We start from the raw sequence: 227,299 nt of genomic DNA on the forward strand, positions 1-227,299 counted from the left end.
GCAGGCCGAATTTCTCGTTCAGCACCGCCAGCAGGTCCGGCGTCAGGAAGCCAGGCGCGGTCGGGCCGGTCACGATGTTGGTGACGCCGAGAGAGAGCAGGGTCAGGAGGATGACAATCGCTTTCTGCTCGAACCATGACAGCACCAGCGACAGCGGCAGGTCGTTCACGCCGCAGCCCAGTTTCTCCGCCAGGGTGACCGCCAGAATGATGGCCGAGTAAGCATCGTTACACTGGCCTGCATCGATCAGGCGCGGCAGACCTTCGATGTCGCCGAAGTCCAGCTTGTTGAAACGGTATTTGCCGCACGCCAGGGTCAGGATCAGGCAGTCTTCCGGCACGCTGGTGGCGAAATCGGTGAAGTAGTTACGCTCGCCGCGCGCGCCGTCGCAGCCGCCGACGAGGAAAATGTGGCGCAGCTTTTCACGGCTGACGAGATCGATCAGCGAATCAGCGGCACCCAGCAGGGTTTCACGACCGAAGCCGACGGTAATAAGGTGCGGGATCTCGCTGTACGGGAAGCCTGCCATCTGCTGCGCCTGGGCGATAACCGGACCGAAATCGTCACCTTCAAGATGGCTCACGCCCGGCCAGCCAACGATGCTGCGGGTCCAGATGCGGTCATCGTACGCGCCGACGGTCGGGTCGATGATGCAGTTAGAGGTCATCACGATAGGGCCAGGGAAGCGGGCGAACTCCACCTGCTGGTTCTGCCAGCCGCTGCCGTAGTTACCGATGAGATGCTTAAATTTACGCAGCTCCGGGTAGCCGTGCGCCGGCAGCATTTCGCCGTGGGTATACACGTTAACGCCGGTGCCTTCGGTTTGCTTCAGCAGGTTGTAGAGATCTTTCAGGTCGTGACCGGAAATCAGAATGCACTTGCCTTCGGTTGCCTTGACGTTGACCTGCGTCGGCGTCGGGTGGCCGTAGGTGCTGGTTTCACCGGCATCCAGAATGCTCATCACGCGGAAGTTCATCTGGCCGATTTCCATTGAGCACTCAAGCAGGGCGTTCATATCGGCAGGCCAGGTGCCCAGCCACGCCATGATTTTGTGGTACTGGGCATAAATCTCATTGTCGTACTGACCCAGAACGTGCGCGTGCTCCATATAGGCCGCAGCGCCTTTCAGGCCGTACAGGCACAGCAGGCGCAGGCCGAGAATGTTCTCGCCAATCGCCGCTTTGTCTTTATTCGGGGTGAATTCTGCCGCCTGACGCTGGAGGTCGCCCAAATCGTCGCTGACCAGCTGAAGTTCTGACATCGGGTTTTCCACGCGAGCGGAGGCATCCGCCTTCAGGCACTGGGCTTTCAGCGCCTCACGCAGGGCAATCGCTTCGCGGGCGTAGCCGACAATGCGCGGAGAGTCGAAGTTAACGTTGGTCAGCGTGGAGAAAAACGCGCGCGGGGCGAAGCTGTCGACGTAGTGGTCGACAATGCCGTATTCGCGGGCTTTGAACGCCCATGCGGAAAGGCCTTGCAGAGCCGCAATCAGCAGGTCCTGCAGGTCAGATGTTTCTGCGGTTTTGCCGCACATACCCTGTGCGTAAGAGCAGCCATTGCCTGCCGGGGTACGGATGGTTTGTTCACATTGCACACAAAACATAATCACACCTGTTAAAGTTATATTTGATATACATGTTTAAGATTATGCCTGTGCCAGAACGGAGAAAAGGGCTTTCTGCTACAAAATAGAGGGAGATTGATTTAGCGCAATTTTGGCGGCAGGAAACCTACCGCCAAAGAAGTATCAGGCAGAGAAGAAGGCCATCAGGACCGGAACCAGCAGGCTTAAAATAAAGCCGTGCACGATAGCCGCGGGCACCATCTCCAGCCCGCCGGAGCGTTGTAGTACCGGCAGGGTAAAGTCCATCGACGTCGCGCCGCACAGGCCCAGCGCGGTAGAACGACTGCGGCGAACCAGGCTCGGGATCAGCATGATGGCAATCAGCTCGCGCGCCAGATCGTTAAAGAAGGCGGCGCTGCCGATCACCGGTCCGAATGATTCGGTCAGCAGAATACCGGAGAGCGAATACCAGCCAAAACCGGACGCCATCGCCAGGCCGGTTTTCAGCGGCAGATCGAGAATAAAGGCGTTGATGACGCCCGCTACCATTGAACTGGCAACAACCATAACCGCAACCATCATCCCCCGACGGTTGAGGACAATTTGTTTCAGCGTCATGCCATTATTTCGTAATTGAATACCAATCAGGAACAGCAGGAAGATCAGCGTATATTCACTGGCCTCAGTCGCGTGCTGTAAAAATGCCCAACCGGTCAGCCCAAGAAGAAAACCGAGCACCACAACGCCGCATAATTTTAATGATTCAAGCGCCATTGCAATTCGTGAAGGGAGTTTTTCCTGATGATGGTGATTTTTCCATGGAATAGTGCGTTCCAGCCACAGCAGCGCGGCAATATTGCACAGCAAAATAACCACTACGGTGACGACAGAATAATGGAGGATGGAGAGTAAATTCGCCGATAAGTTGTCCAGAAATGCCAGGCTAATCCCCATAAAGAAAAGAATAACGTAGACAATCCAGCTCAGGAATCGATTAATGAGCCTTAATGCGGATTCACGATGCAGCGGAATAAGATAGCCCACGATCAAGGGCAGCAAAATGATGAGGAGTCCTGAAAACATGAACAGCCGGTCCTTTTTGAGTATCGGTTAAGCGCCAGTGACACTACCCAATAAAGGCTGTTCAGTAAAGCGGCAAAAGAAAGCCGGGCGGCGGCTACGCTTTACCCGGCTTGTGTCTACGTGGGGTGTGCGGCCTGAAGCCCTCACCCCGGACCTCTCCCACGGGGAGAGAGAGGAAAGATTAATCGCGTTTTTCCAGCAGGGTGCGATACAGCACGCCACCCAGAATACCGCCGATAACTGGCATCACCCAGAACAGCCACAGCTGCTCAAGCGCCCAGCCGCCCTGGAAGATGGCGACGGCGGTACTGCGTGCCGGGTTAACGGAGGTGTTGGTGACCGGAATAGAAATCAGGTGGATAAGCGTCAGCGCCAGACCAATGGCAATCGGGGCAAAACCGGCTGGAGCGTGTTTGTCCGTTGCGCCGTGGATCACCAGCAGGAAGCCTGCGGTCAGCACGATTTCAATCACAATGGCAGACAGCATGGAGTAGCCGCCCGGAGAGTGTTCGCCAAAGCCGTTAGAGGCAAAGCCGCTGGCCGCCGCGTCGAAGCCGGCTTTACCGCTGGCAATCACGTACAGAACGCCCGCCGCGATAATACCGCCAACCACCTGCGCCACAATATAGCCAATCACGTCTTTCGCAGGGAAACGGCCGCCCGCCCATAAACCTAACGTTACTGCCGGGTTAAAATGACCGCCGGAAATATGCCCCACGGCAAACGCCATGGTTAATACGGTTAAACCAAACGCCAGCGCGACGCCGACAAAACCGATACCTAATTCCGGGAATGCTGCTGCCAGAACGGCGCTACCGCAGCCACCAAATACCAGCCAGAATGTACCAAAGCATTCTGCTGCCAATTTTCTAAACATAACCACCTCAAATAATTATCCGCACGCATTCCCGCGCACGGGATATATCGCCATAAAGGGATGACGACTCAAAGAGCCCGTATTTTAAAAACCAACAACACCCCTTCGCCACTTAAATAAATTCGATTAATTTGATTTAAGGCAATGTGATGTCAATCCTTGTTCAAACTGGAGGTAAATAGAGCATAGTCCAATTTGCGGGCGGTAGTATCTTGCGAGATGTGGGTTATTTCAAATGAAACCTGATGGATAAATTCTGAATTTTTCGTGCTTCCGCCAGGTTATGGAGGCGGATTGCAGTGTCAAGCCCGTCTGCATCCCGCTATACTGCTGATAACTTGAAGGAAAAAGTGATCATATCGCGGGGGATTTATGCTTCTCGAACGTGTGGAAATTGTCGGGTTTCGCGGTATTAACCGCCTGTCGCTGCAGCTGGAGCAGAACAACGTCCTGATCGGCGAGAACGCGTGGGGTAAGTCCAGCCTGCTGGATGCATTGACGCTACTGCTTTCGCCCGAGGACGATCTGTATCACTTCGTCCGCGACGATTTCTGGTTCCCGCCCGGCGACGTGACGGGGCGCGAGAAGCACCTGCATATCATCCTGACGTTCCGCGAATCCGAACCCGGACGTCACCGCGTGCGTCGCTTCCGCCCGCTGTCACCCTGCTGGGTGCCGTGCGATGACGGTTTCCACCGGATTTTTTATCGGCTGGAAGGCGAGATGGCGGAGAACGAGGGGGTACTCACCCTGCGTGATTTTCTCGATGAGAAAGCCAACCCGATCCCGCTGGACAATATCGACGATCTGGCCCGCCACCTGATCCGCCTGACGCCGGTGTTACGCCTGCGCGATGCGCGCTTTATGCGGCGTATTCGTAACGGTACCGTACCCAATATGCCGGAAGTGGAAGTCACCGCCCGCGAGCTGGATTTTCTGGCCAGAGAGCTGGTGTCGCGTCCGCAGAATCTGACCGATGGCCAAATTCGTCAGGGGTTGTCCGCAATGGTGCAACTCCTGGAGCACTATTTTTCCGAGCAGGGCACGTCGGAATCGCGCCACCGTCTGATGCGCCGCCGCTCTCATGATGAGCAGCGAAGCTGGCGTTACCTCGACATCATTAACCGGATGATCGACCGGCCCGGCGGTCGCACCCATCGGGTGATTCTGCTGGGGCTGTTTTCAACGCTTCTGCAGGCCAAAGGCACCGTTCGTCTGGACCGGGACGCCCGGCCGCTGCTGCTGGTGGAAGACCCGGAAACGCGCCTGCATCCCATCATGCTCTCCGTGGCATGGCATCTGCTGAATCTGTTGCCGCTACAGCGCATTACGACCACCAATTCCGGGGAATTATTATCGCTGACGCCGGTAGAACACGTCTGTCGCCTGGTGCGTGAATCCTCCCGCGTCTCCGCTTTCCGGCTTGGGCCGGGCGGTTTGAACGCGGAAGACGGGCGGCGCATCGCGTTTCATATTCGCTTTAATCGGGCGTCGTCGCTCTTTGCCCGCTGCTGGCTGCTGGTGGAGGGGGAGACGGAAACCTGGGTCATCAACGAACTGGCGCGCCAGTGCGGCCACCATTTTGATGCGGAAGGCATTAAGGTGATCGAATTCGCCCAGTCGGGATTAAAGCCGCTGATAAAATTTGCCCGCCGGATGGGGATCGAGTGGCACGTGCTGGTAGACGGTGATGAGGCGGGTAAAAAATATGCCTCGACCGTGCGGAGCCTGCTGAATAACGAGCGCGAGGAAGAGCGCGATCATTTAACCATGCTGCCCGCGATGGACATGGAACACTTTATGTATCGCCAGGGGTTCGACGACGTCTTCCACCGAATTGCCATGGTGCCGGTCGATGTCCCAATGAACATGCGGCGGGTGATCGCCAAAGCCATTCACCGTTCGTCAAAACCGGATTTAGCCATTGAAGTGGCGACGGAAGCGGGAAGGCGGGGCGTGGAGGCGGTACCGACCCTGCTGCGGAAGATGTTCTCCCGCGTGCTGTGGCTGGCACGCGGGAAAGCGGATTAGCGCTGGGTCGCCTGTTTCACCTGCTGAATCAGGCTATCCAGCAGCGCGTAGCGGCGGCGATATTCGGAACGTTTTTTGCTGGCGATCTCTTCCATCGGTTTACGCGGCATGACGAGCGGCAGCATAAAGTTACCGTTGTCCTGCTTTTCACCGCCGATGGAGCTCCAGAAACTGTCGTAATCGGCCAGCAGTTTCCCCTCTTTTTTCTTACGGTAGCGCCAGCTGCGATAAATGTGGGTATCGTTACTGACGGCGACTATTTGCTCTACCGGGAACGCGGCGCCGAGCGTCATTGCGGCCTCGACCAGCAGACGTTTCGGGAACAGACCGTGGCAGGTTTTCGTCGCACCCTGGATCAGCTCGTGGGGAACATGCGCTTTTGCGCCCTGCAAACCGCCAATGAACAGCGTTGATTTTCCCTCAAACTGGCATAGCGTAAAGGTCATCTCCGCCAGCGCCGTATTTTGACTGTCACAGAAAACGAGGGTAGCTTCTCCCTCTTTATCCATAAACGCGTCGGCACACAGGCGGACGGTAAATTGCTGTTCATCTTTTCCGGTTAAGGTCAGCAGAGTCACGCCCTGCTTTGAAAGGTAACCCTTTGTCAGCGTTGCCGGCAGCTGGCGACACATCATCTGATAGTGCCAGGACAGCGATTCCAGCGCACGCTGTCGATCCATATTGACCGTCAGCCACGGACGATGAAGGCGACACGGCAGCCCCGGCTGAACCTGGAGCATTTGCATCAGGTGCGGATGTTTCGCAAGATCAGACAGCAGGCGAGCGGTGCTGAGCGGTGTCGCCAGTGAACGCAGCATGAACTTACGTCGGTAGGCGGTTTTTTCCCATGCCAGCCCGGGTGCGATCTCACCAAAAGCCAGGTTTTTGAAGAGTTGCCAGCCGGTTTTTGGCTGCGGCAGGTTTGAAAGTGATGTATCGACGATAGAAGACATGGTAGATCCTGATCCTTTTGGAATATCGCTATTTCAACAGGGGAAATGTCAACGTCTCGTAAACAAATTAGGGCGATTTCGGAGAACAGGGGTTTCGTTGAGGAGTCGTTTAGATAGAATCAACATTTATAATTGCCAGAACATTTATTTGGAATATTTATGAACCTCAAGGGAAAACGCAGAACGCTGTTTCTGCTGCTGGCGGTCGCGGTTTTAGCCGGTGGGTACTGGCTATGGCAGGTGCTGAATGCGCCGGTGCCGCAGTATCAGACGCTGATTGTTCGCCCGGGCGAACTGCAGCAAAACGTCCTCGCGACGGGCAAGCTTGACGCGCTGCGCAAGGTTGACGTCGGCGCTCAGGTCAGCGGCCAGCTGAAAACGCTGTCGGTTGAGATTGGCGACAAGGTGAAAAAAGGCCAGCTGCTCGGCGTTATCGATCCTGAGCAGGCTGAGAACCAGATCCGCGAGGTGGAAGCCACGCTGATGGAGCTGCGCGCGCAGCGTGCGCAGGCGCTGGCAGAACGTAACCTGGCTCAGGTTACGCTGACCCGTCAGCAGGCGCTGGCCAAAACCCAGGCTATTTCAAAACAGGATTTAGATACTGCCACCACAGAACTGGCGGTCAAACAGGCGCAAATTGGCACGATTGACGCGCAGATCAAACGCAACCAGGCCTCGCTGGATACGGCAAAAACTAACCTCGACTACACCAAAATCGTCGCGCCGATGGTGGGCGAAGTCACCCAGATCACCACGCTGCAGGGCCAGACGGTGATTGCCGCGCAGCAGGCGCCAAACATTCTGACGCTGGCTGACATGAGCACCATGCTGGTCAAAGCCCAGGTCTCAGAGGCGGATGTTATCCATCTTAAGCCCGGACAAAACGCCTGGTTTACGGTGCTGGGCGACCCGCAGACGCGCTACGAAGGCGTGCTGAAAGACATTCTGCCGACGCCGGAAAAAGTTAACGACGCTATCTTCTACTATGCCCGCTTTGAGGTGCCAAACCCGCAGGGCGTGCTGCGTCTGGACATGACCGCACAAGTGCATATCCAGCTGACCGGCGTGAAGAACGTGCTGACCATTCCGCTCTCTGCGCTCGGCGAGTCCGCCGGGGAGAGCCGTTATAAAGTGAAAGTGCTGCGCAACGGCGAAACGCGCGAGCGCGAGGTCGTGATCGGCGCGCGCAACGACACCGACGTGGTGGTGGTGAAAGGTCTGGAAGAGGGCGAGGAGGTTGTTGTCAGCGAAAGCCTGCCCGGAGCCGCTAAATGACGGCGCTGCTTGAGCTGAATAACATTCGTCGCAGCTATCCGTCAGGCGACGGTCCGGTGGAGGTGCTGAAGGGCATCTCCCTGCGCGTGGAAGCGGGCGAGATGGTGGCGATTGTCGGGGCATCGGGTTCCGGTAAATCGACGCTGATGAACATTCTCGGCTGTCTGGATAAACCGACCAGCGGTACCTATCGCGTGGCCGGGACGGATGTCTCCACGCTGGACGGCGACGCGCTGGCGAAGCTGCGTCGAGAACATTTCGGCTTTATCTTCCAGCGTTACCATTTGCTTTCTCACCTGAATGCGGCGCAGAACGTGGAAGTGCCTGCGGTGTATGCGGGCGTCGAGCGGAAAAAGCGACTTGAGCGCGCGCAGATGCTGCTGACGCGTCTGGGGCTGGCGGAGCGGGTGGAGTACCAGCCCTCGCAGCTGTCCGGCGGCCAGCAGCAGCGCGTGAGTATTGCCCGTGCGCTGATGAACGGCGGGCAGGTGATCCTCGCGGATGAACCGACCGGGGCACTTGACAGCCATTCCGGCGAAGAGGTGATGGCGATCCTTCACCAGCTTCGCGATCAGGGCCACACTGTCATCATTGTTACCCACGATCCGCAGGTGGCGGCGCAGGCGGAACGCATTATTGAGATCCACGACGGCGAGCTGGTCAGCAACCCGCCGCCGCGTGAGTCCAGGGCTGCGGCGCCGAAAGAAGCGCTGCCGGCATCAACCGGCTGGGGACAGTTCTCCAGCGGCTTTCGCGAAGCGCTGACCATGGCCTGGCTGGCGATGGCAGCCAATAAAATGCGCACCCTGCTGACGATGCTCGGCATCATTATCGGTATCGCCTCGGTGGTGTCGATCGTGGTGGTGGGCGACGCGGCGAAGCAGCTGGTGCTGGCCGATATTCGCGCCATTGGCACCAATACCATTGACGTCTATCCCGGCAAAGACTTTGGCGACGACGAGCCGCAGTATCAGCAGGCGCTGAAATACGACGATCTGGCGGCGATTCAGAAGCAGCCGTGGGTGAACTCCGCCACGCCTGCGGTTTCGCAGAACCTGCGTCTGCGCGTGGGCAATGTTGACGTGGCCGCCAGCGCTAACGGCGTGAGCGGAGACTACTTCAACGTCTACGGCATGACCTTCAGCGAAGGCGCTACCTTCAACGCCGAGCAGCTGGCGGGCAGGGCGCAGGTGGTGGTGCTGGACGCGAACTCGCGCAGGCAGCTTTTCCCAAACAAAGCCAATGTGGTGGGCGAAGTGATTCTGGTCGGCAACATGCCTGCCACGGTCATCGGCGTGGCGGAAGAGAAGCAGTCGATGTTTGGCAGCAGTAAGATCCTGCGCGTCTGGCTGCCCTACACCACCATCTCAGGGCGGATTATGGGGCAGTCATGGCTCAACTCCATCACCGTACGCGTGAAGGAGGGCTACGACAGCGCGCTGGCCGAACAGCAGCTTGAACGGCTGTTAACCCTGCGCCACGGGAAGAAAGATTTCTTCACCTGGAATATGGACGGCCTCTTGAAAACGGCGGAAAAGACCACACGTACTCTTCAGCTGTTCCTCACGCTGGTGGCGGTGATCTCGCTGGTCGTCGGCGGTATCGGGGTGATGAATATCATGCTGGTGTCGGTCACCGAACGTACCCGGGAGATCGGCATTCGCATGGCGGTCGGGGCCCGGGCCAGCGACGTGCTGCAGCAGTTTTTGATTGAAGCGGTGCTGGTGTGTCTGGTTGGCGGGGCGATGGGCATTGCGCTCTCGATGATGATCGCGTTTGCGCTTCAGCTCTTTTTACCCGGCTGGGAGATTGGCTTCTCGCCGGTTGCCATTATCACCGCATTTTTGTGTTCGACCTTTACCGGCATTTTGTTTGGCTGGTTGCCCGCACGCAACGCGGCGCGGCTGGATCCGGTGGACGCGCTGGCTCGGGAATAACCCGAAAATAAAAATGCCAGCCGATCGGGCTGGCATTTTGACTGCGGGATGTACACAATAAAACAGAGAGCTATGCAACCGTCTCTGCTTCAACGGGTACGATTAGGCTGGCATGATTGCCTTTTGGTCCCTGATGTACATCGAACCGGACGGACTGCCCGGCTTTGAGCGTTCTGTAACCATCCATCTGAATGGTGGAATAGTGAGCGAAGATATCCTCGCCGCCGCCTTCGGGGCAGATGAAGCCAAACCCTTTGGCGTTGTTGAACCACTTAACAGTACCCATTTCCATGCTTCGACATCCTTCGTAAATCTTATAAGTTAAGATGGAATGAACCGGTGGTGGAGTGGGGGCTGTTCAAAACCTCGCCATCTCACGCTTGTACAATTTAGAGAAACGAAAGAAGTCGTCAAGCGTTTGGCGCTGGAGATGGGACAATAATCAACCAAAGTTTGAAGCAGTTAACGCTATTGCAACAGTTTGTGACAGACATCGCGGATGACAGTAATAGATGATTGTTATCTAACATCTGAGGTAGATTCAAAGTGGTTATGCATAATGGGTAAGACCAACGATTGGCTGGATTTCGACCAGCTGGCGGAAGACAAAGTGCGCGACGCGCTAAAACCGCCATCTATGTATAAAGTTATGTTAATGAACGATGATTACACGCCGATGGAATTTGTTATTGACGTGCTACAAAAGTTCTTTTCTTATGATGTAGAACGTGCAACGCAACTGATGCTTACCGTTCATTATCGTGGCAAAGCTATCTGCGGCATCTTCACAGCCGAAGTGGCTGAAACCAAAGTGGCGATGGTGAACGACTATGCGAGGGAGAACGAGCATCCGTTGCTGTGTACGCTGGAAAAGGCCTGATAAGGCATAAAATTGGGGGAGGTGCCTATGCTCAATCAAGAACTGGAACTCAGTTTAAACATGGCTTTCGCCAGAGCGCGTGAGCACCGACATGAGTTTATGACCGTCGAGCATTTACTGCTCGCACTGCTTAGCAACCCATCTGCCCGCGAAGCGCTGGAAGCCTGCTCCGTGGATCTGGTGGCGCTACGTCAGGAACTCGAAGCCTTCATCGAACAAACCACACCGGTGCTGCCAGCCAGTGAAGAAGAGCGCGACACGCAGCCGACGCTCAGCTTCCAGCGCGTGCTGCAGCGCGCGGTATTCCACGTCCAGTCTTCCGGGCGTAGCGAAGTGACTGGCGCAAACGTCTTAGTCGCCATCTTCAGCGAGCAGGAGTCACAGGCTGCCTACCTGCTGCGCAAACACGAAGTCAGCCGCCTCGACGTGGTTAACTTTATTTCTCACGGAACGCGCAAAGACGAGCCTAACCAGGCATCGGATTCCAGCAATCAGGTCAATAACAATGAAGAGCAAGCAGGCGGGGAGGATCGTATGGAAAACTTCACCACCAATCTTAACCAGCTTGCTCGCGTTGGCGGTATCGACCCGCTGATTGGTCGCGATAAAGAGCTGGAGCGCGCGATCCAGGTGCTGTGCCGTCGCCGCAAGAACAACCCGCTGCTGGTGGGTGAGTCAGGCGTGGGTAAAACCGCGATTGCCGAAGGGCTTGCCTGGCGCATTGTGCAGGGCGACGTGCCGGAAGTGATTGCCGACTGCACCATCTACTCGCTGGATATCGGCTCGCTGCTGGCGGGCACCAAATACCGCGGTGATTTTGAAAAACGCTTCAAGGCGCTGTTGAAACAGCTGGAGCAGGACACCAACAGCATCCTGTTTATCGATGAGATCCACACCATCATCGGCGCAGGTGCGGCCTCCGGTGGCCAGGTGGATGCCGCGAACCTGATCAAACCGCTGCTCTCCAGCGGCAAGATCCGCGTGATTGGCTCCACGACGTACCAGGAGTTCAGCAACATCTTTGAGAAAGACCGTGCGCTGGCGCGTCGCTTCCAGAAAATCGACGTGACCGAGCCGTCCGTCGAGGAAACGGTGCAGATCATCAACGGCCTGAAGCCGAAGTATGAAGCGCACCACGACGTGCGTTACACCGCGAAAGCGGTACGTGCGGCGGTGGAGCTGGCGGTGAAATACATCAACGACCGTCATCTGCCGGATAAGGCTATTGACGTGATTGATGAGGCAGGGGCGCGTGCGCGCCTGATGCCGGCCAGCAAGCGTAAGAAAACCGTTAACGTGGCGGATATTGAATCCGTGGTGGCCCGCATCGCGCGTATCCCTGAGAAGAGCGTTTCTCAGAGCGACCGCGACACGCTGCGCACCCTCGGCAATCGCCTGAAAATGCTGGTCTTTGGTCAGGATAAAGCCATTGAGGCCTTAACCGAAGCAATCAAGATGGCCCGCGCCGGGCTGGGGCATGACCACAAGCCTGTCGGTTCCTTCCTGTTCGCTGGCCCGACCGGCGTGGGGAAAACCGAGGTGACGGTTCAGCTCTCCAAAGCGCTGGGCATTGAGCTGCTGCGCTTTGATATGTCCGAGTATATGGAGCGTCACACCGTCAGCCGTTTGATTGGTGCGCCTCCGGGCTACGTGGGCTTTGACCAGGGCGGCCTGCTCACCGACGCGGTGATCAAGCATCCGCACGCGGTCCTGCTGCTCGATGAAATCGAGAAAGCGCACCCGGACGTGTTCAACATCCTGCTGCAGGTGATGGACAACGGGACGCTGACCGACAACAACGGGCGCAAGGCGGACTTCCGCAACGTGGTGCTGGTGATGACCACCAACGCCGGCGTGCGTGAAACCGAGCGTAAATCCATCGGCCTGATCCACCAGGATAACAGTACCGATGCGATGGAGGAGATCAAGAAGATCTTCACGCCGGAGTTCCGTAACCGTCTGGACAACATTATCTGGTTCGATCACCTGTCTACCGAGGTGATCCATCAGGTTGTGGACAAGTTCATCGTCGAGCTGCAGGTTCAGCTGGATCAGAAAGGCGTGTCGCTGGAAGTGAGCCAGGAGGCCCGCAACTGGCTGGCCGAGAAAGGCTACGACCGTGCGATGGGTGCCCGTCCGATGGCGCGCGTGATTCAGGACAACCTGAAGAAACCGCTGGCGAACGAGCTGCTGTTTGGCTCGCTGGTGGACGGCGGTCAGGTGACCGTGGCGCTGGACCAGGCGAAGAACGAACTGACGTATGATTTCCAGAGTGCGGCGAAGCACAAGCCGGAAGCGGCTCACTGAGTTAAACGTTAATGTTAAAAACCGGGCATTTGCCCGGTTTTTTTATGCCTGCCAAGGTAAAAGCAAAACGACAACAGTGTTGTCGTTTCTAGTGTTTTCTCCCTCTCCCTGTGGGAGAGGGCATCAGGCCGCAGAGGAATTTTGCAAGGCGCTTTCCAGTTTCTTTCGAAGTCAGTTGCTGGATAAATCTACAGTAATAAAATGGCGGCGCACCTGCAAAATCAGGTGCCGGGATTGGCGTCCTGATTACACATGAGAAATGATGTTGATACGTCAACTATCATCAGGTTCGTTCACACTTTTGAAAGCTAGCGATATAATCCGCAGACTCAATTATGGTGGGCTGAACCGGGGCTTCTTTTGAAGCGCCGATTTTCCCGTGTGGGTCGGTACGCCAAACCGGTTCAGTCTGCCACCTGAGTTGGCGTTCGGGTGGAGATCTCATCATTTCACACGGAGTCAAAATCAAATGGAACATAACAATCTTTCACTGCTTTACAGCGAACTCTCCCTCAACCCCGATCTCCCAACCCTTGCAGAGCGCTGCAAACTGCTCACTGAAATCCTCCTCGACTGCACATCACTCCCACAAACGCAGCCCGTTTGCCGCTGCCTGGGTGCGTATCTGGAAGAAATGAAAGCTGGCCTCACAGAATAAATGTGTGATTTTCAGGTGGTGGAATTTGAGGACGAAGCGGAACAACCGCGACAAAAAGAGTGGCTGCTGGAAGATACCGAAACAAAGTGTGATTACTGCCGGGCGTTAAACCACATACTGCTGGTATCGCATTTTGACCGCGATATGTTGCCGCACCTGACGGGACTGCTGCATGACATAACGCATTCGATGGCCGCAGATGTCGTTGCACCTCAAAGTGCAAAAACGGTAATTCACATTATTTCCTGACGTCGATCCGAGGCGTCGGGGGAGTTCCTCTGACGCCAAATGGATTAATCTTCGTAAAAATGGGTGTTACGGGAAGACGTTAATAACTTTTGATGACAATAAAATAGTGCAGTTCGCTGCCGTACAGCTCGCGTTATGTAGCCCTTAACTGCCTGAATTTTCCTTCATCTGTTGGTTGTAAATACAGCCAAGACCCACTAAATGCTGGCTCACTACCCGCGCCCCAAAGTTATGACATCGTAATGACCATGGATGGGATTTCAGCCAGACAGCAAATGCAGTGCAGGATGCAAGTGAAATCAACGCGGGCTCCGCTGTACTTTGCTGTCCGGTCAGTAGGCCAATCATCTTGCATATCTCGCCATTATCCCAACGCTGCCACACATTTTTCCACCATCCTATTTTCCAGCTACCAGTAAGGCAAAATGCTTTGTCAGAGAGGTTGGCGTTTTCAATATTTTCAGACACAAACCAAAGATCGGTTTTCCCAAGTCGGACTTCTGTTGACCAGGCCGTTATAGCCCCGCCGCGCAAAACGCACTCGTGGGCGAGATAATGATCGGTTACACCCGGGAAGCGTCGTTTTAATCTCTGGAAATGACTGTGTATGGTAATGACAGGACGGACCATGCTTCCCCGGTCGTTTCGCTTAAGCTCGGCACTACCGTACTGAATTTCATCAAATTGACTCCGTTTAAGAAATTGCATCTCTTGCTCCCGAATAAGATCGGTATTGCTCGACGGTAGTATCGAAGAAGGGAAAGACTTAGAACCCTGATAGAGCAATGAATCACCTGCCTTCCAGTCGCAATAGTTGGTTGTTACTTGAATAATTTTGCCGGAGTCAGCATCGGCACTGATCACAACATACAGTTTCTGCCTCGCAGAATGACCCTGAAACGGTATAACCATTGTGGTCGTTGACACCCTTGTTAGCGCAGGGAGTGAAACATGCAGATCGTGTTCGAACCCGTTAACCGCGTGTGCAAGGACCCTTTGGTTTGTCGTTTCACCAGAGTGCACCCCTTGTTCGAGCTGGGAAAGAAGGGTGAGATTTTTATTCAGGCCTACAGCATTGTCATAGTGTGGAGTAAATACATAACGGCAGGTGCAACATTGAAAGCGGGGTGTTCTGGCTTTTGTGTATCCATAGCGAATGATGTGCGCTGTAAAACAGCGGGGACAACCTTGTCCTGTATTTCCTAATTTTCGTTGCATGAATTGACTGAACCACTCGTCACATTCTTTGGTATTAAACAGAGGAGGAAGACTGCCACATTTTTGACATTCAAGTGCAGCGTAGCCCAGACGATAAACAGGAAAAACATAATCACTCGCATCTGGTATTCCGAGATTTGGACATGACCAGCTTTTACAAACATTGAGATCTATTTTTGGAGCGGATTCCATGTGCTTCACCAACTGATTCTGTTAGTCGCAAATTTTCGCGTCTCCCTTTTCCATATGTCGTGAGAAGGTTCACAAAATCTGTTTTTTGCTAATCGATAATGAAATTCTTTCTTTAATTCGAGAGTTAAAAAATGAAAAAAACAGTAATCGCGGTTTTATTACTATCGGGATATGCTTCGCTAAGTCCAGCGCAGGACGTTACCGTCATTTATACCAATGACCTGCATGCACATGTTGAGCCCTATAAACTCCCTTATGTTGCAGAAGGTAAAAGAGCTGTCGGTGGCTTCGCAAATATTGCGACTTACGTCAAGCAAGAAAAGCAAAAGAATAAGGCTACTTTTTATTTCGATGCTGGAGATTACTTTACCGGTCCGTACATTAGCAGCCTGACAAAAGGGCGGGCAATCATAGATATTATGAATACAATGTCATTTGATGCTGCGTCTGTCGGCAATCATGAGTTCGACCATGGATGGGATAATACGCTGATACAGCTCAGTCAGGCTAAATTCCCGATACTGTTAGGTAACGTGTTTTATAAAAATAGTAATGTCCTTTTCTGGAATAAGCCGTATACAATCCTTGAAAAGGATGGCGTTAAAATTGGGGTCATTGGGTTGCATGGCGTATTCGCTTTCGATGATACCGTTTCATCGTCAATGCGTCAGGGCATTGAAGCGCGTAACGAGGTGAAATATCTCCAGCGTTATCTGGATGAACTACGTGGAAAAGTAGATATAACCGTTGCACTCATGCATGAAGGTTTCCCTGCACGCCAGTCCAGTATCGGCAATACTGATGTCAAACGCGCCCTTGATAAGGATATCCAGACGGCGAAGCAGGTGAAAGGACTGGATATTCTGATTACCGGACATGCGCATGTTGGGACGCCGGAGCCGCTTAAAGTAGGTAACACGCTGGTGCTTTCGACTGACAGCGGTGGGATTGATATTGGTAAGCTGGTCCTGGATGTGGATCTAAAAAAACATCACAACAAAATAAAAAGCTTCGAACTTAAAACCCTTTACGCTGATGAATGGAAACCCGATCCGGCAACTCAGAGTGTTATTGATAGCTGGAATAAACAGCTCTCCGAAACGGTTCGCCAAAAAGTTGGAGAGACGCCTGTTACGCTTACGCGCGCCTACGGGGAATCATCTTCGCTGGGCAATTTATTTACCGATGCAATGCTTGCCGCTGCGCCTGATGCGCAACTGGCGCTCACTAATTCAGGTGGTCTGCGGGCTGATTTGAATGCCGGTCCGATAACCCTCGGCGATGTTATTAGCGCGTTCCCGTTTCCAAATGAGCTTACCGTAATGGATTTGAATGGGAAATCCTTACGAAATCTTATGGAGCATAGTGCTTCACTCACTAACGGTGTTTTGCAGATGTCGAAAGGACTGGAGATGCGCTACGACCAACATAAACCTGTCGGGCAACGCGTTGTGCTACTTACGCTTAATGGCAAGCCAATTGTAGACTCTGATACCTATCGCGTAGCGACAAATAGTTTCCTTGCCCCTGGTGGCGATGGTTTTACTGCATTCATTGATGGTCAGAACAAACAGGTAAAAGGTGGATATAACCTTTCCAATGCGGTTATTGATTATCTGGTGAAAGGAAATAAGATCATTCCCCAACAGGTGAATGAGATGCGAGTAAAAGAAGTTACACAGTAATAATTAACAACAGGTGAATAATATGGCAATTACCTATCTTGGAATGGAACTCGCCCCTGCTAACAACCAGCTTGCGGTCTATCTGAAGTTTATAATTGATGAGGCGATAACATATTCCTATACGGTACTGGGAAGATCGACTAGCACGACAAGTTTAGACTTTACGTATTCTTCAAATGACATTGTCTCTTTACCTGAGATAAAAATTCCGGTTATTGGACTGTATGCAAACTACCTTAACCAGGTGCAGGTTGCCTTTAAAAACCTTAGCGGAGTGGAAATTTTTAATCAAACCATCCAGGTAAGCACACAGGAACAACTCTACCGCGATGGGACAATTTTCCATATCGATATTGAGCAAACGGATCCCGCTAACTTCACGACCGTATGGGGAAACAGTTGGTTAATGACTACCAATTGTGATGGTTACGACCGGAACGGCGATCTTCGCTGCTATTATGCTCAGCCCTACCGTAATCAGATGCTAAAAACGCATAATGGTTATTTCTATATCGGCAGTGATGAAGATGAACACTGGTATGGGCGACGCTTTTTCAAAATCGATATTTTGGGCAACGAGATTCTGGAGTTTGATTTACGTGACCGCGATGGTAACCGCTATGCTAACACCCACGACCTGATTTGGGATTCCGCCGATAATCTTTTCATGATTGGTAATGATAACCCGGACCGTTCGACCAACACGATGAGACAGGACGCATCAATTTTAAAATTTGATGAAAAGACAGGCGTGATGCTGTGGGCAAAAAATTATACCCGTGCATTTGATAATACTCAGATCCTGAATAATAGCCCCACAAACGATGCTCACCTTAACTCGCTTTCCTGGATCCCCGCAGGCGAGGCAAATGCTGAAGCGATTGTTGTCCATACTCGCTCTGCAGGCCTGACGTTTGGTATTTCTCCTGCCGACGGCAAGATATTATGGAGTATTAATACCGGGGGATTTAACAGTAATTTCGCAGCAGGACAGGGCGTTACGCAGATAGATACTTCCGGTATTGAGAGTTTTGAAAATGGTGCTCATACCGTATTCGTCACTAAAAATAGCGCTTTTGCTGGGTTAAGCAATGAGACTGAAGGAAAATTTGTTCTTTCGCTCTTTGATAATCGCTCCTGCGTTGATAATGAAGGCAATGCGGTGACTCGAGATATTACACGTGATTCAACGGCTGATTCTTACAAAACCGATCCTGTGAGAGTCATGTTCTATGCTGTTGATCTCGTCGCCAATACAGCAACCCAGGCAGGTAGCATTATCCAGTTACCCTCCGATCGTGTTCCTCAGGTCACTGATTTTATGGGGGCAGCAATAGATTATGGTGACTACTATGGCATCTACACCAACCACGCACGCTCTTTCTTTATCAGCGATGCAACAGGCCATATTATTGCCACAATCTACGATCTGATTTGCTCGATGGATGGCTATCCAGAGTTCCCTGGTGAATGCTACCGGGCAAGGTTGTTTGCAAAAGACGAGCTTGATGCTTTGATAAATATAGGTTATCAGGTGGCAAACGGCTGATAGCTTAGCAAGACACAGCCATTAAAAGGGCATTGCTGTCGAACAGACAGCCCTGACGCTGAATCGAACGGACAAATAATTGTTCAAATAATAGCCTGCAGCACAAAAAAGTAAGGCCGGGAAAATCCCGGCCTTATTTAATATTCATCTGCCATTACAGGCGAAAACAATTAGCGACTACGGAAGACAATGCGGCCTTTGCTCAGGTCGTACGGGGTCAGTTCAACAGTCACTTTGTCGCCCGTCAAAATGCGGATGTAGTTTTTGCGCATTTTACCGGAGATGTGCGCAGTTACCACGTGACCGTTTTCCAGCTCTACGCGAAACATGGTATTAGGCAACGTATCAAGTACGGTACCCTGCATTTCAATATTGTCTTCTTTGGCCATCTAATCCTCTGGGGTATCACTACCAAGTTTTGAACCGGCAAGATAATGCCGAAATTCATCAATTAAGTAAAGAATTGCGCGATTAAAACGCAGCAAAACAGTTTCGGCGCATTGCCCAAGCGTCACGGTACAACCGAACAGGAAGCGCATTCGTAAAGGGGAGACAACAGGATAAACGTCAGGACGTTATCTGAAGCGAGGGTCCCAAACGGCGGCGGGGCAACAGGCAGAAGCTACTCTGCGGCATAATTATAACACCCTCACAAAAAATATGCGGAAAACATTTAGGCATCGGGCATAAAGAGCGTTCTCGGTATCCAGAAGTCGCGCGGGAGCTTCTCCTGACGACTGGTATCGAGATGTTCGATGTACTGGCGTCGCGGGATTTCAACAGCACCCAGCGAGGCCGTGTGCTCGTTGAGCACCTGACAATCGATCAGGCGTCCGCCGCGCTGGGCAAACGCCTCGCAGAAGACCAGCAGCGCGGTTTTCGAGGCGTTAACCGCACGAGAGAACATCGACTCGCCGCAAAATAGCGTGCCTTGCGCCACGCCGTACATGCCGCCGACGAGTGCTCCGCCTTCCCACACCTCGATGGAGTGGGCGTAGCCAAGCTCATGGAGCTGGTGGTAGGCAGTAATGATATCGCGGGTTATCCATGTCCCTTCATAGCGGTCTTCAGCGCAGCCTTCAATGACCTGACCAAAGGCGTGGTTGAGGGTGACGCGGTAGGGTGATTTCGCATGGAAACGCTTCATGCTGCGGCTCGCGTGAAACTGCGCTGGCCACAGCACGGCACGCGGATCGGGGGACCACCATAAAATCGGATCGCCGGGGGAAAACCAGGGAAATATACCGCGCTGGTACGCCATCAAAAGCCGTGCGGGACTGAGGTCACCACCAAGGGCCAGCAGCCCGTTGGGCTCACGCAGCGCCCCTTCCGGAGAAGGGAACGCGATGTTATGACGAGAAAGCTGGACCAGGCGCATGACAGCAAAACTCCAGTACGCGAGTAAGGACGCTACAAATATAGTCTACAGACGCTGTTTAAACTGGTAGTAGCGACCCTGTTTCGCCAACAGCTCTGCGTGACTACCTTGCTCAATAATGTGTCCGTTGTCCATCACAATTATCTGATCAAAACTCGCCAGTCCGCGCAGGCGGTGTGTGACCATCAGCACGGTTTTGCCGGTCATGACATTCGCCAGCAAATCAAGGATTTGGCTCTCGGTGGTGGCATCCAGCCCCTCGGTGGGTTCGTCGAGCAGCATCAGCGGCGCATCGTGCAGCAGCGCGCGCGCAATTGCCAGACGGCGCAGTTCACCGCCGGACAGCTGACGGCCGCCTTCGCCCAGCCAGCTGTTTAGCCCGTCGTCCTCAAGCAGTTTTTGCAGCCCGACCTGCTCCAGCACGGCGCGAAGCGCATCATCAGAGGCCTCTGGCGCGGCCAGCAGCAGGTTATCGCGCAGGGTGGCGCTAAACAGGTGCACGCGCTGCGGAACGACGCTCACCGTCTTGCGCAGGGCCTGCTCGCTGAAATCGGTCAGCAACGTGTTATTAAAACGAATCTGGCCGCGCTGCGGATCCCAGGCGCGGGTCAGCAACTGCAGCAGCGTCGATTTACCGCAGCCGGTACGGCCGAGGATCGCCATCCGCTGTCCTGCGTTAACAGAAAGGTTGATACCGTCCAGCGCGTTCTGCGCCTGTTTGTCATAGGCGAAGGTGACATCTTCAAGCGTCAGCGCAACCTGCTCTGGTACCGCGGTCTGCCCGGCACTGAACGTGACTTCAGGCTCCTGTTCGGCAATCTGCGTGATGCGCAGGGCAGAGGCGATCACCTGACCAAGATGCTGGAAGGCGCCCGTCACCGGGGCCAGCGCCTCAAACGCCGCCAGCGCGCAGAAGACGAAAAGGGCAATAAGAGGACCCGGCTGTGAATTCCCCCCGACATCGCCGGAAGCTAGCCACAGCATGGCAATCACCGCCACGCCGCCGATTAACATCATCAGCGCCTGAGAAAAGGCCGTCAGCTCCGACTGGCGGCGCTGGGCCTCATGCCAGTTAAGCTCCGTACTTTCCATGCGGGCGCGATAGCGCTTGCTGGCGCCAAAAATCGTCAGCTCTGCCTGCCCCTGAAGCCAGGAGGTGAGCTGCTGGCGGTAGTCTCCGCGCAGGCGCGTCAGGTTTTCCCCGGTGGATTTCCCGGCGCGGTAAAACAGCGGCGGCAGAATGATGAGCGTCAGCAGCATGATCCCGCCCAGCGTCAGCGCAACGGAAACATCCAGAACAGACAGCCCCAGCGTGACCACCACAATCACCACAAACGCGCCCACGATCGGGGAAATCACGCGCAGGTAAAGGTGATCCAGCGTGTCGACATCCGCAACAACACGGTTAAGTAATTCACCCTGACGAAAACGCGCCAGCCCGGCAGGGGAGAGGGGCAGCAGTTTGCTGAAGGTGTAGATGCGCAGGTGCTGCAGCACGCGGAAAGTGGCGTCGTGGCTGACCAGCCGTTCGAAATAGCGTCCGGCAGTCCGCGTGATGGCGGTACCGCGAACGCCGGCAGCCGGGAGCATATAGTTGAAGCTGTATAAACCGGCAAAGCCCGCGACGGCCGAGGCCGACAGGAACCAGCCGGAAAGCGTGAGCAGGCCAATGCTGGCGAGCAGCGTGACAATCGCCAGCACAATCCCCAGCGTCAGCATCCATTTGTGGCGTTTATAGAGCGCAAGATAAGGCAGCAGAGCACGCATCAGATGTCCTCCTGACGGTTCGCCAGCAGGGCGGCAAACGGTCCCTGCGCGGCAACGAGAGAGGCGTAATCACCTTGCTCAACAATACGGCCGTTCTCCATGACCCAGATCTGGTCCCAGTCGGCAATCCCCTCCAGCTGATGGGTGACCATCAGGGTGGTTTGCTGCCGGGAGGCGGCGTTCAGGGCCTCCATTACGCGCTGTTCGCTGTGGGCGTCCAGGCTGGCGGCGGGCTCATCCAGCAGCATCAGCTGGCAAGGATTCAACAACGCGCGGGCAACGGCTACGCGCTGCGCCTGTCCGACCGACAGCCCGGCGGACTGATCGCCGACCACGGTATCTACACCTTGCGGGAGCAGGGGCAGAAACTCGCTGACCCAGGCGCGGTCGAGAACCGACTGCAGTTCATCTTCACGCGCGTCCGGGCGCGCCAGCAGGACGTTTTCGCGCAGCGTTGAGGCTGGAAGCTGTGGGTTTTGGCCCACCCAGCTAAGCTGTTTACGCCAGGCGTCTGGATCGAGGTTGCGCAGTTCGGTTTTGTTGATCCGCAGTGAACCCGTGTAGGTCATAAAGCCGGATAGCGCATTCAGCAGAGAACTTTTACCGGAACCGCTGGTGCCGACGAGCACCACCCGTTGTCCGGCAGGTAAGGTAAAGTTCAGCGGACCCGCGAGCACTTTGCCTTCGGGTGACAGAATAGAAAAGTCCTGCGCTTCAATGGTCACGGGGTCTTTAGCATTCAGCGTCACGTCACCCCGCTCCGGGTGTGCCAGCGGCGTTTCCAGGAACGTTTTCAGACTATCGGCTGCGCCAACTGCCTGCGCTTTGGCGTGATAGAAGGTTCCCAGATCGCGAAGCGGCTGGAAAAACTCCGGGGCCAGGATCAGCGCCAGGAAACCGGCTGAAAGGGTTACCGCCGTGCCGTAATGGCCGAAATCCAGCGCGCCAAGGTAGGAGAAGCCGAAGTAGACCGCTACGAGGGCAATCGACAGCGAGGTAAAGAATTCCAGTACGCCGGAAGACAAGAATGCAAGGCGTAAAACTTCCATAGTGCGCTGACGGAAGCCCTGCGATGCCAGGCGAATGTTTTCGGTTTCCGCTTCACCGCGGCCAAAAATGCGTAACGTCTCCATGCCGCGCAGACGATCGAGGAAATGGCCGCTCAGGCGACCCAGTGCCAGGAAGTTACGGCGGTTGGCATCCGCAGCCCCCATGCCGACCAGCGCCATAAACAGCGGGATCAGCGGGGCGGTGCCCATCAGAATCAGCGCAGCCATCCAGTTCACCGGGAAGATGGCGATCACGATCAGCAGCGGAACGAAGACGGCAAGGGCCATCTGCGGCAGATAGCGCGCATAGTAGTCGTGCATATCGTCAATCTGCTCAAGGATCAGCGTCGCCCAGCTACCGGCTGGTTTACCCTGGATCCACGCGGGCCCGGCTTCCTGAAGACGATCGAGCACCTGGCGGCGGATCTCGTAGCGGATATGCTGTCCGGCGTGAAAACCGACGCGCTCACGCAGCCACACCACCCAGGCGCGCAGGATAAAAATCAGGATCAGGACAATAAAAGGCAGCAACAGCGCTTCGCGCGGGATGTTCTCCATGATCATGTGATTAAGAATGCGGGCCAGCAGCCATGCCTGGGCAACAATCAACAGACCGCTAACGAACCCCAGGAGACGGGAAATCGTAAGCCAGCGGCGGGAAATAACGCTTTGCTGTTTCAGCCAGCGTGTTAACTCTTGTTGACGGGTTTTTTCCATTGCGTACTTTGCAGGTGACGTTATTAGAAATTGGGCAGCGCAATGTTACAACGGGGAGACAATAAAGGCGACTTATCGCCGCCTTTATTTACGTTTGTTACTGACTTGTAAAGATTATTTACCTTGTTCAGCCAGTCCATCGAGGTAGCGTTCAGCGTCGAGCGCGGCCATACAGCCGGTGCCCGCAGAGGTGATCGCCTGACGATAAATATGGTCCATTACGTCGCCAGCCGCGAACACGCCCGGGATGCTGGTCTGGGTCGCGTTACCGTGAATGCCGGACTGCACTTTGATGTAGCCGTTTTCCAGCTCCAGCTGACCGTCGAAGATCGCGGTGTTCGGGCTGTGACCGATCGCCACGAACAGACCCGCCACTTCAAGCGTTTCGACGTTATCGGTGTTCTGGGTATCACGGATACGCAGACCGGCAACGCCCATCTGGTCGCCCGTCACCTCTTCCAGGGTACGGTTGGTGTGCAGCACGATGTTGCCGCTTGCCACTTTATCCATCAGACGTTTGATCAGGATCTTCTCCGCGCGGAAGGTTTCGCGACGGTGGATCAGGTGCACCTCAGAGGCAATGTTCGCCAGGTAGAGCGCTTCTTCCACTGCGGTGTTGCCGCCGCCGATGACCGCGACTTTCTGATTGCGGTAGAAGAAACCGTCACAGGTTGCGCAGGCAGAGACGCCGCGGCCTTTGAACGCTTCTTCGGATGGCAGACCGAGGTAACGGGCAGAGGCGCCGGTGGCGATGATCAGCGCGTCACAGGTATATTCGCCGCTGTCGCCCGTCAGGCGGAACGGACGGTTCTGCAGATCGACCTTATTGATGTGGTCGAACAGAATTTCAGTTTCGAATTTAGCGGCATGCTCGTGCATACGTTCCATCAGCAGCGGCCCGGTCAGGTCGTTCGGGTCCCCTGGCCAGTTTTCCACTTCGGTGGTGGTGGTCAGCTGACCGCCTTTTTCCATCCCGGTGATGAGTACCGGGTGCAGGTTAGCGCGTGCAGCATAGACCGCTGCGGTATATCCCGCAGGTCCAGAACCAAGGATTAGCAGCTTACTGTGTTTGGCCGTGCCCATGAGATCCCCATTGTTGTTGGCAGACATTTGGCAGGATTGTAGGGAATTTGTTGTCGTAAAAAAAGAGCGCAGCAATTTTGATATCAATCTGTGTAATAGCCACGGGCGATGAATGAGGCGCTATAACATCACGCTTTCGCCTGAAAACCGGTCGTTTGTAAGGCAATAAAATGAGGATTAATACCCTGCCGTAATGAATATCCGGCATGTTGTACTAAAAAACGATGTTTTGCTTTGACAATCCCCTGCGCTTTTGCGAAAACATTCAAGGAAGAAAAAAAACCGCGTTAACCGTATGCCGCATAGGCATGCACGTAAATGCCATTTTTACCGGGTCAGTGAAATCTACGCATGGCGTGGACAGACGCCATACGTGATGTCGGTGACTGCCTTCGGGCAACGGTCTTCTTACCAACAGAACCCGAATCCGCATCGCGTCTAATACAAAACCAGGCGATGTGATGACTAACGGGTACAGGCTCTGAACAGTGATGTGCACAGGGTCCAGGCAGGAGTAGGGAAGGAATACAGAGAGACAATAATAATGGTAGATAGCAAGAAGCGCCCTGGCAAAGATCTCGACCGTATCGATCGTAACATTCTTAATGAATTGCAAAAGGATGGGCGTATTTCCAACGTCGAGCTTTCAAAACGTGTGGGACTTTCCCCGACGCCGTGCCTTGAGCGTGTGCGCCGACTGGAAAGACAGGGTTTCATTCAGGGCTATACTGCTCTGCTGAACCCGCATTATCTGGATGCCTCACTTCTGGTATTTGTTGAGATTACTCTGAATCGTGGTGCGCCGGATGTGTTTGAGCAATTTAACGCCGCTGTACAAAAACTTGAAGAAATTCAAGAGTGTCATCTGGTATCCGGTGATTTCGACTACCTGTTGAAAACCCGTGTGCCTGATATGTCCGCCTACCGTAAGCTGCTGGGGGAAACCCTGCTGCGTCTGCCAGGCGTGAACGACACCCGTACGTATGTGGTGATGGAAGAGGTCAAACAGAGCAATCGTCTGGTTATTAAGACGCGCTAACACGGAACAGGTGCAAAATCAGCGTAGTTTGATTACACTCCTGTTAATCCATACAGCAACAGTGCCGGGGAGTCCCGGCGCTGTTGTCCGTTTTAGCAAAAAGGCAGGATATGCCTGATACCTGGAGAGCCTTTTTTGAGCCAGGAATACACTGAAGACAAAGAAGTCACACTATCGAAGCTAAGCAGCGGACGTCGTCTCCTCGAGGCTTTGCTGATTGTTATTGCCCTTTTTGCCGTCTGGCTGATGGCAGCCTTACTCAGTTTCAACCCCTCAGATCCCAGCTGGTCACAAACTGCATGGCATGAGCCTATCCATAATTTAGGCGGTGTCCCCGGTGCCTGGCTTGCGGACACGCTGTTCTTCATTTTCGGTGTGATGGCCTACACCCTTCCCGTCATTATCATTGGCGGATGCTGGTTTGCGTGGCGTCATCGTCAGAACGATGATTACATCGACTATTTTGCCGTGTCGCTGCGCCTGATTGGCGCGCTGGCGCTGATCCTCACCTCGTGCGGGCTGGCGGCAATCAATGCGGATGATATCTGGTACTTCGCCTCTGGCGGAGTGATCGGCAGTTTACTCAGTTCTGCGCTGCAGCCGATGCTGCACAGCAGCGGCGGCACGCTGGCGCTGCTCTGCATCTGGGCGGCCGGGCTGACGCTGTTTACCGGCTGGTCCTGGGTGAGCATTGCCGAGAAGATCGGAAGTTTTATCCTCACCATTCTGACTTTCGCCAGCAACCGTACTCGCCGTGACGATACGTGGGTTGATGAAGACGAGTACGAAGATGAAGAGGAAGATGACGCGCCTGTGCAGCGTCGAGAGTCTCGTCGTGCGCGTATTCTGCGCGGCGCGCTGGCGCGTCGTCAGCGTGTTGCTGAGAAATTTGCCAACCCGCTGGGTCGTAAAACCGATGCGGCGCTCTTCTCCGGTAAACGCATGGATGAAGACGAGCAGGTGGCGTATCGCGCTGCAGGTGTCGCCGTCGATCCTGACGATGTGCTCTTCTCCGGCAGCCGGGCCACTCCGGGTGACTTCGACGAATACGATCCGCTGTTAAATGGCCATTCGGTTACCGAGCCGGTTGCAGCCGCCGCAGCCGCGACGACCGCTGCGCAGGCGTATGCCGCGCCTGTCGACGCCGTGACGCCATCCGCGCCGGTTTCGCCGCCGGAATCCGTTATTCAGCAGCCTCAGGTTGACTGGCAGACTGCGCCAGGCGTTCACACGCCGGAGCCGGTTATCGCGCCTGAACCTGAAAGCTACATCCCTGTGCAGCAGGAGCAGTGGCAGCAGCCATATCAGCCGCCGCAGCCTTCGTATGAACCACAAGAGTCCCCGCACTATGAACAGCCTGTGGCCCAACCTTATCAGGAGTATGTGCCTGAACCGGTTGAACCTGTGCAGCCTTATGTAGAGCCGCAGCCTGAACCTGAAATCGTGGAAGAGGTAAAACCCTCTCGTCCACCGATGTACTATTTTGAAGAAGTTGAAGAGCGTCGCGCGCGTGAACGCGAGCAGCTGGCGGCCTGGTACCAGCCTGTACCTGAACCGGTGCAGGAGCCGGTGACGAAAGCGCCTTCTGTTTCCGTTCCACCGATCGACCCGACGCCTGCAGTCGCACCCGTAGCGGAAAGCGTGAAGCAGGCTACCGCGGCCGCAGCCGTAGCTGCACCTGTCTTTAGCCTGGCAACCAGTGGCACACCACGTCCTCAGGTGAAGGAGGGGATTGGTCCGCAACTGCCTCGCCCTAACCGCGTTCGCGTTCCAACCCGCCGTGAGCTTGCCTCTTATGGCATCAAGCTGCCTTCCCAGCGTATGGCGGAAGAGAAAGCGCGCGAGCCTGAGTACGAAGATGACGCCGATGAAATGGAGCAGGACGAGCTGGCCCGTCAGTTCGCCGCGCAGCAGAATCAGCGCTACGGTAATGAATACCAGCACGATGAACCTATGCTGGAAGACGAAGATGACGCGGCTGAAGCAGAACTGGCACGCCAGTTCGCCGCCACCCAGCAGCAGCGCTATTCCGGTGAACAACCGGCTGGCGCAAATCCGTTCTCGCTGTCTGATTTTGAATTCTCGCCGATGAAGGATCTGGTGGATGATGGCCCGAGCGAGCCTTTATTTACCCCGAGCGTGATGCCGGAAGCTGAGCCTGTGCGCCAGCAGCCAGCATCACAGGCCTACGCGCAGCCGCAGCAGCCTGTTCAGCAGCCGTATGCGCAGCCGCATCAACCTGTTCAGCAACCGCAGCAGCCACCACAGCCGCCGCAGTTCCAGCAGCCTGCGCCTCAGCCGCAGGAAAGTCTGATTCACCCGCTGCTGATGCGTAACGGTGACAGCCGTCCGCTGCAGCGTCCAAGCACGCCGCTGCCGTCTCTGGATCTGTTAACGCCGCCGCCGTCAGAAGTGGAGCCGGTCGATACCTTCGCGCTGGAGCAGATGGCGCGTCTGGTTGAAGCGCGTCTGGCTGACTTCCGCATCAAGGCGGACGTGGTGAACTACTCGCCGGGTCCTGTGATCACCCGTTTTGAACTGAACCTGGCGCCTGGCGTGAAAGCCGCGCGTATTTCCAACCTGTCCCGCGACCTGGCGCGTTCTCTCTCGACCGTTGCTGTGCGAGTGGTGGAAGTAATACCGGGCAAACCGTACGTTGGCCTTGAGCTGCCGAACAAGAAACGTCAGACCGTCTACCTGCGTGAAGTGCTGGATAACACCAAATTCCGCGATAACCCATCTCCGCTGACCGTGGTGCTGGGTAAAGATATCGCTGGCGATCCGGTAGTCGCGGATCTCGCCAAAATGCCTCACCTGCTGGTAGCGGGTACCACCGGTTCCGGTAAGTCTGTCGGTGTGAACGCCATGATCCTCAGCATGCTCTATAAAGCGCAGCCGGAAGATGTGCGTTTCATCATGATCGACCCGAAAATGCTCGAACTGTCGGTCTACGAAGGCATCCCGCATCTGCTGACCGAAGTGGTCACCGACATGAAAGACGCCGCCAACGCCCTGCGCTGGAGCGTCAACGAGATGGAACGCCGCTACAAGCTGATGTCTGCGCTGGGCGTGCGTAACCTGGCCGGTTATAACGAGAAAATTGCCCAGGCGGTGCGCATGGGGCGTCCGATCCCGGATCCTTACTGGAAGCCGGGTGACAGCATGGATGCCCAGCATCCGGTGCTGGAAAAACTGCCTTATATCGTCGTGCTGGTCGATGAATTCGCTGACCTGATGATGACCGTCGGTAAGAAAGTAGAAGAGCTGATTGCCCGTCTGGCGCAGAAAGCGCGTGCGGCCGGTATTCACCTTGTGCTGGCGACCCAGCGTCCTTCCGTGGACGTGATCACTGGTCTTATCAAAGCGAACATCCCGACGCGTATCGCCTTTACCGTATCCAGTAAAATTGACTCCCGTACCATTCTTGACCAGGGCGGCGCAGAGTCGCTGCTGGGTATGGGTGATATGCTCTATTCCGGCCCGAACTCCACCTCTCCGGTGCGTGTCCACGGTGCGTTCGTCCGCGATGAGGAAGTTCACGCCGTCGTGCAGGACTGGAAAGCGCGCGGTCGTCCGCAATACGTTGACGGTATTACCAGCGACACGGAAAGCGAAGGCGGCGGCGGTGGCTTCGACGGCGGCGAAGAGCTGGATCCGTTATTCGATCAGGCGGTTAACTTCGTTACCGAAAAACGCAAAGCGTCCATCTCTGGCGTGCAGCGTCAGTTCCGCATCGGCTATAACCGCGCGGCGCGCATCATCGAGCAGATGGAAGCGCAGGGTATTGTGAGCGAGCAGGGGCATAACGGTAACCGCGAGGTGCTGGCACCACCGCCGTTTGATTAACCTTCAGCGATTGCAAAGAAGGGTAAATCAGCCAAAATTAAGCATTTTCTTCTGTCGCCTGCCTTCGGGCAGGTCCAGAATAGAAGACGGAAACCCCATATCGGGAAGACGTATTTTAAGGAATAACAATGAAAAAAATCGCCATCGCCTGTGCATTACTCACCAGTTTTGTCGCCAGCAGCGTCTGGGCTGATGCAGCCAGCGACCTTAAAAGCCGACTGGATAAAGTAAGCAGCTTCCACGCCAGCTTCACGCAAAAAGTGACTGACGGCAGCGGCAACGCGGTGCAGGAAGGTCAGGGAGATTTGTGGGTAAAACGCCCAAATCTGTTTAACTGGCATATGACCCAGCCGGATGAGAGTATCCTGGTGTCTGACGGCAAAACCTTATGGTTCTTCAACCCGTTCGTTGAGCAGGCAACGGCGACCTGGCTGAAAGATGCCACCAGCAATACGCCGTTTATGCTGATTGCCCGTAACCAGTCCAGCGACTGGCAGCAGTACAATATTAAACAGACGGGTGACGAGTTTGTCCTGACGCCGAAAGGCAGCAACGGCAACCTGAAGCAGTTCACCATTAACGTAAGCACCAACGGTACGATTAATCAGTTTGGCGCGGTTGAGCAGGACGATCAGCGCAGCAGCTACCAGCTCAAGTCTCAGCAAAACGGCGCCGTTGATGCATCGAAATTCACCTTTACCCCGCCGCAGGGCGTAACGGTGGACGACCAACGCAATAAGTAAGAGGCGTGAGTGGGCAATCTGTCGCTCGATTTTTCAGATAACGCGTTTCAACCTCTGGCCGCCCGTATGCGGCCAGAAAATTTAGCGCAGTACATCGGCCAGCAACATCTGCTGGCTGCCGGTAAGCCGTTGCCGCGCGCCATTGAGGCCGGGCATCTTCACTCCATGATCCTCTGGGGACCCCCTGGCACCGGCAAGACCACGCTTGCAGAAGTGATCGCCCGCTATGCCAACGCGGACGTTGAACGTATCTCGGCGGTCACCTCCGGCGTGAAAGAGATCCGTGAGGCGATCGAGCGTGCGCGGCAGAACCGCAATGCCGGGCGGCGCACCATCCTCTTCGTGGACGAAGTCCACCGCTTCAACAAGAGCCAGCAGGATGCCTTCCTGCCGCATATTGAAGACGGCACGATCTTCTTCATCGGTGCGACCACCGAAAACCCATCGTTTGAACTGAACTCGGCGCTGCTTTCCCGCGCGCGCGTTTACCTGCTCAAATCGCTCACCATCGAGGATATCGAAAAGGTTCTCACCCAGGCGATGGACGACAAAGCGCGCGGCTACGGCGGGCAGGATATCGTTCTGCCTGACGACACGCGTCGTGCGATTGCCGAGCTGGTCAACGGTGATGCGCGGCGTGCGCTGAACACGCTGGAAATGATGGCCGACATGGCCGAAATCAACGATGCCGGGAAGCGGGTGCTGAAGCAGGAGCTGCTCACCGAAATTGCGGGGGAGCGCAGCGCGCGTTTCGATAACAAAGGCGACCGTTTTTACGACCTGATCTCGGCGCTGCATAAGTCCGTGCGCGGCAGCGCGCCGGATGCGGCGCTTTACTGGTACGCGCGCATTATCACTGCGGGCGGCGATCCGTTATATGTCGCGCGTCGCTGTCTGGCGATTGCGTCAGAAGATGTCGGTAATGCCGATCCTCGCGCCATGCAGGTTGCGCTGTCGGCCTGGGACTGCTTCACCCGCGTTGGACCTGCGGAAGGCGAACGTGCGATTGCGCAGGCGATTGTCTATCTGGCCTGCGCGCCGAAAAGCAATGCGGTTTATACCGCCTTTAAAGCGGCGATGTCCGACGCGCGTGAACGTCCGGACTACGATGTGCCGGTTCACCTGCGTAACGCGCCGACCAAGCTGATGAAAGAGATGGGATATGGGCAGGAGTATCGTTACGCTCATGATGAACCCAATGCCTACGCTGCCGGGGAGGAATATTTCCCGCAGGAGATGGCACAAACGCGCTATTATCACCCCACAAACAGAGGTCTTGAAGGCAAGATTGGTGAAAAGCTCACCTGGCTCGCCGGACAGGATCAAAATAGCCCTATAAAACGCTACCGTTAGTTCAATCGTTGCGGTAATGTTGGCAATGTATCCTTGTGGCCGCAGGCTGTGGTCACATTTTCCTATTTTAATTCGATAAGCACAGGATAAGCATGCTCGATCCCAATCTGCTGCGTAATGAGCCAGACGCAGTCGCTGAAAAACTGGCACGCCGGGGCTTTAAGCTGGATGTAGATAAGCTGCGCGCTCTCGAAGAGCGTCGTAAAGTTCTGCAGGTACAAACTGAAAATCTGCAGGCAGAGCGTAACTCTCGATCGAAATCCATCGGCCAGGCGAAAGCGCGCGGGGAAGATATTGAGCCATTACGCCTGGAAGTGAACAAACTGGGTGAAGAACTGGATCAGGCAAAAGCTGAGCTGGACGTTCTTCAGGCCGAGATTCGTGATATTGCCCTGGCTATCCCGAATATTCCTGACGACAGCGTGCCTGTCGGCAAAGATGAAAACGACAACGTTGAAGTGAAACGCTGGGGTACGCCTCGTGAGTTTGACTTCGAAGTGCGCGATCACGTGACGCTGGGCGAAATGCACGCGGGCCTGGACTTTGCGGCAGCGGTTAAGCTGACCGGCTCCCGTTTTGTGGTGATGAAAGGCCAGATTGCCCATCTGCACCGCGCGCTGGCGCAGTTCATGCTGGATCTGCACACCGAGCAGCATGGCTACAGCGAAACCTACGTGCCGTATCTGGTCAACCACGATACGCTGTACGGTACGGGCCAGCTGCCGAAATTTGCCGGCGATCTGTTCCATACCCGTCCGCTGGACGAGGAAGCAGACAGCAGCAACTACGCGCTGATCCCAACCGCTGAAGTGCCGCTGACTAACCTCGTGCGTGATGAGATCATCGATGAAGACGACCTGCCAATTAAGCTAACGGCACATTCACCGTGCTTCCGTTCTGAAGCAGGTTCTTACGGTCGCGACACGCGCGGTCTGATCCGTATGCACCAGTTCGACAAAGTTGAAATGGTGCAGATCGTCCGTCCTGAAGAGTCCATGGACGCGCTGGAAGAGATGACCGGCCACGCTGAGAAAGTGCTGGAGCTGCTGGGCCTGCCGTACCGTCGTATGGCCCTGTGCACCGGTGATATGGGCTTTGGCGCCTGCAAAACCTTCGATCTGGAAGTGTGGGTGCCTGCGCAGAACACCTATCGTGAGATCTCCTCCTGCTCTAACGTCTGGGATTTCCAGGCGCGTCGTATGCAGGCACGCTGCCGCAGCAAATCTGACAAGAAAACCCGTCTGGTGCATACCCTGAACGGTTCTGGTCTGGCTGTGGGCCGTACGCTGGTTGCCGTGCTGGAAAACTACCAGCAGGCAGACGGTCGTATTGAGATCCCTGAAGTGCTGCGCCCATACATGAAAGGCCAGCAGTACATCGGCTAATTCTTTGCCTCACAACAAAAAAGCGCCTTTGGGCGCTTTTTTTATGCCTCTGAATTGACACGACGCAATACCCCCTCCCTCTAAAGTAGTAATACTCCTCCGAATGAAAGTCAGCATAAAAAGCTGATTACGTAAAAATTCGTTGTATATAAAAATACATAGCGGTTTGCGCCGCCACTCTTTTCTTTGTGAGCAACCAAAGTGAGTCTCTATGAAAATCAACGCGCCTGAAGCATTAATGGCTGCCGAGGTCACTCGCCGTGGGTTGATGAAAACCACGGCAATAGGCGGCCTGGCCGTAGCCAGCAGCGCCTTCACGCTTCCTTTTACCCGACTGGCCTCAGCGGCTGATGCACTATCCCCAGCCTCAGCTCCGGAAAAAGTGGTGTGGAGTGCCTGTACCGTAAACTGCGGTAGCCGTTGTCCGCTGCGTATGCACGTAGTGGATGGCGAAATAAAATATGTCGAAACCGACAACACCGGGGACGATAACTATGAAGGGTTACATCAGGTTCGCGCCTGCTTGCGCGGCCGCTCCATGCGTCGTCGCGTGTATAATCCGGACCGTCTGAAATATCCGATGAAGCGCGTCGGTAAGCGTGGGGAAGGGAAGTTCGAGCGGATTAGCTGGGATGAAGCCTACGACATTATCGCCACCAATATGCAGCGCCTTATCAAAGAGTACGGCAACGAATCCATCTACCTGAACTACGGCACTGGGACGCTCGGCGGTACGCTGACCCGCTCCTGGCCACCGGGTAAAACGCTGGTGGCACGCCTGATGAACTGCTGCGGCGGTTATCTCAACCACTACGGCGACTACTCATCGGCGCAGATTGCTGCTGGCCTGAACTATACCTACGGCGGCTGGGCGGACGGCAACAGCCCGTCCGATATCGAAAACAGTAAGTTGGTCGTCCTGTTCGGTAACAACCCGGGCGAAACCCGCATGAGCGGCGGCGGGGTAACCTATTACCTCGAACAGGCCCGCGCCAAATCCAATGCCCGCATGATCATTATCGATCCGCGCTATACCGACACCGGCGCCGGACGTGAAGACGAGTGGATCCCAATCCGTCCGGGTACCGATGCAGCGCTGGTCTCGGCGCTTGCGTGGGTAATGATCACAGAAAACCTCGTCGATCAGCCTTTCCTGGATAAATACTGCGTCGGCTATGACGAGAAAACCCTGCCAGCCAGCGCGCCTGCAAATGGCCATTACAAGGCCTATATTCTCGGGCAGGGCAGCGACGGCGTGGCGAAAACACCCGAGTGGGCGTCCACCATCACCGGTATTCCGCCCGAGCGTATCGTTCAGCTGGCGCGTGAGATTGGCTCGGCCAAACCGGCCTACATCAGCCAGGGCTGGGGACCGCAGCGCCATGCGAACGGCGAAATCGCGACTCGCGCCATCTCCATGCTCTCCATTCTGACCGGCAACGTCGGTATTCACGGCGGTAACACCGGCGCGCGTGAAGGCTCGTATGAAGTGCCGTTTGAACGTATGCCGACGCTGGATAACCCGGTTCAGACCAGCATCTCCATGTTTATGTGGACCGATGCGATCGAACGTGGTCCTGAAATGACCGCCCTGCGCGACGGCGTGCGCGGCAAGGACAAGCTGGACGTGCCGATCAAGATGATCTGGAACTATGCCGGTAACTGTCTCATCAACCAGCATTCAGAGATCAACCGCACCCATGAAATCCTGCAGGATGACAAGAAGTGCGAGATGATTGTGGTCATCGACTGCCACATGACCTCCTCGGCGAAATACGCCGATATCCTGCTGCCGGACTGCACCGCCTCTGAACAGATGGATTTCGCGCTGGATGCCTCCTGCGGCAACATGTCCTACGTGATCTTTACCGACCAGGCGATTAAACCGCGCTTCGAGTGCAAAACCATTTATGAGATGACCTCTGAGCTGGCGAAACGTCTTGGCGTTGAGCAGCAGTTTACCGAGGGGCGTACTCAGGAAGGGTGGATGCGCCATCTGCATGAACTCTCCCGTAAGGCGGTCCCTGACCTGCCTGATTTCGATACCTTCCGTAAGCAGGGTATGTACAAACAGCGCGATCCGGAAGGGCACCACGTGGCGTACAAAGCGTTCCGTGAAGATCCGCAGGCGAACCCGCTGACCACGCCGTCGGGCAAAATCGAAATCTACTCAGAAGAGCTGGCAAAAATCGCGTCGACCTGGGAGCTGCCGGAAGGGGACGTTATCGATCCTCTGCCGATCTACACGCCAGGTTTTGAAAACTATAACGATCCGCTGACGGCGAAATTCCCGCTGCAGCTGACCGGTTTCCACTACAAAGCGCGCGTTCACTCCACCTACGGCAATGTCGAAGTACTTAAGGCCGCCTGCCGTCAGGAGATGTGGATCAACCCGATGGATGCCAAAGCACGCGGCATCAGCAATGGCGATCGCGTGCGTATCTTCAACGGCCGCGGCGAGGTGCACATTGAGGCCAAAGTGACGCCGCGCATGATGCCAGGCGTGGTGGCGCTGGGGGAAGGGGCCTGGTACAACCCTGATGCCAACCGCATCGACCAGGCGGGCAGTATTAACGTACTGACCACGCAGCGTCCGTCGCCGCTGGCGAAGGGCAACCCATCCCACACAAACCTTGTCCAGGTTGAAAAGGTTTAAGGAGTAGCCGATGACAACCCAGTATGGATTTTTTATCGATTCCAGCCGTTGCACCGGGTGCAAAACCTGCGAGCTGGCCTGTAAAGATTACAAAGACCTGACTCCTGACGTCAGCTTCCGCCGCATCTACGAATACGCCGGGGGCGACTGGCAGGAAGATAACGGCGTCTGGCATCAGAACGTCTTTGCCTATTACCTGTCGATTGCCTGTAACCACTGTGAAGATCCGGCCTGCACCAAGGTCTGCCCGAGTGGGGCGATGCACAAGCGTGAAGACGGCTTTGTGGTGGTGGACGAAGATGTCTGCATCGGCTGTCGGTACTGCCACATGGCGTGCCCGTACGGCGCGCCGCAGTACAACGCCGCCAAAGGTCATATGACCAAATGCGACGGTTGCCACACCCGCGTGGCGGATGGCAAAAAGCCGATTTGCGTCGAGTCCTGTCCGCTGCGCGCGCTGGACTTCGGTCCGATTGAAGAGCTGCGTCAAAAACACGGTCAGCTTGCCGCAGTGGCACCGCTGCCGTCTGCGCACTTCACGAAGCCGAGCATTGTGATTAAACCTAACGCCAACAGCCGTCCTACAGGTGACACCACCGGCTACCTGGCAAATCCGAAGGAGGTGTGAGATGGGAAGTGGATGGCATGAATGGCCGCTGATGATCTTCACGGTCTTTGGCCAGTGTGTGGCGGGCGGTTTCATTGTGCTCGCGCTGGCGCTGCTGAAGGGGAATCTCAACGCTGAACAGCAGCAGCGTTTAGTGTTGAGCATGTTTGGCCTGTGGGTGCTGATGGGAATTGGCTTTATCGCCTCTACGCTGCACCTGGGTTCGCCGATGCGCGCGTTTAACTCTCTGAACCGCGTAGGGGCATCGTCCCTCAGTAACGAGATTGCCAGCGGGGCAATTTTCTTTGCCGTCGGTGGGCTGGGCTGGCTGCTGGCCGCTTTGAAGAAATTGCCTGCGGGTCTGCGCAGCCTGTGGCTGATCGTGACCATGGTGCTGGGCGTGGTGTTCGTGTGGATGATGGTGCGCGTCTATAACACCATCGATACCGTTCCAACCTGGTACAGCGTCTGGACGCCGATGAGCTTCTTCCTGACGATGTTTATCGGCGGGCCGCTGCTGGGCTACCTGCTGCTGCGCGTGGCGGGCGTAGACGGGTGGGCAATGCGTTTGCTGCCGGCTGTTTCGCTGCTGGCGCTGGTGGTGAGTGCGATGGTCGCCCTGATGCAGGGTGCCGAACTGGCAACCATTCACAGCTCTATCCAGCAGGCTTCTGCCCTGGTGCCGGACTACGGTTCTCTGATGGCCTGGCGCATCGTTCTGCTGGTCGCAGCGTTGGTATTCTGGATTGCTCCTCAGCTCAAAGGTTATCAGCCCGCGCTGCCGTTGCTGTCACTGGCCTTTGTGCTGGTTCTGGCGGGTGAACTGATTGGCCGCGGTGTGTTCTACGGGTTGCATATGACCGTAGGTATGGCTATCGCCAGTTAACGTTGCATTGAGTTATATCAAGCCGGGCCTGAGTGCCCGGCTTTTCTTTTTTCGATCATGAAATTTTTCGACTGTCGTTTTGTTTTAATTTCGCCCATTAATAAATAAAAACAGACACATAATAAATATCTATAGCAGGCGTGGCATTAGCAGGATAAGTTTTTTAAATCGACAGGGAACATATTGTGCGAGGCGGCTAAATCAGTGGATTGACTTTGTTTTTGCCAGTGGCATGATGCGCACGAAATCTGAACTTCCTCACGGTTTTTAATCCATGACCACCTATACCCGGCCAGTGCTTCTGTTGCTTTGTGGCCTGCTTCTGTTGACCCTGGCGATCGCAGTGTTAAATACGCTCGTCCCGCTATGGCTCGCCCATGAAAACTTACCGACCTGGCAGGTGGGTATGGTCAGCTCGTCCTTTTTTACCGGGAACCTGCTGGGTACGCTAATGACCGGGAGCCTGATTAAGCGCTTTGGCTTTAATCGCAGCTATTATCTGGCTTCGCTGATTTTCGCCGCCGGGTGTGCCGGGCTGGGCCTGATGGTCGGCTTCTGGAGCTGGATGGCATGGCGCTTTATCGCAGGCGTAGGCTGCGCGATGATTTGGGTGGTAGTTGAAAGCGCGCTGATGTGCAGCGGCACTTCGCGCAACCGTGGACGCCTGCTGGCAGCCTATATGATGGTTTATTACGTCGGCACCGTGCTGGGTCAACTGATGGTCAGCAAGCTGCCAACCGATCTGATGAGCGTTCTGCCGTGGGTAACGGGCATGGTGCTCGCCGCGATCCTGCCGCTGCTCTTCACGCGCATTGTGAACCAGAACAGCGAGCATCAGGAAGCGACCCACGTCTGGCCGATGCTCAGACTCCGTCAGGCGCGTCTGGGCGTTAACGGCTGCATTATCTCGGGGATTGTACTGGGCTCGCTCTACGGCCTGATGCCGCTCTATCTGAATCATCAGGGCGTCAGCGATTCCGGAATTGGTTTCTGGATGGCGGTCATGGTGAGTGCGGGGATCGTCGGGCAGTGGCCGATTGGCCGACTGGCGGATCGTTTCGGCCGTCTGCTGGTGCTGCGCGTTCAGGTCTTTGTGGTCATCATGGGATGCCTTGCCATGCTCAGCAACGCCGCGATGGCGCCTGCGCTGTTTATTCTCGGGGCGGCCGGCTTTACGCTCTATCCGGTCGCGATGGCCTGGGCCTGTGAGAAAGTTGAACATCACCAGCTGGTGGCAATGAACCAGGCGCTGTTACTGAGCTATACCATCGGCAGCTTATTAGGGCCGACGTTTACCGCGATGCTGATGCAGAATTACTCTGATAATTTATTATTTATCATGATCGCCAGCGTGTCGTTTATTTATCTCTTAATGCTGCTGCGCAAAGTGGGCGAACACCCAACGCCTGTGGCTCATGCCTGATTGATTAAAAGCCTGTCGATGACAGGCTTTTTTGTCCCTGTCACAACTAAGAGTTTTACTTATTGTTTGTTTATTGCGCCAGGCGATAATTCATGTGAGTCCTACCACTATAAGGCAGCAATCATGTCTATTCGTCGTTTTTCCACTACCGCACTTGCCGTAGTGTTGTCTTTAACGTTTGCAACGGCTCCGGTCATGGCTAATCCTGGAAACGGGAATGGCGGTGGTCACGGAAACGGTGGCGGGCAAGGTAATGGCGGTAATCATGGTAACGGAAATTCTGGTAACCATGGCAATAAGCAAAATAACGGTCAGGATAACCCTGGAAAATCGGATAAAAGCTTTAAAAGCAGTAAAGATGTCGGTAACGATGTCGACGCTCGCGTGAGCTTCGATCATGCCCGCCATCTGGCGCTGAATTATGGCCTAACGGGCTATGACTCTCTGCCTCCGGGTATCGCGAAAAACCTGGCGCGCGGTAAACCGTTGCCTCCGGGCATTGCGAAGAAAACCGTACCGGCCTCAATGCTGGGCCAGCTTCCTTCCTACCCTGGCTATGAATGGCGCGTGGTCGGAGACGACCTGGTCTTAATTGCGCTGAGTACAGCCATTGTGACGTCCGTTATTAACGGCGTCTTTAAATAGAATATAAAAAGGCCCGGTTCTCACCGGGCCTTTTCTTTAATACATCACCTTGTGGCCGTACTGTTCAAGAATACCTTTGACGCGTTCCATCGTCTCTTTTTTCGGCGGCTTCACGCCATCAAGTTTGTACTCTTCGCCCATCGCCACCCATTTATGTTTACCCAGCTCGTGATAGGGCAGAAGCTCGATTTTTTCGACGTTGCCCATGTCGCGGGTAAATTCCCCCAGGCGGTGCGCGGAGTCGTCGTCATCTGACCAGCCGGGAACCACCACGTAGCGGATCCAGGTTTTGATGCCTTTATCGGCAATGTATTTGGCGAATTCCAGCGTGCGGTGGTTTGAGACGCCAACGAGGTTCTGGTGGATCTCATCGTTCATCTGTTTGAGATCGAGCATGACCAGATCGGTCACTTCAAGCAGCTCGTCGATAACCGGATCGTAACGGCGTACGAAGCCGTTGGTGTCGAGGCAGGTATGAATGCCTTCTTTATGGCAGGCGCGGAACCAGTCGCGGACAAATTCAGCCTGCAGAATGGCTTCACCGCCGGATGCGGTGACGCCACCGCCGGACGCGTTCATAAAGTGGCGGTAGGTCACCACCTCTTTCATCAAGTCTTCAACGGTCACTTCTTTACCGCCGTGCGTATCCCAGGTGTCACGGTTATGGCAGTACAGGCAGCGCATCAGGCAGCCCTGGAAAAAGGTGATGAAACGGATACCCGGGCCATCGACGGTGCCACAGGATTCAAAGGAGTGAATGCGACCAATAATTGACATTGCGGTGATATCTCCAGCATCGGCCCGTCCGGGGCCTGAGTATGCACAGCTCAAAGCCGGCTGTGTTGAAGTCTGTTTTGGCTGATATCCATAGAGTATAGATAGCGGACAAAAGAGACTGAGGTGGAGAGGGTGCTAAAAAGGCCCCACTGACGTGGAGCCTTTATTGTACGCTTTTTAACGCGTGATTTCAGTCAATTCCACTTACATGGACTGAGTGAAAGTACGGGTGATAACGTCCTGCTGCTGTTCTTTAGTCAGGGAGTTAAAACGTACTGCGTAGCCAGATACGCGGATGGTCAGCTGAGGATATTTCTCAGGGTGTTCCATCGCGTCGAGCAGCATTTCACGGTTCATGACGTTCACGTTCAGGTGCTGACCACCTTCGATGGACGCTTCGTGGTGGAAGTAACCATCCATCAGACCCGCGAGGTTAGTTTTACGCACTTCGTCGTCTTTACCCAGCGCGTTTGGCACGATAGAGAAGGTGTAAGAAATACCATCTTTCGCGTAAGCAAACGGCAGTTTAGCAACGGAAGTCAGAGAGGCAACCGCACCTTTCTGGTCACGACCGTGCATTGGGTTAGCACCTGGGCCGAATGGCGCGCCAGCACGACGACCGTCTGGGGTGTTACCGGTTTTCTTACCATACACAACGTTAGAGGTGATGGTCAGAACAGACTGAGTCGGGATAGCGTTACGGTAAGTAGTCAGTTTCTGAATTTTCTTCATGAAACGTTCTACCAGGTCAACCGCCATGTCATCAACGCGAGAGTCGTTGTTACCAAACTGCGGATATTCACCTTCGATTTCGAAGTCTACAGCCAGGCCGTCTTCGTCACGAATTGGTTTAACTTTCGCATATTTGATTGCAGACAGGGAGTCAGCAGCAACGGACAGACCAGCGATACCACACGCCATGGTGCGGATAACGTCACGGTCGTGCAGCGCCATCAGAGAGGCTTCGTAGCTGTACTTGTCGTGCATGTAGTGGATAACGTTCAGCGCAGTGACGTACTGTTTAGCCAGCCAGTCCATGAAGTGATCCATACGCTCCATCACTTCGTCGAAGTTCAGAACGTCGCCTTTGATCGGCTCAGACTTAGGACCAACCTGCATTTTCAGTTTTTCATCAACGCCACCGTTGATTGCGTACAGCATGGTTTTCGCCAGGTTTGCACGCGCACCGAAGAACTGCATTTGTTTACCAACAACCATTGGGCTTACGCAGCAAGCGATAGCGTAATCGTCGTTGTTGAAGTCCGGACGCATCAGGTCATCGTTCTCGTACTGCAGAGAAGAGGTATCGATGGACACTTTAGCGGCGAATTTCTTGAAGTTCAGAGGCAGTTTTTCAGACCACAGAACGGTGATGTTCGGCTCCGGAGAAGGACCCATGGTGTACAGGGTGTTCAGGAAGCGGAAGCTGTTTTTGGTTACCAGAGTACGGCCGTCTACGCCCATACCACCGATTGATTCTGTTGCCCAGATTGGGTCACCAGAGAACAGCTCATCGTATTCAGGAGTACGCAGGAAGCGAACCATACGCAGTTTCATGACCAGGTGGTCAATCATTTCCTGAGCGTCTTGCTCGGTGATTTTGCCTGCTTTGATGTCGCGTTCGATGTACGCATCCAGGAAGGTGGATACGCGACCGAAGGACATTGCTGCACCGTTCTGAGACTTAACTGCGGCCAGGTAGCCGAAGTAGGTCCACTGGATAGCTTCCTGAGCGTTGGTCGCCGGACCAGAGATATCGCAGCCATATTTTGCCGCCATCTCTTTGATCTGACCCAGCGCGCGGTGCTGTTCAGCGATTTCTTCACGCAGACGGATAGTCGCTTCCAGGTTTACGCCGTTTTCCAGATCGGACTGCAGGGAAACAAACTGCGCGTACTTGTCTTTCATCAGGAAGTCGATACCGTACAGCGCAACGCGACGGTAGTCACCGATGATACGGCCACGGCCATACGCATCTGGCAGACCAGTCAGAACGCCAGATTTACGGCAGTTCAGAATGTCTTTGGTGTAAACATCGAATACGCCCTGGTTGTGGGTTTTGCGGTATTCGGTGAAGATTTTTTTCAGCATTGGGTCCAGCTCGCGGTTATACGCTTTGCAGGAACCTTCAACCATTTTGATACCACCGAACGGGATGATTGCGCGTTTCAGTGGTGCTTCAGTCTGCAGACCAACGATTTTCTCAAGGGCTTTGTTGATGTAGCCAGCATCGTGAGAAGTGATGGTGGAAGCAACGGAGGTGTCAAAATCAACTGGCGCGTGAGTGCGGTTTTCCAGTTTAACGCCTTCCATTACGCTGTCCCACAGCTTGGTGGTCGCGTCAGTTGCGCCAGCCAGGAAGGATTCGTCACCTTCATACGGGGTATAGTTTTTCTGAATGAAGTCACGTACGTTTACTTCATTCTGCCAGTCACCTTTCGCAAAACCTTCCCAGGCTGTGGCTAACTTTTCATTAAGCTCGGACATGTAACACCTACCTTCTTAAGTGGATTTTTTATTTACTGCCTGAGAAAACCATCAATGATGATCGTCGCCACGCAGGTAAATGACCCAGTATGTCAACCCAACTAACAGACCCCCACCGATAATGTTCCCGATAGTGACAGGGATCAGGTTATCAGTAATGAAATTCATAATAGTCAGGTGAGAGAAACTTTCCGGGGATGAACCAACTGCGGTCCAGAACTCCGGGCTTGCAAAGTCGCGGATGACAATGCCCATTGGGATCATGAACATATTCGCGATACTGTGCTCAAAGCCGCTGGCTACAAACATCGCAACCGGCAGAACCATAATTAAGGCTTTGTCCATCAGGCTACGACCCGAGTAGCTCATCCATACAGCCAGGCAGACCATTAGGTTAGCGAGGATGCCGAGAGCAACGGCTTCGATAAATGTGTGGTGCATTTTGTGGTCGGCGGTTTGCAGGACGTTTAGGCCCCAGCCACCGTTGGCGGTCATGTACTCGCCAGAAAGCCACATCAACAAAACAAAGAGCAGACAGCCAACCAGGTTACCCACGTAGACGTTAAGCCAGTTACGTGCCAGCTGACCCCAGGTAATTCTTCCGCTGGCCTTTGCCACGACAATCAGCACCGTTGAGGTGAACAGGTCGGCGCCGCAGATGACGCAGAGAATCAGACCCAGTGAGAAGCAAATGCCGCCAATCAGTTTGGCCATGCCGAAAGGCATTCCGGCAGTACCGGTGGTGGCGGTGATGTAGAAGACGAAAGCGATAGAGATGAACACACCAGCCGTGATCGCCAGATAGAACGTCTTCATCGGGTGTTTCGTTGCTTTATAGACACCCGCTTCTTCGGCAACTTTGGCCATCGCAGCAGGGAGTAAAAGATCAAAAGGGTTGTCAGCTTTCACACTAACTCTCTCTTTATTAAGTCGGCGACGAGATACTAACAAAGCATTATAGAAGAGAAATTGATATAGATCATATCTCGCCTGGCTTATAGGCCCGCAGTGTGTATGGTTTTACAGCAAATGCGGAGTAAGTATTTGATTATCCGTATAAAAATAAATTTTAAAAGTTATGAAAAGAGTTGAATTTTTTCGTTCGGCCACCTCTGACACAGTTAATTAATATGGAGTATTTACCATAAAAAGTAACAGTAAAGCCCGGGTAAATATTATTATATTTACCCATGTTTAACTTTATTATTACAATCAACAGTCATTGCCGAAGAAAATAAAAAACGGGGCAATGAAATTGCCCCGTAATATAGCCCAGACGATTGAATACGCCTACAGCTGGTAATGTTATGTGCGCTTATTTTGACCAGTAAGCGGCTTTTGCTTTCTGCAGTTTTTCGTAGGCCTTCAGCAGCGACTGATGCGCCGGGAAGGCTTTCAGATCGCTATCAACAGCCTGCAGGCCATAGAACGGCTCTTCGCCGCTCAGGGCTGCACTGGCTGCTTCTACGGCCTCAGCTCCGTACATCCGCACGAAAGCATTCAGGTATTGCAGCGGCTCGCGATCCTCTTCCTGGGCCAGCAGCAGCAGGGTTTGCAGGCAGCGGTAATAATTGGTGCGCTCGGCAGAGAAGACCGACTGGTTGAATTCCATGGTCCACTCGGTCCAGGCCAGGGCCTGATCCAAATCGCCACCCGCCAGGGCCAGCATCGCTTTCAGCTCACCGATGCGCAGGGTATACCAGCCGTTGTCTTTACCGGTCGCCAGGCCCAGCAGTTCGCGTACGCGGGTAAAGTCATCGTGGCCTTCTTCGTCCAGTTGGGCGATCAGGTTCAGATAATCTTCTTTCTCCCACTCGCTGCCCGGCAGAGCCAGCAGCGTTTCGCGCAGGTGCGCGCCCATGCTGTTATTCGCCAGCCACAGATCTTCAGCCGGGTAGATGTCGGACATGCCTGGAACAATAATGCGGCACGCGTAGACGCCAAGATGTTCGTAGTCGGCAATATAAACTTCCCGATCTTCCGCGTTGAAGATGGCCATCAGCGTGGCGAACTCTTCTTCCGTGGTCCCGGCAAAGCTCCAGTCCACGAACGGATAGTCGGCGTCCTGCTTGAACATATCCCAGGAAATTAAACCGCTGGAATCAATGAAGTGGGTTTCAAGGTTGGTATGCTCGGCCACTTCTTCATCGTCAAACGTTGGCGGAGTGAAGACGTCGAGATCTTTCAGGCTACGGCCCTGCAGCAGTTCGGTAACGGTACGCTCCAGCGCAACGCCGAAGTCAGGGTGCGCGCCGAAGGAGGCGAAGCAGGTGCCGTTGGCCGGGTTAAACAGCACCACGCAGATAACCGGATACTTGCCGCCCAGCGAGCCGTCGTAGGCAAAGATTGGGAAACCTTCGGCTTCCAGCTTAGCGATGGACTCTACTACGCCCGGGTAGCGCGCCAGCACGTCTGCCGGAATTTCAGGCAGGCTGATGGATTCAGCGATGATTCGGTTTTTAATGTGGCGTTCGAAAACTTCAGACAGACCCTGCACGCGCGCTTCATTGCGGGTGTTACCGGCGGACATACCGTTGGACACATACAGGTTGCCGACGATGTTCATCGGAATATATACGGTCTGCTCGTCAGACTGACGGGTGAACGGCAGGGCGCAGATCCCACGGTCTTCATTGCCAGACTGCAGATCGATCAGCATGCTGGCGGTCAGTTCGCTTTCCGGATCGTAGAAAGCACGCAGGCGCGCGTCGAGAATACCTTCCGGCAGCTCGTCATCTTCGGTCAGCGGGAACCATTTTTCATTTGGATAGTGAACGAACGGGCCGTTAGCGATGGTTTCGCCCAGCCAGAAGTCAGCGAAGAAATAGTTGGTGGACAGACGCTCAAAATACTCACCCAGCGCAGAGGCCAGTGCCGCTTTTTTTGTCGCGCCTTTACCGTTGGTAAAGCACAGGGCACAGTCTTTATCGCGAATATGCACGGACCAGACGTGAGGTACCGGATTGAGCCAGGAGGCTTCTTCGATGTTAAAACCCAGGTCGGTCAGTTTCTGCTGGAAGCGAGCGATGGAATCTTCCAGAGCGGCGTCTTTGCCGGGGATAAACGTTTGAGTCATGGCGTTCACTTTTATCGTACGTAAAGCGCGCAATGATACGGGTTTTGCGTGACGGGTGCTATCTTCGGCGAAAATAAAAGGCTGGGCTATGCTTAGTGGCAGTAACTGACTGTTAAGGCATAGAAAAATGAAAGCATTTGATCTCCAGCGGATGGCGTTTGATAAAGTTCCTCCTGAATTTCTGGGCGAAGTGGCGCTGCGCAGCCTGTATACCTTCGTCCTCGTCTTCCTGTTTCTTAAAATCACCGGCCGGCGAGGCGTGCGGCAGATGTCGCTCTTTGAGGTGTTGATCATCCTGACGCTGGGCTCGGCGGCGGGTGACGTCGCCTTTTATGACGACGTGCCGATGGTGCCGGTGTTTATCGTTTTTGTCTCACTGGCGCTACTTTATCGCCTTGTCATGTGGCTGATGTCGAAAAGCGAAAAGCTGGAAGATCTGCTTGAAGGGAAGCCGGTCGTTATCGTCGAGGACGGACAGCTGGCCTGGGAAAATGTACAAAGCGCCAATATGACCGAGTTTGAGTTCTTTATGGAGCTTCGCCTGAACAGCGTTGAACAGCTCGGGCAGGTGCGTCTGGCGATCATGGAAACCAACGGGCAAATCAGCGTCTATTACTATTCTGACGACGAGGTGAAGCCGGGACTGTGTATCCTGCCTGATATGCTGATCGAGCGTTTCAGAACGGTACCGGAATCAGGCGAGTATGCTTGCGTAAGATGTAGCCATGTAGTCGCGATGCAGCCGGGGGATCGTCAATTATGCCCCCGCTGTGCAAATCCGGAATGGACGAAGGTTAGCCGGGCCAAACGTATCACCTGACAGCCATTTTGTCGGTTTTGTCCTGGCGAGGCGGCAGATTGTTTTGTGTGACGCGGGCCACATTTCACGGGTCATAAGTTTTAGACATTGCGGCGCGTGTCACTGAATGATAAAACCGATATCCACAGTTATAACTTATGGCTTTTAGCGTGGTGAGGGGAAATGGCTCAAGTCTTTAATTTCAGTTCAGGTCCGGCAATGTTACCGGCAGACGTGCTTAAACAGGCTCAACAGGAACTTTGTGACTGGAACGGTCTCGGTACGTCGGTGATGGAAATCAGCCACCGTGGTAAAGAGTTTATTCAGGTGGCGGAAGAGGCAGAAAAGGATTTTCGCGATCTGCTGAATATTCCCTCGAACTACAAAGTATTGTTCTGTCACGGCGGTGGACGCGGCCAGTTTGCAGGCGTTCCGCTGAATATTCTCGGTGACAAAACGACGGCTGACTACGTTGACGCGGGTTACTGGGCAGCAAGCGCCGTTAAAGAAGCGCATAAATACTGCACGCCGAATGTTATCGACGCCAAAGTAACCGTTGACGGTCTGCGCGCCGTGAAGCCAATGAGCGAGTGGCAGCTTTCCGATAACGCAGCGTATCTGCACTACTGCCCGAACGAAACCATTGACGGGATTGCCATCGACGAGACGCCAAACTTCGGTAGCGATGTCGTGGTTGCCGCCGACTTCTCCTCCACCATTCTGTCTGCGCCAATTGATGTCAGCCGCTACGGCGTTATCTATGCGGGCGCGCAGAAAAATATCGGTCCGGCCGGTTTGACTATCGTCGTTGTGCGTGAAGACCTGCTGGGTAAAGCACATAAATCCTGCCCGTCGATTCTCGATTACACCGTGCTGAACGATAACGACTCTATGTTCAACACCCCACCAACGTTTGCCTGGTATCTCTCCGGCCTGGTCTTCAAATGGCTGAAGCAAAACGGCGGCGTGGCGCAGATGGACAAGGTCAATCAGCAGAAAGCTGAACTGCTGTATGGCGTGATCGACAAGAGCGATTTCTACCGCAACGATGTGGCAAACGCTAACCGTTCCCGCATGAACGTGCCGTTCCAGCTGGCGGACAGCAGCCTGGACAAAGTGTTCCTGGAAGAGTCCTTCGCGGCAGGTCTGCATGCGCTCAAAGGTCACCGTGTCGTTGGCGGCATGCGTGCCTCCATCTATAACGCGATGCCGCTGGAAGGCGTTAAGGCCCTGACGGATTTCATGATCGACTTCGAACGTCGTCACGGTTAATTTGCTGTTTTTCACCCCCGCAGCGTCCCTGCGGGGTTTTTATTATGTTGAGTTGAGAGTTTAGTTTTCATGGAATCCCTGACGTTACAACCTATCGCGCGGGTAGATGGCACCATCAATCTGCCTGGTTCAAAAAGTGTCTCGAACCGCGCTCTGCTGCTGGCAGCTCTGGCAAACGGCACCACCGTCCTCACAAACCTGCTGGACAGCGATGACGTGCGTCATATGCTCAATGCGCTGAAAGTGTTGGGCGTTCATTACACTCTCTCCGACGATCGTACCCGCTGCGAAGTGACCGGCAACGGCGGCGCGCTGCGCTCGGGCGAAGAGCTTGAGCTGTTTCTGGGCAACGCCGGTACCGCGATGCGCCCGCTGGCGGCGGCCCTGTGCCTGGGTAGCAACAACATCGTGCTGACCGGCGAACCTCGCATGAAAGAGCGTCCGATTGGCCATCTGGTGGATGCCCTGCGTCAGGGCGGCGCGCAGGTTGAGTATCTGGAGCAGGAAAACTATCCGCCACTGCGTCTGCGCGGCGGTTTTACCGGCGGTCACGTCGAGGTGGACGGCAGCGTCTCCAGCCAGTTCCTGACGGCACTGCTGATGACCGCGCCGCTGGCACCGCAGGATACGGTTATTAGCATCAAGGGCGACCTGGTTTCTAAACCGTACATTGATATCACGCTGCACCTGATGAAAACCTTCGGCGTTGAGGTGGAAAATCAGTCTTATCAGCGCTTCGTGGTGCGCGGGGCGCAGCAGTACCAGTCTCCGGGCAACTACCTGGTTGAAGGGGATGCGTCATCCGCGTCCTACTTCCTGGCCGCGGGTGCGATTAAAGGCGGCACGGTAAAAGTGACCGGTATTGGCCGTAACAGCGTGCAGGGCGACATCCGTTTTGCGGACGTGCTGGAAAAAATGGGCGCGATTGTCACCTGGGGCGATGACTTCATCTCCTGTACCCACGGCGAGCTGAACGCCATCGACATGGACATGAACCATATCCCGGATGCGGCGATGACCATTGCCACGGCGGCGCTGTTTGCCAAAGGCACTACCACGCTGCGTAACATCTACAACTGGCGCGTAAAAGAGACGGACCGCCTGTTCGCGATGGCGACCGAGCTGCGAAAAGTCGGTGCCGAGGTGGAAGAGGGCGAAGACTACATTCGCGTGACCCCTCCGGCAAAACTGCAGTTTGCGGAAATCGGCACCTACAACGATCACCGCATGGCGATGTGCTTCTCGCTGGTGGCGCTGTCAGACACGCCTGTCACCATTCTTGACCCGAAATGTACGGCGAAAACGTTCCCGGACTACTTCGAACAGCTGGCACGCATTAGCACGCTGGCCTGATAACGTATTGCCGCATCGCCCGATGCGGCATTTGCTTACGCTTCATTACGAACACCTCCGCTCATTTCTTCTACACTCTGCTTCAATCATTCCGTAATTTGCACGCAAAGGTAACAGTTGCGCACGTTGGCGCGTATAATGCGCGGCGTTCATGTAAACGGTATGCCTTATTTAAGGAGAAAAAGATGACGGCAGTTGCCCCGGTAATCACCATTGATGGGCCGAGTGGCGCAGGGAAAGGTACTCTGTGCAAAGCGATGGCGGAAGCATTGCAATGGCATCTTTTAGATTCGGGAGCAATCTATCGCGTGCTGGCGCTGGCCGCGCTGCATCACCATGTGGATGTCGCGTCTGAAGAGGCGCTGGTTCCGCTGGCCGCGCATCTGGATGTGCGTTTCGTATCGACCGATGGCAACCTGGAAGTCATCCTTGAAGGGGAAGACGTGAGCGGCGAAATCCGTACGCAGGAAGTAGCTAATGCGGCCTCTCAGGTCGCGGCGTTCCCGCGCGTTCGCGAGGCGCTGCTGCGTCGTCAGCGCGCGTTCCGTGAAGCCCCGGGGCTGATCGCTGACGGACGCGATATGGGAACGGTGGTATTCCCTGATGCGCCAGTGAAAATTTTCCTTGACGCCTCTTCGGAAGAACGTGCTCAACGCCGCATGCTTCAGTTGCAGGAAAAGGGGTTTAGTGTTAACTTTGATCGCCTTTTATCCGAGATAAAAGAGCGCGATGACCGCGATCGTAACCGCGCCGTCGCCCCACTTGTTCCTGCAGAAGATGCATTAGTTCTGGATTCAACCAGTTTAACTATTGAGCAAGTGATTGAAAAAGCGCTACAATATGCGCGCCAAAAACTGGCACTCGCGTAATCGCGACCAATTTAGCAGTACCCCCGCTGCAATGGATTGACGGCGGGTATGTGAAACAACCCCATCCGGCACGGAGCCAGGTGGACGTTAATATTAACCTGAAGATTAAACATGACTGAATCTTTTGCTCAACTGTTTGAAGAATCCTTAAAAGAAATCGAAACCCGCCCGGGTTCCATCGTTCGCGGTGTTGTTGTTGCTATCGACAAAGACGTAGTACTGGTTGACGCCGGTCTGAAATCTGAGTCCGCCATTCCGGCAGAGCAGTTCAAAAACGCCCAGGGCGAGCTGGAAATCCAGGTAGGTGACGAAGTTGACGTTGCTCTGGACGCAGTAGAAGACGGCTTCGGTGAAACCCTGCTTTCTCGTGAGAAAGCTAAACGTCACGAAGCATGGATCACGCTGGAAAAAGCTTACGAAGAAGCTGAAACTGTGGTCGGTGTTATCAACGGCAAAGTTAAAGGTGGCTTCACTGTTGAGCTGAATGGTATTCGTGCGTTCCTGCCAGGTTCTCTGGTAGACGTTCGTCCAGTTCGTGACACTCTGCACCTGGAAGGCAAAGAGCTTGAGTTCAAAGTAATCAAGCTGGACCAGAAGCGTAACAACGTTGTTGTATCCCGTCGTGCCGTTATCGAATCCGAAAACAGCGCAGAACGCGATCAGCTGCTGGAAAACCTGCAGGAAGGCATGGAAGTCAAAGGTATCGTTAAGAACCTCACTGACTACGGCGCATTCGTTGACCTGGGCGGCGTTGATGGCCTGCTGCACATCACCGACATGGCGTGGAAACGCGTTAAGCACCCAAGCGAAATCGTGAACGTGGGCGACGAAATCACTGTTAAAGTGCTGAAGTTCGACCGCGAGCGTACTCGTGTATCCCTCGGCCTGAAACAGCTGGGCGAAGATCCATGGGTAGCTATCGCTAAGCGTTACCCAGAAGGTACTAAACTGACTGGTCGCGTAACCAACCTGACTGACTACGGCTGCTTCGTTGAAATCGAAGAAGGCGTTGAAGGTCTGGTGCACGTTTCCGAAATGGACTGGACCAACAAAAACATCCACCCATCCAAAGTTGTTAACGTTGGTGATGTAGTGGAAGTGATGGTTCTGGATATCGACGAAGAACGTCGTCGTATCTCCCTGGGCCTGAAACAGTGCAAAAACAACCCATGGCAGCAGTTCGCGGAAACCCACAACAAGGGTGACCGTGTTGAAGGTAAAATCAAGTCTATCACTGACTTCGGTATCTTCATCGGCCTGGACGGCGGCATCGATGGCCTGGTTCACCTGTCTGACATCTCCTGGAACGTTGCAGGCGAAGAAGCAGTTCGTGAATACAAAAAAGGCGACGAAATCGCTGCAGTTGTTCTGCAGGTTGACGCAGAGCGTGAGCGTATCTCCCTGGGCGTTAAACAGCTCGCAGAAGATCCGTTCAACAACTGGGTTGCACTGAACAAGAAAGGCGCAATCGTAAACGGTAAAGTGACTGCAGTTGACGCTAAAGGCGCAACCGTAGAACTGGCTGACGGCGTTGAAGGTTACCTGCGCGCTTCTGAAGCTTCACGTGACCGCGTTGAAGATGCCACTCTGGTTCTGAACGTAGGCGACGACGTTGAAGCTAAGTTCACCGGTGTTGACCGTAAGAACCGTGCAATCAGCCTGTCTGTTCGTGCTAAAGACGAAGCTGATGAGAAAGATGCAATCGCAACTGTTAACAAACAGGAAGATGCAAACTTCTCTAACAACGCAATGGCTGAAGCTTTCAAAGCAGCTAAAGGCGAGTAATATCAGGTTCTCAGCATCATTTGCGCTGTAACGCATTTACAGCGTGAAGGATGAGGAGCAAACTTGACAGATTGCAGGATTCGTCCTGTAATCAATAACAAAGGGCGGCTACGGCCGCCCTTGTTTAATGAGCTGTTCAGCTAATTGGTTTGAAAGGAACCGGAGGAATCATGACCAAGTCAGAATTGATTGAAAGACTTGCCAGTCAGCAACCGCATATCCCTGCCAAGGCAGTGGAAGATGCCGTAAAAGAGATGCTGGAGCATATGGCCTCCACTCTTGCCCAGGGCGAGCGCATTGAAATCCGCGGTTTCGGTAGTTTTTCTCTGCACTATCGTGCTCCACGTACCGGGCGTAACCCGAAAACTGGCGATAAAGTCGAGCTGGAAGGTAAATACGTTCCACACTTTAAGCCGGGTAAAGAACTGCGCGATCGCGCCAATATTTACGGCAACTGAGTTTAGCCAGTCGGTTAAACTGGGTTAGAAAGAAAGCACCTGCGGGTGCTTTTTTTGTCTCTGTCGCTTTCATTCTGAAGATACCCCGCATTTTCCGTTTCGTTTTCTGCAAACCGATAAAAACAGCACAGCGCGCGCTGTAAAACGCATTCTTACCATCTGACAATTCCTTCTACCTGATTACATACTGTCCCTCTCAAACAGGGAGGTAGCAATGGGAATTCCCGCGCTTAGTATCTGCGTCATTCTGGCGATAGCCCCGTTACTCTGGTTACCTGAACTGCCATCACGTCATACCGTGTGGATAATGGTTGTTGGCGGGATCGTGCTGGCCGCACGGCGAAACGTACGACTGAAGTATGCGGGGATCACGCTGTTATGCTGCGTGTGGGGTATTCTGGCTGCGAAGGAGAGCGTCTGGCCGATGCAGCTCAGGCTCAGGCCTGCCCACGGCGAGCTGAACGACGGCGGTTATGATTCTCAGCGCAGCGCTTTTGCCCGCCACCAAACGCTGAGCGGGCGTTTCACCCGTGCGGAACTCGTTGATGGACGCTGCAGCCTGCGAGCGCAATATCTCATGTCACTGCAAAACCGCCTTTCTGCTTACCGATGGGGGGCGGTTATCCTCGGACTGGGAATGGGTGAACGTCTGGATATGCCCCGGGAAATACAAGACCTGATGCGCGAAACCGGGACGCTGCATCTGATGGCGATTTCGGGACTGCATATCGCGCTGGCGGCATCCCTCGCCTGGTTACTCGCACGTGGGCTACAGTTTTTATTACCCAGCCACTGGATCCACTGGCAAATGCCTCTTCTGGCCGGGTTATGCTTTGCCGTTTTCTACGCCTGGCTTACCGGTCTTCAACCGCCTGCGCTACGAACGGTCATCGCGCTTGCTGTGCTTGCAATGTTGCGGATCGCTGCCCGACAATGGTCTCCCTGGCAGGTGTGGGTCTGCTGTATCGCGGCGATCCTGATAAGCGATCCCTTAGCCATACTCTCGCAGAGTCTGGCCCTGTCCGCATTTGCCGTCGCCGCGCTGATTTTCTGGTTTCAGTGGCTGCCTCTTCCTGGCTGGCGCAGGGCACGACATCTACGGCCGCTGCTGAACCTGATCTATCTGCAGGTGGGTATGTTGATGCTGCTGATGCCGCTACAGGTCCTGATTTTCCATGGCTTCAGCATCTCCTCCCTGGTCGCGAATCTCTTTGCCGTTCCCCTGGTGACGTTTGTCTCCGTGCCGCTGATCCTGCTCGGTATGCTGCTTCATCTCCTACCGCTGGCGGCACTGGAAAGCGTCGTATGGTTCGCAGCCGATAAGTCACTTGCGGGGCTGTTCTGGCTCCTCATGCGCCTGCCTGACGGCTGGCAAAATGTCGACCAACGCTGGCAGTACATGACATTACTGCCCTGGCTTATCATCATCGGCTGGCGCTTTCGTGCCTGGAAAACCCTTCCTGCCGTTTGTCTTGCAGGAACTGCCTTGCTGACATTTCCTCTCTGGCGAACGGAAAAAAGCGAGAGCTGGACGCTGCATATGCTGGATGTGGGGCAGGGGCTGGCGATGGTCATTGAACGGCAGGGAAAAGCCATTCTCTATGATACCGGGCTCGCCTGGCCGGGCGGGGATAGCGCGCAGCGGTTAATTATCCCGTGGCTTCGCTGGCATCACCTGCGGCCTGAAGGCGTTATTCTCAGTCATGAGCACCTCGACCATGCGGGAGGCCTCGCATCGTTGCAAAAAGCGTGGCCTGACGCGTGGGTAAGAAGCCCATTGCGCCAGGCGGGACATCGCCCCTGTTTTCGCGGGCAGAGATGGAAATGGCAGGGACTCTCCTTCACCGTCCACTGGCCCCCCGAAAATTACCCGGCTCAGGGAAATAACCATTCCTGCGTGGTCAAGGTGGACGACGGTGAGCAGAGCGTTCTGCTAACGGGGGACATTGAAGCGCAGGCGGAACAGGCTATGCTTAGCCATTACTGGCGTTATCTGACGTCCACGCTTATACAGGTGCCCCATCATGGCAGCAATACTTCGTCGTCATTGCCGCTGGTACAGCGGGTGGAAGGTCAGATCGCCCTGGATTCAGCGGCCCGCTATAACGCATGGCGATTCCCGTCGGCAAAAGTTGTTCGACGCTACCGAAAAGAGGGGTATATCTGGCACGATACCCCTCATTCTGGACAAATATCGGTGACATTCTCGCAACATCACTGGCAAATCCGGCGCTTGCGAGAGCAATTTTTACCCGTTTGGTATCATCAGTGGTTTGGCGAGCCCGTCGATAACGGGTAGAATATGCGGCTATTTCAACGAATGCTGGTTTTTTGAATGCATAACGACAAAGATCTCTCCACGTGGCAAACCTTCCGCCGACTCTGGCCGATGATTGCGCCCTTTAAAACAGGCCTGATCGTGGCGGGAGTAGCGTTAATCCTCAACGCAGCCAGCGATACTTTTATGCTATCGCTTCTCAAACCGTTACTGGACGACGGTTTTGGTAAAACGGATCGCTCAGTGTTGCTATGGATGCCTCTGGTGGTTATCGGACTGATGATCTTACGCGGCATCACCAGCTATATCTCCAGCTACTGTATTTCCTGGGTATCAGGGAAAGTGGTGATGACCATGCGCCGTCGCCTGTTCAGCCACATGATGGGCATGCCGGTTTCGTTCTTTGACAAGCAGTCTACCGGGACGCTGCTGTCCCGTATCACCTACGACTCAGAGCAGGTAGCCTCCTCGTCCTCAAGCGCGCTGATTACCGTTGTCCGTGAGGGTGCGTCAATCATCGGCCTGTTCGCGATGATGTTCTATTACAGCTGGCAGCTGTCGATCATCCTTATCGTTCTGGCGCCGATAGTTTCTATTGCTATCCGCGTCGTCTCAAAGCGCTTCCGCAATATCAGTAAGAATATGCAGAACACGATGGGGCAGGTGACGACCAGCGCGGAACAGATGCTGAAAGGGCATAAAGAAGTTCTGATTTTTGGCGGTCAGGACGTCGAAACCAAACGCTTTGATAAAGTCAGCAACAAAATGCGTCTGCAGGGGATGAAAATGGTCTCGGCCTCTTCCATCTCTGACCCGATTATTCAGCTGATTGCCTCCCTGGCGCTGGCATTCGTCCTCTATGCGGCAAGCTTCCCAAGCGTGATGGAGACGCTGACGGCGGGTACCATCACCGTGGTCTTCTCCTCTATGATCGCCCTGATGCGTCCGCTGAAATCCCTGACGAACGTGAACGCCCAGTTCCAGCGCGGGATGGCCGCCTGTCAGACGCTGTTCAGCATTCTGGATTCCGAACAGGAAAAAGACGAAGGGACACGCGAGATTGAGCGCGCCCGTGGCGATGTTGAATTCCGCAATGTCACTTTCGCCTATCCTGGACGTGAAACGCCGGCGCTGCGTAATATCAACCTGTCCATTCCGGCGGGTAAAACCGTGGCGCTGGTGGGCCGTTCCGGCTCGGGTAAATCGACGATTGCCAGCCTGATCACCCGTTTCTACGATATTAACGAAGGTGAGATCCTCCTGGACGGCCATGACCTGCGGGAGTATACCCTGCAGTCGCTGCGTAACCAGGTGGCGCTGGTTTCCCAGAACGTGCACCTGTTCAACGATACTGTGGCAAACAACATTGCGTATGCGCGCACGGATGAATACAGCCGTGAGCAGATTGAGAATGCCGCGCGTATGGCCTACGCAATGGACTTTATCAACAAGATGGATAACGGTCTGGATACGATAATCGGTGAGAACGGTGTACTGCTCTCCGGCGGTCAGCGTCAGCGTATCGCCATTGCGCGTGCGCTGCTGCGCGATAGCCCGATTCTGATCCTGGACGAAGCGACCTCCGCGCTGGATACGGAATCTGAACGCGCTATTCAGTCTGCCCTGGATGAGCTGCAAAAAAACCGTACCTCGCTGGTGATTGCGCACCGTCTGTCGACTATCGAGCAGGCTGACGAAATCGTCGTGGTTGAGGACGGTATCATTGTTGAACGCGGAAGCCATGCTGATTTGCTGGAACACCGCGGCGTTTACGCCCAGCTTCATAAGATGCAGTTTGGCGAATGATTGCACGCATCTGGTCCGGTGAATCCCCGCTGTGGCTGCTGCTTTTGCCGCTCTCCTGGCTATACGGCCTGGTGAGCGGCATTATCCGTCTGCTTTACCGTCTGGGGCTGAAACGTGCCTGGCGCGCGCCGGTTCCGGTGGTGGTGGTCGGGAATCTTACGGCGGGCGGCAACGGTAAAACGCCGGTGGTGATCTGGCTGGTGGAGCAATTGCAAAAACGCGGTATCCGCCCGGGGGTGGTATCGCGCGGATATGGTGGTAAAGCGGCGCGTTATCCGCTGCTGCTGACGGCGGAAACCACGACTGCCGAAGCGGGTGATGAGCCGGTATTGATTTTCCAGCGCACCGGCGCGCCGGTTGCGGTCTCCCCGGTGCGCAGCGACGCCGTTCAGGCACTGCTTGCCGAACACGCGGTACAAATCATTATCACTGACGATGGCCTGCAGCATTACGCCCTTGCGCGTGATAAAGAAATTGTGGTCATCGACGGGGTTCGCCGCTTCGGGAACGGCTGGTGGCTGCCGGCCGGCCCTATGCGCGAACGCGCTTCGCGTCTTAAGTCCGTTGATGCGGTGATTGTGAACGGCGGTGAGGCAAAAGCGGGTGAAATCCCGATGTACCTGCAGCCAGGCCTGGCGGTCAACCTGGTGACGGGTGAGCGCCGGTCGGTTGCTGAGCTGACTTCACCGGTGGCGATGGCGGGGATTGGCCATCCGCCGCGCTTCTTCGCGACGCTGGAACACTGTGGTGCCCGGCTTGAAAAACGCGTTCCGCTGGCCGACCATCAGGCGCTGGTGGAAGGGCAGGTAGACGCCCTGACCGTACCCGGGCAGTCGCTGATCATGACCGAAAAAGATGCGGTAAAATGCCGTGCCTTTGCGAAAGATAACTGGTGGTATCTGCCGGTTGACGCTGAACTCAGCGGCGAGCAGCCGGAACGTTTGCTCAAGGAACTGATTGCGTTGGTGCAGTAAAGGCTTACGCGGTTCTGGTGGCGCTTTGACTGACAGGAAAACGCATGTCTTTACCGCAACTCTCGCTTTCAGCCGCACGTCATTTACACCTTGCCGCGCAGGGGCTGCTTAAAAAGCCCCGCCGCCGCGCGCAGCCTGCCGATATTCTCTCTACCGTCCAGCGCATGTCGCTGCTTCAAATTGACACCATTAACATTGTGGCCCGTAGCCCTTACCTGGTGCTGTTTAGCCGACTGGGAAATTATCCTTCGCAGTGGCTGGATGAGGCACTCAGCAAGGGGGAGTTGATGGAGTACTGGGCGCACGAAGCCTGCTTCCTGCCCCGCAGCGATTTTGCCCTGGTTCGCCACCGTATGCTTGCTCCAGAAAAGATGGGCTGGAAATACCGTCAGGCGTGGATGCTGGAACATGCAGCCGAAATTGAGCAGCTTATCGCGCATATTCAGGAAAACGGTCCCGTACGCTCCGCCGATTTTGAACACCCGCGCAAAGGCACCAGCGGCTGGTGGGAGTGGAAGCCGCATAAACGTCATCTCGAAGGGCTGTTTACCTCTGGCAAAGTCATGGTGATTGAGCGGCGTAATTTTCAGCGCGTCTACGACCTGACGCATCGCGTGATGCCGCACTGGGACGACGAGCGTGACCTGCTTACCCAGGAGGCGGCCGAGGCTATCATGCTCGAAAACAGCGCCCGCAGCCTGGGAATTTTCCGCCCGCAATGGCTGGCTGATTATTATCGCCTTCGCCAGCCCGCGCTGAAACCGCTGCTGGATATCTGGCAACGCGAACAGCGCATCATCCCCGTCACGGTGGAAACGCTGGGCGAAATGTGGCTGCATGCGGATCTCCTCCCGCTACTGCCTCTGGCCCAGGAGGGGAAACTTCAGGCAACCCACAGTGCAGTGTTGTCGCCTTTCGACCCGATCGTCTGGGACAGAAAACGCGCCGAGCAGCTGTTCGATTTTAGCTACCGGCTGGAATGTTATACCCCAGCGCCAAAGCGCCAGTATGGTTACTTTGTTCTCCCGCTGCTGCATAAGGGGCAACTGGTCGGGCGTATGGACGCCAAAATGCACCGCAAGACCGGCACGCTTGAAATTATTGCGCTTTATCTGGAAGAGGGCGTCAGGGTGACGGCGAGCCTGGAAAAAGGGTTAACGTTCGCCATTAGCGAATTCGCGCGCTGGCAGGGTGCCCGCGACGTGACGCTGGGCCGGGTGCCCGACGGACTGTTTACATCCTGTCGAAGTGGCTGGGAAACAGGCACTCCCTGAAAAGGGAATGTGTTAAGCTTTAGCGATTACCCATACGGAGGAACTATGGATCACCGTTTACTTGAAATTATTGCCTGCCCGGTATGCAACGGCAAACTCTACTACAGCCAGGACAAACAGGAGCTGATCTGCAAGCTGGACAGCCTGGCTTTCCCGCTGCGTGACGGCATTCCGGTACTGCTGGAAAATGAAGCTCGTTCCCTGGTGGCAGAAGAGAGCAAACCATGAGTTTTGTTGTCATTATTCCTGCGCGTTATGCCTCAACGCGTCTGCCGGGTAAACCGCTGGTGGATATCAACGGCAAGCCGATGATTGTGCATGTCCTTGAGCGTGCGCGTGAATCCGGTGCCGATCGCGTGATTGTTGCTACCGATCATCCTGACGTCGCCCGTGCGGTTGAGGCGGCAGGCGGTGAGGTATGCATGACCCGCGCCGATCACCAGTCCGGCACCGAGCGTCTGGCGGAAGTGGTTGAAAAATGTGGCTTCGGTGATGATACGGTCATCGTGAACGTGCAGGGTGACGAGCCGATGATCCCGGCGGTGATTATCCGTCAGGTGGCAGAAAACCTGGCTCAGCGTCAGGTCGGTATGGCGACGCTCGCGGTGCCCATTCACCACGCTGAAGAGGCATTCAATCCCAATGCGGTGAAGGTGGTCATGGATGCCGAAGGCTATGCGCTCTATTTCTCCCGCGCCACGATCCCGTGGGATCGCGATCGCTTTGCGCTCTCTAAAGAGACCATCGGTGATACTTTCCTGCGTCATATCGGGATCTACGGCTATCGGGCCGGTTTTATTCGTCGATATGTTACCTGGGCGCCGAGTCCGCTGGAGCAGATCGAAATGCTGGAGCAGCTTCGCGTGCTCTGGTACGGCGAAAAAATTCACGTTGCCGTTGCCAGCGAAGTGCCTGGAACGGGCGTTGATACGCCGGAAGATCTTGAGCGCGTTCGCGCCGAGTTGCGCTAATCCCGCCTGCATCCCTCCTGTCGGAGGGATGTTCTCTCCCTCGCTAATTCCCCTTTCTTTTTCCTAATTGTTCTCTTCCGGGTGACATCTCCCTTCAGGACGCTCATTATAAAAGCAGTAGTCTTAATGGGGGTAATCTCATATGGAACAGCTGCGTGCCGAACTTAGCCATCTGCTGGGTGAGAAATTAAGCCGGGTCGAATGCGTGAGTGAAAAGGCCGATACCGCGCTTTGGTCGTTGTATGACAGTCAGGGCAACCCAATGCCGCTGATGGCCAGAAGTTTCACCTCGCCGGGCGTTGCCAGGCAGCTGGCATGGAAAATGTCGATGCTGGCGCGGGAGGGAACCGTCCGTATGCCGACGGTGTACGGCGTGATGACCCACGAGGAACACCCCGGCCCGGACGTGCTGCTGATTGAGCGTTTACGCGGCGTGCCCGTTGAAGCGCCCGCGCGCACACCGGAACGCTGGGAGCAGTTAAAAGACCAGATTGTCGAGGCGCTGCTGGCCTGGCACCGTCAGGATAGCCGCGGGCTTGTTGGTCCGGTCGACAGCACTCAGGAAAACCTGTGGCCGCTGTGGTATCGCCAGCGGGTGGAAGTGCTGTGGGGAACGCTTAACCAGTTCAACAATACCGGTTTAACCATGCAGGACAAACGTATTCTGTTTCGCACCCGCGAGTGCTTACCGGCGCTATTCGACGGTTTTAATGACAACTGCGTGCTGATTCACGGTAATTTCACCCTGCGCAGCATGCTCAAGGACTCCCGCAGCGATCAGCTTCTGGCGATGCTTGGGCCGGGGATCATGCTCTGGGCTCCGCGCGAATACGAGCTGTTCAGGCTCAGCGACAGCGGGGCGGCGGAAGGTCTACTGTGGCACTACCTTCAACGCGCACCCGTTGCAGAAGCGTTTCTCTGGCGGCGCTGGCTTTACCTGCTCTGGGACGAAGTCGCGCAGTTGGTTAACACCGGACGTTTTAATCGCGCAAATTTCGATCTGGCAACAAAATCACTCCTGCCCTGGCTCGCCTGACGATCCTTTCAGCCACTGCCAGAGGCGCCCGAGCGTCTCATAACCGACGCGATCGCTATGCATCAGCCAGGCCGGGGATGGGATCGCCCGTTCCCACGGGTTAAGCGGCGCGTCGATGGCCATCTGGTTTGCCGGTGCGGGCAGCGGGTGCAGGCCTTGCTTCTGGAAGAAAATCATCGCGCGGGGCAGGTGTGAGGCGGAGGTCACCAGTAAGAACGGGACATCGCCAATTGCCTGCTTCACTGCGGCAGCCTCTTCTTCGGTGTCTTTTGGGCTGTCCAGGGTGATAATCGAGGAACGCGGCACGCCGAGTGATTCTGCGACCCTGGCACCCGCTTCAGCCGTACTTACCGGGTTCGTTTTGGCCGCCGCGCCGGTGAAGATCATTTTTGAACCCGGGTTCGCCAGCCAGAGGCGAATGCCTTCGTTTAGCCGTGGCAGGCTGTTGTTGATCAGGTTTGAACTGGGGGCCCAGTCAGGATCCCAGGTATATCCGCCGCCCAGCACCACGATGTACGCCACTTTCTGATTTCCCTGCCATGTTGGGTACGTGTTTTCGATGGGGCGTAACAGACCATCCGCGACCGGCTGCAGGCTCAACAGCAGCAGGACAAACCAGCCGAGCGTGATAAGCGTTTTACCACTCTTCTGAAAGCGACTGAACCACACTAGCGCCAGCCCCAGCGCGATGATGATGAGCAGCAGCGGAAGGGGAAGCATCATCCCTCCAATGTATTTCTTAAGGGTAAAAAGCATCCTTTTTGGTTCCTTTTTTGACCATATAGCAGGGGATTACCCGTGATATTACACCAGAGAGGTTCATTCTCCGCGCGGGTGTGACAAAATAGCGGTTTTGCAGTTAGCGAGTGGAACTCTCCCAATGCGGGATCGCAATTTTGATGACATCGCGGAAAAGTTTTCGCGCAACATTTATGGCACCACGAAAGGGCAGCTCCGTCAGACGATCCTCTGGCAGGATCTGGACACCATTCTGGCCACCTTTGGTGGGCAAACGTTGCGCGTGCTGGATGCTGGTGGCGGTGAAGGACAGACGGCGATAAAAATGGCCGAGCGCGGTCATCACGTCACGCTTTGCGATCTTTCTGCTGAAATGGTCGCCCGCGCGACGCGTGCTGCAGAAGAGAAAGGTGTGAGCGACAACATGCATTTTATACAATGCGCCGCTCAGGACATCGCACAGCATTTGGAAACACAGGTTGATCTGATATTGTTTCATGCGGTGCTGGAGTGGGTTGCCGATCCGCAAAGCGTGTTACAAACCCTGTGGTCGATGTTGCGCCCGGGCGGCACGCTGTCGCTGATGTTCTACAATGCTAACGGCTTCCTGATGCACAACATGGTTGCAGGAAACTTCGACTATGTGCAGGTCGGGATGCCCAAAAAGAAAAAGCGCACGCTTTCCCCGGACTATCCGCGCGATCCACAGCAGGTTTATGGCTGGCTGGAAGCGATTGGCTGGCAGATCGTCGGGAAGACGGGCGTCAGGGTGTTTCATGATTATCTGCGTGAAAAACACAAACAGCGTGACTGTTTTGACACCTTAACAGAATTAGAAACGCGGTATTGCCGTCAGGAGCCTTTTATCAGCCTTGGCCGCTATATTCACGTCACCGCGCACAAGCCGCAGATGCAAGGATAACCTATGAGTGAATTTTCCCAGACAGTCCCCGAACTGGTTGCCTGGGCCAGGAAAAACGATTTCTCCATCTCGCTGCCGGTAGACAGACTCTCTTTCCTGCTGGCGGTTGCCACGCTGAACGGCGAACGGCTGGACGGTGAAATGAGCGAGGGTGAACTGGTGGATGCGTTCCGCCATGTCAGTGATGCGTTTGAGCAAACCAGCGAAACCATTAGCGTGCGTGCCAACAACGCAATCAACGATATGGTGCGTCAACGTCTGCTGAACCGCTTTACCAGCGAGCAGGCGGAAGGAAACGCCATCTATCGCCTGACGCCGCTGGGCATCGGCATCACCGATTACTACATCCGCCAGCGTGAATTTTCCACGCTGCGTCTTTCCATGCAGCTCTCGATCGTGGCGGGTGAGCTTAAGCGCGCCGCCGACGCGGCGGATGAAAACGGTGACGAATTCCACTGGCACCGTAACGTCTACGCGCCGCTGAAATATTCGGTGGCCGAGATTTTCGACAGTATCGATCTCACCCAGCGCCTGATGGACGAACAGCAGCAGCAGGTGAAAGACGATATCGCCCAGCTCCTGAATAAAGACTGGCGAGCGGCCATCTCCAGCTGTGAACTTCTGCTGTCAGAAACCTCCGGCACTCTGCGTGAGCTCCAGGATACGCTGGAAGCCGCAGGGGACAAGCTGCAGGCGAATCTGCTGCGTATCCAGGATGCGACGCTGGCGCACGACGATCTGCATTTTGTCGACCGCCTGGTGTTCGATCTGCAGAGCAAACTTGACCGCATAATCAGCTGGGGCCAGCAGTCGATCGACCTGTGGATCGGCTACGACCGACACGTGCATAAATTTATCCGTACCGCGATTGATATGGATAAAAACCGCGTCTTTGCTCAGCGTCTGCGTCAGTCGGTGCAGACCTATTTCGATGCGCCGTGGGCGCTGACCTACGCCAATGCCGATCGTCTGCTGGATATGCGCGACGAAGAGATGGCGCTGCGGGATGAAGAGGTGACCGGTGAACTGCCGCCGGATCTGGAATACGAAGAATTTAACGAAATTCGCGAGCAGCTTGCGGCGATGATCGAAGAACAGCTCGCTGTCTACAAAACCAGACAAGTGCCGCTGGATCTTGGGCTCGTGGTGCGCGACTATCTGGCGCAATATCCACGCGCGCGCCACTTCGACATTGCCCGCATTGTGGTAGACCAGGCGGTGCGCCTGGGCGTCGCGCAAGCAGATTTCACCGGCCTGCCGCCGAAGTGGCAGCCAATCAACGATTACGGAGCCAAGGTACAGGCGCATGTCATTGACAAATATTGAACAAGTGATGCCAGTTAAGCTGGCACAGGCGCTGGCGAATCCGTTATTTCCGGCGCTGGACAGCCAGCTGCGTGCCGGTCGTCACATTGGATTAGACGAGCTGGATAATCACGCCTTTTTGATGGACTTCCAGGAGTACCTGGAAGAGTTTTACGCACGCTATAACGTGGAACTTATCCGCGCGCCGGAAGGGTTTTTCTACCTGCGTCCGCGCTCCACGACGCTGATCCCGCGTTCCGTGCTCTCCGAGCTGGATATGATGGTTGGCAAAATTCTTTGCTACCTCTACCTCAGCCCGGAACGTCTGGCGAATGAAGGGATCTTCACCCAGCAGGAACTTTACGACGAGCTGTTGACGCTGGCAGATGAAAGCAAGCTGCTGAAGCTGGTGAACAACCGCTCCACGGGGTCGGATCTTGACCGTCAGAAATTACAGGAAAAAGTTCGCTCTTCCCTGAACCGTCTGCGCCGTCTGGGGATGGTCTGGTTTATGGGCCACGACAGCAGCAAATTCCGCATTACGGAATCTGTCTTCCGCTTCGGCGCCGACGTGCGCGCGGGCGATGACGCGCGTGAAGCGCAGCTCCGCATGATCCGCGACGGTGAAGCGATGCCGGTGGAAAACCATTTGCAGCTCAATGACGAGCATGAAGAGAATCTGCCGGATAGCGGGGAGGAAGAGTAATGATTGAACGCGGTAAATTTCGCTCACTGACGCTGATTAACTGGAACGGCTTCTTTGCCCGAACGTTCGATCTGGATGAGCTGGTCACGACGCTCTCCGGCGGTAACGGTGCGGGTAAATCCACCACCATGGCGGCCTTTGTCACGGCGCTGATCCCCGATCTGACGCTGCTTCACTTCCGTAACACCACCGAAGCGGGTGCCACAAGCGGCTCCCGTGATAAAGGCTTGCACGGTAAGCTGAAGGCCGGCGTCTGTTATTCGGTTCTCGACGTCATCAACTCCCGTCATCAGCGTGTAGTCGTGGGCGTGCGCCTGCAGCAGGTCGCCGGTCGCGACCGTAAAGTGGATATCAAGCCGTTTGCGATCCAGGGGCTGCCGACCTCCGTGCAGCCGACGGCGCTGCTGACGGAAACCCTGAACGAACGCCAGGCGCGCGTGCTGACGCTGCAGGAGCTGAAGGACAAGCTTGAAGCTATCGAAGGCGTACAGTTCAAGCAGTTCAACTCAATTACCGACTACCACTCGCTGATGTTCGATCTGGGCGTGGTGGCGCGTCGTCTGCGCACCGCATCAGACCGTAGCAAATACTACCGCCTGATCGAAGCGTCTCTGTACGGCGGTATCTCCAGCGCGATTACCCGCTCCCTGCGCGACTACCTGCTGCCGGAAAACAGCGGCGTGCGTAAGGCCTTCCAGGATATGGAAGCGGCGCTGCGCGAAAACCGCATGACGCTGGAAGCGATTCGCGTGACCCAGTCTGACCGCGACCTGTTTAAACACCTGATCAGCGAAGCCACCAACTACGTGGCGGCGGACTACATGCGCCACGCCAACGAGCGCCGGGTGCATGTCGATCAGGCATTAGAATACCGCCGCGAGCTGTTTACCTCCCGTAAACAGCTGGTGGCCGAGCAGTACAAGCACGTTGAAATGGCGCGAGAGCTGGGCGAGCACAACGGTGCTGAAGGCGACCTGGAAGCCGATTACCAGGCCGCCAGCGATCACCTGAACCTGGTGCAGACCGCGCTGCGTCAGCAGGAAAAAATCGAGCGCTATGAAGCGGACCTCGATGAGCTGCAGATTCGTCTCGAAGAGCAGAATGAAGTGGTGGCTGAAGCCGCCGACATGCAGGAAGAGAACGAAGCCCGTGCCGAAGCGGCCGAGCTGGAAGTGGATGAGCTGAAAAGCCAGCTTGCCGATTACCAGCAGGCGCTGGACGTGCAGCAAACGCGAGCGATTCAGTACACCCAGGCACTGCAGGCATTACAGCGTGCGAAAGAGCTGTGCCATCTGCCTGACCTTACGCCGGACAGCGCCGACGAATGGCTGGATACCTTCCAGGCCAAAGAGCAGGAAGCCACCGAGAAACTGCTCTCCCTTGAACAGAAAATGAGCGTCGCGCAAACGGCGCACAGCCAGTTTGAGCAGGCTTATCAGCTGGTAGTCGCGATTAACGGCCCGCTGGCGCGAAGCGAAGCCTGGGACGTTGCCCGTGAACTGCTGCGCGACGGTGTGAACCAGCGCCATCTGGCCGAGCAGGTTCAGCCGCTGCGTATGCGTCTGAACGAGCTGGAGCAGCGCCTGCGCGAGCAGCAGGAAGCCGAGCGTCTGCTGGCGGAATTCTGCAAGCGTCAGGGGAAAAATTACGATTTCGACGAGCTTGAGGCCCTGCATCAGGAGCTGGAAGCGCGTATTGCGGCCCTGTCCGATACCGTATCAAACGCCAGCGAACAGCGTATGACCCTGCGTCAGGAGCTGGAGCAGATTCAGTCCCGTTCGAAGACGCTCCTGGAGCGTGCGCCGGTCTGGCTGGCGGCTCAAAGCAGCCTGAACCAGCTCAGCGAGCAGTGCGGCGAGCAGTTCGAATCCAGTCAGGAAGTGACCGAATACCTGCAGCAGCTGCTGGAGCGCGAACGTGAAGCCATCGTTGAGCGTGATGAAGTGGGCGCCCGCAAGCGCGACGTCGATGAAGAAATTGAGCGCTTAAGCCAGCCGGGCGGGTCAGAAGATCCGCGCCTGAATGCGCTAGCGGAGCGTTTTGGCGGCGTGCTGCTGTCCGAGATTTATGACGACGTTGGCCTGGACGATGCTCCGTACTTCTCCGCGCTGTACGGTCCATCCCGCAACGCGATTGTGGTCCCGGATCTGTCGCTGATTTCTGAGCAGCTTGCCGGCCTGGAGGATTGCCCGGAAGATCTCTACCTGATCGAAGGGGATCCGCAGTCGTTCGATGACAGCGTATTCAGCGTCGACGAGCTGGAAAAAGCGGTGGTGGTGAAAATTGCCGACCGCCAGTGGCGTTATTCCCGCTTCCCTGAGCTGCCGCTGTTTGGCCGCGCCGCGCGCGAAAGCCGCATCGAGAGCCTGCACGCCGAGCGTGAAACGCTGTCTGAACGTTTTGCGACCCTGTCGTTTGACGTGCAGAAAACCCAGCGTCTGCATCAGTCGTTCAGCCGCTTTATCGGCAGCCATCTCGCCGTAGCGTTTGACGCGGATCCGGAAGCCGAAATCCGCAAGCTCAATACCCGCCGTGGCGAGCTGGAACGTGCGATTGCCAGTCATGAAAGCGATAACCAGCAGAGTCGCGTTCAGTTTGAACAGGCGAAAGAGGGCGTCGCTGCCCTTAACCGCATTCTGCCGCGCCTGAATCTGCTGGCGGATGACACGCTGGCTGACCGTGTGGATGAGATCCAGGAGCGTCTGGATGAAGCGCAGGAAGCCGCGCGTTTCGTTCAGCAGCACGGCAATCAGCTGGCGAAGCTGGAGCCCGTCGTGTCTGTCCTGCAGAGCGACCCGGAACAGTTCGAGCAGTTAAAAGAAGATTATGCCTGGTCGCAGCAGGTGCAGCGCGAAGCGCGTCAGCAGGCGTTTGCCCTGACGGAAGTGGTGCAGCGTCGGGCCCACTTTGGCTACTCCGATTCGGCTGAAATGCTGAGCGGTAACAGCGATCTGAACGAAAAACTGCGTCAGCGCCTTGAGCAGGCGGAGGCGGAACGTACTCGCGCCCGCGAAGCAATGCGCAGCCATTCCGCTCAGCTGAACCAGTACAACCAGGTGCTGGCCTCGCTGAAAAGCTCCTTCGACACCAAGAAAGAGCTGTTAAACGACCTGCAGAAAGAGCTTCAGGACATCGGCGTTCGTGCCGACAGCGGGGCAGAAGAGCGCGCGCGTATTCGTCGTGACGAGCTGCATTCGCAGCTCAGCAATAACCGCGCGCGTCGTAATCAGCTGGAAAAAGCGCTGACCTTCTGCGAAGCCGAAATGGATAACCTGACCCGTCGCCTGCGCAAGCTGGAACGCGACTATCACGAAATGCGCGAGCAGGTCGTGACCGCCAAGGCGGGCTGGTGCGCGGTGATGCGCATGGTGAAAGACAATAACGTTGAGCGTCCTCTGCACCGCCGCGAGCTGGCGTATCTCTCTGCCGATGAGCTGCGCTCCATGTCGGATAAGGCGCTGGGTGCGCTGCGTCTGGCGGTGGCGGATAACGAACACCTGCGCGACGTGCTGCGCATGTCGGAGGATCCGAAACGTCCGGAACGTAAAATCCAGTTCTTCGTGGCGGTTTACCAGCACCTGCGCGAGCGTATTCGTCAGGACATCATCCGTACCGACGATCCGGTCGAAGCCATCGAACAGATGGAAATCGAGCTGGGCCGTCTGACGGAAGAACTGACCTCCCGCGAGCAGAAGCTGGCGATCAGCTCCCGCAGCGTGGCGAACATTATTCGTAAAACCATTCAGCGCGAGCAGAACCGTATCCGCCAGCTGAACCAGGGTCTGCAGAGCGTGTCGTTTGGCCAGGTGAACAGCGTGCGCCTCAACGTCAACGTGCGTGAGGCCCACGCGACGCTGCTGGAAGTGCTCTCAGAGCAGCACGAGCAGCATCAGGATCTGTTCAACAGCAACCGTCTGACCTTCTCCGAAGCGCTGGCGAAGCTGTATCAGCGCCTGAACCCGCAGATTGATATGGGCCAGCGTACGCCACAAACCATCGGTGAAGAGCTGCTGGACTACCGTAACTACCTGGAAATGGAAGTTGAGGTAAACCGTGGCTCAGACGGCTGGCTGCGTGCGGAATCCGGGGCGCTCTCTACCGGTGAAGCGATCGGTACCGGCATGTCAATTCTCGTGATGGTCGTACAGAGCTGGGAAGATGAAGCGCGCCGCCTGCGCGGCAAAGATATCTCGCCATGCCGACTGCTGTTCCTGGATGAGGCGGCGCGACTTGATGCCCGCTCGATTGCCACGCTGTTCGAGCTTTGTGAACGTCTCGATATGCAGCTCATTATCGCGGCGCCGGAGAACATCAGCCCCGAGAAGGGCACCACCTACAAACTGGTGCGTAAGGTGTTCCAGAACAGCGAGCACGTTCACGTTGTGGGGCTGCGTGGCTTTGCGCCGCAGCCGCCGGAGTCGTTGACGGAAACAACGGCGGACGCTTCCTGAAGCGTCTTCTGACCCGAAGCGGCGCACTGGCGCCGCTTTTTTTTTAAACTTAACTTGTGCTTGGGGCTGCGTTATCTTTAAACTTCTTTACATAAGGTAAGGCAACAGCTTAGCCGTCTACCTATAATGAAAGAAAGCCCCAGCGTGATGGGCATGTCGTGAAAACAGGGGGCAAGGGATGTTGCTAAAGAAAGAATGTGGTCGTCAGCTGTCTGCGCTGAGTTTATGCCTGGCAGTGATGTTTGCTCCGCTGTTAACCGCCCAGGCCGACGAGCCTGAAATTGTGCCGACTGACAGCTCGGCAACGACAGGCGCGCAGCCAACGTCGTTGTCCCAGCCGCTGGAGCAGTCTCCGGCGACGGCTATCATGGCCGGTATTAAACCGCTGCCGGAAGGCATCGACGCGGAATCGCTCAGTCAGCAGCTGCAGTCGGAGCTGCCGTCAGGCTACACGCCTGTCTATATCAACCAGCTCACGCTCCTCTATGCTGCCCGCGATATGAAACCGATGTGGGAAAACCGCGATGCCGTGCGCGCCTTCCAGCAGCAGCTGGCGGAAGTCGCGATTGCAGGGTTTCAGCCGCAGTTTACAAAGTGGGTTGAGCTGTTAACCGATCCTGCCGTCACCGGGCAGGCGCGTGATGTGGTGCTTTCCGATGCCATGATGGGCTACCTGCAGTTCGTGGCGGGTATTCCGGTCAATGGCAACCGCTGGCTGTACAGCGATAAGCCGTACAAGCTGGCGACGCCGGCGCTGTCGGTGATTAACCAGTGGCAGCTCGCGCTGGACAATGGCGAACTGCCGCGCTTTGTTGCCAGCCTGGCACCGGCGCATCCACACTATGCCACTCTGCACCAGTCGCTCCTCGCGCTGGTGGGAGACACGCGTCCATGGCCGCAAATGCGCGGTACCGCGACGCTGCGTCCGGGGCAGTGGAGCAGCGATGTGCCCGCCCTGCGCGAGATCCTGACGCGTTCCGGTCTTCTTGACGGCGGGCCAAAGATTGTTCTCCCGGGTGACGATCCACAAAACGTCGCCGTCAGCCCGTCAGCGCCAGTTAAAGAGAAGAAAGCCGTTGCCCTGAGCAACAAACCCGCGGCTTACGATCGCGAGCTGGTTGCGGCCGTTAAACAGTTTCAGACCGCTCAGGGGCTGGGGGCCGATGGCGTCATTGGCCAGACGACGCGCGACTGGCTGAACGTATCGCCTGCGCAGCGGGCAGGGGTGCTGGCGCTCAATATCCAGCGTTTGCGCTTGCTGCCGGGAGCGCTCTCTACCGGAATTATGGTTAACATCCCGGCATATTCCCTGGTCTATTACCAGAACGGCAGCGAAGTGCTGGCGTCGCGCGTGATTGTCGGGCGTCCGGATCGTAAAACACCGATGATGAGCAGCGCGCTGAATAACGTGGTGGTTAACCCGCCGTGGAACGTGCCGCCGACGCTGGCGCGTAAAGACATTCTGCCGAAGGTCTGGAACGATCCGGGTTATCTGGAACGTCATGGCTACACGGTGATGCGTGGATGGAACAGTAAAGAGGCCATCGATCCTTATATGGTCGACTGGTCGACCATCACAGCGTCGAATCTGCCGTTCCGCTTCCAGCAGGCTCCCGGAGCGCATAACTCTTTAGGGCGCTACAAATTCAATATGCCGAGTTCAGAAGCGATCTATCTGCACGATACGCCGAACCACAATCTGTTCCAGAAAGATACGCGCGCGCTGAGTTCTGGCTGCGTGCGCGTGAACAAAGCCTCAGAGCTGGCCAATATGCTGTTGCAGGATGCGGGCTGGAACGACACGCGTATCTCGGATGCCCTGAAGCAGGGGGATACGCGTTACGTGAATATTCGCCACAATATTCCGGTCAATCTTTACTATCTGACGGCATTTGTGGGTGAGGACGGGCGTACCCAGTATCGTACAGATATTTACAATTATGATCTCACCGCGCGATCCGGCGCACAAATTTTGCCAAAAGCGGAACAATTAATCAGGTAAATGAAGCAGTTCGGGAAAAATGATTGTCGTAAGTTAGGGTGAATAGGGGGCAATATCGCTGTAAGCCGCATATTCACTGGGGTTGGGCGCCTTGACGTACCTGGTTTTGCCAGTTAAGGTGCCCTTCGTGCGCTAAGCATATTACGATTTCTTTTACCTGTAGACCTGATTATCATGGACAAATTTGACGCTAATCGCCGCAAACTGCTGGCGTTAGGTGGTGTTGCGCTTGGCGCAGCGGCCATCCTGCCGACGCCAGCATTTGCCACCCTCTCGACACCTCGTCCGCGAGTTTTAACGCTCAACAACCTGCATACCGGTGAGTCGCTAAAAGCGGAGTTTTTCGATGGCAGAGGCTATATTCAGGATGAATTAGCAAGACTTAACCATTTTTTCCGTGATTTCCGCGCGAATAAAATAAAAGCCATCGATCCAGGACTGTTTGATCAGCTTTTCCGCCTTCAGGGCCTGCTGGGCACCAGCAGGCCGGTTCAGCTCATTTCTGGCTATCGTTCAATTGATACCAATAATGAACTGCGCGCCCACAGTCGCGGGGTAGCGAAAAAAAGCTATCACACGAAGGGACAGGCAATGGATTTCCATATTGAAGGCGTTTCGTTAGCCAATATTCGCAAAGCCGCGTTATCTATGCGCGCAGGTGGTGTAGGATATTACCCCAGCAGCAACTTTGTGCATATTGATACCGGTCCGGTTCGGCACTGGTAATAACGAAACACAGGAGCAGTATGAACTATCGTATTATTCCGGTTACCGCGTTCTCCCAGAATTGTTCCTTGATCTGGTGCGAACAGACTAAACTGGCCGCGCTTGTCGATCCCGGCGGTGACGCTGAGAAAATCAAGCAGGAAGTCGCAGCAAGCGGCGTCACGCTGATGCAGATTTTGCTCACACATGGCCATCTTGACCATGTAGGTGCTGCGGCTGAACTGGCTGAACACTACGGTGTGCCGGTGATCGGCCCGGAAAAAGAAGATGAGTTCTGGCTGCAGGGGTTACCCGCCCAAAGCCGCATGTTTGGCCTTGATGAGTGTCAGCCCCTGACGCCCGATCGCTGGCTTAACGAGGGAGAGCGCGTTAACGTAGGGAATGTGACTTTACAGGTGTTGCATTGTCCTGGGCATACGCCAGGCCATATCGTCTTCTTTGATGACCAGTCCCGTCTGCTGATTTCCGGCGATGTGATCTTCAAAGGTGGCGTAGGACGCAGCGATTTTCCGCGCGGCGATCACGGGCAGCTGATCCAGTCGATTAAACAAAAGTTATTGCCGCTGGGTGATGACGTTACGTTTATCCCTGGACACGGTCCGATGTCGACGCTGGGCTACGAACGTCTCCATAATCCGTTCCTTCAGGATGAGATGCCTGTCTGGTAACCAGAATAAAAAAAAGCCTGCACAACGCAGGCTTTTTTATGGACGCAAATTACAGTACGGCGACAATCGCTTCGCACAGTGGCGCCATGTTGTCAGGCGTCATGCCAGCAACGTTCACGCGGCCAGAAGCCACGGCGTACACGCCAAACTCTTCACGCAGACGCAGAACCTGCTCTTTGGTCAGGCCGCTGAACGAGAACATGCCGTTCTGTTTGATGATAAAGCTGAAGTCGCGGTCCGCGCCTTTCTCAGCCAGGGTGTTCACAAACAGCAGACGCATGCGCTGAATACGCTGACGCATATCGTTCAGCTCTTGTTCCCAGATAGCGCGCAGCGCATCGTTGCTCAGGATAGTGGCAACAACAGACGCACCGTGCGCCGGTGGGTTAGAGTAGTTCGCGCGGATAACCGATTTCATCTGGCTGAACGCACGATCGACGGTCTCTTCGTTAGCGGCAACCAGCGTACAGGCACCCACGCGCTCATTGTACAGACCGAAGTTCTTGGAATACGAGCTTGCGACAATCAGCTCCTGGTGAACGGCTGCGAACGCGCGCAGGCCTTCAGCATCTTCTTCCAGACCACGGGCGAAGCCCTGGTAGGCAAAGTCAAACAGCGGCAGCCAGCCTTTTTCAACGGACAGTTTCGCCAGGTGTTGCCACTGCTCAAGCGTCGGATCGATACCGGTTGGGTTGTGGCAGCAGCCGTGGAACAGCACCACGTCACCTGCCTGCGCTTCGCTCAGGCTCGCCAGCAGGCCGTCAAAGTCGAGAGAGTGGTTTGCCGCGTCGTAGTATGCATATTCACGCACTTCCAGACCCGCAGAGTTAAACACGCTCTTGTGGTTCGGCCAGCTTGGGTTGCTCACCCATACGCGCTTAACAGAGGTGTTTTTCGCAAGGAAATCCGCCGCCACGCGCAGCGCACCGGTACCGCCTGGGGTCTGTGCTGTACGGGCACGTTTGTCACTCACAATTGCGCTGCCTTTACCGAACAGCAGCTCCTGGGTGCAGCGACCAAACTCAGGGATACCATCAATACCGAGGTAGTTTTTGGTGGTTTCGTTTTCCAGCAGATACTGCTCAGCTTTCTTAACGCTGGTCAGTACCGGAGTTTTGCCGGTTTCATCTTTATATACACCAATACCCAGGTTGATTTTGCCAGGGCGGTCGTCGGCACGAAACAGATCGGCCAGGCCCAGAATAGGGTCGGCAGGAGCGGCGGTAATGTTCTCAAACATGACGAAGTTCCATTGTGATTACAGAAGTGAAATCCGCTATCAGGTTAACGGTAGATTTACAAAATGCCAACCGTTTGCGACGAAAAGCGTGCGGCTTTTCAAAAGTCGCCATTATTTTCTGTCACGCATAAAAAAACAGGGCCGAAGCCCTGTTCATTAAGCATATAACAAAGTGGTGTACTGATTAGAACTGGTAAACGATACCAACTGCAGCCTGGTCGTCAGTTGCCAGCTTAGCAGATTCAGAGTAGGCATTGTCGTCCAGCAGGTTGAATTTGTACGCAGCGTACACGTTCATGTTCTTGTTGAAGTAGTACCAGGTACCCACTTCGATGTATTTCACCAGGTCAGCATCGCCACCGGTGAAGGTTCCGCGTGCTTTCAGGTCTTTACCTTTAGACTGGACGTAGCCCAGGGATGGACGCAGACCGAAGTCGAACTGGTACTGAACAACGGCTTCGATGTTCTGAGTTTTGTTCGCGAAGTTGTTATCAGCTTCACGCGTCATGTTAGTGGTTTCAGCATACTGAACCGCTGCATAGATGTTATTCGCATCGTATTTCGCTGCAGTGGACCATGCTTCCGCACGATCGCCGCCTGCGCTTGCCCAATCAGCGGAGTTGCCAGCGGCAACCTGCTCGTTGGTGCGGTCAGCAGTTTCATAACCCGCTGCCAGCGCGAAGCCTTCGCCCAGTTCGTACTGAACAGAGGAGCTGAAGCCGTCGCCATTACCTTTAGCGCCGTTACCGCCGCGGCCAACGTTGATCAGCTGACCATTGTCGGTGTAAGTTGCAGCAACAGCGTTGCTGCGCTCGTTTTTACCCTGATACTGAAGGGCAAAGCTCAGGCCATCAACTAGGCCGAAGAAGTTTTTATTACGGTAGGTCAACAGGCCAGAAGCACGGCCGTTCATGAAGTTATCAGTCGCAACCCATGCGTCGCCGCCCCATTCTACCAGCATATCGGTATATGCTGCCGCGTCATAAATAGCGCCGTAGTTACGACCGTAGTCCAGAGAGCCCGCGTCGCCGAAGTTCAGACCAGCAAATGCCAGACGGGTTTTAGTACCCTGAGAACCTTCTGCGTTAGACGCGTCCATGTTGTATTCCCACTGACCGTAACCAGTGATCTGATCATTGATCTGGGTTTCACCTTTGAAGCCGATACGGGCATAGGTGGTATCTTCGTTGCTGGTGTCACCGTTGGTGGTCCAGATGTGCTCACCTACAGCTTTACCGTAGAAGTCCAGCTTGTTAGCGTTTTTGTTATAGATTTCTGCAGCGTTAGCTGCACCGGCTACCAGCAGGGCAGGGATTACCACTGCCAGAATATTGCGCTTCATCATTATTTATTACCCTCATTGGTTTTTTTATGACACTCGCCACTGCCGTCAATAAATTCTGTCAATAAATATTTCCGGAACTATTGATGAGAGTTTGGTGTCTTTATGTATCTGACAGGCATCTTTCCATTCGGCGAAGCGTTTCGCTAGCCTGAAAGTGCTACAATTCTCAAGATTAAGTAACCGAAAGAAAATATGTGTAACCAAATATGTATTTTTCGGAACTTTGTGAACCATCTCAAACTTCAGAACACCCTGGCGAATTAAACAGCAAATCCTATCCTATATATATGAATTCCTTATGATTAATTGAGATAAAGGCGATTCGTATAAACAGACCTTAAACGGCTCGTTTTTTCTTATGACTGCAAAAGGCCTTCCGGATGGCTGTAAAAGTGGTTGAAATTTGTGCTATCGCCTAAGGGTGTAATAATCGCAATAAGAATGGGGTTTATTTTTTGTGGCTGGATATTTCGCGGAAACAAAACGTAACAGGTAGTGGTTGTGACGGGGGGAAGGTTTAAAGACGCTGACTTTGCGCTGACGAAAACTGACAAAACAGAATAAAATAATGGCCAGCATCTGCTGGCCATTTCAGTCTTTTACCGATTAGAAGCTGGCGTTACGTGGAGTACGTGGGAACGGGATCACGTCTCGTACGTTCTGAACACCTGTAACGTAGGCAATCAGACGCTCGAAGCCCAGACCAAAACCGGCGTGCGGTACGGTACCGTAACGGCGCAGATCGCGGTACCAGCTGTAGTCAGCGGGGTTGAGGCCCATCTCTTCCATACGCGCGTCCAGCACGTCAAGACGTTCTTCACGCTGAGAGCCACCGATGATTTCACCAATGCCCGGCGCCAGTACGTCCATCGCTGCCACGGTTTTACCGTCTTCGTTAAGGCGCATATAGAAGGCCTTAATGTCTTTCGGGTAGTTTTTAACGACAACCGGCGCTTTGAAATGCTTCTCGGCCAGATAGCGTTCGTGCTCAGACGCCAGGTCAACGCCCCAGTAAACCGGGTTCTCGAACGTCTCACCGCATTTCTCGAGGATCGCGACCGCGTCGGTATAGTCCACCTGCGCAAAGTCGGCAGAGACGAAACGCTCCAGACGCGCTACAGCATCGCTGTCTACGCGTTCTGCGAAGAATTTCATGTCGTCAGGACGCTCTTCCAGCACCGCTTTGAAGACATACTTCAGCATGGCTTCTGCCAGGCCAGCGACATCGTCGAGGTCTGCAAAGGCCACTTCAGGCTCCAGCATCCAGAATTCCGCCAGGTGACGGCTGGTGTTGGAGTTTTCGGCGCGGAAGGTTGGGCCAAAGGTGTAGATCTTAGACAGCGCACAGGCGTACGTTTCGCCGTTGAGCTGACCGGATACCGTCAGGAAGGCTTCTTTACCAAAGAAGTCTTTGTCATAGTCCACTTTACCTTCAGGCGTGCGCGGAAGGTTTTCCATGTCCAGCGTCGAGACGCGGAACATCTCACCGGCACCTTCCGTATCGGACGCGGTGATCAGCGGGGTAGACACCCAGAAGTAACCCTGCTCATCGAAGAAACGATGCAGCGCCTGCGCCAGCGTATGACGCACGCGCGCCACTGCACCAATCAGGTTGGTACGCGGACGCAGGTGGGCGACTTCACGCAGATATTCGATGCTGTGGCGTTTTGCCGCCATCGGATAGGTATCCGGATCTTCAACCCAGCCGGTGACTTCAATCGCAGTGGCCTGAATTTCGAAGCTCTGGCCCTGACCCGGTGAAGCCACAACCACGCCGGTAACAATGACGGAGCAACCCGTTGTCAGTCGCAGAACGTCATCATTGTAATTGGGCAGAGAATTATTAATGACGGCCTGTACAGGATCAAAGCAGGAACCGTCATAGACGGCGAGGAAGGAGATGCCAGCTTTAGAATCTCGGCGGGTACGCACCCATCCGCGCACGGTGACTTCCTGGTCAACGGCGACACGGCCCTGGAGTACGTCGGCTACAGGCACAACGCTCATAATATTCTCTCTGTTAATAGTCGGAAAAAATAAACACTTGTCCACCCTTATGGGGGGATATCTATGTTACCTGCCATCCGCTATCAGACAAGTAAATTTCGCAGTCAAAAGAGAAGAATTGAGAAATAAATAAGAAGAAGGGAGCCATAAAGGCTCCCGTAAGCGCTTAACTGGCTTTTTTGATCAAGGGGAGGTCGAACGCTTTGCGCAATGCGCGGACAAACGCTTTGTCATGGCAGATGGTTTTACCCGGGCTGTCGGAGAGTTTTGCCACCGGCTTGCCGTTACATTCCACCAGTTTGATGACGATATTCAGAGGTTTTACCTGAGGAATATCGCAGGTCAGACGGGTACCAATCCCGAAGCTCAGGTTCACACGGGTATTGAAATGGCGATAGAGGTCGACCGCTTTCGCCAGGTCGAGATTATCCGAGAAGACCAGCACTTTGCTCATCGGGTCAATGCCGAGTTTTTGGTAATGGGCAATGGCTTTCTCACCCCATTCAACCGGATCCCCGGAGTCGTGGCGTAACCCCTGGTAACGTTCAGCGAACTCGGGACCAAAGTCGCGCAGGAAAGCATCCATCGTAATACAGTCGGTGAGGGCGATCCCGAGCTGATTCGGGTACTCCTCAAGCCATGCGGCCAGCGCCGCGCGCTGGCTGTTAGCCAGATCGGGGCTGATCTGCTGATGCGCCTGGAACCACTCGTGTGCCTGGGTGCCCATTGGCGTCAGGCTGAGGCGTCGTGCCAGATCGTAGTTGCTGGTGCCCACGAACCACGGCTCCTGCTGCAGACGTTTAACGATGGCCTCCTGAACGTCACGCGAGAAACGGCGACGCGTGCCAAAGTCCATCAGGCGGAAGCGGGACATGTCCAGCCCTTCGGTCAGCGTGGAGAAGGCTGCGAGTTTATTTTCCAGCGCGGCAATCGCCTGCTCGACGCCTTTTTCCGGCGAACGGTAGCGGTGAGCCAGTTCACTGATCACCGCCAGAAGCGGCACTTCCCACATGATCACTTCCCGCCACGGACCTTCAAGGCGAATATCCAGCTTGCCGTTATCGTTAAGCACGGTGACCTGCTCCGGCTTATAGCGGAAATCGCGCAGCCAGTTCAGGTAGTCGGCTTTGAAGAAGGGCAGGCCAGAAAGCCACTGATATTCCTCGTCCTGCAGCGTCAGATGCTGCATAGCATCGACCTGTTCACGAATGGCGTCTGCGTAGATACCGAGCAAGTCGTCGCCACGACAGCGGAATTCCGCCGCGACGTGAACGTCATAGTAATGGTGGAAAACGGCTTGCTGCATATGCAGTTTATACGCGTCGGTATCCAGCAACGTATGCAGAACTGGAGAAGCGAATTGAGTCATAGGTGCGCAGTAGCATCCTCTCACAGGAGCGTTTAGTACAATAAACAACTCCGGAGTATACCTTGTTTAGTGATTTATTGAACCCCGATCACAACATAAGCGCGTTTTATGGTCGAGGGCATTTTGTGCCCCGTGTTATACAAATGTAGCAAAAAAAAGGTTTTGACCCTGAAAAGATGAACATTCTGCATAGCGCGATTTGCGCAACAGGAATATATTGAAACGTTACTCGACAAACGATGCATAAGGTTTTCTATGACACAACAGCCACAAGCCAAATACCGCCACGACTACCGTGCGCCGGATTACCTGATTAGCGAAATCGATCTGACTTTTGACCTGGATGCCACTAAAACCGTTGTCACGGCGGTGAGCCAGGTGACGCGCCATAGCGCAACTGCGGTGCCGCTGCGTCTGGATGGTGAAGACCTGACGCTGGTCTCCCTGCATATTAATGATGAAGCCTGGTCAGACTATAAAGAAGAAAACAACCAGCTGGTCATCGACAACCTGCCGGAACAGTTTACGCTGCGCATCGTGAATGAAATCAGCCCAGCCGCCAACACCGCGCTGGAAGGGCTTTACCAGTCGGGCGTGGCGCTGTGTACCCAGTGTGAAGCGGAAGGGTTCCGCCACATAACCTGGTATCTCGATCGTCCGGACGTCCTGGCGCGCTTCACCACCAAAATCATCGCCGATAAAACCCTGTATCCCTTCCTGCTCTCTAACGGTAACCGCGTAGGCGAAGGCGAGCTGGAGAATGGCCGTCACTGGGTGCAGTGGCAGGATCCCTTCCCGAAACCGTGCTACCTGTTTGCGCTGGTGGCGGGGCACTTCGACGTGCTGCGCGACACCTTCAAAACGCGCTCAGGCCGCGAGGTGGCGCTGGAGCTGTTTGTTGACCGCGGCAACCTTGACCGCGCGCCGTGGGCGATGACCTCCCTCATCAACTCCATGAAGTGGGACGAAGAGCGCTTCGGCCTCGAATATGACCTCGACATCTATATGATCGTCGCCGTCGATTTCTTCAACATGGGCGCAATGGAGAACAAAGGCCTTAACGTCTTTAACTCCAAATACGTGCTGGCGCGTACCGATACCGCAACGGACAAAGACTACCTTGATATCGAACGCGTTATTGGCCACGAATATTTCCACAACTGGACCGGTAACCGCGTCACCTGCCGCGACTGGTTCCAGCTGAGCCTGAAAGAGGGCCTGACCGTCTTCCGCGATCAGGAATTCAGCTCCGATCTGGGTTCACGCGCGGTGAACCGCATCAACAACGTGCGTACCATGCGTGGCCTGCAGTTTGCGGAAGATGCCAGCCCAATGGCGCACCCGATCCGCCCGGATAAAGTCATCGAGATGAACAACTTCTACACCCTGACGGTGTACGAGAAGGGCGCTGAAATTATCCGCATGATCCACACCCTGCTGGGCGAGGAGAACTTCCAGAAAGGGATGCAGCTGTACTTCGAGCGTCATGACGGCAGCGCGGCCACCTGCGACGATTTTGTGCAGGCGATGGAGGATGCCTCTAATGTCGATCTCTCTCACTTCCGCCGCTGGTACAGCCAGGCCGGGACGCCGGTTGTCACCGTCAAAGACGATTACAATCCGGAAACCGAGCAGTACACCCTGACCATCAGCCAGCGCACGCCGCCGACGGCGGAGCAGGAAGAGAAATATCCGCTGCATATTCCCTTCAGCATTGAGCTGTACGATAACGAAGGCAAAGTCATCCCGCTCCAGAAGGGCGGCCACCCGGTACACCACGTGCTGAACGTGACTCAGGCCGAGCAGACCTTTATCTTCGATAACGTCTACTTCCAGCCGGTGCCTGCGCTGCTGTGCGAATTCTCCGCGCCGGTGAAGCTGGAATACAAGTGGAGCGATCAGCAGCTGACGTTCCTGATGCGTCACGCGCGTAACGACTTCTCCCGCTGGGACGCGGCGCAAAGCCTGCTGGCGACCTACATCAAGCTTAACGTAAACCGCCATCAGCAGGGCCAGCCGCTGTCGCTGCCTGTCCATGTGGCTGACGCGTTCCGCGCGATCCTGCTGGATGAGAAGATTGACCCGGCCCTGGCCGCTGAAATTCTGACCCTGCCGTCAGCGACTGAAATCGCCGAGCTGTTTGACATCATCGACCCGATTGCCATCGTGGCGGTGCGTGAAGCGCTGACCCGTACGCTGGCTGCAGAGCTGGCCGATGAGTTCCTGGCTATATATAACGCCAACAAGCTTGACGCTTATCGCGTTGAGCACGCGGACATTGGTAAACGTTCTCTGCGCAATACCTGCCTGCGCTATCTGGCGTTTGGCGAAACCGAGCTGGCGAACACCCTGGTGAGCAAGCAGTATCACGAAGCGGATAACATGACCGACGCCCTGGCCGCGCTGGGCGCAAGCGTTGCCGCCGAACTGCCGTGCCGCGATGCGTTAATGCAGGAGTACGACGACAAGTGGCATCAGGATGGCCTGGTGATGGACAAATGGTTCATCCTGCAGGCGACCAGCCCGGCGGCCGATGCGCTCAGCAACGTGCGCAGCCTGCTGAAGCATCGCTCCTTTACCCTGAGCAACCCAAACCGCGTGCGTTCTCTGATTGGCGCGTTTGCCAGCAGCAACCCGGCCGCGTTCCACGCCGAAGACGGCAGCGGTTATCAGTTCATGGTGGAAATGCTGACCGAGCTGAACAGCCGTAACCCGCAGGTGGCGTCGCGCCTGATTGAGCCGCTGATCCGTCTGAAACGCTACGATGCGAAGCGTCAGGCGAAGATGCGTGCCGCGCTTGAGCAGCTGAAAGGGCTGGAGAACCTGTCTGGCGATCTGTACGAGAAGATTGCTAAAGCCTTAGCGTAATAAAAAATTGCCCGGTGGGCAGGTAAAAGCAAAACGGCAACCTCGGTTGCCGTTTTTTGTGTTTTCTCCCCGTGGGAGAGGGCCGGGGGTGAGGGCATCAGGCATTAGCCTTGGCTCGCTGTAACTCCGTCCCCCCGCGCTTCATCACCCGCTCCAATACCTCAGCTTCCAGCTCCGCCAGCCTTGCCGAGCCCACGCGACGAGGCCGCGGAAGATCCACCGTCAGATCCAGACCTATTTTCCCGTCCTCAATTAGCAGCACCCGGTCAGCCATCGCGACGGCCTCGCTCACGTCATGCGTCACCAGCAGTACCGTAAAGCCGTGCGCCTGCCAGAGGGATCCAATCAAATCCTGCATTTCGATCCGCGTCAGGGCGTCGAGCGCGCCGAGCGGTTCATCAAGCAACAGCAGGCCCGGACGGTGAATCAACGCGCGCGCCAGCGCCACGCGCTGCTTCTGCCCACCCGAGAGGGCGGCAGGCCATTCGCCCGCACGATTTTCCAGCCCAACGGCGGCCAGCGCCTGGCGGGCTTCATCCCGCCAGCTGCCCTTCAGACCGAGCCCCACATTGTCGATAACCGTTTTCCACGGCAGCAGGCGTGCATCCTGAAACATCATGCGGGTATCGTCCTGAATATTCGAAAGCGGCGTCGTTCCTGCCAGAATGTCACCGCCGTTGGGGGATTCCAGTCCGGCCAGAAGCCGTAGCAGGGTACTCTTGCCGCCGCCGCTGCGACCAACAACGGCCACAAATTGTCCGGCGGGAATATGCAGATCCAGCCCGTTAAGAATGGTGTTTTCGCCGTAGCGTTTGGTCACGCCGTTCAGCAGTAACGGCGTTCCCTGGTTCAGTCGTGCAGTGTTCATGCTTTCGCCTCCTGAAGGGTATAGGCCGGGTTCCAGCGCAGCCAGCTGCGCTCCAGCCACTGGGCGCTGACGTCGGCGAGCTTGCCGAGCAGGGCATACAGAATGATGGCAACCACCACCACGTCCGTTTGCAGGAATTCGCGGGCGTTCATCGCCAGGTAGCCAATGCCTGAGTTGGCCGAGATGGTCTCCGCCACAATCAGCGTCAGCCACATCAGGCCGAGCGCAAAACGCACCCCGACCATAATGGAGGGCAGGGCGCCCGGCAGGATCACGTGAATAAAGAGGGAAAAACCGGACAAGCCGTAGCTGCGCGCCATCTCCACCAGACCGCGATCGATATTGCGGATGCCGTGCCAGGTGTTGATGTAGATCGGGAACAGCGTGCCCAGCGCCACGAGGAAGATCTTGGCGCTCTCATCAATACCAAACCACAGGATAACCAGCGGGATCAGCGCCAGATGCGGCACGTTGCGCAGCATCTGAATAGAGGTATCCAGCAGCCGCTCGCCCCAGCGGGAAAGGCCGCTGATCAGGCCCAGTACCAGACCGATGCTGCCGCCGATGGAAAAACCAATCACGGCGCGCCAGGAGCTGATCGCCAGATGCTGCCACAGCTCACCGCTGACGCTCAGCGACCAGAACGCCTCAACGACGCCCTCCGGAGAGGGCAGAATGCGGCTCGACAGCCAGCCGGTGGACGACGCGAGCTGCCAGAGAGCCACAATGCCGACGGGTAAAAACCACGGCGCGGCGCGCAGCAGCCATTTTTGGGAGGTGGCAGACATGGTCACTCCTTAGCTCTGTGCGGCTTTGCGTGGAATAAACTCGTTCGCCACGGCTTCGCCCTGAAGCTGAAGCCGCTGCGGCTGCGGAATTTCAGGAATGGCAACATCCAGATGCGGGAATAACAGCTCGCCCACCTTGTACGCCTCTTCCAGATGCGGATAGCCGGAGAGAATAAAGCTGTCGATACCCAGGTCTGCGTATTCATTAATCCGGGCGGCTACGGTCGGTCCGTCGCCGACCAGCGCCGTGCCCGCCCCGCCGCGCACCAGGCCAACGCCCGCCCACAGGTTCGGGCTGATCTCCAGGTTCTCGCGCTTGCCGTTGTGCAGGGACGCCATTCGGTGCTGTCCGACGGAGTCGGTTTTCGCAAACGCGGCCTGCGCCCTGGCGATGGTCTCATCGTCCAGGTGGGAGATCAGGCGGTCGGCGGCCTGCCAGGCTTCTTCATTGGTTTCACGCACGATCACGTGCAGGCGAATGCCGAAGCGCACCTTGCGGCCATGGGCGGCCGCTTTAGCGCGTACCTGGGCAATTTTTTCTTTCACCAGCTCAGGCGGTTCGCCCCAGGTCAGATAGAGATCGACCTGTTCTGCCGCCAGATCCTGGGCCACATCCGACGATCCGCCAAAATAGAGCGGCGGTCGCGGCTGCTGTACCGGCGGGAAGTAGAGCTTCGCGTCACGAACGTGAATATGCTTGCCTTCAAAGGTGACGGTTTCACCTTCCAGCAGACGTCGCCAGACGCGGGTGAACTCGGCGGAGGCTTCGTAGCGCTCGGTATGGTCGAGGAACACCCCATCGCCCGCCAGCTCCTGCGGGTCGCTGCCCGTCACCAGGTTAAACAGGGCGCGACCGTTGGACAGCCTGTCCAGCGTTGCCGCCTGACGCGCCGCCACGGTGGGGGAGACCACGCTCGGGCGTAACGCAACCAGGAACTTCAGACGCTGGGTGACCGGGATCATCGATGCGGCCACCAGCCAGGCATCTTCACATGAACGTCCGGTCGGGATCAGCACCCCGGTGAAACCGATTCGGTCCGCCGCCTGCGCAATCTGCTGCAGGTAGCCGTGGTCAACCGGGCGCGAGCCCTCTTCTGTACCAAGATAGTGTCCATCACCGTGGGTGGGTAAAAACCAGAAAAGATTCAGACTCATGATTTAGCTCCTTCTTTGCCTGCGGGCTGCCAGATGCGTTCGCGAATAGTGACCTGTTTCGGCACCAGGTGGTTTTGATAGAAAAGGTCAGCCGTTTGTTGCTGAAGCGCAGCGACGTGCGCGTCCACGGGCGTAATGGTGGTCGGCGGACGGTGGTTGAGATAGCTCGCGATCACCGGCTCAGGTAAGCCCATGGTTTTCGCCAGCAGGGCAATGCTCTCCTGACGCTGGGTCTGGGTCAGCGCATCGGCCTGGGTAAAGGTATCCAGTACGCCCTGAATAAATGCGCCGTTCTTTTCCGCATAAGGACGCGCGGCCAGATAGAACGAGCCGGTCTGCTTCAGCGTGGTACCGTCTTTCAGCACGCGAACGCCGCCCTGCAGCAATGCGGCGGAGTAGTACGGATCCCAGATGGCCCAGGCATCAACGTTCTTCTGCTGGAACGCGGCGCGCGCGTCGGCAGGCGTCAGGTAAACGGGCTGAATGTCAGTGAACTTCAGCCCGGCTTCCTGCAGGGCACGCAGCAGCAGGTTGTGCGAGCTGGAACCTTTCTGGAAAGCCACTTTATGCCCTTTGAGGTCGGCGACGCTTTTAATGTCGCTGTTTTCAGGCACCAGGATCACTTCGGCCTTCGGTTTGGGCGGCTCAACGCCAACATAGACGAGGTCCGCTCCCGCCGCCTGGGCGAATATCGGCGGAATATCACCCGTGCTGCCGAGATCGATACTGCCGACGTTCAGGGCCTCCAGCATCTGCGGGCCAGCCGGGAACTCCACCCAGGAGAATTTGGTGTCCGGGAAGCGTTTTTCCAGAAGCTGATGGCTTTTCGCCAGCACCATGCTGACGCTGCCTTTCTGATAGCCAATGCGCAAACTTTCCGGAGCCGCTTCTGCGGCATGGGCCAGCGAGGTAAGCGCCATCAGACCTGCCAGGCCGATGCGGGTTAACGTTTTAAACATGTGCGACTCCTTGAGGCTGACCAAACGCCGGGGCCTGGATATCCCTGCGGTGCAGGGCATGCCAGAAGGTTTCCAGGGCAGTATCGAGGCGGGTTTGCAGGTTCGGCGTAAAATGAGGTTTATGTTGATAATCGATAACCTGGGAGTCATCTGCGAAAACGCCGTGGAGGATCTCCTGCGCTTTCAACGCGTTCAGCACCGGCTTCAGGGCATAATCCACGGCCAGTAAATGGGCCACCGTACCGCCCGTTGCCAGCGGCAGCACGACTTTGCCGTCCAGGGCGCGTTCCGGAAGCAGATCGAGCAGGGTTTTCAGTGCCCCGGAAAAAGAGGCTTTATAAATAGGTGTTGCCACAATTAAGCCGTCAGCGCCGTTAAGCTGCTCGATGAGCGTTTTCAGCGCTGGGCTGTCGAAGCGGGCGTAGAGCAGATCTTCAGGTTCGAAGTTATGCAGGTTCCAGTGGCACACTTCCACATCCAGGGCATTGAGTTTTTCGCGGGCATATTCCAGCAGGGCGCTGGAGCGCGAAGGGAATCGTGGACTTCCGGCCAGGGTAATGACGCGCATACTTCCTCCTTATAACCAATTGTTTGCTTTTATCTAACATTCATAACAATTTTCAGGAGTGTGACACCGCGCGGTTATTCCACTAAATGATTTATCTGCAATTAAAATGCGAAAAAGTGCATAAGAAATAGACGGGGAGGTAAACGATTGCGTTTTACGCTGATTTTTTGCCGCAGGTCAATTCCCTTTCGCGCGTGGATCGCCCATAATCCCCTCCCGGTTTGCACACCGGGAATCCAGGAGAGTTCATGTACTACCCCTTCGTTCGTAAAGCCCTTTTCCAGCTCGACCCTGAGCGCGCTCATGAATTTACATTCCAGCAATTACGTCGTATTACCGGAACGCCGCTGGCCGCTCTGGTGCGTCAGAATGTGCCGGAAAAACCTGTGCAGTGCATGGGTCTGACCTTTAAGAATCCGCTGGGTCTGGCGGCCGGTCTGGACAAAAATGGCGAGTGCATTGATGCCCTGGGCGCGATGGGCTTTGGCTCCATTGAAATCGGCACCGTCACGCCGCGCCCGCAGCCGGGGAATGACAAGCCGCGCCTGTTCCGCCTGGTTGAAGCCGAAGGGCTGATCAACCGCATGGGCTTTAATAACCTCGGTGTTGATCACCTGGTTGAGAACGTAAAAAAAGCCCATTTTGACGGAATATTAGGCATCAATATCGGTAAAAATAAAGACACGCCGGTAGAGCAGGGTAAAGATGACTATCTGATTTGTATGGAAAAAGTCTACGCCTATGCCGGTTATATCGCGGTGAATATTTCTTCACCCAATACTCCGGGTCTGCGTTCCTTACAATATGGCGAAGCGCTGGACGATCTTCTGAGTGCCATTAAAAATAAACAAAATGAACTCCAGACGATCCACCATAAATATGTTCCGGTCGCGGTTAAGATCGCCCCGGATCTTTCTCCTGAAGAATTGATCCAGGTTGCCGACAGTTTGGTTCGCCATAATATTGATGGTGTTATTGCGACCAATACCACTCTCGATCGTTCCCTCGTGCAGGGAATGAAAAACTGTGACGAAGCGGGTGGGTTAAGTGGACGTCCGGTGCAATTAAAAAGCACCGAAATTATTCGCGCCCTGTCTGCGGAATTAAAAGGACGTCTGCCGATTATTGGCGTCGGCGGCATTGACTCAGTGATTGCTGCGCGCGAGAAGATGGCGGCAGGTGCGTCACTGGTGCAAATCTATTCCGGCTTTATTTTTAAAGGACCGCCGCTGATTAAAGAAATCGTTACTCATATCTAATCTTTTCTCTTAATCAGACAACCAGGGCTTTATTTCCAGCCCTGGTTGTTTTATATTCCGTCACTGTTGCTTATTTAGTCATTATAGTCTTTTATTAATGGTGTTATAAACGAGGCGGCAAACAGGACATTTTTAGTACAGGACGTTTGGGGACGGGAGAGACACATGCGAATTAAACCTGACGATAACTGGCGCTGGTATTTTTGCGACGAGCATGACCGAATGATGCTCGATTTAGCCAATGGCATGTTGTTTCGTTCTCGTTTTGCCCGCCGAATGTTAACCCCGGATGCATTTTCCCCGTCGGGCTTTTGCGTTGACGATGCGGCGCTTTATTTCTCTTTTGAAGAAAAATGCCGGGATCTGGTGCTCTCTAAAGAGCAGCGCGCCGAGCTGGTATTAAATGCGCTGGTGGCTATCCGCTTCCTGAAACCGCAAATGCCAAAAAGCTGGCATTTTCTTGCGCATGGTATGAGCTGGACCCCGGCAACGGGTGACGCGGCCAGCGTCAATCTGAGCGATACCGCAGAAGAGGTGAGCCTGCTGGTGGTTGAGCCAGGCGAAAATGCTGCGCTCTGCCTGCTGGCACAGCCCGGCGTAACCATTGCCGGGCGGACGATGCAGCTTGGCGATGCCATTAAAGTGATGAACGACAGGCTGAAGCCGCAGCTGCGCGTAGATTCCTTCAGCCTTGAACAGGCGGTTTAAGCTTCCAGCTGTACGGACGTTTTCGGTATGCAGCTACAGCACAGAATTGTGCCGTCATTTCCAATTGCCGATTTTTTCAGCGCACTAACCTCTCCATCCACCAGCCTGATGCGGCAGCATCCGCAAATGCCTGCGCGACAGGAATAGGGTACGCGAATACCTGCCTGCTCCAGTTGCTCCAGTAATACCTGCTGGTTGTTGCCACGGATGACGTTGCCCTGCCAGTGAATATCTACCGCAGAGGCGGCATTCGTCACAACGTCGACCATTTCTTCTTCCTGACCTGAGCCGTACGCTTTTGCAGGCCCTCGGGCAAGAATTTCTACCTCATCACCGACGCGGATTGCGCCGCTGGAGCGCGGGATCAGGTTCTGGCCGAAATCCACATCGCCGTTATCCTGCGCGGTGCGGAACGACTGCAGCGTCTTCAGCGGTTCACCGGAAGGGTGTTTCTGGCCTTTCTCAGGGCTCACCGTGGTGAAAATGCAGCGGCTGCAGGGTTTTACGACATCAAAGATGACGCTGCCGATGCGGATCACTTTCCAGGTGTCTTCTTCCCAGGCGTCGGCGCCCGTGACCACCAGGTTCGGACGGAACTGTTCCATCTGAACGCTGGCCTTGCAGCGGCCTTGTAAATCACGCAGCGAGGCTTCGTTAGTCAGCAGGAACGGGAAACCATCGGCGAAGGAGAGGGGAACGGCGTCGTGGCGCTTCACGCGACGCGTCGGTTCAGGCCCTACCCAGCGCAGCTGCACGTCGCGGGAGAAGAAACCGCTCAGCCAGCGGTTAATCTCATCCGGGGCGATGCGCGCGGTAAAATGATTGCCCCACACTTCCGTTGGCGCATCGACAGGCGCAAAATCAGCAAAGCGAATGACCGCGCTGGAACCGTCCGGCGCGGTAAGGTGTAAACCGTCATGAAGCGGGGAAGGGGTAAAGCGAACCATCTGCGGGAACTGGCGTGCGGTAATGAACGTGCCGTCAGGCTCGGTGACCATAAAAATACGATCGAAGGCGAATCCGCTCATGTCGGCCAGCGCGTGAGAGACGCCAATGCCGCGCATGGATTTCACCGGATGAATAAAAAGCCTGGATAACGTCGCCACTGCACACTCCCACAAATGAAAATAAGCCTTCAACTTTATGACATACACGCCATATTAGCTATAATGCGCGACAATTTTCTAAGAGTAAAAGTGACGATATGAATTCTCTGTTTGCCAGTACGGCCCGTGGGCTGGAAGAGCTGTTAAAAACTGAACTGGAAAGCCTGGGCGCGCAAGAGTGCCAGGTGGTTCAGGGTGGTGTCCATTTTGAGGGCGACACGCGGCTTATTTACCAGAGCCTGATGTGGAGCCGTCTGGCGTCGCGCATCATGCTGCCGATGAAGGAGTGCAAGGTCTATAGCGACCTGGACCTCTATACCGGCGTACAGATGATCGACTGGACAGAGATCTTCACGCCCAATGCCACCTTTGCGGTGCATTTCAACGGCGTGAACGACGAGATCCGCAATAGCCAGTACGGTGCCCTGCGCGTAAAAGACGCCATTGTGGACTGCTTCACGCGTAAAAATAAGGAACGTCCAAACGTCGATCGCGAAAATCCGGATCTGCGTATTAACGTCTGGCTCAACGGTGACACGGCGAGTATTTCTCTCGATCTGAGCGGCGCAGGCCTGCACCTGCGCGGCTACCGCGATCGTACCGGTATGGCGCCAATTAAAGAAACCCTGGCCGCCGCTATTGTGATGCGCTCTGGCTGGCAGCCGGGCACGCCGCTGCTCGATCCGATGTGTGGTTCCGGTACGTTGCTGATTGAAGCGGCCATGCTGGCAACCGACCGCGCGCCGGGCCTGCATCGCGGTCACTGGGGCTTTAAAGGCTGGGCGCAGCACGACGAAGCGCTCTGGAAAGAGGTCAAAGACGACGCGCAGACCCGCGCGCGTAAAGGTCTGGCGGAGTACACCTCCCACTTCTACGGTTCGGACAGCGACCCGCGCGTAATCGAACGCGCGCGCAGCAACGCCCGTCGCGCCGGTATCGGCGAGCTGGTCACCTTCGAGGTGAAAGACGTGGCGAATCTGACCAACCCGCTGCCAAAAGGCCCGTACGGTACCGTGATCAGCAACCCGCCATACGGCGAGCGTCTGGACAGCGAGCCGGCGCTGATTGCCCTGCACAGCCTGCTGGGCCGCAATATGAAGGACTACTTCGGCGGCTGGAACCTGTCGCTGTTTAGCGCCTCGCCGGAGCTGCTGAGCTGTCTGCAGTTGCGTGCCGATCGCCAGTTTAAAGCGAAAAACGGCCCGCTGGACTGCGTGCAGAAAAACTACCATCTGGCGGAGAAAGCGGCGGACAGCAAGCCATCCGGCGTGGCGGAAGATTACGCCAACCGCCTGCGCAAGAACCTGAAAAAATATGAAAAGTGGGCGAAGCAGGAAGGGATTGAATGCTACCGCCTGTACGACGCCGACCTGCCGGAGTACAACGTGGCGGTTGACCGCTACGCGGACTGGGTGGTGATTCAGGAATATGCGCCACCGAAAACCATTGATGCGCAAAAAGCGCGTCAGCGCATGCTGGACGTTATCGCGGCCACCATCGCCGTGCTCGGCATTGCGCCAAACAAGCTGGTGCTGAAAACCCGCGAGCGTCAGAAAGGGAAAAATCAGTACCAGAAGATGGGCGAGAAGGGCGACTTCATCGAAGTGGGCGAATACAACGCTCGCCTGTGGGTGAACCTGACAGACTATCTGGATACCGGCCTGTTCCTCGACCACCGTATCGCGCGTCGCATGCTGGGCCAGATGAGCAAGGGCAAAGATTTCCTCAACCTGTTCTCCTATACCGGCAGCGCGAGCGTGCATGCGGGTCTGGGCGGTGCGCGGAGCACCACCACGGTGGATATGTCACGCACCTATCTGGAGTGGGCGGAGCGCAACCTGCGTCTTAACGGGCTGACCGGACGTCAGCACCGACTGATGCAGGCCGACGTGCTGGGCTGGCTGCGTGATACTGACGAGCAGTTCGACCTGATCTTTATCGATCCGCCGACCTTCTCCAACTCCAAGCGCATGGAGGATAGCTTTGACGTTCAACGCGATCACCTGCGCCTGATGACCGACCTGAAGCGCCTGCTGCGTAAGGGCGGTACCATTATGTTCTCGAACAACAAACGCGGCTTCCGTATGGATCATGACGGCTTAGCAGCCCTGGGACTGAAAGCACAAGAAATCAGCCAAAAAACGCTGTCTCAGGACTTTGCCCGTAACCGTCAGATTCATAACTGCTGGTTGATTACCGCGGCCTGAAAGGAAAAATAAATGTCTTTAATTAGTATGCACGGCGCGTGGCTCTCTTTCAGCGACTCGCCGCTTCTCGATAATGCAGAGCTGCATATCGAAGATAACGAGCGCGTCTGTCTGGTGGGCCGTAACGGCGCGGGTAAATCCACGCTGATGAAAATCCTCAACCGCGAACAGGGGCTGGATGACGGTCGCATCGTTTACGAGCAGGATCTGATCGTCTCCCGCCTCCAGCAGGACCCGCCGCGTCACGTGACAGGCAGCGTTTACGATTTCGTAGCGGAAGGCATTTCTGAGCAGGCCGAATACCTGAAGCGCTATCACGAGATTTCGCATCTGGTGATGACCGACCCGAGCGACAAGAACCTCAACGAACTGGCGAAAGTGCAGGAGATGCTCGATCACCACGGTCTGTGGCAGCTCGAAAACCGCATTAACGAGGTTCTGGCCCAGCTTGGTCTGGAACCGGACATGGAGCTGTCGGCGCTCTCCGGCGGCTGGTTGCGTAAAGCGGCGCTGGGCCGCGCGCTGGTCAGCGGGCCGAAGGTGCTGCTGCTGGACGAACCGACGAACCACCTGGATATCGAAGCGATTGACTGGCTGGAAGGCTTCCTGAAAACCTTCAGCGGCACCATCATCTTTATCTCGCACGACCGTTCGTTTATTCGCAACATGGCGACGCGTATTGTCGATCTCGACCGCGGCAAGCTGGTCACCTATCCTGGCGATTACGACACCTATCTGCTTGAGAAAGAAGAAAACCTGCGCGTGGAAGAGCTGCAGAATGCGGAGTTCGACCGCAAGCTGGCGCAGGAAGAGGTGTGGATCCGCCAGGGCATCAAGGCCCGCCGTACCCGTAACGAAGGCCGCGTGCGCGCTCTGAAGGCAATGCGCCGTGAGCGCAGCGAACGCCGTGAAGTGATGGGCAGCGCCAAAATGCAGGTGGAAGAAGCATCCCGTTCCGGCAAGATTGTCTTTGAAATGGAAAACGTCAACTATCAGGTTGATGGCAAAGTGCTGGTGAAAGATTTCTCCGCCCAGGTGCAGCGCGGCGACAAAATTGCGCTTATCGGCCCGAACGGCTGTGGTAAAACCACGCTGCTGAAGCTGATGCTGGGCCAGCTGCAGGCCGACAGCGGCCGCATTCACTGTGGGACTAAGCTGGAAGTGGCCTACTTCGACCAGCACCGCGCGGAGCTGGATCCGGACCGCACGGTGATGGATAACCTCGCCGAAGGCAAGCAAGAGGTAATGGTAAACGGCAAGCCGCGCCACGTGCTGGGCTATCTGCAGGACTTCCTGTTCCATCCGAAACGTGCGATGACCCCAGTCCGTGCGTTATCTGGCGGAGAGCGTAATCGTCTGCTGCTGGCGCGTTTGTTCCTGAAACCAAGTAACCTGTTGATTCTCGATGAACCAACGAACGACCTGGATGTCGAAACGCTGGAATTGCTCGAAGAGCTGATTGACGGTTATCAGGGGACCGTAATGCTGGTCAGCCACGATCGTCAGTTCGTGGATAACACCGTAACCGAGTGCTGGATCTTCGAAGGTGAAGGGCGAATTGGACAATACGTAGGTGGTTATCACGATGCAAAAGGGCAGCAATCGCAGTCTCTGGCGCAGAAACAGTCAAAGTCCAAAATAAGTTCAGAACCTGCTGTAACAAAAGCAGAAACTGTCAAGAAAACCTCGGCTAAACTAAGCTATAACCTGCAGCGCGAACTGGAGGGGCTACCGCAGCGTCTTGAAGAGCTGGAGGCCGCGCTTGAGGATCTGCAAAAACAGGTTGCTGATGCGTCATTCTTTACCCAATCGCATGACTATACTCAGAAAGTACTGGCTGAACTGTCCGCGGCTGAAAAAGCCCTGGAAGAAGCATTTGAGCGCTGGGAGTACCTTGAGTCTCTGAAAAACGGCGCATAGACAGGGATAACATATGTGTGACCAGCACCATGCCGACAGGCATATTTTATGCTCGCAATGCGATATGCTCGTGGCGTTGCCAGAGCTTGGTCACGGACATAAAGCCCTGTGTCCACGTTGCGGCGCAACGTTGACAACCGAGTGGGACGCGCCGCGGCAGCGTCCCACTGCTTACGCTCTGGCAGCATTGTTCATGCTGCTGCTCTCCAATCTCTTCCCCTTCATCTATATGAAGGTGGGAGGGATAACCAGCCAGGTGGATCTGCTTGAAATTCCGGGCGTGATGTTCTCGGAAGATTACGCCAGCCTCGGCACCTTTTTTCTCCTGTTTGTCCAGATAGTCCCGGCTTTTTGCCTCGTCGTTATCCTTTTGCTGGTCAACCGCGTCAGGATGCCGACATCACTGAAAATCCGGCTGGCGCGTATCCTTTTTCAGCTTAAAAGCTGGGGCATGGCCGAGATCTTCCTGGCGGGCATTCTGGTCAGTTTCGTGAAGCTCATGGCGTACGGCGACGTGGGGATCGGCAGCAGCTTTATTCCGTGGTGCCTGTACTGTGTCCTGCAGTTGCGTGCTTTCCAGTGCGTGGACAGACGCTGGGCGTGGGATGATATCGCCCCGGCACCGACGCTTGCGCAGACGGTAAAAGTCGGCGTGCCCGGCATTCGTCAGGGGCTGCGTTCCTGCCCGTGCTGCACCGCCGTGCTGCCCGCCGATCTCGACGTTTGTCCGCGCTGCGAAACGAAAGGTCACGTACGCCGTAAAAATAGCCTTCAGTGGACGATGGCCCTGCTGGTCACCTCCATCATGCTGTATCTGCCAGCCAATATTCTACCGATCATGATCACCGATTTGCTCGGCGACAAAATGCCTTCGACGATCCTGGCCGGGGTGATCCTGCTGTGGGGCGAAGGTTCCTATCCTGTCGCCGGCGTGATTTTTATCGCCAGTATTATGGTGCCAACCTTAAAAATGATCGCCATCGCCTGGCTCTGTTGGGATGCGAAGGGGCATGGAAAACGCGACAGCGAACGCATGCACCTGATTTATGAAGTGGTCGAGTTTGTCGGACGCTGGTCAATGATTGACGTGTTTGTCATCGCCGTTCTCTCTGCGCTGGTGCGGATGGGCGGTTTGATGAGTATTTATCCCGCGATGGGGGCTTTAATGTTTGCACTGGTCGTGATTATGACCATGTTTGCGGCCATGACCTTCGACCCTCGTTTATCGTGGGATCGTGAGCCTGAATCAAGCCATGAGGAAGAGTAAGAGCATGGAAAATAAGAGTGGAGAGGCGAAAGTGCAGAAGGTCAAAAACTGGTCGCCGGTGTGGATTTTCCCCATCGTGACCGCGCTGATCGGTGCATGGATCCTGTTTTATCATTACAGCCATCAGGGACCGGAAGTCACGCTGATAACCACCAATGCCGAGGGGATTGAGGGCGGTAAAACGACCATCAAAAGCCGTAGCGTGGACGTGGGCGTGGTCGAAAGCGCAACCCTGACCGACGATTTAACCCATGTGGAAATTAAGGCGCGCCTTAATGCCGGCATGGAAAAACTGCTGCACGGCGATTCCGTTTTCTGGGTCGTTAAACCGCAGGTGGGACGTGAAGGGATCAGCGGCTTAGGGACGCTGCTCTCCGGGGCCTATATTGAACTTCAGCCCGGCACGAAGGGTAGCCAGCCGGGAAAATACCAGCTTCTGGATTCACCGCCGCTTGCGCCGCCTGATGCCAAGGGCATCCGCGTGATCCTCGACAGCAAAAAAGCGGGCCAGCTCACGGCGGGTGACCCGGTACTGTTCCGCGGCTACCGCGTCGGTTCCGTTGAAACCAGCACCTTCGACGCGCAAAAGCGTACCATCAGCTATCAGCTGTTCATCAATGCGCCAAACGATCGTCTGGTGACCAGCAACGTTCGCTTCTGGAAGGACAGCGGGATCGCGGTCGATCTTACGTCGGCGGGGATGCGCGTAGAAATGGGTTCCTTAACCACGCTGTTTGGCGGCGGGGTGAGCTTTGATGTGCCGGAAGGGCAGGATCTGGGGCAGCCGGTTGCCGAGAAAACGGCGTTCAGACTCTTTGACGATCAGCGAAGCATTCAGGACGCGCTTTATACCGATCACATCGACTTCCTGATGTTCTTCAAAGATTCCGTCCGCGGCCTGCAGCCGGGCGCGCCCGTTGAGTTCCGTGGTATTCGTCTTGGTACGGTTGGGCAAGTTCCGTTCTTTGTTCCGGGCCTGAGCCAGATGCTTGACGATGATTACCGCATTCCGGTACTGATCCGCATCGAGCCGGAACGTCTGCTTAACCAGATTGGCGAGAATCAGGATATTGCCACCCATATCAGTCAACTGATGGACCGTGGTCTGCGAGGTTCCTTGAAGACGGGTAATCTGGTGACCGGTGCGCTGTATGTGGATATGGACTTCTACCCGAAAGCACCGCCGATTACCGGTATTCGTGAATTTGGTGGCTACAAGATCATCCCAACGGTGAGCAGCGGTCTGGCTCAGATCCAGCAGCGTCTGATGGAAACGCTGGATAAGATCAACAATCTGCCACTGAATCCGATGATTGAAGCGGCGACGAACTCGCTGAGCGAAAGCCAGGCAACGATGCGTCGCCTGCAAACCACGCTGGATAACATCAACAAGATTACGGCGAGCCAGAGCATGCAGCAGCTGCCGCAGGACATGCAGAAAACGCTGCGTGAGCTGAACCGCAGTATGCAGGGCTTCCAGCCGGGTTCAGCGGCCTACAACAAGATGGTGGCAGATATGCAGCGTCTTGATCAGGTCTTGCGTGAACTGCAGCCGGTGCTGAAAACGCTCAACGAGAAGAGCAATGCGCTGGTGTTCGAAGCGAAAGATAAAAAGGATCCTGAGCCGAAGAGGGCAAAAGAATGAAAAAGTGGCTATTGATGGTTGGCGCTCTGCTGTTAACGGCGTGCAGTTCAGGGGTAGATAATAAAAGCTACTATCAGCTGCCTGTGTCTACCCACAGCGGTGGACAAAGCACGGCCAGCAAGGGAAACCGCCAGCTGTGGGTTGAGCAGGTTGCCGTGCCGGATTATCTGGCAGGAAACGGCGTGGTCTATCAGACCAGCGACGTAAAATATGTGATTGCGACGAACAACCTGTGGGCCAGCCCGCTGGATCAGCAGCTGCGCAACACGCTGGTGGCCAATCTGGGCAGCCAGCTTCCGGGCTGGGTTGTCGCATCGCAGCCGCTGGGTAATGACCAGGATACGCTTAACGTCACGGTCACGGGCTTCCACGGCCGCTATGACGGTGCGGTGGTGATCAGCGGGGAGTGGTTGCTGAACCATCAGGGGCAGCTGATTAAGCGTCCTTTCCATCTGGAGCTGAAGCAGCAGAAAGATGGCTATGATGAAATGGTGAAAGTCCTGGCTCAGGGTTGGGCACAGGAGTCGGCCAGTATCGCAAGGGAAATTTCCCGGCTGCCATAAGTAAAATTCATCATCAAAAACCGCAGTTGGCCTGTCGCTGATTGCGGTTTTTTTTCGTTTTCACTTCAGATTGTTACTTGTGCCACGTCACAATTTTTGTACAAATGAACTTCCGACTAGCTCACAAATATGACACCCGTATGAATTTTGAACATTGACGATGCGACTAATTCGGGGTATTCGTTATCTGTGCCTGTGCATTGAGTGCAGACACTGTTTTCTTTCCACCAGACAAAAGAATGAGGGAAACGAGGCATGAAGAGACAGAAACGAGATCGCCTGGAACGGGCTCATCAACGTGGTTATCAGGCCGGCATCGCTGGACGTTCTAAAGAAATGTGTCCTTATCAGACGATAAATCAAAGGTCACAATGGCTTGGAGGCTGGCGAGAAGCCATCGGCGACAGGGCACTCATAGCCTGATAACGTCTCTTTCAAAAAAGAAACCTCCGCAATGCGGAGGTTTCGCCTTTCTGGGGGTGCCAAAAGCACGATCAGAAAGCTGAAGTATCCTGGAACAGGCCAACTTTCAGGTCGCTTGCGCTATAGATCAGACGACCGTCGACCAGCACTTCGCCATCTGCCAGGCCCATAATCAGGCGGCGGTTAACGATGCGCTTGAAGTGAATACGATAGGTCACTTTCTTCGCCGTAGGCAGAACCTGGCCAGTGAATTTTACTTCGCCCACGCCCAGCGCGCGGCCTTTACCTTCGCCGCCCAGCCAGCCCAGATAGAAGCCAACCAGCTGCCACATGGCATCCAGGCCCAGACAGCCAGGCATTACCGGATCGCCAATAAAGTGGCAACCGAAGAACCACAGGTCCGGGTTGATATCGAGTTCTGCTTCTACGTAACCCTTATCGAAGTTGCCGCCGGTTTCGGTCATTTTCACGACACGGTCCATCATCAGCATGTTCGGGGCCGGTAACTGTGGGCCTTTAGCGCCAAACAGTTCACCGCGACCAGAGGCAAGAAGATCTTCTTTTGTATAGGATTCGCGTTTATCTACCATGTTCTCAGTAAGCCTTATTTTAGTGAAGGACGCAGGATAGCTAACACGTGTACGCTGAACAAGTCCGATCAGTTCGAACTAAACCAGCCCAGCCAGCGTAACGGCCATGGATAACGATGACGAGCATCCTGCTGCGTCGCCTGAGCAATGCGCTCCTGGATAGTCTGCATCAGGGTGGTTTGCCCTTCGCCATCCCAAACCAGATTTGTCAGTAAGGGTAGCGCATCCTCAATCCCTTCGATGGCCCAGATGGTGAATTGCTCTTGCTCAACTGCATCCAGAATATCCTGGCTGAGGCTCAAATGGCGTGCGTTGGGAGCAGGAATAATCACACCCTGTTTGCCGTTTAAACCGCGCTGCTGACAGATAGAGAAGAAGCCTTCAATTTTTTCGTTGAGGCCTCCCACTGGCTGTGCACGACCGAACTGGTCCACAGAACCGGTGATCGCGATGTTCTGATTGATGGGCACTTCCGCCAGGGCGCTGATTAAGGCGCACAGCTCGGCCATAGAGGCGCTATCGCCATCCACTTCGCTGTAGGACTGCTCAAACGTCAGCGAGGCGGAGAAGGGGATCTGTTGCTCAAGCTGCAGCTCTGACATCAAAAACGCCTGCATGATCATCATGCCTTTCGCGTGAATGTTGCCGCCCAGCTCGGCTTTTCGTTCAATATCGGTGAACTCGCCATCGCCAATGTGCACAACGCAGCTGATACGGGACGGTTCCCCGAATGCGCGCGGATGGCCAGGAAATTCAATCACCGACAGGGCGTTGATCTGCCCGACGCGTTCGCCTTCGGTTTCCACCAGAATTTGTTCCAGCAGAATTTCATCCTGCATACGGTCGGCAAGATAGCCTTCTCGCCACTCACGCTGAGCCAGCATCTGAGTGAGCTGTTCTCCGCTGAACGCCCCGTTACCGCTAATCACACCCACTTCACGCAGCTGTTTGCCGATCCAGAGTGGACAAAGCGGCAGCGTTTCCTGGTCACCGGTATAGCGTACCGCTTCGCGGATTAAGCCCGGCCACGCGTCAGCCGCAGGGGTTGGCAGCGCAAAACGCTCAGCAACGGCCATCACCCACTGGCACCACTGCGCCATATCGTCGGCGTCAGCAATCTGGATGTTGTCTTCGTATTCGCTATACACCGCCTGCTCAGCCAGTTCCGGCTCCATTTCCTGAAAGTCCGCCAGCGATTCGCGGTCGCCCGTCAGCACGACGGTCAGCGACAGCGGCATAGACGGAACAGAGACAGGCAGAGGACGAGACTCGTCGTAGCCGACCCAGTCGAAACGCTGCTGGTTGACGATAGTTTTCAGACGCATCCACAGCAGCGGCTGCGAGAGCAGGGTACGCAGTGAGATGATGAGAACACCGCCATTTGCGCGATGAACCAGCCCCGGCTGCAGCGAAAGTTCGCCGTTAAACTGGCGCAGACAACCAAAGAGTTGTTCCGCCTCGACCCAGTTAGCGGTAATCACTTCGCCCTTAGCGGCAAAACGGCCATCGGCCTGCGCCGTTGGTTCGAAAGTGACATCATGTCCCGCAATACGATACTGGCCGCCAAAAACTGCGTTCGCTTCCGGCTTCAGCTGGCGCACGGCATCACCGAGCAGCGTCAGGTATTCCGCTTCTTCCGGGGCCTTGAGCAGCATGAAGGGCGCTGTTGCCCATGGGCTTAACACCTGCTCCAGCGCATAATGCAAGCGAGGCTGCGTATCGCTAAGGATGAATTCGTGTTCTTTTGCGAGTTCGGGCTGTGCAAACAGTTCCTGGTAACTTTCGGTATCCGGAACAAGGTCACGCCATGCAAGTTTCGTAATGGTCAAAGTTGATGTTTTTTAGTCAGATGTAAAAGCGTGGAGTATACCGTAAGCGGGGGGCTGTACCCAAGCAGGATTGGGGATTTCGACAGGGCGATTGGCTGCATTCACTCACAGGATATGATTTCTTTTCAGCAGATTGCTAAAAAACTGATATTCTGAACAGAGTTACGTGGTAACACTGAGATCGCAATGAAATATCAACAACTGGAAAATCTCGAAAGCGGCTGGAAATGGAAGTACCTGGTCAAAAAGCACCGTGAAGGGGAGCTGATCACCTGCTACGTCGAAGCCAGCGCTGCGCAAGAAGCCGTGGATATTTTGCTGACCCTCGAAAATGAACCGGTACAGGTTAACGACTGGATTGAGAAACACATCAATCCAGCGCTGTTAAACCGGATGAAGCAAACTATCCGCGCGCGACGCAAACGGCATTTTAATGCTGAGCATCAGCACACTCGCAAAAAATCAATCGACCTGGAGTTCGTTGTCTGGCAACGCCTGGCTGGGCTGGCACAACGACGGGGCAAAACGCTGTCGGAAACCATCGTGCAGCTGATTGAGGATGCCGAACATAAAGAGAAGTACGCCAACCAGATGTCGACGCTGAAGAACGACCTTCAGGCTCTGTTGGGTAAAAAATAGATTTTTCTTTTCTTCAGACAATAAAAAACCCCGCATGGCGGGGTTTTTTTATAAGACGATAACTTATGCCGCTGGCTGAGTTACAACGTCTTTGATGCCTTTAACTTCGATCTCTACGCGACGATCTGGAGCCAGGCAGTCGATCAGTGCAGCGCGAGCTTTCACGTTGTCACAGGTGTTGCCAGTAACTGGGTTAGATTCGCCCATACCACGTGGGGAGATCTTGTTAGCTGGGATACCTTTAGAGATCAGGTAATCAACAACAGACTGAGCACGTTTCTCAGACAGTTTCTGGTTGTAAGCGTCAGAACCGATACGGTCGGTGAAGCCCAGAACCACTACGGAACCGTCTTTAGGATCCAGGTTGCTCAGCTGGGTGTACAGCTGATCCAGTGCCTGCTGGCCTTCTGGTTTCAGAGTCGCTTTGTTGAAGTTGAACAGAACGTCAGACTTCAGAGTGAAGTGCTTGGTCTGTACTTCTGGAGCTGGAGCCGGCGCTGGAGCAACAACTGGAGCTGCTTCTTCCTGCTGGCCGAAACGGTAGGAAACACCTACGCTCAGCATGCCGTTGTCTGGACGAACACCGACGGTGTTACCGTCGCCGATGTTGTTAACCCACTGGTATTCCAGACGGGTAGCGATGTCACGGGTCATAGCCCACTCAACGCCACCAGCGAATACTGGGGAAACACCGGTGTCATGGTTGTCACCAGAGATGTTGTTGCTGGAATCTGCGCGCCATACCATGCCGCCCAGACGGGTGTACACGTCCAGATCGTCAGTGATTGGGTAGCCCAGTTTAGCGGTCAGCTGAACGCCCTGTGCTTTGAAAGCGCCGTTGATGGTGTCGCCTTTGTATGGCATACGACCTAACCAGTCGTAACCCATTTCAAAACCAACATACGGGTTAACCTGATAGCCACCGAACGCACCTGCACCAAGCTGGCTCTCGTGAGTTGGGCCATCATTGTTCAGGCTGCTGTTGTACCAGCCGGTGTCATGGAACTGAGACCAGCCCAGTTTACCACCTGCATACCAGGTATTATCTTTCGGAGCGGCCTGCGCTACGGTAGCGAAGCCAGCCAGTGCCACTGCAATCGCGATAGCTGTCTTTTTCATTTTTTGCGCCTCGTTATCATCCAAAATTCGCCATGAAAGTCTCAGGAGAGAATCACGGTTAAATCCTTCACCGGGGGGCGTGGTCAAATATAAATCTACCGATATCTTCGGCTTAGGCCGAGCACCCCTGGCGATGTAAAGTCTACAACGTAGCTGAAAACTTACAAGTGTGAAGTCCGTCAGGCATATGAAAAAAAAAGTTCCGTATACCGATTATTTAACATTTTTCGAACGAATTTTGTGCAATAAAATTAAGGAGAACCGCACCAGACAAGCCTTGCCGCAATTTTCAGGCCGGGAACTTTAATGCCATCTTGTGGTCAAAAAAAATTCCAGGAAAAATCTTAATTTCACTCAATGATACAAATTTGAGTGAATTTTTAGCCCAGAAAGTTGTCCTCTGCGGTAAGAATCCGATCGAACCGGACGCATAATGAACCCGATCGCATTCCCTTCTTCGGCTGCTTCAGTCAGACGGAAATGTTCCTCTTCCGTCAATTCTTCCGGTAACCATCCAATCACCACGCTGTAATTTCCGGTGCGTAACGCGCGGATCATCGACTCAACGGTATCGCACGGCGGGAGCTGATTAATTTGCATGACCTTAGTAAGCGGAAGGCCTGCGGACTGAACCCACTCACGGCTCAGTTTTTGCTGAGGCGTGAGCCAAAGCTGCCAGCGCGATTGCTGACCAAGCTGTTGTAATAACGGCAACAAAAGAAGTTGCGTCAACAGGGGCTGGTCTTCACGATAAACCACTTCACTGATAAGCCCCGTGGAAACACGCTCGACGGAATTCTGCGCGACATTGCCTGCGGTAGAAGAGAGAGAGGTTGAGCGATTTGCATAGCCTGAAGTGTGCATATTCATTCCAGCCCTGTAGTTACTGTATGGATATACAGTAACCCCTGTATGCATAAAGATCAACCTCATTTTCGGAAAGCGACTCGCAAAATTCATTCAATGTTGATGTCCCTCGAAAAATCATCTTGCTCATCGGCAATAAGTTGCCTATTTTCCTGCTAACGGATCCGCTAGTAAGAAATTTCGTAGTTACTTTATGATTTTGAAGGGAAATATCATGAAAAAGATATCTTATGAACGGATTTATAAATCCCAGGAATACCTCTCCCCGTTGGGCGAGATTCATCATCGCGCGCTGTTTGGAGGCTATACCCTGGCGGTGGATGATGCGGTTTTTGCCATGGTGTCAGACGGAGAGCTTTATCTCCGCGCCTGTGAGGAGAGTGCGAAATACTGTGTAAAAAATGCCTCCTCTTTTTTGACGTTGATGAAGCGAGGCCGCCCGGTGCTGCTCAACTATTATCGTGTGGATGACGGATTATGGCAGGACAGGGAGCGGCTGCTTCAGCTCTCCTAGTTTGCGCTCAGTGCGGCAAGAAAAGAGCGCTATCAGCGCCATCAACGAAACCGACTCAAGGATCTGCCAAACCTGACCTTTCAGCTTGAAGTCTTGCTCTTTGAAGCGGGCATCACCAATGAGGAAACGCTGCGGGCGCTGGGTGCCAGAGCGAGCTGGCTAAAGATGCGGGCAAAAAACAAAGCGCTCGGTATTAAAGTTCTTTTCGCGCTGGAAGGGGCTATCGAGGGGCTGCATGAGGCGGCACTCCCGGCAGGCATTCGCCGGGAGCTGACGGAGTGGTTTAATGCGCTGCCTGAGCCACAGGAGAATCACTCCTCCAGGTAGCGATTTGCTGTTGCAGCCGGCAAATTTCAGGCAGCAGAGCGATAAGCAGGCCTATTTGCTGAAGAACCAGCGGCGCTTTGCTGTCGTTTCCTGGGTCAAGATGCGCAATGCGTTGAGCCAGTTCATCCAGGGCCTGTTGAACGCGCGGCTCATCGGCCGGTCGGTGATGAAGTGCGTCATCAACGTAGCAGACGGCGTCATCGAGCAGGTTGAGAATGCCCGGGTTGGTGAGTTTCTCACGGTGGGCACCCAGCGTCGAAATATAGCTGGTGAACGTATGGTTCAGACAGAGCAGGCGGAACGCAGTCTCACGAATCTCCACCGTGGCGCGAGGCTCCGTTGACATATTAGAGACAACGGAGGCCAGTTCTGCATCACTGTTGTGCGCGTCGCGACGGGCTATCCGGTAAGCCAGGCGGTTATCGCGCCCCTGGTGGTACTGCTCCAGGATTGCGTCAAGGTATCGACAGTTGGCGTTCATTGCCCTGTCTACCACGCGCGGCAAATTGCGGAAACGCCAGTCCGGCCAGATAAAGCTGACCGCAGCCCAGGCAATCGCACAGCCAATCAGGGTATCGATCACGCGGGGCAGGGCAACTTCAAACCCTTCACCCAGCAGGTTAAAGCAGAGCAGCACCAGCAGCGTGATGAACATGGTGGCGTGGGCGTACTGCACGTTGCGAAACGCGAAGAACAGCACGCCGGTGATCACAATCAGAATCAGTTGACCTTCAACGGAGGGCACGAAATAGAGCACCGGAAGGCCGATCGCGACGCCGACCAGCGTGCCGATAATACGCAGCGCAAGACGGTGTCGGGTGGCGTTATAGTTTGGCTGGCAGACGAACAGGCTGGTCAGCAGGATCCAGTAGCCGTGGTGCAGCCCGGTTATCTGGATAAAGGCATACCCCACGCACAGCACCAGCGACATTCTTACCGCGTGGCGAAAGAGTGCCGACTCCGGCGTAAAGTTACGGCTCAGACGCAGCCACATATCGCTAACGCTGTGCACGCTGTCATCAGCAAGCTGATTTTCCACCTCACTGCCCGGCAGCGCCATCGCCTGTTCGGACTCAATGGTCGCCAGCTGAGCATCAATCGCCCGCAGGTTGTTCAGCAGAAAGCCCAGCGCTTTGATGTGCTCCGGTGACGTTCCGCTGGCCTGAACGCGGTCGAGCGCCGCATCAAGATGGCTGAATACGCGTTCAAAGCGGGGGTCATGCTGATAGGGCGTGCGCAGCAGAATAGACCGCGAGAGCTGCTGACACGCCTGAGACTGCATGGATAGCAGGCGCTGGAAGCGGAACATCACGTCGCTGTAGCGGAACTTCTCGCGCAGGGCCGCGTATTGAACGTGCGAGGAGCTGGCACGTTCGTGAATGTCCTGGGCGGCAAAATAGTAGTGTAAGGTCCTTCGCGTTCCGCGCTGACCGCGATCGCCGCGCAGACGGGTAAGCAGAGAGGCTTTTGTCTGGTTAAGGGTGGCGACCAGCTGGCCATTTGCCAGCGCCAGATCGTAGAGCGGAGCCTGGCTTTCTTCCTCGATATCCGGATCGAACAGCCGGGATTTCAGTTCCAGATAGTGGGCTAACTGCTCAAAGCTACGGGCAAGGTTATCCTGCAGCGGGCGAACCGGGAAGATCAGATGACCGGTTAGCGTCAGCAGGTTATACCAGATGGCGCCCAGCAGCAGGAGAACCGGCTGCTGGTACCACTGGTCGTACAGGGAAACGCCCAGCATGGTGTAGATGGCGATCAGCAATGCACCAAACGCGATGGTGGCATAGCGCTGCCCGAGGCCGCCCAGCAAAATAAACCCGCTGGTTGAGAGCGTAAGGCCCAGGGCAAACAGCCAGGGCCACGGGAAAAGCAGCTCAACGGACGCTGACGCAATGAAAAAGCAGACGAGCGTAATGACCAGGTTACGTAAACGTCCGGCCAGACGATCGTCCAGGTCCGCCAGCGCCCCGGCCACCACTCCCAGCGTAAGCGGAATGGTGAGCTTGACATCATTCAGCCACCAGGGCAGGGCAACCGTGCCGCAAAGCGCGATAAATATCCTGACGTTGTATAGCCAGGTGCTGTTCCAGGTATAACGGCGAAGCAATGGGCTTAGCATAAACGCGGCCGGTCCTTATTTACTGAAAACGACGACGCGCGTTTGCTTCACGCGCCGCCTGGGCCACTTCTACCGGAACAACCCTGCGACCGACGGGCCAAAGGGCGATAGCGGCGATCTTAAAGTTTGCGATCCCCACCGGAATACCAATAATCGTGATGCACTGTGCAATACCGGCAAAAATATGCATGATGCACAGCCACCAGCCGAAGAAAATCAGCCACAGTATGTTCAGCAGGGTTCCGCCCGTATTCATCAGGGCGTTTTTGCTCTCCGGATTCAGCTCGTCAACGTGGATAGCTTCATTCCCGTAGGGGATTAAGGAGAGTTTTGTGATTTCCCAGCAGGAACGGGTCAGGGGAAGCGTGAAAATCAGGACGATGCTCACCAGCGTGGCAAAAAGCCAGGAAAGGGTGGTGGCAAAACCGCCCAGCACAAAATTCAACACATTCAGAACGGTACGCATAAACCCTCACTTCCTTTCGATAAAATTAACGCCCAATGATTGTAACGTTTTTTTAGGCTGGAGCACCTTAAAACTGGCAGTTAAACTGTCAGGTAAATTATCTCTTCGTGGATTTGGCGGAACATGGAACTGAAAGCAACGTCGTTAGGCAAACGCCTGGCGCAACACCCTTACGACAGGGTGGTTCTCCTTAATGCCGGGGTGAAAGTCTCCGGAGAACGCCACGAATACCTTATTCCGTTTAATCAGCTTCTGGCTATCCACTGTAAACGCGGGCTGGTGTGGGGCGAGCTGGAGTTCGTTCTGCCTGACGATAAAGTCGTGCGTCTTCACGGCACCGAGTGGGCGGAAACCCAGCGTTTCCATCATCACCTGAACGCACTGTGGCAGCAGTGGAGCCAGGATATGAGCGTAATTGCCGCCCAGGTGCTGCAGCAGGTGCTGGACGATATCGCGCAGATCAACGCACAGCACGCGTGGCTGACCCGTCAGCAGACCGCCGGGCTGCAGCAAAAGATCCGACAGGCACTCTCGGCGCTGCCGCTCTCCGTGACGCGTCTCGACGAGTTTGACAACTGTCGCGACGCCTGGCGCCAGTGTCAGGCGTGGCTGAATGATAAGGATAAAAGCCGTCTCGCCCATAACCAGGCCTGGACGGACGCCATGCTCACCCAATACGCCGACTTTTTCAGTACGGTGGAATCTTCACCGCTCAATCCGGCCCAGGCGCGCGCGGTGGTCAATGGCGAGCAGTCGCTGCTGGTGCTGGCGGGGGCCGGTAGCGGTAAAACGTCGGTACTGGTGGCGCGTGCCGGCTGGCTGCTGACGACCGGAGAAGCGGTAGCCGATCAAATACTGCTTCTGGCCTTTGGCCGCAAGGCTGCTCGGGAGATGGACGAACGCATCCAGGAACGTCTGCACACGCGGGATATCACGGCCAGAACCTTCCATGCCCTTGCGCTGCATATTATTCAGCAGGGCAGTAAAAAAGTGCCTTCCATCAGTAAGCTGGAAAACGACGCGCAGGCGCGTCAGGCGCTGTTCATCAAAACGTGGCGCCAGCAGTGCAGTGAGAAAAAGGCGCAGGCGAAAGGGTGGCGGCAGTGGCTGGAAGAGGAGCTCAGCTGGGAGGTGCCAGAGGGCAGCTTCTGGCAGGATGACAAACTGGCGCGTCGGCTGGGTTCGCGACTTGACCGCTGGGTCAGCCTGATGCGAATGCACGGTGGAACGCAGGCAGAGATGATTGAAAGCGCGCCGGAGGCGATCCGCGATCTGTTCTCGAAACGGGTCAAGCTGATGGCTCCGCTGCTGAAAGCCTGGAAAACCGCGCTGAAAGAGGAAAATGCCGTCGATTTCTCCGGTTTAATCCATCAGGCCATCATCATTCTTGAGAAGGGACGTTTTGTCAGCCCGTGGAAACACATTCTGGTGGATGAGTTCCAGGATATCTCTCCGCAGCGTGCTGCACTACTCTCGGCGCTACGGGCGCAAAATAAACATACGTCGCTGTTTGCGGTGGGGGACGACTGGCAGGCCATCTATCGCTTCAGCGGGGCGCAGCTCTCCCTGACAACCGCGTTCCACCACTATTTTGGCGAAGGGGATCGCAGCGATCTGGACACCACCTACCGCTTCAATTCACGCATTGGTGAGATCGCCAACCGCTTTATCCAGCAAAACCCGCATCAGCTGGCCAAGCCGCTCAATAGCTTGCGCCCAGGGGATAAAAAAGCCGTCACCCTGCTTGCAGATGACCAGCTGGAGCCGCTGCTGGACAAGCTCAGCGGCTACGCGAAGCCCGATGAACGTATTCTGGTGCTGGCGCGCTACCATCACCTTAAGCCCGCAGCGCTGGAAAAAGCCGCCACCCGCTGGCCGAAACTGCAGCTTGAATTTATGACCATTCACGCCAGCAAAGGGCAGCAGGCTGACTATGTGATTGTGGTGGGGCTGAAAGAGGGCAGCGACGGTTTCCCGGCCCCGGCCCGCGAGTCGGTGATGGAAGAGGCCCTGCTGCCGGTGCCGGAAGATTTCCCGGATGCCGAAGAGCGGCGTTTGCTGTATGTGGCCATCACCCGCGCGCGGCATCGCGTGTGGCTGCTGTTCAATAAAGAGGAGCCATCCGTGTTTGTCGATATCCTGAAGAGTATTGATGTGCCGGTGGCGCGTAAGCCATAACGATGTCAGGCAAGATTTTGTAGCCGGGTAAGGCGTAGCCGCCACCCGGCAAAAAGCTACTTCAGTCTATCGGAAAGATAACGCTGATAGTCCGGAATAAGGATATCAACCGGCGAGTTAAACTGCGGCGATTCGATGATGAAATCCGCCGTCGACAGGTTCGTCGCCACCGGAATATTCCACACCGTCGCCAGGCGCAGCAGCGCTTTGACATCCGGATCGTGCGGAACCGCGTTCAGCGGGTCCCAGAAGAAGATCAGCACATCAATTTTCCCTTCGGAAATCTGCGCGCCGACCTGCTGATCGCCGCCCATCGGGCCGCTCAGCATGGCATTCACCTGCAGACCCGTTTCGCGCTGGATCAGGTTACCGGTTGTGCCGGTCGCCGACAGGGCGTGCTTTTCCAGCGAAGGCTGATGGCGGCGAACCCAGTTAAGCAGCATTTGTTTACAGTGATCGTGCGCCACAAGAGCAATGTGTTTGCGCTCAGGCAGCGTGCGTGTTGTCAGTTCCATAATCATATCCATCAGGTTAACTGACTACACGATGACGGGAACCGTCTGACTCTGCAAGAGAAAGGCGTAAAAAATGTGGCTTATGATGAAGGTTGTTGTTTTGCCCACTGTAAAAAACGGGCCCGCGTGTCGGGATCGGCCTGCTGGAACCAGAATTTAAGGCGCTGTTCCGTCAGGGTCTGGGACTGGGGAGGAATGACGTCCAGTTCAGAGACGCCGGATAGAAGCGTACTGTCGTCCGCCATCATGGTGGCAAACTGCGGAAGCGATGCGCGTTTTCCCGCTTTGTTATAAGTCTGGGTCGCGGCCTCGTAATCCGGGCCTTTCGGCGAGGTTGTTAACACCAGAATATCCAGCTTCACCGGGATCGGCATCGCATTCCCGTCCAGCAGTTCAACGCGGGGTGAAGCGTCAAAGGCCGCAGATTCCTTCTCCGTTTCAAGGCGAGGCAGGGTGATGTTCACCTGACTGATTTGCCGGGTATTAAAGCTGACGATCAGCGGCGGGGAGATGTACATCCGTTGCTCGTGATTAGCCAGACCGATCGACTTTTCTACCCGAAAGACCAGCTGATGCGGCCCGTTATCTAACTCGATGCTGTCTGCACCGCGCAATAACGAGCTGGAGACCTTTTTTCCGTCCAGTACAAGAAGATCAATGTCGGTAGAGAGCCGGAGCGTGGTAGCAAAAACGCAGACCGGCATCACTAACGCAATCAGGACAGTGGCAATACCGGTTTTCATAGAAGGCTCCCGTCAGAAATCCTGTCGCCGCATTAATGTATCTAAATTTTTCGATAATCACGTTTACTAACATATAGACATATTTCGCCGTTTTGCCCTCATGCATCTGTATGGGATGGATGGTTGAGATGTGCGGTTTGGCGTACACTTTTAAAAAAGCCAGGAGAAAAACCATGAAAGAGAACGATATTGCCGAGATTCTGACATCCACGCGTACCATTGCGCTGGTGGGCGCGAGCGATAAACCCGATCGTCCAAGCTATCGGGTGATGAAATACCTTCTCGATCAGGGCTATCACGTTATCCCGGTCTCGCCAAAAGTGGCGGGGAAAACACTGCTGGGTCAGCAGGGTTACGCTACGCTCGCGGAGGTGCCGGAAAAAATTGATATGGTCGATGTCTTCCGCAATTCCGAGGCGGCGTGGGAAGTGGCGCAGGACGCTATTGCCGTAGGCGCGAAAACGCTGTGGATGCAGCTGGGCGTGATTAACGAGCAGGCCGCCGTGCTGGCGCGGGATGCGGGGTTGAAGGTTGTCATGGACCGCTGCCCGGCGATCGACATCCCCCGTCTGGGGCTGGCGAAGTAAAAAAAGCCCGTTATCGGGCTTTTTTTACACGCTTAGTTCCGCAGGCGCGGAGCCTGTAACTGTTTGCGGATAGTCTGAGCAAGCTCATCCATTGTGGGTTGCTCCGGATGCTCTTCCTGCAGCTCGCTACTCAGCTGCGCTTCGGCCAGATAGGTGTGAACGGGTTGTCCATCATCACCTTCCATTACCACATGGTACCAGGGCGCGGCGCGAAGCTCTGCGTTCACCGCCAGCTCGTCTGCTGACGGTTCATCAAGGGAATACTCCGGGTCGATATCCACGACCACACCCAAATACCCTAGCAAAGTGTGGCGGACCTGCTGGCCGATACCGAATTTGCTGGCAATCATAGTCACCTCCCGGGAAATACGACTTACACGTTATGTGCGGGCAATATTTCTCTTTTCAAGTTACATGACGCGACAGGCAAACCCTTTCAGATACAGTCCTTCCGGGTAGGTAGCAATCACGGGGTGATCGGCTGCCTGACGGAACTGCTCTATAAATTGTACATCACGGCCAGCATCTATTGCGGCATCGGCGATGATTTTCTGAAATAAATCTGTGGTCATCAGGCCGGAGCAGGAGAAGGTGAGCAGAACCCCGCCCGGATTCAGCAGCTGGATAGCCAGCATGTTGATATCTTTATACCCGCGGCACGCGCCCATCAGCTGGCTTTTGTTTTCCACAAACTTCGGCGGATCCATCACGATGACGTCGAACTTCTCGCCCTGATCGCGATATTTACGCAGCAGCTTGAACACGTCATCGCGGACAAACTCCGCTTTGCTCAAGTCCAGCTTGTTGAGCTCGACGTTCTGTTTTGCCACGTCCAGCGCTTCCTGCGAGGTGTCCACGCTTACCACCTGGGCACAGCCGCCCATCAGCGCCGAAACGGCAAAACCGCCGGTATAGGAGAAGCAGTTCAGCACGCGTTTGTCGGCAACGTACTGACGCGTAGCCAGACGGCTGTCGCGCTGGTCGAGGTAGTAACCCGTTTTGTGCCCGCCCTGAATATCCACCAGCAGCTTCATGCCGTGCTCTTCAATCGGCAGCAGGGCCGGTGGCAGTTCGCCCGTTACGGGCCCCTGAGTCAGCTCCATGCCTTCTTTTTTGCGCACCGCCACATCGCTGCGGTCGTAAATGGCGCATTCCGGGAACAGCGTTTGCAGCGCGCTGATCAGCGCGGCACGCTGGTATTCCGCTCCGGCGCTCAGGAGCTGCAGCACCAGGAAGTTACCGAAGCGATCGATGGTCACGCCAGGCAGGCCGTCGGACTCACCGGCAATCAGGCGGTAGCTGTCCAGCCCGTCGCGTTTTGCCAGCCAGTCGCGCCACTGCTGCGCCTGCTGCAGGCGGCGAACGAAGAAGTCGATATCAATGGTTTCATCTTTATCAAACGTCCAGACGCGAGCGCGGATCTGGGACGCTGGCGAGTAGGCGCCTCGCGCTAACCATTTCCCCTGATGGTCAACGATATCAATGGTTTCACCGAGGCTGGCTTTGCCTTCCATACGGGCAACCGCGCCGGAAAAGACCCAGGGATGACGGCGCAGTAATGATTTCTCGCGCCCTTTGGCTAACACTAAACGTACACTCATAATTTGCTGTTCTGTCGATTTCAGGAAATGGCGCGTAGATTACCACATTCAGCAAGGCGCAATCATCTGCGGATACCGTTGAGCGTTTCGGCACAAAATCAAATCGCTTAGGCACATTACGATATTGCAGCAGGCTTTACAGTAGGGCTTCCGGTACAGCAGAGGGAGCATCCATGAAAAAGCGCAGTGTGATAGCAATAGCCGCTCTGGCGGCGATGAGTTTTCAGGTTTTAGCAACAACGCCTTTCGACGTCACCAGCCGGGATATTTCCGGCGAAAGGCGACTGGCGCAACAGCAGGTATTTGAGGGGTTTGGCTGCCACGGTGGGAATATCTCACCGCAGCTGGCATGGAAAAATCCGCCTGCCGGTACGAAAAGTTTTGCCGTCACGGTATATGACCCGGATGCGCCCACCGGCAGCGGCTGGTGGCACTGGACCGTAGCCAATATCCCGGCGAAGACAATGACGCTGCCCGCTGATGCCGGTAACCCGAACGGCGAGAAATTACCTGCCGGCGTTGTGCAGGGGCGTAATGATTTCGGCTATTCTGGATTCGGCGGCGCATGTCCACCCGAAGGGGACAAGCCTCACCGCTATCAGATTACCGTCTGGGCCCTGGACGTGGATAAACTGCCCGTCGACAACAATGCCAGCGGCGCGCTGGTCGGTTTTATGCTCAATAGTCACGTTCTGGCAAAGGCTCAGTTAACAGCAACCTACAGCAGATAAGGATGGCAGGGTGCAGGAGTTTCATTTTCGACATAACCATCTTACCGCGGGTGAAGTGACTGCCAGCAAAATGCATCGCCTGCACCAGGTTAAGCTCTTTTTTCCGGCTATTTGTCATATCACTCACGGCACTAAGGTGATAGTTCAGGATGATAACCGCCTGGAGGCGACACGGGATGAGCTCATCATTATCCCGGCCAATACGGCGATGGAGATTATCAATCAGCCTGTAAACGGTCTGTTTCACTCGGATTTGCTGATGTTATCCCCGGAGATCGTCGCCGAGTTTAAGGCGCATTACCTGAAATCCTGGCCGCGCACGACGCTGCATTCGCTCTGCGCCCCGCTGAGCGAGGGGTTGGCGTTTATGTGGGACAATCTGCTGCACGCCGTGCGTCAGGATTTACCGGAGGCGCTACAAAAGCATCAGGCTTTCGGCCTTTTGCTGGCCCTGCTGCACGATGGCGTGGCGGGTCCGCTGCTTGTTGAGCGCAACAGTAACCTGACCGAGCAGGTGCGGCAGTTCATTATGCTGTCGCCCGCCAGAGACTGGACCGCGCAGGACGTTGCCAGCCGTCTGGCCTTAAGCGTGCCGACGCTGCGCAGACGCTTGCGTGAAGAGTCGCAGAGTTTTCGCCAGATCGTGGAGGAGGTGAGGATGGCCGTTGCTTTGTCACAGCTCCAGTCAACCCGATTACCGATTGGCGAAATCGCATTACAATGTGGGTATCTTTCCAGCTCTCGTTTCACCGCCCGTTTCCGGCAGCACTATGGCTGTTTGCCGAAAACGCTACGTTAAGGAGAAGAAAAATGTCAAAAGTCTGCACCATTGCCTGGGTTCACGGCGTTGTTCAGGGCGTGGGGTTCCGCTACAGCACCCAGCGCGAAGCGGTTGAGCTTGGGCTAACGGGATACGCGCGAAATAGGGACGACGGCAGCGTTGAGGTGGTCGCCTGCGGCGAAGCGGAGCAGGTCGACAAGCTGGTGGCGTGGCTGAAAGCGGGTGGGCCGCGCAGCGCACGGGTTGATAAGGTCTTAACGGAACCGCATCAACCCGGGCGGGAATACGTAAACTTCGGGATTCGGTATTAAATACACTTCACCGGCTTAGGCAGGCCGGCAATTTTGGTGGCCTGTTTTGCCGGGCCTTTCGGGAACAGACGATACAGATAGCGGCTGTTGCCTTTCTCTTCGCCGAACTTATTGGCCATGGCTTTAACCAGCATGCGGATCGCCGGAGAGGTGTTGAATTCAAGATAGAACTCGCGAACAAAACGCACCACTTCCCAGTGTTCGGGGGAGAGGGTAATCCCTTCGTTTTCCGCAATTTTCTCCGCCAGCGGCTCGCTCCAGAGCGTCGTATCTTTCAGATAGCCTTCGCTATCGGTCTCAATTTCCTGGCCTGCAAAAATGAACATAATCTTCTGTCGTCTGTGAAAAAAACGGCGACAGTGTAGCAAAAAAGCCGCCGAAGGATAAGCCGTGCCCTACAGGAGCAGTTGCAGCAGATTGTTGGCATTAAGCTTTTTCAGCGCGTTGCATTTATGGGTCGAAACCTGCTTCTCAGACATACGCGTCACGATGGCAATGTGGCGTACCGGCAACCCGGTAAGCATCAGATCGAGCACGTTAAATTCAAGGCCGGTAAGACAGCAGTCAAGGCTTCGGACGCGGCGAGGCTCTTTTGCCAGCAGATATGCCGCATCTGCGACGGCGATCCGGTCATCGATGATATAAAGGGTTAACGTACTGAAACGCTTGCGTAAATGCGTCGCCAGCGCCCACCCCTTTTCATTGCAAACCAGATACAGGCTGCCTTGCCAGCGGGCGGCTTCCAGTCTGAGCAAAATGTTTATCAGCGCCTGATGCGTGGCGGCCACGGAAAAACGGCAGCGCACAACAAGCACGCGGCGGCTAAGCAGCGCTGGCTGCCATTGCACGGTGTCGCTTTGGACCTCTGGCTGAACGCCCCGACGCAGCAGCGCGTAGCGCAACCCTTCGGCGTAAAATCGATTATTGTCGAGAATGGCGTAACTCACGGTGACCTCGTTATAACGTGCTGGGCGTATAGATAACGCGCAGCGTGCCGGTATAGTCGCCCGCGTTTTTGCTGCTGGCGGCAAACGCAGGCGTTTTCAGGATAATAGGGGCAGGGATGCACAGTACGCTTTCGCGTCCGCCGGGCAGCACGACCTGACGCAGATGCTGCGGATCGTTTGTGCCTTGCCACACCAGGGTTTTACCGTTCGCGACGGTTTCGGTTGCGCCTGTGATTGGATTGGTGACGGAGACCCGATAATCGAGACGATCCCGCGTATCGGTCTGGCTACCGCCGCGTCGCCTGATAGAAAACGCGCCTTCGGCACGATCCGCTGAGGGGAGTCCGTCATCCTCAAAGCGAAGATAGGCGCGGGTGCTGGTGCTGTTATTACCGTCATACAGGCACATATCCAGCGAGTTTTCACCCTGGATCTCACTACCACCCGGCCGCCCCGGGAAGTTGGTCAGGTTGAGGTTAACGATGGGCGTTGAGTGCGGAAATGCCGGCAGATAAATTTGCTGATTACCCGGATCGACCACCTCAATGCGAATGTTTGCCTGCCACCTGGCGATAGTGAGATAGCCAGGGCATCCGACGTTTACGTCATTGAAGTTCCCGCCACAGTCGGCGCTCCCCCATTGACGCAGGTTCTGCTTAAGCGTTGCGGTCCAGATCCCCGGCAGGGCGAGCTTATCCAGTTCGCTTTTCACAATATAGAAATCGAAGTAGGGCTCTCTGTTCCAGTCAGCGATTGTGGCCGTTCCCCCTGTCACAAAGCTGGCAAAGATAAACACTTTATTGTTGATAAACATGTAGTGATCGCCATACACCTTGATATCCACCGTCTTGCTGGTGAGGGCATGCGTGAAACGTAAATTGATGGCATAGGGCGCGGCCGGGTTACCCGAGAACCAGACCGGAGAGTTCATGCAGGCCCCGTACGTGGCGTCAGTCCGGGACTGACAGGTCAGGGTATTACGTCCCCACTTTTGCGGGTCGGCGGCGTCAAAGCCGCCCGATTCATGAAACCAGATATCGAAACGCGCAGGCGGTGCCGTGCGATCGAAGCTGATCCCAACGCTGGTGTTTCGTCCCGCAGGGGCGCCCGCCAGCGCCTGGCCTGTCCACAGGCTTAAGAACAGTAATATAAAGAAGCACTTAATCACATCATTTCCCTTTAGTGAGGTTGTCGGCGTTCATGGCAGTTGGACCGGCAGGTACCGATCGTCCGGCGAGCATCAGCTGCGCCTGCTGCTGGACGGCATCCGGCAGGGCGGAGAAGGTTAACTCCCGGCAAGGAATTGAGCCGACATAGCGCACCACGTCGCGCATACTTTTCACGTTGAGTTCGCACTGATAAAACTGCTGCTGGCGCACCAGGTAGAGGTTATGCAGCAGGGCATCACTCTGGGCGCTGAATCCGCCGTTGCCAAGATCGCTCAAGCCGTTAACGTTCAGCGGCACGCCACCGATAAACGGCGAATGACGCTCGTCGGTTAACTGGCCGAGCCAGGTGTAGCTTGCGGTGGTTTGCACATCCCGACGCAGCAGTTTGCCAGGCACCATAAACAGCGTTCTGCTGCCTGAACCTTGCGTGATCTCACTGCTGGCTCCCCGGGATACGTCCAGCGATTCGTTAATCGTCAACGTTGTCTGCTGGTAGCCCGGCACTGCGAAGAGGGCGCGGCTATTGCCCGGAATGTCTGCGCTCCCGCTGTTATCCAGCGACACGGCAACGCTCGGAGCCTGGGTATCTTCCGGTGTGGCAACGTTAACCGCGACGGCGGAAGCAGGACGACCGTCGCTCCAGCGTCCCAGCCACAGGCCAGAACGCGACAGCGCAAGGGTCGAGCTGTAGTTGCCGCTGCTGCTCAGCGTATGGCGCCTGTCCTGACGATCCCAGGCGTCGCTGACGGTCAGGCTGCCGTTGCCGTATCGCCCGCCCTGGCGCGTATAGGCTGAGGTATTCAGCGAGTCGCTGTTAATGCCCGACGCGCTCAGACCATACTCGTTTTCGCCGCGTGCATCGGCGTACCAGTTATGCGCCACGTTGTAGCTCAGCTGATTTTTTTCACGCTGCTGGTGCTGCCAGGTCGCGCCCATAGAGGTATAGCTCGAGGCATCACCCTGACGGTTATGCGCCATGGACAGGCTCACGCTCAGGTAGCCGCCTTTGTCCCTGCCGTCGCGGGCGTCATCGTGACGCATGAACAGGTTAATGCTGCTGTTAATGTTGAGGCCTCGGGTGCTAAAGGCATTGCTCAGCCCTCCCTGCCAGGCGCGCGAGCGCGAGCGGGTCATATAGACCGATTCCCACGGCAAACCCGCATCGTGGCGATCGTCGCTGTCCGGGAGCTCCCGACGTGAAACGTACCGTCCTTCGTTGCGGTTATCCGAATATCCGAGGCTCGCATACCAGGCGCCGACAGGGACGGAAAACATCACCGAGAGGGTGCGATAGCAGCCGTTCACGGCGTCAAACCCCGCGCTTCGGGTGTTGCAGTTTTCCGCTGATAGCGCGTTGCGATAGAGGCTCAGCGAAAAACCGTCGTTGTAGCTGATTTGCTGAATATTGCCGCGCTGGCCTTCGCTGCCGTAAAGGTAGCTAAACCGGGTACTCAGCACGCCGTCGATCGGGCCCGCGTTGAAGCCCCGGCTCCAGTCGAGCGCATTTTCCAGGAAACGCTGGTTTTTCTTTATCGTTGCTCCGCTGGTCAGCGCCAGGGTCGGGGTGACGGGCAGGCGCACACCCGCCTGCGCAACCGCGCTGCGTTCTTCGTTCCGATCGCTATTGTCGGTTTCACCCGCCTGCAGGAACCACTCGACGCGGTCAAATGGCGTAATGCCGGTTCGGGTAAACGGCACCTGCTCGGTACGCGTCAGCCGGTTATTTTCATAGATCGACAGCGTGACGGTGTAGCTCCCGTCCGGAAACGAGCGCGTGTCGAGGGTTTGCGCCCCGGCATTCAGGTAAAAGCTGGCCAGCAGCTGATTGCCACGGCGGGCGTCGATACGCGCGTCATGGGAAAGCAGTACGGTGACAGGAGTTCCCTTTGACTGCTGAACCGGATTAATCCACGCCCGTGTTGAACCCGTGCGCAGACCGCGAATTTTGCCCAGCGGCAGCTGGCTGAGGTTGATATTCCCGCCGGCATTACTGAACAGATCGCGGGTATCCATCTCGCCTAGCTGGACATAGTACTGACGCAGGATATCCTGGCGGAACCAGGCGTTGTTGACGGTGATTTCCTGCTGCTGCTGACGCCGTGAACGCTGTCCCAGCCAGGTCCAGTCGAGATTAACATAGCCGTCCTGCGTGAGCGCCAGCGCGCCGTTGCCCTGCACGGTAGCCGACTGATAATCCCTGTCGGCAACGAAGTTAATATTCTGCTGATGGATCAGCGCATTTTCGGTGTCCTGCGTGGGCTGATACCACTGATTTTCCGCGGTGGCTTTAGGCAGAAATTTCTTGTCCAAAAACAGGCTAATACGGGCGTTATTCTCATCATAGATAATGGCCGCGCGGTCGGTATCAATGTAATCGCAGCCCGCTGCGGAGCCGTTGCTGCTGCAGGCCAGGTTGCCGTTACGGGCAAGCGGAACGGCCAGCGCGGCAGACACGGTGCCAACGAGAGCAGGGTCGTCGTTAAACCGACGTTTGATGGCCGCAACCACGGTTTCAGGTGCGACAAAACTGACCGTTTCAAGCGTGATATCCGTTTCAAAAAGTCCAAGCGACTCGCCGTAGAGGTTGACCTCTGTCCACAGGCGCTGCGTTTTAGCCAGATCTTCAAAACCTGCCGGGACGGCCATCCCGGCGCAGGCGAGTTGGATGGATGCGGGTAACAAAGCAACAAAGAGGAGAGTATTTCTGTGAAACGCCATGAACGAGCCTCGACATCATCCTGACGTCAGAGGGTGGGCACCCTCTGACGTTATTCCTTAGGTGCTGTGGTGTTACGCACCGCCTTCCGTGGTAGTCGCCTGCGTCAGCATCAGGCTGACAACGCCGCTGTACTGACCGGTTTTCAGAATGCCTTTGGTGGTCTGAGAAATGGTCAGCGGCAGTACCGCTGAACCGTTTTCAATGCTTCCCGGGAACAGTTCGGTACCGGTATATTCCACATCGGCGGTAGAGAGGGTTTTGTCGCCCAGCTTCACCGTCATTGGGATGGTCTCAGCACCGTCGGCATTTGCCAGCTTCGCGGCGCTTACCAGACGAACTTTCACGTTGCTGGTGGCGGAGTTAGACCACACCTTGGTATTCAGGCGATAGCTTTCCAGACCGCGGCCAGGCAGATACTGCATATCGATGCTTGCCGGCAGCGGCGTGTTATCGGCCTGGGTCATGTCCAGCTGTGAATCAACGCTGGCGTTGACGGTAATATCTTTTTGGATCGCCAGCGCGCTAACGGACGTGGTCATCGCGGCAACAATCATCAGAGGTTTAAAGTACTTACGCATTGATATCTCCATATTTACAAATGAGCACCCTGGCTCTTTAAACAAACCCTTTGGGGTCTTTACGGTAACGTCGTGTTATTGCACGACGGGTAAATCAGCTTCTTCAGCGGTTTTATTCACCCAGTTGAAGTAGCGGAATTTATATTTCTGGCCTTGTGTATTTGTGAGCGTTTTTAATTTCCGTTCGGTATCCGGATAAATCGTCGCGTCTTCTTTAACCCATTTACACGACGAATCTGCGTCACAAATACCGATCTCTCTCAGCGGTACGCGCAGCGTACCGTTGTTTTTTAACGTGCCCCTGCGAGGGTCTATCGAGAGTGAAACCACACTTTTTTCCGGGGCGAGGTGGATCAGGGCGCCCCAGATCACATTGACGCCCAATGTCGCCGTCGCAGCCGGGCTTTCTGCCTTGCCGGGAATAATGCTGTCAGGCTGCTTTACCCCTTCAAAATAGACGCGCCAGGTGGTCTCTTTTTCCGGTGGCGTAAGCGATACCAAACGAACGACGCGCATGGCGCCTGCCGCGAGGGCAAATTTTTCGGGCGTGACAACAACGCTGCCTTCTTTCCACGAGGCCACATCAATCTCTTTTTCCTGGGCCGTGCCGGGATTAAGAATTTTCTTTTGCCTCACCCGAATGAACTGAATATCATCCGTTTTCGACGCTACCTTAATTTGCGCCGCACCGGACCTGTCCACATTCAGTTCCATGGGGTACACGCTCATATTGGCCATTGCCATTTCTGAGAAAAATGGCAATGACAGCGCGGCGACATAAAAGGCGGTTGTCATGTTCACTCTATTTTTCTGTTTCACATTCAGTCTGCCTGCTCTGAGTTCATCGGCGGCGCGTTAACACCAGGACACCGTCTGCTTTCGTATTGCTTCAGGGCAGGGAAACTTTAACCAGAACAGCGGTTTGTGAAAATTTGTATTAATTAACTCGTTAAATACAGGTTTTTATCCTGCTTTTCTGTCTTTAAGGTTGTATAGTTAAGCGAAAATACCGCGACCAGGGATAGGAAGAAAATTCCTTCTGATGAAAAAATAAGCAGGTCAGGAGGCGGTTTTCATGTCGATGTACCAGGGATTAAAAAAGCATGCGGTAACAGCCGAGAATAAAAGATGTTTTTTATATGCAATAATTCGTTGTTATTCGATCCTGAAGCACATGCAATAAGTCTTGTTGGACAACCAGAATCTGTATTAACGCTTTCGGCGCCAGCCGTGCGGCTTTTGCAGGAATTTATAAAACACAAAGGGCACGACCTGAGTCGGGAGGAATTGATCACTCGCGTTTGGGAGGAATTTGGCTTTACGCCATCGGGAAATAATCTCAATAAAGCGGTAAGCGAATTACGTAAAAGCTTCCAGTCTCTGGGAGAGGGGCACGAATTTATTGTGACCGTACCCCGTTACGGATTTCGCTTTGATGCTGAGGTGATTTTTCAGCCTGGAGAGAATATTCCATCCGTCGATCCGCAGCCCTCGGTCGCACCGCAAGAAGTAAAGCCTCAACGCGCCTCCATGAAAAAATGGGCGATTGTGGCCGTATTGATCGTCGCTGCGCTGGGGACGAGTCTCTACTTTAGCCGACAGCAGGGGATTTTCATTCCGGCGAAACTCAAGCCGGTTAAGGAAAAAATCGCGCGTTGCAGCATCTGGATTATCAACGATCACGGACGACCGCTGGTGCTATCGAAATTAGCGGAGCGGCTGGAGGCTAATAACGTGGCGTGCGGACGGGAGGAGTACGACATTTATTATTTCAGCGCCCGTTTTACTATTTCCGCTGCAGATGAGGTGTTTATTGGTGCCTGCCCGGTCAGCAAAACCAGCCTGTGTAAAACCATACGTTATAAAAGCGGGGCACAAAAATGAAAATAAAACTTCTTTTTGGCGTGGGCGGTGTCCTGGTTGGTTGTTCGCTGGCATTTTTTTACTTTTCCGGCAGCGTGGGTAAAAAGGATGTGCTGGCCTGCAGCACTGAATTTAATTTCACGCGCAATGAGGGAAAAGCCAGTGAAGTGAAGGTCAATACCGTTGCCCAGTTCTATTTTCATCGGGACGGTACCGGGTTGACCACCTATAAAGGCGCGGCAAGGGCTGGCGGGCAATGTTTGATCGTTGACAGGGATGTGGATTTTACCTGGCAGCAGCGGGACGATGATAACGTCATCGTATTGAGCTACACCAAAACCTGGCGTCGGCACAATGACAATACGCCTGATGCTCAGTGGGGTAGCTTCGCCAATCCGACCGCACGCTACTACCTTACAATCTCTGAACTCTCGCCTTCCGTGTGGCTGATTCAGGACCGGCGCTATCCCACCTATATTTGCCGGGGTGAGTAGGGCATAAAAAAAGGAGAATGCCACAGGCATTCTCCTTTTTTGTATCCGTTGTGATTAATCGCGGCTGGCGAAGCCCAGGATGCTCAGCAGGCTGACGAAGATGTTGTACAGCGACACATACAGGCTTACGGTGGCGCGAATATAGTTCGTCTCACCGCCGCGAATGATGTTGCTGGTTTCAAACAGGATCGCGCCTGAAGAAATCAGAATAAACACGGCGCTGATTGCCAGATGCAGGGCAGGCAGCTGCAGGAAGATGTTTGCCACCATGCCCACCAGCACCACCACAACACCCGCCATCAGCATACCGCCGAGGAAGGACATGTCCTTACGCGTGGTCAGCACGTAGGCCGAGCAGCAGAAGAACACCAGCGCGGTACCGCCCAGCGCAATGCCGATAAGGTCACCCATACCGGCAGACAGATACGCATTCAGCATCGGCCCCAGGATGTAGCCCAGGAAGCCGGTGAAGGCAAACGCGGACAGGATGCCGACGGGCTTGTCAGCGGTTTTGTAGGTCAGGAACATCAGACCATACATACCCACCAGCGTCAGGATCAGCCCCGGAGACGGCAGCATCAGCACGGTGCTGGCGGTGGCGGTGATCGCTGAGAAAGCCAGCGTCAGGCTGAGCATGAAATAGGTATTGCGCAGCACCTTATGGGTGCTGAGTAGCGATGTGCGGTCGCGTGAAGAAGTAATTATACGATCCATGAGTCACTCTCTTATGACAGATGTAATTAGTGGAAAGAATAGGAAACGGCACGCCAGTCTCAAAGTGGTTTTACCCATCTTTACTCAGCACGTTAGCGCTGTAGGCGGTTATTTCTTCTGCAGAAATCCGTTTCGCCAGTATGAACAACGGTTTGCGACAATTTACCAGATCAAGCTCTTATAGGTTACTGAAAAATATTGCGTTATTACCATTCGAACGCTAAGAGTTATTTCCGGATCGTCATAAAACAGACTATAAGGCGAAGGAAATGAAACCACAAACACGCACTCACTTTACGCTCTCTTTGTTAACCGCAGGGATCCTGTGCGCCAGCACGGCAGCCTGGGCGGCTAACGTGCCGGCAGGAACCGCGCTGGCCGACAAACAGGAACTGGTCAGAAACAACGGCAGTGAACCGGCTTCGCTCGACCCGCATAAAGTCGAAAGCGATGTCGAGTTCAATATTATCAGTGATTTATTCGAAGGGCTGGTGGGCGTTTCCCCGGCAGGAGAAGTTCAACCGCGACTGGCGGAAAAATGGGAGAACAAGGACAACACCGTCTGGACGTTCCATTTGCGTCCGGGCATCACCTGGAGCGACGGCACGGCGATTACCGCTGAGGATGTGGTCTGGAGCTGGCAGCGCCTGATCGATCCGAAAACGGCTTCGCCGTATGCCAGCTATCCGGGCAACATGCATATCGTCAACGCGGCCGATATTGCTCAGGGGAAAAAAGCGCCCGATACGCTGGGCGTAAAAGCGATTAACGACACCACGCTGGAAGTGACGCTCACGCAGCCAAACGCGGCCTTCCTCGCGATGCTGGCGCACCCGTCGCTGGTGCCGGTGGATAAAGTGCTGATTGGCCGCTTCGGGGATAAGTGGACCAAGCCGGAGCATTTCGTCAGCAGCGGGGCGTATAAGCTGTCGCAGTGGGTGGTCAACGAACGCATCGTGGCAGAGCGCAACCCGCGCTACTGGGATAACGCGCATACCGTGATTAACAAAGTCACCTACCTGCCCATCACCTCCGAGGCCTCGGACGTGAACCGCTATAAGGCGGGCGAAATTGACATCGTGTACACGGTGCCGATTAACCAGTTTGCCCAGCTCAAGAAAACCCTCGGCAGCGAGCTGGACGTCTCTCCGCAGCTGGCGACCTATTACTACGAATTCAATACCACCCGGCCGCCGTTCAACGACGCGCGCGTGCGTAAGGCGCTCAACATGGCGCTGGATAAAGACATCATTGCCGGAAAAGTATTAGGGCAGGGGCAGCGCCCGGCGTGGCTCATCAGCCAGCCGGATATTGGCGGCGTGAAGTTACAGAACCCGGATTACGCCAGCTGGCCGCTGGACAAGCGCATCGCGGAGGCGAAAAAGCTGCTGAACGAGGCCGGATATAACGCCAGCCATCCTCTGAGCTTCAACCTGCTCTACAACACCTCTGAATCGCACCAGCGCATCGCGATTGCGGCCAGCTCCATGTGGAAGAAAAACCTTGGCGTGGAGGCAAAGCTGCAAAACCAGGAGTGGAAAACCATGCTGGATACCATGCACACCCACAACTTTGACGCGGTGCGGTATGCGTGGATTGCCGATTACGACGATGCGGCGACCTTCCTGAACAACTTCCGCACGGGCGACAGCGAAAACACCAGCCAGTACAGCAATCCGGACTACGATCGGGCGCTGCTCAGTGCCGCAAAAGCCAAATCAGCGGAAGAGCGGGGTAAGTTCTACCAGCAGGCGGAAGATCTGCTGGGGCGTGATGTACCGGCTATTCCAGTTTATCACTACGTCCGCACCCACCTGGTGAAACCGTGGGTAGGCGGATTTACGCCGGATAAGCTGGGGTACTATTTCACGAAAGACATGTACATCAAAAAACACTAGGCCTGTGCTGATAAAATCGTCGATGTGTCGTCAGTTCAACCGATTAGACACGTTTTGACTATTTTTACAGCGAACGAGTGCAGCCACTCTTTACAGCTCGCGGTGAGGTGTTTATAGTTCGCCTCACTTAGGAAGTGTGGCCGAGCGGTTGAAGGCACCGGTCTTGAAAACCGGCGACCCGAAAGGGTTCCAGAGTTCGAATCTCTGCGCTTCCGCCAGATATAAACCCCAGGTTACTCGTTAACCTGGGGTTTTTCTTTTGGATTGACCGATCCGCCTCACGCTATTAAGACTCCGCTTTTTCCCTGTAAAAAACAGGCGTTATCATTCACCCCGTAAATATATTGCTATTTCTCACCGAGGCGGGTGGCGTTCATGCATTTAATTGGCAATTCAGAGATATCGTTGCGGATGCAGGAATGTTGGCCGGGTAAGCGCAGCGCCACCCGGCAATAAAGGCGACGTTTAAGAGCGGATAAAGGCCAGAATGTCCGCGTTGATGGTATCCGCGTGCGTGGTATGCATCCCGTGCGGGAAGCCCGGATAAATTTTCAGTACGCTGTTCGCCAGCAGCTTGTCCTGCAGCAGGGCTGCATTCTTATACGGCACGACCTGATCGTCGTCGCCCTGCAACACCAGAACGGGAACCGTGATGGTTTTTAGATCCTCCGTCTGGTCGGTTTCTGAAAACGCCTTAATCCCCTCGTAGTGGGCCTTTGCGCTGCCGATCATCCCCTGACGCCACCAGTTCTGGATCGTCCCCTGTGAAACGTCCGCGCCATCCCGATTAAAGCCGTAGAAAGGCCCGCTGGCGACGTCGAGGTAAAACTGGGCGCGATTAGCCGCCAGCGCTTTGCGGAAGCCGTCGAAAACCTCGATGGGCGTTCCGCCGGGGTTACTGTCCGTTTTGACCATCAGCGGCGGGACGGCGCTGACGAGCACCGCTTTGGCGACGCGCCCCTGCGGTTGCCCGTACTGCGCAACATAGCGGGCGACCTGTCCGCCGCCGGTGGAGTGACCGACGTGCACGGCATTGCGCAGGTCCAGGCTTTCAACCACGGCCGACGCGTCGGCCGCGTAATGATCCATATCGTGGCCTTCACTCACCTGGTCCGAACGCCCGTGTCCACGACGATCGATAGCGATAACGCGATAGCCTTCAGCGAGGAAGAAGAGCATCTGGTTATCCCAGTCATCGGCACTTAGCGGCCAGCCGTGGTGGAAAACAATGGGTTGAGCCTCTTTTGGGCCCCAGTCTTTGTAATAAATATTGACGCCGTCTTTCGTTGTTACGAATGCCATACCGCAGACTCCTCTGTTAAAGGCAAAACGTTCCCCGGCTGAGCGCACAGCGAATCATTAATGCCTTAATTAAGTTGGCTTTTTTCTCTTTCCCGTACCGACAGTACTCCTAAAGTGTAGGAGAAATAGTAAAAGCAGTCGGTTTCATTCCTGTGAAAGGGAGCAGAACAGCGTTCAGGGGGAGGGGGAACGAATGAAGGCTCTGGAGAGATCCTCCAGAGCCTTCAGGGCAGCATTAACAGCAGGGGCGTTTAGCGGTTTTCTTCAATATAGCGGGCCAGGTCCGCCGGGGTTTTTAGCACCGTCGCCACGTCAGTTGGCGGGATCATGCAGCCGTAAACGTCCTGCACTTCCAGCACCATATCGACCGCCAGGATGGAGTCGAGAATGTCGGATTCAATCAGTTCATCGTGAAAGCCCACCTTACGGGATAACACTTTTTCGAACAGGGCGAGAATTTCTTGTTCCATAATTTTTCCTGGAGTCATTAATTTGTGCGGGCGTAAGCGTCCAGCAGCTTGCGGTCAATTTTGCCGTTAGGATTCAGCGGCAAAGCGTCTTTTACGATAATTTGTGAAGGCACCATATAGTGCGGAACGACCTTCGACAGCGATGTTTTGATGGTGTCCGGCGCCATATCCGTCACGCAGAACGCGGCAATGCGCAGTACGCTGCCGCAGGATTTCATCAGCGGCAGGACCACCGCTTCGTTGATGCCGGACATGGCCAGCAGGCGGTTCTCGATCTCGTTGATTTCAATACGGTAGCCGTTCAGTTTGACCTGGCTGTCGTTGCGGCCCTGGCAGTAGATCAGCCCCGCCTCATAGCCCAGATCGCCGGTACGGTAGCCGCGAAACGCTTCATCTTCCCGACGGAGTAATTTCGCCGCGTTCTCCTGCGGCAGGCCGAGATAGCCGCGCATGACGTTTTTACCCCAGATAATCAGCTCGCCGTCGGCGGAAATTTCCATTTTGCTCTCAGGCATCATGACCCCCACCGGCAGCACGGCGCTGTCGCTGTTCAGGATCGCATCCGTGATTTCAACCACGGTCGTCGCAATCGTCGCTTCCGTAGGGCCATACGAGTTAATGATTTTGGCCTGCGGGAAGCGGCGGCGAAGCTGTTTAACCAGCGCTTTATTGAGCACTTCACCAATGAAGATAAAGACGTTGAGCGCGGGCAAATACTCGCTGTTGAACTGCGGGGAAAGCAGCTGCTGGTATGCAAAAGAAGGGGTGGAAACCCAGGCGGAGACCGCGTTGCTTTTCAGTCGCTCCAGCCAGTTCTCTTTCTGAATGTCCTCTTTGGCGTTCAGCACGATGTGTCCGCCCATCGCCAGATTCGCCAGCAAAGGGATCAGGGAGAGGTCAAAGCTGAATACCGCGTGGTTCATCAGGACCGGTTTTTCCGGCAGTGAAAAGTCCTGGCTGACCCATTTCATGAAGTGCCATACGCTTTCACGCCCAATCTGCACGCCTTTAGGTTTACCGGTGCTGCCTGAAGTAAACATGATGTAGGCCAGATCCTGCTCCTCCAGTACCTTGCCCGGTTCCCCGGTGGCGATGAACTGCCGGGTCACGACGTCGTAATAGTAAGGGGCGCTGGCCAGATGGCAGATCTCCCGAAGGCGCTCCTGCGGATAGATGCAGTCCACCGGGATGTACGGAATGTTGTGCAGCAGGCAGCTATAAATCGCCACGGCGAAATCGGCCTGCTGGTGTCCGTACAATACGACCGGCGTACCGGCAGCAGGCTGGCAGCGCTGATAGCGCTGCGCCCAGTCCGTCACGGCAGCGGAAAGCTGTAGCCAGCTTAAGGCTTCGTCGCTGCCGCTGATGGCCAGCTGCTGCGGGGAGGCGGGATCGCATAATGCCGCACGTAAGAAATCCTGCAGTTCCTGAAGATCGGAGTGATTTTTCATAGAGGTGACATTCCACTAAAGATGTAAAGGGATCCTGCGGCGCTTCCCAGCGTCAGAATTCGCCCTAAAAACGCAACGGCCGGATACTGCAGGCCGCGGTGCAATGCCGGGCTGCGTTTGGCTGACCACAGCAGCATATTGTGAGCGACGGAAATCGCGCCAAACAGCGCGCCGCTGATGACGTAATGGCGTTCCAGGCCATTCCATGCCCCCATGCAGAATAAGGTGCAAAAAATACCGATATTTTGCGCCAGCGTTTTGTTCTGACGGAAAAAGTTGAATTTCATCAGGTTCATATAAACGGGCATAAAGACCACATCGCGCAGCCATTCAGACAGGCTGATGTGGAAGCGGCGCCAGAAATCCTGCGGGTTCTTTGCCAGAAGCGGCATGTTGAAGTTTGCCGGAATGCTGAGCCCAAACAGGCGGCCCGCGCCGATGGCCATATTGCTGTAGCCCGCAAAATCAAAGTACAGGTAGGTGCTGTAGGCAATCGACATCACCACGCCCACGGTCAGCGTAAACGGCTTATGGCTCCAGGGCTGCACGACAAGGGAATCAATCAGCATGGCAAACAGGAACTTCTGGACAATGCCGGTAATGATTTGCTCTAACGCGACTAAAAACTGTTCGCGGTTAAGGGCAAATACGGGCTTGCTGACGTCACTCATCCACGTCCGCCAGCGGTACATTGGGCCGGCCAGGATAATAAAGGGCATAAACAGATAACAGAAATAGTGCAGGAAATTCTGACCTTCTTTTTTACTGCGATAGAGCAGCACGTCCAGCGCGCGGAACGTCATAAAAGAGAGGCCGATCATGCCCAAGTGGTTATTTAAATGTAATTTCACCAGCAGCAGCGGCAATAATGTCAGAATGACCGCCTGCCACGTTTTTAACCATCCCTTCTCTTTAAGCGTGGCAAAAACATAAAAGCTGAAAAAAACGGCGACGGGGACAATATAATCGCCCTGAAATATATATCCCCATCCCAGCGCCGTCAGCACCGAGAGCGCAGATAACCAGGTCAGACGATGGCGCAATACGCGATTAACCAGCGCAAACGCCAGCGCGGATGAAAACAAATAAACAAAAAACATTCCTGAGCTGTACATTATTCGGCCTCAGAACTTTTGATATTCAAAATGCAGCTGCATACTCATGCTGTCATCGACAGAGGTCCACGCGACGATGGTGATCGCCAGCAGGAGATAAAGGAAAAAAAGACGGATCGCGATTTTCATCATTTAAAACTCTGTGCAATAAAGCGAATCATAGGAACCCAGGCCAGTTCGGAAGGGTGCAAACGATCCCAGTTCCAGCCATTCTGATAAGGCATGGCGTACATATCTAAATAAGGGATCTGGTTTTTTTCCAGAATGGTTTTTATTTGTTTATCAACCGGACGGAAGGTATCGGTATTGTAAAGCGCCCAGGGGTTAACCGGGTCGACGATAGCAATCACCTGCACGTGGTGTTCCTTAAGCAGCTGGACGGTTTTACTGAAGGCGGCGATTTGCGCAGGCACGACCGGCGTGTCATCCCACTGCTGCCGCGTACTGTCCTCCTCGTAAATCGTTTTGTCCATCCACAGGGTGGCCGCGCTCTGCTGGCGTTTTTTATTTAACTCGCGCGCATTCGCCAGCTCTTTGTCCCAGTCGGGGGCAATGTGGGCGACTGGCTGCTGCGGCCAGGGCTGTACCGTCTGGGGCGTGATGTTGAGCAGCGCCAGCCAGTCGTTTTTTATTAGGGTGCAGACGTTGGCAAACTGGAAGCTCAGCTCGTCCCACATCAGATCGGGGTGCCAGCCAAAGACGCGCATTTGGCCGAAGGTTAAATGGCTTATTTCTTTACTATCAATATGCTTTAAATAATTAACCAGCAGCGGGCGCGCCTGCGGATCCTTCATCAGCGGATTAAAAATAGAGCCGGGGAAATTATCGGCATAGATAGCCGGTGGCAGCCCTTTTGAATAAAAGCTGTCAGGAGCCAGAAGCAAAACAACTTTACTGTTTGCGTTAAGGCTATTTTTAAAACGAGAGAACAGTAAAAATTGCGTTTCATCATCGACGAACGCATCGCCATACGCCACGACGGGTTTGTGCAATTGCTTATTAAAGTAATTATATACAGCGTAATGTTCATCTTCTGAGGTGGCCACCTCAGACGCGCCAATGAAGAAAATAGCATTCCCTTCTAAGGCATGGGAAATAGTCGCAATTTTTTCCGCTTGTTCTTTCGGCGTGCCCGCCATTGATTTAATCAGCGGCTGGAAGGTGAGGGGCGGATTGAAGCTCGTCACCAGCGGGTGAACACAGAGGAACAATATGGCCAGGGTCGCCATCAGGATATGTAAGCAAAGCGTATTTTTGATTTTCATCATCAACCAGTAACACTGCATGGCAGTAATTTCTAAATCTGCGGGTACTCAGATTTATAACAATTACACAACAAATGACCGTTTATTTTTGTGGCATTCTATACCAGAGCGATTTAAAAGGATGAGCGTTGCTGTGTAACGGTATGTACAAGGGGGCTGTGACCGATGCGCGGCAAGCGTCTGGGTGATTTTTGCGCAGTCAAACGCCGGCAGGTCAAAATAGAAAAATTCCTGCTTTACAAGGGGCTAATAGATGTTTATAGTGCGCCTCACTTTGGAAGCGTGGCCGAGCGGTTGAAGGCACCGGTCTTGAAAACCGGCGACCCGAAAGGGTTCTAGAGTTCGAATCTCTACGCTTCCGCCAAATTTGAAAACCCTGCGATAGCAATATCGTAGGGTTTTTTCGTTTTACAGGGCAATCACCAGCTCCCCGGAATGGCTCCGCGAACAGCACAGCGCCACCTGCTGGTCCGTCGCGCTTTTTTCCGCCTCCGACTGCACGCTATCCCGGTGATCCACCACGCCGTCAATCACCGGCGTCAGGCACGCCCCGCAGATCCCCATTTCGCATGACAGCGGCACGTCCACGCCGTTTTCCTGTAGTACCTGAGCGATGGTCTTATCCGCAGGCACCGGCCAGCGCTCCCCGGTGGAGGCGAGTTTGACCGTAAAGATCTCGCCCGCGTCACCGCGTGCGGCAGGGGCCGCGGGCTGAAACGCCTCGCTGTGGAGATGGCCATCATCCCATCCCCTGGCCGTCGCCACGTCTCGCACTTTTTCCATAAACCCTGCCGGGCCGCAGATCCAGGCGTGAAGCCCCGCCTCAGGTGCCGGGAGATGCTCTGCCAGCGCAGTGCGCGGGCTGGCGGTATGAATCTGGCACTCACCGAACCGGGAGAGTTCGCGCGCAAAGGCCGCGCTTTCGCGGCGTTTGACGTAATAGTGCAGCGTAAACGGCGTTCCGGCCGCCTTCAGCTGCAGGGCCATCGCATACAGCGGCGTAATGCCAATGCCTGCCGCCAGCAGCAACACCCGCTCAGCCTGATGCAGCGGAAACAGATTGCGCGGGGCAGAGATCGCTAATTTCTGCCCGGGTCGCAGCGTCTCGTGAACGTAACGCGATCCGCCGCGCGAGGCGGTTTCCCGCCCCACGCAGATAAGATAGCTCTCGTCTCCACACGCACCGGTCAGGGAATACTGGCGCACCGCGCCGCAGGGCAAGTGGACATCAATGTGCGCGCCGGGCTGCCACGCCGGCAGCGCGTTACCGTCTTCAGCCACCAGCCTGACGGCGAGGCTTTTGTCGCCCTCGCGCCACAGCCCGTCAACAATTACGCTCAGCATATCGGCCTCCGTCATACGAGGAAAAATTCGCCAAAGCCCATCTTCTTCAGTCCCCGACGGTAGGCAATTGAGCTCTTATCGGCGGGAATATGCGCTTCCAGCGTCAGATCCAGCGGCAGACTTTCCGGGCGCTGGGTTTCGACCATCAGGCGATCCTCTTCAAAAATGCGCAGATTGAAGGCATGCACATCCTCCACCGGAATATGCAGGTCAAAGTTACGCGCGATAGGGGCGAACATGCGGGTGACGCGCGATGACACGGGCGACGCGGCGTTCATGATGACCAGTCGCGATTCTCCCGGAAAATGAATCGTCAGGGTGGCGGTAAACGGCAGATGCATTTCAAAATGGCGCAGCCACTGGAACCCTTCCGGCGCCTGCACGGGTGAACTGGCGGGATAGTTGCTCACGGAGCTCCAGTAATCGGCAACAAAACCGAACGGCGTCTCCTGCGGTTGATAGGTGGGGACCCGCTGATTATTGGGGTCGGCAAAGGTATCGGTGTGGATCCAGGCAAAGTGCGCCACGTCCAGAAACCCCTCTACCTGACGACCGGCAAAGCCGTTCACCTCAAACGCCGGGCAGTTGATCTGCTGAAATCCGTCGTCATCCCAGTGCTGCATGGTGGGCAGCGGCACAGGATTGTCCGGGTCAAACGCCAGGCAGGTCCAGATCAGGCCGAAGCGCTCCTCCACGGCGTAGTTAATCAGGTTCAGCTTCGCCGGAACGGGCTGGTCGGGGCTGGACGGAATACGGTTGCAGCGCCCGTCCTCCCCGAAGCGTAAGCCGTGGTAGGGACAGATAATCCCGTACTCATCGTGAAAGCCGAGCGTCAGCGGCACGCCGCGGTGCGGGCAGACGTCACGGGCGACCACGACCTTGTCGTTAATCCGGTAAATCACCAGCTGTTCGTCCAGCAGGGTCGCCTTGACCGGCGCCGGGCCGACGTCGCAGGCGCGCGCGACCGGATGCCAGCATTTCGCCAGGCGCAGCCAGTCCTCTGGCTCAAACGTGCAGTGGGCGGGTGGAGTCGGTTCTCTTTTCATCGTTGTCCCTCTTGCGTTCAGCCTAACGGGCCGCCCTGAATGGTCTCGCACAGACCGTTGATGATGCGCTCACCGGTCTCCTCTTTGAGCTCCTGATACCAGGCCTGCGTCAGAGCCATGTCTTTCCCGTGGGTGACGTCGCAGCGTTTACGCGCCTTCAGCACCAGGTCGCGCACCCGGTCGCAGCGCAGCGCTTCGTACTGGCGCAGCGCCAGCGTAATGCTGTGGTTTTCACGCAGGCACTCACCCAGCACCACGGCGTCTTCCATCGCCGCACAGCCGCCCTGGCCGATATCCGGCGTGGTGCTGTGCGCGGCATCGCCGAGCAGCGCGACGTTGCCGCGCACCAGGCTGTCGAACGGCTCAATGTCGTGGATTTCAATGCGGTTGGTCGTTTCAGGATCCAGCGCCGCGATAAGCTTCTGCACCGGCGGGGCCCAGCCGCGGAAGTAGCCCGTGAGGTCGGCGCGCAGGGTGGTGCGATCCTCCGCCAGGCCCGCGGGCAGCGGTACGTCAAAAAAGAAGTAGAAGCGTCCGCCGGAGACGGGCATCAGCGACACGCGTTTGCCTTCGCCAACGAAGGTGGTCCACTGGTGCGCCGGGGCGATCTCTTCGTCAATCTTCACCAGCCCGTTCCAGTTCACGTACCCGGCGTAGCGGCGCTCCGGGGTGTATCCCAGCACGTACGGGCGAACCGCCGAGTGGCTGCCGTCGGCGGCAATCAGAAAATCGCCGGCTGCCGTGGTGCCGTCGGTGAAGGTCACGCTCACGCCCGCGTCGTCTTCGCTTACGCGTTCGACGCGCTTGCCGAACTGCACCCTGTCGCGCCCCCAGAAATCCAGCATTTCGCGCTGAAGCTCAGCGCGCGAGACGGGGCAGGGGCGCCCGCCGGTACGCTCAACCAGCGGGGCAAGGCTGAAGCGGGTCAGGGTCTCGCCGCGCCGGTAATCCTTGTAGGCCATAAAACGCATCGGACCGCCGTAGGTCTCGATGATGTCGCCCATGCCGAGGTGCTGCATGCATTTCACGCCGTTAGGCCAGATGGAGATGGCCGCCCCGACGGGCCTGATCTCTTTGACGGCTTCAAACACGGTACAGTCGATGCCCGATTTCTTCAGCGCGACGGCGGCGCTCAGGCCGCCAATACCCGCACCAATGACGATTGCTCTCATGCTTCTCTCCTTTTGCAGGGTGTAAAGACATTCAGCAATTTGCGTACCAGGCTGCAGAGTGGCGAAAACGGCGTTGTGGGGGCGACGTTTGCACTGCTAAGGTGCGCAAACGCGGTGAGCGTGCCTTTTTTTGAATCAAAAATTTCCAGTTGAGCTATACGGAATCGACTGTTTCACGCCCGCGCTCAGAGTGGCGTGGTTTGTGCAATAACCCGGAGGAAGACAATAAAGGAGACGCTATGATCGCACTGCACGACTTCAATCATCTTCCCCACGAAAAGGCGTTAGCGCTGATTCACCCCTGCGTGGCGCTCCCCGAGTGGGCCGATGCGCTGGTTCGCTGGCGACCCTACGCCAGCCGGGAGGAATTGTTCGATACGGCAAACGCGTTGACGCAAAACTGGGACGAAGCGGCGCTGGCGCAGGCCCTGAGCGCCCATCCGCGCATCGGGGAAAAGCCCGCAGGTTCACAGGCGGAGGCGGCACTGTCGCGCCAGGAGCAGGGCGCGGTGAATGAAGGCGATGCTGCCCTTGCCCGGGCGCTGCGCGAGAGCAATGCCCGCTACGAGGCCCGCTTCGGACGCGTCTTTCTGATCCGCGCGAAGGGCCGCAGCGGCGAGGAGATTTTACAGGCGCTGCACGCGCGGCTGGAGAACAGCGACGCGCAGGAAATCCGTGCCGCGCTGGAACAGCTGCGGGAAATTACGCTGCTACGGCTGGAAGGAGTTATTAGCGAATGAGCACACTCAGCACCCATATTCTTGATATCTCGACGGGCAAACCCGCACAGGGCGTGACGGTCCATCTCGAACGGGAGGGCGAAATAATGGCCTCGGGCGTGACCAACGTCCAGGGACGTATCGCCGCGTTCGTTCCCTCTCTGCCCGCAGGCCGCTATCGGCTGGTGGCGGAGATCGGCGCGTGGTTTAGCGAAACCGGTCGCGACACGCTATATCCCTGCGCGCAAATTGATTTTGTGACGGGAGAAGCGGCAGACGAGCATTTCCATCTGCCGTTTGTGATTGCGCCCGGCGGATGGTCAACCTACCGGGGAAGTTGACCATACCCGCTCGCCGTTGACCCAGGTCTCGCTGATGTTGCGCTCGTCGCCGAGGGTCATCAGCACAAAAAGCTGCTCGTAGATATCCTGACAGCGGCGATTGCGCAGGCGCTGCAGCGGCGTCACGTCAGGGTCGATCACCACGAAATCCGCCTCTTTGCCGGGCGCGAAGTTGCCAATCTTATCGTCGAGCCGGAGGGCGTGCGCGCCGCCCAGCGTGACGTGGTAAAACGCCTCGCTGGCGCGCAGGCGGTAGCTCTGAAGCTGGCCGACCTTGTAGGCTTCCCCCAGGGTGCGCAGCATGCTGAAGGTGGTGCCCGCGCCGACGTCGGTGCCGATGCCCATCCTGACCTTGTGCTGCCAGCAGGCGGGCAGGCGAAACAGCCCGCTGCCGAGAAACAGGTTAGAGGTGGGGCAAAACGCCACAGCCGAACCGGTGTCATGCAGGCACTGCCACTCGCTGTGGTGAAGGTGAATCGCGTGGGCAAACACGCTGCGCTCGCCGGTCAGGCCGTAATGGTGATACACGTCCAGATAGCGCTCGTGCTCCGGCCAGAGGTCGCTCACCCAGGCCACTTCGTTGGGGTTTTCGCTCAGGTGGGTCTGCATCCAGGTATCCGGGAACTCCTCTCTGAGCAGGCTGACCGCGGCGAGCAGCTCGGGGGATGAGGTCGGCGCAAAGCGCGGGGTAATGGCATAGCCCAGCCGTCCCCGGTGGTGCCAGCGCTGGATCAGCGCCCGCGTCTGCCGGTAGCTCTGCTTCGCGTCTTCGCTCAGGTAGTCCGGAGTGTGTCTGTCCATCATCACCTTTCCGGCGATTAGGCGCATGTTGAGGCGCAGGGCTTCGGTAAACAGCGCCTCGACCGATTCCGGATGCAGCGTGCAAAACACCAGCGCGGTGGTGGTGCCGTTGCTTACCAGCTGGTGAATGAAAAATTCGGCGATCTCTTTCGCGTAGGCTTCATCGGCAAACTGGCTCTCCACCGGGAAGGTGTAGGTGGTCAGCCACTCCAGCAGCTGCTCGCCAAAGGCGCCGATCATCTCCGTTTGCGGATAATGGACATGGGTATCGACAAAACCGGGCAGCAGTAGCTTACCGCGCAGGTCGGTGTAGCCCTTGTGGGGGTCAAGATACTGCTCGCCCTCCTGCCACGGCATGTGCGCCAGAATTTTTCCGTTCTGTATAAACAGCACCCCGTCCTCAAGGTAGCGCGCGTGCCGGGCAATCGCGTCTGCGCTGTCGCAGACCTGGGCAATATCAAAAAATGCGCCGCGGATCGCTGTCTGGTAATCCATCATGGTTCCTGCCTTATTATGTACATAACGGGGTGATAAGGCTCAGCAAGAACGGTGCCAGAATGAACGGGCCGCAGATAGGCTGCGGCCGGAAGGAGGGGGTTACTCTTTTTGCGTGGCCACGCGTGAGCCGAACGACGTCGCGCCCGCCGTCTCGCGATCTTCCCGCGCCAGCCAGCGGTAGGTCACGCCGCCGAGGAAGACGCCGATAAACCAGCTGAAGTTCGCCACCTCATGCAGGGCCGGAATAAAGCTGATCACCAGGCCCACGGCAACGGACGGGATCAGCGCGCCAATGGCTTTCGGGTTGAAACCGTTGCGGTACCAGTATTTGCCCTTTGGCGTGTCGTCGAACAGATCGTCAACCGACACCTTGCCGCGCTTAATCAGGTAGAAGTCGGCAATCAGAATGCCGAACAGCGGGCCGATGAACGCCCCGAGCACGTCCAGGGTGTAGTGGATAAGCTCCGGCGAGTTGAACAGGTTCCACGGGGTGAGCAGGATCGAGCCGACGGCGGCAATCATGCCCCCGGTGCGGAAGCTGATTTTCTGCGGCGAACAGTTAGAGAAATCAAACGCCGGGGAGACGAAGTTCGCGACGATGTTGATCCCGATGGTGGCGGTGATCATCGTCAGCAGGCCAATCGCCACGGCCAGATCGTTGCCTACGCGGCTGACGGTTTCGATCGGGTCGGTGATCATGCGCCCAAACAGCGACTGGGTGCCGGAGACAATCACCACGGTGACGATGGAGAACAGCAGGAAGTTAAACGGTAGCCCCCATCGGTTGCCGCGGCGGATCTCGCCCATGCTTTTGCCGTAGCGGGAGAAGTCGCCAAAGTTGAGCAGCGGGCCGGAGAAGTAAGACACCACCAGCGCGGTTGCGGTGATCATTTGCCAGGTCTGCTCGCCCGCGCTCAGGGATTTGCTGGCGAGAGTGAAGGAAATGCCGTCAAAACCGGTCTTGTATACAATCCAGCCTGCGAGGGCCAGCATCACCACGTAGACCGCCGGACCGGCGATATCAATAAAGCGCTTGATGGCGCTCATGCCGTGCCAGAAAACCATCGCCTGCAGTACCCACATAATGGCAAAGCAGATCCAGCCGAGATGCGACAGACCTAGAAATGCGCCGGTGGTGAGCGAAGAGAGCGACGGCCAGAACTTCAGCGCCACCAGCATCAGGGCGTTGGCGGCCAGGTAGGTCTGAATGCCGTACCACGCAAAGGCGATCAGCCCGCGGATCACCGCCGGAATATTGGCCCCGAACACGCCAAACGCCTGACGGCTGATTACCGCGTAGGGCACGCCCGCCATCTGGCTCGGTTTGGCTACCAGGTTGGCGCACAGCTGCACGATGCAAATCCCCACCAGCAGGCACAGCAGCACCTGCCAGCTTGCCAGCCCGAGCGTAAAGAAGCTCGCGGCGACAACATAACCCCCCATGCTGTGAACGTCCGACATCCAGAACGAAAAGATGTTGTACCAGCTCCAGTTCTGGTCACGCGTCGGTGCCAGATCCTCATTGCAAAGACGTGGGCTGTAAACCGCACCGGAATCAGCGGCCGTACCCTGTTGCGCGTTTTGACTGTTTGGCATGAAACCTGCTCCTGTGAATGAAAACCCGTTAAGCGGGAGTGCAGACGGTGTTGCAGGATCCAGGCCAAAATAATAAATCTTGTATGCAATATTTTATTTTTATGTATACGATTCGATAACGAAGAGTAAAAGACGGAGTGGTGAATGAACAACATAAACGCCCTGCAGACCGCGCCAGACCTGCATGACAAAGACGAATCGATCTTTCAGGCGCTGATGACCGCGATTGTCGAACATCAGCTGCTGCCGGGGAGCAAACTGCCGGAGGAGGCGCTGGCCGAGGTCTTTGGCGTAAGCCGCACGGGCATCCGCAAGGTGCTTCAACGACTCGCGGCTGTGCAAATGGTCACCTTAACGCCCAAGCGTGGTGCACACGTTGCCAGCCCGACGGTGGAAGAGGCGCAGCATATCTTCCGCACCCGCTCGCTGCTGGAGGTCGCCAACCTGCCGGACGTGCTGGCCCGCTGCCAGCCGCCGCACCTTGCCGCGCTGGAGGCCATCATTCGCCAGGAGCAGCAGGCGCACGAGGCCTACGACGGCCCGGCGGCAATTCGCCACTCCGCCAATTTCCACATTCAGCTGCAGGCCATCTCCGGCAACCAGGTGCTGACGGAGATGGTGACCGGCCTGAGCCAGCGCTCGTCATTGGTGATTGCCACCTGGGGCGCGCCGTGGCGTCAGGGCTGTCGCTGCAACGACCACGAACAGCTTGTGGATCTGCTGCGCCAGAAGGCGCTCCAGCCGCTCAGCGATGCCTTAATGCACCATTTTGAACATATCGTCGCCAGCCTCTGCTTCGAGCGGGCGGGCGAGTGTCTGCCTGATTTTGCCCGGCTGTTTGCCGGCCACAAGGAGTCGTAATGTCCTCTGTCCGTATACAAGTGATCAACCCCAACACCAGCCTCGCGATGACGGAAACCATCGGCGCGGCGGCCCGCGCGGTGGCGGCGCCGGGGACGGAGATCCTCGCGGTCTGCCCCAGCGCGGGCGTGCCGTCTATAGAAGGTCACTTTGATGAGGCCATCGCTGCCGTGGGGGTTCTCGAACAGGTCAAGCTCGGCAGAGAGCAGGGCGTGGACGGTCACGTCATCGCCTGCTTTGGCGATCCGGGCCTGCTGGCGGCGCGCGAGCTGGCGCAGGGGCCGGTGGTGGGCATTGCGGAAGCCGCCATGCATATGGCGACGCTGGTGGCGACGCGCTTTTCGGTGGTCACCACGCTGCCGCGCACGCTGATTATTGCCCGCCATCTGCTGCACCAGTATGGCTTTCACGATCGCTGCGCGGCGCTGCACGCTATCGATCTCCCGGTGCTGGCGCTTGAAGACGGCAGCGGTGTGGCGCAGGAGAAGGTGCGCGCGCGCTGTATACAGGCGCTGAAAGAGGACGGCTGCGGCGCCATCGTGCTGGGCTGCGGCGGCATGGCGACGCTGGCGCAGGAGCTGACGCGCGAGCTGCGCGTGCCGGTCATCGACGGCGTCAGCGCGGCGGTGAAGATGGTGGAATCGCTGGTGGCGCTGGGGCTGTCGACCAGCAAGCACGGGGATCTGGCGTTCCCGGAGAAAAAAGCGTTAAGCGGACAGTTTCAGGCATTGAATCCATTTTAAGGTGAGGGGAGACGTAATGGCGCTTTTTGAACAGGATTACCCGCGGGATCTGCGCGGCTACGCGGGAAACCCGCCGCACGCGCGGTGGCCGAATCAGGCGCGTATCGCCGTGCAGTTTGTGCTCAATTATGAGGAAGGGGCGGAAAACCACGTTCTGCACGGCGATGCCGGATCCGAGCAGTTCCTGTCGGACATTATCGGCGCGGCCAGCTACCCGGATAAACACATGTCGATGGACTCCCTCTACGAATACGGCAGCCGCGCCGGGTTCTGGCGGATCCACAGTGAATTTCAAAAGCGCGGCCTGCCGCTGACGGTCTTTGGCGTGGCGATGGCGCTGGCGCGTCATCCTGAGATCGTCGAGGCAATCAAGGCGGCGGACTACGACGTGGTCAGCCACGGCTGGCGCTGGATCCACTACCAGAGCATGGATATCAGCCAGGAGCGCGAACACCTGCACAAGGCGGTGCACGTGTTGACCGACCTTTTCGGCAAGCCGCCGACGGGCTGGTACACCGGGCGCGACAGCCCCAACACCCGCCAGCTGGTGGTGGAGCACGGCGGCTTCGACTATGACAGCGACTACTACGGCGACGATCTGCCCTTCTGGACGGAAGTGGCCTGCAGCGACGGCACCCGTAAACCGCACCTGATCGTGCCGTATACGCTGGATGCGAACGACATGCGCTTCGCCACCGCGCAGGGGTTTAACACCGCCGAGCAGTTTTATACGTATCTGAAGGACAGTTTTGACGTGCTGTACGAAGAGGGGGAACGCGCGCCGAAGATGATGTCCATCGGCATGCACTGTCGCCTGCTGGGGCGGCCGGGGCGTTTTCGCGCGCTGCAGCGGTTCCTCGATTACGTGCAGCAGCACGAGCGGGTGTGGGTCTGTACCCGCCAGCAGATTGCCGACCACTGGCGGGATGTGCATCCGTTTCAGAAATAACTGAGCCGTGTTTAGCCGGGTGGCGGCTGCGCCTTACCCGGCCTACGACTACGACATCAAACTCACCTGCGCCGCCACGATCCGCCATCCGTAGGCAAACCGCACCCACGTCTGCTGCTGGCGGCCAATGCGCTCCGTGCTCTCCCGGGTAAACTCGGTGCTGCACACCGCGTAATCCTCCCCGAAGGTGGTGATGACGGTGTGGCGCAACGTCCGCTGTAACCCAGCGGCGGGGCGCGCCGCCCGAAAGGCGCGGATTTCATCAATCCCGTACAGGTTTTCACCCGCCCCCAGACGCACCGTGTTTTTGTCGTGCCAGAACAGCTCGTCCAGCACCGCAACGTTGTTGCTGACCAGCGCGTCTTCATAGCGGTAAAACGCGGCGGTCACCTCGGCAACCACCCACGGCAGGTTAATGTCATCGTGATTCATCATGCGGCCACCTCCGCCGGGCTTGCATCGGCGATGCCGCTCTCTTCCAGCACGCGCGCGACGCGCAGGCAGGCCTGCTCGTTAAACGGCGCGGCAATCAGCTGCAGGCCAATCGGCGCACCCTGCGCGGTACGCAGCGGAACGGTGGTCACGGGCAGGCCCAGAAATGAAATCGGCTGGGTCAGCATCCCCATGCTGGCGCGGATGGGGAGCGGCTGACCGTTAATCTCCATGGTCTGCTCACCCGCGAGCGTCGCGCTGCGCGGCGTTGCCGGCGCGATCAGCACGTCGGCCTGCGCGAACAGGGTTTTAAACGCCTGCCGGGCGTGCGCGCGAAACCGCTGGGCCTGAATGTACCAGGCGGAGGGGATCATCGCGCCTGCCAGCAGGCGTTCCCGGGAGTGCGGCTCAAAACGCTCGGGCTCGCGGCGAAGCGCCGGCAGGTACTGGTTTCCCCCTTCGGAGGCGCTGATGATAAACGCCGCGGAGCGCGCCAGCTCGGCGTCCGGGAACTGCAGCTCATCCTGCACGTCGAGCGCCTTCGCCACCCGCGCCACGGCGTCTCTGGCATCCGCATCGCACCAGGTGGCGAAGTAGCCGCCGAGCACCGCGCAGCGCAGGCCGTCAAGCCCGCGGTCGAGCAGGGGGCGCGTCTGCTCGCGCGAGCTCTCTGCCTGAAAACCGTCGCTGCTGTCCCGGCCCTGCAGCGCGTCGTATACGGACGCCAGGTCGCACACGCGGCGGGCAAAGGGGCCGATATGATCGAGGCTCGCGACAAACGGATGGCTGCCGGATCGCGACAGGCGTCCAAAGGTGGGTTTCAGGCCGTAGATGCCGCACAGTGAGGCCGGAACGCGAATCGAGCCGTTGGTGTCGGTGCCGAGCGAAAAGTGCACCAGCCCGGCGGCCACGGCGGCGGCCGAGCCGCCGGAAGATCCGCCCGCAATGCGCGCCAGATCGTGCGGGTTACGCGTCGTGCCGTAGTGGCTGTTTTCGGTCGTGAAGCCGTAGGCGTAGGCGTCCATATTCACCATCCCGGTCAGCAGCCCGCCCGCGCTGCGCAGCTGGCGCACCGCGAAGCTGTCAGCGGCCGCGGCGGGGCGCTGGCTGAACAGCTCTGCCCCGGCAAGGGTGGTGTGGCCGGCAACGTCGAACAGGTTTTTTACCGCGTAGGGCACGCCCGCCAGCGGGGGCAGGGGGCGCTTTTCGCGGCGCAGGGTATCGATGCTCTCGGCCTCGGCGAGCATGCGCGCTTCCGTCACGGCGGTCCAGGCGCCGATCTGCGGGTTAACGCGCGCAATCGCCTCCAGCGTCTGGCGGGCAATCTCGCGAGCGCTCAGCTCGCCCGCGCCCAGCGCATGCTGGATCGCGCTGATACTAATCTCGTGTAGCCTCATGCTTTGTACACTCCTGCGATCTCCAGACGGTCATCGAGCGGCAGCGCCATCAGCGGGGCGGCCATGTTTGCTATGCGGCTGAACTGCACCTGCAGCTCGGCGCGGCGGGCATCGTCCAGCGTCACGCCGAGCACGGACTCCATTTGCGCCAGATACGCCTGCCAGTCGGGTTGTTGTGTCGTCATAGTTTTCTCCTCAGAATCCGGCGGCCGCGCCGTTGCTGCGCGGGTCAAATGCCCCTTCGAACAGCCCGTTGAGGTGGCGGACAATCGCGCCCGCGTGGCCCATCGCTTCGCTGAAGTCAGGGAACATTTCCACCTCGTGCCCGAGTGCCTGAAGCCGTGAGACCGTCTCAGCGGTAAAGCGTCCTTCCAGCTTTAACGTGTCCGAGGTTTGTCCCCAGGTGCGCCCCAGCAGCCAGCGCGGGCGGGAAATGCTCTCCTGTAAAGGCACGCCCTGAATCGCGTAGCGGGTAAAAAGCGCGGCCTGGGTTTGCGGCTGTCCGTCACCGCCCATCGATCCGTAGACCATCACGCGCCCGTCCTTAAGGCGCGCCGCCGCCGGGTTCAGGGTATGGAAGGGCTGTTTGCCCGGCGCGAGGGCCAGAAGATGATTGGGATCGAGGCTGAACGATGCGCCCCGGTTCTGCCAGACGATGCCGGTGTCGGGCAGCACCACGCCGCTGCCGAACTCGTGATAGATACTCTGGATAAACGACACGGCAAGCCCGCTGTTATCCATCACTCCCATCCACACCGTATCGCCGGGGCCTTTTCCGGTCCCCCACGGCGCGGCGCGGCCGTCGTCAACCCTGTCGGCAAGCGCCTGCAGGGCGGCGGGATCCAGCAGACCCTGAATATCGGTTTTCAGCTCGCGCGGGTCGGTGATGTGGGCATCGCGCAGGCCAAAGGCCAGCTTGGTGGCTTCAACGATGCGGTGAATGGTATCGGCGTCGTCGGCCTCGGCCATGTTCAGGCGGTCGGTGATGCCGAGTATCGCCAGCGAGACCAGCCCCTGCGTCGGCGGGGCATGGTTAAAGATCACCCCCTGCTGATGCTGCAGCGTCAGCGGCGCGGTTCGCCGGGCAGCGTGCGCGTTAAGATCGGCCAGCGTCACGGGCAGGCCCAGCGTCTCCATGCCGTGCGCCATCACGTCCGCCAGCGGGCCGCGGTAAAAGCTGTCCAGACCGTCTTCCGCCAGGCGCGTCAACGTCGTGGCCATGGCGGGCTGGTAAAAGCGGCTCCCGACCTGCGGCGGCTTACCGTCCACCAGCCAGGTTTCCGCGAAGCCGGGGACGTCCTTCAGCTCGTCGAATTTGCTGGCCGTGGCGTGGGCCTGAGAGGCCGTGACCGGCGTGCCGTTCTGCGCATAGTCAATGGCGTCGGCCAGCAGTCGGGACAGCGGCAGCGCCTTGCCGGTCAACTCGCGCGAGACCTTCAGCGCCTCGTCCCAGCCGCTCACCGTGCCGGCGACGGTCAGCGCCGCGCGGGGGCCGCGATGGGGGATATGCGCCAGACCGTCGTAGGCGGCGAGCGTCGCGCGCGATCCCGCCGCGCCGCTGGCATCAATGGCGACAGGTTCGCCTTCCGGCGGCACGATAAGCCAGAAGCCATCGCCGCCCAGCCCGTTCATGTGCGGATAAACCACGGCAACGGTGGCCGCCGCGGCGACCATCGCCTCTATCGCGCTGCCGCCTTCGCGCAGTACCGCCAGCGCGCTCTGGCTGGCAAGATGGTGGGGCGCAACGGCCATGCCGTGCGTGGAGACATTACTTTGCATAGAGAGTCCTCGTAACCCTGAAAGTCACAAGGCGCTGCAAAAGCTGTTCCAGTTCTGAAAGAAAAGTTTCAGTAAACTGGCACGTATAATGAATACGCATAATAAAAGGTACAATGTGATGAAACAAAAGTTACAGAGGCGCTATGGAACAACTGGATGAACGTCTGAAAGCACAGTACCCGTCGCTGTCGCCGCAGGAGCAGCGGGTGGCGGACTTTATTTTCGATCATTTTGACGATCTCATTAGCTACAACAGCGCCGAGCTGGCGCAGCTGAGCGGGGTGTCGAAAGCCACGGTTAGCCGTCTGTTTAAGCGTCTGGGCTATGAGAAATATAAGGACATGCGCGACGAGCTGCGCACCCTGCGCCAGAGCGGGATGCCGCTCACCGATAACCGCGACGCGGTGCAGGGCAATACGCTGCTGGCGCGCCACTATAAGCAGGAGATGGCGAACCTGACCCAGTGGGTCAACGCCCTCGACGCGCAGCAGTTTGCCGACGCGATGGCCTGCATGGTGAAGGCGCGGCGCATCGTCATTATCGGCATGCGTAACGCCTATCCGGCGGCGCTGCACCTGCGCCAGCAGCTGCTGCAGGCGCGCGGTCAGGTGCTGGTCCTGCCGCAGCCGGGGCAGAGCCTGAGCGAGGAGCTGGTGGATTTAACGCCGGACGATCTGGTGGTCATGATGGCCTTTCGCCGCCGCCCGCGCATCATCCGCCCGCTGATGCAGCAGCTTCAGAGCCGCGGTATTCCGGTGCTGCTGATGTGCGAGCCGCAGGCGCACAGCCTGTTTCCGCTGGCGAGCTGGCAGCTCTGCGCCCCGCTGGACAGCGTCTCGGCCTATGACAGCTACTCCTCGGTCAACAGCCTGATCAACCTGCTGGCAAACGCCTTCCTGCATGAAATTCTCGATAAAGGCCGTCCGCGCATTCACGAAATAGCCTCCCTCTACCAGCAGCTGGACGAACTCGAACAGCGATAATGGGGCATCAGGCTGGTGCTTTGCATTAAAATGGTGCATCTGACGGGTCGGGAAAACATACGTTTTTTCGACCCGTCCGCGTTTATCAGGCTTCGCAAGAATATTTTCCGCTTCGCCCTGGTTGGCACATTAGTTGCAAAATCACACTCAAAGAATCTTTTGTTTCATGTTAACGTTACGGGGAAGCACCATGAAAAAATTGTTGATTGCACTGGCCGGGGCCGCATGCCTCTTCACACAGCTGCCGGCAAAGGCTGACCAGCTTCAGGATATCGAGAAGCGCGGCACCATTCGCATTGCCGTTCCGCAGGACTTCCCGCCGTTTGGCTCGGTGGGGACCGACCTGCAGCCGCAGGGCTATGACATCGACATGGCGCGCTATCTGGCCAAACAGATGAAGCTCAAGCTGCAGCTGGTGCCGGTGACCAGCGCCAACCGCGTGCCGTACCTGCAAACCGATAAGGTGGATCTGGTCATTTCAAGCCTCGGTAAAAACCCGGAGCGCGAGAAGGTGATCGACTTCAGCCGCGCCTACGCGCCGTTCTTCCTCGGCGTGTTTGGTCCGAAAGGGGCCGAGCTGAAAGACGCCGCCGCGCTGAGCGGAAAAACCATCGGCGTGACGCGCGGGGCGGTGGAGGACATGGTGCTGACCGGCCTGGCGCCGAAAGACGCGGACGTGAAGCGCTACGAAGATAACAACACCACGCTCTCCGCCTATCTCTCCGGACAGGTGCAGTACGTGGCAACCGGTAACCTGGTGGTGGCGGCTATTTCGCGCCAGAACGCGGATAAAGCTCCGGTGCCGAGCTTTATGCTGAAAGATTCGCCGTGCTTTATTGGCCTGAAGAAAAACGAACCGGCCCTGAAGGCAAAAGTGGACGCGCTGATTGAGCAGGGCATCAAGGACGGCACGCTGAACGGCCTGTCCGAGCAATGGCTGAAGGCCCCGCTGCCGGCCAACCTTGGCGCCTGAGCCGATGACGGAGCAACTTCATTTCTCCGCGCTCTGGCCGCACTGGCCGGAGCTGCTGGCGGGGCTGTGGGTCACTATTCAGCTGACGGTGATGGCGACCGTCGGCGGCCTGGCGATAGGGATTTTCGGGGCGGCGATCCGCAGCGCGCGCCCAACGTGGTACAGCCGGATCTGGGGCGCGTACGTGGAGATCATCCGCAACACGCCGTTTGTCGTGCAGCTGTTTTTCATCGTCTTCGGCCTGCCGAACCTGGGGCTGAAGATGACGGCGGGGGAAGCGGCGCTGCTGGCCATGGTGGTGAACCTGGGCGCCTACAGCACCGAGATTATCCGCGCGGGCATTCAGGTCACGCCGAAAGGGCAGTGGGAAGCCGGACGCGTGCTGGGGCTGACCCGGCTACAGACCTTTATTCGCGTGGTGCTGCCGCCCGCGCTGCAGCGCATTTACCCGGCGCTGGTGAGCCAGTGCATCATCGTGATGCTCGGCTCGTCGGTGGTGTCGCAGGTCTCGTATGAAGAGCTAACCTTCGCCGCCAACCTGATCCAGTCCAGAACGTTTCTGAGCTTTGAGGTTTATCTGGTGACAACCGGGATTTACTTAGCGCTGTCGATTACCCTGCGCCAGCTGATGATGGCGGCGGGACGCAAATGGCTGGGGGTGCAGGCATGATGACCACCTTTACCGACTGGGACATTATTCGCAACCTGCTGCTGGCCGGACGCTGGACGGTGCTGCTGTCGCTGGTGGCGTTTGTCGGCGGGGCGGCGGTGACGCTGCCGCTCCTGCTGCTGCGCCTGACGGGCGGGCGCACGGTCAGGCGCATCATCCGCGGCTATATTGAGCTGTTTCAGGGCACGCCGCTGCTGATGCAGCTGTTCCTGGCCTTCTTCGGCGTGGCGCTGTTCGGCATCGACGTCTCGCCGTGGACCGCCGCCTCGCTGGCGCTCACCTTCTACACCAGCGCGTTTCTGCTCGATATCTGGTTCGGCAGCATTCGCGCTCTGCCCAAGGGGCAGTGGGAAGCCTCGCGCTGTCTGGGGCTGACCTTTGGCCAGACCCTGTTTCGCGTGGTCGCCCCGCAGGCGCTGCGCATCGGTATCGCCCCGACGGTCGGCTTTGCCGTGCAGGTGATCAAGGGCACCGCGCTGGCGTCGATTATCGGTTTTATCGAGCTGACCAAGGCCGGGACCATGCTGACCAACGTGACGTATCAGCCGTTTAAGGTCTTTGCGCTGGTGGCGCTCGGCTACTTTATTCTGTGTTATCCGCTGTCGCGCTACAGCCGCTATCTGGAGACGAAATTCAATGCCTCTCATCACCATTAATCAGGTGCAGAAGTACTACGGCGATAACCACGTGCTCAAGGGCGTCGATCTGGATATCGACATGGGCCAGGTGATCTCCATTATCGGGCGCAGCGGATCGGGCAAAAGCACGCTGCTGCGCTGCATCAACGGACTGGAAGGCTATCAGGACGGCAGCATCAAGCTGGGCGGCATGACCATTACCGACCGGGACTCTCAGGCTCGCGAAATCAGCCGCTCGGTCGGGATGGTGTTTCAGAGCTTCAACCTGTTTCCGCACATGACGGCGCTGGAAAACGTGATGCTCGCCCCGCGTCGGGTGCTGAAGAAAAGCGCCGCCGAATGCCGCGAGCTGGCGCAGCAGATGCTGGAGAAAGTGGGCTTAGGCGATCGTCTGGATTACTACCCGTCGAGTCTCTCCGGCGGCCAGCAGCAGCGCGTGGCGATTGCCCGGGCGCTGGCCATGTCGCCGAAAGTTTTACTCTGCGACGAGATCACCTCCGCGCTCGACCCGGAGCTGGTGGGCGAAGTGCTCAAGGTGCTGGAGCAGCTGGCGGCCGAGGGGATGACGCTCATACTGGTTACCCATGAAATGAATTTTGCCCGCGAAGTGGGCGACCGCGTGGTGTTTATGCACCAGGGGAAAGTCTGGGAGCAGGGCGACAGCAAAACGCTGTTCGCCAACCCGCAGACCACGGAACTGAAGCAGTTCATCTCCTCCGTGCGCGGCCTCAACTGATAAGGACTTAACAATGGATATCGCACGCTTTCCGCAAATCAACCCGCCCCAGCGCCTGCTGATGGGGCCGGGCCCGATCAACGCCGACCCGCGCGTGCTGCGCGCCATGTCGAGCCAGCTGATCGGCCAGTACGATCCGGCCATGACCCACTACATGAACGAGGTGATGGCGCTCTATCGCGGGGTGTTCCGCACCGAGAACCGCTGGACGATGCTGGTGGACGGCACCTCCCGCGCGGGAATTGAAGCCATTCTGGTCTCCGCCATTCGCCCGGGAGATAAGGTGCTGGTGCCGGTCTTTGGCCGCTTTGGTCATCTGCTGTGCGAAATTGCCCGCCGCTGCCGCGCGGAGGTGCATACCATCGAGGTGCCGTGGGGCGAGGTGTTCACCCCCGACCAGGTGGAGGATGCGATTAAGCGTATTCGTCCGCGCCTGCTGCTGACCGTGCAGGGCGATACCTCCACCACCATGCTGCAGCCGCTCGCCGAGCTTGGCGCGATCTGCCGACGCTACGACGTGCTGTTTTATACCGACGCCACCGCGTCGCTCGGCGGCAACGCGCTGGAGACCGACGCCTGGGGGCTGGACGCCGTCTCGGCCGGGATGCAGAAGTGCCTCGGCGGCCCGTCGGGCACCTCGCCGATCACCCTGAGCGCGCGCATGGAGGAGGCGATCCGCCGCCGTAAATGCGTTGAGGAGGGCATCCGCACCGACGCCCACCGCGACGGCGACGAGGAGATGATCTACTCCAACTATTTCGATCTCGGCATGGTGATGGACTACTGGGGGCCGGAGCGCCTTAACCACCATACCGAAGCCACCACCGCGCTGTTTGGCGCCCGCGAGTGTGCGCGTCTGATCCTGCAGGAAGGGCTGGATAACGGCATCGCGCGCCATAAGCTGCACGGCGATGCGCTGCTGAAGGGCATTCAGGCGATGGGGTTGGAGACCTTCGGCGACCTGAAGCACAAGATGAACAACGTGCTGGGCGTGGTTATCCCGCAGGGCGTCAACGGCGACCAGGTGCGTAAGCTGATGCTGGAGGATTTCGGGATTGAAATCGGCACCTCGTTTGGCCCGCTGCACGGCAAAGTGTGGCGCATTGGCACCATGGGCTACAACGCGCGCAAGGACTGCGTGATGACCACCCTGAGCGCGCTGGAGTCGGTGCTGAACTACCTGAAATTCACCACCACGCAGGGGGCCGCCATGCAGGCCGCGTGGGACCACTATCGTCGCGAGACGCCGCAATGAGCCCGGCGGCAGAACGGGTGATGGCGCGCGCCGACGCGCTGGCCGCCATCAGCGAAACCCCGGATGCGCTGACGAGGGTTTATCTCTCCACCCAGCATCTGCACGCCAACCAGCTGGTGGGGCAGTGGATGAGCCAGGCGGGAATGACCGTCTGGCAGGACAGCGTGGGCAACATCTGTGGACGCTATGAGGGCGCGCAGGAAGGGGCGCAGGCGGTGCTGCTCGGCTCGCATCTCGATACCGTGCGCAATGCCGGGCGCTACGACGGCATGCTCGGCGTGCTTGCCGCCATTGAGGTGGTGGACAGCCTGCACCAGCAGGGTGTGCATCTGGCCCAGGCCATCGAGATTGTCGGCTTTTGCGACGAAGAGGGAACCCGCTTCGGCATTACGCTGTTAGGCAGCCGGGGGCTGACGGGCACCTGGCCGCAGGGCTGGCTGGAAAAAGCCGACGCCAGCGGGATCAGCGTGGCGCAGGCGATGACCCTGATGGGGCTCGATCCTGCCCGCGTGCTCCATGCCGCGCGCCGTCAGGAGGATTTCAGCGCCTATCTGGAGCTGCATATTGAGCAGGGGCCGTGCCTTGAGCAGGAGGCGCTCGCCCTTGGCGTGGTGGAAGCCATTAACGGCGCGCGTCGTCTGAACTGCCGCTTTACCGGCGAGGCCGGGCACGCGGGAACCGTGCCGATGCTCCACCGCAGGGACGCGCTGGCCGCCGCCGCCGAGTGGATAGTTATCATTGAAAACGCTACCCGACAGCAGGGCGGCAACCTGGTGGCGACGGTTGGCGAGCTGCGCTGCCTGCCGGGGGCGGTGAACGTGATCCCCGGCGAGGTTCAGCTCTCGCTGGATATTCGCGGGCCGCAGGATGCGCCGCTGGATCGGTTGCTTAACGACCTGCTGGAACATGCGCAGGCGATCGCCTCGCGCCGCGGTCTGGACTTCAGCGCCGAGGAGTTTTACCGCATTGCCGCCACGCCGTGCGATATCCACCTGCAAAACGTGCTGGGGGAGGCCGTTACATCGGTACAGGGTCGCTCGCTATCGCTGCCCAGCGGTGCGGGCCACGACGCGATTGCCATCGCGGAACGCTGGCCGGTCGGCATGCTGTTTGTGCGCTGCAAAGGGGGCGTCAGCCACCATCCGGCGGAATCGGTGATGGCTGAGGATGTCGCCCTGGCGATTGAGGCGTTTTCGCGAGCGGTGATCCAGCTGGCGGACCGCGTTACTCCAGCCCCAGCGTATATTGCGCGATCTTGAAGTAGATAATCAGCCCGGTGCCGTCGATAAGCGTCGCGATAAACGGCGCGGAGACGACCGCCGGGTCAATGCCGCAGCGCTTGAGCACCATCGGGATCACGGACGACACAATCGCACTCCAGAGCGTAATGCACACCAGCGTCAGGCTGACGATAAGCGTGATTTCCAGCCCAATCCCCATCATCCAGGCGCGAATGCACCCGGCGATACCGAGCGTGGCGGCAATCATCAGCGAGGTGGTCATCTCTTTACGCAGCACGCGGCCAACGTCGCGCAGGCGGACTTCCCCCAGCGCCATGGCGCGCACAAGCGTGGAGGTGATCTGCGTCCCGCTGTTGCCGCCCGTGCCGATCAGCAGCGGAATAAAGAACGCCAGCGCGATGGCGGACTCCAGCGCCTCTTCAAAATGCTGGATCACCGAACTGGTGTAGGCCTCCGCGACAAACAGCAGCAGCAGCCAGACGGAGCGTTTCTTCCACAGGCTATACGGGCTGGTGTCCAGATAGGGCTTCTCCAGCGGCAGCGTCGCCCCCTGAAGCTGGGCGTCTTCGGTGACGTCATCTTCCAGCAGATGGGCGATTTCGCGCTCGGTCAGGCAGCCGACGAGCTTGCCGTGGGTGACCACGGGCACCACATCCGCGCCGCCGTGCGCCAGCAGTCCGGCAACGTCGGCACGTTCATCCTCCGGTTTGACCTGCAAAAACTGCGAAATCATCAGCGATTTCACCGGCTGTACCGTGTCGGCGGTCTGCAGCAATTTACGCACGGCAATCATGCCCGCCAGGCGGCCATTGTCTTCAATAAAAATATGAGACGGAATATCGTCGTCTTTTAATTTTTCGAAGAATTGTTCGCGCGCCAGCGCCACGCATAATGAAATATCGAGGACAATAAAATCGGTATTCATATATTGCGCGATCGCGCTGTCATTGAATGCCAGGTTCTGGTTGTGAATAGCGTAAGACATAGTGAATTCCCTTTGAATAATAACATCTCTCAGGGGCGAGCAAGACAGGGCATGTCGAAGAGGAGATCCCCACGTCCTGGGTTCAGCACTGTACACCGTATCCCACGAGGGAAGTTATACTGACAAAGCCTTGATTCGACAGTGCCTGTTTTACCCTGTGTCGGTTCTCTCGAACCTACCAGAGCGATAACGTGTATTTGTACAGGAGCCTCGCCATAACGAGATCGTTGTAAAACGTGAGGAATAATACGCTTATTTAAATTTACCGCTCAGAAAATTAAATAATGTTTAAGAACGGTTTAGACGATTTTTATTAATAAAATGTTGAGGGTTTATTTAGGTTAATTCATTTCTAATGGAGGATTAAATAATCAACGGAGGAGAGGATAATGGCGTGGTTTGATAATCTGCTGAATCATTTTGCGCTGTATCCGGCACATCTTTTCGCGCTGTTATTTGTGATGGCGCTGAGTAAATCGACGGTGCTAGTCTCCTCCGTGCTGCCGCCCGCCTCGGTGATGCTGCTGGCGGGCATTACCGTCAGCCAGGCGAGCATGCATCCTGCGCAGGCGTGGCTGGCCGTGGTGTTGGGGGCAACGGCGGGTTCGGTGCTGAACTACCATATCGGCCAGCTGATGGGGCACACGCGATGGATGACCCGCTTCTCGGCAAAGCACGCCGGTAAAATGCTGCGGGTGCAGCATCAGCTGCAGAAAAACGGGGTGCTGGTCCTGTTCACCGCGCGTTTTCTGGCGGTGCTGCGCTACATCGTGCCGCTGGCGGCGGGAATGCTCAGGCTGAATGCAGTCAAGGTCTACGCCGTCAGCCTGCTTTCCGCCTGCGCATGGGCGGCGCTGTATGTCGGCATCGTCACCGGCATCAGCGCCTTTTGAGTTACAAACTCCCCATTCCGCCGTCGACCAGCAGCTCCGTTCCCACCGTGTAGCTCGACTCGTCGGAGGCCAGATAGAGCGCGGCTTTTGCCAGCTCCGTCGTCGAGCCCATTCTGCCGAGCGGCACCAGCTTGATGATCTCCGCCATCATCGCGTTAAGCGCCTCGTCGCTTAAGCCCGTTTTGGTAAACGCCGGGGTCTCCACCGGACCGGGGCTCAGGCCGTTGACGCGGATCCCGCGCGGCAGCAGCTCCGCCGACAGCGTGCGCGCCAGCGACAGCAGGGCGGCCTTGCTCGCGGCATACACGCTGCTGGTGGGCAGGCCGATACGCGCGCTCACCGAGCCGCAGAGGATCACCGACGACGGGTTATTCAGCAGCGGCAGCAGCGCCTGAATTAAAAAGAACGGCCCCTTCAGGTTGATGCCCATCAGGCGGTCCCACGCCTCCTCCTGCCAGGCTTCCAGCGGCGCGTGCGTCACGTCACCGGCGTTGAGAAACACCGCGTCCAGGCGTGGCCAGCGGGCGGCGAGGGTTTCCGCCAGCGCTTTTTGCGAGGCGATATCTCCCGCATCGGTCGGGATCGCCCAGGCCTTGTCGCCAAGAATACGTTCTGCTTCGGCGAGGGTGTCCGGGTTGCGTCCGGTCACGGCGACGCGCGCGCCTTCGGCGATAAACGCCTGCGCGGTGGCAAGACCGATGCCGCTGGTGCCGCCGGTAATCAGCGTATATTTATCTGTCAAACGACCCATGTTCTTCTCCTGAAATGTCTCTGGAGAAAGCACTATAGAAACGTTAGTATCGAAAGGAAACCAGGTACCAAATGGATACTAAAGAGGCAAGAGGTGTGCTATGGCAGAAATGCTGGAGGTGTGCTGTGAAAAAAAATCTGAGGCGTATACCTGCCCGATGACGCAGTTTGTGAACCTGATTTCCGGTAAGTGGGCGATCCCCATTCTCTACCGCCTGATTGTGTTCAACACGCCCGTACGCTTTGGCGATCTGCTGCGGGCCGCTGCCCCCATCACGCAGAAAGAGCTGACGAAGCAGCTGCGCCTGTTTGAGCAGCGCGGGCTGGTGACGCGGACGGTCTACCCGGAGATCCCCCCGCGCGTGGAGTATCAGATCACCGAGCTGGGGCTAACCCTGCAGGACGCACTCTCCCCGCTGGCCGCCTGGATGAGCGAGTACGGCGACCAGCTTGAGCGTTAGGCTACTGTTTTGCGTAGCGCGGTGCCGGAATGCCGGTGCGCGCGCTGTTGAACAGCTCAAGACGCGCCGCTTCGTAGCGATCCCACAGGCCGGCGTCATGCATCGGCGGGATGGTGATCGGTTCACCCTGATCCATACCCGCCAGCGATGCATCTACCATATCGTCGGTGGTCATCACCGATCCTTCCGGCAGATCGTTCACCGTGACGCCCGAATGGCTCCAGATTTCTGTCGCCGTGGCGGCGGGCAGCACGGCCTGAATGCGCACGTTGCTGTCGGCAAATTCTTCCTGTAACCCACGGGTAAAGCTCAACACCCACGCCTTGGTGGCGCTGTAGAGCGCGCTGCCCGCCCGGACGTGCAGAGCCAGCACGGACGCGATATTGATCAGCGTGCCGCGATTGTTCTGCGCCAGGCGTGGCAGGATGGCGTAGGTCAGACGCATCAGCGCCGTGGTGTTCAGGGTGTTAATGGCCTGATGCTGCGCCACATCGCCCGCGAGGAACGGCGCCATCTGCGCGGTGCCCGCGTTGTTAATGAGCGTATCAATCGCGGTATTGCTGCGCAGCGCCTCTTCCACGGCGCGGATCCCGGCTTCATCGGTAAGATCGGCCACCAGAATATCGACGGCCACGCCGTAGCGCGCGCGAAGGTCGGCGGCAAGGGTTTTCAGGCGATCCTCGCGACGTGCGACCAGCACCAGGTTAGCGCCGCGCGCGGCAAGACGTTCGGCATAAACGGCACCAATCACGGAAGAGGCGCCCGTAATCAGGGCGGTGGTGATTTGCGTAGTCATCGTGTGTTACCTCAGGGCAAAGTGGGTTATTTGGTTTCAAGATGAAACTGAATAAACTCTCTGCTATTTGGTTTTATAATGCAACCATATTTGCGAGCATTTTGTGCTGTTGCCGTCGGGAACGTTCAGGAGGGGAGTTTTGCCACGATCTCTTCAGGCGTCAGTTCGCGGCCATCGTCGGCGATAAGAGCCAGTTTGCGCAGGGGTTTGCGCTGTTCGGTATCGACCAGCACGGTGCCGCATTCGTTATCCGCAAACAAAAATTCATTGCCCCACTGGGAGAGGGCAACCAGCACCGTTTGCAGGGCACGCCCCTTGTCGGTCAGGACGTATTCCTGCCAGGCGCTGCCGTCGGACGCGGGCTGAAGCCGGAGGATGCCTTCGTCGACCAGCAGTTTTAGCCGCGCGGTCAGCATGTTTTTGGCGATGCCGAGGCTTTTCTGAAACTCGCCGAAGCGTTTTATCCCGCGCAGCGCGTCGCGAACAATCAGCAGCGACCACCAGTCGCCGATGATATCCAGCGAACGGGCGACGGGGCAGGTGCTCTCTTCGAGGCGGGTACGTTTCACGGTCAATTCTCCGGTGGGGTGTGGTTTTATTATAAAACTTATTGGTGCACACCGTAAGCACGTTAATCATCAGTTTGAGAAATGCTTCCCGGAAAATTGTCACGAACCTGTCACACTGAACGCGACATTTTAAAACGAGTGAGGAATTAGGGATGAGAAAAGCACTACTCGCGCTGGCAGTCGCCGGTTCCATTTCAGCAACGTTTGGCGTGCAGGCGCAAGAGACGCCGGAAGGGTATCAGCTGGAGCAAGTTTTAATCATGAGCCGTCACAACCTGCGCGCGCCGCTCGCCAATAACGGCAGCGTGCTGGAGCAGTCCACGCCGAAGCAGTGGCCGGAGTGGGAGGTGCCGGGCGGTCAGCTCACTACCAAGGGCGGCGTGCTGGAAGTCTATATGGGCCATTACATGCGCGAGTGGCTGGCGCAGCAGGGGATGGTGAAGACGGGAGAATGTCCTGCGGCGGATAGCGTTTATGCTTACGCCAACAGCCTGCAGCGTACCGTTGCCACCGCGCAGTTCTTCATCACCGGCGCGTTCCCGGGCTGCGACGTTCCCGTGCACCATCAGGAAAAAATGGGCACCATGGATCCGACCTTCAATCCGGTGATAACCGATAACTCGCCGGAATTCCGTGAAAAAGCGCTCAAGGCGATGGAGACCGAGCGGCAGAAAATGCAGCTTACCGAAAGCTATAAGCTGCTGGAGCAGATGACGAACTACGCGGATTCCCCGTCCTGCAAAGAGAAAAAGGTCTGCTCGCTGGCTGACGCGAAAGATACCTTCAGCGCCGACTATGAAAAAGAGCCTGGCGTATCCGGGCCGCTGAAGGTGGGTAACTCGCTGGTGGACGCGTTCACGCTGCAGTATTACGAAGGCTTCCCGGCCGACCAGGTGGCCTGGGGCGAAATCAAAACCGACCAGCAGTGGCGCGTGCTGTCGAAGCTGAAGAACGGCTATCAGGACTCGCTGTTTACCTCCACCGAAGTGGCGCAAAACGTGGCGAAGCCGCTGGTGAAGTACATTGATAAAACGCTGGTCACCGAACAGGCAAAAGCGCCGAAAATCACCCTGCTGGTGGGGCACGACTCGAACATTGCTTCCCTGCTGACGGCCCTGGATTTCAAACCGTATCAGTTGCACGACCAGCAGGAGCGCACCCCGATTGGCGGCAAGATTGTTTTCCAGCGCTGGCATGACAAAAATGCCAACCAGGAGCTGATGAAAATTGAGTATGTCTACCAGAGCTCAGAGCAGCTGCGTAACGCCAGCGTGCTGTCGCTGCAGTCGCCCGCGCAGCGCGTGACGCTGGAGCTGAAAGGCTGCCCGGTGGATGCGAACGGCTTCTGTCCTGTCGATAAATTCAATGCGGTGATGAATAACGCGGCGAAGTAAAAGAGAACCCCCCGCTGCGGCGGGGGGAAACGCTTAGACGTTTTTACGTTCGATGGTTTGCTCGCCCCAGAAGAGCGAGTCTTTATCCGTTTTTTCGAAGGCGCGCACCAGCACCTCATCGTTACCTTCCTCCCAAATCTGCTCGGCCAGCTTTTCATCGTACTTCGCGACTTCAAAGATAGCTTCGGCAATCTCCGGAGAGGTGTTGCGTAAACTTGCCCATTCGCCCACGTGGTGAGCTTTGGATTCTTGAGTTGGCATGCTTGTCCTCCTGTTGGGTGTTAGCCGTTCAGTTTTTTGGCCAGACCCGCGACGTATTCACCCTGATAGCGGGCGATAGACAGTTCTTCATTGCTTGGCTGACGTGAGCCATCTCCACCGGCAATGGTGGTTGCGCCGTACGGCGTACCGCCACGCACCTGGGAAATGTCAAACAGCTCCTGGGCACCGTAGCCAATCGGCACAATCACCATCCCGTGATGAGCAAGGGTAGTCCAGGTTGAGGTAATCGTCTGCTCCTGACCGCCACCGGTGCCGGTAGAGCTGAATACGCTGGCGAGTTTGCCGTAAAGCGCCCCGGATGCCCAAAGTCCGCCGGTTTGATCGAGGAAGGTGCGCATCTGGCCCGACATATTGCCGAAGCGGGTCGGGGTGCCGAAGATGATGGCATCATAGTCCGCCAGCTCCTGCGGGGTGGCGACCGGGGCGTTTTGCGTTTTCCCCCCGGCTTTCAGGAAGGCTTCCGCCTGCATGGTTTCCGGTACGCGTTTCACCACAACCTCAACGCCATCAACCCTGTTCGCACCTTCTGCAACCGCGTGAGCCATGGTTTCAATGTGTCCATACATGGAATAATAGAGCACCAGAACTTTTGCCATTTTGCATCACTCCTCGTTGGTTTTTCTGACAGCGGATCGCTGCGTTCTTTTAAAGATATGCCATCACAGCCAGACTGCAAAAATGAACGGCATTTCTTTGATTTATAACAATATGGTTACAAAAAGGCTTTGTAGCAAAATGAAACAACTTTTTGGCAGCTGATTTTTGAAATGATAAGAAAGGCTTATGAATTGCCGCCGCGTCATCTCACCCGAAAGGCTGAGTTCATGTTGCAGAATATTACCTGCGGCTTGCCGGATAGCGGCATTCCACTAAGCTTAGTTTCACGCGGCACAGATAAAGGCACTGTCCTTGTGTTGCGAGGTGAAAGAATCCTCTTTTACTGAATGCAATATGATGTCTAATGTTTCACATTCTGGAGGTTAGAGATGGCAAACCATCGTGGTGGTTCAGGTAATTTCGCAGAAGACCGTGAAAGAGCATCAGAAGCAGGCCGTAAAGGTGGCCAGCATAGCGGGGGCAACTTCAAGAATGACCCGCAACGCGCATCTGAAGCTGGCAAGAAAGGGGGGAAAAACAGCCACGGCAGCAGTAAGTAACACGCCGGGTTGAACCCCTGCCGCCGGGATCTCCCGGCGGTTTTTTTATTTCTGCAACATTGAACTGTAACCAAAGGCAACGCACACTAGGGAATTGATCTTAACCGCGAGTGCCGCATGTCTGTCTCACGCTTCAAATTCTCCGTTAAACCGCAGGAAGCCATCCTGATTCTCATCACCATGTTCTGGGGCGGGACGTTTCTGGCCGTTCAGTACGCGGTGACCCTCAGCGATCCGTTCTTTTTTGTTGGCCTGCGCTTTGCGACGGCGGCGCTTGCCGTGGGGCTGATTTCGCTTAAAACGCTGCGGGGGCTGACGCTGAAAGAACTTAAGGCCGGCGTGGCGATTGGGGTGGCGATAGCGATGGGCTACAGCCTGCAGACGTGGGGATTGCAGACCATCTCCAGCAGCAAATCCGCGTTTATCACCGCCATGTATGTGCCGCTGGTGCCGCTGCTGCAGTGGCTGTGCCTGGGGCGGCTGCCGAGGCTGATGTCCTGTATAGGTATCGTGCTGGCGTTTATCGGCCTGATCTTACTGGCCGGGCCGGAAAACAACCTGCTGGCGCTGGGGCCGGGCGAAATCATCACCCTGATTGGGGCGATTGCCATTGCGGCGGAAATTATTCTGATTAGCGCCTGGGCGGGCAAGGTCGACGTCAAACGGGTAACGGTGGTGCAGCTCGCCACGGCGTCGCTGGTGGCGTTTGCGACGATGGTGCCGGCAGGGGAGTCCGTGCCGCCGATGTCCACCGGTCTGGTGGTGGTCGCACTGGGGCTGGGTATCTTCAGCGCCATTATTCAGGTCACCATGAACTGGGCGCAGCGCAGCGTATCGCCAACCCGCGCGACGGTGATTTATACCGGTGAACCGGTCTGGGCGGGGATTTTCGGACGCATTGCAGGTGAGCGTTTGCCGCTTCTGGCGCTGGTGGGAGCGGCATTTATTGTCGCCGGGGTGCTGGTGAGCGAGTTAAAGCTCAGAAAACGTCGGAGTGAGGTCAGGGATTTGACGGCAAAAGAAGGTTTAGATTGAAAAAATGGACAGGCTTATTTACGATGTGTACGGATAAATACCGTACACGGTGATGTAAACCATGCCAGCACTTAAAAAACAGCGTATCGATCTTCGCTTAACGGACGAAGACAAAACAATGATTGAAGAAGCGGCGGCGATGACGAACCAAACGATCACCCAGTTTATGGTGAACAGTGCGTCAGAGCGTGCTGCAGAGGTCATTGAGCAGCACCGTCGTCTCGTATTAAACGAAGCATCATGGAATGCGGTGATGGATGCCATCGACAATCCGCCTGAGCCAAATGAACGCCTGAAACGAGCAGCAAAACGGCTTCGAAACATGGAGTGAAGCGCCGTGGAGAATCTCACGATCGAAATGTTATCAGAGGGAACCGATTATGACTTCGAGGATTTTGATTGTGGCGAACCCTCGCTAAATGCCTTCCTTGCTGAACATCTGGTGCGTCAGCACAATGGGCGTATTTTACGAGCCTACCTGCTTAAAGAGCGCGATCGTCCGCGTGTCCTGGGTTATTACACGTTATCGGGAAGCTGTTTTGAAAGAGCGATGATTCCTTCTAAGACTCAGCAGCGCCGAATCCCTTATATCAACGTACCCAGCGTGACGCTGGGACGTCTGGCTGTAGATAAAACACTACAGGGAAACGAGTGGGGAACAACGCTCGTTGCGCATGCTATGCGCGTTGTCTACCTGGCTTCACAGGCTGTGGGGGTACACGGAATATTTGTTGATGCCCTTAACGAGCGGGCAAAACGATTTTATCTGAAGCAGGGCTTTATCCCGCTGACAGCTGAAAACAGCCATTCTTTGTTCTTCCCTACAAAATCTATCGAACGGCTGTTTGAGCAAGAGTGATTGCTTTATTACCTGTTGTTCTGAAGGAATGTACACGTCGGGTAAGGCCTGGCCGTCACCCGACATGGTGATTTCACGAATCCTGATGCACTACGGTGCCCTGCGGCGCGGCGGCCATCCGGCGGCTCAGCAGGGCGTTAAGCAAGATCGCACCGAAGGTCGCCGTGCCAATCCCGCCAATCGTAAACCCGCCCAGCGTCAGGGCAAAATCGCCTGCGCCCAGCACCAGCGTGACCGCCACCATAATCAGGTTGCCGTTCTGGCTGAGATCGACGCGATGCTGTACCCAGATGCGCGCGCCGGCCACGGCGATCAGCCCAAACACCACAATCGATGCCCCGCCGATAACCGGGGACGGAATGGTGTGGATCAGCGCGCCGAACTTCGGTGAGAAGCCGAGCAGCATCGCCATCACCGCCGCCGCCACGAAGACCAGCGTCGAGTAGACCTTGGTTACCGCCATCACGCCGATGTTTTCAGCATAGGTGGTGACGCCGCTGCCGCCTACGGAACCGGAGAGCATGGTCGCCAGACCGTCACCGACGAACGCGCGGCCCATGTACGGATCCATGCTGCGCCCGGTCATCCCCGCAACCGCCTTCAGGTGGCCTAAGTTCTCCGCCACCAGGATCACCGCCACCGGTGCGATAAGCATCATCGCCTGGGTGTTAAAGGTGGGCGAGGTCACCTTCGGCAGGCCGAACCAGGCGGCCTGATGCAGCAGCGTAAAATCAACCGGCTTGCCCAGACCGAAAACGTTGGCCAGCAGGGCGTAGACCAGACAGGCGACAATCAGCCCAACCAGAATCAGCAGCCGCTGGATCATGCCGCGCGTGAACACCGCCACCAGGCCGATGCACAGCACCGTGATCACCGCCATCCAGCTTTCAAACGGCGAGGCGGAGACGCTCCTGACCGCAATCGGCGCGAGGTTGAGGCCAATTGCCATCACCACGGCGCCCGTCACGACGGGGGGCATCATTCGCTCTATCCAGCGCGTGCCGATTTTCATCACCACCAGACCAATCAGGGTGTACACCAGGCCGCAGGCAATGATGCCGCCGAGGGCCACGCTCAGGTTGGGGTTGATCCCCTGGCCGTTAAACCCGGTGGTGGCGATGACCACTCCGACAAAGGCGGCGCTGGATCCGAGATAGCTGGGCACGCGCCCGCCGGTGACGAAAAAGAACAGCAGCGTGCCGATACCCGACATCAGAATAGACAGGTTGGGATCGAGTCCCATCAGCATCGGCATCAGCACCGTGGCGCCAAACATGGCGACCGCGTGCTGAACGCCCATCACCATCGTCTGCCCGAGCGGGAGACGTTCATCCGGCGCGACCACGCCTGCTTCTGTGGAGGTCGATTTCAACTGCCAGTGGGGAAATCCGAACATGGTCTGTCTCCTTAAGGCGGGTTAACAGGCGGGTCGCATAAGCGCGTGGTAGCCGCGGTCAAACCACACCAGCCCTTGCGGCGCGGGGTGGCGAATAATCGAAATAATGTCGCAAAACAGAATGTCGTGGGTGCCGACGCTCACCACCTGGCTGATGCGGCAGTCAAACGAGGCCAGCGCATCTTCCAGGCGCGGGCAGCCCGTGTCGCCCGTCTGCCAGCGGGCGGCGGCAAAGCGTTCCGCCATCGGCGTTTTCCCGCCAAACAGGTTAGATAAAGGCTCCTGTCCAGCGCTCAGGGTATTCACGCAAAGGGTGCGGTTTTCGCTAAAGATTGGCCAGACTGACGCGCCGCGGTTCAGGCACACCAGCAGGGTGGGCGGTGAATCCGTGACGCTGCACACCGCGCTGGCGGTGAAGCCTGCCATCCCCGCCGGGCCGTCGGTGGTGATGATGTTGACCGCCGCGCCAACGCAGGCCATGGCGTCGCGAAAGGTTTGTTTATCCGGTGTTGTCATCATCGCTCCTTACGCCAGCCCGCAGGCGTCGTCGAAGTCCAGGCGCGGCAGGCGCCCGTAAAGTTTGCGGGTATCGCCATAGCCTATGTTGATCAGCAGATTGCTTTTAAGCGTCGTGCCGGTGAAAAAGGCTTCGTCGACCTTCTGGCGGTCAAATCCCGACATCGGGCCGGTGTCCAGCCCCAGGGCGCGACAGGCGAAAATCAGGTAGGCGGCCTGCATTGAGCTGTTGCGAAAGGCGGTCTCTTCCGCATGCGCGCGGCTGGTGGTGAACCAGCTCTTTGCATCGCCGTGCGGGAACAGCTCGGGCAGGCGCTCGTAGAATTCACCGTCCCAGGCGACAATCGCCGTGACCGGGGCGGTGAGCGTTTTCTCGAGGTTGCCGCTGGAGAGCGCAGGACGCAGCTTCTCTTTTCCCTCCGCGCTTCGCACAAACACAATTCGCGCCGGGGAGCAGTTGGCGGACGTGGGCCCCCATTTCATCAGGTTGTAGATTTCGCGCAGCGTTTCGTCGCTGACGGGCATATCCTGCCAGCCGTTATGGGTGCGGGCGCCGGTGAACAGCGTTTCCAGCGCGGCGGGGGTAATGGCTTCGCTCATTAAAGCTCCTTATAAAGCGGGTTCCGGGCTGTGCAGCAGGCTGGCAAGCCCGTTCAGCAGCAGGGTGTTGAAGGTATCCGGCTCGGTGACGTTGCAGGCATGTCCGCCCTGGCGCATCACCGCGCTGCGGCTGTGCGGGATCGCCGCCTGCAGCTCGGACGAGCAGACGGAGGGCACCAGCATGTCGTCGGCAGAACAGATAATCTGTACCGGGCAACGAATGCGCTCCGCATGGCGGCTGAAGTCGGCCTTTTTCAGGGCGCTGAGCCTGTGCAGCAGGTTGGTTTTGCCCTGGAAATGGGCCAGCGCCAGCGCTTCTTCGGCCTCCAGACGAGGGGCGCGGGCGGCCATCCAGTCCGCAGGGTAGAGAAACAGCGGCTGCGCCTCGACCCACGCCTGCGCGCCGCCGTAATGCAGCAGGCGCTCGCGGATCTGAAAGCAGCGGCGGGTGTGGGCGTTGAGGGTCAGCCAGCCGTTAACGCACACCAGCGCGGTGAGGGCGTCGGGCCTGTCGAGGGCCAGCTGCAGGCAGACCAGCGCCCCCAGCGCGTGACCCACGACGCTGTAGCGGGCAATCCCGGCTTCAGCCAGCGCCTGGGCCAGCTCGTCCGCCATCTGCGCAAGGCTGTACCCTTCCGGCAGGGTGGCGGGGTTATTGCCCGTTCCCCGCTGGTCATAGCACACCACCTGATACTCCGGCTCCAGCGCGGCCAGCTGGGGCAGCCAGTAGCTGCCGCTGCCGCCGAGACCGGAAATAAAGACCACCACCGGCGCGCCCTCGTACGGGGGCGGCGAGACGGAAAGTTTCATACCTGCCTCACTTCGCGATGTGCGCAACGGTGGCGATCTCAACCAGCGCCTCTGGCTTCACCAGCCCGCACTGAATGCAGAACCGCGCCGGTTTATCGCCGGGGAAGAACTCGGCGTAAATCTCGTTAATCGCGGCGTAGTTTTTCCAGTCGGTGATAAAGATGCTGTTGAAGGTCACATCCTCCATCGTGCCACCCGCCGTTTCGATCACGGTTTTGATCGTCTCCAGCACGTGGCGGGTTTGCGCCTTTGGGTCGTTGATAAACACCACGTTGTTGTCTTTATCAAACGGCAGCGTGCCGGAAACATACACCACGCCGTCGGCGAGTGTGCCGGGAACAAACGGGGCAATGGGCGTGCTGGTACCCGGCGGGATGATTACGGATTTCGGCATCAGGCGTCTCCTCAGGCGATACGGGCAAGCGGGGGAGTCAGGGCGTCGCAGAAATCATTGACGTTACTGACCCAGCCAAAAAAGGTTTCGATGTTGAACAGGGCCGCTTTCTGGGCGAATTCCGGCCCGGCCTGGTGGGTCGCGTCTTCCAGCACCACGCCAAAATACTCGAGGAAAAAGCCGTCGCGCAGGGTCGACTCCACGCAGACGTTAGTGGCGATCCCGGTGAACACCAGATGACGAATGCCCCGGCTGCGCAGCAGGCTGTCGAGCGGGGTGTTGAAAAAGCCGCTGTAGCGCGGTTTGGGCAGAACAATATCGCCCGCCTGCGGTACCAGCTCATCCACCAGCTGATAGTCCCAGCCGCCTTTCGCCAGCAGCTTGCCCTGCAGTTCGGGCCGTTTACGCATGGTTTTCAGGGCGTTCGACTTGTGGAAGTTGGGCGAGCCGGGGCCGCCTGCCTCGACGTACTGGTCATCCCAGCCGTTCTGGAACCAGATGATGAGCATGCCCGCGGCGCGCGCGGCGGCGACGGCGGTTTTAATGTTCTCGATCACCGGCCGGGTGGCGGAGACGTCGAACCCCGCCAGATCCAGATAACCGCCCTGGCTGGCGTAGGCGTTTTGCATGTCCACCACGATCAGCGCGCTCTGCTGCGGCGCGAAGGTGATGGCTTCCGGGCGTGCGTTAAGGGTCGTCATTACGCCACCTCCTTCGTGACGGCAGGGATGTGGGCGCGGCACTGCATCAGCGGCTGGATGCGCTCGCCGAAGGTCTCCACGCCGGTGAGGAAATCGTCGAAGGTCAGCAGAACGCCTTCCGCACCGGGCACGGCCGCCACTTCGTCCAGCATTCTGGCGACGCTGGCATAAGAGCCGACCAGGGTGCCCATGTTGATATTGACGGCGGAGGTCGGGTCGGCCATCTGGCGAACGTTGGTATCTGCCCCGGAGCGGGTATCTTTCTGGCTCTGCTCGGTGAGCCAGCTCAGGGCCTCCTCGTCGGCGCCATCCTTATAGCGCTCCCACTTGGCGCGCGCGGCGTCGTCGGTTTCGTCGGCAATGACCATAAACAGCACGTAGGAGCCCACGTCGCGCCCGGTTTTGTCGGCGGCCTCTTTCATCCGCGCGGCGGTCGGGACGAAGGCGGCAGGCGTGTTCACGCCTTTACCGAAGCAGAAGTTGAAGTCGGCGTATTTCGCGGAAAACTCCATCCCCGCGTCGCTCTGCCCGGCGCAAATCACCTTCATCGGCACCGACGGCTGCGGGCTGACGCGGCAGTCGTTCATGGTGAAGAAATCGCCCTTGAAATCGCTTTTGCCGGTCCCCCACAGGTCGCGCAGCACCTGCACGTATTCGGTCAGGTAGTCGTAGCGACGCGAGAAGTACTCGTCACCCGGCCAGAGCCCCATCTGCTCGTACTCCGGTTTTTGCCAGCCGGTGACCAGGTTGACGCCAAAACGCCCGCCGGAGATGGAGTCGATGGTGGAGGCCATGCGCGCGACGATCGCCGGGGGCAGGGTGAGCGTGGCGGCGGTGGCGTAGATTTGGATCCGCGAGGTGACCGCGGCCAGCCCGGCCATCAGGGTAAAGGACTCCAGGTTGTGATCCCAGAATTCAGTTTTGCCGCCAAAGCCGCGCAGCTTGATCATCGAAAGCGCAAAGTCGAAATGGTAGTGCTCTGCTTTCTGCACGATGGCTTTATTGAGCTCAAAGGTCGGCATGTATTGCGGTGCAGTGGTCGAGATAAGCCAGCCGTTGTTGCCGATGGGTACAAATACGCCAATTTTCATCACGAACCTCTCTTCATTACGTCGCAGGTGTATCGGTGTTTTTGCAAAGGCGGTGCCAGTTTTGAAAATGGCTGTGTTATTAATGTGTTAATCAGAAGTTGGTGGATTGATGCGGCTAAATGTGGACTAACTGGTCAAAAACATTGCACAGAAAACAGGCATTCATGCGCGATCGGAGTGCAGGATGTCGTGGCGAGTCGGGGGTTTTGCTATGCTGAGGGCAACGCAGAATAAGGAGAGCGGGAATGACACAAGGCGCAGTGAAAACACCAGGTAAACGTTCGCAGGCGGTGAGCGCCAAGAAGCAGGCGATCCTCAGCGCGGCGCTGGAGACTTTTTCGCAGTTTGGTATTCACGGCACGCGCCTGGAGCAGGTGGCGGAGCAGTCCGGCGTATCCAAAACCAATCTGCTTTACTATTACCCGTCGAAAGAGGCGCTCTATGTGGCGGTGATGCAGCAGATCCTCGATATCTGGCTGGCGCCCCTCAAAGCGTTCCGCGCGGAGCTGGCCCCGCTGGTGGCGATCAAAGAGTACATTCGCCTGAAGCTGGAGGTGTCGCGCGATTACCCGCAGGCGTCGCGACTGTTTTGTCTTGAGATGCTGCAGGGCGCGCCGCTGCTGCAGGCGGAATTAACCGGAGATTTAAAGCAGCTGGTGGATGATAAGTCGGCCATTATTGCCGGATGGGTCGCCAGCGGAAAACTGGCCCCGGTCGACCCGCATCATCTGATCTTTATGATTTGGGCCTCCACCCAGCATTACGCTGACTTTGCGGCCCAGGTTGAGGCGGTGACCGGTAAAACGCTCCAGGACGAGGCGTTTTTCCACAGCACCCTGGAAAACGTGCAGCGGATGATTATCGAAGGGATCCGCCTGCGCTAGTTTCCCCTCACCCCAGCCCTCTCCCTCAAGGGAGAGGGGGCCGTCCGCGCAGGTATTATTTTGTGGGGATCCCTCAGCCCGGCGGGAGAGGGCAGCTTAAGTCGCCCTCTTCACACTGCATCAGCGAGGCCAGAAACGCTTCGCGCTCCACGGTTTTTTCCGCCAGGCACTGGTTAACAATCATTGGCTGGACGCTCCCGCCTTCCGTCCCCGAACCGATAAACGCGCAGTCCGCATCGCGCAGGGTAATCCACGCCTGCTGCGCTTTTTTCAGCAGGTCGCGCTGAGGAGCTGCCGCGCGTTTGATGGCGGCCTGATACGTCTGGTTGAGTTTTTTATCGGCAGCCTGGTACTGCTGCGCGCTACAGGTATTCAGTTCAAGCTGGGTGGTCGCGTTGTCGCACTCGTCGGCCAGCGCGCTGGCGCTCATTAGCAGTGCCGCACTGGCGATAAGAAATCGTTTCATATACTCCCCAAAAAAATAAGGCTCCGTCTCCGGAGCCTTATTAACACAGCGTTAGCCTATTGTCATCAGACTGGCGTTACCGCCTGCCGCCGCGGTGTTGACGCTGAGCGAGCGCTCCACGTACAGACGCTCCAGCAGCAGGTTGGTTTCTCCGCGCGCAAAGCCCTGCACGGAAACGATGGCGCCGCTGCGGGCCGCAACCTGCTCGCACAGTTCGCGCAGCTGATCGGAATCACCGTGGTAGATCACCGCATCAAACGGCTGGGTCAGCAGGCTATCGGCTTTCGCGAAGCGAATGCGGGCCGAGACCGCTTTCGGCAGCTGTTTGGCGAGATCGCGATGCAGGGCATCTTCCGGCCACAGCACTTCACAGCCGGTTGCCATCGCGGCGGCCAGCTGCACCAGCGCGTCCTGCTCGTTATCGGCCACGCACAGCACGCGCTCGCGCGGCATCAGCGTCCAGGTGTTGCGCTCGCCGGTTGGCCCCGGCAGCAGACGCTGCGTGCCCGCCTGCGCCAGCTCGCCGTACTGCTTCGCGACGGCACGCAGTTCAGGACGTTTTTCTGCCCATGTAATGAGCGCCTCCAGCGGCTGGGTCAGCACGGTTTTCAGCTGCGCATCCACCGGATAGTCCGCATCCTGGCGTGCCAGGGTGACGCCCAGGGCGTTCTCCGGACGGTTCGCCAGCAGACGGTACAGGTAGAGCGGACCGCCCGCTTTCGGACCGGTGCCGGAAAGGCCTTCGCCGCCGAACGGCTGCACGCCCACGACCGCGCCAACCATGTTGCGGTTAACGTACAGGTTGCCCACTTTGGCGCTGCCGGTCACCTGCGCGATAGTCTCGTCGATACGGGTATGCACGCCGAGCGTCAGGCCATAGCCGGAGGCGTTGATCTGCTCAACCAGCTCGTTCAGGTTGTTACGGTTGTAGCGCACCACGTGCAGCACCGGGCCGAAGACCTCTTTTTTCAGCTCGTCGAAGCTTGCCAGCTCAATCAGCGTTGGCGGCACAAAGGTGCCGGTCCGCCATTCGCGCGCATCTTCGCTGTTCTCGCGCACCGCCTGGAACACCGGGCGGCCTTTCGCGCGCATGGTCTGAATGTGGTTTTCGATGTTGGCTTTGGCTTCCGCGTCGATCACCGGCCCGATATCGGTGGTGAGACGGCCCGGGTTGCCCATGCGGCATTCGGCCATCGCGCCGCGCAGCATCTTCAGCGTGTGGTCCGCCACGTCGTCCTGCAGGCACAGCACGCGCAGGGCGGAGCAGCGCTGACCGGCGCTGTCGAACGCGGAGGCCAGCACGTCGACCACCACCTGCTCGGTAAGGGCAGAGGAGTCAACGATCATGGCGTTCATCCCGCCGGTTTCCGCGATGAGCGGAGTAGGGCGGCCCTGCGCATCCAGACGGGTGGCAATATTGCGCTGCAGCAGAGACGCCACTTCGGTCGAACCGGTGAACATCACGCCGCGCACGCGGTTATCGGAGGTCAGTTTGGCACCGACCGTTTCACCGCGGCCCGGCAGCAGCTGTACCACGCCCGCCGGCACGCCGGCTTCGAGAAGAATGTTGATGCCCTGCGCGGCAATCAGCGGGGTCTGCTCTGCCGGTTTTGCCAGCACGCTGTTGCCTGCGGCCAGCGCGGCGGCAATCTGGCCGGTGAAGATCGCCAGCGGGAAGTTCCACGGGCTGATACAGACGACTGGACCCAGCGGACGGTGGGTTTCGTTATCGAAATCATCGCGCACCTGACCGGCGTAGTAGTGCAGGAAGTCGACGGCCTCACGAACTTCGGCAATCGCGTTGCTGAAGGTTTTACCCGCCTCGCGCACCAGAATGCCGATGAGCGACTGCATCTGATCTTCCATCAGCACCGCCGCGCGCTCCAGAATCGCGGCGCGCTCCTGCGGCGGCGTGGCAAACCAGATAGGGGCGTTGTTCACCGCGCTGTCCAGCGCCTGATCCACTTCCGCTTCGGTCGCTTCTCGCGCGTAGCCGACGATATCCTTCGGCTCGGCCGGGTTGATCACCGGCTGCATTTCGCCGTCTGCAACGGGCTGCTCCAGCATCGGTTTGGCCTGCCACTTCTGCAGCGCGCTGTTGAGCAGGGCAGAGGAGAGGGACGCCAGACGGTGTTCGTTGGCGAGATCCAGACCCGCCGAGTTGACGCGGCCTTTGCCGTACAGCTCGCGCGGCAGGGCAATCTTCGGATGCGGCAGGCCAACCTGGCCTTCCTGTGCCGCCATCTTCTCAACGGCCTGCACCGGATCGGCCACCAGCTCGTCCAGCGGCAGCGTGGTGTCGGCGATGCGGTTGACGAAGGAGGTGTTCGCGCCGTTTTCCAGCAGACGACGCACCAGGTACGCCAGCAGGGTTTCGTGCGTTCCCACCGGAGCATAGATACGGCACGGGCGGTTCAGCTTGCCGTCCGCCACTTTACCGGTGACCTGCTCGTACAGCGGTTCACCCATGCCGTGCAGGCACTGGAACTCGTACTGTCCCGGATAGTAGTTTTGCCCGGCCAGGCTGTAGATTGCCGCCAGGGTATGGGCGTTGTGGGTAGCGAACTGCGGATAGATCAGGTTCGGCACGCCGAGCAGCTTTTTCGCACAGGCGAGGTAAGAGACGTCGGTGTATACCTTGCGGGTATAAACCGGATAGCCTTCCAGCCCTTCCATCTGGGCGCGTTTGATTTCGCTGTCCCAGTAGGCGCCTTTCACCAGACGGATCATCAGGCGACGGCGGCTGCGGCTTGCCAGGTCAATCAGGTAATCAATGACGAACGGGCAGCGCTTCTGGTAGGCCTGGATAACGAAGCCAATGCCGTTCCAGCCTGCCAGCTCCGGCTCGAAGCACAGTTTTTCCAGCAGATCGAGGGAGATCTCCAGACGGTCGGCCTCTTCGGCGTCGATGTTAATGCCGATGTCATACTGGCGCGCCAGCAGGGTCAGGGACTTCAGGCGCGGGTAGAGTTCTTCCATCACCCGGTCGTACTGCGCGCGGCTGTAGCGCGGGTGCAGGGCGGAGAGCTTAATGGAGATGCCCGGGCCTTCATAAATGCCGCGACCGTTGGACGCTTTACCAATGGCGTGGATCGCCTGCTGGTAAGAGACCATGTAGGCCTGCGCGTCGGCGGCGGTCAGGGCCGCTTCGCCCAGCATGTCGTACGAGTAGCGGAAACCTTTATCTTCCAGCTTGCGGGCGTTCGCCAGCGCTTCGGCAATGGTTTCCCCGGTCACAAACTGCTCGCCCATCAGGCGCATCGCCATGTCCACGCCTTTGCGGATCAGCGGCTCGCCGCTCTTGCCGATGATGCGGTTCAGGGAGCGGGAGAGGTTGGCTTCGTTATGAGTGGAGACCAGTTTGCCGGTAAACAGCAGGCCCCAGGTGGCGGCGTTAACGAACAGCGACGGGCTGCGGCCAATGTGGGAATGCCAGTTGCCGTTGCTGATCTTGTCGCGGATCAGCGCGTCGCGGGTGGCTTTATCCGGAATACGCAGCAGCGCTTCCGCGAGGCACATCAGCGCCACGCCTTCCTGAGAGGAGAGGGAAAACTCCTGCAGCAGACCCTGAACCATCCCGGCGCGGCCGGTGGCGGTTTTCTGGTTGCGCAGCTTGTCGGCTAACTGATACGCCAGGCTGTGCGCCTGCGCGGCAATGGCTTCCGGCAGGCGGGCCTGCTCCAGCAGCATCGGCACGGCGTCGGTTTCGGCACGGCGGTAGGCGCCGGTAATGGCGGCACGGCTGACGGACTGCGGCAGGATCTGCTCGGCGAATTCAAGGAACGGCTGATGGTTCTCGTCGCCAGCGGCCGGGGCTTCTTCACTTTCGTTCGCCGCGCCGGCCAGCAGGGCAGGCAGCTCCGGCAGGCCCTCATCGCTCTCGAGTCTTTCGAGATAGTTAAAAATCGCCTGCTTAATTAACCAGTGCGGCGTGCGGTCAATGCGGGTTGCTGCGGTCTTAATCCGTTCGCGGGTTGCGTCATCCAGCTTAACCCCCATGGTGGTCATACCCATGCCAAAGCTCCTGTTGTTCTGTAATAGCGTTCTGTTGATAGCGTGAAATATCCACCATGTTGCAACTTTGTGCAACCGTGTTAAATGTGACCTGGTTTGCAACCCGGAAAATGAATGGATTGTTAACGAATGGTTAGCTGGTAAAACGCGCTGGCTTTTGTGCGGGAAGCCTGGTTTTATGCGGTAGTTAACACTTTTCAAAGGTGCAACCCGTAAAAGCGTGAGCGAGTGCAACCTATAGGAAACTCGTATCAAACCGGGGATGAAATTGATGTAAATGCAGTGTTAAATCGTTTGTCAGCGGAAGGCGCATACGGCAGGATAGCGCGCCCAACCGAAACACAAGATACATTCACCTCGTTCCGGTGATCATATAACAAGGCAGCCCGGATGGTTGTCGCTCGACATTTTGGAGAATTTGAATGGCTATTAGCACACCGATGCTGGTGACATTTCTCGTTTATATTTTTGGCATGATCCTGATAGGGTTTTTGGCGTGGCGTTCTACAAAGAACTTTGACGACTACATTCTGGGCGGACGCAGTTTAGGCCCGATGGTGACCGCACTCTCTGCGGGCGCCTCCGACATGAGCGGCTGGCTGCTGATGGGGCTGCCCGGCGCGATTTTCATCTCCGGTATCTCTGAAAGCTGGATCGCCATCGGCCTGACCGTCGGCGCGTGGATCAACTGGAAGCTGGTGGCAGGCCGTCTGCGCGTGCATACCGAGGCCAACAACAACGCCCTGACGCTGCCGGATTACTTCACCGGACGTTTTGAAGATAACAGCCGCATCCTGCGCATTATCTCTGCGGTAGTTATCCTGCTGTTCTTCACCATTTACTGTGCCTCCGGCATCGTGGCCGGCGCGCGTCTGTTCGAAAGCACCTTCGGCATGAGCTACGAAACCGCCCTGTGGGCCGGTGCTGCGGCGACCATCCTCTATACCTTCGTGGGCGGATTCCTGGCCGTGAGCTGGACCGACACCGTGCAGGCGAGCCTGATGATCTTCGCCCTGATCCTGACTCCGGTGATTGTGATTTTCACCGTTGGCGGCTTTGGCGAATCGCTGGAAGTGATCAAGCAGAAGAGCATCGAAAACGTCGACATGCTGAAAGGGCTGAACTTCGTGGCCATCGTCTCCCTGATGGGCTGGGGCCTGGGCTACTTCGGTCAGCCGCATATCCTGGCGCGCTTTATGGCGGCGGATTCTCACCACACCATCGTTCATGCCCGTCGCATCAGCATGACGTGGATGATCCTGTGTCTGGCGGGGGCGTGTGCGGTCGGCTTCTTCGGCATCGCGTACTTCAACAACAACCCGGCGCAGGCGGGCGCGGTGAACCAGAACGCCGAGCGCGTGTTCATCGAGCTGGCGCAAATTCTGTTTAACCCGTGGATTGCCGGTATTCTGCTCTCCGCAATCCTGGCGGCGGTGATGTCTACCCTGAGCTGCCAGCTGCTGGTCTGCTCCAGTGCGATCACCGAAGACCTTTACAAAGCCTTCCTGCGTAAAAATGCGAGCCAGAAAGAGCTGGTGTGGGTAGGGCGCTTTATGGTGCTGCTGGTGGCGCTGATTGCCATCGCGCTGGCGGCCAACCCGGAAAACCGCGTGCTGGGCCTGGTGAGCTACGCGTGGGCGGGCTTTGGCGCCGCGTTTGGTCCGGTAGTACTGTTCTCCGTCATGTGGTCACGTATGACCCGTAACGGCGCGCTGGCGGGGATGATTATCGGTGCGCTGACCGTTATCGTCTGGAAACAATTCGCGTGGCTGGGCCTGTACGAAATCATTCCGGGCTTCATCTTCGGCAGCATCGGCATCGTGGTGTTCAGCCTGCTGGGTAAAGCCCCGTCTGCCTCCATGCAGAAACGCTTTGCTGAAGCCGACGCGCATTACCACACTGCGCCGCCGTCTAAGCTCCAGGCAGAATAATTATTCTCGCTGTACAATGCAGGCCGGGTGAGCGCAAGCGCACCCGGCTTTTTTCTTGCCAAAATCCGTAATTTCCTGTGATATCCCTGTGCTTATAACAATGAGGATAGCGAAGCATGACAATCAAAACAGGGGTAATGGCAGCGGCACTATTGATGCTCGCTGGCTGCACGGCGCCATCGCAACATGCGACGGTGGAGACCTGCAAAGCGGATAACCAGATGCAGCAAACCACGCTCTATTTCGGCTTAAATCGTCCTGCCGGGGCGCAAATCACCAGCAACGAGTGGCAGCAGTTTGTTGACCAGGACGTGACGCCGCGTTTCCGCGATGGCTTAACGGTGTTTGACGCGCGCGGGCAGTGGCTGGGGAACGACGGGAAAGTGGCGCGTGAACCCAGCAAAGCGCTGATGCTGATCCACGGTAAGGATGCGCAGAGCGAGAAGAACATCGAAGCGTTACGCGGGATTTATAAATCTCGCTTCGCGCAGGAGTCGGTGATGCGCGTCGACCAGCCGGTGTGCGTGCAGTTCTAGTAAAAACGGCGGGAAATCCCGCCGTTGTTGTTTTGTAGGCCGGGTAAGCGAAGCGCCACCCGGTATTGCATCAGAGCACCAGCCCCGCAAAGCTCGCCGACAGGAGGCTCACCAGCGTCGCGCCGTACACCAGACGCAGACCAAACCGCGACACCACGTTCCCCTGCTGCTCGTTCAGGCCCTTAATCGCCCCGGCCACAATGCCGATGGACGCGAAGTTCGCGAAGGACACCAGGAAGACGGATAAAATGCCCAGCCCGCGCGGGGACATCTGATGAGCGATTTTTTGCAGCTCAATCATCGCCACAAATTCATTCGCCACCAGCTTGGTTGCCATAATACTGCCCGCGTTTAAGGCATCGCTCAGCGGAATACCAATAAGCCATGCCAGGGGATAAAATACATAGCCCAGGATCTGCTGGAAGCTCATGCCAAATACGCTGGAGAAGAGGGCGTTAACGGCGCTAATAAGTGCGATAAAGCCGATCAGCATAGCCAGAATAATCATCGCCACCTTAAAACCGGCCAGAATATACTCGCCGAGCATTTCGAAGAAGCTCTGCGATTCATGCAGTTTTTCCAGCTTGATATCCGGCTCCGCTTCCGGGCGCGCCGGGTTGATGACGGAGAGAATAATAAAGGTGCTGAACATGTTCAGAATCAGCGCCGCGACGACAAATTTGGCGTCGAGCATGGTCATATAGGCGCCGACAATCGACAGGGAGACCGTCGACATGGCCGTGGCCGCCATGGTGAAGAGACGACGAGAGGAGAGATCGCCCAGCACGCCCTTGTAGGCAATGAAGTTTTCCGACTGGCCGAGGATCAGCGAACTCACCGCGTTAAAGGATTCCAGCTTGCCCATACCGTTCAGTTTCGACAGCAGCGTACCGATGACCCGAATAAAAATCGGCAGGATCCGCCAGTGCTGAAGAATACCAATCAGCGCGGAAATAAAAATAATCGGGCAAAGCACGCCGAGGAAAATGAACGCCAGCCCTTTTTCCCCCATTCCGCCAAAGACGAAATTGGTCCCTTCCGAAGCAAATTTCAGCAGTGACTCAAAGAAGCCGGAAACATATTCAATCAGGAATAACCCGCTTTCGGCGTGCAGGAAAAAGAACGCCAGCGCAATTTCAATAACAATCAGCTGTAAAACATAACGAATGCGAATTTTTCGGCGGTCGAAACTTACCAGCCAGGCAAGCGCGAGAATAATGACCAGCGCCAGCAGGAAATGGACAATTTTAAACATAATTAATTTTCACCAGGTGTTTGAGGCGGATATTTAGCCACAGCCCCGTACCAGCGTAAATGGGCATTTTCGTTATAACTTATAAACCTGAACGTAACGTATGTAACTATTACCAGGCTCGGCGTTTACAACTCGTCATCAAAACACCACACATTTCGCTTGTGTTTCTTTTCGCCGTAATGATAATCACTATCACAAGAATTTACCTTTCTTTGCATCAGTTGACCGCGATAAACATTTAAGGTGTCGGCATGTTTGTTCCATTTCTCATTATGTTACGTGAAGGGCTTGAAGCTGCCCTTATCGTGAGCCTCATCGCCAGCTATCTGAAGCGAACCCAGCGCGGACGCTGGATTGGCGTCATGTGGGTCGGGGTATTCCTTGCCGCGGCACTTTGTCTGGGCCTCGGTATCCTCATCAACGAAACCACCGGGGAGTTCCCGCAGAAAGAGCAGGAGCTGTTTGAGGGGATCGTCGCCGTAATTGCGGTGGTGATCCTGACCTGGATGGTGTTCTGGATGCGTAAAGTCTCCCGTAACGTGAAGGTGCAGCTGGAGCAGGCGGTGGATAACGCCCTGCAAAAGGGCAATAACCACGGCTGGGCGCTGATCATGATGGTCTTTTTTGCCGTCGCGCGTGAAGGCCTGGAGTCCGTTTTCTTCCTGCTGGCGGCGTTTCAGCAGGATGTCGGTATCTGGCCGCCGGTTGGTGCGATGCTCGGGCTGGCAACCGCCGTTGTGCTGGGCTTTCTGCTCTACTGGGGCGGTATTCGCCTGAACCTGGGCGCCTTCTTCAAGTGGACCAGCCTGTTTATTCTGCTGGTGGCGGCAGGGCTGGCGGCGGGGGCGATACGCGCCTTCCACGAGGCGGGCCTGTGGAACCATTTCCAGGACGTGGCGTTCGATCTCAGCAACGTGCTCTCCACGCACTCTCTGACCGGCACCCTGCTCGAAGGTATCTTCGGCTATCAGGAAACGCCGAGCGTCAGCGAAGTGGCGATGTACTTTATCTATCTGGTTCCGGCGCTGGTGCTGTTCGCTATGCCGCCGCGTACCGGCACCCAGGCGTCGCGCGTTGCGCCGTAATGTGTAATTTAGTTACAACATACTTTTAAAGGGAAGAGTCATGGCAATTCAGTTCCGTCGTAGTGCGTTATGCGCAGGCATTGCCGCGCTGTTCGCTTCTTCATTCTCTGCCTGGGGCGCGGATGTTCCTCAGGTTAAAGTCACCGTTAATGATAAGCAGTGTGAGCCGATGACCCTCACGGTGAACAGCGGCAAAACCCAGTTCATTATTCAGAACCACAGCCAGAAAGCGCTGGAGTGGGAGATCCTGAAAGGGGTTCTGGTGGTGGAGGAGCGTGAAAACATCGCCCCTGGCTTCAGCCAGAAGATGACCGCCAACCTGCAGCCGGGCGAGTATGAGATGACCTGCGGCCTGCTGACCAACCCTAAAGGGAAGCTGATCGTCAAAGGTGAAGCGACGGCCGATGCGGCGAAAGGCGCTGCGGTGCTGAGCCTGGGCGACGCGATTACGGCATATAAAGTCTATGTCACGAAAGAAACGGCGGACCTGGCGGCGGCAACCAAAGCCTTTACCGATGCGGTGAAGGCCGGTGACATCGAAAAAGCGAAATCCCTGTATGCGCCAACCCGTCAGCACTACGAGCGCATCGAGCCGATTGCCGAACTGTTCTCTGACCTTGATGGCAGCATTGATGCCCGCGAAGACGATTACGAGCAGAAAGCCGCCGATCCGAAATTCACCGGTTTCCACCGTCTGGAAAAAGCGCTGTTTGGCGACAACTCCACCAAAGGGATGGAGAAATACGCCGAGCAGCTGAATGGCGACGTGCTGGAGCTGCAAAAGCGCATCAGCGAGCTGGCCTTCCCGCCGTCAAAAGTGGTGGGCGGCGCGGCTGGTCTGATTGAAGAAGTGGCCGCGAGCAAAATCAGCGGCGAAGAAGATCGCTACAGCCATACCGATCTGTGGGACTTCCAGGCCAACGTCGACGGCGCGCAGAAAATTGTTAACCTGCTGCGTCCTCAGCTGCAGAAAGAGAACGGCGAACTGCTGGCCAAAGTGGATGCCAACTTCAAAAAAGTCGACACCATTCTGGCGAAGTATCGTACCAAAGACGGGTTTGAAACCTACGACAAGCTGACCGATGCCGACCGTAACGCGCTGAAAGGCCCGATTACCGCCCTGGCGGAAGATCTCTCTCTGCTGCGCGGCGTACTGGGTCTGGACTAAGCACGATGAATAAGCATAGCGATAACGATGTGGTTGAGCCTTCACGTCGTCGATTGTTAAAAGGAGTAGGGGCGCTGGGGGGCGCTCTTGCTCTGGCCGGTGGCTGTCCGGTAGCGCATGCGGCGAAACCGCAGAGCGCGCCCGGCACGCTGTCACCCAATGCCCGCATGGAGACGCAGCCGTTTTTTGGCGAGCATCAGTCGGGCATCCTGACGCCGCAGCAGGCGTCCATGATGCTGGTGGCCTTTGATTCGCTGGCCAGCGATAAAGCCGATCTGGAGCGCCTGTTCCGCCTGCTGACGACGCGCATCGCGTTTCTTACCGCTGGCGGACCGGCGCCCGATACGCCGAACCCGCGTCTGCCGCCAATGGACTCCGGCATTCTGGGGCCGTTTATCGCCCCGGATAACCTGACCATTACCGTTTCGCTCGGTGAGTCGCTGTTTGACGCGCGCTATGGGCTGGCAAAACAGAAGCCGAAAGCGCTGCAGAAAATGACGCGTTTCCCGAATGACTCCCTGGACGCGGCGCTGTGCCATGGCGACCTGCTCCTGCAGATTTGCGCCAATACTCAGGACACGGTGATCCACGCCCTGCGCGATATCATCAAGCACACGCCGGATCTGCTGAGCGTGCGCTGGAAGCGGGAAGGTTTTATCTCGGAGCACGCCGCCCGCAGTAAAGGGAAAGAGACCCCGGTGAACCTGCTGGGCTTTAAGGACGGTACGGCCAACCCGGACAGCAGCGATGCGGCGTTGATGAAAGACGTGGTATGGGTGACGGCGGATCAGGGCGAACCGGCATGGGCGGTGGGCGGCAGCTATCAGGCGGTGCGGATTATCCAGTTCCACGTGGAGTTCTGGGACCGCACGCCGCTGAAAGAACAGCAGACGATCTTTGGTCGCGATAAGCAAAGCGGCGCGCCGCTCGGCATGAAGAACGAGCATGACGTGCCCGACTACGCCAGCGATCCCAATGGCGATACCATCGCGCTGGACAGCCACATTCGTCTGGCCAATCCGCGCACCAAAGAGACGCAGTCCAGCCTGATGATGCGTCGTGGCTACAGCTATTCGCTCGGCGTGACCAACGCCGGACAGCTTGATATGGGTCTGCTGTTCGTCTGCTATCAGCACGATCTGGAGAAAAGCTTCCTGACCGTGCAGAAGCGGCTCAACGGCGAAGCGCTGGAAGAGTACATTAAGCCCATCGGCGGCGGCTATTTCTTTGCCCTGCCGGGCGTGCGCGATCGGAACGCGTACCTCGCTCAAGGTCTTATTGAAGCCTGATAATTGTCCCCGCAACCGTTCGCGGGGACATTATTTTTTCATATGACTATCCTCCTGTTATATTTCTGTAATATTTCTATATGAGACTGATTTCACCTGTAGGGACAGTCTTAAAAGTTGCATTCAGGTAAAATAAATGTTGCGTTTATGATAACTCCTGATGTACTTAAGATAAGACAGCGGTAGTTCCCGGCAGTGATGCTGAATCACTATGGAGATCGCGAATGGTTGCGTCCTGTACTGGACAAGGTAAACATAACAACCGCAGCACCCGGCGCGGAGGCTCAGACTCCGGCAGCGATTTCCTCACCACTAAATTCTCCCCCCTTCCTCAAGAATCTGATTCGACCGACGTGCAGAACGGTGCGCGTAGCTGTTCCGTATCGTTATCCGATAAAGCAAGCAATGGCTTACAAGGAAGCCAACCCTCTGATGTTCGTGCGCATAATCGTGCCGAAGCTGGCGCGTGTGATGAATACCAACAACTCAAGGTGCTATCCATGGGAAGACAAAAAGCAGTGATCAAAGCTCGTCGCGAAGCAAAACGTGTGCTGAGACGGGATTCACGTAGCCATAAACAGCGTGAAGAAGAATCGGTCACCTCGCTTGTGCAGATGAGTGGCGTAGAAGCAATTGGCATGGCCAGAGACAGCCGTGATAATTCTCCAATTGTGGCGCGCAATGAGGCTCAGGCGCACTACCTGAATGCTATCGAGAGTAAACAGCTCATCTTTGCAACCGGTGAAGCCGGATGCGGGAAAACCTGGATCAGTGCAGCCAAAGCGGCGGAAGCGCTGATTCATAAGGATGTGGAGCGCATTATTGTTACCCGTCCTGTACTGCAGGCTGATGAAGATCTCGGCTTCCTGCCCGGAGATATTTCGGAGAAGTTTGCTCCGTACTTCAGGCCCGTCTATGACGTGCTGGTGAAGCGACTGGGTGCATCCTTTATGCAGTACTGCCTGCGACCAGAGATTGGCAAGGTGGAAATCGCGCCGTTCGCCTATATGCGCGGACGTACATTTGAAAATGCGGTCGTCATTCTTGACGAGGCTCAGAACGTGACCGCTGCGCAAATGAAGATGTTTTTAACGCGCCTCGGGGAGAACGTGACGGTTATCGTTAACGGCGATATTACCCAGTGTGACCTGCCATCCGGCGTGAAATCCGGGCTGAGCGACGCCATGTCACGTTTTGAGGAAGATGAGATGATTGGGGTGGTACGCTTCACCAAAGAGGACTGCGTGCGTTCAGCGCTCTGTCAGCGCACGCTGCAGGTCTATTCCGACTAAAGGTAAAGCATTATCGTTTTACCTCTTTACTGTAATGTCTTCCCGGCGTAATGCCGGGAAGCGTCATTTATACTCCAAAGAAACTCCCCTTATTTAAACACCGAGTTGCTGAATTAATAATTTCGATTATTAAGTGGGTGGGTGTTTTTATTCTTTTTTGCAGAAGTGTGATATGAAGTGATAATACCCACAAAATACCTGTGAATATAATGAGCGCGCTAATTGTTAGTTAAAAATTAAACGTGAATGTGGTCACAGAACATTACTACGAAGTAAAAATTAAGTTGGTGTCTTCAGGTGAGTTATCTATGTTTCGTACTTGTTCGAACAAAATTCTAAGAAGAAACACAACAGGGGAACCTTTTCCCTGAAACATCACGCTGAGGGTCATACATGAACGAACTGGTTGGTGCTATTAATGGTGTAATCTGGAGCCCTGCGTTAATATTTTTATGTCTGGGTGTCGGCCTCTATTTCTCGCTGCGTAGTCGCTTCCTGCAATTACGCCATATTAAACATATGATTACCCTGATGTTCCAGGGGCGTCCTACCGATGCAGGCGTATCGTCGTTTCAGGCGCTGACGATGACGCTGGCAGGCCGCGTGGGGACAGGGAATATCGCCGGTGTGGCCACGGCAATTACCTTTGGCGGTCCGGGCGCGCTTTTCTGGATGTGGATAGTCGCTTTTTTAGGTGCCAGCTCCGCATTTGTCGAATCCACCCTGGGACAAGTTTATAAAGAAAAAATTAACGGTGAATATCGCGGCGGTCCTGCCTTTTATATTGAAAAAGGTTTAGGCGTTAAGTGGTACGCATGGTTATTTGCTATTGTGACTATTTTCTCCTGCGGATTATTACTTCCGGGCGTGCAGGCAAACTCGATTGGGGCGAGCCTGGATATTGCTTTTGGTCTGAGTCCGAACGTGACGGCGGCATTACTTGCGGTGCTGTTAAGTTTTATTATTTTCGGCGGTGTGAAAAGGATCGCCAGCTTTAGCAGCATGGTCGTTCCATTTATGGCGCTGGGGTATATTATTGTCGCCTGCGTGATTATCGCTATTAATATTAACCAGCTCCCTTCGGTTATTCTGCTGATCTGGAAAAGTGCGTTCGGCCTTGAAGCAGGTTTCGGTGCCATCCTGGGCCAGGCCATCATGTGGGGCGTTAAGCGCGGCGTCTATTCCAACGAGGCCGCGCAGGGGACCGGGCCGCATGCATCATCTGCGGCGGCAGTAAGCCATCCGGTGAAGCAGGGGCTGGTTCAGGCGTTCTCGGTCTACATCGACACGCTGTTTGTCTGCTCCGCGACCGGGTTTATGCTGCTGATCACCGGGCTGTATAACGTCCAGGGCGTCGACGGCGCAGCGCTTTATACCGGGATTGCTGGCGTGGCCGCGGGTCCTGGCTATGTGCAGACGGCGATGGAAAGTATGATGCCAGGCTTTGGTAATTACTTTGTTGCCATTGCGCTGTTCTTCTTTGCCTTCACGACGATTATTGCCTACTACTATATTGCCGAAACTAATATCGCCTTCATTAACCGTAAAATTCACCGTCCATGGCTGACATTCCTGCTCAAGCTATGTCTGATGGCCTCCACGGTATATGGCACGGTTCGCACCGCGGATCTGGCATGGGGGCTGGGGGATATAGGGGTAGGGCTGATGGCGTGGCTCAACATTATTGCCATTGTTCTGTTGCATAAAAAAGCGTTTGCCAGCCTTAAGGATTATGAAATCCAGAATGCGCAGGGGCTGGATCCACAGTTTGACCCGGTTCGGCTGGGAATTAAAAATGCGGATTACTGGCTTGATGGGCGTAAGGATGAGGATGGTGTTCAGCCTGAGCAGGTTTCATCGCTTGAAAGAAAGCAGCCGGCATCAAAGTTGAATAGCTGAGTAGCGGTTTGAGACGGGCCCGTACTTTAGTGCGGGCTTTTTTGTCGCTTAGGCGGCTGAGTCCGCACCGGGGGGGATTGACTCGCTTCGCTCGCCCTGCGGGCAGCCTGTTCGCTGCGCTCTCAGTCTGTCCAACTGGCTATCGCCAGTTGTCGAACCCCGGTCGGGGGTTCTCTTCCCCCCCTTTTTCGGAGAATATAAAAGAAAAAAGCCCGTACTTTCGTACGAGCTTTCATCTTGAATATGGCGGTGAGGGGGGGATTCGAACCCCCGATACGTTGCCGTATACACACTTTCCAGGCGTGCTCCTTCAGCCACTCGGACACCTCACCATATTTTTTTGCTGCCTGACCGCTTGGGGGGCAACGGGGCGCTACTATAGGGAGTTGCGCTAACACGGTCAAGCAGATTTTCTGTATTCGTGCTCGTTCGGTTAAGACTTAATCAGCTCTTGTCGCAGCACGGGTTATTAACGCTGTGAATCGAGCACTTCGCTGTTTTTAACTACTTCCTGTGCTTTGCCGTAGCTTTCGATCAGCAGCTGGTAAGCCGGGAAGATGTGGGTATACACCTCAGCCCACTCGGCCGCGTCCTCACGGTTCCAGGTTCTCTGGATCTCAGAGGCCACCGCCGCCGTATCCATCGGAACCACACCGGCCTGCACCACGCGCGCCAGGGTGATCTCCTGCGCCATTTTGCTGTAGGTGCCGGAGGCATCAATCACCGCAAACACCTTATAGCCGTCCGCTACCGCGCTGATTGACGGGAAGGCCATGCAGACGCTGGTGATAGTGCCCGCGATAATCAGCGTCTTGCGCCCGGTCGCTTTCACCGCCGCCACAAACTCCGGGTTATCCCAGGCGTTGATCTCGCCTTTACGGGCAACATACTGCGCATGCGGCGCGTTGGCGTGGATCTCCGGGATAAGCGGTCCGTTCGGTCCCTGCGGAACGGACGCGGTGGTGATCACCGGGATCTTCGCCAGGGTAGCGATTTTTGCCAGCGCAGCCGCACGGGCGCGCAGTTCCGGCATTGGCATATCCCCAACGGTCTGGAACAGACCGCTCTGGTGATCGATAAGCAACATCACCGCATCGCTCACATCAATAACCGGACGTGCGCCATTAAAATTTGCAGGTGTAGACATTATCTTCTCCTTTATTACGTTCAGATCTGGCCGAAGCGGCCGGAGTTAAAATCACGAATGGCTTCGTTGATTTCGCTTTTACTGTTCATCACAAACGGGCCATAGCCCACGATGGGTTCATTCAGCGGCTCGCCGGCCATCAGCAGCACTTTGGCATCGCTGTTCGCCTCCAGGTGCAGTTTGTCGCCTTCCTGACTCAATACGACAAGCTGGGCTTCACCCGCCTGCGTTGTGCCGTTCACCGTGATGTTGCCTTCAAGCACGACCAGCGCGGTGCTCCAGCCTTCGGGCTGATTGAGCGTCAGGTGGCTTCCCTGGTTCAGCGCGATGTCCCAGACGTTGAGCGGTGAGAAGGTGTGCGCCGGGCCGGTTACAGCCTCGTAGCGACCGGCAATAACCCGCAGCGAACCGCTGTTGTCCGGTAGCGTCACGGTCGGGATCGCATCCTTCGTAATGCTCTGGTAGCCCGGTGCCGCCATCTTGTCTTTGGCCGGCAGGTTGACCCAAAGCTGCATCATTTTCAGTTCTCCGCCTTTCTGCGAGAACGCGCTGGAGTGGAACTCCTCGTGCAAAATGCCTGCACCTGCCGTCATCCACTGCACGTCGCCGGGGCCAATGACGCCGCCTTTGCCCGTGGAGTCGCGATGCTCTACTTCACCGGAATAGACGATGGTGACCGTTTCAAAACCCCGGTGAGGGTGTTGGCCTACGCCGCGTTTCGCCCCATCTGCCGGAAAGGTGTACGGGCCCGCGTAGTCCAGCAGCAGGAACGGGCTCAGCGGCTCGCCGTGGGTTTGGTAAGAAAACATCGAACGTACCGGGAAACCATCGCCAACCCAGTGCTGGCGGGGAGCGGTATAAACGCCTGTTACGTTTTTCATGATTAACTCCTGATGTTCTGTTGATGTAATTAGCTTATATTCAGAGTTAATACTCCGGTAGATAGTGAAAATGGCATTCACTGTTCTGAAAATGGAACGATGAGGATTTATGCAGGATCTCAATGACTTCGTCTGGTTTGTGAAGGTGGTGGACTACGGCGGCTTTGCGGCGGCGGGAAGGGCGCTTGATCTGCCAAAGTCCAGGCTAAGCCGCCGGATAGCGCAGCTCGAGGAACGCCTTGGCGTGCGGCTTATCCACCGAACAACCCGACAGTTTACGGTGACCGAGGTCGGGCAGACCTTCTACCAGCACTGTAAAGCGATGATGGTGGAGGCCGAGGCCGCGGAGGAAGCCGTGGCGGCACTGCAGGCTGAACCGCGCGGTGTTGTCAGGATTACTTGCCCGATAACTCTGTTGCATGTCCACGTGGGTCCGATGCTGGCCAGATTTATGGCGCGCTACCCCGGGATCAATCTTCAGCTTGAGGCGACCAACCGGCGGGTCGATCTTGTTGGCGAAGGTATTGATGTGGCGATCCGCGTGCGTCCGCGTCCGTTTGATGACAGCGACCTGGTATTAAGGGTGCTGGCTGACAGGGGACATTGTCTGGTCGCGGGTCCGGCGTTGATTCAACGCATGGGAAAACCCGTCGTGCCGTCTGAACTCAGTGCCTGGCCCGGGTTAAGCATGAACGAGGGGAAACATATTCATAAATGGGAGCTGTCCGGTCCCGGAGGTGCCAAAGCGGAGATCCATTACCATCCTCGATTGATCACCACCGACATGCTGGCGCTACGTGAAGCTGCCATGGCAGGCATCGGCGTGGTGCAGCTGCCGATTTTGATGGTCAAGGACCAGCTGGCGACGGGGGAACTGGTACGGGTGCTCGACGCATGGGAACCCAGACGGGAAGTGATTCATGCTGTTTATCCGTCAAGGCGCGGGTTGTTACCTTCTGTCAGGACGCTGGTGGATTTTCTGACCGAAGAGTATGCGCGGATGGTGGAAGAGTAACACTTCCCTCTCACCTGGGGAGAGGGGCTCAGGCCGCACTGAGTTGCATATAGCACCGGGGGGGATTGACTCGCTTCGCTCGCCCTACGGGCAGCCTGTTCGCTGCGCTCTCAGTCTGTTCAACTGGCTGTCGCCAGTTGTCGAACCCCGGTCGGTGGTTCTCTTCCCCCCCTTTTCGGAGAATATAAAAGAAAAAAGCCCGTACTTTCGTACGAGCTCTCATCTTAAATATGGCGGTGAGGGGGGGATTCGAACCCCCGATACGTTGCCGTATACACACTTTCCAGGCGTGCTCCTTCAGCCACTCGGACACCTCACCATATTGTCATCCCGTTGTTGCCGGGACGGGCGCTAATGTAAGGAAAAGCCGAACTGCCGTCAACTCACTTTTTCAGTAATTTAGCGCGTTTAGACAAACTTCAGGCAACATGATTCTTAAATGTGCTGAAAGCGTCTTTTTTATCAGCAACACAGTCGCGCTATAAATTTGTTATGCTGACAATCCAGTGAAAAAGCAAAATAAATCAGCGCAATAAAAGGCAGGAATGACAATGGATATACTTTTCTATCACCCCACGTTTGATACGGCATACTGGCTCAAGGCGCTTTCGTCGGCGTTACCCGGCGCACGCGTTCGCGAGTGGAAGCGTGGCGATAATGAACATGCTGACTATGCGCTGGTCTGGCATCCTCCGGTAGAAATGCTCCAGGGCCGCAAGCTGAAGGCCGTTTTTGCCCTGGGAGCCGGCGTGGATTCCATTCTGAGCAAACTGAAGGCACACCCTGAAATGCTGCCGGAAGATATCCCACTTTTCCGCTTGGAAGATACCGGAATGGGCCAGCAAATGCAGGAATATGCCGTGAGCCAGGTGCTGCACTGGTTCCGCCGCTTTGATGATTATCAGGCCTTTAAACAGCGAGCCCACTGGGAGCCGCTGCCGGAGTACCATCGCGAAGACTTTACGATCGGCATACTCGGTGCGGGCGTGCTGGGCTCAAAAGTGGCCGAAGCGCTTGCCCCGTGGGGATTCCCGTTGCGCTGCTGGAGCCGCAGCCGCAAGGACTATCCGGGCGTTGAGAGTTTTGCCGGAACGGATGAGCTTCCTGCATTCCTGAAAGGGACACGCGTGCTTATTAACCTGCTGCCAAACACGGCGGAAACGGTAGGGATCATCAATGAAGCCCTGCTCAATCAGCTCGTCGACCAGAGCTACCTGATGAACCTCGCGCGCGGGGTACATGTGGTGGAAGGCGATCTGCTGAAGGCGCTGGACAGTGGAAAGCTCAAAGGCGCCATGCTGGATGTCTATAGCCGTGAGCCGCTGCCCGCGGAAAGCCCGCTGTGGGCGCATCCGCGCGTGGCGATGACCCCGCACGTGGCTGCCGTGACGCGTCCGGCAGAAGCGGTGGCGTATATATCCCATACCATCAGCGAAATGGAAAAGGGTAACGCGGTCACCGGTCAGGTCGACAGACAGCGCGGCTACTGAGAGAAACCCGGCGTTCGCCGGGTTTTTGCTAATATTCGCCGCTGATAACTGCTATCCTTTGGAAAAACCGCAGAGGAGAGAGAGATGTATCCCGTTGACCTGCATATGCACACCGTCGCCAGCACCCACGCGTATAGCAACCTCCATGATTATATCGCCCAGGCGAAGCTTAAAGGCATCAAGCTGTTCGCGATCACCGATCATGGCCCGGACATGGCGGATGCGCCGCACTACTGGCATTTTGTGAATATGCGGATCTGGCCACGCCTGGTGGACGGTATTGGGATACTGCGCGGCATTGAGGCGAACATCAAAAATGTCGACGGTGAGATCGACTGCACCGGCCCGATGCTGACGTCTCTTGACCTTATCCTCGCCGGTTTCCATGAGCCGGTTTTCCCTCCCCAGGATAAAGACACCAACACCGCGGCGATGATTGCCACCATTGCCAGCGGCAATGTGCACATTATCAGCCACCCCGGTAACCCGAGGTATCCGATTGATATTCAGGCTGTAGCGCAGGCGGCAGCGAAGCACCGCGTGGCGCTGGAGATTAACAACTCCTCTTTTGTGCACTCGCGTAAGGGCAGTGAAGCCAACTGCCGCGAAGTGGCTGCCGCCGTGCGTGACGCAGGTGGCATGGTGGCGCTGGGCTCAGATTCTCATACCGCGTTTACGCTGGGCGATTTCAGCGAGTGCCTGAAAGTGCTGAATGATGTTAACTTCCCGGAAGCGCAAATCCTGAACGTGACCCCACGCCGCATGCTCGATTTCCTAGAGTCGCGCGGAATGGAACCGATAGCCGAATTTGCCGATCTTTAATTGTGTAATGGAATCATAAAAATGAACGAGTTTTCCATCCTCTGCCGCGTGCTGGGTACGCTCTATTATCGCCAGCCGCAAGACCCGCTGTTGGTTCCGCTCTTTACGTTAATTCGTGAAGGCAAACTGGCGCAGAACTGGCCGCTGGAACAGGATGATTTACTGGAACGTCTGCAAAAAAGCTGCGACATGCAGCAGATCGCGACGGACTACAATGCGCTGTTCGTTGGCGATGAGTGCCGCGTTTCGCCATACCGTTCAGCCTGGCAGGAAAGGGCAACGGAAGCGGAAGTCCGCGCGTTCCTCTCCACGCGCGGTATGCCGCTGAGCGATACGCCAGCCGATCATATCGGTACGCTGCTGCTGGCGGCGTCCTGGATCGAAGACAACGCCGGTGATGATGAGAATGAAGCCATCGAAACCTTGTTCGAAACGTACCTGCTGCCGTGGGTCGGGACATTCCTGGGTAAAGTCGAAGCGCATGCCACCTCGCCATTCTGGAGAACGCTGGCTCCGCTGACCCGCGACGCTATCGCGGCAATGTGGGATGAGCTGGAAGAAGAGAACGAAGAGTGATTTGGATCACATAAATTCTGCAACTCAACATTTCAACTTGCACGTAATGTGCTTCTGATCTCATTTCTAAAGTGCGCATCTGCTAAGATGCGCGCCATGAATATATTACTTTGTATCGCACTAACGACAGGTATTCTCTCCGGACTCTGGGGATGGGTAGCCGTGTCTCTCGGATTGCTCAGCTGGGCCGGGTTCCTCGGCTGCACCGCCTATTTCGCCTGTCCGCAGGGGGGCGTCAAAGGGCTCTTTATCTCTGGCTGCACGCTGATGAGCGGTGTTATCTGGGCGCTGGTGATCATGAAGGGCAGCGCGCTGGCGCCGCATCTGGAGATGCTGGGGTACGTCATGACGGGTGTCGTTGCCTTTTTAATGTGCATCCAGGCTAAGCATCTGCTGCTTTCATTTGTGCCGGGGACCTTTATGGGGGCGTGCGCGACCTTTGCAGGGCAGGGTGACTGGAAGCTGGTGGTTCCCTCCCTGGCGCTGGGGTTGCTGTTTGGCTATGCCATGAAAAACAGCGGTCTTTGGCTGGCGTCGCGACGGGGAAAAGCGCAAAACATCACTGCGGTGAGCGAATAAAAAAAGGCGAGATAATCATCTCGCCTTTTTTATGCGCTTCCTGTCAGGATTCCGGAGGGACTGACATATCGCGGTATTTCACCAGTATCGGGTTCTGCACGTCTGCTTTGTTTTGCAGATCCCACAGCCCGCGGTCAATACCGTCGTTGATTAAGAAGATCACGCCGGTTTCAATGGCTGACATCAGGCACATCATGACCGGCTCGTTAGAGGTGTAGCCAATTTCACCTTCCAGCAAACGCTGGTAATCGATGAAGCGGAATACCCCTGCCTGCACTTCATAAGACAGAATGGTTTTGCTGGTGTTCACCGAAGAGAGCACTTCGCCTGTACTGACGTTAACCACACGCAGGTTGACGGCGATTTGGTCAAGCTGGTACTGGGTATCCGCACCGATACCGAAGTAACGAGCTCCTGCACCACCCGACTTAACGTTACTTTCGTAGCCAATAATCGATCCTTCGATCATCACGTTCGCTGCCGCCAAAGATTGCAGAGGCATGCGGTTATTGTCCGCGACGGTGCCATTTTCCTGAGCGGCACGAATGATTTTGCGTTCATTCAACAGGTTCTGGAGCCCCTGACGTTCCAGCGGAATAAACCAGCGCGAATCCTTGAGCGCGGTAACCAGCATCGCGGTGGCGCTTTGCGGCACGGCCGTGGAGAAGTTACTTGCCGGGTAAGGTTTGAATTGCCCGGTTTCATCCTGAATGTTGTATACGGAGACAAATATTTTCCCCGTCGGTGAAGGTAAATGCGTTAAATCACGATAACTCTGGGCCCGAGGCATTAATGTCGGTTTTGCAGCTTCTTTAGGTGGAGCAGTTAAACAACCGCTCAATAAGCACACTGCAACAAATATCAGGAAGCGCTGCATGATCGTTGTCCTTATTTAGCTATTGTTTAAAAGTCAGTTGAATTACTTTGTAGACCGGAAACCTGAATAGTGGAGATTCTTCCGGTTTTACGATCGGTCACGTTCAACTGAAGCTGTCCGTCAGTATTGGCGATATCAACGATAAAGTCGTTGGTCACCATGCGGCCGGGTTTGCCGGTATTAATGTTGGTCAGTAACCCACCTAAAATCTGCGACTGAATAGCTTGAGTGAAGTTGTCCAGTGCGGACGGGGTATCAACGCTAAAATCCTTTAAGCTGGGATCCTTATAGGAGTTTTGCGCCTGGGCTTCGTTCAGCAGGAACGCGCCGTTATTAGGGTTACCGCCAAAGTTAGGGTTACGGAACTGAAACGTCATGTTTCCGGCCCAGCTTATGGGTGTTATCAGCATTATCGAAACAACTGCATATGCAATACGCATGACAGCCTCCGCATATCGGTTCGCTAGAACTCGTCTTTTGCTAAATCGCTGGTGCTTAATAGGGCTTTATCTATTTGCAGGCGATTAATAGCGTCTTCTGATTGTGCCAGTGCTAAGGCTACGTTTTTATCGAAGTCTATTTTGGTCGGGAATAAAAACGTTTGATAAATAACGTACTGATTAGCCGTTATTGTTATCCAACTTCCCCATCGTGCACTGGGCCGCTCGTTGATTGTTATATTTCCGGTGTAGGTACTGTCCCATTTGTCACTGAAGGCGCGGTAAAAACTGTGCCCGACCGATGAGACAGTGTGGTCTGTTAACAATCCGGGAACTTCGACCTCGACGGCCTTCAGATTCCCGGCAGCGAGAAGGAAACTCGCTGCGGCGATCCAACTCAACGTGCGCTTCATGTGATTAACGCCTGAGGTTATCGTTTGCCCACGAAACAGCCTGAGTTCGGTTTTTAACAGCTATCTTCTTGAAAAGATTATAAAGGTGCGTCTTTACCGTATTTTCGCTGATAAATAACGAACGGGCGATTTCAATATTTGAAGCACCAATGCGTAACTTGTTCAGGATCTCTTTCTCACGGTGTGTGAGCAGCGCGGACTCTGAACTGTTATAGCGATAATTTCCGGAGTGCGTGATGAGATAGCTGGCAAGCTTTTGCGAAAAATAACACTCTCCGCGCAATATCCCTTGCAGCCCCTCTACCACCCGGTCTTCTTCTTCCGTGACGTAGAACACGCCATTGATATGCGGCCAGCTTTCAATATCTCTGAAAGGATATTCATCAGGCGTATTCAACAATAGCACGCGGATATTATTGTTTTTCCTGCTTAAAATATCTTGCCAGTAATGGATAAGCTTTTTATCAGCTTCCATCATATCGAAAAGAATGATGCTGCCAGGTGCAATATCATCAAAAGAACGTTGAATATTATGCAATTTCCCGTTCAGTGATAAAGATTGCTTTAAATGTTGTAATAACGCTGTCGCTTGCAAAGAAGGTTTTGTGATCAACAGTAATGTATGACCATGTAAACTATGGACTTCATTATACATGATGAAACCCCACTTTTTTTTGGCACCTGGCAGCTGTCCTCCTGTTTATTAGAGGACACCAGAAGTACTGACAGATGTTGCACTGCTGTGTGTAGAATCAGACCATAACCTCCACAGGGAGGTAAATATAAAACCAATTTTGTACATCTAATTTCAATCTAGCTTTTACGAAGTTTAAAGCAAGTGTTAAACGTGTAACAGAATGTAAAAATCAATATTAATTTGTGAAAACTGCTTGTTGTTAATGGTAATAATTGATGAGAAAGTTGTACATATAAATAGATGTGCACAGATTTTAAAAATCATACAAATATTTTTATGTGATTGATTTTTGAGATTATTTGTTATTTTCCTGTTGCCGTAATTAAGTATGAGTCACAGATTATTTCTAAGCCCATGAATGGGCTGCTGCCTGGCTTAAGAAAACAGGCGTCGTGTCACGCACTGAGAAAAATGATCTCCAGCCGTTACGTTTAAACAACGCGGGATGACGCCTGGACAGCCTTCATCCCGTTGTACAACCCGATCGCAAGACCTGCTTAATAAAAAATATAAGCTGACCTGATTAAAGTGATTTTTGATGTAAATTACGACTTTGTGGTGAGCCGATAAATAAAAATAAGCCGCGCGGGTGAGATATTTAAAATGTTTCAGCGGACATACTCTTCACCGTAACGACGCGTTAACACAATACGAGTCGTTTTAACAAGTAGCATTGTTATAGGGTTATGGCGTGATTAAATAGCCAGGTCCAGGGTGACAACATGAAAAACACATCGTTAATTATGATGTTTACATTACTGGGTGCGCCTGGATTTGTAACCGCAGCGAATTCAGATTTGGCAAATGCTGAATATAACTTTGCGGTTAACGAATTAAGTCTTTCATCACTCAATCAGGCAGCCATTATTGGTCAACGGGGCGTTTTCAATAACGCTGAGGTTAGCCAGGACGGTTCAAGACTCTTATCCATTGTATCTCAGGATGGGGCGGGTAACAGAGCGAGAGTTGATCAATCAGGGAGTTACAATTTAGCCTGGATCGATCAGAGCGGTAACGGGAATGATGCAGGTATTACGCAAGATGGATACGGTAATAGCGCGAAAATTATCCAGAAAGGGTCGGGTAATAGAGCAAATATTACGCAGTACGGTACGCAGAAAACCGCAGTTGTAGTGCAGAAACAGTCGCAAATGGCGATTAACGTTATTCAACATTAGCGCGTTCGCGACGACTTTAATCAATCCGATGGGGGTTTACCATGAAATTTATCAAAGTGGCAGCACTTGCAGCAATCGTAGTTTCTGGTAGTGCTATGGCGGGTTCTATTAATCAGGGCGGATGGGGTCATGGACATGGTCATGGTGGATATAGTGGCCCAAATTCAACCCTGAATATTTATCAGAACGGTGGCGGTAACTCCGCGGTTGCCCTGCAGACAGACGCCAGAAATTCCGTCCTGAATATTAGCCAGACCGGCGGCTTTAACGGTGCTGACGTTGGTCAGGGTTCTGATGACAGTAAAATCAACCTGACCCAGAAAGGTTTTGGCAACAGTGCGACACTTGATCAGTGGAACAGTAAAAAATCCGTTATGAACGTTAGCCAGTCCGGCGGCTTTAACGGTGCACTCGTAGACCAGACTGCGTCCAACTCGACTGTTAACGTTACCCAGATCGGTTTTGGTAACCACGCGTCAGCTCATCAGTACTGATACTGAAATCTGTGCTACAAAAAAACAGGGCATCAGCCCTGTTTTTTTTCGGGAGTTCATCATGAATACCTTAATTCTACTTGCCGCGCTTTCCAGCCAGATAACCTTCAAAACGTCACAGCAGGAAAATATGACCACCATTGTTCCTCAGGTCACTCTGGCGCAGTCGTGTGATTGTCAGGTTCAGATTGTTTCTGTGCGAGAAGGGCAGGGGGGACAAAGTTCTTCCCGGCAGCAAAACACCCTTTTTATACCCGCTAATCAGACGATTGATTTAATGCGCCTGAGTTTAAATATTAATGCGGGAGACACGGTAAAAATCGTTGTCACCGTTTCAGACGGTAAATCGCTACATTTATCACAACAGTGGTCGCCAGCGGAACGTTCGCTATGAAAACCCATTAAATCAATAGGTTGTGAATGTGGCGGGTCTGGGCCGTTGAGCTATGCTGATATCAGGGACCAGGTCGTTATGTTCCGTAACGTGAAACTTCGTTTGTCATAATAAATGAAGCGCGTTTACCCCTCATGGACGATTTTCATTGAGGAGTACCTATAATGAACAACTATTTTGCTCGACTCATGGCAGGTCTGGGTCTGGTCGTTTCTGCTTTGAGTATCCCGGCTTATTCGGCCACGGTTGTTGACGGCGGTGTCATTCATTTCCGCGGTGCTATTGTTGCCGACCCCTGTGAAGTCACTCCCCAGAAGCAACAGTTTGCCATGTCATGTCCAGATAATAACCGTATGCAAACGCGTATGGTCAGCTATACAGAGGCGCTTAACGGGAAAGTGAGCGACTCAAACGTGGCAACGCTCAATATGAAATACCTTAATCCTGAAAAAACGCTCGCGGTTGTTGAAATCCAGTATCGCTAATGCGCGCTCTCCCGCCCTGCGGTGGATGAGGATTTTTTCTGATAGTTTTTTCTCCCGGTCTCCTCTGCGATACACTTAAGAAAATGGCGGGTTGCAGAGGGGCTTCATGAAACCGCAAATTGAAATTATTCATGGCGATATTACGACAGTGCACGTCGACGTTATCGTCAATGCGGCCAATCCCTCCCTGATGGGAGGAGGCGGCCTGGACGGGGCTATCCACCGGGCTGCCGGACCGCAGCTGCTGGAAGCCTGTAAAACCGTGCGGCAACAGCAGGGCGAATGTCCTCCCGGTCACGCGGTGATTACGCTGGCGGGCAATCTGCCTGCGAGAGCGGTAATTCACGCGGTAGGGCCGGTCTGGCATGGCGGGGACCAGCACGAAGCGAGTATTCTGGAAGAGGCTTACCGGAACTGTCTGCGACTGGCCGCCGACAACGGTTATAAAACGATGGCGTTTCCGGCCATCAGCACCGGCGTGTATGGTTACCCTAAGGCCGCTGCCGCAACGATCGCCGTAGAAACCGTTTACCGCTATTTGTCGCTAAAACCGCTGCCAGAGAAGGTGATTTTTGTCTGTTTCGACGACGACACCACGCATCTTTATCAGCGGCTTCTGACTCAGCGCAGACAAGAGCTGGAGAGCTGATGCAAACGCGGCGCATCTGATGCGCCGCGTGATTTATGAGGCTTTTGCCTGCGGTTTTCCTGAAAAGAGGAAGCGCAGGAGCGGGATCCGCAGATGGATTTCGTAGAGTACGATTGCCACCCCTACAACAAACACCAGCCCGGTAAAGAAGCCCAGCGTGTTGGAGGCGATGTGCGGTGTGATGTAAGCCCCGAAGAAAAGCGTCAACGGGTGATGCACCAGATAGATAAACAGTGACGCATTAACGAAGTAGGTCACGCGGCTGGACTTAAAGTTCAGCAAGCGGTGGCCCAGCGCGAATACCACGTTCACCATCCACAGCCCCAGCAGCATAGTGATCACGCTTTCCGTTTCATACATCCAGGCGTCGCCGCTGCCGTAGCGTTGATTCAGCAGATAGGCCGCGAACGCGAGGCTTGCCCCCAGCGCGCACCACGGTGACGGGGTGACAAACAGCGATTTAAGCTTCGGATGAATAAAAGCCAGCGCGCCGATTAAAAAGAACGGAATGTAGAACAGAGACTGCATCACCACAAAATTAAATAACCCGTCGCTCAAAATCGGCGGATAGACGATAAGCAGCGTCCGGCGCACGGCGGCATAGGCAATCCCCAACAGCAAGAAGAGCACTGACAGTTTGCCCATCGTAACGTTGGCGAAGAAAGTGTCGGCTTTTGTACTCAGACGGTGGCGCAGGCGGCTGAAAATCAACAGGCTCACCGTTGTGAGCACCACCAGCACCAGCAGGAACCACAGGTGAGACACCAGCTCCCATACCAGCGTATTGTACTTTTCATACAGCGTAAGGTTCGGCCAGTTCTCCGCTTTGCCTTTGACGTATTGCAACATAATGAACTGAGGCAGCGTCAGCAGTGGAATTGCGGTCAGCATGGGGATCCCCACGCGCTCTACGCGCACTTTCCACCAGCGCTTGAGCGGGTATCGCAGAAACAGCATGTAAGAGAAATAGCCGGATATGACGAAGAACACCTGCATACGGAAGGCGTGAATAAAGTCATTAAACAGCGTCAGCCACCAGGAGGGCATCTGGCTATTTACATGCCAGGTGTGGCTGGAGTAAATCAGTGAAATGTGAAAGGGGATCCCCAATAGCATCAGCCAGGCCCTGATCGAGTCGAGGAAATATTCACGTTCTGTTGGTGTTGTGCTCATATAACGTTGTGCATTCTCAGACTTTTCGTCTTATCCCTAAGACTCATAATGGTTACATTCGAAGCCAACCCTACACCAAGACCGACACCCTGTCTCCAGGATAAGCACGCAAAGTGAATAGCGGGTTCTTTCATTTGCTTATTCCATGAGCCAGCAGCTGAACAAAGCAGTGATAATGTTGTCGGATTGCCTGAGTTTCCATTAAAATGGATCGGATCGATATAAGCACACAAAGGGGGAAGTGCTTACTTATTATGAAACATAAACCACAGATGATGAAAATGCGTTGGTTGGGTGCTGCAGTGGTGTTATCACTGTATACCTCATCGGCACTGGCCTTTAACATCGACGATGTCGCAAAACAGGCAAAATCGATGGCAGGCAAGAGCTACGAAGCGCCGAAAAGTAACTTGCCCTCCGTTTTCCGCGACATGAAGTATGCGGACTATCAGCAGATCCAGTTCAATCACGACAAAGCGTACTGGAGCAATATTAAAACCCCGTTCAAGCTTGAATTTTATCATCAGGGTATGTACTTCGACACGCCTGTTGCCATCAATGAAGTGACGGCAACCGCGGTACGTAAGATCAAGTACAGCCCGGATTACTTCAATTTTGGCAATGTGCAACACGACAAAGATACGGTGAAAGACCTGGGCTTCGCAGGCTTTAAGGTGCTTTACCCGATCAACAGCAAAGATAAAAACGACGAAATCGTCAGCATGCTTGGCGCCAGCTATTTCCGCGTCATCGGCGCGGGGCAGGTGTACGGGCTTTCTGCGCGTGGTCTGGCTATTGATACCGCGCTGCCATCAGGTGAAGAGTTCCCGCGTTTCCGTGAGTTCTGGATTGAACGTCCAAAGCCAACGGATAAGCGTCTGACCATTTATGCGCTGCTGGATTCCCCGCGTGCAACCGGTGCCTATCGCTTTGTGATTATGCCGGGTCGTGACACGGTAGTTGACGTGCAGTCCAAGGTTTACCTGCGTGATAAAGTGGGCAAACTGGGCGTTGCGCCACTGACCAGTATGTTCCTGTTTGGGCCGAACCAGCCGTCACCGGCTACCAACTTCCGTCCGGAACTGCATGACTCCAACGGTCTGTCTATTCATGCCGGCAACGGTGAGTGGATCTGGCGTCCGCTGAATAACCCGAAACATCTGGCGGTTAGCAGCTTCGCAATGGAAAACCCGCAAGGTTTTGGCCTGCTGCAGCGTGGTCGTCAGTTCTCCCGCTTTGAAGATTTGGACGATCGCTATGACCAGCGTCCAAGCGCCTGGGTCACGCCAAACGGTGACTGGGGTAAAGGCAAGGTCGAGCTGGTAGAAATTCCAACCAACGACGAAACCAACGATAACATCGTCGCTTACTGGACGCCGGATCAACTGCCGGAAGCCGGTAAAGAGATGAACTTCAAGTACACCATTACCTTCAGCCGCGACGAAGATAAGCTGCATGCGCCGGATAACGCGTATGTAATGCAGACTCGCCGCTCAACGGGTGATGTGAAGCAGTCTAATCTTATCCGTCAGCCTGACGGTACCGTGGCGTTTGTCGTGGACTTCTCAGGCCAGGATATGAAGAAACTGTCACCGGACACCGCCGTTGCCGCTCAGGCCAGCATCGGTGATAACGGTGAGATCGTTGAGAATACCGTGCGTTACAACCCGGTAACCAAAGGCTGGCGTCTGACCCTGCGCGTGAAAGTGAAAGATCCGAAACAGACCACTGAAATGCGTGCTGCGCTGGTCAGTAACGATCAGCCGCTGAGTGAAACCTGGAGCTATCAGCTACCTGCCAATGAATAATACATCTGAATATATTGATGCCATGCCGCTGACGGATATCGAAAAAGCGGCACTGCCAAAGAGCGACATTCGCGCGGTTCACACCGCGCTGGATGGTGAACATCATACGTTTTCCCGTGATGATGATACGCCGCTCGGGTCAGTCAAGGCGCGTCTGGAGCAGGCCTGGCCGGACTCGCTGGCGGAAGGGCAGTTGATTAAAGACGACGAAGGACGCGATCAGCTTCAGGCGATGCCGAAGGCTACGCGTTCCTCTATGTTCCCCGATCCATGGCGCACCAACCCGGTGGGGCGCTTCTGGGATCGCCTGCGCGGGCGTGATGTGACGCCGCGCTATCTGTCGCGCCTGACGAAAGAAGAGCAGGCGTCCGAACAGAAATGGCGTACCGTCGGGACAATCCGTCGCTATATCCTGCTGCTTCTGACGCTGGCGCAGACGGTCGTCGCGACCTGGTACATGAAAACTATCCTGCCTTACCAGGGCTGGGCGTTTATCAACCCGACGGACATGATGGGCCAGGATCTCTGGGTCTCCTTCATGCAGCTGCTGCCGTATATCCTGCAGAGCGGCATTCTCCTGCTGTTCGCGGTCCTCTTCTGCTGGGTCTCGGCCGGTTTCTGGACCGCGCTGATGGGCTTCCTGCAATTGCTCATGGGGCGTGACAAATACAGCATTTCGGCGTCAACGGTCGGGGATGAACCCCTTAATCCCGAGCACCGTACCGCGCTGATTATGCCTATCTGTAACGAGGACGTTGACCGCGTATTTGCGGGCCTGCGTGCGACCTGGGAGTCCGTGAAGGCGACCGGCAACGCGGAGCATTTCGACGTTTACATCCTGAGCGACAGCTACAACCCGGATATCTGCGTTGCGGAACAAAAAGCGTGGATGGAGCTGATTGCAGAAGTGCAGGGCGAAGGCCAGATCTTCTACCGTCGCCGCCGCCGTCGCGTGAAGCGTAAAAGCGGCAACATCGATGACTTCTGCCGTCGCTGGGGTAACCAGTACAGCTACATGGTAGTGCTGGATGCTGACTCCGTCATGAGCGGAGACTGCCTGAGCGGTCTGGTGCGTCTGATGGAAGCCAACCCTAACGCCGGTATCATTCAGTCCTCGCCAAAAGCGTCCGGAATGGACACCCTTTATGCGCGCTGCCAGCAGTTCGCCACCCGTGTTTACGGGCCGCTGTTTACGGCGGGTCTGCACTTCTGGCAGCTGGGTGAATCGCACTACTGGGGCCACAATGCCATTATCCGCGTGAAGCCGTTCATTGAACACTGTGCGCTGGCGCCGCTGCCGGGTGAGGGTTCGTTTGCCGGTTCTATTCTGTCGCATGACTTCGTAGAAGCTGCGCTGATGCGTCGTGCTGGCTGGGGCGTCTGGATTGCCTACGACCTGCCGGGATCCTACGAAGAGCTGCCGCCGAACCTGCTGGACGAGCTTAAGCGTGACCGCCGCTGGTGTCACGGTAACCTGATGAACTTCCGCCTGTTCCTGGTAAAAGGGATGCACCCGGTTCACCGCGCGGTGTTCCTGACGGGCGTGATGTCTTATCTCTCCGCACCGCTGTGGTTTATGTTCCTGGCGCTGTCGACTGCCTTACAGGTGGTTCATGCCCTGACGGAGCCGCAATACTTCCTGCAACCGCGGCAGCTGTTCCCGGTGTGGCCGCAGTGGCGTCCGGAGCTGGCGATTGCGCTGTTTGCCTCCACCATGGTGCTACTGTTCCTGCCTAAGCTGCTCAGCATCATCCTGATCTGGTGCAAAGGCTCGAAAGAGTACGGCGGTTTCTTCCGCGTGACCCTTTCACTGCTGCTGGAAGTGCTGTTCTCCGTCCTGCTGGCGCCGGTACGTATGCTGTTCCACACCGTGTTTGTGGTCAGTGCGTTCCTGGGCTGGGAAGTGGTCTGGAACTCACCGCAGCGTGACGACGACTCCACGCCGTGGGGTGAAGCCTTTATGCGCCACGGTTCTCAGCTGCTGCTGGGTCTGGTGTGGGCTGCCGGGATGGCGTGGCTTGATCTGCGCTTCCTGTTCTGGCTGGCGCCGATTGTCTTCTCGCTGATCCTGTCGCCGTTTGTGTCCGTGATTTCCAGCCGTTCAACGGTGGGGTTGCGAACCAAACGCTGGAAGCTGTTCCTGATCCCGGAAGAGTATTCCCCGCCGCAGGTGCTGGTGGATACCGATCGTTACCTGGAACAGAACCGCAGTCGCTCGCTGGATGACGGCTTCATGCACGCCGTGTTTAACCCGTCATTCAACGCCCTGGCGACGGCAATGGCGACCGCGCGTCACCGCGCCAGCCAGGTGCTGGAGATTGCCCGCGATCGTCACGTTGAGCAGGCGCTTAACGAGACCCCGGAAAAACTCAACCGCGACCGTCGTCTGGTGCTGTTGAGCGACCCGGTGACAATGGCGCGTCTTCACTACCGCGTGTGGTCCGCTCCGGAGAAATACTCTTCGTGGGTGAACTACTATAAGGACGTGAAGCTGAATCCGCTCGCTCTGAAGGCGAAGTAAGCAGTTAAGTAAGGCGGGTTAGCGAAGCGCCACCCGCCAGATAAAATACCGGCTTAATCGCCGGTATTTTTTTAGAGGTTAAAGATGAGAATAATCATCGTCGTTATGGTGGCATGCCTGCTCAGCGGCTGCGGCAGTATCATCAGTCGCACCATTCCAGGGCAAGGCCACGGAAATCAGTATTACCCGGGCGTGAAATGGGATCTTCGTGATTCCGCATGGCGTTACCTGACCGTGCTCGATCTGCCGTTCTCGCTGATTTTCGACACGCTGTTGCTGCCGATCGATGCCAGCCACGGCCCTTACGAATAGCGTAAATTAACGCTCGTCCCACTCGTCGGCTGCGGTTTGACCTTCTTCCGTATCCAGCGGCGGCTCGAGCTGAAACTCCCCCTCATCCCACTCGTGCAGGGTATTCTCTTCCAGCCATTCCTGCCGAAGTTCTATTTCGTCATAGTCGCCATCAAAGACGGCCTGCGCACCTTCACCACTTAATATCGGCAAACATTCCCCTTCTTCACCTTCATCGGCAAAGAATTCGGCCTGCCACATAATATCCCCATCCTGCAGAACGTATTTTTGGATATTAAGCTGTTGCACGTCAGCATCTTCTTCTTCAACGCCGGGGTTGTCGGCGAGGAACTCTTCACGAGCGGCATCAATAGCTTCTTCCAGCGTACTATAGAATACATATTCTTTATCGGACATAATGAGTTCCTCAATGATTATGTTTATCAAATGTATAGGTGCATGAATGCGAACTGTCAAAGCCTACATCTATAGTAGGGTATCGAGCTTGCAGCAGGTTGATGCTTTTGGCTTAGATCGCCAGATTAGTACAGTATTAGACTTCCTCGAAAACGCTAAACTACCCGCTGAATTAGGGTATCAGCTCGATCCAAGCAATCATGAAGTACTGGATTCGGATAAAGGGCTTAGTGGCTACGCTGGGCACAACTTCACAAAGGGGTCATTGGGGCGATTCAAGGAACGTGTAAGGTCAGGAGAGATTACAGAAGGCTGTTTGCTAATTGAGAGTGTGGACAGGTTTTCCAGAAAACAGGGCTATGATGCCATTGATGAATTCACCTTCCTGATCAAGCGTAACATTGACATTGTTGAAGTAGAGACAGGGCAAATCTACAGCTACAAGCTTGACCATAAACTGTCCACTCTATCAACGAGCATTGAACGTGCTTACCAGGAATCGAAACGTAAGGCTCGTATCAGTAAGAAGTCATGGCAAAAACGTAAAAAAGACTCTGTAGATACTGGTATTGCTCTTAACAACAATACCCCTGATTGGCTGTCATTAAGTCAGGATAAGAAGTCTTATGAATTGGATGTTCAGAAGGTTCAGACAATTACAAAAATATTTGAGTTATACCGTGATGGTTATGGTGTAACTCAGATCGTGAATCTTCTGAACAAAGAAGGGGAGAGGTACAACGGAAAAGGCTGGAATACCGTTACGGTTTACAACAAATTGCGTGATCGTCGGCTTAATGGCTACCTTGTTGGTAAGTACACCACCATACCTAAAAAAGATAATGAAAGTACTAATGATGCTGAAAAGCGGATCTTAGAGAATACTAAAATAAAGAAAGAAGCTAACGATAATGCAAAGCGTATCTATCCAGTAGTGATTGAGGATGATCTCTTTTCAAGAGTACAATCAATGATGGATAGGAATGTATCTTCCAAAAAGCAAAAAAGTACAACTACTAAACAAAGAAATCTGTTCAATGGACTTACTAAATGTAATGAGTGCGGTAGTCCGATGATCGTCCAATCCATGTCTAATGGTGGACAATACTTACGTTGTTACAGGCAACGAACAAAAGATGAAAAGTGTAATTCCAAAATGTTACGGTACTTTGAAACTGAAAAGGTACTCTTACAACATATCAAAAATCTGAACCTTGATGAAATCTATGGTGATGAAAAAAGTAATCAGTCACTTGATACCTTAAAACGATTACTTTCTGATGTGAATGGAAAAATAGCATTGCTAAATGAAAAGGTTCAGAGTGCAAACGATGAAAGTGAATTGTTTGCAATAATGGAATTTAAGAGGAAACGAATTTTAGAAAAGGATGAATTGATTGCAAAGATCAACTCGCTTGAGAATCAATGTGAAGCAGTTACTTTGAATTACACATATGATATTGAGCAACTTACTAATCAAGATAATACAGTAATTAGACGTAAGGCTAACGAGCATATAGCTAAAGTTATATCTTCTGTTAAATGCCGAAGAATTGATTCGAGTTACATAGGTGCTTACTATCTTTATGATATCACCTACCATAGAGATATACTAAAGCACATACTAATTACTGATAACAGCGGGAAGCTGATTAGTGAAATAACCATATCCGAAAAAGACAACGAACGTACTTATGTGGTAAGAGAAGAAGATCAAACTGTATTCAAGGTAGAATCTAATGGCAATGCGTGGGTAATGTATGCGAGTAGAACAAAAACAATAGATGATCTACTCTATTATATAAACACAATGATGGTAGGAAGAGAGCCTGATGATTTCGCATACCAACTGAACGAAGACCATATCGAATGGATTGACTAATACTGAAGAGGTTAAATGACATGTGGATTAACCCGCTTATAGATATGATACTTGGTATTGGCCTGGTGTGCGGTATTAGTTGGTTAATCCTTCGATTTTGGCCTTACTTCTTTAGTGCAGTATTCATAATGGCGACGATTTATGAAGTGTGGAACATCTTCAGATGATAGATACCCCGAAAGGGGTTTTGCGGGATTAGTAACTATCTATAACTTTGAATAGTACTGAAAAGATTCAGAAGGGTAGTTTCATCATTTAAAACTACATTTTGACCTCACCAGACGCTCTGTGTGAGGTTTTTTTGTATAAGGGAATACAGTTCCATTCCTAACGAGAGGATAAGCGTATTGTGGGGAGGTGATCGTTTCTGCATGAGGGAAAGAAGCTTGATAAGTCGGCGGAAGCCTTGGATAGCAAGGGATGCGAGGCGCGGTGAGGATTCCGCACAGCTCGACAGAAAATGATAGATTATGAGAAATAATGCGCTAACTTTTGCACTGGTTTGAGAGCAATGAGATCGGTATTAAACATGTTTTGAAAACTGTTAAATGACCCGCCCATACCAGACCACTTTGCCAACAATACAAAAATCCGAGGGGACATTGTTAAGGTCAATGTTGAACGGCTTGTAAACCGGGTTTGTGCTCGTAACAATGAGTTGTGCTCCAGGCAAACGCTGCACTCGTTTTACGATTAATTGTCCATCGAGTCGCAATACATAGATTCCCTCTCTAGGTTCCCGATCACCATGATTTACAAGGATGATATCTTTGTCGTTCAGGACGCCTTCCATCGAGTCGCCTTGCACGCTGATAACAGACAGCTGTTTGGGATCAGCCTTCAAATGATTAACCACCCAATAACGTCTAAATGATACCGTGAACATAGGCGTTTCATCATCATTCCAAGCACCGTAGCCCGCAGACGCAGTCACGTTATAGCGCGGCACAAAAATGAACTCTTCTAAATCAACTTCATTTCCATGCACATCATTTATGGCTGTACTTGGTGGAGTTGCTGGCCTTGAAATTAAATTGGTACCAGTACTGCTCTGCTCACCCGTTGCAAGCCATTCGATACTCACTCCAGCTGTACGGGCCAGCACAACTAAGTTGTCCAGTGTCGGTTGTGTGTGGCCAGCAAAGTACTTATGCATCGCCCCATAACTAATTCCGCAATCAGCCGCAAATTGACGGATGCTCTTGCCGTCTATCGCTTTCCGCAACCTGTCGCTAAAAGTGGTTCCTTTTTGATTATCACTTAAAGGAACTTTTGGGCCGTTTTCGTTCTGCGGATCCTTTTCTGTATAACTCATTGATTCCTCCAGTATTAGATGCGTGTTCGCGATAGTTGTCATTTGAGTCACAAAAGGAACCAATAAAAGCTTGTAATTTTCCTTTTAGTGATCAACACTACTATTACAGTGTGTAAGACAGATGAGTTATTACTATGTATAAACGAGTAGAATCTCAGAAAACATCAACAAATGGAATCACTTCTTGTGATTGGCATCGTGCTGACATCATTGCCGAGTTACGTAAGAAAGGGACCACCCTGGCTGGTTTATCCCGTAACGCTGGTTTAAATGCCCGCACTCTCAATAACGCTTTAGACCGTAAATACCCTAAGGGTGAGCGCATTATCGCTTCTGCAATAGGCGTTGAACCGTCGGTTATCTGGCCTTCAAGATATTGTGAGGTGCTGTGATGTGGTCGACGGTATCTGAGTTAGCTGGATGTGCTGGTGTACCAGCAACAGAGAGAGGTTGTCGGAAATTTTTGGACAACCTTGCATCCAAGAATCCATCAATGAGAAGAAAACGCACTGGTACAAAAGCGTTTGAATACCACATTGATTCGTTACCGATTGTGACTCAGGAAGAATTAAAGAACCGTTATTACAAAGAAATATTATCAACTCAACAGGTAAGTACAAAAGAAACCAAAACCAGTTCGAATATAGGTTCATCTGATAACGGTAAACTTGCTCTGATTCGCCAGTGCCCGGCTCTTCTTGAGCGTGAAGTGGGCTCTCTGACTGATAAACAGAAAGAGATCGCCGATGCTCGTGCTGTTCTGGCAATGGAATTGGAGAAACTGCGCGATGCCGGGATGTCCCGTACCGCAGCGGTTAACTACATCTCTATCGAATCCCGTAAAGGTACGTTGCCTGCACATCTGCTTAAGGCTGCTGAGATGGCCAATGCCCGCAAAGGCTCCAGCCGTGTCGGTGTTGGTACCCGTAGCCTCCAGGAATGGCTGACCATTTTTGAATCCACAAAGCCCGGCGTTGAGCGTATGGCCATGCTGGCCCCTGGCCATCTTAAAGCGAAGAAGCCTGAGCAGATTACCTGGCTTCCGGCGTTCCTTGCTCACTGGCGTAACCGCAAAGGCCCAAGTCTGCGCGAGGCATACCGGGATTTCCAGGACGAGTGGTCTGTTATCTATGCTGACCAGCCTGCAATGGCTGCTGCATGCCCCTCTTATGATGCCGTTCGTCGTGCCATGGAGAAGCTACCGCGCCGTGAGAAAGCCCGTGGCCGTGTGAGTGGTTCGGCTGCGCTGGCTTATGAATGCTTCCAGAAGCGTGACTGGTCCCTTATGCCGGTTAATGGCTGCTGGATTGCGGATGGTAAATCCCTTGAGATGAAAGTGGCACACCCTGACCATGGACGCCCGTTCACTCCAGAGCTGACGTTAATTATTGATGGCCGGACACGCTTTATTACGGGCTGGAGCCTGGCACTTTCAGAAAGCGTTATTGCTGTTGCTGATGCCTACCGTTACGCCATGCGTCATTTCGGCAAACCGTTATTTGTGTATTCCGATAACGGCGGCGGTGAAACAAACAAAACGCTTGATGCCGATGTGACGGGTATTTTCAGCCGCCTTGGTATTGAGCACCCGACCAGCATTCCGGGGCGTCCTCAGTCTCGCGGTATCATCGAACGGCTTAACAAGGGGGTTCCTCGTCGTGTGGCCATGCAGTTCGATACGTTCAGCGGCGACAGTGCTGACCGGGAGCATGCCCGCATCACCTCGCGTGCTATCCAGTCAGCCATCAAGGCGCAGGAGAACGGGCGAGAGCTGACGCCAGTACAGCGTAATGCCCTGGGTAAATTGCCCTCCTGGCAGCAGCTGCTTGACGCGATCGCCAGCGAAGTTGATGCATACAACAACACGCATGAACACCGCGAGCTTCCAAAACGTAACGGACGTCACATGACACCTGCTGCCTATCGTCGGGCCGTTCTCGAAGCTGAAGGTGACGATATTGAATATCTGACTGATGTTGAGTTGCGCGAAGCCTTTATGCCGGAGATGGTGCGTACCGCGCAGCGTGGCTGGTTGCGCCTGTTTAACAACGACTACTTCTCTGAGGAATTAATCCAGGTGGATAGCGAAGAGGTCCGGGTGGCTTTCGATATTCACGATCCCTCTTCCGTTATCGTTCGCCGGATGGATGGTACCTACGTCTGTACGGCGATCTGGAACGGTAATAAACGTGCAGCAATACCGGTGAGTGCAATGGATGTGGCTGTTGAGAAACGCCGCCAGCGCCGCCTCAACCGTATTGAAGACAAACGCCAGGAAATTGAAGCAGAGGGCCGCTCTGTATTACCGGGCCAGCGCTTCGACGATCTGGGGAGTTTTATCCCGGCTGAATTCAGCCGGATTACGGAAGAAGAGCATTATTTCTTCCTCGAAACCGACCGTGATGAATATCTGAAAAAAACCGGTAATACCCGGTAAGTGAGAGACATATGAGCCTACAAACAGAACTGAATGAAATTATGTCCCGCAAGGGGTACAGCCAGACACAGGTAGCCCGCGCTTTTGGTAAAAGCCCGGCAGTGGTTAATCAGTACCTGCAGGGAAAATATCAGGGGGATGTGGGAAGCATCGACGAACTGGCCCGCAGCTTCATTGCCCGCGAAGCCGACAAGGAAAAGTCGCGTCGCATCACGCCGCGCTATATCCCCACAGTGACCTCCCGCAAAGGGATTGAGGTCATTCGCTTGGCGCACCTGGATGGGGAGATCAACGTTCTCTATGGTGCTGCTGGCTTGGGTAAAACCATGATTTTGCGCGAATACGCGTCCAGGCATCGTGATGCGCTGCTGATAGAGGCCGACCCCGGCTATACCGCCCGTGTTGTGCTCGAAGAGCTGTGTGGGCTGCTTGGCCTCAGCAAACGCGGCAACATGCATGAACTCAGCGAAGCCTGTATTGCTGCCCTGCGTGATTCAGGTCGCCTCCTGATGGTCGATGAGGCTGAGAACCTTCCATACCGTGCGCTGGAAACACTGCGCCGCATCCACGACAAAGCCGGTATCGGTGTCGTTCTGGCCGGGATGCCTCGCCTCATTATCAACCTGAAAGGCAAGCGCGGTGAGTATCAGCAGCTTTTCAGCCGCGTGGGTCTGGCGCTCAACATCGGCGAATCCCTGCCGCAGGCCGATATCAGCGATATCGCGATCAGTATGCTGCCGGATGCTGAGAACCCTGACGTATCTGAGGCGCTATTCCGGGCGAGCAACGGAAACGCCAGACGTCTTTTCAAACTGGTGCGCGGTGTCAGCCGTCACAGCGATATCAGTGGCAATGCAGTCAGCGCAGGCGCTGTCCGCAAGTTCGCAGAAATGCTCATTAACTGAGGATTTAACCATGACCAGAACATCAGGAAATACCGACAACGCAGGTGTTATCTCCGCGTTGATCCGGGCAGAAACGCTGATTTTATTTCTGTCAGCTCAGGGGGTTCAGGTGAAAAGCGTATCCCTGCGCAACACACAGCCGGTCATTCGTATCGTGCGCCATGCGTGGTGTGAGCGAATGAAAAAAGAGGGTCTGGCGCGATTTGATATTACCGGCAATGACCGCCACGGTCGCTTTCGCCAGGGCGTTTATCAGGATGAAAGCGGGTGTCGGGTGGTCTGGTCTGAATCACTCCATTAAGCAGAGGGATATATGGCAAAGATTGTTATTGAAATAAAAGACAAATCTCGCGGTTTTGAAGTCGGTTGCAGGGTTATCCCTGATGACGGCGACAGCGAGATCGTCAGCAAGGTGGCTGACAAAGTCGGTAAAGGTCTGGCTGGTCACGTGCTGGCAAAGGTTAACGAAGCAGTTAAGAAAGTAGCGCGTCAATTTAAGGAGAGTAAAAATGTCCACTGAAAACAAGCAATTCACTGAAAAAACAGCGCCAGAGGGTTACTGGATTGACGCCAAGGGCGTACTGACCCCTGTCAGTCTGATTAAAGATACCGACCAGATGCGTGACGATCTGGTGCGTAGCATCGTCGAAAAAGCGACGGCCCTGAGTGCTGCACTGGCAGAGTTCAAGCTTAGCGGCTTTTCCGATATCGGAGCCTTTGTTGATATCTCCGCCAGTCAGTACGGCGTCAGCCTGGGCGGTAAAAAAGGTAACGTCACGCTCTACAGCTATGATGGCCGCTATAAGGTTCAGCGTGCCATGCAGGACCGTATCGCATTTGACGAGCGCCTGCAGGCTGCTAAATCGCTGATTGATGAATGTCTGGCAGACTGGACCGAGAATGCCACCCCGGAGATTCGCGCCATTATCACCCGCGCATTCCAGACGGAAAAAGAAGGTGAAGTGAACACCGGTGCGGTTCTGTCATTGCGCCGCCTTGATATTTCAGACGCTCGCTGGGTCAAGGCGATGGAGGCAATCGGCGAGGCCGTTCAGGTTGTCGGCAGCCGCTCTTATATCCGTGTTTATGAGCGCGTTGGTGAAAGCGATCAGTATCGCGCCATTCCTCTCGATATCGCTGGCGTGGGGGTGTGAGATGGCCACTCTCTTTGATCGTGTTAAAGCGGGCAAGCCTCTCAGCCCCTTCATGTTGTATGCAATCAGAGCTGTCATTGCCGAACAGAACGGCGAGTTTCAGCGGGCAGCGGATTCATGGAAGCAGGCATTCAGTCTGGCAAAAATGGAGGTGAACTCCATTTATGCGGCTTCGCGTATGGAGTTCTGCCGCCACGCCGCGCATCGCGGCTGGGGAGTACCATATGAAAGCTAAAGAATTCAATGCCCTTTACCCTAAAGGCAGTTCATTTATCTACCAGCCAGCCACTGGTTTACGCGGTGGCCGTGTAGTCAGAACGGTAGATTTGGCAAATGACCTTTATAAGGTCACGGTCGTGGAAATAAATCAGGAGCCTTATTTCGCGAATATTGAATCGCTGAAACTCGTGAACTGATTTTAACCGTAATTTAAATCACTTTTAAAAATGGCGTAAACCCGCAGGGGCTGGCTTACGCCAAATTCAGGAGTTGAACAATGGAAAATAAAGAGAAATACATCCAGAGAATTAAAAAGCTGCTCGCGATGGCGCGTAATAACTCCAGCGCCGAAGAAGCCGCACTTGCCCTCCGCCGCGCTCAGCGCCTGATGGAAACCCACAAGCTGACTGAGGCTGATGCTGATCTGATGGATATCAATGAAGCTTCTACCCAGAAGGCCCCCTCTCATGCTGAGAAGATGCCGGAATATATGGCAATACTGGCAGAGATGGTCGCCCGCGTTTTTGGTGTGAAGTTTTATACCAGCCATGGCACTGAGCAGTGGGGCAAGCCAGCAAAACGCACCATACACTATTACGGCCCCGACGAACGCCCTCAGATAGCGGCATATTCATTCGAAGTTCTGGGTAAGCAACTGGCGAAAGCCCGCCGTGATTACCTCTCCACATTACGCAAGAACATCAAACAAGCCACCAAAGTTGCCCGCGCAGATACCTTCTGCTCCGCCTGGGTCAACGGTGCTTATGCCGTTGTCAGTGATTTCGCCGTTACGGAGGCGGAGACAACACTGATGGAGTGCTACCGCAGCCGGAAATTAAGCGAAGGCATGAAAAAGCTGGAACCGCGCAAACCCGGCAAAGCCAGGGGAACGGATAAGGCTGAAAGCGAGGGATATCTGGCTGGCCGCAATGCGCAGCTGCACCACGCGGTAAGCAATTCAGCTAATAAATGCGAACATATCGGAGCAACAAAATGAAAACCTCATATCAACTGGAAACCACACCAGTCAAAGAACTGGTGCGGGCTGGTCACGAATTCGCAGCGGCAATGGGTGCTGATATCCCCTTAATCGAGATCGCAAAGCTGGTCAGTCGACTGGCTACGGCGCTTGATGTCCAGTTCACTCGTGCTAATACGTTGGCATCACTGGCCGTTGAGCCTGTGGCGTTCATCAATGGAGCCAGAGAGCCCGTGCTGTATGGAGAGCATATTGGAATAGCAATCGCGACTGAATTGTATGCCGCCGCGCCAGCACCGGTAGTGCCAGAGGATATCCCCGACAGCGTGTACGAAATCCTATGTCAGGCATGTGGTGGCGGAGAAAAAGCCTGTGATTTCGCAGAGGACATTTGGGACGCGTGCCGCAAGGCTATCGCAGTATCAAATCGTCCACAGGGGAAAACCATATGACCATCACCGAAATTCTTAATACCGGACTCGCTTTCATGGGTTGGCTATTCATCATGGTCCAGGCCGGTAAGTGGTTTACCTCTGTGGTCTTGAAATCCTGGGATAAGCATCGTAAGTCATCACGTCGCCAGAAGGCTGTTGATGAGTTGTACGATGCCTTCGATCTGCAGAGCATTGAGCCTGGTACTACCGTTCGTCTCGCCACAAAGGGTGCTCTGACAATCATGATGTTCCGCTCTGAGGAGGCAGCCAAATGACAAACCGCAAAGCAAGAAGAATGCTGCGCATGCCTTTCAAATTCAGTAACCGTAAAGCGATGACAGGCTGGCCAGCAACGATACCCCAGCCAGGCAACGAGTGGTGCGACAAAAAGAAACGCAGCGCTGCACAGAACCGCTGGAAAAATCATGCGAGGTACCTCTGATGAATATAAATAAACATTCTGAGCGTAAGCCAGTGGTTTTCATTGCCGGGCCAATGACCGGGTATCACAACTTTAACCGCGATGAATTCAACGCTGAGGCTCGCATCCTGGAAGAGCGCGGCTTCACCGTTCTTAACCCGGCCATTCTTCCGGACGGCCTGCAGCATGAGCAGTACCTGCAAATTACATTGTCCATGCTTGAGCAGGCTGATGCTGTTTTCCTCCTAGACGGGTGGGAAAAGAGCACCGGCGCAACCAGGGAGTTTGATCGCGCCTGTGAGCTGGGCCTGCTGTTCCTCTACCAGAACTGGGAAAGCGTGTCGATTGCGGCCTATCGCAAACGCGGCCCGTCAATGGAGGTGGGTCATGCATAGCGTATCCGGTTGTAAGTTCCTGGATAACGGAAACCGCCGAGTCTGGTACTTCCGCGATAACAGTCAGGTTGTCGAGTTGTTGGCGGTGCCGCTTAAGTTGCGCTTCAACTATTACGACGCCAGCAACCGTACAGTTCGCAATAAGGGTACTCAGGCTGATATGAAAAAGGCGATTGAATCTTTCAAGAAACTGCGGGGGATAAAGTGATGGATATAGCTTTAGTCCTCATATTTCTGGCGATGTATTTAACACTTGGCTGGTGTTGGGTATGCATCCTTGTCCGATTAGTGGGATTAGCTAATCTATCCCGCCAGAATTGCTGGTTTGCCTTTCTCTTGTGGCCTTTGAGCATTATCGCGACCGATGCGAACCTGGAGGAAAACGATGAGACATCTCCTGAGAAATCTGACAGCAAAGACGTTTAACCAGCGCTTCCCCGTTGGCTCACAGTTCCATTATTACCTGACGCCCGGTGTATCGGAGCGGGAAATTGTAATAACCCGATCAGCAGCCTGGCATATGCGCAATGGTCGTCTGGTTGTCAGGGTTGAAGGGAAAATCGGTGGTATATCAGTCAGCAAAATGGAACCTTTAAAGTAAGTCATTACAGCAGGCACTTCACAAAGTGCCTGCGATAATGGCAACCAACAGGAGGAATATTATGTCCACGCCAGCAAAACGAGGCCTTATCGGGGCTATTAAAGCGGGTCAGGCATATTTAGGATGGGATGATGTTACTTACCGCAGCGTGTTGTCTCGCTTATGCAACGGTAAAACATCATCCACTAAATGCACCCTCAACGAGCTGCAGGCTGTCAGGGAATATATGCATGATAAGGGCTTTCCTCGCTACTCAGCAAAACACGGTCGACGCCCAAAGGTTGCCAAAACGCGTGAATCAATTCTTGCTAAAATTCATGCATTACTTGCAGATGCAAAACGTCCGTGGAATTATGCCGAGAAAATGTGCGATCATATGTTCCACGTCAAATACATCGAGTGGTTGACGACAGAACAGTTAACCAAACTCATGCAGGCTCTCAGCATTGATGCGAGTCGGCGAAAAAAGCGGGAGCGTAATAATGAATCTGGAACAGGTAACGGAGCTGCTGCCATCAGCAGTGATACAAATAGCTGACCTGATAGGCTTCCCGGCGACCGAGCAGCTTCTTTCTGCTTTTGGTGGTACCACGTTCCCGATAGGTAAAGGCCTCCGCGCTATGGGGGCCAGCCGTGCAGCCCTCCTGCGCGATACTATCGGCGATGAGAAAACTCAATTACTTATCAAGAATTTCGGCGGCGAAGTTCTCTATTTACCGCGCTGTGATCGTGCCCTTCGTGAATTACGTAACCGTCGCTTTCTCGCCGAGTTCGCCGAAGTGCGTGAACAAGGTTCATCCTCTCTTATGGCCATGACCTTTCTTTGCCCTAAGTATGGATTTAGTGATCGCTTTGCGTGGGAACTTCTTGCACAGCAGAAAAACAAAGATTGTAACAGTCAAGGAAAATTATTCTAATGGGCAATGCAATGAGATATATGGCATTTTTCTTGGTGGTATTTAGTACTACTGCAGTAGCAAAAACAGTACCCAATACAAAAGCAGTAGAGACTTATAAAAATCAACTTGAGGAAACCAAGAGAATATTTAATGAAACGCAGAGCACTTTAATGGGTGCAACTGCTGTTTTTGATATGTACAAGAATCTGGGATATCTTACACCTGAAGTTGTTGCAGTGAGTCGTCATTTCCTCCTCCTTGATGAGGATGCGAAAAAATTGTATGGGGAGAATCTTCTTTTAAACCCTACACCTTTTAGCTCTTGCGCTACGTTACCAGCAGCAGCTTACTCATATTGGATGGCAAGGCTATCTTCATTAAAAACTGATAATGTTAAGGCTGTGAATGCGCAGGGTGAATCATACATAAAACAGGGTAAGGAATGTAAATTTGCAATTAACAACCCACCTCCTGCGCATATTGAAGAAAGTGACGATGTAGAGATAATTGATGTTACTCAATAAGCCACTGAACCCCTTCACCTGATTATTCACCTAACCCGATGAAATACTGACGCCATCCCTTTTTAACCGGATGGCGTTATGCTTTTAACACTCCCACAATTTCAGCGAGCAGCAGGCCTTTCGCCAGTGATGGCGCAACGCTGGTTTGAACCATTCAGTAAAGCCACCGCTGAATTCCAGATTAGTACACCCGCCCGGCTTGCCGCCTTTATTGCTCAAACCGGCCATGAAAGCGCGGGTTTCAGTCGGCTCAGTGAAAATCTCTATTATTCAGATGCTGAGCGCGTGGCGCGTATTTTCCGCAGCGACTTCGATCTCAATAAGAATCGTATTATCGAGCCCGGCGAGATTGAATTTGCCCGCCGCTATACCCGTAACCCTGAAAAAATGGCGAATTATGTTTACGCGAATCAGGGTGGTAACGGTAATGAAGCATCAGGCGATGGCTGGCGCTTTCGCGGGCGTGGCCTGATTCAGATTACCCTGCGCAATAATTACGTGCTTTGTGGTAAGGCGCTGGGTCTCGATCTCATCGCTAACCCCGATTTGCTACTGGAGTATGTCAACGCAGCCCGCAGCGCGGCCTGGTACTGGAAGGCTAATGGCTGCAACGAGCTGGCGGACAAAGGCGATTTTCTGGCTGTCACCCGCCGTATCAACCCTCCGGCTGAAGGTCAGGCCGACCGTTTGGCGCGGCTGAATGTCGCTAAGGCGGCGCTATGACGATCTCTCTGCGCGATCTGGTGACGAACCCGGCCACCGGTCGTCTCTCAACGTCAGATACCATCGTTTTTCTGGCCTTCCTGGTCAGTTCCTTCGTGCTGGTCTGGATCACCGTAACCCGTCCCGAAACACCTGGTGAGCTGTATTTCACCTATCTGGGCGCATGGGTGGCACAGAGCCAGGCATCAAAACACATGTCCATCAAACGAGCCAGAGAGGTGCGCGATGTGGGAAGCAGCCCTGAAAATCCTGAAGGTTAGCTGGAAACCGCTGCTCGTCGTCGTGGTGCTGACAGGCTGCGGGATATGGTTCGGCACCTTCATCACAGGCAACAGGCTGGACGCTCAGGCGCTGGCCTTCAGCAAGGAGAAGCAAAGCCTGACTGATGGTTTCAGTGAAAAAGAACGGCAGTGGGATCAGGAGCGGCTCAGTGCTGCGAATCAATATGCAACTGACCTGAAGGCTGCACTTGATAAGCAGAACGCCTGGCAGCAGAAAGCGGATGCGCTGACCCGCGAGCTGGCTGAAAAACAAAAGGCACATGACGAGACTGTTCGCGATCTTAAAAAGAGGCTTAAAGATGCACTTGATAAAGATGGTCCTGGTTATACCGGCATTGGTCCTGGTGGCCTGCAGCTCTTCCGTGAAGCCTTCGGCTACCCCGGAACCGAAAGCCTCCCCGCTGGTCAGCATCTGCCAGCCACCGCCAGCGGCACTTCTGGTCATTCCGGCCAGGCCACAGGCACCGGTGGCGGACTCTCCCCCACGGGAATAGTGTCGTTTTCAGCGGAATACGGCGCATGGTGCCAGCTCCTTGAGGGCAGGCTGCAGGCAATAAACGAGTATTACAGGAAGTGAAAAATATTATGACTCTTGATATGGCCTTTCAGATTGCGCTGGCGCTGGCTGCAACCTTCGGCACCATCTGGATACGTCGTCTGCAAAAAGACATCACCGACCTGGAAAAGGCGGTTGATCGCATCCGGGATGAATACCAGCGCCGTGAGGATGCCAAAAGTAATTACACCGCAATGATGGATGCGATGAGGGAGCTGCGAGCGGCTATCGAGCGCATTGATAACAAACTGGACAGGAAACAGGACAAATGAAAGCCAGACACAAGCGCCGAACCCGTCGCGCGACAATCAGCCAGAGCGAACAGGAAACGCTGAGCCGGATTTCAGCTCAGCTCGACCGCCTGCAGGCTCCCGTCAGCCCGGACATTCTGGGCGGGATTAATGACAAGCTGAGCCGGATTGATGTTCGTCTCACTAACATCAGCGACGATGCCGCTCGCCGTGGTGCCTCTGCCGGTGCGATTACAGGTGGCATCGCGGGCGGCGTCATCACGGTAGCCATTCTGCTCATTCGCGCAAAACTGGAGCTGTGATATGGCGCATCCGCAGGAAACACGGGAAAAACTGCGACGATCTTATATCTTCGGCCAGATGTCGCTCGAAATCGCCTCCGCTCAGGCTGGCGTGGCATTTGCGACAGCTCGCCGCTGGAAGAAGGAAGCACAGGACGCAGGCGATGACTGGGACAAGTTACGCGCCGCTCACCTTATGGCCGGGAATGGTCTTGAGGAGATTGGCCGAGCCATTCTCACCGGGTTAATGACCCAGTATCAGACCACGCTGGAACTGCTGACAACCGAGTCTCAGCTCCCTCCGGGGGAACGCGTCGAGCTTCTGGCAAGCCTTGCCGATGCATTTAACAAAGCCGTCGCAGCCAACAAGAAAATACTGCCGGAGGTGAGTCAGCTGGCGGTGGCGCTGGATGTTATCCAGAAGCTCAGCGCATTTGTCGCCGAGCACTATCCGAAGCATCTGGGCGCGTTCGTGGAAATCCTTGAACCCTTCGGTAAAGAGATGGAGAAGCACTATGGCTGACAAACTTATCCCTGTTAACTCGCGTGTAAGCGTTATGGCAAGCCAGGTGGCTTATGTTGACGCGCCTGAATTCCGTGATGAAGTCAGAGTTCACTTCGTTGATGGTCGTACCGAAGAACTTGAGTTCTCCATGCGTAATGAGAGATGGAACGCCAAGGCCAGGTTTGAAAAGGCGGTTAACGATGCGTTAAACGGGAATTAATCGAGTGGCCAGAACCAATAAATTATCCAGCAAAGATTTTCTTGCCGAACTGGCGGAGCTGTCCGCCAGTCTTCGTCGCACCATTGAAGCCGAAGATGTGGGCTTTGACCCCTCCGCAGCTGCAATTGCTGAACGTCGTGGCCTCGTTGCTGACCCTGTAACGGGGTTTGAATACTTTGTGCAGCATTATTTTCCGCACTATGTCCGCCATGCTGCCCGCAGTGAATTGCATAACTATCTCTATAAGCGCCTGCCTGAAATCATCCAGGCTACGGGAAGCCAGAACGATGCGATAGCGGCTCCGCGTGGTGAAGCCAAATCCACCATCGTAAGTCAGCTTTTTGTCATCTGGTGCATTGTACTGGCGCTCAAGCATTACCCGGTCATCATTATGGACTCCATCGACCAGGCCTATCCGATGCTGGAGGCGATAAAGGCGGAACTGCAGTTTAACCCCCGCCTGCTGATGGACTTCCCTGAAGCGACGGGCGGTGGCCGCGTCTGGCAGGCCGGGACAATCCTCACCCGAAACGACATTAAGGTGCAGGTCGCCGGTAGTGGCAAAAAGCTGCGTGGTCTGCGCCATGGCCCGTATCGTCCTGACCTGGCTGTGCTCGATGATATCGAGAACGATGAGCTGGTGCGTAACCCTGAGCAGCGTGACAAGCTCGATAACTGGCTCAAAAAAACCGTCCTGCCGCTCGGCGGCGCGGGGGCCAAGTTCGATGTGGTGTATATCGGGACAATCCTGCACTACGACTCCGTGCTTTCCCGCACCCTTAAAAATCCGCTATGGACGCGGGCCCGCTTCAAGGCGCTCATCAGCTGGCCGCACAATATGTCGCTGTGGGATAAATGGGAAGAGATCCTGCGCAACAACGACGAAGATGGTCAGATGCTGGCGCAGGCATACTACCGTGAGCATCAGGCTGAGATGGATGAAGGTGCTGTTGTGTCATGGGCTGCGCGTCCGCTTTATGCCCTGATGCTCATCCGTGCCCGTGATGGCCACAGTACCTTTGATGCGGAATATCAGAACGATCCCGTCAGCGGCGAAGATGCGCCATTTACCGGCTGCATTAATTTCTGGGTCAACCGCCTTAACGAGTGGCGCTTCTATGGCGCATGTGACCCGAGCCTGGGTAAACATGGCAACAGCCGTGACCCTTCTGCGTTGCTGGTTGGCGGTTTCAATCGCTATACCGGCATTCTGGACGTTGTTGAAGCGCGTATCCGAAAGCGTGTGCCGGACAAAATTATTTCTGACGTTATCGAGCTGCAGCGGGAATATAACTGCCTCGTCTGGGCGGTCGAGTCCGTCCAGTTCCAGGAGTTCCTGCGCACCGAACTGGTGAAGCGCTCCGCTGCGATGGGTATCCCCGTGCCTGCCAGAGCCGTCACGCCTTCGGTTGATAAGCTCCTGCGCATTGAGTCACTGCAGCCACATATGGCCAACGGCCTGATACGCCTGCACCCTTCGCAGACCACTCTCATCGACCAGCTCCGGCACTTCCCCAAAGCTGACCATGATGACGGGCCTGATGCCCTGCATATGCTCTGGATGCTGGCCGTTTCCGGCGCTGGCAATTTCGAATTTAAAGCTGTTCCCCGCCGTGGCCATAGCGGGGACAGGTTCGGTCCTTCAGGAGGATTTTGATAATGGTTCAGATTCTTGACCAGTATGGTCGCCCGCTTAATAAAGAGGTGCTTAAAGCCCCCCAGACCTCCCGCACGTTCGAGCTACAGCGTGACTGGCCAACTCACCCCTCACGGGGAATGACTATTGCCCGGCTTCCTCGCCTGCTGGAAGCGGCTGAGCGCGGCGACCTGGCGGCTCAGGCTGACCTTTTCGAAGATATGGTTGAGCGGGACGGGCATATCTTTTCTGAAATGGCCAAGCGTAAGAATGCGCTGCTCACTCTGGACTGGAGCATTGAGCCACCGCCGAACGCGACGGCGGAAGAAAAGCAGATCGCCGCGATGGTGGCCAGCTGGTTCGCTGACCTTCAGGAGATGGAAGATATTACCCTGAATGCGGCTGAAGCTATCGGGCATGGCTTTTCCGCTCAGGAGATTGAAAAGTGGGAACTTGACGGCAATCTGTGGCTTCCCGTCAAAATCAAACTGCGTCCGCATCGCTGGTTCTGTACCACGCCGGAAGCCGGGGACGAGGTGCGTCTTAACACCGGCACGCTGGGTGGAGAAGAACTCTGGCCGTTTGGCTGGCTGGTGCATACGCATAACGCCAAGTCAGGCTATATCGCGCAGTCAGGGTTATACCGCGTGCTGGTCTGGCCATATCTGTTTAAAAACTACAGCGTTCGCGATCTCGCTGAGTTCCTGGAAATCTACGGGCTGCCACCGCGCATCGGGTCGTATATGCCCGGAGCCAGCCAGGATGAACAGGATAAACTCATGGAGGCGCTGGTCAGCATCGGTCATAACGCCTCGGGGATCATCCCTGATAACACCAAAATCGAATTTAAGGATGCCGCTGAGGGGCAGTCCGATCCTTTCATGGCGATGATTAACTGGTGTGAACGTACAGCATCAAAGGTCATTCTCGGCGGCACGCTGACGTCACAGGCGGACGGTAAGTCCTCAACACACGCTCTTGGCAATGTGCATAACGAAGTCCGCCACGATCTGCTGACCGCTGATGCCCGCCAGCTGGAAGGGTTTTATCGTGGCTTCATTCGTATGTTACTGGCCATTAATGGTTATAACGTCAGCCCGCGCCGTCAGCCGCGCCTGGTATTTGATACCCGTGAGCTGGAGAGCATTGAAACCTTTGCTAATGGTGTTTCCGCGCTGGTACGCGCCGGGATGGACACTATCCCGACGTCATGGATACACAAAAAGGTTGGCATTCCGGTGCCAAAAGAGAACGAAGCTGTGCTGACGCCGCCTGCTGTTTCCTCTCCGGTAGGGCTGAGCACCACGCCAGTATTCCGCCATTTCGCGGCACTGAGCACCACGGGCGAGGTTGTTGACCCTGCTCAGGATGCGCTGGACAGCGCCACGTCGCCCGGAGAGAGCATCGCGGTGGCCATGGATAAGCTGATTGCGCCGCTGGTCTCGGGCCTGAGCAAGGGGCAAAGCCCTGATGAGGCTCTGGATATCATTGCTGCGAGTTACCCTCAGCTGGATGATACGCAGCTGCAACAGCTGATAAAGCAGGCGCTGTTTGTCAGCGAGGTCTGGGGGCGACTCAATGCCGAAAGCTGATGTTGATCTGGGGTACGCCATCGGGTTAAAGCCCGAAGAAGCGATTGCCTACTTCGAATCGAAGGGCTACGCCACCGGTTTTAACTGGCACGATATTGAGGCCCGCGCCCATGCCACCAGTTTCACCGTGGCGGGCGTCCTTAAACAGGATGTGCTTGAGGATATTCATAAATCGCTTCGCGAGCATATTGCTAACGGCGGCACGCTCCGGGACTTCGAACGGCAGATTACCCCAACGTTGATCCGTAAGGGCTGGCTTGCCGACCGTGCCAGGCTGGTCGCCGATGAGGATGGCGTTCTGGAGGGTAAACAACTCACGCCACGCCGTCTGCGCACCATCTTTGAAACCAATATGCAGGCGGCCTATGGTGCCGGTCGCTATGCGGAGCAGATGGCCAACGCGGAGTTTCGCCCCATATGGGAACGCGTGGCCGTCATGGACATGCACACCCGGCCACTCCACGCCAGACTTAATGGTTTCACAGCCCGCTATGACGATCCTGTGTGGCAGTTTATGTACCCGCCTGACGGATACCACTGCCGCTGCCGCATTCGTGCCCGAACTCAGGCAGATGCAGACCGCATGGGGATTGAGGTCAAATCGTGGGAGCAGGACATTGTTACGGTACAGCAGGCATGGGGACCAAAAGAAACCCGTGACGTTAAGGCGTTACGCTTCAACGGCGAGCTTTACACGCCTGATGCCGGATTCGGGCACAATCCGGGTCAGGGCTGGCTCTCTTCTCTCGGACAGCGCCTTATGGATAAATCTGCAACCACCACGCCCCGGATTGCCTCTCAGGCTATCCATGAAACCCTGTCTGAACCTGCTGTGCTGGATGCCGTCAGCGATGATGTGCGTCGCTGGGTCGACACCGTCAGCGTGCGGCAGAAGACCCGTGGCGACCTGAGGCGCGTTGGCGGTATCCAGCCTGAGCTGCTGAATCGCCTCGAAGAGCGTGGTGTTAACGGTGCGATCACATTAAGCATTCACGAAGAGGATGTCCGGCTGGCTCCGGGCCCGATGTGGTCAGAGCTTCCCGTTCTGCTCCGTCAGCCAGCTGGTGTCTGGCTTGATGATGACGCTCTGGTGTGGCTCCTCTCCGGGCAGAACGGCACCCGCGCCGTACGTGGTGTGCAGTCGGACGATGGCTGGCGTCTGTCGCTTGTAAACGCCGGTGCTACCGTCACCCCTGGCGATGTGTTATCTGAACGCGCGGCGCAGCTGTTGGAGCTGAAATCATGAGCTACGCCATCAGGTATGACATTGGTGACTTTGAGCGCTCACTCGGTGAACTCATTAAAAAGCTGGAAAACCGCGCCCCCCTGATGCGTGAGATGGCCGCTGCCATGGGGGATGCGGTTGAAGAAAACTTTGGGCAACAGGGGCGGCCCGCGTGGATGGGCTGGAGTCCGGCATATGCCCGTCAGCGCCGGGGCGGTAAAATTCTCCAGAAGAGCGGTCGACTGGCGGCGAGTATCACGCAGTACAGCACGAATGATGAGGCGACGGTCGGGACCAATGTGAAATACGCCCGCATCCATCAGGAAGGCGGGGAAATCAGCATTCCGGCCCGCAGCCAGAAAGCCTACTACCGCCAGAACAAGGATGGTTCAGTGGGTAACCGGTTCGTTAAAAAATCCCGCTCCAACTTTGAACAGTGGAACACTATCGGGGCGTATAAAATTAAGATGCCCGCGCGTCCTTTCCTGCATCTCACCGAAGATGACGTGGAGAAGATGGAGAGTACGGCTGAGCAATATCTGAAACGTATTTTAGACTGAGGGCAAATTCGTCCTGTAAGGCGCTGTGACGCGTTCAGTCTGATTGTGCTAGAGTGATTCGGCCAGAAGGTATTCAGACGTTTTTAAAAGCGGTTTAAAAAGGTCTGGGCTCATAAATGCATTACGGGAGCGAGCAACTGGACACATTCAAAGCTTTCCTTGATTATTTCACCCCGCAGCAGTGGGTTTTCATTGGCATCTTTGGGGGCCTGGTTATAAAGGTTGCTGAGTGGTTCACTGACCGATACTTTGCCCGCCGGCATCAGAAGCGTCAGTCTGCTAAACCCGATAAGCCGACAACCAAAGAAAACGATCCTCAGCAATAATCCACTGAACCTCTTCATCTGAACCTCCCCGCAGTGGTGCCGTATCGTCGGCACCATGAAAAAGACACTCATCGCTTCACTCACCCAGGAAATTAACACCGCCACTCCCGGTGTCATCCAGCTATTCCCGGCTGGTGAATTCCGCGCCCGTGATGGCCGTCCGACCGAATGTGCCGCCTGGCTGATGACGCGGGAAATTGCAGAGCGCCTTATTGCCGCAGCTGATGCCCGCGACACCCCCTACGTCCTGGACTACGAACACCAGACCCTTCGGGCCGCTAAAAACGGTCTGCCTGCGCCTGCAGCTGCATTCTTCAAAAAGCTGGAGTGGCGGGACGGTGAAGGTTTGTTCGCCATCGATGTCGAGTGGACAGCCGCAGCGGCTGCGATGGTCGAGGCGAAAGAGTATCGCTTTATTTCACCCGTGTTTTCTTACGACAAAACCGGTCAGGTGATGGAGTTGCTCAACGCCGCGCTGACCAATACACCTGCGGTCGACGGGATGGAGGAAGTGTTACTTGCTGCCGCCTCCCTGATGGCCGCGCATTTAACCACAGAGGGTCAGACCGAAATGGATGAAGAATTTCTCAACGAGCTACTGAGCAACCTGCGCTGGATGCTCAATCTGCCAACCGCTTCAACGAAAGAAGAGATCATGGCTGAGCTACAAAAAATTATCACCATGATTTCCAGTGGTCAGGGGACTGCAGCGGCGTCGGTCAGTCTGCTGGATATCCTGAACCAGAACGCGCAGAGCATCGCCGACCTGTCAGCAAAACTCGACACGCCTGACCCGGCTAAATGGGTTTCGGTGGAGGTCATGCATTCAGCCGTTCAGCAGGCAACAGAGCGCGCCGGTGCGGGTAATACCGCCGCACTCGCCACGCAGCAGGCTGAAGCGTTGATTACGGTTGCCCTCGGCGACGGTCGTCTGCTTCCTGCACAGCAGGAATGGGCTGCATCACTGGCGAAATCCGATCCGGCCAGTCTTACCGCCTTTATCGAAAAATCGCCAAAGATTGCCGCACTGACTACCAGTCAGACTCAGGGGCAACCGCCTGCTGGCCTTCCGTCACGCCCGTCACAGGGTGCTGAAGATGATGTGATTGACCCGGCCATCTGCTCAATGATGGGCAATGACCCGGAAAGCGTCGCGAAATACCTCAAATAAAGGAGAGCGAAATGGATCGTCATACCCCTTATCGCGACGGCCAGCTGTTTGCCGTCCCGGTTGCGGCAGCCACTGAACTCTTTGGCGGCCACATTATTGCGGCCAACGCAGCGGGCTTTGCTGTACCAGGCAGCGCCACGGCGGCCAATACCACCCTCGGCATCTGTGATGGCTGGGTGGATAACTCTGCCGGTGCCGCCGGTGATGCGAGCGTGCTGGTTCGTCGTGGTAAAGCCTGGTTCCTTGCTAACAGCACTGCTGACCCGGTCACGCTGGCGCAGACTGGCAAGGATTGCTACGTGGTGGACAGCCAGACCGTGGCCAAAACCAGTGATACCAACGCCCGTCCGATCGCCGGAAAGGTGCTTGGTCTTGAGAATGATGGCGTCTGGGTTCTGATTTAATAAGGAGAGAACCGTGTTAATTAACGTAAAAAATGTACGTCAGATTTTCATTAATCTGAAAGCGACCTTCCAGAACGCCTTTGATCAGGCTCCGTCCGACTGGCAGAAGATTGCCATGGTGGTGCCGTCGACCGGGAAAGAAAACGACTACAGCTGGCTGAGCCGTTTCCCGAAAATGCGTGAGTGGATTGGCGACAAGGTGGTTAAAGCGCTCGCCGCGTTCAACTACACCATCCGCAACAAAGACTGGGAAGCGACGGTAGAAGTTGAACGTAACGATATCGAAGACGATCAAATCATGGGCTATGCCCTGCAGGCGAAAGGTGCGGGCCAGTCCGCTGCAGAACTGCCTGCCGATATCGTCTTCGCTCTCCTGAGCAAAGGTTTCACCAATCTTTGCTACGACGGTCAGCCCTTCTTTGATACCGACCACCTTTCGGGGGGCAAGTCGGTCTCTAACAAAGGCACGAAAAAGCTTGCCGTTACCTCGCTTGCCGCCGCAAAAGCAAGTTACGGGGCTGCACGAACGGCCATGCGCAGCCTGAAGGATGATGAAGGCGCGTCCCTGAAAATTCGCCCGACCATCCTGGTTGTGCCTCCGGCTCTTGAAGACGATGCCAACTATCTGATGACGGCTGAACGCTTCCCTGACAATACGCCAAACCCATACAAGGGGACGGCTGAAGTTCTGGTTGTGCCGGAGCTGACGTCAGATACCGCCTGGTTCCTTCTGGACACGTCAAAACCCGTGAAGCCCCTGATTTATCAGGAGCGTAAAAAACCGGTCTTTGTCGAGCAGACCGACTACAACGCTGACAACGTCTTTATGCGCAAGAAGTTCATCTTCGGTGCTGAAGCCCGTGCAAATGGTGGCTACGGCTTCTGGCAGATGGCGTATGGCTCCACCGGGGAGGACGCATAATGCCGATTCAAATCACTGCCCGCCGCGATGGCTTTCGCCGTCTCGGCATCGCCCACAGCGCGAATACTGTCACCTGGCCGGATGACCATTTCAGCGACAGCGAACTCCAGATTCTGGAAAACGATCCCAATCTGATTGTGGTTCGTTTGCAGGATGTGCCTGAAAACGCTGGCGACGGCGATGCTGTTTCGGCCCTGACCACCGAGCGTGACGGCCTCAAGGCACGCGTCAGCGAGCTGGAGGCGACGGTTCTGCAGCTCAACCAGGATGGCGACGCGCTTAAGCAGCAGCTTGCCAGTGCAAACGGCACCATCACGGAGCTGGAGACAGTACGTGATGCACTGAGTCAGACGCTGGATGCGCTGCAGGCCGGTTCGGAAAACACGGACAAAAAGGCCAAGGGGTAAGCCATGTACGCGAACCGGGAGGACATGGTCAGGGCGTTTGGTGAGCGTGAGTGCGTGTCGCTCACCGACCGCAACTACACCGGGCAGATTGACGATGATGTGCTGAACGGCGCACTCGTTCAGGCCAGCGCTGAAATCGACGGATATCTCTGCGGTCGCTATCCGGTGCCCTGGGCTGATGAGCCCCGTGTTCTCGTTGGTCGCTGCTGCAACATCGCCCGCTATCTTCTGTGCGGCTCTGAGACCCAGATGACAGCGGAAATCCGCGAGCGGTATGAGGACACCGTTCGTTACCTGGAAAAAGTTGCATCCGGGCGAATCAATCTGGGCCGCACGACGACGGGTGAAGTGGTGAAAAGCGGAACCGGTGCGCGGATGGTGTCAGGTGGTCGCGTCTTCGGGCGTGACCAGACTGGCGGAGGAAGTTTCTGATGGTGATTACGGATATTGAAAAAGCCATCGTGGAGCGCCTTCGCAAAGGTATGGGGCGTATGGCGAAGAACGTGCGCTCCTACGGCGGCGAGCTGGATGGCGAGCCTGCGGAGGTACTGCGCCAGCTGCCTGCCGTCTGGGTGACGTTCGGCGGGGTCCAAAAAACCGAGCCATACAGCACAGCTCGGCAACGGTTTGTCACCCACGGTCGCTTTGTCGTGGTAGTTGGCGAGCGCAGCCTGCGCAGTGAAGAAGCGGCCCGTATGGGTGGGCCGCACGTACAGGAGGTCGGTACGTACATTCTTGTTGCCGCCGTTCGTCGTCTGCTGTCGGGTCAGGATATGGCCGATACGGGTATCAAAATCGACCCGCTCAGCCCCGGTCGCGTGCGCACGCTCTTCAACACCCAGATAGAGTCTCAGGCATTTTCCGTTTTTGCCTGTGAGTTCGACACGAAATGGGTTGAGTCGGCGCTGGAAAACGGGCGCTACCCGCTTACTGATGCGCCTGAAGGCCATGTTGATCATATGTTCCAGATTTATGGCGGTGCCACCACCGACGATGACCCGGCGTGGCTGAGAACCCGACTCAGTTACGATCTTAAGCAGCCTGATAAAGACAATGCAGCAGAGGACATTATCAGTCATGAGCAAAATTAAAGTAAAAGCCGCCAGTGGCTTAAGCGTGCCGCGAGAGGATAATGCGCGTCGCTACATCACCGATGCGGCCCCCCTTGAGGTGGAGAATACCGCTTATTACCAGCGTCAGGTAATGGCCGGTGATCTGATTGTTGTCACGGACAGTGACAAGAACACCAAAAACAAAAACAACGCAGTCAGCACGGAGGTGAACGGTGAGCAGTCCTAATATCAGTTTTGACACTATCGGTACGAACCGCAAGCCGGGTCAGTATATTGAGTTCAACACCCGCCTGGCCGTTCATACCCTGCCGGGTAACACCCAGAAGGTGCTGATGATTGCGCCAATGCTGGCCTCCGGTTCGTCAGCACCGCTTGTCATTCAGTCTGTTTTCTCTGATGAAGAGGCTGCTACGTACTTTGGCCGTGGCTCACTGGCGCATCTGATGGCCACAGCGGCCATCGGTGCCTACCCCTATCTGCAACTGCAGATCGTCGGGGTCAGCGATGCGGCCACTGCAACAGCCGCGACGGGCAAAGTCACCCTGACCGGCACAGCATCATCCAGCGGGAAGCTGAGCGTGACCATTAATGGCACCCGTATTGATGTCGGTATTTCGGCAGCAGATACGGCGGATACCATTGCGGCAGCGTTAACGGAACTGATTACCCAGAAAGACGGGTTGCCAGTGACGGCGACGGCAAACGCGGGGGAAGTGACCCTGACCTGCCGCCATAAAGGGGCGGTTGGTAACGACATTATTGTCTCTTCCGCCGTGACTGCAGCGGGTATCACAGCAGCGGCGACCACTCTTGCAGGCGGCAATGTTGATCCGGATATTACGCCAGCGCTGGCAGCGGCGTTCTCTGCAGGTCATAACATTATTGTTTGCCCGTTCTCCACCCAGGAGGCGATGACGGCACTGCGTAACCATCTGACAAACGTCAGCAATGCGATGGAGCAGCGCGGTGCAATCGGCGTGGGTGGCTGGCGCAAGTCGCTTTCCACCGGCATTGCACTGGCAGCCTCACTGAATGACGGGCGTATTACGCTGGGCTGGCATAGCGGTTCGGTAAAAACTCCGGCGCAGATTGCCGCTGCCTATGCCGCAGTTATCGCCAGTGAAGAAGACCCGTCCCGCCCGCTGAACACCCTTGCGATGAGCACGCTGGATGTGACTGCAGTGGAAAGTCAGCCAGGGAGAACCGAGCAGGAGAACGCCCTGCGCAATGGCCTTACCCCGTTTGAGATTGGCCCCGGTGACAAAGTTCAGATCGTTCGCGCGATCAGCACCTACACCAAAAACGCCCAGGGCGTGGATGATGTGGCCCTGCTGGATATCACCACCATCCGGACGCTGGACTATGTGCGCAAAGCCTGCCGTGAACGCATCGCTCTGCGATTCCCGCGCGACAAGCTCAGCTCAAGGACACCGCCGAAGGTGCGCAGCGAACTGCTTGATGTGCTTTACAAGCTGGAGGAGCTGGAGATTGTCGAGGAGGTGGATGCCAACAAAGACGGTCTTATTGTTGAGCGCGATCTGCAGGATGTTAACCAGTTGAACGGTCGCATTCCTGCGGATGTTGTGAATGGCCTGCACGTCTTTGCCGGTCGAATTGATTTGCTGCTCTGAGGGGTAAACCAGAATGGCTCTTGAAGAATATGTTGGCGCGATCGTCATGGAAGTCGACGGCCAGGAAATTGAAGTGACTGACCTCAAGGAAGATGTGACCACCGGGCGAAAGCTTGTGAAGACGATGAACAAAACGGGCCGCGCCAAAGGTTTCTCCCGTGGCATCGAAGAGATCCAGCTGACCGTTACTGTGGTCATCCCGGAATCCGGCGACCTGGACTGGGGCGGTATTGAAGGTGCGAAAATCACCCAGTATCCACTCAACAGCAGCGGTAAACGTGTTTCTTACCTGGACTGCTTCAGCACTCAGGTCGGGGCTCAGTATACCGTCGATAACGAAGCGAAGCGCGATATCACCATGAATGCACTTCGTCGGGTGGAGGAATAAATGGAAAAGCAGCAGCTTTTATATGGCGTTAAATACGGTGATAAAGTCCATTTTGACTTTGCCGTCAGGCTGCCTGTGGTGAGCGATACCATTGAAGCGCTGCGGGCAACCGATGAAGCCTGCGGCACTACCGAGGGTGCCGCCGCAAACATGTATTACCGCGTTGCGGTAATGGCGTGTGCGATTACTTCCCTCGGAGACGTGCCAAAGGAAGAAATCACGGCGGAGCTGCTCCTTAACGAGCTGAATGATGATGATTTCGATCTCATCGATGCTCAGATTGAAGCCATTAAAAAAAAGCGGATGGATTTGAACAAAAGCTCACCGGCTACCGAACCCTCGTCCTCGCCCTCGGGCGATACGGTATCAGTGAACAACAAATCGGAAGCATGACCCGAACGGAACTCGACGGCTACACCGAAGCACTTGCCCGGTTACATGGAAAGAAAACCGGGCAAACCACCACCCGCACAACCCGCACTGTCAAATCGCAACGCCGGAAGAAAGTCGGCAAACGGAGATAGTCCATGGCGCGTAACTTACAACTGGCGCTGCAGCTGCTTGCCCGTGATACCGGCTCCAAAGTGCTTAAGCAGGCGCTGCAGGGCATCAGCCGTGATACCAAAGCGGCGCAAAAGACCGATGACGAGCTGGCGAAATCCCGCCAGCAGAACTCAACCACAGCGATTCGCGCCTCCCGTTCTCTTCAGGACGAATACCGTCGCGCCAGTTCGGCGCGATCTACTCTTGGTATTCGTTCAGAGCGCGATATTCAGCGCGAAATACAGCAGACCATGGCGGCCTATAACCGCCTTACCCGCACAGGTATGCTGTCCGCAAATGAGCAGAACCGGGCTTTCAGGGCCATGACTGACAGGGTCAAGACGCTTCGAACTGAGCTTGGCGGCGTGAATGACTCAATGACGCGTATGCAGCGATTCCGCGCTGCAGGTTCAAACGTTGCTGCAGTTGCTGGCGGGATTGCTGCTGCAGGGGCTGTATTATCGACGCCAGTATCAAAACAGATGGACTATCGCCAGCGACTGGCAATGATGGCCAATACTGCTTATGCAGATGAAGGGCTGCAAGGTCGCAGAAAAGGAATGGCGGACATGGATTCTATGGTTCGCCAGGCTGTTCGTGCTGGCGGCGGAACAAAAGAATCAGCAGCTGATACCCTTGATACAATGCTGGCTTCAGGGGCTGTTGATATGCAGTCTGCAAAGGTGATGCTACCTTTAATTCAAAAATATTCTACAGCCACTGGCGCAGCTCCAGAGGATTTGGCAAATATTGCCATAAAGTTAAAACAATCGTTTGGCATAAAAGACGGTGACCTTGAGTCAGCTCTTAATATGGCAATTAGTGCCGGGCAAAGTGGTTCTTTTGAATTGAAAGATATGGCAAAGTGGCTTCCTAAGCAGCTTGCCAGTGCTGGCAACGTCGGTATGAAAGGCCTTGACGACTTTGCTGTCTTGCTTGGCTGGAACCAGGCTTCAGCTATTACATCAGGTTCACCGGACGAGGCCGGTAATAATCTTAATAATTTATTGCTTAAGCTGAATAGTCAGGATGCTGCTAACGCTGCGGCACGTATTAAATTACCCAGTGGTAAAGGAATTGATCTCTCTGGAAGTCTTGCGAAAGGCGTAGGTAATGGTATAAATCCTCTCGAAGCCTTTAACACGATTGTTGATAAAATCGTGGCTTCAAATCCAGCATATAAAAAACTTGAAGATAAACTCAAAACAGCCCCGGAAAGTGAACGTAAAAATATAATTAGTTCGCAAGCAAGGATTATTGAAGGTTCTGGTATAGGTAAAATCATTGCTGACCAGCAGGCATTATTAGCTCTGTTAGGATATAGGGGGAATAAAAAATATACCCAAGACGTAATTTCAGGGGCGAATTCACAACGTAATTTACCAGTTGGTAATACTGCCGGTAACATCAACTTTGCTTTAATGTCAGAGCAGCCAGGATATAAAACCGGGCAGTTAAAAAACGAACAAGACTTTGCTGAAATGGATTCCATTGCCCCTTTATCTGATGCACTGGGTGACATTTCAGAAAAATTAACCAAATATGCTGGTGAGTATCCGGGGCTAACCACTGCGATTGCAGGTGCCACCACTGGCATTAAAGCCATGACAGCGGCAGCGGTAGCTTTTGCAGGGCTCAATTTCCTGACGGGCGGCGGAATAAAAATGCCGGGCTCTCCTGCAGGTGGGGTACCGTCCGCGGGTGGTTCTGCTCTGGGACGTACCTGGTCTGCTATCCGGGGTGGTGCAGGTAAAGTTCTGGGGCGCGTTGCTGCTCCGCTGGCACTCTACCAGGGCATGCAGGATGCGCCGCTCGTTCATGTTGAGCGAGGCGATGCTGATGCGCGTGCGCGGCTTAAAGTTGACAACTATTCCAGTGAGTCAGCACGCATGCTGGATGCAGTAAAAGCCCGCCCCGGATTGCTGGATGCCGTGGATGAGGTCAAATCATGGTGGAGTTCTCCGGCCACAGTGGGGCAAAACACACCAGCAACAACAGGCGTGCCGTCTTATCTTTTGCCCCAACAGCAACAAAAATCACAACCCATTAACCTCACCACAAAGCTGGTACTGGACGGACGTGAAATTGCATCAGCTGTTAATGAATACAACGGCGAACAATCCGTTCGCGGCTCAACAGGAGGCCCGCAGTGAGCTGGGAAGATTCATTACAGGATGCCTCATTCAGGGGCGTCCGCTTCGATGTGGTTAATACCCGTGACAGCGCCAGCCGCGACATTGCGACGTATGAGTATCCCTATGTGGACGGCGGCGATGTTGATGACCTTGGCCGCAAGCCTCGTAACCTGCGAATGACGGTCCTTTTCTGGGGCGACGATTACGATGTGCGACTGCAGGCGTTTCTGGCGGCGCTGGATACACGCGGCAGCGCGGAGTTAATCCACCCGGTTTTCGGCTCCATGACGGGCATGCAGTGCATTGAGTATCAGGCATCGCATGAAGCGGAGAACGTTGATTACTGCGTTGTCGAGGTGGTCTTTATCCAGGGGGGACTTAATCTGCCTTTCTTTGGCAGCGACTTCCCGCTGTCGAAAGCCGATATCATTTTCAACCAGGCGCAATCCGCTCTGGAGAAAGCCCAGACGGCCATCGACAATATTCTCTCGCCTCTGCGTACAGCGAAAAAGTGGATGAAGAAAGCGAAATCGCTGGCAACCACGACGCTGAATATGGTGACCGTACTTAAGGGGGAACTGACAGGATTTGTCAGTACCACCTCGGATTTTGTTAATTATCCGAAAGCGTTCATGAATGACCTGCAGAGTGCACTGAGCCTGACATCGCTTCAGTCCAAATCAAGTGTCAGTAATAACCCAGGAAGCTATTCACAGTCCTCAGACGTTTCCGGTACAGCGGGCATAGTGATGGCCGACTGGAAGAATGGCCGTAACAATCTGCAGGATGTGGCCGCATTACCTCAGCAGATAGTGACAGGGCAAAAGACTGTTGCTGTCACCGTTCCGGCGGGATCATCAACGTCTGATATCACTGAGCTGGTAACGGCGGTAAAAATCCAGGTTGCAATCCAGCTGGCGCTTGATGCTTCCGACATACTCAGTGACAGCAGCATCAGCGATATTCTGTCTCCTGTCGATATTGAGCAGATCACCAACGACACCAGGACGGCCATTCAGACGGCAATCGACCAGACGCGGGACACCTTTGCTGCCGATACGCAAAACGTGAGCGCCGGTGAAACACCGGGTGGCGTGACATGGCAACCCGTGGTTGAAAACCTCAAGGATATTGCCCTGACCGTTCAGGAACTGGGCGCAGCGGTTATTACCAGCAGACCGCCACTGACGACGCGAGTGATATTGTCCGACACCAACCTGCATTTACTGGCCCACTTGTGGTACGAGGACTACACCCGCGCCGCCGAGCTGCTGCGCCTTAATCCGACATTACGTAATCCTAACAATATCAAAGCCGGTGACGTTCTGAATGCCTACTCA

General features: G+C 55.7%; 220 protein-coding genes, 4 tRNA genes, 3 pseudogenes and 1 riboswitch (3 of these 228 running past the window's edge). Of the genes and pseudogenes, 141 read left to right on the plus strand and 86 right to left on the minus strand.

What is annotated here, in order from left to right; all coding sequences use genetic code 11:
* The 3 genes from hcp to aqpZ form a co-directional block, all read right to left on the minus strand.
* On the minus strand, positions 1-1,603 hold the 5' portion of the coding sequence (gene hcp / locus NI40_RS06935; RefSeq protein ID WP_033145071.1) for a hydroxylamine reductase. The gene continues 50 nt to the left of window position 1, outside the view; 1,603 of the gene's 1,653 nt are visible here — the first part of the coding sequence; its start codon is at positions 1,601-1,603; its stop codon lies beyond the left edge, outside the window.
* A gap of 144 nt (positions 1,604-1,747) precedes the next feature.
* On the minus strand, positions 1,748-2,647 hold the full coding sequence (locus tag NI40_RS06940) for a lysine exporter LysO family protein (RefSeq protein WP_033145072.1): 900 nt from the start codon (positions 2,645-2,647) through the stop codon (positions 1,748-1,750).
* Positions 2,648-2,828: 181 nt separating this feature from the next.
* Positions 2,829-3,524, minus strand: a complete 696-nt coding sequence (aqpZ, locus tag NI40_RS06945; RefSeq protein WP_033145073.1) for an aquaporin Z — start codon at positions 3,522-3,524, stop codon at positions 2,829-2,831.
* Between the two features lie 372 nt (positions 3,525-3,896).
* On the opposite strand from aqpZ, the gene NI40_RS06950 reads away from it, so the two are divergent.
* Positions 3,897-5,555 (plus strand): ATP-dependent endonuclease, encoded by a 1,659-nt coding sequence (locus tag NI40_RS06950; RefSeq protein WP_029739481.1) that lies wholly within the window; start codon positions 3,897-3,899, stop codon positions 5,553-5,555.
* Here the strand turns inward: NI40_RS06950 and NI40_RS06955 are convergent.
* Positions 5,552-6,508, minus strand: coding sequence for a VirK/YbjX family protein (locus NI40_RS06955; protein ID WP_039261538.1), 957 nt, complete (start codon positions 6,506-6,508; stop codon positions 5,552-5,554). The two genes, NI40_RS06950 and NI40_RS06955, sit on opposite strands and share 4 nt — an antisense overlap.
* A 159-nt stretch (positions 6,509-6,667) precedes the next feature.
* On the opposite strand from NI40_RS06955, the gene macA reads away from it, so the two are divergent.
* The gene (gene macA / locus NI40_RS06960) at positions 6,668-7,783 is read left to right on the plus strand and encodes a macrolide transporter subunit MacA (RefSeq protein ID WP_039261540.1); all 1,116 of its coding nucleotides are present in this window, start codon (positions 6,668-6,670) and stop codon (positions 7,781-7,783) included.
* Complete coding sequence (gene macB, locus NI40_RS06965) at positions 7,780-9,720, plus strand: macrolide ABC transporter ATP-binding protein/permease MacB (protein WP_032658224.1); 1,941 nt, start codon at positions 7,780-7,782, stop codon at positions 9,718-9,720. Before macA ends, macB begins: the two co-directional genes overlap by 4 nt.
* A 70-nt stretch (positions 9,721-9,790) precedes the next feature.
* Here the strand turns inward: macB and cspD are convergent, their stop codons facing one another.
* On the minus strand, positions 9,791-10,012 hold the full coding sequence (gene cspD, locus NI40_RS06970) for a cold shock-like protein CspD (protein WP_006809408.1): 222 nt from the start codon (positions 10,010-10,012) through the stop codon (positions 9,791-9,793).
* A 267-nt stretch (positions 10,013-10,279) separates the two neighbouring features.
* Between cspD and clpS the strand changes: the two genes are divergently transcribed.
* The 3 genes and pseudogenes from clpS (at position 10,280) to NI40_RS06985 (ending at position 13,814) form a co-directional block, all read left to right on the plus strand.
* The gene (gene clpS, locus NI40_RS06975; protein WP_006174393.1) at positions 10,280-10,600 is read left to right on the plus strand and encodes an ATP-dependent Clp protease adapter ClpS; all 321 of its coding nucleotides are present in this window, start codon (positions 10,280-10,282) and stop codon (positions 10,598-10,600) included.
* A gap of 27 nt (positions 10,601-10,627) precedes the next feature.
* Entirely contained in the window at positions 10,628-12,907 is a 2,280-nt protein-coding gene (gene clpA, locus NI40_RS06980; protein ID WP_008499992.1) for an ATP-dependent Clp protease ATP-binding subunit ClpA, read from the plus strand.
* Positions 12,908-13,376: 469 nt separating this feature from the next.
* A pseudogene (locus NI40_RS06985) lies at positions 13,377-13,814 on the plus strand (hypothetical protein).
* A gap of 144 nt (positions 13,815-13,958) precedes the next feature.
* Here NI40_RS06985 and NI40_RS23810 read toward each other — a convergent pair.
* Complete coding sequence (locus NI40_RS23810) at positions 13,959-15,224, minus strand: IS1 family transposase (RefSeq protein ID WP_127353325.1); 1,266 nt, start codon at positions 15,222-15,224, stop codon at positions 13,959-13,961.
* A gap of 131 nt (positions 15,225-15,355) precedes the next feature.
* Between NI40_RS23810 and NI40_RS07005 the strand changes: the two genes are divergently transcribed.
* Complete coding sequence (locus NI40_RS07005) at positions 15,356-16,909, plus strand: bifunctional metallophosphatase/5'-nucleotidase (protein WP_039261545.1); 1,554 nt, start codon at positions 15,356-15,358, stop codon at positions 16,907-16,909.
* Positions 16,910-16,931: 22 nt separating this feature from the next.
* Complete coding sequence (locus NI40_RS07010) at positions 16,932-18,458, plus strand: aryl-sulfate sulfotransferase (protein ID WP_039261547.1); 1,527 nt, start codon at positions 16,932-16,934, stop codon at positions 18,456-18,458.
* A 170-nt stretch (positions 18,459-18,628) separates the two neighbouring features.
* Here the strand turns inward: NI40_RS07010 and infA are convergent, their stop codons facing one another.
* From infA to trxB, 5 genes are all read right to left on the minus strand, one after another.
* A complete protein-coding gene (gene infA / locus NI40_RS07015; RefSeq protein ID WP_002211347.1) occupies positions 18,629-18,847 on the minus strand; it encodes a translation initiation factor IF-1 in 219 nt (72 codons plus the stop codon).
* A gap of 284 nt (positions 18,848-19,131) precedes the next feature.
* The gene (gene aat, locus NI40_RS07020; protein ID WP_039261550.1) at positions 19,132-19,836 is read right to left on the minus strand and encodes a leucyl/phenylalanyl-tRNA--protein transferase; all 705 of its coding nucleotides are present in this window, start codon (positions 19,834-19,836) and stop codon (positions 19,132-19,134) included.
* A gap of 45 nt (positions 19,837-19,881) precedes the next feature.
* Positions 19,882-21,603 (minus strand): heme ABC transporter ATP-binding protein/permease CydC, encoded by a 1,722-nt coding sequence (gene cydC / locus NI40_RS07025; RefSeq protein ID WP_039261552.1) that lies wholly within the window; start codon positions 21,601-21,603, stop codon positions 19,882-19,884.
* Positions 21,603-23,369 carry a heme ABC transporter permease/ATP-binding protein CydD gene (gene cydD, locus NI40_RS07030; RefSeq protein WP_039261554.1) on the minus strand — a complete coding sequence of 589 codons (1,767 nt, stop codon included), beginning with the start codon at positions 23,367-23,369 and terminating at the stop codon, positions 21,603-21,605. Before cydD ends, cydC begins: the two co-directional genes overlap by 1 nt.
* Before the next feature lie 114 nt (positions 23,370-23,483).
* A complete protein-coding gene (trxB, locus tag NI40_RS07035) occupies positions 23,484-24,452 on the minus strand; it encodes a thioredoxin-disulfide reductase (protein WP_032638969.1) in 969 nt (322 codons plus the stop codon).
* Between the two features lie 544 nt (positions 24,453-24,996).
* On the opposite strand from trxB, the gene lrp reads away from it, so the two are divergent.
* From lrp to NI40_RS07085, 10 genes are all read left to right on the plus strand, one after another.
* On the plus strand, positions 24,997-25,491 hold the full coding sequence (gene lrp, locus NI40_RS07040; protein WP_000228469.1) for a leucine-responsive transcriptional regulator Lrp: 495 nt from the start codon (positions 24,997-24,999) through the stop codon (positions 25,489-25,491).
* A gap of 135 nt (positions 25,492-25,626) precedes the next feature.
* The gene (locus NI40_RS07045; protein ID WP_039261558.1) at positions 25,627-29,337 is read left to right on the plus strand and encodes a DNA translocase FtsK 4TM domain-containing protein; all 3,711 of its coding nucleotides are present in this window, start codon (positions 25,627-25,629) and stop codon (positions 29,335-29,337) included.
* A 128-nt stretch (positions 29,338-29,465) separates the two neighbouring features.
* A complete protein-coding gene (gene lolA / locus NI40_RS07050; RefSeq protein ID WP_023310983.1) occupies positions 29,466-30,080 on the plus strand; it encodes an outer membrane lipoprotein chaperone LolA in 615 nt (204 codons plus the stop codon).
* Between the two features lie 9 nt (positions 30,081-30,089).
* Positions 30,090-31,433, plus strand: a complete 1,344-nt coding sequence (rarA, locus tag NI40_RS07055; protein ID WP_039261560.1) for a replication-associated recombination protein RarA — start codon at positions 30,090-30,092, stop codon at positions 31,431-31,433.
* A gap of 92 nt (positions 31,434-31,525) precedes the next feature.
* The gene (gene serS, locus NI40_RS07060) at positions 31,526-32,818 is read left to right on the plus strand and encodes a serine--tRNA ligase (protein ID WP_008499983.1); all 1,293 of its coding nucleotides are present in this window, start codon (positions 31,526-31,528) and stop codon (positions 32,816-32,818) included.
* A 211-nt stretch (positions 32,819-33,029) separates the two neighbouring features.
* Positions 33,030-35,474, plus strand: coding sequence for a dimethylsulfoxide reductase subunit A (gene dmsA, locus NI40_RS07065; RefSeq protein ID WP_039261562.1), 2,445 nt, complete (start codon positions 33,030-33,032; stop codon positions 35,472-35,474).
* 10 nt (positions 35,475-35,484) lie between these two features.
* Entirely contained in the window at positions 35,485-36,102 is a 618-nt protein-coding gene (locus NI40_RS07070) for a DMSO/selenate family reductase complex B subunit (RefSeq protein ID WP_021240882.1), read from the plus strand.
* Position 36,103: 1 nt separating this feature from the next.
* Positions 36,104-36,967, plus strand: coding sequence for a dimethyl sulfoxide reductase anchor subunit family protein (locus tag NI40_RS07075; protein ID WP_029739492.1), 864 nt, complete (start codon positions 36,104-36,106; stop codon positions 36,965-36,967).
* A gap of 274 nt (positions 36,968-37,241) precedes the next feature.
* A complete protein-coding gene (locus NI40_RS07080) occupies positions 37,242-38,390 on the plus strand; it encodes an MFS transporter (RefSeq protein ID WP_033145087.1) in 1,149 nt (382 codons plus the stop codon).
* A gap of 123 nt (positions 38,391-38,513) precedes the next feature.
* Positions 38,514-39,035 (plus strand): anti-virulence regulator CigR family protein, encoded by a 522-nt coding sequence (locus tag NI40_RS07085; protein ID WP_023310990.1) that lies wholly within the window; start codon positions 38,514-38,516, stop codon positions 39,033-39,035.
* A gap of 36 nt (positions 39,036-39,071) precedes the next feature.
* On the opposite strand, the gene pflA is transcribed toward NI40_RS07085, so the two are convergent.
* The 4 genes from pflA to ycaO form a co-directional block, all read right to left on the minus strand.
* Positions 39,072-39,812, minus strand: a complete 741-nt coding sequence (gene pflA / locus NI40_RS07090) for a pyruvate formate lyase 1-activating protein (RefSeq protein ID WP_023310991.1) — start codon at positions 39,810-39,812, stop codon at positions 39,072-39,074.
* A gap of 204 nt (positions 39,813-40,016) precedes the next feature.
* Complete coding sequence (gene pflB, locus NI40_RS07095) at positions 40,017-42,299, minus strand: formate C-acetyltransferase (RefSeq protein WP_033145088.1); 2,283 nt, start codon at positions 42,297-42,299, stop codon at positions 40,017-40,019.
* Between the two features lie 51 nt (positions 42,300-42,350).
* Positions 42,351-43,208: a formate transporter FocA gene (gene focA, locus NI40_RS07100; RefSeq protein WP_008499974.1), complete on the minus strand. Its 858-nt coding sequence runs from the start codon at positions 43,206-43,208 to the stop codon at positions 42,351-42,353.
* 406 nt (positions 43,209-43,614) lie between these two features.
* Positions 43,615-45,375 (minus strand): 30S ribosomal protein S12 methylthiotransferase accessory factor YcaO, encoded by a 1,761-nt coding sequence (gene ycaO / locus NI40_RS07105; protein WP_039261566.1) that lies wholly within the window; start codon positions 45,373-45,375, stop codon positions 43,615-43,617.
* Positions 45,376-45,502: 127 nt separating this feature from the next.
* Here ycaO and NI40_RS07110 point away from each other — a divergent pair, with 127 nt between their 5' ends.
* From NI40_RS07110 to NI40_RS07170, 13 genes are all read left to right on the plus strand, one after another.
* Positions 45,503-46,195 carry a DUF421 domain-containing protein gene (locus tag NI40_RS07110; protein ID WP_023310994.1) on the plus strand — a complete coding sequence of 231 codons (693 nt, stop codon included), beginning with the start codon at positions 45,503-45,505 and terminating at the stop codon, positions 46,193-46,195.
* 162 nt (positions 46,196-46,357) lie between these two features.
* Positions 46,358-47,446 (plus strand): 3-phosphoserine/phosphohydroxythreonine transaminase, encoded by a 1,089-nt coding sequence (gene serC / locus NI40_RS07115; RefSeq protein WP_039261569.1) that lies wholly within the window; start codon positions 46,358-46,360, stop codon positions 47,444-47,446.
* Positions 47,447-47,515: 69 nt separating this feature from the next.
* Complete coding sequence (gene aroA, locus NI40_RS07120; protein ID WP_039261572.1) at positions 47,516-48,799, plus strand: 3-phosphoshikimate 1-carboxyvinyltransferase; 1,284 nt, start codon at positions 47,516-47,518, stop codon at positions 48,797-48,799.
* 185 nt (positions 48,800-48,984) lie between these two features.
* Entirely contained in the window at positions 48,985-49,668 is a 684-nt protein-coding gene (cmk, locus tag NI40_RS07125; RefSeq protein WP_013097305.1) for a (d)CMP kinase, read from the plus strand.
* Between the two features lie 111 nt (positions 49,669-49,779).
* Positions 49,780-51,453 carry a 30S ribosomal protein S1 gene (gene rpsA, locus NI40_RS07130; RefSeq protein ID WP_008499966.1) on the plus strand — a complete coding sequence of 558 codons (1,674 nt, stop codon included), beginning with the start codon at positions 49,780-49,782 and terminating at the stop codon, positions 51,451-51,453.
* Positions 51,454-51,623: 170 nt separating this feature from the next.
* Positions 51,624-51,911, plus strand: a complete 288-nt coding sequence (gene ihfB / locus NI40_RS07135) for an integration host factor subunit beta (protein WP_008499965.1) — start codon at positions 51,624-51,626, stop codon at positions 51,909-51,911.
* Between the two features lie 214 nt (positions 51,912-52,125).
* Entirely contained in the window at positions 52,126-54,210 is a 2,085-nt protein-coding gene (locus NI40_RS07140; protein ID WP_039261576.1) for a ComEC family protein, read from the plus strand.
* 36 nt (positions 54,211-54,246) lie between these two features.
* Positions 54,247-55,995, plus strand: a complete 1,749-nt coding sequence (gene msbA, locus NI40_RS07145; protein WP_033145094.1) for a lipid A ABC transporter ATP-binding protein/permease MsbA — start codon at positions 54,247-54,249, stop codon at positions 55,993-55,995.
* Positions 55,992-56,969 carry a tetraacyldisaccharide 4'-kinase gene (gene lpxK, locus NI40_RS07150; protein ID WP_039261577.1) on the plus strand — a complete coding sequence of 326 codons (978 nt, stop codon included), beginning with the start codon at positions 55,992-55,994 and terminating at the stop codon, positions 56,967-56,969. The genes msbA and lpxK overlap by 4 nt, the downstream gene beginning before the upstream one ends.
* A gap of 44 nt (positions 56,970-57,013) precedes the next feature.
* Positions 57,014-58,243 (plus strand): winged helix-turn-helix domain-containing protein, encoded by a 1,230-nt coding sequence (locus NI40_RS07155; RefSeq protein WP_039261580.1) that lies wholly within the window; start codon positions 57,014-57,016, stop codon positions 58,241-58,243.
* A 45-nt stretch (positions 58,244-58,288) separates the two neighbouring features.
* Positions 58,289-58,471: a protein YcaR gene (ycaR, locus tag NI40_RS07160; protein WP_006174474.1), complete on the plus strand. Its 183-nt coding sequence runs from the start codon at positions 58,289-58,291 to the stop codon at positions 58,469-58,471.
* Positions 58,468-59,214 carry a 3-deoxy-manno-octulosonate cytidylyltransferase gene (gene kdsB / locus NI40_RS07165; RefSeq protein WP_039261582.1) on the plus strand — a complete coding sequence of 249 codons (747 nt, stop codon included), beginning with the start codon at positions 58,468-58,470 and terminating at the stop codon, positions 59,212-59,214. Before ycaR ends, kdsB begins: the two co-directional genes overlap by 4 nt.
* Positions 59,215-59,356: 142 nt before the next feature.
* A complete protein-coding gene (locus tag NI40_RS07170; RefSeq protein WP_023311002.1) occupies positions 59,357-60,250 on the plus strand; it encodes a YcbJ family phosphotransferase in 894 nt (297 codons plus the stop codon).
* Here NI40_RS07170 and elyC read toward each other — a convergent pair.
* The gene (gene elyC / locus NI40_RS07175) at positions 60,227-61,006 is read right to left on the minus strand and encodes an envelope biogenesis factor ElyC (RefSeq protein ID WP_039261584.1); all 780 of its coding nucleotides are present in this window, start codon (positions 61,004-61,006) and stop codon (positions 60,227-60,229) included. The genes NI40_RS07170 and elyC overlap by 24 nt on opposite strands.
* Before the next feature lie 124 nt (positions 61,007-61,130).
* Between elyC and cmoM the strand changes: the two genes are divergently transcribed.
* The 7 genes from cmoM to NI40_RS07210 all read left to right on the plus strand — a co-directional run bounded on the left by cmoM (position 61,131) and on the right by NI40_RS07210 (position 71,768).
* Positions 61,131-61,910, plus strand: coding sequence for a tRNA uridine 5-oxyacetic acid(34) methyltransferase CmoM (gene cmoM, locus NI40_RS07180; RefSeq protein ID WP_023311004.1), 780 nt, complete (start codon positions 61,131-61,133; stop codon positions 61,908-61,910).
* Between the two features lie 3 nt (positions 61,911-61,913).
* On the plus strand, positions 61,914-63,236 hold the full coding sequence (gene mukF, locus NI40_RS07185) for a chromosome partition protein MukF (protein WP_033145101.1): 1,323 nt from the start codon (positions 61,914-61,916) through the stop codon (positions 63,234-63,236).
* Positions 63,217-63,921, plus strand: a complete 705-nt coding sequence (gene mukE, locus NI40_RS07190) for a chromosome partition protein MukE (protein WP_008499954.1) — start codon at positions 63,217-63,219, stop codon at positions 63,919-63,921. The genes mukF and mukE overlap by 20 nt, the downstream gene beginning before the upstream one ends.
* A complete protein-coding gene (mukB, locus tag NI40_RS07195) occupies positions 63,921-68,372 on the plus strand; it encodes a chromosome partition protein MukB (protein ID WP_039261587.1) in 4,452 nt (1,483 codons plus the stop codon). The genes mukE and mukB overlap by 1 nt, the downstream gene beginning before the upstream one ends.
* Positions 68,373-68,550: 178 nt before the next feature.
* The gene (gene ldtD, locus NI40_RS07200; protein ID WP_039261590.1) at positions 68,551-70,374 is read left to right on the plus strand and encodes a L,D-transpeptidase; all 1,824 of its coding nucleotides are present in this window, start codon (positions 68,551-68,553) and stop codon (positions 70,372-70,374) included.
* 174 nt (positions 70,375-70,548) lie between these two features.
* Entirely contained in the window at positions 70,549-71,100 is a 552-nt protein-coding gene (locus tag NI40_RS07205) for a YcbK family protein (RefSeq protein WP_023311008.1), read from the plus strand.
* Positions 71,101-71,120: 20 nt separating this feature from the next.
* Positions 71,121-71,768, plus strand: coding sequence for an MBL fold metallo-hydrolase (locus tag NI40_RS07210; RefSeq protein ID WP_023311009.1), 648 nt, complete (start codon positions 71,121-71,123; stop codon positions 71,766-71,768).
* Positions 71,769-71,817: 49 nt separating this feature from the next.
* Here the strand turns inward: NI40_RS07210 and aspC are convergent, their stop codons facing one another.
* The 4 genes from aspC to pncB form a co-directional block, all read right to left on the minus strand.
* Positions 71,818-73,008, minus strand: coding sequence for an aspartate transaminase (gene aspC / locus NI40_RS07215; protein ID WP_033145106.1), 1,191 nt, complete (start codon positions 73,006-73,008; stop codon positions 71,818-71,820).
* Between the two features lie 184 nt (positions 73,009-73,192).
* Entirely contained in the window at positions 73,193-74,353 is a 1,161-nt protein-coding gene (locus NI40_RS07220; protein WP_039261591.1) for a porin, read from the minus strand.
* Between the two features lie 606 nt (positions 74,354-74,959).
* Positions 74,960-76,360: an asparagine--tRNA ligase gene (asnS, locus tag NI40_RS07225; RefSeq protein ID WP_032658183.1), complete on the minus strand. Its 1,401-nt coding sequence runs from the start codon at positions 76,358-76,360 to the stop codon at positions 74,960-74,962.
* 166 nt (positions 76,361-76,526) lie between these two features.
* A complete protein-coding gene (gene pncB, locus NI40_RS07230) occupies positions 76,527-77,729 on the minus strand; it encodes a nicotinate phosphoribosyltransferase (protein ID WP_039261593.1) in 1,203 nt (400 codons plus the stop codon).
* A 255-nt stretch (positions 77,730-77,984) separates the two neighbouring features.
* On the opposite strand from pncB, the gene pepN reads away from it, so the two are divergent.
* Positions 77,985-80,597 carry an aminopeptidase N gene (pepN, locus tag NI40_RS07235; RefSeq protein ID WP_039261596.1) on the plus strand — a complete coding sequence of 871 codons (2,613 nt, stop codon included), beginning with the start codon at positions 77,985-77,987 and terminating at the stop codon, positions 80,595-80,597.
* 97 nt (positions 80,598-80,694) lie between these two features.
* Here pepN and ssuB read toward each other — a convergent pair whose 3' ends face one another.
* Genes ssuB through ssuE form a run of 5 tightly spaced genes read right to left on the minus strand, consistent with a single transcriptional unit; the run spans position 80,695 to position 84,935 of the window.
* Positions 80,695-81,465, minus strand: coding sequence for an aliphatic sulfonates ABC transporter ATP-binding protein (ssuB, locus tag NI40_RS07240; RefSeq protein ID WP_039261598.1), 771 nt, complete (start codon positions 81,463-81,465; stop codon positions 80,695-80,697).
* Positions 81,462-82,253, minus strand: a complete 792-nt coding sequence (gene ssuC / locus NI40_RS07245; RefSeq protein WP_023311016.1) for an aliphatic sulfonate ABC transporter permease SsuC — start codon at positions 82,251-82,253, stop codon at positions 81,462-81,464. Before ssuC ends, ssuB begins: the two co-directional genes overlap by 4 nt.
* A gap of 9 nt (positions 82,254-82,262) precedes the next feature.
* Positions 82,263-83,408, minus strand: a complete 1,146-nt coding sequence (gene ssuD / locus NI40_RS07250) for an FMNH2-dependent alkanesulfonate monooxygenase (protein WP_039261601.1) — start codon at positions 83,406-83,408, stop codon at positions 82,263-82,265.
* Positions 83,405-84,367 (minus strand): sulfonate ABC transporter substrate-binding protein, encoded by a 963-nt coding sequence (locus tag NI40_RS07255; RefSeq protein ID WP_039261603.1) that lies wholly within the window; start codon positions 84,365-84,367, stop codon positions 83,405-83,407. Before NI40_RS07255 ends, ssuD begins: the two co-directional genes overlap by 4 nt.
* Positions 84,360-84,935 (minus strand): NADPH-dependent FMN reductase, encoded by a 576-nt coding sequence (gene ssuE / locus NI40_RS07260; RefSeq protein WP_023335146.1) that lies wholly within the window; start codon positions 84,933-84,935, stop codon positions 84,360-84,362. Before ssuE ends, NI40_RS07255 begins: the two co-directional genes overlap by 8 nt.
* Before the next feature lie 248 nt (positions 84,936-85,183).
* Between ssuE and pyrD the strand changes: the two genes are divergently transcribed.
* Positions 85,184-86,194 (plus strand): quinone-dependent dihydroorotate dehydrogenase, encoded by a 1,011-nt coding sequence (gene pyrD, locus NI40_RS07265; RefSeq protein ID WP_023311019.1) that lies wholly within the window; start codon positions 85,184-85,186, stop codon positions 86,192-86,194.
* 165 nt (positions 86,195-86,359) lie between these two features.
* Positions 86,360-86,902: a cell division protein ZapC gene (gene zapC / locus NI40_RS07270; RefSeq protein WP_023311020.1), complete on the plus strand. Its 543-nt coding sequence runs from the start codon at positions 86,360-86,362 to the stop codon at positions 86,900-86,902.
* Here zapC and NI40_RS07275 read toward each other — a convergent pair.
* The gene (locus NI40_RS07275) at positions 86,899-88,008 is read right to left on the minus strand and encodes a YcbX family protein (RefSeq protein WP_033145113.1); all 1,110 of its coding nucleotides are present in this window, start codon (positions 88,006-88,008) and stop codon (positions 86,899-86,901) included. The two genes, zapC and NI40_RS07275, sit on opposite strands and share 4 nt — an antisense overlap.
* Before the next feature lie 98 nt (positions 88,009-88,106).
* Between NI40_RS07275 and rlmKL the strand changes: the two genes are divergently transcribed.
* The 6 genes from rlmKL to rmf all read left to right on the plus strand — a co-directional run bounded on the left by rlmKL (position 88,107) and on the right by rmf (position 96,033).
* A complete protein-coding gene (gene rlmKL / locus NI40_RS07280) occupies positions 88,107-90,215 on the plus strand; it encodes a bifunctional 23S rRNA (guanine(2069)-N(7))-methyltransferase RlmK/23S rRNA (guanine(2445)-N(2))-methyltransferase RlmL (protein ID WP_039261606.1) in 2,109 nt (702 codons plus the stop codon).
* Positions 90,216-90,227: 12 nt separating this feature from the next.
* Positions 90,228-92,135 carry an ABC transporter ATP-binding protein gene (locus tag NI40_RS07285; RefSeq protein WP_039261607.1) on the plus strand — a complete coding sequence of 636 codons (1,908 nt, stop codon included), beginning with the start codon at positions 90,228-90,230 and terminating at the stop codon, positions 92,133-92,135.
* A gap of 13 nt (positions 92,136-92,148) precedes the next feature.
* A complete protein-coding gene (gene pqiA, locus NI40_RS07290) occupies positions 92,149-93,402 on the plus strand; it encodes a membrane integrity-associated transporter subunit PqiA (RefSeq protein WP_033145116.1) in 1,254 nt (417 codons plus the stop codon).
* A 4-nt stretch (positions 93,403-93,406) separates the two neighbouring features.
* Positions 93,407-95,047: an intermembrane transport protein PqiB gene (gene pqiB, locus NI40_RS07295; RefSeq protein WP_039261609.1), complete on the plus strand. Its 1,641-nt coding sequence runs from the start codon at positions 93,407-93,409 to the stop codon at positions 95,045-95,047.
* Positions 95,044-95,610, plus strand: coding sequence for a membrane integrity-associated transporter subunit PqiC (gene pqiC / locus NI40_RS07300; RefSeq protein WP_039261612.1), 567 nt, complete (start codon positions 95,044-95,046; stop codon positions 95,608-95,610). Before pqiB ends, pqiC begins: the two co-directional genes overlap by 4 nt.
* A 255-nt stretch (positions 95,611-95,865) precedes the next feature.
* A complete protein-coding gene (gene rmf / locus NI40_RS22570; protein WP_013097261.1) occupies positions 95,866-96,033 on the plus strand; it encodes a ribosome modulation factor in 168 nt (55 codons plus the stop codon).
* Between the two features lie 71 nt (positions 96,034-96,104).
* On the opposite strand, the gene fabA is transcribed toward rmf, so the two are convergent.
* Positions 96,105-96,623, minus strand: a complete 519-nt coding sequence (fabA, locus tag NI40_RS07305) for a 3-hydroxyacyl-[acyl-carrier-protein] dehydratase FabA (protein WP_008499931.1) — start codon at positions 96,621-96,623, stop codon at positions 96,105-96,107.
* 68 nt (positions 96,624-96,691) lie between these two features.
* Positions 96,692-98,452, minus strand: a complete 1,761-nt coding sequence (locus NI40_RS07310) for an AAA family ATPase (RefSeq protein WP_039261614.1) — start codon at positions 98,450-98,452, stop codon at positions 96,692-96,694.
* 186 nt (positions 98,453-98,638) lie between these two features.
* Between NI40_RS07310 and matP the strand changes: the two genes are divergently transcribed.
* A complete protein-coding gene (gene matP, locus NI40_RS07315; protein WP_039261615.1) occupies positions 98,639-99,091 on the plus strand; it encodes a macrodomain Ter protein MatP in 453 nt (150 codons plus the stop codon).
* A gap of 63 nt (positions 99,092-99,154) precedes the next feature.
* Here the strand turns inward: matP and ompA are convergent, their stop codons facing one another.
* Positions 99,155-100,210 carry a porin OmpA gene (gene ompA, locus NI40_RS07320; protein ID WP_023311028.1) on the minus strand — a complete coding sequence of 352 codons (1,056 nt, stop codon included), beginning with the start codon at positions 100,208-100,210 and terminating at the stop codon, positions 99,155-99,157.
* Between the two features lie 354 nt (positions 100,211-100,564).
* Complete coding sequence (gene sulA / locus NI40_RS07325; protein WP_033145120.1) at positions 100,565-101,074, minus strand: SOS-induced cell division inhibitor SulA; 510 nt, start codon at positions 101,072-101,074, stop codon at positions 100,565-100,567.
* A gap of 217 nt (positions 101,075-101,291) precedes the next feature.
* Between sulA and NI40_RS07330 the strand changes: the two are divergent.
* A pseudogene (locus NI40_RS07330) lies at positions 101,292-101,918 on the plus strand (TfoX/Sxy family DNA transformation protein).
* Here the strand turns inward: NI40_RS07330 and yccS are convergent.
* On the minus strand, positions 101,875-104,037 hold the full coding sequence (gene yccS / locus NI40_RS07335; protein ID WP_039261616.1) for a YccS family putative transporter: 2,163 nt from the start codon (positions 104,035-104,037) through the stop codon (positions 101,875-101,877). The pseudogene NI40_RS07330 and the gene yccS overlap by 44 nt on opposite strands.
* A gap of 19 nt (positions 104,038-104,056) precedes the next feature.
* Complete coding sequence (locus NI40_RS07340; protein ID WP_023311032.1) at positions 104,057-104,503, minus strand: YccF domain-containing protein; 447 nt, start codon at positions 104,501-104,503, stop codon at positions 104,057-104,059.
* Positions 104,504-104,626: 123 nt separating this feature from the next.
* On the opposite strand from NI40_RS07340, the gene helD reads away from it, so the two are divergent.
* Positions 104,627-106,681 (plus strand): DNA helicase IV, encoded by a 2,055-nt coding sequence (gene helD / locus NI40_RS07345; protein ID WP_039261617.1) that lies wholly within the window; start codon positions 104,627-104,629, stop codon positions 106,679-106,681.
* Between the two features lie 56 nt (positions 106,682-106,737).
* Here the strand turns inward: helD and mgsA are convergent, their stop codons facing one another.
* The gene (mgsA, locus tag NI40_RS07350; RefSeq protein ID WP_033145124.1) at positions 106,738-107,196 is read right to left on the minus strand and encodes a methylglyoxal synthase; all 459 of its coding nucleotides are present in this window, start codon (positions 107,194-107,196) and stop codon (positions 106,738-106,740) included.
* An 80-nt stretch (positions 107,197-107,276) separates the two neighbouring features.
* Positions 107,277-107,939 (minus strand): curli synthesis inhibitor, encoded by a 663-nt coding sequence (gene csgI / locus NI40_RS07355; RefSeq protein ID WP_039261618.1) that lies wholly within the window; start codon positions 107,937-107,939, stop codon positions 107,277-107,279.
* Positions 107,940-108,112: 173 nt separating this feature from the next.
* Between csgI and NI40_RS07360 the strand changes: the two genes are divergently transcribed.
* Positions 108,113-108,526, plus strand: coding sequence for a CoA-binding protein (locus NI40_RS07360; RefSeq protein WP_023311036.1), 414 nt, complete (start codon positions 108,113-108,115; stop codon positions 108,524-108,526).
* 32 nt (positions 108,527-108,558) lie between these two features.
* Here NI40_RS07360 and hspQ read toward each other — a convergent pair whose 3' ends face one another.
* Both hspQ and rlmI read right to left on the minus strand, forming a co-directional pair.
* The gene (gene hspQ / locus NI40_RS07365; protein ID WP_008499919.1) at positions 108,559-108,876 is read right to left on the minus strand and encodes a heat shock protein HspQ; all 318 of its coding nucleotides are present in this window, start codon (positions 108,874-108,876) and stop codon (positions 108,559-108,561) included.
* 60 nt (positions 108,877-108,936) lie between these two features.
* Positions 108,937-110,127: a 23S rRNA (cytosine(1962)-C(5))-methyltransferase RlmI gene (rlmI, locus tag NI40_RS07370; RefSeq protein WP_032658151.1), complete on the minus strand. Its 1,191-nt coding sequence runs from the start codon at positions 110,125-110,127 to the stop codon at positions 108,937-108,939.
* 173 nt (positions 110,128-110,300) lie between these two features.
* Here rlmI and NI40_RS07375 point away from each other — a divergent pair, with 173 nt between their 5' ends.
* Genes NI40_RS07375 through yccX form a run of 3 tightly spaced genes read left to right on the plus strand, consistent with a single transcriptional unit; the run spans position 110,301 to position 111,950 of the window.
* Positions 110,301-110,858, plus strand: a complete 558-nt coding sequence (locus NI40_RS07375; RefSeq protein WP_039261620.1) for a kinase inhibitor — start codon at positions 110,301-110,303, stop codon at positions 110,856-110,858.
* 10 nt (positions 110,859-110,868) lie between these two features.
* Positions 110,869-111,657 carry an AraC family transcriptional regulator gene (locus NI40_RS07380; protein WP_039261622.1) on the plus strand — a complete coding sequence of 263 codons (789 nt, stop codon included), beginning with the start codon at positions 110,869-110,871 and terminating at the stop codon, positions 111,655-111,657.
* A gap of 11 nt (positions 111,658-111,668) precedes the next feature.
* Positions 111,669-111,950: an acylphosphatase gene (gene yccX / locus NI40_RS07385; protein ID WP_033145129.1), complete on the plus strand. Its 282-nt coding sequence runs from the start codon at positions 111,669-111,671 to the stop codon at positions 111,948-111,950.
* Here yccX and tusE read toward each other — a convergent pair.
* From tusE to NI40_RS07415, 6 genes are all read right to left on the minus strand, one after another.
* Positions 111,947-112,276, minus strand: coding sequence for a sulfurtransferase TusE (gene tusE, locus NI40_RS07390; protein WP_008499913.1), 330 nt, complete (start codon positions 112,274-112,276; stop codon positions 111,947-111,949). The genes yccX and tusE overlap by 4 nt on opposite strands.
* A gap of 69 nt (positions 112,277-112,345) precedes the next feature.
* Positions 112,346-112,897, minus strand: a complete 552-nt coding sequence (locus NI40_RS07395) for a LuxR C-terminal-related transcriptional regulator (protein ID WP_029739911.1) — start codon at positions 112,895-112,897, stop codon at positions 112,346-112,348.
* Positions 112,898-112,907: 10 nt separating this feature from the next.
* Positions 112,908-114,065 carry a CfaE/CblD family pilus tip adhesin gene (locus NI40_RS07400; protein WP_039261627.1) on the minus strand — a complete coding sequence of 386 codons (1,158 nt, stop codon included), beginning with the start codon at positions 114,063-114,065 and terminating at the stop codon, positions 112,908-112,910.
* A gap of 1 nt (position 114,066) precedes the next feature.
* Positions 114,067-116,784, minus strand: a complete 2,718-nt coding sequence (locus NI40_RS07405; protein WP_039261629.1) for a TcfC E-set like domain-containing protein — start codon at positions 116,782-116,784, stop codon at positions 114,067-114,069.
* 72 nt (positions 116,785-116,856) lie between these two features.
* Complete coding sequence (locus NI40_RS07410) at positions 116,857-117,363, minus strand: CS1 type fimbrial major subunit (protein WP_021240847.1); 507 nt, start codon at positions 117,361-117,363, stop codon at positions 116,857-116,859.
* 75 nt (positions 117,364-117,438) lie between these two features.
* Positions 117,439-118,182, minus strand: coding sequence for a fimbrial protein (locus tag NI40_RS07415; RefSeq protein WP_039261631.1), 744 nt, complete (start codon positions 118,180-118,182; stop codon positions 117,439-117,441).
* Positions 118,183-118,491: 309 nt separating this feature from the next.
* On the opposite strand from NI40_RS07415, the gene NI40_RS07420 reads away from it, so the two are divergent.
* Together NI40_RS07420 and NI40_RS07425 are read left to right on the plus strand one after the other, a co-directional pair.
* Positions 118,492-119,247 (plus strand): winged helix-turn-helix domain-containing protein, encoded by a 756-nt coding sequence (locus NI40_RS07420; RefSeq protein ID WP_033145134.1) that lies wholly within the window; start codon positions 118,492-118,494, stop codon positions 119,245-119,247.
* On the plus strand, positions 119,244-119,720 hold the full coding sequence (locus NI40_RS07425; RefSeq protein WP_039261633.1) for a hypothetical protein: 477 nt from the start codon (positions 119,244-119,246) through the stop codon (positions 119,718-119,720). The genes NI40_RS07420 and NI40_RS07425 overlap by 4 nt, the downstream gene beginning before the upstream one ends.
* A gap of 54 nt (positions 119,721-119,774) precedes the next feature.
* Here the strand turns inward: NI40_RS07425 and yccA are convergent, their stop codons facing one another.
* A complete protein-coding gene (gene yccA / locus NI40_RS07430) occupies positions 119,775-120,434 on the minus strand; it encodes an FtsH protease modulator YccA (RefSeq protein ID WP_039261635.1) in 660 nt (219 codons plus the stop codon).
* A gap of 269 nt (positions 120,435-120,703) precedes the next feature.
* Between yccA and NI40_RS07435 the strand changes: the two genes are divergently transcribed.
* Positions 120,704-122,332: an ABC transporter substrate-binding protein gene (locus tag NI40_RS07435; protein WP_039261637.1), complete on the plus strand. Its 1,629-nt coding sequence runs from the start codon at positions 120,704-120,706 to the stop codon at positions 122,330-122,332.
* Positions 122,333-122,462: 130 nt separating this feature from the next.
* Positions 122,463-122,550, plus strand: a tRNA-Ser gene (locus NI40_RS07440).
* Positions 122,551-122,797: 247 nt separating this feature from the next.
* On the opposite strand, the gene NI40_RS07445 is transcribed toward NI40_RS07440, so the two are convergent.
* The 6 genes from NI40_RS07445 to NI40_RS07465 all read right to left on the minus strand — a co-directional run bounded on the left by NI40_RS07445 (position 122,798) and on the right by NI40_RS07465 (position 127,935).
* Positions 122,798-123,634: an alpha/beta fold hydrolase gene (locus NI40_RS07445; protein WP_032658141.1), complete on the minus strand. Its 837-nt coding sequence runs from the start codon at positions 123,632-123,634 to the stop codon at positions 122,798-122,800.
* 251 nt (positions 123,635-123,885) lie between these two features.
* Complete coding sequence (locus tag NI40_RS07450; protein WP_008499867.1) at positions 123,886-124,104, minus strand: acyl carrier protein; 219 nt, start codon at positions 124,102-124,104, stop codon at positions 123,886-123,888.
* A gap of 17 nt (positions 124,105-124,121) precedes the next feature.
* A complete protein-coding gene (locus NI40_RS07455; protein WP_039261639.1) occupies positions 124,122-125,555 on the minus strand; it encodes an AMP-binding protein in 1,434 nt (477 codons plus the stop codon).
* Positions 125,552-126,670 (minus strand): MBOAT family O-acyltransferase, encoded by a 1,119-nt coding sequence (locus tag NI40_RS07460; protein WP_039261642.1) that lies wholly within the window; start codon positions 126,668-126,670, stop codon positions 125,552-125,554. The genes NI40_RS07455 and NI40_RS07460 overlap by 4 nt, the downstream gene beginning before the upstream one ends.
* A 9-nt stretch (positions 126,671-126,679) precedes the next feature.
* Positions 126,680-126,802 carry a hypothetical protein gene (locus tag NI40_RS24390; protein ID WP_023335174.1) on the minus strand — a complete coding sequence of 41 codons (123 nt, stop codon included), beginning with the start codon at positions 126,800-126,802 and terminating at the stop codon, positions 126,680-126,682.
* Complete coding sequence (locus NI40_RS07465) at positions 126,799-127,935, minus strand: D-alanyl-lipoteichoic acid biosynthesis protein DltD (protein ID WP_039262125.1); 1,137 nt, start codon at positions 127,933-127,935, stop codon at positions 126,799-126,801. Before NI40_RS07465 ends, NI40_RS24390 begins: the two co-directional genes overlap by 4 nt.
* A 276-nt stretch (positions 127,936-128,211) precedes the next feature.
* Between NI40_RS07465 and NI40_RS07470 the strand changes: the two genes are divergently transcribed.
* Positions 128,212-128,299, plus strand: a tRNA-Ser gene (locus tag NI40_RS07470).
* Positions 128,300-128,343: 44 nt separating this feature from the next.
* On the opposite strand, the gene NI40_RS07475 is transcribed toward NI40_RS07470, so the two are convergent.
* The 3 genes from NI40_RS07475 to hpxO are packed head-to-tail and all read right to left on the minus strand — an operon-like array spanning position 128,344 to position 131,497.
* Positions 128,344-129,279, minus strand: coding sequence for a PDR/VanB family oxidoreductase (locus NI40_RS07475; RefSeq protein WP_039262127.1), 936 nt, complete (start codon positions 129,277-129,279; stop codon positions 128,344-128,346).
* 11 nt (positions 129,280-129,290) lie between these two features.
* On the minus strand, positions 129,291-130,325 hold the full coding sequence (hpxD, locus tag NI40_RS07480; protein WP_039261644.1) for a molybdenum cofactor-independent xanthine hydroxylase subunit HpxD: 1,035 nt from the start codon (positions 130,323-130,325) through the stop codon (positions 129,291-129,293).
* A gap of 17 nt (positions 130,326-130,342) precedes the next feature.
* On the minus strand, positions 130,343-131,497 hold the full coding sequence (hpxO, locus tag NI40_RS07485) for an FAD-dependent urate hydroxylase HpxO (RefSeq protein WP_039261646.1): 1,155 nt from the start codon (positions 131,495-131,497) through the stop codon (positions 130,343-130,345).
* A gap of 239 nt (positions 131,498-131,736) precedes the next feature.
* Here hpxO and uraD point away from each other — a divergent pair, with 239 nt between their 5' ends.
* Together uraD and uraH are read left to right on the plus strand one after the other, a co-directional pair.
* A complete protein-coding gene (gene uraD / locus NI40_RS07490; RefSeq protein WP_039261648.1) occupies positions 131,737-132,237 on the plus strand; it encodes a 2-oxo-4-hydroxy-4-carboxy-5-ureidoimidazoline decarboxylase in 501 nt (166 codons plus the stop codon).
* Positions 132,234-132,557 carry a hydroxyisourate hydrolase gene (gene uraH / locus NI40_RS07495; RefSeq protein WP_033145142.1) on the plus strand — a complete coding sequence of 108 codons (324 nt, stop codon included), beginning with the start codon at positions 132,234-132,236 and terminating at the stop codon, positions 132,555-132,557. Before uraD ends, uraH begins: the two co-directional genes overlap by 4 nt.
* On the opposite strand, the gene guaD is transcribed toward uraH, so the two are convergent.
* A complete protein-coding gene (gene guaD, locus NI40_RS07500; RefSeq protein ID WP_039261650.1) occupies positions 132,537-133,853 on the minus strand; it encodes a guanine deaminase in 1,317 nt (438 codons plus the stop codon). The genes uraH and guaD overlap by 21 nt on opposite strands.
* A gap of 102 nt (positions 133,854-133,955) precedes the next feature.
* The gene (locus NI40_RS07505) at positions 133,956-135,452 is read right to left on the minus strand and encodes an NCS1 family nucleobase:cation symporter-1 (RefSeq protein ID WP_023335187.1); all 1,497 of its coding nucleotides are present in this window, start codon (positions 135,450-135,452) and stop codon (positions 133,956-133,958) included.
* 144 nt (positions 135,453-135,596) lie between these two features.
* Between NI40_RS07505 and NI40_RS07510 the strand changes: the two genes are divergently transcribed.
* The 3 genes and pseudogenes from NI40_RS07510 to puuE all read left to right on the plus strand — a co-directional run bounded on the left by NI40_RS07510 (position 135,597) and on the right by puuE (position 138,005).
* Positions 135,597-136,313: a GntR family transcriptional regulator gene (locus NI40_RS07510; protein WP_039261654.1), complete on the plus strand. Its 717-nt coding sequence runs from the start codon at positions 135,597-135,599 to the stop codon at positions 136,311-136,313.
* Positions 136,313-137,188: pseudogene (hpxA, locus tag NI40_RS07515) on the plus strand (allantoin racemase). Before NI40_RS07510 ends, hpxA begins: the two are co-directional and overlap by 1 nt.
* The gene (gene puuE / locus NI40_RS07520; protein WP_236918806.1) at positions 137,106-138,005 is read left to right on the plus strand and encodes an allantoinase PuuE; all 900 of its coding nucleotides are present in this window, start codon (positions 137,106-137,108) and stop codon (positions 138,003-138,005) included. Before hpxA ends, puuE begins: the two are co-directional and overlap by 83 nt.
* Before the next feature lie 48 nt (positions 138,006-138,053).
* Here the strand turns inward: puuE and hpxZ are convergent, their stop codons facing one another.
* The 4 genes from hpxZ to hpxW are packed head-to-tail and all read right to left on the minus strand — an operon-like array spanning position 138,054 to position 141,613.
* Positions 138,054-138,440: an oxalurate catabolism protein HpxZ gene (hpxZ, locus tag NI40_RS07525; protein ID WP_032649007.1), complete on the minus strand. Its 387-nt coding sequence runs from the start codon at positions 138,438-138,440 to the stop codon at positions 138,054-138,056.
* Positions 138,437-139,834: an AtzE family amidohydrolase gene (locus NI40_RS07530; RefSeq protein WP_039261662.1), complete on the minus strand. Its 1,398-nt coding sequence runs from the start codon at positions 139,832-139,834 to the stop codon at positions 138,437-138,439. The genes hpxZ and NI40_RS07530 overlap by 4 nt, the downstream gene beginning before the upstream one ends.
* The gene (gene hpxX / locus NI40_RS07535; RefSeq protein ID WP_033145148.1) at positions 139,831-140,019 is read right to left on the minus strand and encodes an oxalurate catabolism protein HpxX; all 189 of its coding nucleotides are present in this window, start codon (positions 140,017-140,019) and stop codon (positions 139,831-139,833) included. Before hpxX ends, NI40_RS07530 begins: the two co-directional genes overlap by 4 nt.
* 10 nt (positions 140,020-140,029) lie before the next feature.
* Positions 140,030-141,613, minus strand: a complete 1,584-nt coding sequence (hpxW, locus tag NI40_RS07540) for an oxamate amidohydrolase (RefSeq protein WP_039261663.1) — start codon at positions 141,611-141,613, stop codon at positions 140,030-140,032.
* Positions 141,614-141,756: 143 nt separating this feature from the next.
* On the opposite strand from hpxW, the gene hpxU reads away from it, so the two are divergent.
* The 7 genes from hpxU (at position 141,757) to hpxK (ending at position 148,127) form a co-directional block, all read left to right on the plus strand.
* A complete protein-coding gene (gene hpxU / locus NI40_RS07545) occupies positions 141,757-142,596 on the plus strand; it encodes a MurR/RpiR family transcriptional regulator HpxU (protein ID WP_039261664.1) in 840 nt (279 codons plus the stop codon).
* Positions 142,597-142,786: 190 nt separating this feature from the next.
* Positions 142,787-143,569, plus strand: a complete 783-nt coding sequence (locus tag NI40_RS07550) for a transporter substrate-binding domain-containing protein (protein ID WP_023311064.1) — start codon at positions 142,787-142,789, stop codon at positions 143,567-143,569.
* Between the two features lie 4 nt (positions 143,570-143,573).
* Positions 143,574-144,239: an amino acid ABC transporter permease gene (locus NI40_RS07555; protein ID WP_039261667.1), complete on the plus strand. Its 666-nt coding sequence runs from the start codon at positions 143,574-143,576 to the stop codon at positions 144,237-144,239.
* Positions 144,239-144,895 (plus strand): amino acid ABC transporter permease, encoded by a 657-nt coding sequence (locus tag NI40_RS07560; protein ID WP_071884868.1) that lies wholly within the window; start codon positions 144,239-144,241, stop codon positions 144,893-144,895. Before NI40_RS07555 ends, NI40_RS07560 begins: the two co-directional genes overlap by 1 nt.
* A complete protein-coding gene (locus NI40_RS07565) occupies positions 144,876-145,613 on the plus strand; it encodes an amino acid ABC transporter ATP-binding protein (protein WP_032638731.1) in 738 nt (245 codons plus the stop codon). Before NI40_RS07560 ends, NI40_RS07565 begins: the two co-directional genes overlap by 20 nt.
* 13 nt (positions 145,614-145,626) lie before the next feature.
* Positions 145,627-146,868 (plus strand): pyridoxal-phosphate-dependent aminotransferase family protein, encoded by a 1,242-nt coding sequence (locus NI40_RS07570; RefSeq protein WP_039261669.1) that lies wholly within the window; start codon positions 145,627-145,629, stop codon positions 146,866-146,868.
* Positions 146,865-148,127 carry an allantoate amidohydrolase gene (gene hpxK / locus NI40_RS07575; RefSeq protein ID WP_045888461.1) on the plus strand — a complete coding sequence of 421 codons (1,263 nt, stop codon included), beginning with the start codon at positions 146,865-146,867 and terminating at the stop codon, positions 148,125-148,127. The genes NI40_RS07570 and hpxK overlap by 4 nt, the downstream gene beginning before the upstream one ends.
* Here hpxK and NI40_RS07580 read toward each other — a convergent pair.
* Positions 148,093-149,094: a magnesium transporter gene (locus NI40_RS07580; protein ID WP_029741838.1), complete on the minus strand. Its 1,002-nt coding sequence runs from the start codon at positions 149,092-149,094 to the stop codon at positions 148,093-148,095. The genes hpxK and NI40_RS07580 overlap by 35 nt on opposite strands.
* A 60-nt stretch (positions 149,095-149,154) precedes the next feature.
* Positions 149,155-149,324, minus strand: a riboswitch (M-box (ykoK) riboswitch).
* A 159-nt stretch (positions 149,325-149,483) separates the two neighbouring features.
* On the opposite strand from NI40_RS07580, the gene NI40_RS07585 reads away from it, so the two are divergent.
* Entirely contained in the window at positions 149,484-149,987 is a 504-nt protein-coding gene (locus tag NI40_RS07585; protein WP_039261670.1) for a DedA family protein, read from the plus strand.
* A gap of 1 nt (position 149,988) precedes the next feature.
* Here NI40_RS07585 and NI40_RS07590 read toward each other — a convergent pair whose 3' ends face one another.
* The gene (locus tag NI40_RS07590) at positions 149,989-150,738 is read right to left on the minus strand and encodes an SDR family oxidoreductase (protein WP_039261672.1); all 750 of its coding nucleotides are present in this window, start codon (positions 150,736-150,738) and stop codon (positions 149,989-149,991) included.
* Positions 150,739-150,838: 100 nt separating this feature from the next.
* On the opposite strand from NI40_RS07590, the gene NI40_RS07595 reads away from it, so the two are divergent.
* Positions 150,839-151,198, plus strand: a complete 360-nt coding sequence (locus NI40_RS07595) for a winged helix-turn-helix transcriptional regulator (RefSeq protein WP_023335206.1) — start codon at positions 150,839-150,841, stop codon at positions 151,196-151,198.
* Between the two features lies 1 nt (position 151,199).
* Here the strand turns inward: NI40_RS07595 and NI40_RS07600 are convergent, their stop codons facing one another.
* Together NI40_RS07600 and NI40_RS07605 are read right to left on the minus strand one after the other, a co-directional pair.
* Complete coding sequence (locus tag NI40_RS07600) at positions 151,200-151,994, minus strand: SDR family NAD(P)-dependent oxidoreductase (protein ID WP_039261674.1); 795 nt, start codon at positions 151,992-151,994, stop codon at positions 151,200-151,202.
* 125 nt (positions 151,995-152,119) lie between these two features.
* Entirely contained in the window at positions 152,120-152,563 is a 444-nt protein-coding gene (locus NI40_RS07605; RefSeq protein ID WP_039261676.1) for a winged helix-turn-helix transcriptional regulator, read from the minus strand.
* A 152-nt stretch (positions 152,564-152,715) separates the two neighbouring features.
* Here NI40_RS07605 and agp point away from each other — a divergent pair, with 152 nt between their 5' ends.
* Complete coding sequence (agp, locus tag NI40_RS07610; RefSeq protein WP_039261681.1) at positions 152,716-153,957, plus strand: bifunctional glucose-1-phosphatase/inositol phosphatase; 1,242 nt, start codon at positions 152,716-152,718, stop codon at positions 153,955-153,957.
* A 33-nt stretch (positions 153,958-153,990) separates the two neighbouring features.
* Here agp and NI40_RS07615 read toward each other — a convergent pair whose 3' ends face one another.
* Entirely contained in the window at positions 153,991-154,218 is a 228-nt protein-coding gene (locus NI40_RS07615; RefSeq protein ID WP_008499832.1) for a YccJ family protein, read from the minus strand.
* Between the two features lie 20 nt (positions 154,219-154,238).
* Positions 154,239-154,835 carry an NAD(P)H:quinone oxidoreductase gene (gene wrbA, locus NI40_RS07620; protein WP_023311076.1) on the minus strand — a complete coding sequence of 199 codons (597 nt, stop codon included), beginning with the start codon at positions 154,833-154,835 and terminating at the stop codon, positions 154,239-154,241.
* Between the two features lie 390 nt (positions 154,836-155,225).
* Between wrbA and NI40_RS07625 the strand changes: the two genes are divergently transcribed.
* The 4 genes from NI40_RS07625 (at position 155,226) to NI40_RS07640 (ending at position 157,290) form a co-directional block, all read left to right on the plus strand.
* Entirely contained in the window at positions 155,226-155,396 is a 171-nt protein-coding gene (locus tag NI40_RS07625; protein ID WP_023311077.1) for a general stress protein, read from the plus strand.
* Positions 155,397-155,513: 117 nt separating this feature from the next.
* Entirely contained in the window at positions 155,514-156,431 is a 918-nt protein-coding gene (locus NI40_RS07630; protein ID WP_039261683.1) for a DMT family transporter, read from the plus strand.
* A gap of 61 nt (positions 156,432-156,492) precedes the next feature.
* Complete coding sequence (locus NI40_RS07635; RefSeq protein ID WP_008499829.1) at positions 156,493-156,762, plus strand: type II toxin-antitoxin system TacA family antitoxin; 270 nt, start codon at positions 156,493-156,495, stop codon at positions 156,760-156,762.
* Positions 156,763-156,789: 27 nt separating this feature from the next.
* Positions 156,790-157,290 (plus strand): GNAT family N-acetyltransferase, encoded by a 501-nt coding sequence (locus NI40_RS07640; protein ID WP_176686754.1) that lies wholly within the window; start codon positions 156,790-156,792, stop codon positions 157,288-157,290.
* Between the two features lie 73 nt (positions 157,291-157,363).
* Here NI40_RS07640 and rutG read toward each other — a convergent pair whose 3' ends face one another.
* The 7 genes from rutG to rutA are packed head-to-tail and all read right to left on the minus strand — an operon-like array spanning position 157,364 to position 162,798.
* Positions 157,364-158,686, minus strand: coding sequence for a pyrimidine utilization transport protein G (gene rutG / locus NI40_RS07645; RefSeq protein WP_039261687.1), 1,323 nt, complete (start codon positions 158,684-158,686; stop codon positions 157,364-157,366).
* A gap of 21 nt (positions 158,687-158,707) precedes the next feature.
* The gene (rutF, locus tag NI40_RS07650; RefSeq protein ID WP_039261688.1) at positions 158,708-159,202 is read right to left on the minus strand and encodes an NADH-dependent FMN reductase RutF; all 495 of its coding nucleotides are present in this window, start codon (positions 159,200-159,202) and stop codon (positions 158,708-158,710) included.
* Between the two features lie 9 nt (positions 159,203-159,211).
* A complete protein-coding gene (locus NI40_RS07655) occupies positions 159,212-159,802 on the minus strand; it encodes a malonic semialdehyde reductase (RefSeq protein WP_039261690.1) in 591 nt (196 codons plus the stop codon).
* 9 nt (positions 159,803-159,811) lie between these two features.
* The gene (gene rutD, locus NI40_RS07660) at positions 159,812-160,612 is read right to left on the minus strand and encodes a pyrimidine utilization protein D (RefSeq protein ID WP_032658084.1); all 801 of its coding nucleotides are present in this window, start codon (positions 160,610-160,612) and stop codon (positions 159,812-159,814) included.
* 7 nt (positions 160,613-160,619) lie between these two features.
* Positions 160,620-161,006 (minus strand): pyrimidine utilization protein C, encoded by a 387-nt coding sequence (gene rutC / locus NI40_RS07665; protein WP_010429508.1) that lies wholly within the window; start codon positions 161,004-161,006, stop codon positions 160,620-160,622.
* Between the two features lie 11 nt (positions 161,007-161,017).
* A complete protein-coding gene (gene rutB / locus NI40_RS07670; protein WP_033145167.1) occupies positions 161,018-161,707 on the minus strand; it encodes a pyrimidine utilization protein B in 690 nt (229 codons plus the stop codon).
* Complete coding sequence (rutA, locus tag NI40_RS07675; protein ID WP_039261693.1) at positions 161,707-162,798, minus strand: pyrimidine utilization protein A; 1,092 nt, start codon at positions 162,796-162,798, stop codon at positions 161,707-161,709. The genes rutB and rutA overlap by 1 nt, the downstream gene beginning before the upstream one ends.
* 245 nt (positions 162,799-163,043) lie before the next feature.
* Between rutA and rutR the strand changes: the two genes are divergently transcribed.
* A complete protein-coding gene (gene rutR / locus NI40_RS07680) occupies positions 163,044-163,682 on the plus strand; it encodes an HTH-type transcriptional regulator RutR (protein WP_023311087.1) in 639 nt (212 codons plus the stop codon).
* A 73-nt stretch (positions 163,683-163,755) separates the two neighbouring features.
* Here the strand turns inward: rutR and NI40_RS07685 are convergent, their stop codons facing one another.
* The gene (locus NI40_RS07685) at positions 163,756-164,148 is read right to left on the minus strand and encodes a lysozyme inhibitor LprI family protein (RefSeq protein WP_039261695.1); all 393 of its coding nucleotides are present in this window, start codon (positions 164,146-164,148) and stop codon (positions 163,756-163,758) included.
* A gap of 51 nt (positions 164,149-164,199) precedes the next feature.
* The gene (gene putA / locus NI40_RS07690) at positions 164,200-168,162 is read right to left on the minus strand and encodes a trifunctional transcriptional regulator/proline dehydrogenase/L-glutamate gamma-semialdehyde dehydrogenase (RefSeq protein WP_039261696.1); all 3,963 of its coding nucleotides are present in this window, start codon (positions 168,160-168,162) and stop codon (positions 164,200-164,202) included.
* Between the two features lie 422 nt (positions 168,163-168,584).
* On the opposite strand from putA, the gene putP reads away from it, so the two are divergent.
* Positions 168,585-170,093: a sodium/proline symporter PutP gene (putP, locus tag NI40_RS07695; RefSeq protein WP_039261698.1), complete on the plus strand. Its 1,509-nt coding sequence runs from the start codon at positions 168,585-168,587 to the stop codon at positions 170,091-170,093.
* Positions 170,094-170,209: 116 nt separating this feature from the next.
* Entirely contained in the window at positions 170,210-170,629 is a 420-nt protein-coding gene (locus NI40_RS07700) for a DUF3574 domain-containing protein (protein ID WP_039261700.1), read from the plus strand.
* Between the two features lie 70 nt (positions 170,630-170,699).
* Here NI40_RS07700 and NI40_RS07705 read toward each other — a convergent pair whose 3' ends face one another.
* The gene (locus tag NI40_RS07705; RefSeq protein WP_039261702.1) at positions 170,700-171,884 is read right to left on the minus strand and encodes a NupC/NupG family nucleoside CNT transporter; all 1,185 of its coding nucleotides are present in this window, start codon (positions 171,882-171,884) and stop codon (positions 170,700-170,702) included.
* 251 nt (positions 171,885-172,135) lie between these two features.
* Between NI40_RS07705 and efeU the strand changes: the two genes are divergently transcribed.
* The 5 genes from efeU to NI40_RS07735 all read left to right on the plus strand — a co-directional run bounded on the left by efeU (position 172,136) and on the right by NI40_RS07735 (position 178,617).
* Complete coding sequence (efeU, locus tag NI40_RS07710) at positions 172,136-172,969, plus strand: iron uptake transporter permease EfeU (RefSeq protein ID WP_039261705.1); 834 nt, start codon at positions 172,136-172,138, stop codon at positions 172,967-172,969.
* A gap of 40 nt (positions 172,970-173,009) precedes the next feature.
* Positions 173,010-174,137 carry an iron uptake system protein EfeO gene (gene efeO, locus NI40_RS07715; protein WP_039261706.1) on the plus strand — a complete coding sequence of 376 codons (1,128 nt, stop codon included), beginning with the start codon at positions 173,010-173,012 and terminating at the stop codon, positions 174,135-174,137.
* A 5-nt stretch (positions 174,138-174,142) separates the two neighbouring features.
* Positions 174,143-175,426 carry an iron uptake transporter deferrochelatase/peroxidase subunit gene (gene efeB / locus NI40_RS07720; RefSeq protein WP_039261708.1) on the plus strand — a complete coding sequence of 428 codons (1,284 nt, stop codon included), beginning with the start codon at positions 174,143-174,145 and terminating at the stop codon, positions 175,424-175,426.
* Positions 175,427-175,926: 500 nt separating this feature from the next.
* Positions 175,927-176,718, plus strand: coding sequence for a phosphate starvation-inducible protein PhoH (phoH, locus tag NI40_RS07730; protein WP_029740192.1), 792 nt, complete (start codon positions 175,927-175,929; stop codon positions 176,716-176,718).
* A gap of 393 nt (positions 176,719-177,111) precedes the next feature.
* The gene (locus NI40_RS07735) at positions 177,112-178,617 is read left to right on the plus strand and encodes an alanine/glycine:cation symporter family protein (RefSeq protein WP_039261711.1); all 1,506 of its coding nucleotides are present in this window, start codon (positions 177,112-177,114) and stop codon (positions 178,615-178,617) included.
* A gap of 244 nt (positions 178,618-178,861) precedes the next feature.
* Here the strand turns inward: NI40_RS07735 and NI40_RS07740 are convergent.
* The 3 genes from NI40_RS07740 to NI40_RS07750 all read right to left on the minus strand — a co-directional run bounded on the left by NI40_RS07740 (position 178,862) and on the right by NI40_RS07750 (position 180,645).
* Positions 178,862-178,949: transfer RNA gene (locus NI40_RS07740), tRNA-Ser, on the minus strand.
* 137 nt (positions 178,950-179,086) lie between these two features.
* The gene (locus NI40_RS07745) at positions 179,087-179,764 is read right to left on the minus strand and encodes an isochorismatase family protein (RefSeq protein WP_039261714.1); all 678 of its coding nucleotides are present in this window, start codon (positions 179,762-179,764) and stop codon (positions 179,087-179,089) included.
* Between the two features lie 20 nt (positions 179,765-179,784).
* Positions 179,785-180,645, minus strand: a complete 861-nt coding sequence (locus NI40_RS07750; protein WP_039261716.1) for a pirin family protein — start codon at positions 180,643-180,645, stop codon at positions 179,785-179,787.
* A gap of 109 nt (positions 180,646-180,754) precedes the next feature.
* On the opposite strand from NI40_RS07750, the gene NI40_RS07755 reads away from it, so the two are divergent.
* Positions 180,755-181,660, plus strand: a complete 906-nt coding sequence (locus NI40_RS07755) for a LysR family transcriptional regulator (RefSeq protein WP_039261718.1) — start codon at positions 180,755-180,757, stop codon at positions 181,658-181,660.
* Positions 181,661-181,891: 231 nt separating this feature from the next.
* Here the strand turns inward: NI40_RS07755 and NI40_RS07760 are convergent.
* Positions 181,892-181,979, minus strand: a tRNA-Ser gene (locus tag NI40_RS07760).
* 232 nt (positions 181,980-182,211) lie between these two features.
* On the opposite strand from NI40_RS07760, the gene ghrA reads away from it, so the two are divergent.
* From ghrA to NI40_RS07780, 4 genes are all read left to right on the plus strand, one after another.
* Positions 182,212-183,150: a glyoxylate/hydroxypyruvate reductase GhrA gene (gene ghrA / locus NI40_RS07765; RefSeq protein WP_039261720.1), complete on the plus strand. Its 939-nt coding sequence runs from the start codon at positions 182,212-182,214 to the stop codon at positions 183,148-183,150.
* Positions 183,151-183,234: 84 nt separating this feature from the next.
* On the plus strand, positions 183,235-183,972 hold the full coding sequence (locus tag NI40_RS07770) for a phosphatase (RefSeq protein WP_039261721.1): 738 nt from the start codon (positions 183,235-183,237) through the stop codon (positions 183,970-183,972).
* Between the two features lie 21 nt (positions 183,973-183,993).
* Complete coding sequence (locus tag NI40_RS07775; RefSeq protein ID WP_039261723.1) at positions 183,994-184,548, plus strand: TorD/DmsD family molecular chaperone; 555 nt, start codon at positions 183,994-183,996, stop codon at positions 184,546-184,548.
* Between the two features lie 96 nt (positions 184,549-184,644).
* Positions 184,645-185,127, plus strand: coding sequence for a DUF1097 domain-containing protein (locus NI40_RS07780; protein WP_074399111.1), 483 nt, complete (start codon positions 184,645-184,647; stop codon positions 185,125-185,127).
* Between the two features lie 43 nt (positions 185,128-185,170).
* Here the strand turns inward: NI40_RS07780 and csgG are convergent, their stop codons facing one another.
* Genes csgG through csgD form a run of 4 tightly spaced genes read right to left on the minus strand, consistent with a single transcriptional unit; the run spans position 185,171 to position 187,512 of the window.
* Positions 185,171-186,004: a curli production assembly/transport protein CsgG gene (csgG, locus tag NI40_RS07785; protein ID WP_039261726.1), complete on the minus strand. Its 834-nt coding sequence runs from the start codon at positions 186,002-186,004 to the stop codon at positions 185,171-185,173.
* A 26-nt stretch (positions 186,005-186,030) separates the two neighbouring features.
* On the minus strand, positions 186,031-186,444 hold the full coding sequence (gene csgF, locus NI40_RS07790; protein ID WP_008500846.1) for a curli production assembly/transport protein CsgF: 414 nt from the start codon (positions 186,442-186,444) through the stop codon (positions 186,031-186,033).
* 23 nt (positions 186,445-186,467) lie between these two features.
* A complete protein-coding gene (gene csgE, locus NI40_RS07795) occupies positions 186,468-186,857 on the minus strand; it encodes a curli production assembly/transport protein CsgE (RefSeq protein ID WP_033145182.1) in 390 nt (129 codons plus the stop codon).
* 4 nt (positions 186,858-186,861) lie between these two features.
* Complete coding sequence (csgD, locus tag NI40_RS07800) at positions 186,862-187,512, minus strand: biofilm master transcriptional regulator CsgD (RefSeq protein ID WP_021240790.1); 651 nt, start codon at positions 187,510-187,512, stop codon at positions 186,862-186,864.
* A 764-nt stretch (positions 187,513-188,276) separates the two neighbouring features.
* On the opposite strand from csgD, the gene csgB reads away from it, so the two are divergent.
* The 5 genes from csgB to ymdB all read left to right on the plus strand — a co-directional run bounded on the left by csgB (position 188,277) and on the right by ymdB (position 190,754).
* Positions 188,277-188,732, plus strand: coding sequence for a curli minor subunit CsgB (csgB, locus tag NI40_RS07805; RefSeq protein WP_033145183.1), 456 nt, complete (start codon positions 188,277-188,279; stop codon positions 188,730-188,732).
* Positions 188,733-188,773: 41 nt separating this feature from the next.
* Positions 188,774-189,226 carry a curli major subunit CsgA gene (csgA, locus tag NI40_RS22595; RefSeq protein ID WP_039261729.1) on the plus strand — a complete coding sequence of 151 codons (453 nt, stop codon included), beginning with the start codon at positions 188,774-188,776 and terminating at the stop codon, positions 189,224-189,226.
* 61 nt (positions 189,227-189,287) lie between these two features.
* Complete coding sequence (gene csgC / locus NI40_RS07815; RefSeq protein ID WP_033145185.1) at positions 189,288-189,620, plus strand: curli assembly chaperone CsgC; 333 nt, start codon at positions 189,288-189,290, stop codon at positions 189,618-189,620.
* A gap of 164 nt (positions 189,621-189,784) precedes the next feature.
* Positions 189,785-190,105: a type 1 fimbrial protein gene (locus NI40_RS07820; protein ID WP_039261731.1), complete on the plus strand. Its 321-nt coding sequence runs from the start codon at positions 189,785-189,787 to the stop codon at positions 190,103-190,105.
* 106 nt (positions 190,106-190,211) lie between these two features.
* Entirely contained in the window at positions 190,212-190,754 is a 543-nt protein-coding gene (gene ymdB / locus NI40_RS07825; RefSeq protein ID WP_039261733.1) for an O-acetyl-ADP-ribose deacetylase, read from the plus strand.
* A gap of 33 nt (positions 190,755-190,787) precedes the next feature.
* On the opposite strand, the gene mdoC is transcribed toward ymdB, so the two are convergent.
* A complete protein-coding gene (mdoC, locus tag NI40_RS07830; RefSeq protein ID WP_039261736.1) occupies positions 190,788-191,927 on the minus strand; it encodes a glucans biosynthesis protein MdoC in 1,140 nt (379 codons plus the stop codon).
* Between the two features lie 254 nt (positions 191,928-192,181).
* Here mdoC and mdoG point away from each other — a divergent pair, with 254 nt between their 5' ends.
* The 3 genes from mdoG (at position 192,182) to NI40_RS07845 (ending at position 196,568) form a co-directional block, all read left to right on the plus strand.
* Positions 192,182-193,735 carry a glucans biosynthesis protein MdoG gene (gene mdoG / locus NI40_RS07835; RefSeq protein ID WP_039261737.1) on the plus strand — a complete coding sequence of 518 codons (1,554 nt, stop codon included), beginning with the start codon at positions 192,182-192,184 and terminating at the stop codon, positions 193,733-193,735.
* Positions 193,728-196,256 (plus strand): glucans biosynthesis glucosyltransferase MdoH, encoded by a 2,529-nt coding sequence (gene mdoH, locus NI40_RS07840; protein ID WP_023311116.1) that lies wholly within the window; start codon positions 193,728-193,730, stop codon positions 196,254-196,256. Before mdoG ends, mdoH begins: the two co-directional genes overlap by 8 nt.
* A gap of 84 nt (positions 196,257-196,340) precedes the next feature.
* Positions 196,341-196,568, plus strand: a complete 228-nt coding sequence (locus tag NI40_RS07845) for a YceK/YidQ family lipoprotein (RefSeq protein WP_033145189.1) — start codon at positions 196,341-196,343, stop codon at positions 196,566-196,568.
* Between the two features lie 6 nt (positions 196,569-196,574).
* On the opposite strand, the gene NI40_RS07850 is transcribed toward NI40_RS07845, so the two are convergent.
* Positions 196,575-196,964, minus strand: coding sequence for a MysB family protein (locus NI40_RS07850; protein ID WP_032639599.1), 390 nt, complete (start codon positions 196,962-196,964; stop codon positions 196,575-196,577).
* A gap of 46 nt (positions 196,965-197,010) precedes the next feature.
* On the opposite strand from NI40_RS07850, the gene NI40_RS07855 reads away from it, so the two are divergent.
* Complete coding sequence (locus NI40_RS07855) at positions 197,011-198,846, plus strand: recombinase family protein (protein WP_039261741.1); 1,836 nt, start codon at positions 197,011-197,013, stop codon at positions 198,844-198,846.
* A gap of 544 nt (positions 198,847-199,390) precedes the next feature.
* Here the strand turns inward: NI40_RS07855 and NI40_RS07860 are convergent.
* Entirely contained in the window at positions 199,391-200,161 is a 771-nt protein-coding gene (locus NI40_RS07860; protein ID WP_023311691.1) for an XRE family transcriptional regulator, read from the minus strand.
* A 134-nt stretch (positions 200,162-200,295) separates the two neighbouring features.
* Between NI40_RS07860 and NI40_RS22605 the strand changes: the two genes are divergently transcribed.
* From NI40_RS22605 to NI40_RS07990, 28 genes are all read left to right on the plus strand, one after another.
* Positions 200,296-200,553 (plus strand): helix-turn-helix domain-containing protein, encoded by a 258-nt coding sequence (locus NI40_RS22605; protein WP_023311692.1) that lies wholly within the window; start codon positions 200,296-200,298, stop codon positions 200,551-200,553.
* Positions 200,553-202,598: a Mu transposase C-terminal domain-containing protein gene (locus tag NI40_RS07865; protein ID WP_039261743.1), complete on the plus strand. Its 2,046-nt coding sequence runs from the start codon at positions 200,553-200,555 to the stop codon at positions 202,596-202,598. The genes NI40_RS22605 and NI40_RS07865 overlap by 1 nt, the downstream gene beginning before the upstream one ends.
* A gap of 11 nt (positions 202,599-202,609) precedes the next feature.
* Entirely contained in the window at positions 202,610-203,503 is an 894-nt protein-coding gene (locus NI40_RS07870; RefSeq protein ID WP_039261745.1) for an AAA family ATPase, read from the plus strand.
* Between the two features lie 10 nt (positions 203,504-203,513).
* Positions 203,514-203,804 carry a hypothetical protein gene (locus NI40_RS07875; RefSeq protein ID WP_023311925.1) on the plus strand — a complete coding sequence of 97 codons (291 nt, stop codon included), beginning with the start codon at positions 203,514-203,516 and terminating at the stop codon, positions 203,802-203,804.
* A gap of 12 nt (positions 203,805-203,816) precedes the next feature.
* Positions 203,817-204,023 carry a hypothetical protein gene (locus tag NI40_RS07880; RefSeq protein WP_039261747.1) on the plus strand — a complete coding sequence of 69 codons (207 nt, stop codon included), beginning with the start codon at positions 203,817-203,819 and terminating at the stop codon, positions 204,021-204,023.
* Complete coding sequence (locus NI40_RS07885; RefSeq protein WP_039261748.1) at positions 204,013-204,657, plus strand: DUF3164 family protein; 645 nt, start codon at positions 204,013-204,015, stop codon at positions 204,655-204,657. Before NI40_RS07880 ends, NI40_RS07885 begins: the two co-directional genes overlap by 11 nt.
* 1 nt (position 204,658) lies before the next feature.
* Positions 204,659-204,892, plus strand: a complete 234-nt coding sequence (locus NI40_RS07890; RefSeq protein ID WP_039261750.1) for an ANR family transcriptional regulator — start codon at positions 204,659-204,661, stop codon at positions 204,890-204,892.
* Positions 204,882-205,073, plus strand: a complete 192-nt coding sequence (locus NI40_RS07895) for a hypothetical protein (RefSeq protein WP_039261751.1) — start codon at positions 204,882-204,884, stop codon at positions 205,071-205,073. Before NI40_RS07890 ends, NI40_RS07895 begins: the two co-directional genes overlap by 11 nt.
* 80 nt (positions 205,074-205,153) lie before the next feature.
* Positions 205,154-205,873 (plus strand): DUF2786 domain-containing protein, encoded by a 720-nt coding sequence (locus NI40_RS07900; protein WP_039261752.1) that lies wholly within the window; start codon positions 205,154-205,156, stop codon positions 205,871-205,873.
* A complete protein-coding gene (locus NI40_RS07905) occupies positions 205,870-206,307 on the plus strand; it encodes a hypothetical protein (protein WP_039261754.1) in 438 nt (145 codons plus the stop codon). The genes NI40_RS07900 and NI40_RS07905 overlap by 4 nt, the downstream gene beginning before the upstream one ends.
* Positions 206,304-206,564 (plus strand): DUF4752 family protein, encoded by a 261-nt coding sequence (locus NI40_RS07910; RefSeq protein ID WP_039261755.1) that lies wholly within the window; start codon positions 206,304-206,306, stop codon positions 206,562-206,564. Before NI40_RS07905 ends, NI40_RS07910 begins: the two co-directional genes overlap by 4 nt.
* The gene (locus tag NI40_RS24070) at positions 206,561-206,731 is read left to right on the plus strand and encodes a hypothetical protein (RefSeq protein ID WP_176686745.1); all 171 of its coding nucleotides are present in this window, start codon (positions 206,561-206,563) and stop codon (positions 206,729-206,731) included. Before NI40_RS07910 ends, NI40_RS24070 begins: the two co-directional genes overlap by 4 nt.
* A complete protein-coding gene (locus tag NI40_RS07915; RefSeq protein ID WP_039262133.1) occupies positions 206,731-207,105 on the plus strand; it encodes a DUF4406 domain-containing protein in 375 nt (124 codons plus the stop codon). The genes NI40_RS24070 and NI40_RS07915 overlap by 1 nt, the downstream gene beginning before the upstream one ends.
* A complete protein-coding gene (locus NI40_RS07920) occupies positions 207,098-207,313 on the plus strand; it encodes a hypothetical protein (protein ID WP_039261756.1) in 216 nt (71 codons plus the stop codon). The genes NI40_RS07915 and NI40_RS07920 overlap by 8 nt, the downstream gene beginning before the upstream one ends.
* A gap of 454 nt (positions 207,314-207,767) precedes the next feature.
* Positions 207,768-208,244 (plus strand): gp16 family protein, encoded by a 477-nt coding sequence (locus tag NI40_RS22615; RefSeq protein WP_071884827.1) that lies wholly within the window; start codon positions 207,768-207,770, stop codon positions 208,242-208,244.
* Complete coding sequence (locus tag NI40_RS07930) at positions 208,189-208,623, plus strand: Mor transcription activator family protein (RefSeq protein WP_039262135.1); 435 nt, start codon at positions 208,189-208,191, stop codon at positions 208,621-208,623. Before NI40_RS22615 ends, NI40_RS07930 begins: the two co-directional genes overlap by 56 nt.
* On the plus strand, positions 208,623-209,129 hold the full coding sequence (locus tag NI40_RS07935) for a hypothetical protein (protein WP_039261760.1): 507 nt from the start codon (positions 208,623-208,625) through the stop codon (positions 209,127-209,129). Before NI40_RS07930 ends, NI40_RS07935 begins: the two co-directional genes overlap by 1 nt.
* Before the next feature lie 78 nt (positions 209,130-209,207).
* On the plus strand, positions 209,208-209,852 hold the full coding sequence (locus tag NI40_RS07940) for a glycoside hydrolase family 19 protein (RefSeq protein WP_039261762.1): 645 nt from the start codon (positions 209,208-209,210) through the stop codon (positions 209,850-209,852).
* A complete protein-coding gene (locus NI40_RS07945; RefSeq protein WP_023063181.1) occupies positions 209,849-210,112 on the plus strand; it encodes a DUF2644 domain-containing protein in 264 nt (87 codons plus the stop codon). Before NI40_RS07940 ends, NI40_RS07945 begins: the two co-directional genes overlap by 4 nt.
* Positions 210,078-210,710, plus strand: coding sequence for an OmpH family outer membrane protein (locus NI40_RS07950; RefSeq protein ID WP_039262138.1), 633 nt, complete (start codon positions 210,078-210,080; stop codon positions 210,708-210,710). Before NI40_RS07945 ends, NI40_RS07950 begins: the two co-directional genes overlap by 35 nt.
* An 8-nt stretch (positions 210,711-210,718) precedes the next feature.
* Positions 210,719-210,961, plus strand: coding sequence for a hypothetical protein (locus NI40_RS07955; protein ID WP_000171281.1), 243 nt, complete (start codon positions 210,719-210,721; stop codon positions 210,959-210,961).
* Positions 210,958-211,242: a hypothetical protein gene (locus tag NI40_RS07960; RefSeq protein ID WP_039261765.1), complete on the plus strand. Its 285-nt coding sequence runs from the start codon at positions 210,958-210,960 to the stop codon at positions 211,240-211,242. The genes NI40_RS07955 and NI40_RS07960 overlap by 4 nt, the downstream gene beginning before the upstream one ends.
* 1 nt (position 211,243) lies before the next feature.
* Positions 211,244-211,744 carry a DUF1804 family protein gene (locus NI40_RS07965; protein ID WP_039261767.1) on the plus strand — a complete coding sequence of 167 codons (501 nt, stop codon included), beginning with the start codon at positions 211,244-211,246 and terminating at the stop codon, positions 211,742-211,744.
* On the plus strand, positions 211,737-211,946 hold the full coding sequence (locus NI40_RS07970) for a hypothetical protein (protein WP_039261769.1): 210 nt from the start codon (positions 211,737-211,739) through the stop codon (positions 211,944-211,946). Before NI40_RS07965 ends, NI40_RS07970 begins: the two co-directional genes overlap by 8 nt.
* A gap of 4 nt (positions 211,947-211,950) precedes the next feature.
* Positions 211,951-213,603: a phage terminase large subunit gene (gene terL / locus NI40_RS07975; RefSeq protein WP_039261770.1), complete on the plus strand. Its 1,653-nt coding sequence runs from the start codon at positions 211,951-211,953 to the stop codon at positions 213,601-213,603.
* A gap of 2 nt (positions 213,604-213,605) precedes the next feature.
* Positions 213,606-215,174 carry a DUF935 domain-containing protein gene (locus NI40_RS07980; RefSeq protein WP_039261773.1) on the plus strand — a complete coding sequence of 523 codons (1,569 nt, stop codon included), beginning with the start codon at positions 213,606-213,608 and terminating at the stop codon, positions 215,172-215,174.
* The gene (locus NI40_RS07985) at positions 215,161-216,420 is read left to right on the plus strand and encodes a phage head morphogenesis protein (protein ID WP_039261776.1); all 1,260 of its coding nucleotides are present in this window, start codon (positions 215,161-215,163) and stop codon (positions 216,418-216,420) included. The genes NI40_RS07980 and NI40_RS07985 overlap by 14 nt, the downstream gene beginning before the upstream one ends.
* On the plus strand, positions 216,417-216,959 hold the full coding sequence (locus NI40_RS07990; protein WP_039261777.1) for a phage virion morphogenesis protein: 543 nt from the start codon (positions 216,417-216,419) through the stop codon (positions 216,957-216,959). The genes NI40_RS07985 and NI40_RS07990 overlap by 4 nt, the downstream gene beginning before the upstream one ends.
* Before the next feature lie 110 nt (positions 216,960-217,069).
* Here NI40_RS07990 and NI40_RS24260 read toward each other — a convergent pair whose 3' ends face one another.
* Positions 217,070-217,303: a hypothetical protein gene (locus NI40_RS24260; protein WP_233098473.1), complete on the minus strand. Its 234-nt coding sequence runs from the start codon at positions 217,301-217,303 to the stop codon at positions 217,070-217,072.
* Positions 217,304-217,340: 37 nt separating this feature from the next.
* On the opposite strand from NI40_RS24260, the gene NI40_RS08000 reads away from it, so the two are divergent.
* Positions 217,341-218,456: a phage protease gene (locus NI40_RS08000; RefSeq protein WP_039261781.1), complete on the plus strand. Its 1,116-nt coding sequence runs from the start codon at positions 217,341-217,343 to the stop codon at positions 218,454-218,456.
* A gap of 11 nt (positions 218,457-218,467) precedes the next feature.
* A complete protein-coding gene (locus NI40_RS08005) occupies positions 218,468-218,860 on the plus strand; it encodes a hypothetical protein (RefSeq protein WP_039261784.1) in 393 nt (130 codons plus the stop codon).
* Between the two features lie 13 nt (positions 218,861-218,873).
* On the plus strand, positions 218,874-219,782 hold the full coding sequence (locus NI40_RS08010; protein ID WP_039261786.1) for a Mu-like prophage major head subunit gpT family protein: 909 nt from the start codon (positions 218,874-218,876) through the stop codon (positions 219,780-219,782).
* Positions 219,782-220,189 carry an HI1506-related protein gene (locus NI40_RS08015; RefSeq protein WP_039261788.1) on the plus strand — a complete coding sequence of 136 codons (408 nt, stop codon included), beginning with the start codon at positions 219,782-219,784 and terminating at the stop codon, positions 220,187-220,189. The genes NI40_RS08010 and NI40_RS08015 overlap by 1 nt, the downstream gene beginning before the upstream one ends.
* A gap of 3 nt (positions 220,190-220,192) precedes the next feature.
* Positions 220,193-220,621: a gp436 family protein gene (locus NI40_RS08020; RefSeq protein WP_021567602.1), complete on the plus strand. Its 429-nt coding sequence runs from the start codon at positions 220,193-220,195 to the stop codon at positions 220,619-220,621.
* On the plus strand, positions 220,621-221,280 hold the full coding sequence (locus tag NI40_RS08025) for a DUF1834 family protein (protein WP_039261791.1): 660 nt from the start codon (positions 220,621-220,623) through the stop codon (positions 221,278-221,280). Before NI40_RS08020 ends, NI40_RS08025 begins: the two co-directional genes overlap by 1 nt.
* Positions 221,267-221,488 carry a hypothetical protein gene (locus NI40_RS08030; protein WP_039261792.1) on the plus strand — a complete coding sequence of 74 codons (222 nt, stop codon included), beginning with the start codon at positions 221,267-221,269 and terminating at the stop codon, positions 221,486-221,488. Before NI40_RS08025 ends, NI40_RS08030 begins: the two co-directional genes overlap by 14 nt.
* Positions 221,475-222,893, plus strand: coding sequence for a phage tail sheath subtilisin-like domain-containing protein (locus tag NI40_RS08035; RefSeq protein ID WP_039261794.1), 1,419 nt, complete (start codon positions 221,475-221,477; stop codon positions 222,891-222,893). Before NI40_RS08030 ends, NI40_RS08035 begins: the two co-directional genes overlap by 14 nt.
* A 13-nt stretch (positions 222,894-222,906) precedes the next feature.
* Positions 222,907-223,281, plus strand: a complete 375-nt coding sequence (locus NI40_RS08040; protein WP_039261796.1) for a hypothetical protein — start codon at positions 222,907-222,909, stop codon at positions 223,279-223,281.
* Positions 223,282-223,674 carry a hypothetical protein gene (locus tag NI40_RS08045; RefSeq protein WP_039261798.1) on the plus strand — a complete coding sequence of 131 codons (393 nt, stop codon included), beginning with the start codon at positions 223,282-223,284 and terminating at the stop codon, positions 223,672-223,674.
* A 134-nt stretch (positions 223,675-223,808) separates the two neighbouring features.
* A complete protein-coding gene (locus NI40_RS08050) occupies positions 223,809-225,977 on the plus strand; it encodes a phage tail tape measure protein (RefSeq protein ID WP_039261800.1) in 2,169 nt (722 codons plus the stop codon).
* Positions 225,974-227,299: the 5' portion of a DNA circularization protein gene (locus NI40_RS08055; RefSeq protein WP_039261801.1), read on the plus strand. 6 nt of this gene lie beyond the right edge of the window; the window shows 1,326 of its 1,332 coding nt (coding positions 1-1,326); its start codon is at positions 225,974-225,976; its stop codon lies beyond the right edge, outside the window. Before NI40_RS08050 ends, NI40_RS08055 begins: the two co-directional genes overlap by 4 nt.
* A protein-coding gene (locus NI40_RS08060) for a phage baseplate assembly protein (RefSeq protein ID WP_039261804.1) crosses the window boundary here: on the plus strand, positions 227,289-227,299 show its 5' end (the start). Its footprint extends 1,207 nt past the window's final position; the window shows 11 of its 1,218 coding nt (coding positions 1-11); it begins with the start codon at positions 227,289-227,291; its stop codon lies off the right edge, out of view. Before NI40_RS08055 ends, NI40_RS08060 begins: the two co-directional genes overlap by 17 nt.

Source organism: Enterobacter sp. E20 (assembly GCF_000801755.2).
GTDB classification, from domain to species: Bacteria; Pseudomonadota; Gammaproteobacteria; order Enterobacterales; family Enterobacteriaceae; genus Enterobacter; species Enterobacter asburiae_B.

Excerpts from the sequence above, each read along its gene's own strand:
- NI40_RS06940 (WP_033145072.1), bottom strand. The coding sequence starts at position 2,647 with ATGTTTTCAGGACTCCTCATCATTTTGCTGCCCTTGATCGTGGGCTAT.
- aqpZ (WP_033145073.1), bottom strand. The coding sequence starts at position 3,524 with ATGTTTAGAAAATTGGCAGCAGAATGCTTTGGTACATTCTGGCTGGTA.
- NI40_RS06950 (WP_029739481.1), top strand. The coding sequence starts at position 3,897 with ATGCTTCTCGAACGTGTGGAAATTGTCGGGTTTCGCGGTATTAACCGC.
- NI40_RS06955 (WP_039261538.1), bottom strand. The coding sequence starts at position 6,508 with ATGTCTTCTATCGTCGATACATCACTTTCAAACCTGCCGCAGCCAAAA.
- macA (WP_039261540.1), top strand. The coding sequence starts at position 6,668 with ATGAACCTCAAGGGAAAACGCAGAACGCTGTTTCTGCTGCTGGCGGTC.
- macB (WP_032658224.1), top strand. The coding sequence starts at position 7,780 with ATGACGGCGCTGCTTGAGCTGAATAACATTCGTCGCAGCTATCCGTCA.
- cspD (WP_006809408.1), bottom strand. The coding sequence starts at position 10,012 with ATGGAAATGGGTACTGTTAAGTGGTTCAACAACGCCAAAGGGTTTGGC.
- clpS (WP_006174393.1), top strand. The coding sequence starts at position 10,280 with ATGGGTAAGACCAACGATTGGCTGGATTTCGACCAGCTGGCGGAAGAC.
- clpA (WP_008499992.1), top strand. The coding sequence starts at position 10,628 with ATGCTCAATCAAGAACTGGAACTCAGTTTAAACATGGCTTTCGCCAGA.
- NI40_RS23810 (WP_127353325.1), bottom strand. The coding sequence starts at position 15,224 with ATGGAATCCGCTCCAAAAATAGATCTCAATGTTTGTAAAAGCTGGTCA.
- NI40_RS07005 (WP_039261545.1), top strand. The coding sequence starts at position 15,356 with ATGAAAAAAACAGTAATCGCGGTTTTATTACTATCGGGATATGCTTCG.
- NI40_RS07010 (WP_039261547.1), top strand. The coding sequence starts at position 16,932 with ATGGCAATTACCTATCTTGGAATGGAACTCGCCCCTGCTAACAACCAG.
- infA (WP_002211347.1), bottom strand. The coding sequence starts at position 18,847 with ATGGCCAAAGAAGACAATATTGAAATGCAGGGTACCGTACTTGATACG.
- aat (WP_039261550.1), bottom strand. The coding sequence starts at position 19,836 with ATGCGCCTGGTCCAGCTTTCTCGTCATAACATCGCGTTCCCTTCTCCG.
- cydC (WP_039261552.1), bottom strand. The coding sequence starts at position 21,603 with ATGCGTGCTCTGCTGCCTTATCTTGCGCTCTATAAACGCCACAAATGG.
- cydD (WP_039261554.1), bottom strand. The coding sequence starts at position 23,369 with ATGGAAAAAACCCGTCAACAAGAGTTAACACGCTGGCTGAAACAGCAA.
- trxB (WP_032638969.1), bottom strand. The coding sequence starts at position 24,452 with ATGGGCACGGCCAAACACAGTAAGCTGCTAATCCTTGGTTCTGGACCT.
- lrp (WP_000228469.1), top strand. The coding sequence starts at position 24,997 with ATGGTAGATAGCAAGAAGCGCCCTGGCAAAGATCTCGACCGTATCGAT.
- lolA (WP_023310983.1), top strand. The coding sequence starts at position 29,466 with ATGAAAAAAATCGCCATCGCCTGTGCATTACTCACCAGTTTTGTCGCC.
- serS (WP_008499983.1), top strand. The coding sequence starts at position 31,526 with ATGCTCGATCCCAATCTGCTGCGTAATGAGCCAGACGCAGTCGCTGAA.
- dmsA (WP_039261562.1), top strand. The coding sequence starts at position 33,030 with ATGAAAATCAACGCGCCTGAAGCATTAATGGCTGCCGAGGTCACTCGC.
- NI40_RS07070 (WP_021240882.1), top strand. The coding sequence starts at position 35,485 with ATGACAACCCAGTATGGATTTTTTATCGATTCCAGCCGTTGCACCGGG.
- NI40_RS07075 (WP_029739492.1), top strand. The coding sequence starts at position 36,104 with ATGGGAAGTGGATGGCATGAATGGCCGCTGATGATCTTCACGGTCTTT.
- NI40_RS07080 (WP_033145087.1), top strand. The coding sequence starts at position 37,242 with ATGACCACCTATACCCGGCCAGTGCTTCTGTTGCTTTGTGGCCTGCTT.
- NI40_RS07085 (WP_023310990.1), top strand. The coding sequence starts at position 38,514 with ATGTCTATTCGTCGTTTTTCCACTACCGCACTTGCCGTAGTGTTGTCT.
- pflA (WP_023310991.1), bottom strand. The coding sequence starts at position 39,812 with ATGTCAATTATTGGTCGCATTCACTCCTTTGAATCCTGTGGCACCGTC.
- pflB (WP_033145088.1), bottom strand. The coding sequence starts at position 42,299 with ATGTCCGAGCTTAATGAAAAGTTAGCCACAGCCTGGGAAGGTTTTGCG.
- ycaO (WP_039261566.1), bottom strand. The coding sequence starts at position 45,375 with ATGACTCAAACGTTTATCCCCGGCAAAGACGCCGCTCTGGAAGATTCC.
- NI40_RS07110 (WP_023310994.1), top strand. The coding sequence starts at position 45,503 with ATGAAAGCATTTGATCTCCAGCGGATGGCGTTTGATAAAGTTCCTCCT.
- serC (WP_039261569.1), top strand. The coding sequence starts at position 46,358 with ATGGCTCAAGTCTTTAATTTCAGTTCAGGTCCGGCAATGTTACCGGCA.
- aroA (WP_039261572.1), top strand. The coding sequence starts at position 47,516 with ATGGAATCCCTGACGTTACAACCTATCGCGCGGGTAGATGGCACCATC.
- cmk (WP_013097305.1), top strand. The coding sequence starts at position 48,985 with ATGACGGCAGTTGCCCCGGTAATCACCATTGATGGGCCGAGTGGCGCA.
- rpsA (WP_008499966.1), top strand. The coding sequence starts at position 49,780 with ATGACTGAATCTTTTGCTCAACTGTTTGAAGAATCCTTAAAAGAAATC.
- ihfB (WP_008499965.1), top strand. The coding sequence starts at position 51,624 with ATGACCAAGTCAGAATTGATTGAAAGACTTGCCAGTCAGCAACCGCAT.
- NI40_RS07140 (WP_039261576.1), top strand. The coding sequence starts at position 52,126 with ATGGGAATTCCCGCGCTTAGTATCTGCGTCATTCTGGCGATAGCCCCG.
- msbA (WP_033145094.1), top strand. The coding sequence starts at position 54,247 with ATGCATAACGACAAAGATCTCTCCACGTGGCAAACCTTCCGCCGACTC.
- lpxK (WP_039261577.1), top strand. The coding sequence starts at position 55,992 with ATGATTGCACGCATCTGGTCCGGTGAATCCCCGCTGTGGCTGCTGCTT.
- NI40_RS07155 (WP_039261580.1), top strand. The coding sequence starts at position 57,014 with ATGTCTTTACCGCAACTCTCGCTTTCAGCCGCACGTCATTTACACCTT.
- ycaR (WP_006174474.1), top strand. The coding sequence starts at position 58,289 with ATGGATCACCGTTTACTTGAAATTATTGCCTGCCCGGTATGCAACGGC.
- kdsB (WP_039261582.1), top strand. The coding sequence starts at position 58,468 with ATGAGTTTTGTTGTCATTATTCCTGCGCGTTATGCCTCAACGCGTCTG.
- NI40_RS07170 (WP_023311002.1), top strand. The coding sequence starts at position 59,357 with ATGGAACAGCTGCGTGCCGAACTTAGCCATCTGCTGGGTGAGAAATTA.
- elyC (WP_039261584.1), bottom strand. The coding sequence starts at position 61,006 with ATGCTTTTTACCCTTAAGAAATACATTGGAGGGATGATGCTTCCCCTT.
- cmoM (WP_023311004.1), top strand. The coding sequence starts at position 61,131 with ATGCGGGATCGCAATTTTGATGACATCGCGGAAAAGTTTTCGCGCAAC.
- mukF (WP_033145101.1), top strand. The coding sequence starts at position 61,914 with ATGAGTGAATTTTCCCAGACAGTCCCCGAACTGGTTGCCTGGGCCAGG.
- mukE (WP_008499954.1), top strand. The coding sequence starts at position 63,217 with ATGTCATTGACAAATATTGAACAAGTGATGCCAGTTAAGCTGGCACAG.
- mukB (WP_039261587.1), top strand. The coding sequence starts at position 63,921 with ATGATTGAACGCGGTAAATTTCGCTCACTGACGCTGATTAACTGGAAC.
- ldtD (WP_039261590.1), top strand. The coding sequence starts at position 68,551 with ATGTTGCTAAAGAAAGAATGTGGTCGTCAGCTGTCTGCGCTGAGTTTA.
- NI40_RS07205 (WP_023311008.1), top strand. The coding sequence starts at position 70,549 with ATGGACAAATTTGACGCTAATCGCCGCAAACTGCTGGCGTTAGGTGGT.
- NI40_RS07210 (WP_023311009.1), top strand. The coding sequence starts at position 71,121 with ATGAACTATCGTATTATTCCGGTTACCGCGTTCTCCCAGAATTGTTCC.
- aspC (WP_033145106.1), bottom strand. The coding sequence starts at position 73,008 with ATGTTTGAGAACATTACCGCCGCTCCTGCCGACCCTATTCTGGGCCTG.
- NI40_RS07220 (WP_039261591.1), bottom strand. The coding sequence starts at position 74,353 with ATGATGAAGCGCAATATTCTGGCAGTGGTAATCCCTGCCCTGCTGGTA.
- asnS (WP_032658183.1), bottom strand. The coding sequence starts at position 76,360 with ATGAGCGTTGTGCCTGTAGCCGACGTACTCCAGGGCCGTGTCGCCGTT.
- pncB (WP_039261593.1), bottom strand. The coding sequence starts at position 77,729 with ATGACTCAATTCGCTTCTCCAGTTCTGCATACGTTGCTGGATACCGAC.
- pepN (WP_039261596.1), top strand. The coding sequence starts at position 77,985 with ATGACACAACAGCCACAAGCCAAATACCGCCACGACTACCGTGCGCCG.
- ssuB (WP_039261598.1), bottom strand. The coding sequence starts at position 81,465 with ATGAACACTGCACGACTGAACCAGGGAACGCCGTTACTGCTGAACGGC.
- ssuC (WP_023311016.1), bottom strand. The coding sequence starts at position 82,253 with ATGTCTGCCACCTCCCAAAAATGGCTGCTGCGCGCCGCGCCGTGGTTT.
- ssuD (WP_039261601.1), bottom strand. The coding sequence starts at position 83,408 with ATGAGTCTGAATCTTTTCTGGTTTTTACCCACCCACGGTGATGGACAC.
- NI40_RS07255 (WP_039261603.1), bottom strand. The coding sequence starts at position 84,367 with ATGTTTAAAACGTTAACCCGCATCGGCCTGGCAGGTCTGATGGCGCTT.
- ssuE (WP_023335146.1), bottom strand. The coding sequence starts at position 84,935 with ATGCGCGTCATTACCCTGGCCGGAAGTCCACGATTCCCTTCGCGCTCC.
- pyrD (WP_023311019.1), top strand. The coding sequence starts at position 85,184 with ATGTACTACCCCTTCGTTCGTAAAGCCCTTTTCCAGCTCGACCCTGAG.
- zapC (WP_023311020.1), top strand. The coding sequence starts at position 86,360 with ATGCGAATTAAACCTGACGATAACTGGCGCTGGTATTTTTGCGACGAG.
- rlmKL (WP_039261606.1), top strand. The coding sequence starts at position 88,107 with ATGAATTCTCTGTTTGCCAGTACGGCCCGTGGGCTGGAAGAGCTGTTA.
- NI40_RS07285 (WP_039261607.1), top strand. The coding sequence starts at position 90,228 with ATGTCTTTAATTAGTATGCACGGCGCGTGGCTCTCTTTCAGCGACTCG.
- pqiA (WP_033145116.1), top strand. The coding sequence starts at position 92,149 with ATGTGTGACCAGCACCATGCCGACAGGCATATTTTATGCTCGCAATGC.
- pqiB (WP_039261609.1), top strand. The coding sequence starts at position 93,407 with ATGGAAAATAAGAGTGGAGAGGCGAAAGTGCAGAAGGTCAAAAACTGG.
- pqiC (WP_039261612.1), top strand. The coding sequence starts at position 95,044 with ATGAAAAAGTGGCTATTGATGGTTGGCGCTCTGCTGTTAACGGCGTGC.
- rmf (WP_013097261.1), top strand. The coding sequence starts at position 95,866 with ATGAAGAGACAGAAACGAGATCGCCTGGAACGGGCTCATCAACGTGGT.
- fabA (WP_008499931.1), bottom strand. The coding sequence starts at position 96,623 with ATGGTAGATAAACGCGAATCCTATACAAAAGAAGATCTTCTTGCCTCT.
- matP (WP_039261615.1), top strand. The coding sequence starts at position 98,639 with ATGAAATATCAACAACTGGAAAATCTCGAAAGCGGCTGGAAATGGAAG.
- ompA (WP_023311028.1), bottom strand. The coding sequence starts at position 100,210 with ATGAAAAAGACAGCTATCGCGATTGCAGTGGCACTGGCTGGCTTCGCT.
- sulA (WP_033145120.1), bottom strand. The coding sequence starts at position 101,074 with ATGCACACTTCAGGCTATGCAAATCGCTCAACCTCTCTCTCTTCTACC.
- yccS (WP_039261616.1), bottom strand. The coding sequence starts at position 104,037 with ATGCTAAGCCCATTGCTTCGCCGTTATACCTGGAACAGCACCTGGCTA.
- NI40_RS07340 (WP_023311032.1), bottom strand. The coding sequence starts at position 104,503 with ATGCGTACCGTTCTGAATGTGTTGAATTTTGTGCTGGGCGGTTTTGCC.
- helD (WP_039261617.1), top strand. The coding sequence starts at position 104,627 with ATGGAACTGAAAGCAACGTCGTTAGGCAAACGCCTGGCGCAACACCCT.
- mgsA (WP_033145124.1), bottom strand. The coding sequence starts at position 107,196 with ATGGAACTGACAACACGCACGCTGCCTGAGCGCAAACACATTGCTCTT.
- csgI (WP_039261618.1), bottom strand. The coding sequence starts at position 107,939 with ATGAAAACCGGTATTGCCACTGTCCTGATTGCGTTAGTGATGCCGGTC.
- NI40_RS07360 (WP_023311036.1), top strand. The coding sequence starts at position 108,113 with ATGAAAGAGAACGATATTGCCGAGATTCTGACATCCACGCGTACCATT.
- hspQ (WP_008499919.1), bottom strand. The coding sequence starts at position 108,876 with ATGATTGCCAGCAAATTCGGTATCGGCCAGCAGGTCCGCCACACTTTG.
- rlmI (WP_032658151.1), bottom strand. The coding sequence starts at position 110,127 with ATGAGTGTACGTTTAGTGTTAGCCAAAGGGCGCGAGAAATCATTACTG.
- NI40_RS07375 (WP_039261620.1), top strand. The coding sequence starts at position 110,301 with ATGAAAAAGCGCAGTGTGATAGCAATAGCCGCTCTGGCGGCGATGAGT.
- yccX (WP_033145129.1), top strand. The coding sequence starts at position 111,669 with ATGTCAAAAGTCTGCACCATTGCCTGGGTTCACGGCGTTGTTCAGGGC.
- tusE (WP_008499913.1), bottom strand. The coding sequence starts at position 112,276 with ATGTTCATTTTTGCAGGCCAGGAAATTGAGACCGATAGCGAAGGCTAT.
- NI40_RS07405 (WP_039261629.1), bottom strand. The coding sequence starts at position 116,784 with ATGGCGTTTCACAGAAATACTCTCCTCTTTGTTGCTTTGTTACCCGCA.
- NI40_RS07410 (WP_021240847.1), bottom strand. The coding sequence starts at position 117,363 with ATGCGTAAGTACTTTAAACCTCTGATGATTGTTGCCGCGATGACCACG.
- NI40_RS07420 (WP_033145134.1), top strand. The coding sequence starts at position 118,492 with ATGTTTTTTATATGCAATAATTCGTTGTTATTCGATCCTGAAGCACAT.
- NI40_RS07425 (WP_039261633.1), top strand. The coding sequence starts at position 119,244 with ATGAAAATAAAACTTCTTTTTGGCGTGGGCGGTGTCCTGGTTGGTTGT.
- yccA (WP_039261635.1), bottom strand. The coding sequence starts at position 120,434 with ATGGATCGTATAATTACTTCTTCACGCGACCGCACATCGCTACTCAGC.
- NI40_RS07435 (WP_039261637.1), top strand. The coding sequence starts at position 120,704 with ATGAAACCACAAACACGCACTCACTTTACGCTCTCTTTGTTAACCGCA.
- NI40_RS07445 (WP_032658141.1), bottom strand. The coding sequence starts at position 123,634 with ATGGCATTCGTAACAACGAAAGACGGCGTCAATATTTATTACAAAGAC.
- NI40_RS07450 (WP_008499867.1), bottom strand. The coding sequence starts at position 124,104 with ATGGAACAAGAAATTCTCGCCCTGTTCGAAAAAGTGTTATCCCGTAAG.
- NI40_RS07455 (WP_039261639.1), bottom strand. The coding sequence starts at position 125,555 with ATGAAAAATCACTCCGATCTTCAGGAACTGCAGGATTTCTTACGTGCG.
- NI40_RS07460 (WP_039261642.1), bottom strand. The coding sequence starts at position 126,670 with ATGTACAGCTCAGGAATGTTTTTTGTTTATTTGTTTTCATCCGCGCTG.
- NI40_RS24390 (WP_023335174.1), bottom strand. The coding sequence starts at position 126,802 with ATGATGAAAATCGCGATCCGTCTTTTTTTCCTTTATCTCCTGCTGGCG.
- NI40_RS07465 (WP_039262125.1), bottom strand. The coding sequence starts at position 127,935 with ATGAAAATCAAAAATACGCTTTGCTTACATATCCTGATGGCGACCCTG.
- NI40_RS07475 (WP_039262127.1), bottom strand. The coding sequence starts at position 129,279 with ATGCTGAGCGTAATTGTTGACGGGCTGTGGCGCGAGGGCGACAAAAGC.
- hpxD (WP_039261644.1), bottom strand. The coding sequence starts at position 130,325 with ATGAAAAGAGAACCGACTCCACCCGCCCACTGCACGTTTGAGCCAGAG.
- hpxO (WP_039261646.1), bottom strand. The coding sequence starts at position 131,497 with ATGAGAGCAATCGTCATTGGTGCGGGTATTGGCGGCCTGAGCGCCGCC.
- uraD (WP_039261648.1), top strand. The coding sequence starts at position 131,737 with ATGATCGCACTGCACGACTTCAATCATCTTCCCCACGAAAAGGCGTTA.
- uraH (WP_033145142.1), top strand. The coding sequence starts at position 132,234 with ATGAGCACACTCAGCACCCATATTCTTGATATCTCGACGGGCAAACCC.
- guaD (WP_039261650.1), bottom strand. The coding sequence starts at position 133,853 with ATGGATTACCAGACAGCGATCCGCGGCGCATTTTTTGATATTGCCCAG.
- NI40_RS07505 (WP_023335187.1), bottom strand. The coding sequence starts at position 135,452 with ATGCCAAACAGTCAAAACGCGCAACAGGGTACGGCCGCTGATTCCGGT.
- NI40_RS07510 (WP_039261654.1), top strand. The coding sequence starts at position 135,597 with ATGAACAACATAAACGCCCTGCAGACCGCGCCAGACCTGCATGACAAA.
- hpxZ (WP_032649007.1), bottom strand. The coding sequence starts at position 138,440 with ATGATGAATCACGATGACATTAACCTGCCGTGGGTGGTTGCCGAGGTG.
- NI40_RS07530 (WP_039261662.1), bottom strand. The coding sequence starts at position 139,834 with ATGAGGCTACACGAGATTAGTATCAGCGCGATCCAGCATGCGCTGGGC.
- hpxX (WP_033145148.1), bottom strand. The coding sequence starts at position 140,019 with ATGACGACACAACAACCCGACTGGCAGGCGTATCTGGCGCAAATGGAG.
- hpxW (WP_039261663.1), bottom strand. The coding sequence starts at position 141,613 with ATGCAAAGTAATGTCTCCACGCACGGCATGGCCGTTGCGCCCCACCAT.
- hpxU (WP_039261664.1), top strand. The coding sequence starts at position 141,757 with ATGGAACAACTGGATGAACGTCTGAAAGCACAGTACCCGTCGCTGTCG.
- NI40_RS07550 (WP_023311064.1), top strand. The coding sequence starts at position 142,787 with ATGAAAAAATTGTTGATTGCACTGGCCGGGGCCGCATGCCTCTTCACA.
- NI40_RS07555 (WP_039261667.1), top strand. The coding sequence starts at position 143,574 with ATGACGGAGCAACTTCATTTCTCCGCGCTCTGGCCGCACTGGCCGGAG.
- NI40_RS07560 (WP_071884868.1), top strand. The coding sequence starts at position 144,239 with ATGACCACCTTTACCGACTGGGACATTATTCGCAACCTGCTGCTGGCC.
- NI40_RS07565 (WP_032638731.1), top strand. The coding sequence starts at position 144,876 with ATGCCTCTCATCACCATTAATCAGGTGCAGAAGTACTACGGCGATAAC.
- NI40_RS07570 (WP_039261669.1), top strand. The coding sequence starts at position 145,627 with ATGGATATCGCACGCTTTCCGCAAATCAACCCGCCCCAGCGCCTGCTG.
- hpxK (WP_045888461.1), top strand. The coding sequence starts at position 146,865 with ATGAGCCCGGCGGCAGAACGGGTGATGGCGCGCGCCGACGCGCTGGCC.
- NI40_RS07580 (WP_029741838.1), bottom strand. The coding sequence starts at position 149,094 with ATGTCTTACGCTATTCACAACCAGAACCTGGCATTCAATGACAGCGCG.
- NI40_RS07585 (WP_039261670.1), top strand. The coding sequence starts at position 149,484 with ATGGCGTGGTTTGATAATCTGCTGAATCATTTTGCGCTGTATCCGGCA.
- NI40_RS07590 (WP_039261672.1), bottom strand. The coding sequence starts at position 150,738 with ATGGGTCGTTTGACAGATAAATATACGCTGATTACCGGCGGCACCAGC.
- NI40_RS07595 (WP_023335206.1), top strand. The coding sequence starts at position 150,839 with ATGGCAGAAATGCTGGAGGTGTGCTGTGAAAAAAAATCTGAGGCGTAT.
- NI40_RS07600 (WP_039261674.1), bottom strand. The coding sequence starts at position 151,994 with ATGACTACGCAAATCACCACCGCCCTGATTACGGGCGCCTCTTCCGTG.
- agp (WP_039261681.1), top strand. The coding sequence starts at position 152,716 with ATGAGAAAAGCACTACTCGCGCTGGCAGTCGCCGGTTCCATTTCAGCA.
- NI40_RS07615 (WP_008499832.1), bottom strand. The coding sequence starts at position 154,218 with ATGCCAACTCAAGAATCCAAAGCTCACCACGTGGGCGAATGGGCAAGT.
- wrbA (WP_023311076.1), bottom strand. The coding sequence starts at position 154,835 with ATGGCAAAAGTTCTGGTGCTCTATTATTCCATGTATGGACACATTGAA.
- NI40_RS07625 (WP_023311077.1), top strand. The coding sequence starts at position 155,226 with ATGGCAAACCATCGTGGTGGTTCAGGTAATTTCGCAGAAGACCGTGAA.
- NI40_RS07630 (WP_039261683.1), top strand. The coding sequence starts at position 155,514 with ATGTCTGTCTCACGCTTCAAATTCTCCGTTAAACCGCAGGAAGCCATC.
- NI40_RS07635 (WP_008499829.1), top strand. The coding sequence starts at position 156,493 with ATGCCAGCACTTAAAAAACAGCGTATCGATCTTCGCTTAACGGACGAA.
- NI40_RS07640 (WP_176686754.1), top strand. The coding sequence starts at position 156,790 with ATGTTATCAGAGGGAACCGATTATGACTTCGAGGATTTTGATTGTGGC.
- rutG (WP_039261687.1), bottom strand. The coding sequence starts at position 158,686 with ATGTTCGGATTTCCCCACTGGCAGTTGAAATCGACCTCCACAGAAGCA.
- rutF (WP_039261688.1), bottom strand. The coding sequence starts at position 159,202 with ATGACAACACCGGATAAACAAACCTTTCGCGACGCCATGGCCTGCGTT.
- NI40_RS07655 (WP_039261690.1), bottom strand. The coding sequence starts at position 159,802 with ATGAGCGAAGCCATTACCCCCGCCGCGCTGGAAACGCTGTTCACCGGC.
- rutD (WP_032658084.1), bottom strand. The coding sequence starts at position 160,612 with ATGAAACTTTCCGTCTCGCCGCCCCCGTACGAGGGCGCGCCGGTGGTG.
- rutC (WP_010429508.1), bottom strand. The coding sequence starts at position 161,006 with ATGCCGAAATCCGTAATCATCCCGCCGGGTACCAGCACGCCCATTGCC.
- rutB (WP_033145167.1), bottom strand. The coding sequence starts at position 161,707 with ATGACGACCCTTAACGCACGCCCGGAAGCCATCACCTTCGCGCCGCAG.
- rutA (WP_039261693.1), bottom strand. The coding sequence starts at position 162,798 with ATGAAAATTGGCGTATTTGTACCCATCGGCAACAACGGCTGGCTTATC.
- rutR (WP_023311087.1), top strand. The coding sequence starts at position 163,044 with ATGACACAAGGCGCAGTGAAAACACCAGGTAAACGTTCGCAGGCGGTG.
- NI40_RS07685 (WP_039261695.1), bottom strand. The coding sequence starts at position 164,148 with ATGAAACGATTTCTTATCGCCAGTGCGGCACTGCTAATGAGCGCCAGC.
- putA (WP_039261696.1), bottom strand. The coding sequence starts at position 168,162 with ATGGGTATGACCACCATGGGGGTTAAGCTGGATGACGCAACCCGCGAA.
- putP (WP_039261698.1), top strand. The coding sequence starts at position 168,585 with ATGGCTATTAGCACACCGATGCTGGTGACATTTCTCGTTTATATTTTT.
- NI40_RS07700 (WP_039261700.1), top strand. The coding sequence starts at position 170,210 with ATGACAATCAAAACAGGGGTAATGGCAGCGGCACTATTGATGCTCGCT.
- NI40_RS07705 (WP_039261702.1), bottom strand. The coding sequence starts at position 171,884 with ATGTTTAAAATTGTCCATTTCCTGCTGGCGCTGGTCATTATTCTCGCG.
- efeU (WP_039261705.1), top strand. The coding sequence starts at position 172,136 with ATGTTTGTTCCATTTCTCATTATGTTACGTGAAGGGCTTGAAGCTGCC.
- efeO (WP_039261706.1), top strand. The coding sequence starts at position 173,010 with ATGGCAATTCAGTTCCGTCGTAGTGCGTTATGCGCAGGCATTGCCGCG.
- efeB (WP_039261708.1), top strand. The coding sequence starts at position 174,143 with ATGAATAAGCATAGCGATAACGATGTGGTTGAGCCTTCACGTCGTCGA.
- phoH (WP_029740192.1), top strand. The coding sequence starts at position 175,927 with ATGGGAAGACAAAAAGCAGTGATCAAAGCTCGTCGCGAAGCAAAACGT.
- NI40_RS07735 (WP_039261711.1), top strand. The coding sequence starts at position 177,112 with ATGAACGAACTGGTTGGTGCTATTAATGGTGTAATCTGGAGCCCTGCG.
- NI40_RS07745 (WP_039261714.1), bottom strand. The coding sequence starts at position 179,764 with ATGTCTACACCTGCAAATTTTAATGGCGCACGTCCGGTTATTGATGTG.
- NI40_RS07750 (WP_039261716.1), bottom strand. The coding sequence starts at position 180,645 with ATGAAAAACGTAACAGGCGTTTATACCGCTCCCCGCCAGCACTGGGTT.
- NI40_RS07755 (WP_039261718.1), top strand. The coding sequence starts at position 180,755 with ATGCAGGATCTCAATGACTTCGTCTGGTTTGTGAAGGTGGTGGACTAC.
- ghrA (WP_039261720.1), top strand. The coding sequence starts at position 182,212 with ATGGATATACTTTTCTATCACCCCACGTTTGATACGGCATACTGGCTC.
- NI40_RS07770 (WP_039261721.1), top strand. The coding sequence starts at position 183,235 with ATGTATCCCGTTGACCTGCATATGCACACCGTCGCCAGCACCCACGCG.
- NI40_RS07775 (WP_039261723.1), top strand. The coding sequence starts at position 183,994 with ATGAACGAGTTTTCCATCCTCTGCCGCGTGCTGGGTACGCTCTATTAT.
- NI40_RS07780 (WP_074399111.1), top strand. The coding sequence starts at position 184,645 with ATGAATATATTACTTTGTATCGCACTAACGACAGGTATTCTCTCCGGA.
- csgG (WP_039261726.1), bottom strand. The coding sequence starts at position 186,004 with ATGCAGCGCTTCCTGATATTTGTTGCAGTGTGCTTATTGAGCGGTTGT.
- csgF (WP_008500846.1), bottom strand. The coding sequence starts at position 186,444 with ATGCGTATTGCATATGCAGTTGTTTCGATAATGCTGATAACACCCATA.
- csgE (WP_033145182.1), bottom strand. The coding sequence starts at position 186,857 with ATGAAGCGCACGTTGAGTTGGATCGCCGCAGCGAGTTTCCTTCTCGCT.
- csgD (WP_021240790.1), bottom strand. The coding sequence starts at position 187,512 with ATGTATAATGAAGTCCATAGTTTACATGGTCATACATTACTGTTGATC.
- csgB (WP_033145183.1), top strand. The coding sequence starts at position 188,277 with ATGAAAAACACATCGTTAATTATGATGTTTACATTACTGGGTGCGCCT.
- csgA (WP_039261729.1), top strand. The coding sequence starts at position 188,774 with ATGAAATTTATCAAAGTGGCAGCACTTGCAGCAATCGTAGTTTCTGGT.
- csgC (WP_033145185.1), top strand. The coding sequence starts at position 189,288 with ATGAATACCTTAATTCTACTTGCCGCGCTTTCCAGCCAGATAACCTTC.
- NI40_RS07820 (WP_039261731.1), top strand. The coding sequence starts at position 189,785 with ATGAACAACTATTTTGCTCGACTCATGGCAGGTCTGGGTCTGGTCGTT.
- ymdB (WP_039261733.1), top strand. The coding sequence starts at position 190,212 with ATGAAACCGCAAATTGAAATTATTCATGGCGATATTACGACAGTGCAC.
- mdoC (WP_039261736.1), bottom strand. The coding sequence starts at position 191,927 with ATGAGCACAACACCAACAGAACGTGAATATTTCCTCGACTCGATCAGG.
- mdoG (WP_039261737.1), top strand. The coding sequence starts at position 192,182 with ATGAAACATAAACCACAGATGATGAAAATGCGTTGGTTGGGTGCTGCA.
- mdoH (WP_023311116.1), top strand. The coding sequence starts at position 193,728 with ATGAATAATACATCTGAATATATTGATGCCATGCCGCTGACGGATATC.
- NI40_RS07845 (WP_033145189.1), top strand. The coding sequence starts at position 196,341 with ATGAGAATAATCATCGTCGTTATGGTGGCATGCCTGCTCAGCGGCTGC.
- NI40_RS07850 (WP_032639599.1), bottom strand. The coding sequence starts at position 196,964 with ATGTCCGATAAAGAATATGTATTCTATAGTACGCTGGAAGAAGCTATT.
- NI40_RS07855 (WP_039261741.1), top strand. The coding sequence starts at position 197,011 with ATGCGAACTGTCAAAGCCTACATCTATAGTAGGGTATCGAGCTTGCAG.
- NI40_RS07860 (WP_023311691.1), bottom strand. The coding sequence starts at position 200,161 with ATGAGTTATACAGAAAAGGATCCGCAGAACGAAAACGGCCCAAAAGTT.
- NI40_RS22605 (WP_023311692.1), top strand. The coding sequence starts at position 200,296 with ATGTATAAACGAGTAGAATCTCAGAAAACATCAACAAATGGAATCACT.
- NI40_RS07865 (WP_039261743.1), top strand. The coding sequence starts at position 200,553 with ATGTGGTCGACGGTATCTGAGTTAGCTGGATGTGCTGGTGTACCAGCA.
- NI40_RS07870 (WP_039261745.1), top strand. The coding sequence starts at position 202,610 with ATGAGCCTACAAACAGAACTGAATGAAATTATGTCCCGCAAGGGGTAC.
- NI40_RS07875 (WP_023311925.1), top strand. The coding sequence starts at position 203,514 with ATGACCAGAACATCAGGAAATACCGACAACGCAGGTGTTATCTCCGCG.
- NI40_RS07880 (WP_039261747.1), top strand. The coding sequence starts at position 203,817 with ATGGCAAAGATTGTTATTGAAATAAAAGACAAATCTCGCGGTTTTGAA.
- NI40_RS07885 (WP_039261748.1), top strand. The coding sequence starts at position 204,013 with ATGTCCACTGAAAACAAGCAATTCACTGAAAAAACAGCGCCAGAGGGT.
- NI40_RS07890 (WP_039261750.1), top strand. The coding sequence starts at position 204,659 with ATGGCCACTCTCTTTGATCGTGTTAAAGCGGGCAAGCCTCTCAGCCCC.
- NI40_RS07895 (WP_039261751.1), top strand. The coding sequence starts at position 204,882 with ATGAAAGCTAAAGAATTCAATGCCCTTTACCCTAAAGGCAGTTCATTT.
- NI40_RS07900 (WP_039261752.1), top strand. The coding sequence starts at position 205,154 with ATGGAAAATAAAGAGAAATACATCCAGAGAATTAAAAAGCTGCTCGCG.
- NI40_RS07905 (WP_039261754.1), top strand. The coding sequence starts at position 205,870 with ATGAAAACCTCATATCAACTGGAAACCACACCAGTCAAAGAACTGGTG.
- NI40_RS07910 (WP_039261755.1), top strand. The coding sequence starts at position 206,304 with ATGACCATCACCGAAATTCTTAATACCGGACTCGCTTTCATGGGTTGG.
- NI40_RS24070 (WP_176686745.1), top strand. The coding sequence starts at position 206,561 with ATGACAAACCGCAAAGCAAGAAGAATGCTGCGCATGCCTTTCAAATTC.
- NI40_RS07915 (WP_039262133.1), top strand. The coding sequence starts at position 206,731 with ATGAATATAAATAAACATTCTGAGCGTAAGCCAGTGGTTTTCATTGCC.
- NI40_RS07920 (WP_039261756.1), top strand. The coding sequence starts at position 207,098 with ATGCATAGCGTATCCGGTTGTAAGTTCCTGGATAACGGAAACCGCCGA.
- NI40_RS22615 (WP_071884827.1), top strand. The coding sequence starts at position 207,768 with ATGTCCACGCCAGCAAAACGAGGCCTTATCGGGGCTATTAAAGCGGGT.
- NI40_RS07930 (WP_039262135.1), top strand. The coding sequence starts at position 208,189 with ATGAATCTGGAACAGGTAACGGAGCTGCTGCCATCAGCAGTGATACAA.
- NI40_RS07935 (WP_039261760.1), top strand. The coding sequence starts at position 208,623 with ATGGGCAATGCAATGAGATATATGGCATTTTTCTTGGTGGTATTTAGT.
- NI40_RS07940 (WP_039261762.1), top strand. The coding sequence starts at position 209,208 with ATGCTTTTAACACTCCCACAATTTCAGCGAGCAGCAGGCCTTTCGCCA.
- NI40_RS07945 (WP_023063181.1), top strand. The coding sequence starts at position 209,849 with ATGACGATCTCTCTGCGCGATCTGGTGACGAACCCGGCCACCGGTCGT.
- NI40_RS07950 (WP_039262138.1), top strand. The coding sequence starts at position 210,078 with ATGTGGGAAGCAGCCCTGAAAATCCTGAAGGTTAGCTGGAAACCGCTG.
- NI40_RS07955 (WP_000171281.1), top strand. The coding sequence starts at position 210,719 with ATGACTCTTGATATGGCCTTTCAGATTGCGCTGGCGCTGGCTGCAACC.
- NI40_RS07960 (WP_039261765.1), top strand. The coding sequence starts at position 210,958 with ATGAAAGCCAGACACAAGCGCCGAACCCGTCGCGCGACAATCAGCCAG.
- NI40_RS07965 (WP_039261767.1), top strand. The coding sequence starts at position 211,244 with ATGGCGCATCCGCAGGAAACACGGGAAAAACTGCGACGATCTTATATC.
- NI40_RS07970 (WP_039261769.1), top strand. The coding sequence starts at position 211,737 with ATGGCTGACAAACTTATCCCTGTTAACTCGCGTGTAAGCGTTATGGCA.
- NI40_RS07980 (WP_039261773.1), top strand. The coding sequence starts at position 213,606 with ATGGTTCAGATTCTTGACCAGTATGGTCGCCCGCTTAATAAAGAGGTG.
- NI40_RS07985 (WP_039261776.1), top strand. The coding sequence starts at position 215,161 with ATGCCGAAAGCTGATGTTGATCTGGGGTACGCCATCGGGTTAAAGCCC.
- NI40_RS07990 (WP_039261777.1), top strand. The coding sequence starts at position 216,417 with ATGAGCTACGCCATCAGGTATGACATTGGTGACTTTGAGCGCTCACTC.
- NI40_RS24260 (WP_233098473.1), bottom strand. The coding sequence starts at position 217,303 with ATGAAGAGGTTCAGTGGATTATTGCTGAGGATCGTTTTCTTTGGTTGT.
- NI40_RS08000 (WP_039261781.1), top strand. The coding sequence starts at position 217,341 with ATGAAAAAGACACTCATCGCTTCACTCACCCAGGAAATTAACACCGCC.
- NI40_RS08005 (WP_039261784.1), top strand. The coding sequence starts at position 218,468 with ATGGATCGTCATACCCCTTATCGCGACGGCCAGCTGTTTGCCGTCCCG.
- NI40_RS08015 (WP_039261788.1), top strand. The coding sequence starts at position 219,782 with ATGCCGATTCAAATCACTGCCCGCCGCGATGGCTTTCGCCGTCTCGGC.
- NI40_RS08020 (WP_021567602.1), top strand. The coding sequence starts at position 220,193 with ATGTACGCGAACCGGGAGGACATGGTCAGGGCGTTTGGTGAGCGTGAG.
- NI40_RS08025 (WP_039261791.1), top strand. The coding sequence starts at position 220,621 with ATGGTGATTACGGATATTGAAAAAGCCATCGTGGAGCGCCTTCGCAAA.
- NI40_RS08030 (WP_039261792.1), top strand. The coding sequence starts at position 221,267 with ATGAGCAAAATTAAAGTAAAAGCCGCCAGTGGCTTAAGCGTGCCGCGA.
- NI40_RS08040 (WP_039261796.1), top strand. The coding sequence starts at position 222,907 with ATGGCTCTTGAAGAATATGTTGGCGCGATCGTCATGGAAGTCGACGGC.
- NI40_RS08045 (WP_039261798.1), top strand. The coding sequence starts at position 223,282 with ATGGAAAAGCAGCAGCTTTTATATGGCGTTAAATACGGTGATAAAGTC.
- NI40_RS08050 (WP_039261800.1), top strand. The coding sequence starts at position 223,809 with ATGGCGCGTAACTTACAACTGGCGCTGCAGCTGCTTGCCCGTGATACC.